This is a genomic window from Meiothermus sp., from assembly GCF_026004115.1.
In the GTDB taxonomy this organism is placed as follows: domain Bacteria; phylum Deinococcota; class Deinococci; order Deinococcales; family Thermaceae; genus Meiothermus.
Window position 1 is genome coordinate 1 of the sequence record NZ_BPIM01000001.1, and the last position, 226792, is coordinate 226792.

The window sequence follows — 226792 nt, forward strand, 5'->3', positions numbered from 1 at the left end:
TCACGTCCCTATCGCACGTTTCCGCACGCTTCCGGTTGTTTCGGTTTCGAAACCCTTCTTTGAAGTGTATCTCGTGCAATACATCTACCTGGTGGGGATTCCGCCCATTTAGCATTCCCAGAGTGGGAAAAAGTGGGGCCAAAGTGGGAGACAGTGGTAAAAAGTGGGGAATGCGTGGTACATTACTGTTCAGAACAGCACCTCCGGTGGGAAACGCTCGTGGGGAGACGGGCCCAAAAAACAAGTCTGTGCAGGAGAACACGAGATGCCCTTCGGTGAACACCAGTATAGCCTCGATGACAAAGGCAGGGTTGTAATCCCTCAGCCTTTCCGCTCGTTTATCGAGGATGGGGTGGTGATTACCCGAGGACTCGAGGGCTGCCTTTACATGTACCCCCTGCTGGCCTGGAGCAACATTGAACGCCAGTTGCAAAATGTGCCCCTGATTGACCGGGCAGCCCAGGAGCTGGTGCGCTTTTTGTACTCTGGCGCCCACAAGACCCAGATGGACAACGCCTCGAGGGTGACCATCCCCCCACCCCTGCGCAAGTTTGCCGGCCTCGAGGACACCAACGATGCGGTGGTGGTCGGCGCGCCTACCCGGTTGGAGTTGTGGAGCGAGAGCCGCTGGTGGGCCAACATCACCAAGTTTGTGGAGAACCCCACCACCCCCGAGGCCCTGCGGGGCCTGATTGGATGAACCATGTATGCGACCCCTGTCCTGTTTTCAAGCGCCCAGTCACCCGTACGACAAAGGAGGGGTGTGAGCCATACCTCGGTGCTCTACCACGAAGCCCTGGACTGGCTGGCGGTTCGGCCTGGCGGGGTGTATGTGGACGCCACCGTGGGTGGGGCAGGCCATACCCAGGGCATCCTGGAACGGGGCGGGAGGGTAATTGCCTTTGACCAGGACCCCGAGGCCATTACCCGAGCCGCGGGGCTGGGCCTGGCAAACCTGACTCTGGTTGAAGCCAACTTCCGCGAGCTGGTGCCCGAGCTACAGAGGCGGGGCCTCAGGCAGGTAGACGGCATCCTGGCCGATCTGGGGGTGTCTAGCTTTCACTTCGACGACGCCCAGCGGGGCTTCAGCTACCAGCAGCAAGGCCCCCTAGACATGCGGATGGGCACAGGTGCACTCACGGCAGCCGAGGTGGTCAATAGCTACCCCGAAGAAGAAATCGCCGAGATTCTCTACCGCTACGGCGAAGAGCCGCGTTCAAGACGCATCGCCCGCTTTATTGTGGAGAATCGTCCCATCACCACCACCACCCAGTTGGCCGAGGTAATCCGCCGGGCCACCGGGTACCGAGAAGCCGGGCACCCTGCCCGCAAGACCTTCCAGGCCCTTCGCATCTACGTCAACGACGAGTTAGGTGCGCTGGAGGCCTTGCTTCGAGGCGCCGAAGAAGTACTGAAGCCCGGGGGCAGGCTGGTCATTATCAGCTTTCATTCGCTCGAGGATCGCCGGGTTAAGCATTTCTTGCGCGACTCTTCCGTCCTGAAACCCCTTACCAAAAAACCCATCACTCCTTCGGAAAGCGAACAGCGCGTAAACCCTAGAGCCCGCAGCGCCAAGCTGCGGGTAGCAGAGCGCATAGATGGAGGCACAGCATGAAAACGGTATTGCGATGGGGTCTGGTGTATTTACTGTTACTGGCAGGCCTGACCGCCCTGGGGCACTACAACCAGCAACTGAGCGCCAATCTGATGGCGCTCCAGGCCACCGAAGCCGACCGCAGACAAAAAGAGACCCTACTGCTCTTGCAGCGCTATCAGCTGGTTTCCCCGTTGGCGCTGCGGGAATGGGCCGAAGCCAATGGTTACATCCCCATGAGCCTGGCCCGCTGGGCCAGCCCTGTGCAGCCAGAAAGGAGCGCCCCTTGAACCGCTTAGGAACAAGTGAACAAACCTCCCTGAGCCGGGGCTGGGTGGTGTTGCTGGCTTTTGCCGCCTTTGTGCTGGGACTGGGGTACGGTTTTTATGTGCTGTGGCACAATGCCCCCAGCCTCCCCTTGCGGCCCGTATCGGCCCGAGCGGACGCCCCTCCTTTACGCGGAAGCCTGGAAGCAGCCGACGGCACCCCGCTGGCCTTTAGCACCGAGGCGGATGCGCGCTTGTATCCCCTGGGTCTCTCAGCCACCCAGCTCATCGGCTTTGGGGAGCGCAACACCGGCAAGGGGCTCGCAGGCCTCGAGCTCGACCTGGAAAAGCTGCTCGTCCAGGGCCAGAGCCTGCGCCTGACCCTGGATCCGCTGGTGCAGTCCATCGCTGAGCAAGCCCTGTGGAAAGGCCTAAAGGCCGCCCAGGCCGACTGGGGCTCGGTGGTGGTGATGGAAAGCAAAACCGGGCGGCTTCTGGCAGTAGCCAACGGCCCGGCCTTCGACCCCAGCGCCCCTCGACTCAACCTCCAGCAAGACATTTCCTGGCGCAACCACGCCTTTGCGTACGCACTGGAACCCGGATCTACCATCAAACCCCTCACGGCTGCGGTGCTGATGGAGGAAAACATGGCCAGGCTTGACACCCGAGTCTATGCCCCCATGAGCCGTCGTATCGCAGGCTGGACCATCAACGATGTGGTCAAGCACCCCGAGACCCTCACCCTGAGCGAAGTACTCAAATTCTCCTCCAATGTGGGCATCACCACCCTGGCCGAGCGGATTCCGCGTGAGACGCTGTTTAACTACTTCAAGAAGATGCACTTCATGGATGCAGCGCTCCTGCCGCCCCTGTCCTACCAGCCCCGGATTGCTGTACAGGTTGCGGCCCCCCATGTCCGCCCGGTGCACCGCTGGGGGCCTGCCGAGTACGCCAACGCCACCTTCGGCCAGGGTTTCCTGATCACCCCCTTGCACTTAGCGGCGGCCTACAACATTTTGGCAAACGATGGGGTCTTTCGCCAGCCGATTCTGTTCGAAGGCAATACCTCCCAAATCAGCGTGGTATTCCGCCCTCAGGTAGCCCGCGAGATCCGCAAAGCTCTTACCGACGGCATCGCCGAAAATGCCAGACTCGCCGGCTATGTGCTGGGGGGCAAAACCGGCACGGCACAGGTAGTGGTGAATGGTCGCTACAGCAACAGTGTTTATGCGGCACTGTTCGCTGGCTTCATCCCATCCAATACCCCCCGCGTGACGGTGGTAGTAAACCTTTTTCACCCCAAGGGGGGGCGCATCCACGGCTCCCAGGTCGCAGCCCCTATCTACCGGGACATTGCAGCCCGGCTCTTTGCACTCTGGGGCATTCCGCCTCAGTTGGACAACTCATTCAGCAAGGGTAAACTGGTCAACCGATGAGTGTTTTGTGCAGCTTGAGTACAATACTCATGTGAGGCTATGGTGCAGAAAAAAGGGCCGAAAGAACTCCAACCTGCGTGGGTAGCCAGCCTGACGGGTGGAAAAGCGCACGAAGGCGCTGCTGTAGCCCATGACTTGCACTGGGACTCGAGGAAAATAGCACCAGGGGTAGCCTTTTTTGCCCTGCCCGGCGCGAAAACCCACGGGCGGGAGTTTGGCTTGCAAGCCCTGGAGGCCGGAGCGGCCTTTGTGGTCACCGACCTCGCGCACCCTGGCGCGGTACAGGTCGAGAAGCCCGAGCGGGCTTTGCTGGCAGTCGGGCGAGCTTTGCGCGACCGGTTCGGGGGGACGGTGCTGGCGGTGGGGGGTAGTTCGGGCAAAACCACCACCAAGGAGTGCCTGGCCCAGGGCCTGGGCTGGCCAGCCCCCGAGGGCAACCTGAACAACGCCCCCGGCCTCGCCCGCTTCTTTTTGCATCTGGAGGAGGGCGAGGGTGCTGTGGTGGAGCTGGGCATTGACCGGCTGCTGGAGATGGCCGAGCTCACCTACCTGGCCCGGCCCGACTTTGCCGTGCTCACCAGCCTGGGTGAGGAACACCTGGAGAGGCTGGGGAACCTGGAGAATGTGATCCGTGAGGAGAGCTGGCTCTTACAGGTGAGCGCCCTGAGGCTGTCCAGCACCCAGGCTGCCGAGATGGTGCGGCTGCCAAACCTGAAGACCTACGGCATAGGGGCCGGGGATTTTCGGGCCGAAAACCTCGAGCTCGGCCTCAACGCTAGCCGCTTCCACTTTGAAGGGCACCCGGTCGGTCTCCCCTATCCGGGTGTCGGGCCGGTGATGGGCGCGCTGGCTGCGCTGGCCGCAACCCGGATGCTGGACAAACCCCTTGCCGACACCATCGAGCGGCTGGCCGCCCTCCGGCTCCCCCCGGGGCGGATGCAGCGCTTGCAGCTGGGAGGGGTGGACTTTATCCACGACGCCTACAACTCCAATCCCTTATCCTTCCGGGCCGGGATGCAGTTCCTGCAAACCCAGCCGGGGCGCAAGTGGCTGGTGCTGGGCCGCATGGCCGAGCTCGGCGAGGAAGCCTTGAAGCACCACCTCGAGGCTGCCCGGCTGGCGGCTGCTATCAGCCCCAACCTGATTTTTGTCGGGCCATTTGCCAAGCAGCAGGCGGCTGAAGCAGGGGGCAGCGCCGTAGAGACCGTGGAGGAGGCCGCCGAGCTTCTGGCCCGCTCGGCTGTGCCGGGCGACCTGGTATACCTGAAAGCCTCGCGCAGTGTGGGCCTGGAGCGCTTGCTCGAGCTGTGGCCCAGGGAGGAAGCATGAGAGCAGGGCTGGTGGCATTCTCCTTAGGCTTAGCGGCGTGTGCACCTCAGCCACAAACCCCCCCGACCGCCGCCACAGAAACCATCCTGATTGAAGGGGGTGTGGTGGAGGGCCGGCTGGTGCGGGCGGTCGGGCTGCAACTGGCCCTGCCCAACCCCACCCCGCTGGTCGCTCGCAGCGGCAATACCCTGCTGGCCGCCTACCCTTTTCAGTTGCTCATCTACCAGAACGGCTTCATCCAGGACAGCCTGCCCCTGCCGGGGGTGCCCATCTTTGTGCGAGCAAAACCTCTGCCCCTGGTAGGCCTGGCGGACAGGCTCTACGTACCAGGGCTCGGCACCCTCCTCTACCAAGCCAAAGACGCGCTCAACACCAGGGAGGGGGTCTACTGGCTGGATGACGAGGGGATTAGCCTCGAGCGCCGAAGGCTGGCTGAGGGGCGTTTCAACTTCCTGGCCGCCGGTGAGCGCTATGTTTACGCCTTTGGGCGCGAGGCCCTGCGCCTGCCCGACCGCATCCGGGTGCCCCTGCCGGGGAACGTGCGGGCAGCGGTGGTGCTGGAAGACCTTTATGTGCTCACCCCCGAGGGCCTGCACCGCCTGAGTTTGGAGGGGCTGCGCCTGGGCTTCCGCGCCGGAGCGTACAGGGGCCTCGAGACCGATGGGGCCTTCCTCTATACCCTGGAGGCGGGCCGCTTGGTTACCCTGCGACTGAACCTGGATATAGCCAGCCGCTCTGCTCCCAAAGCCTGGGCACCATCTCGTCAAAACCTCGTCTCCCTTTTCGTGCCATGGGAGGTGCCATGAACAGCCTCGCCGCCGCTGCGCTCCTGAGCTGGTTCCTGGTGGGGCTCTGGATTACCCTGATGCAGTCGCTCCGCCTTGGCAAGCAGGTACGGGCCGACGGCCCCCAGAGCCACCTGGCCAAGATGGGCACCCCCAGCATGGGCGGGGTGGCTTTTTTGCTGGCTGCCGCCCTGGTGTACGGGCTCTCGGGGGGCGATAGGTGGGCTGGGCTCTGGCTTTTGGTGTTGGGCATGGCCCTCCTGGGCCTGGCCGACGACCTGGCCGGCTCACTGCGAAGGCCCCTCAGAGCCCGCGAGAAGCTGGTAGTGCAGGTACTGATGAGCCTGGTGTTTGCCATCTGGGCAGCCCGACAGGTGCAGTACACGCCGTATCCTGCGCTGGACGTACTGCTCTTCACCCTGGTGATCATTGCTGCCTGCAACGCTTTCAACTTTACCGACGGGGTAGATGGGCTTTTGGCCAGCGTTTCGGCGGTGATTTTGCTGCCCTTTGTGGGGCTTCCCACCGCGCAGGCTGTGGTGGGCGCTTTGCTGGGCTTCTTGTGGCACAACGCCCCCAAGGCCACGGTCTTCATGGGTGACACCGGCAGCATGGCCCTGGGGGCCCTGGTCGCAGGGCTGTTCATTCTGGAAGGCAAGATTTGGTGGCTGCCCCTGGTGGCCCTGATCCCGGTGCTGGAAGTGCTCTCGGTTTTCATCCAGGTGGCCTACTTCCGCCGCACCGGCAAGCGCTTCTTCAAGATGAGCCCCCTGCACCACCACTTCGAGCTGTCGGGCTGGCCCGAAAGCAAGGTGGTGTTTCGCTTTGTGGTGGTCACGGCCCTGTGTACAGCACTTGCAGTACACCTCTGGGGAGGCCCGGTATGAGGCGGCTGGTGTATGGGCTCGGGCGCAGTGGCCTGGGGGTACTGGGCTACCTGCATCGGCACGGCCTGTCGGCCCGCTTCTACGACGACCAACTCAAACCCGATGAAGCAGCGCAGGCCCAGGCGCTGGGGTTTGAACAGGAGCCCGACCCCACACCCGGAACCTACGATGAAGTGATAGCAGCCCCGGGCGTGCCCATCCAGCACGATCGCCTGCAAGCCCTGCGGGCGGGCGGTGCGGAGGTAATCGGGGAAGCCGAACTGGTCTACCGCCACGCCAAAACCCCGCTTATCGGCATCACGGGTACGGCAGGTAAAACCAGTTGCACCCTGTTCACCGGGCACTTTTTGCGGGCCCTGGGCTTCAAAGCCCTGGAGGGCGGCAACATTGACCCACCACTGGCCAGCGTGGTGGACGAGGCCGAGGTGGTGGCAGTGGAGATGAGCAGTTTCCAGCTCGAGCGCACCCGGCACTTCAGGCCCAGGGTGGCGGTGCTGCTGCTCCTGGGGGTAGACCACCTCGACCGCCACGGCAGCCTGGAGGCTTACCACGCCGCCAAGCTCAACTTGATCCGAAACCTCACCGCCCAGGACGCCCTGGTCTACAATGCCAGAGATCCTAGGATCCTGGCCGCCATCGAAGGAAATCCGGCCCAGCGCTACCCCTTCGAGCCCCATAGCGACCCGCGCGAAACCAACCTGAATGCAGCCCTGCAAGCCGCTTTGGCCTATGCCCACATCGTAGGGCGCGAACAGCCTGAGCGGGTTCTTGCGCTCGAGGCCACCTCCGCCGCCCTGGAACCCTTCCGCGCCTCGGCCCCCCGTCCCGAAGCCCGCTACGAAATTTTCGCCCGTATCGGCCAACTACAGTTCATAGACGACTCCATCGCCACCCGCCTCGACTCGGTACGCACGGCCCTGGAGGCCGCGCCCCCTCCGGTGGCCTGGGTGCTGGGAGGGGTGGATAAGGGCGCCCCGGTTGAGGAACTGCGCGAGGTGGTGGCGCGCAAGGTCAGGCTGATTCTGGCCATTGGCCGCGACGGCAGCCGGCTGGCCGCGCCCTTCAAGAACCTGGTGGAGGTGGTGGAAATCGGCGAGCCCGATGGGCGCAAAGCCCTCGAGCAGGCCGTGGGCGAATCCCTGCGGCGGCTTGCCTCGGGCAGTGTGCTGTTGGCCCCGCTGGCCACCTCGTTCGATCAGTTCAAGGATTACAAAGAACGCTCTAAAGTATTCCGGGAAGTGGTGTTCGACATGGGAGGTATTCGTGGATAGCATTCTGCTGCTGGCCCAGCTCATGCTTTTTGCCTTTTCGGCCCTGGGGGTGGCCACCTCCGACTGGATGCGGGCCGCCCCGGAGCAGCACAGCCTGGAAAACCTGCGCAATATCGCCATCTCGCTGGCCCTGATGTTGCTGGTCTCGCGCCTGCGTCCCCTCTGGGCCATCTGGGCAGCGCGACCCTTTTTCCTGCTCTCGCTTCTGCTCTTGGTTGCGAACCTCTTGGTGGGGTTTGGGCCGGGCAGTGAACGCAGGTTTATTGATCTGCCCTTCACCTCCTTTAACCTGCAAGCCTCCGAGCTGGCCAAGCTGGCGGTGGTGCTGTACCTGGCAGCTTTCTTCCACAACAAACCCACCGATTACCCCATCATAGGCCCCATCGTTGCCATCAGCCTGGTATCGGGCCTGATCATCGCCTCGCCCGACCTGGATACGGGCCTTTTCGTGCTGCTTTTATCGGGCTTTTTGCTGGTGGTAATCGGGGTTCCCTGGCGACGCCTCCTGGCCATTGGCTTCAGTGCCTGGCTTCTGGCCCTCTCGGTCTCGGGCTTGTATCTGGAGCGCTTCGAGAAAGTACGGGATCGCTTCGAGGGTTGGAGCGCCTATGTCAGCGGGCGGGTAAGCGAACTGAGCCCGGAAGTCATCCGGGGGCCTTTGTACCAGATCACCCAGGCGCACAAGATCATCGTGAATGCGGGGCCTTTCGGGCAGGGGGTGGGGGCCCGGATGCCCAACCTGCCCGAGTCCCACAACGACTTCGTGCTGGCCTCCATCATCTGGTCGGGGGGCTGGCTGGCGGGTTTCATGGTCTTGCTGGCCCTGTGGCTGATACTGGCTCGAGGGCTCCAGATAGCCGCAAACCTGGAAGGTTCCAGGAGCGTGCTGGCGCTGGGCTTGACCCTGTACCTGGTTTTGCAAGCTGCCCTCAACATTGCAGCCGTCATCGGCACTATTCCGATTGGCGGTTCCCCGCTGCCCATGGTGAGCATGGGCGGCAATTCGATGATCATGGCCGGGCTGGCCATGGGGCTTTTGCAAGCCCTCTCACGCGAGGCCTTCGCGCACAAAAAGGAAAGCGAAGTCGGGGAGGCCCAGCCGTGAAAGCGTACAGGAGAGCACTACCGCAACGCGCATGGAGGCCCTGCGCCAGCAGGCGGGTTTGGGAAAGGCCTGCAACGCTGGCTCCGCTTCGCCCTGCTCCCTGGCTCCATAAAGGAGGCACATGGTGATCGTTACGGGCGGGGGCACCGGCGGCCACCTCTATCCGGGGCTGGCGGCGGCGAGCGCCCTGCTGGAAGCAGGCGAGCCCGTAACCTACGTGGGGGCGCTGGGTGGGATTGAAGAGCGGGTTCTGCCCGAGAGTGGCCTACCACACCACCTCATTCCTGCCGGTAAACTCTCGCGCGACGCTTTGCGCCCCAAAGAAGGAACAAAGGTACTACAGGGCCTTTGGGCCGCACGGCAGCTGGTGCGAGACTTAAGGCCCAAAGCGGTGCTCAGCATGGGGGGTTACGCGGGTTTTCCTGTGGCTTTCGTGGCCGCGCTGCAGGGGATTCCCATGATCATTCACGAGCAAAACGCCAAACTGGGCCTGGCCAACCGGATGCTGGCCCAGCTCGCCCGGCGGGTCACCCTGGCCACCCCCATAGAGCTGGCCCCTGGGCTGGCCCATAAAACCCAGGTGGTGGGCTATCCGGTGCGGGAGGAAAAACGTCCCCCAGCCGAGGCCCGAGCCGCCCTTGGGCTCGAGCCCAGCCGCCCCACCCTTCTGATTCTGGGCGGCAGCCAGGGCAGCCAGGAGCTCAATGAACAGCTGCCCGAGCGACTCTACCCACTTTTGGGCAAGTGGCAGATCCTGCACCAGTGTGGGGTGCGCTGGGAGGAAAAACTCAAAGCCCTGGAACGGCCGCACTACTTTGTGCGGGGCTATGTGGACAGCGTGCTGGCCTGGAGTGCTGCGGACTGTGCCATCACCCGGGGCGGAGCAGGTACCCTGTCCGAGGCGGCCTACCACCAGGTACCGGTGCTGGGGGTGCCGCTGCCGCGCCACCTGGATGGGGGCGCCCAGTGGGCCAACGTAGGCTTTTATGCCGAGCGCGGCGCGGCCCGGCGACTTGAGTCCTGGGCGCAGTTTGAGGCCGAGCTTAACACTCTGCTCGACCCCTCCACGCGGGCCCAAATCCGCGATAGACTTGGGGGGTTATCGCCAGCCGGAGCAGCCGGGCGGCTGGCCCAGATCGTTTTGGAGGCAGTGTGAAGCATTATCACCTGATGGGTATTGGGGGCATTAGCATGAGCGGGCTGGCCCGCATTCTACGCAAGGACGGACACCGGGTCAGCGGCTGCGATAGCCAGCTTTCCGACCTGACCCGCCAGCTCGAGCGCGAAGGCATCCAGGTCTACCAGGGCCATAGCCCATCGCACCTCGAGGGAGTAGAGGTGCTGGTCGCCTCCACCGCCATCAAGGACAGCGAGCCTGAACTGGCCACCGCCCACACCCTGGGCATCCCGGTCTGGCGGCGGATTCAGGTGGTGGCCGAAATCTTGCGCGGGGGTTACAGCCTGGGCGTAACCGGCTCCCACGGCAAGACCAGCACCACCTCCATGTTGGCCAGCATTTTCATTGCAGCCCAGAGCGACCCCACGGTGCTGCTCGGGGCTGAGCTGGGCCTGATTGGCGGCAGCGCCAAGGTGGGCTCCGGACGCTACCGCATTGCCGAGGTAGACGAGTCCGACCCCCTGTTTCGCTTTTTGCAGCTTGACGTGGCGGTGATCACCAACCTCGAGGCCGACCACGTGTCGCCCGACGGGCTGGCCCGCCCCAACTACCACACCTCCTTTGAAGTACTCCAGGACGCCGTACACTCTTTTGCCAGCCGGGCCGGGCACATCATCTACAACGGCGAACCCCGCTGGCGCTTGTTGGATCAGCTCACCCAGGGCCGCCCCCGCAGCAGCTTTGGCTTAGAGGAGGGCGACTGCCACGCCGCCAATATTGCCCTCGAGCCTTTCGGCAGCCAGTTTGAGCTGGTCTGGCAGGGCCAAACCCTGGGCAGGGTGCGCCTGCAAGTGCCCGGCGAGCACAACATCAGCAACGCCCTGGCCGCCTCGGCTGCCGCCATCGTGGCGGGGGTTCCCTTCGAGGCCATCCGGGAGGGGCTTTTGCAGTACACCGGGGCCAGCCGCCGCTTTGAAAAGGTGGGTGAACTCAACGGAGCCCTGGTTGTGGACGACTACGCCCACAACGCCACCAAACTTTTTGCTTTGCTCAAAGCGGCCCGCAACACCGGCCTGCGGGTACGGGCGGTCTTCCAGCCCCACCGCTATGGGCGCAGCGAGCAGGAGTGGCCCCTCTACGCCAAGGCCCTCGAGCAGTCCGACGAGGCCCTGATTCTCGATGTCTACAGCGCCGAGGAAACCCCCCTTAGCCTTTCCAGCGCCCAGATTGCCGGGCGCATGCTGGAACACCTGCATGCGCGGGGACACCAGGCCCGCTACGACAGTTGGGAGAACATTCTCAGCTACCTGCACCAGACCGCAACCCAGGGCGATCTGATTCTGACCATTGGGGCCGGGAGCGTCTCGAGGCTGGGGCGCCTGCTGGTAGCCCAAAAGGAGGCCGTATGACCGGGGTCTGGTGCAGAGGGACTGGGCACAGGGAAGGCCACAGATGCGAGGTACTGCTGTGAAAATAGCCCGTCTGCCGCTTGCCAGGCTCACCACCATCGGGGTGGGGGGAGAGGCCGAGGTCTGGACGGTCGAAACCCTGGCCGACCTCAAAGAAGCCACCCAGGCCCCCTACCGGGTGCTGGGCAACGGCTCCAACCTGCTGGTTTCGGATGACGGTGTACCGGAGCGGGTGATCCGGCTTGCGGGCGAGTTTGCCCTGTGGAACCCCGACCTCTCGGGCTGGGTGGGGGCCGGGGCACTGGTGCCCAGCCTGCTACAAGCCTCTGCACGGCTGGGCCTGAGCGGCCTCGAGGGCCTGCACGGCGTGCCAGCCCAGGTAGGGGGAGCGGTCAAAATGAATGCCGGTACCCGTTTCGGCGAGATGGCCGATGCCTTGGAGGAAGTGGAGCTATTCCACGATGGCGGCTTGCATTGCTACCGGCCCTCGGAACTGGGCTTCCGGTATCGGCATTCCGAGTTGCCCGAAGGTAGCCTTGTGACAAGGGTCAAGCTCAAACTGAACCCCTCCAGCGAAGAAGCAGTGCGGGCCAGGATAGCCTTGGTAGATGCAGCCCGCAAAGGCCAGCCCAAAAGGAAAAGTGCGGGTTGCGCCTTCAAGAACCCGCCCGGCGACTCGGCAGGTCGTTTGATCGATGTGAGGGGTCTCAAAGGAACCACGGTGGGTAAAGCCATGATCAGCCTCGAGCACGGCAACTTTCTGGTGAATCTTGGAGGGGCGACCGCCGCCGAGATGTATGCCCTGATCCGCAAGGTTCAAGCCGTGCTGCCGCTGGAGGTGGAGTGGGAGATCTGGGGCGAGATTAAGCCCGCCGAAGCGGAGGTGAGCCGATGAAAATGCGCATGGCAGCCGGGGCGCGCTGGTGGGTCAGGAATGCCCGGGGCCCTTCATCCCCCGCGCTATGCCACCGCTCAATCTACGGAAGGTCAAGGTTTCCGAGCGTTGCCGGAGCACGCGCAGAAAGGTGGTGGGGATGATCCGAGCGGTTCTGATTGCCTTGCTGCTGGCCTCTTTGGGGGTAGGTTCATATGTGGCGCTGCCCATCGAGCAGGTCGAAATTGTGGGCAACCAGCAGCTATCCCGGCCCGAGATCGAGCAACTGACCGGCCTAAAGCCCGGCCGCCCCTGGCTGTGGGCCTGGCCCTCTAGGCTCGAGCCCCTCAAGAAAAACCCCTGGGTCAAATCCGCTGTGCTCGAGCGCCCCGCGCCGGGCCGGTTGCGCATAGTGCTGGAAGAGCGTGCCTCCATCGCCAATCTGGTTCAGGGGCATCAGCGCTATGGCCTGAGCGTCGATGGCGTGCTGTTGCCGGGTGCGCCCACACGGGGTCCGGTGCTCGAGGGCCGGGGCGAACTCCCCATTGCCGACTTGCTTTTGCTGATGCAGACTTTTCCAGATGCCCAGCGCATCCGCTACAGCGTCGCGGGTTATCAGGTCGTAGCGCCAAACCTTAATGCTTGGGCCAGGAACGTCAGAGAGTTGCAAGATTGGGCCAAAGCCCGCAGAATAGGCAAAAGTGACGCAAGCAACCCTCTTGCGCACCCCGGCGCTTCGCCGGAAAGCCGTATCTATGTGTATTCCTGGGGGGTGAGTGCTCGCCGATGATTCTCGTAGGTTTAGATGTAGGAACCACCAAAGTGACTGCGGTCATCGGTGAACTGTCTTCGGATGGCATCCTGGACATCATCGGAGAAGGCACCGTTCCCTCCCATGGCCTTCGGCGCGGGGTGGTGACCAACCTCGAGCGCACCACCGAGTCCATCCGCCAGGCCATCTTCCAGGCCGAGCGGGTGGCCGGGGTCAAGGCCGAGCGGGTCTGGGTGGGCGTGGCCGGGGCCCATGTCCGCAGCGTGACCAGCCACGGCCTGGCGGCCATCCGGCGCGGCCAGCAAATTACCGTAACCGATGTCGAACGGGCCATCGAACAGGCCAAAGCCTACCCCTTCGAGGGCGACTACGAACTCATCCACGCACTGCCCCTGGAGTTCCGCGTGGACGGACAGGAGGGCATCCGCGACCCCATCGGCATGGCCGGGGTGCGCCTGGAGGTCGACGTACATCTCGTCGCGGGTAGCAAGGGCCCCCTCACCAACCTGCGCAAAGCGGTCGAAGATGCCGGCCTCGAGCTGCAGGGCATGGTTCTGCAGGCCTACGCCTCCGGGCTGGCCGTACTCTCGCCCGAGGAGCTCTCCATGACCGTGATGCTGGTGGACATCGGCGGGGGAACCACCGATGTGGCGGTGTTCCGCCAGGGGCGGTTGGCCCACTCGGCGGTCATTCCCCTGGGCGGTGACCACGTCTCGCAAGACATCGCCAAGCTGCTGCAAATTCCGGTAGAGGAAGCCGAGCGGGTGGCCAAAAAGTATGGCGCCGCCCTGCCCGAGCTGGCCGACCCCGAGCTGGTCTTGGAAGTGAGCCAGGAGGGGGCCGCACAAATCTCCTACCAGGCCCCCGACTTAGCCCGCATCATCCGCCCGCGCCTGCGCGAGATCCTGCACCTGGCCCGCCAGAGCGTGGACGAAGCCCTGGGGCCGCTGGAAATTACCGTGGGCAAGGTCATCGTGACCGGCGGTGCTAGCATGGTGCGCGGCCTGGAAGAACTGGCCCGCAAGCAGTTTAACCTGCCCGTGCGGCTGGGCAAGCCCCTGGGCGTGCAGGGGCTCACCGATGTGGTGGCCTCCCCGACCCATGCCACAGCGGTGGGGCTGGTTCGCCATGCCGCCAACCTGGCCGCCCAGGCGCCCCTACCCCGCGGGCACCGTCCGGGCCGTAGCAAAACCAGCCCGGCCAGCAAACCCGTTCTCAACACCGAAGGAGCAGCCAATGCTGCAAGCGGGCTGTGGGAGCGCATCAAAGGTATGTTCAAGAACTTTTTTTAGCGGGAGTTTCGTATCGGCTCGAAGCACTGAAGCAACCAGCAGAGGGTACCAGGAGAGATTATGGGTGACGTACAAATCAAGGTAATTGGTCTCGGTGGTGCAGGCAACAACGCAGTCAATCGCATGATTGAATCGGGGCTTACCGGTGTGGAGTTTATTGCCGCCAACACCGATGCCCAGGTTCTGGCGACCAGCCTGGCCGATGTACGCATCCAGCTGGGCGACAAACTGACCCGCGGGCTGGGGGCTGGCGCCAACCCCGAGATCGGCGAGAAAGCAGCTCAGGAAGCCGAAGAGCTGGTAGGCGAATACCTCGAGGGCGCCGACATGGTCTTCATTACCGCCGGGATGGGCGGCGGTACTGGCACCGGAAGTGCCCCAGTGGTGGCGCAAATTGCCAAGAGCCTGGGGGCCCTCACGGTAGGGGTCGTCACCCGCCCCTTTTCGTGGGAGGGCCCCCGTCGCCTGCGGGCCGCCGAGGATGGCATCAAGCGCCTGCGCGAACAAGTAGACGCCATGGTGGTCATCTCCAACGACCGGCTGCTGGGTGCGCTGGACAAAAAGGTCTCGGCCAAGGATGCCTTTATGATTGCCGACCGGGTGCTCTACCACGGGGTAAAGGGCATCACCGATGTCATCAACCTGCCCGGCCAGATCAACCTCGACTTCGCTGATGTACGCACCCTGCTCACCGGCGCCGGCCAGGTCTTGATGGGCATAGGGGCGGGCCGGGGCGAAAACAAAGTGCAGGAGGCCGCCCAGTCGGCCATCCAGAGCCCCTTGCTGGACCGCTCGGTAGATGGGGCCCGTAAGCTCCTGGTCAATGTGGTGGGCGACGAGGACATCTCGCTGATGGAAGCCAGCAGCGTGGTGGAGCATATCCGCGAAGCCACCGGCATGGAAGACGTGGACGTGCTCTATGGCCTCACCTACGACAACCGGGCCCAGGACGAGATGCGCGTCATCTTGATCGCCGCAGGCTTCAACGAGAGCGCTGTGGTGGCCAAGCCTGGGGGTCGGCCCCTTATGGACTTCCCTACCAGCAACGTGGATGTCGGCAACTTCGACATCCCCGCCTTTATCCGCTACGGTGACGGCGACTACCCCCCCAAAAGGGGCAACTGATTTTGCGCCAGTAGCGGATCGCTAATTGCTTATAAAGCAGTTTCGCTATCAACTATTTGCCTTCAGCTATGAGCGATGGTTGTCTTAGGCATTGACCCCGGCATCACCAACCTGGGCCTGGGGGTGGTGGAGCAGGTCGGTAAGCGGGCACGGATGCTCCATGCTGAGGTGGTCAAGACGAGCCACGGTGAAACAGCACCGGCTAGGGTAGGCCGACTCTACCGGGCTGTTTACCAGGCTGCCGTCGCCTTCCGGCCCCAGGCCATCGCGGTAGAGGAGCAATATTTCTACCGGCAAAACGAACTGGCCTACAAGGTGGGCTGGGCCATGGGGGCGGTGTTTCTGGTAGCCGATCAACTCGCCATTCCGGTCTATGGCTATGGGCCGCCCAAAGTCAAACAGGCCCTGGTGGGTAATGGCCAGGCCGACAAGCACCAGGTGGCCTATATGGTACGGGCAATTTTGGGCCTAAAGACCCTCCCCAAGCCCACCCACTTAGCCGATGCGCTGGCCATCGCCCTGACCCATTGTTTTTACCATCCGCTTGGGTCAAATAAACCGCTAAGCTGATGGCTTGGTTTTAGAATGCAACCCGTTATGAGACGTCTTGTTTGGGTTGTGCTTATCGCAACAGTGGGAGGGCTGGGATTCTCCCAAGGTGTTCGCAGCCTGGGTATGGCAGGTCTGGTGCTGCCCGGCCCCGGCGCAGCTTACCTGAACCCGGCTTATGCGGCCTTTCCGGGGGGGCTATATGGTGCTGACCAGGGTTTTCAACTACCCATTGGGTTGTTGGGCCTGGTTTTACGGCCTGAAAGCAACCCCCTGCCCGCTCTGGGGGGTCTGTCAAACCTTACCGACGAGAATAGCCCCTTCGACCTGCTCTCCTTCTACGATCAGGTCACGCACCTGGGCGAGTTCCTGATCAACCCGGCCTCCTCGAGGGCCTTCATCAACCCCAATACGGGCTACCCCGAAATTCAAATAAAGGTCAGTGCAAGCGGTATCCAAATCACCGACTACCAGGGCAACCCCATCCAGCTCGACCTCGGCCTGGGTACCCCAACCGGTGTGGCCAGCAACAAAGGTCTTACACCGGCCCCACTCTTTCGCATACCGGTGAGCCTGGAAAACAATCTCTTCCTGGATTTTGGCCTTTTCGCGGGGGGCTTTGGCCTGGGCCTTTCGCCCAACGATAGCCTTCGCCAGGCTTTGCAGAGCGGCCAGCTCCAGCCCAGCACCGAGTATGCCCTCAACCTGACCGGAACGGCACAAGCGGGCATCAGTGTGGGATTTGGCTATGCCACCCGGCTACCCGATGTACCCATCCCCGACTTCGGCCCGGCCAAGTTGTATGTCGGCACCCGGGGAGAGGCTTTCTACGGGCTGGCCTACCTCGAGGGCAGCTTCAGTGCGGGCGTCCAGACCGATGCCCAGGGCCAGTTCGACCCCAACCAGCCGCCGGTCTACCGGGGTAACGTGTTTTACACCATTCCCGGTAATGGTAACGGTTTTGGGGCCCGGGCCGACATCGGCGTGGTCATGGAAGCCCAGGGCACCACGGTGGGGCTGGGCATCCGCAACGCGCTGGGCTTCACCCGCTGGAGCGGTACCGAGCTGCACTGGGATGGCACCTCCAGCAACCCCATCTCGGCCCAGGGCGAGCGCAGCAGCTTTGGCTTTGTGCCTGCATTCTTCCTGAATGCCGCTACCCGGGTACCCCTCGAGGTCGGCGCTTTGATGGTAGGAGGCGATCTGGGCTACGAGTCTGGCCTCTATGGCCGGGTGGGCGGCGAGTTCAGCCTGGGGCCCGCCCGCTTCCGGGCCGGGCTGGGCTTCGACAACGGCTTCCGCTTTGGGTTGGGAGCGGGGTTTGTAGGACCAGGGTTCACACTAGATGCGGCCCTGACCACCCACCGCGCCCCCATTGTGGGCAACACTGTGTTTGGTATCGCCCTCAGCCTGGGCTTGGGGTTTTGAGGTGAAACATGCCTAGACTTGCTCTTATTGCTCTAATCTTGCTGCTGGCGGCGTGCAGTGCTGCGACTCGCTATGTCATCGACGTCAATGTCCTCAGTTTTATTCCGCAAAACCAGCGTAGCATCACCATTCCTACCGGCTATTACCTGGCGGTTTACCCGGGCCTCGAGGGCCAGCTGGTACCCCTCCCCCTAAGCCTGGATATCCTCGAGCGCGGTCAGATCGCCGTTCAGGCTAGCGTAACCAATACCGGAACTTTACCCCTAACAGGCAGCTACGAGATAAGACTGGCCCCGGAGAGCGACACCAATCTCAACGATAACAGCGGTGGGGATGTGGGCCTAGGCAGCACCAGTTTGAATGTGGCGGCTGGACAAAGCCAGTCTATTGAGACCACCATTCAACTTAGCACCAACCAGAACAGCACCGCGTTCAATATCATTAAGTCGGGCTCTTTCCGAATTGCCATTCGGGTCGAAGTTAACAGTAGCGGCGGCCGTTTTGATCTTACCGGCGCACGTGTAAGTGTTACCGGGCGGCCTTTTGCCGTTATTAAGTGAAGAAAAACCGACCCTGGTTTACCGAGCTTCGCTCACCTGGCGTTGGGCTAGCACAATTTCCTTGGTAGGAATCCGGCTGTGGATGAACCAGAAGCCCACCAGCCCCACCCCCAATACCAGCACCTTGACCCAAACAACTGGGATAAAAAAGATGGCGCTGGTTAGGGCAAAAAAACTCAGCATGCACAGCGCGAAAATCTTAGCCCTGCGGGACATACCCAGCCCGTTGCGGTAATCCCGCACGATGGGCCCCACTTTGGGCAGGCCGAGGATCCAGTTAAGAAACCGCTGGCTGCTCCGTGAAAAAAAGTAAGCCGCCAGGATAAAAAACACCGTGGAGGGCATCCCCGGTACCACTGTGCCGACAAAGCCCAGTCCTGCAAAGAAAAAGCCCAACGATAACCAAAGCGGACGAAGCGGATTGATGGACGGCTTCATAACTTCTCAACAGTATGCCAAAAAACCTCTAGGGATAAATGTACCCGAACCCCTGGCCCAGGATCGGTGCGTGAACCCTCGCAAACCCCAGCCAGGAGCGGTTCCCACGAATATCCCACACCACATCCTTTGGAAGCTAGGGCGTGTGGGGTAATTTACGCTGCATCGCGTGTAGCGTAAATGTGGGAAACGCAAAGGAGCACTTCAAGCGCATTGTATTGCAAAAAATGCTCGAAGGTAGGTGACCTGGCCGGGTGTTATGCCCCCTCCTAGCCTCCCCCGCTGGGGGGAAGGCGCGGTTTTACTTTGTGCACCGGCCCTGACCTCTGGCCTGAAACCATACCCACGCTTGGCGGCTTCTACATATCCCCTCAAAAATTCATCAGCCGATGGTGGTCGGCTGATGGTTGACAGGCTTATTTCAAAGCGCCCTACAGCAATCCGGCCTCGCGCAGAAGTTTGAGTGCGGTATCGAGGGGCAGCTTCTCAAAGTCTACTTTGGGGCTTTTGGCAACTGCTTGATTGATGGGGAGCAAGTTAGAAGTAAGTACAATGCCCCTGGCAACCGGGTATTCGATGATTTCGCTGGCGAAGAACTGCTGGCCCTTGGGAGAAAGCAGCCACAGCAAGAAACGATTGGCCGCCGAAAGGTTCTTGTGGGTTTTGAGAATACCGGCACCCGTCACCAAGGCCAGCCCACCCACGTCTCCATCGGCAAAGTAGTAAGTTCCTATGGGTTGCCCTGACCGCATAAAGCGCTGAATGTAGTAGTGGTTGGTTGAGCCCAGGTCAATTTCGCCCGAGCGAATGGCCTCCATCATGGCGGGGTTGGAGGCGTAGGCTTTGGGCTCGAGGGCTTTCATGTCGCTCAACCACTGGCGGGTACGCGCCTCGCCAAACTGCGCTACCATGGCGGCAATCATGTCCTGAAAGCTGCTGTAGGTGGGTGTCCAGCCAATGCGGCCTTTGTACTGCGTCAGCTTGGGCAAGTCCATGATGCTCTTGGGCAGGTCTTCGGGCTTGACTCGGCTGGGGTTATAGGCCAGAACCCGCAGACGGATAGTCAGGGGCACCCACTGGCGGCTCGCGGGGACAAAGTTGGTGGGAATCCGGGTGATCGATTCTCCCAAACGAATGAAGAGCCCTCGCTCGGAGGCTACCCCCAGCGCCCCAGCAGTATTGGCCCAGAAAATATCGGCTGGGCTGCGGGTTCCCTCTTCCTGGAGGGCTGCCAGAATCTCCGCATCACGCCCATAACGCACATTGACTTTGATGCCGGTCTCGGCCTCGAACTGTTTTACGAGCGGTTCTACCAGCCCTTGCCCGCGGCCCGTATAGACGGTAAGGCTTTGTTGCTGGGCCTGACCCAAACCCAACAGGGCTAGAAGTGCAATCAACAGGGCGGGGTATCTGTTCACTTTCTTCCTCCTGATTTCTTCTGAAAGCCGTTTTCGGCTCGAGGGGGAGTCTATTCGGGTCAGGGCTCAATGTCAAGTATTCCAGTCGGATTTATATACTTTTGATAATGGGAATCATTCGCGCAGGCGCAGGCGCGGTAGACTTGAACCGTGAGCAGGTTTTGGACACCGCAGGTTATCCGGGCCATTGGACAAATTCTGGCCGTCTCCTATCCCTTGCTGGCGCTTTCGGCGGGGGTGCGCTCGGTCTATCAGCTTTTCTTCAAACCGGGCGTTACCGACTACTTCCCCCCTACCCTCTCGGCAGTAGCGGCAGCAATTTATCTGGTAGCGACGGTGGCTTTCGTGATACGCAAACCCTGGGCCTGGTGGGTCTCGGTGGGGGCCCTCTCGTTCGAGATGACCGGGGTGTTGGTGGTAGGCACCCTAAGTCTGGTGATGCCGGAGGTCATTGGGCGCACGGTCTGGCACGACTTTGGCATTGATTATGGCTTTCTGCCCCTGATACAGCCCCTGCTGGGCCTGGTCTGGTTGTTCTGGCCCGAAAACCGCAAGCTGTTCTTCGCCCCAAGACCCACGGCAAGCCAGCCCTCTCGCTAGCAGGCAGATTCACTTTCACCATCCCAGTCGAGTACCCAGTAGCGTGGCCCCCACCACCAGGAGCCCCAGGGCCATCTGCGTCCAGCCCACCACCTTAGCCGGCACGGGAGGCTTCTGGAAGGAAAATATCGACAAGGGCAGCAATAGCGCCAGGGCCGCCACGCCCAGCCAGGGCACCAGCCCCACCCAGGCCCCAATCGAAAGGCCCAGCAAGGCCAGCAACTCGGCCCGGTACACGGCATGTACATTTGCCATTTCGCCCCGTGCGCGGCGTACCTGGGCATGCGCATAGCAGATGGAGGCTGCTGAACGGGCAAAAGCATCTGCCTTCCAGGGGCGTTATTGCCCTCCGCTACGCGGATAACTTCAGTCGGGTTAGTTCGTCACCAAAGGGTGAAGAACTAACCGAATCTGGTATAAAAAACAACTGGACCAGGGCCTACATCTGGAAAGCCATCTCCCTTGAAATCTCTACTCCATCCCGTTCCATGCGGCTACGGTACTGTTCAAAAAGGCTTCGGGCCTCGGCTTCCTGGCCGCTTTACCTAAGGGTTTCCAACAGGCGCAGGAGCCACTGCACGGCTGCCACAGCCTGGCCGGGGGGCTGGGGTAAGCGGGTAAAGTGAAACTGTTGCACCCCAACCACCTGGGAGCCCGCCCAGAGGGGCAGGCAGTAACGGGGCCGCCTCTCCTGAATATGAGGGCAGGGCTCCAGGCCCGTCCGCACCCCCTGAACCCGGCCCTGCCAGACCCTGCACAGGGCCATGTGGGGACAGGCCGGCGTGGGCCTTCCGTGAACCAGGCTCTGCCCGTCCTTGAGCACCAGCCGTACGCCCGCGGCGCCGCTGAGCGCCACTGCCTGACTTAGAAGTGCCTCGAGCCCCTCGGCCTCGGCCCGCTGGCGCAGGGCCTGGGCAATGGCCCGCAGGCCATTCTCACCCAAGCGGGTCAGCACGGTGTACAGCGAAGCCGCCAGCACCGGCCCCAGCAGGTTGAGCGACTGCAACAGGGCCTGGTCATCCACGTCGGGGTCGCGGCTGGCCAGGTTCAGCACCCCAATCAGGCCCTGGGGGAGCTCGAGGGGAACCCAGCGGCGGCCCCCGAGCACCCCCATCCCCACCGACCCCGCCCTCGCAACCAGGGGCAAGGCATTTTTTTTGGGCCAGGCCCATTTCCAGAACGACGGTGCGCCCTGCATGGCCTGCCACACGGCAGGTAACTTCGGCCCCATGGGCGGGGGCAGCCTGGGGCGCGACCTCACCGACCTGCACACCCGCCTGGGCGCCGCGGGAATTCAGGGCGTACTGACCAGTATTGCCTTCCCGGTTATGCGCGAGAGCTACAAGGGCCATCCACTTACGCCAGAGGAAATTGCGGCCCTCACCGCCTTTTTTGCTCAAACTGCGGGCAACCCAACCTGCCCGACATCACCCCCTGGGGCTGCCAGCGCGGGGTGAGCTATTCGTGGTATCTCTATAGCCCCATCCGGGTCAAGTACCCCTACGTGCGCGGGGCCCTGGTAGACCTGTGGCGCGAAGCCCGGGAAAAGCACCCCGACCCGGTGGAGGCCTGGAAAAGCCTGGTGAGTGACCCCGAGAAGCGCAGGCGCTGGCAGCGGACACGGGGTAAGGGCGGTTTTCGGCGCTTTAGCTGGGACGAAGCGCTGGAAATCATTGCGGCTTCGCTGGTACACACCATAAAGCAGCACGGCCCCGATCGCATTATCGGCTTCAGTCCCATTCCCGCCATGTCGCAAATTTCGTATGCGGCGGGCTCGAGGTTCCTCTCGCTCCTGGGCGGGGTGCCGATGAGCTTTTACGACTGGTACTGCGACCTGCCCAACGCTTCTCCCGAAATCTGGGGTGAGCAGACCGACGTGCACGAGGCCGCCGACTGGTACAACGCCCGCTTTATTGCGGTGGTGGGCTCCAACCTCAACATGACCCGCACCCCCGACGTGCACTACGTGGCCGAGGGGCGCTACGCCGGGGGCAAGTTTACGGTCTTTGCCCCAGACTTCAACCAGGTGGCCAAGTACGCCGACTGGTGGCTGCCGATTAACCCCGGCCAGGATGGGGCCTTCTGGATGGCGGTGAACCACGTCATCCTGAAGGAGTTCTACCTTCTGAAGCAGGTTCCCTATTTTGTGAACTACCTCAAGCGCTACACCGACAGCCCCCTGCTGGTCGAAGTGAAGGAGGGCAGGCCAGGGCGCTACCTGCGTGCGGGCCAGCTTTCGGAGTATGCCGACCAGGAGAACGGCGAATGGAAGCTATTGGTCTGGGACCAAACGGCAAACCGCCCCGGGTAGGCCCACATACTCTCAAATCCCGACAAAGATACTTGATTTATGAGCGCCTGCTTGCTAGCGTTGAGGGCGCGGGTGCAGGTTGACGAGGGAATCCGCAGGGCACCCCCCAAGCATGTTCAGCAGTGACCGCAAAGCCAGCCGGTTAATAGAGCCCTTTTTCGAGTGCTGTAGCGCTTCCGGCAAATGCTACATAATTGGCGGGGCCGCCCTATTCCAATGGGGTTTCCAGCCCGAAACCTGGTTTTTATGGTTGCCAGTCTAAGCCGTCCCATTCCCAAACCCCTGCTGGCTGTGGCCTTGTTGGTAGGGCTGGCCGTGCTCTTACCGCTGTTGTACCTGGTACTGCGGGCCACCCAGGCCGAGCCCGCACAACTGGTCGAGATTGTTTTGCGGCAGCGCAACCTGCAACTGCTGGGCAACACCCTGGCCTTGCTGGTCGGGGTCATTGCCCTCACCACGGCGCTGGCCCTGCCGCTGGCCTGGATTACCAGCCGTACCAACCTGCGGGGCAAGCGCCTCTGGACGGTTCTGTTGGTGCTGCCGCTGGCAGTGCCCGGCTATGTGGGGGTCTTTGGTTTTTTTGGTGCAACCGGAGCAAACGGCTGGCTAGAAGACCTGCTGGGCTTTCCCTGGCCCCGGCCCGCCGGCTACCTGGGAGCCCTGGGGGTCTTGAGCCTTTTTACCTATCCTTACCTGTTTTTGAACCTGCGGGCGGCCCTCCTGGGGTTGGATGCGGGCCTCGAGGAGTCGGCGCGCAGTCTGGGCTACCGAAACTTTGAGGTTTTCTGGCGGGTGGTACTGCCGCAGCTGCGACCTGCTTTGTATGCGGGCTGGCTGCTGATTGGCCTGCACGTGCTGGGCGACTTTGGCGTGGTCAGCCTGGTACGCTTCGAGACCTTTAGTTACGCCATTTACCTGCAATACTCGGCTTCTTTCGACCGGGTGTATGCGGCCTGGCTTTCCCTGATGCTTATTCTGCTCACAGGCAGTCTGCTCTGGCTCGAGGCTCGATTATTGAAAAACCTCTCCTTAAGCCGGGTGGGGCTGGGCAGCGCAAGGCGTCCGAACCCGGTAAAGCTGGGGCGCTGGTGGCTTCCTGCGCTGGCCCTGATGGCGGTGCCCATCGTGGGGGCCCTGCTTGTACCGCTTACCTCCATTGTGTACTGGACACTGCAGCACCCCAGCACCTACGCAAACGGCCTGGCGGGTATTCTGGAAGCCCTGCGCAACTCGGTGCAGGCCGCAGCCCCGGCAGCCCTGGTAGCGGCCTTGCTGGCGCTGCCGCTGGCCTACCTGGGGGTGCGCTATCCCAGTCGGCTCTCGAGGCTGCTCGAGCGCACCGCCTACATCGGCTACGCCACCCCTCCGCTGGCTTTCGCCCTGGCCCTGATTTTTTTCAGTCTACGGGGGGTACCCTTCTTCTATCAAACCTTGGCCCTGCTCATTCTGGCCTATGCCCTGCATTTTCTGGCCGAAGCCATCGGCCCCATCCGCAGCGCACTCTACCAGGCCCCACCCCGCCTCGAGGAGGCCGCCCGCAGCCTCGGCTATAAACCCCTGCAAGCCTTCTTCAAGGCCACCTTCCCCCTGCTGCGGCGCGGCGTACTGGCCAGCATGGCCCTGGTGTTTTTGTCGGCGGTAAAGGAACTTCCCCTCACCTTCCTGCTCGCTCCGGTGGGTTATTCTACGCTCTCGACCCGCATCTGGGGTTACACCTCCGAAGCCATGTTTGCCGAGGCTGCCCCGTATGCCCTGCTGATCGTGCTATTCTCGGCCGGTTTGGTAGGCCTCTTGCTCTTCCAGGAACGACGATGAAAACCCAACCCACCGCCCCTCCCACCGCGCGTATCGAGCCCGAAACCCCCATCCTTCGGGTAGAGGGCCTGAGCAAACGCTTTCATCCCGACTTTCCTCCGGTTGTACAGAACGTGAGTTTTACAGTCGAGCAGGGCGAAGTATTTGCCCTGCTGGGGCCTTCGGGCTGTGGTAAAACCACCACCTTGCGCCTGGTGGCAGGCTTCGAGCAAGCCGACCAGGGTCAAATCTGGCTGGACGGGCAAGATATTACCCTCAAGCCCCCAGAGGAGCGCGGCATTGGCTTTGTCTTTCAGGACTACGCCCTGTTTCCCCACCTGAGCGTATTTCAGAACGTGGCCTTCGGCCTGCGCTACTTGCGGGGCAAAGAACGGGAAGCCCGCGTGATGGAAGTGCTGGGCCTGGTGGGCCTGACCGTGTTCAAAGACCGCAAGCCCGGCGAGCTTTCGGGTGGGCAGCAGCAGCGGGTAGCTTTAGCCCGGGCCATTGCCCCCGGCCCCAAGTTGATTCTGCTGGACGAACCCTTTAGCAGCCTGGACGCCGCCTTGCGTCAATCCACCCGCGATGAGGTGCGTGCTCTTTTGAAGCAGGCCGGCATTGGGGCCATCCTGGTTACCCACGACCAGGAAGAAGCCCTCTCCTTTGCCGACCGGCTGGCGGTGATGCGGAGCGGGCAGCTCGAGCAAACCGGCACCCCCGAAGAGGTCTACCACCACCCCCGCACCCCCTTTGTGGCCCAGTTTTTGGGGCGCACCAACCTGATACCCGGCGAGGCCCGTGGCCAGGAGGCCGAAACCCCCCTGGGGCGCATTGTGCTTGTGGAGGAAGCCCAGGGTGCCGTACTGCTCTCCCTGCGTCCCGAAGGGCTGAGCCTGGCTGCTCCCTTGGGTCACCTGGGCATAGACGGCAAGCAGATCGAAGGTACGGTGCTGGCCCGCGAGTTCAAGGGCCACGACGTAACCTACCGTATCCAGCTCGGCAGCCGTGAGCTTATCGTGCAGGAAAGCCCGGAAAGCCCCTTCTACCCTGGCGATAAGGTACGGGTGCTGGTGCGGGCCAGAGCGGTGGTGTTGGGCCGGGGAAGGTGAATGTTTACTGTCTATTGTTCACTGTATAAGGTCTATAGCCCAAAAGACCGGCCTCGCTTGCCATTAGGAGAAGTTTGGTGCAAGCGTACAGGCATCTCGCAGGCGATGGTTTGCCGCCAGGCAGCCTGCGGTTAAAATGACACTCGCTTTGGCAGAACAGGCGATATCGGAAAACACAGGTCGCAGGCGCATCTTGCTCACCCTCGAGTACGACGGCACCGGGTTTGCCGGCCTGCAAACCCAGGCCCAGGGCCAGCGCACGGTGCAACAGGAGCTCGAGGCTGCCCTCAGCAAAATTCCTGGAGCAAGGCCCAAAATTTGGCCCTGTGGCCGCACCGACGCCGGCGTGCACGCGCTGGCCATGCCGGTGCACTACAACACCACCGACCGCATTCCTGTGGAGAAAATCCCCTACGCCTTGAACAGCCTATTGCCCCCGGACATCCGGGCCCTGCGGGCCGAGGAAGTGCTGCCGGACTTCCATGCCCGCAAGAGCTGCCACTGGCGCGAGTACCGCTACCGCATCCTGCAACGCAGAATGCCCCCAGCCCTGGAGCGGCATCGGGTCTGGTGGATTCCGCAGTCGCTCAACCTGATTCCACTGCGCCATGCCCTGGAATCGTTGGTGGGCACCCACGACTTTCGCGCCTTTGCGGTCAAGGAGGAGCGCTCTACGGTGCGAACCATCTACCGGGCCCACCTCGAGGTCTGGCCCACCGAGGGCGGGCGGGAAATCTGGCTCGAGTTTGTGGGCTCGGGCTTTCTGCGCGGACAGGTACGCAGCATGGTGGGCACGCTGGTCGAGGTGGGGCTCGGTAAGCGGGACTCCAGTTCCATTGCCGCTTTGCTGCAAGGCGGCACCCGCAAGGATGCCGGCGCCACGGCGCCTCCGCATGGCCTGTATTTTGTGCGCGCGGGCTACCAGCCCTACCGCCACTGAAGCTGGAGATAGACCCGTAGCGCCTCCACCGGGGCTCTGGACAGGTCTAGCGCCAAACGAAGCTGCTCATTCCAGCTGTAGGCCATCCCTAAAAGCAGCTTGCGCGGCTCTTGCAGCCAGGCCTGGAACCGCTCCTGAGGCAAAAAGGGGCTATTCTCGCCCAGGTAATCCCACTCGGGATTCCACCACAAGGAAATCTCAAATCGGCTTCGATCCAGGATCAGGGCCCAGGCTTCCGTATCGGCGTCACAGGGGCACTGCAGCACCCAACCCAGAGCCTGCCCCAAAGGGAGCGGCAGGGAAGCCCGGCTCCAAAAACCCCGATCCAACTGCCAGAAGACCTCTACCTCCTGGCCTTGCAACCCCACCCGGGGGTGGAGGCTCAGGGAGGGCTTAAGTTCCCCCAAACCGTTCGGTGTCTGCACGATTTCCACAAAAGTACCCAGTTGGAAGATTCCCGCGCCAGCCCCCACAAAACCCTGCCCTCCTGCCAACCCTGCCTTGGGCAAATAAGCCACTTCAAGGCCCAGCCAGGACACCTCAGATGGCCGGTAGCGGGCGAACACCCCCCACCGCCCATCCCGCCCCACCAGGGTATCGTCCCAGGGGCCGCTGTAATTGCGGCGCTTGCCCAGGCTCAAGCCAAACTCTCCCAGGTCGGCCTGGGCATAGACCTGCAGAAAGCCAAACTGCATCGCCCCCTCGTACCAGAGTCCCAGGTCTGCCAGGTACCCCACACCTTCCCAAAGCGTCTGAACCTGTAGACGAGCACCCAAAGCCAGTGCGGGCTCGAGGGGTGCGGGCTGGTTGAAGGCTCCATTCCGGCTGAGGCCAAGCTGCGCCAATCCCGAAGGCTGCAAACACACCACCTTTTCTACTGGGGCCCCACAGTCCCATGCAACCTTGTAAGCAAATTCGCTTTGCGCAAAAGCAAGCGGTAATAAAGCCATAAAGCCACTCAACAACACCACACGCATTCCCCTACAATACAGCCCCCCAGCGCCAAACTCGGGCTGAAATCTGCACACCTCAGGGCTGGTGTGTGAACCCTCGCAAACCTCAGCCAGGTGCACTTCAAATACTTGGTGTTGCAAAAATGCTCGTAGGTAGGCGCCTGGCTGGGTGTTATGCCCCCACCCAGTGCACGGGTAACTTGTTTAGCGGCATGTTTTGAAGCATGTGGATTGCCCATATTTGCGATGAGCGGCTCAGTGGGAGGTACTGAAGTGCGTACCAAATTCCTGGTTTCCAGACCACTAGCCTCCCCCGTTCGGGCAGGAAGGAGTGGTTTTATACCGGATTCAAAAAGATAATCATCCAAACTAAAGATCCACCAGAGGCTATCTTTTTGAATCCTAGAGCACCCCCCTCCCGAACGGTCGGCGAAGAAAGTGTCTCCTTTCCAAGGGGCGGTATCGCCCTCCGCTACGCGGATAACTTCCAAGGGGCGGTATCGCCCTCCGCTACGCGGATAACTTCCAAGGGGCGGTATCGCCCTCCGCTACGCGGATAACTTCCAAGGGGCGGTATCGCCCTCCGCTACGCGGATAACTTCGGCCCGGTTAGTTCGCCGCCATACAGCGCCGTACTAGGTGCGCCCACAATAGATTTTTGTGGTGACGGTTTCGGCGAAAGAAGTGGCCGGTCTTCAAAGCGGCGCAGCTTATGGGCTCCCCTTTTCGGGTAGAGCAAATTCCTAACGTTGTTGTACTTAACCGAATCTGGTATTACTTTATGCACCAGCCCTGCTGCACACCTGTACGCAATCCGCCCCCTTCTGTGAGGTTCATGCAAATGCTCAACAAAAATTCTGGGGCGTCCCAATGAGCCCCAGGGTTCAGTTCTAATTAGCTTACAGCCTGCTGCGCGGGTCGAGCGCATCCCGCAGGCCATCCCCCAGATAGTTGAAGGCCAGCACTGTCAGGAAAATCATGAAACCCGGCGCCAGCGCCAACCAGGGCGCAGTAAAAATGTATTCCTGGGCCTTGGTGAGCATGTTGCCCCAGGTGGCTACCGGCGGCTGAATACCAAAGCCCAGAAAAGAGAGGGCCGCCTCGGTCAGAATGGCCCCCCCGATGGCCAGGGTAGCGTTCACAATCAGCGGGGCCAGGGTGTTGGGTACCAGGTGGCGGAACATGATGCGGGTCTCGCCGGCCCCCAGGGCCTGGGCGGCGGTGGTGAATTCTTGCTCCCGCAGGCTCAGCACCGCCCCCCGGATCAGCCGACCCGTCCCGATCCAGCCAAACAGCACGATAATGGTGATGATAATAAAGACCGAGGCCGACTCCCCAAACACACCCTGAGCCCACTGGCCCACCGCCCCCTGGGTATCGCGCAAGAGCGCCGAAAGCACCAGCAATAGCGGAAGTTCGGGGATGGTCAGCATGAAGTCCATGAAGCGCGAAATGGCGATGTCCAGATCGAGCTTACCCTGACCAAAAAGCCCCCAACCAGCAATAAACAGCACCACGCCCCAAACCAGCACCAGTCCCAGCAAAGAAAGGACATTGTTCAGGGATGCGGTACCCGCAAAAAGGGCCTGCACATTAGCGCCTGATAGTAGCCAGGCCAGATCAGCTACCAAAAACAACAACAAGTACAGCAAGAACCAGGAAATCACCCGCCAGATGGCAAAGGGCCAGGGGCTCCAGCCGCCTGCCAGCTTGGCCAGCGGGCCGGCGTAAAAGCGTAGCGGTCTACCCGAGAAATACCCTGCAATCACCCCCAGGGTAGTTCCCAACAAGGCAGCCGCAAAAGCCGCCACAAACCCCACCAGAAGGGAGATGCGTGCGCCGTAGATGATGCGCGAAAGCACATCGCGGCCTAGCTCGTCGGTGCCCAGCCAGTGCTCCCTCGAGGGCCCCTGGAAATAGTAGTCGGCCAGGTTATCGCCTGTCGGCTGGGCGGTAGGGCTGTAGGGCGCAATCCAGGGAGCAAAAATGGCCATCAGCACCAGCAGAATAACCACCCCCAGCGAGAACATCGCGGCCTTGTGCTTGCGAAATCGTCGCCAGGCCAGAGCCCAGGTAGATTGGGATTTTTGTTTAGAAGCAGTAGCAACAGCAGCCATAAAACTCCTAACTATAGCGGATGCGGGGATCCACCACCGCATACATCAAGTCGGCCAGCAGGTTAAAGGTTGCGGTGAGCAAGGCCAGGAAGGCCAGTGCGGCCATGGCCACGTTGTAGTCTTTTTCCACCAGCGAGTCGAAAATAGCTCGGCCCATGCCCGGATAGGAGAAGATGGTCTCGGTAATGACCGCGCCCCCAAATACCCCAGGAATGGCCAGGCCCACCAGGGTTACGATGGGAATGAGGGCATTGCGCAGGGCATGCTTGTAGAGTACCACGCGCTCGCCCAAGCCTTTGGCCCGCGCGGTACGCACGTAGTCCTGGTTCAAGACCTCGAGCAAGCTCGCCCGCATATAGCGTGTCCAGGCAGCCATCTGGATGGTAGAAAGGGCCAGTACAGGCAAAACCAGCTTAAAGGCCCAATCGCCGATGAACTGCAAGAAGGTAATCTCGCCGCTTTGCACCTGCGACCACTGGAAGTCGGAGATGCTTTGCACGGGAAACTTGGGAAACCATGGCAATTGTTCGGGCAGCCACACCGCAAACACAAACAACAGCAGGATGCCCAGAAAAAAGATGGGCATGGAGAACCCCACGAACGAGAAAAAGGTGATGACATAATCGGCCCGGCTGTACTGCCGCACTGCCGAAAATATGCCTACTGGTATAGCCACCAGCAAGGCCAGGGTCAAAGCTGCGCCCGAAAGCACCAGGGTGCGGGGCAAGCGCTGACCGAAAATAATCTGTCCCGCCGGAGAAGCGTAGGTGCGGGACTGACCAAAGTCGCCCTGCAGGGCCCGCCCAAGCCACTTGAAATAGCGGACATAAACGGGCTGATCGAGGCCATAGGCCCGGCGCAATTGTTCCAGTTGCTCGGCGGTGATGCGGGGGTTCTGCTGGCGCAGTTCGTCCAGCGGGTCTCCTGGTTGTAGGGCCAACAAAGTGAAAATGACTACGGAGGCTGCAAACAACAAAGGAATCATTTGCAGCAGTCGGCGCATCGTGTAAGCAAACACACTCCAATATTACCGCCCCATGACCTTTTTTGTATCTCCGGGCACCCATACACATATCCACCGAATGGTGGAGGGTTCGTTGAGCACTGCAAAACCCCCTCCGGGTTGGAGGGGGCTCCACCAACTAAAGCGTCGTTACTTGATGGGTTGGCCGTACTTGGCCTGGTCGTAGACCTTCTGGGCCCCTCTGGACTGCCAGCCAATCAGCCAGGGCTCAATGGTGGGGTAGGCGGAGTTAGCGAAGGTAGAAGAGGTGTAGTTGAGCAACCCTACCCGGTAAACCCGCGCATCGGACTGGAAGTACAAAGGGATCATGGCCACTTCGCTGGCCCAGATTTCCTGCATGCGAGCGAAGATTTGCTTGCGGCGGTTCACATCAAACTCGAGCACCGCCTGGTTGCGCAGGCGATCGAACTCTTCGTTGCACCAACCGCCAAAGTTCAGGCCCCGGAAGCCATTTTCGCGGGTAGGCACATACACCACCTTGCCCTCTTCGTCCCGACAGGCCGAGCGTACCCCATCGTCGGCCTGGCCCATACTGAAAGCGAAGTGCAAGAAGCCCGTCCAGGTGCCCTCCTGGGCCCGGGCCCGGTACTGTGCCCCCAGAACCACTGCGCTGGGCGCGTTGTTGATGCGCACCGCAATGCCTACCTGGCGGTAGTTCTCGGCCACAAACTGTTGGATACGCTCGCGCACCTGGTTGCCAGCGGTGGTGGCCCATTCGATTTCGAAGCGTACGGTTCGACCGTCTACAGTCCGTTGCAGGATGCCGTCCGGCCCAGGGCGCCAGCCCAGCTCGGCCAGCAGTTGACGGGCCCGCTCGGGGTTGTAGGGGTACTTGGTCACGTTCGGGTTGAACATGGGGTTCTGCGGCGCCACCCAGGTGTGCGAAACCGTATACAGCCCATCGAAGAAGGCTTTGGTAATGCCCTCGCGGTTCATGGCGTATATCAGGGCCTGGCGGGTCTTGACGTTGTCGAGTTGCAGATCTTTGACCCGCTGCACATTGGTGAACTGGTTGATCTCCAGGTGTTCGAAGAAGGGCGTGGGCACCGACCAGATCTCGAAGCGGCCTGGTGCGCGGCTGGTGAGCTGCTTGCTGCGCCCCTGGTCAAAGGAGATGGAGACACTCGAGGCCGCGTCAATCCCCCCGCCCAGAATGGCCACCAAAAGCGAGTTGGTGTTCTGAATGATGCGGTAAACCACACGCTGGACATACTTGTCCTCGCCACCGGGGGGCTTGATCCAGAAACGCGGGTTCCGCTGCATCTCGATGGTGCTGCCGGGTACCCAGCGGGTCAGGGTGAAGGGGCCCGAGTAGACCATCCGCCCACTACTCAGGTACTGTGGGTTGGAAAACTGAGTAAAGAAGTTGCGGAAAATCTCGGCCTGGCGCGCGGTATCGGTGGTCTGAGCCGCTGCCGCTTTGGCTTTGTCCCACTCTGCTCGCATGATGTGGTTGGGAGCGTAGTAGACCTGGTTGATGTCCAGGTCGTAGAAGTAGGCCGGCTCGAGGCTCACCGTGAAGTTGCGCGCGTCGCGCACCCGCAGGGTGGCCCGGTCGAAAAAGTCTATGTTAGTAGAGGGCACCCCTTTGGTCTTGCCCATCTCGAAGTAAAGCGCCACATCCTCGGTGCTGATGGGCCGTCCGTCCGACCAGACCGCATCGGGACGGATGGTGTAATCGAGCTCGAGGCGCCGCACCCCCGGACGCACGCTCACAAAGCGCAGGCGATTGTTCTGGGCAGTGGGCACTTCCGTCACCACCACCGGAATCACATCCAGGTCGCGGTTGGTCTGCACAATGGGGGCAAACAAAAAGTTTTCGATCTCGAACTTGATGGACTGGTTGGAGATGGCATTAACTACGTCCCCGGCCAGCACCCGGGGCTCCTGGGCTGCCCCAATGATCAGGCTGTTGTCTTGCGGGCCAGCCAGGGCCATTCCACCTAAAACCATCAGCGCAATGAGCTTCCGTTTCATCGCTCCTCCTCGTATAGCCACTGTTTGGCTGGGCCTGATTCTATTGTCCAACGGGCGATTTGTGTACTACTTGACAAGCAATCATTATACATGTATGCGAAAGACTATTCATTGTCCTGATCGGTTCTCTATAAAGGCAAAACCAGGGGATCCCCCTGGTTTTGCGGTTAACGAGTGGAGGGTTACTTGATGGCGATACCACCTGCCTGGGCCTGGTCGTGGCGCTTGGCCGCCCCACGGCTGGCCCAGCCAATCTCCCAGGCGTTCCAACCGGGGTAGCCGTTGCCACCGGAATAGGTCGAGGCTACATAGTTCACCAGACCGTTGCGCACCACCAGGAAGTTGGAGCGGAAGCGCAAGGGCAGAGCCGGGAGTTCATCGGCCCAAATCTCCTGGGCGCGGGCGAAGAGTTGCTTGCGGCGGGCCTCGTCGAACTCGAGCACCCCCTGGCTGGTCAGGCGGTCGAACTCGTCGTTGCGCCAGTTGCCGATGTTCTGGCCGGCGTAGTTATTTTCTTTGCTGGGCACCAACTGAGCCCCGGTATTGAGGTTTTTGAACTGGAAGAGGTTGCCGTCTTCGGCCAGGCTGCTCACCCAGGCAAACATGAAGAACACCCACTTGCCTTCCTCGGCCCGCTGGATGAAGTCGTCAGCAAAGACCACCGCGCTGGGGGCGTTGGCAGTCTTGACCGCAATGCCCACCTGGCGCCACTGCTCGATGAAGAGTTGCTGGGTGCGCTCGCGGATGGCGTTGCCAGCGGTGGTTACCCAGTCGAGCTCAAAGCGCACCGTGCGGCCATCCACCGTGCGTTGCAGGATGCCGTCGGGGCCGGGCCGCCAGCCCACCTGGGCCAGCAGTTCGCGGGCGCGGGCCGGGTTGTACTCGTACTTCTTCACGTTGGGGTTGAAAAGCGGGTTGGAGGGAGCCACCCAGGTATGGGACACCGGCTCGGCCCCATCGAAGAAGGCCTGCACCCAGGCATCGCGGTTGATGGCGTGCAAGAGGGCCTGGCGGGTGCGCTTGTCGTCCAGGGTCAGGTCGCGCACCTTTTGCACGTTGGTGAACTTGTTGATATCGATGTGCTCCCAGATGGCGCCCGGAATAGCCCAGATATCGAAGCGTCCAGCAGCGCGGCTGGTGAGCTGCTTGCTGCGGGCCTGGTCGGCGGAGATGCCCACAGTCGAGGTAGCGTCGATGCCACCGCCCAGAATGGCTACCAGGAGCGAGTTGGTGTTCTGGATGATGCGGTAGATCACGCGCTGGACATAGTTATTGGCCCCACCTTGCGGAGTGATGGCATTGAAGTTGGGGTTGCGAACCAGCTCAATGGAGCTATTGGAAACCCAGCGCTGCACCCGGAAGGGGCCGCTGTAGACCATGCGTCCGGCGTTGATGGCCTGGTTGGAGCTAAACTGCTGGAAGAAGTTGCGGTACAGCTCGTTGAGGCGCTGGGCGTCGCGGTCGGGGTTGAGGGGCGCGGCAGCCGCTTTGACCTTCTCCCACTCGGGGCCCATCTTGTGCACCGGTGCATAGCCTATGGGCGAGCCGTAGGTGTCGTAGTAGTAGGCCGGCTCAAAGATAACGGTCATGTTCTGCTTATCGCGGACGCGCAGGTTGACCCGTTCCCAGTAGTCGGGGTTGTTGAGGGCCATCCCCTTGGCTTTACCCACTTCGAAGTAGAAGGCGAAGTCGTCGGTGTCCAGAGGGTCGCCATCCGACCAGCGCAGGTTGGGCTTCAGGGTAATGTCGATCTCGAGGCGACGCTTACCACCGCCAATATCGGTCACCCGCAGGCGGCGGTTGGCCAGGGTAGGCACCTCGGTAGCCAGCACAGCTTCGTTTTCGGCCCGCAGGTTTTGCACAATTAGGGGTGCGAAAAGGTAGTTCTCGATCTCCACCTTGATGGACTGGTTGGAGATCACGTTCAAGAAATCGCCCCCCAGCACCCGCGGTTCTTGGGATGCCCCCACAACCAGGCTGTTGTCCGCCGGGCCGGCCAGGGCTGCACCGGCCACCAAAGTTAGACCCAGTGCAACAATCTTGCTGTAACGATTCATCTAGCCTCCTTTTGGGATTCTGTACCTCTACAGAATCGTTTAACTATGGCATTTTGCCGTACCTATTATAGCCATCCAGCCATGCCCGTCAAATCCGACAAGGATGAGGGTTTGTGTTGCAGGCTTGAGGTTTTTTTATATCCAGGACGCAAATTCGGCCATATATACGAAATCCATCCACCAAACGGTGGATGGATAGGCTCGCCACAACAGCTATTTGTAATCCGAGCTACACCACAAGCATTTTGCGCGTATACAGCCGCGGGGAGATGCAATCTAATGGCTGCTGCAACAGCCACCGCTTCCCTCACCATCGGGGGCTTTGGCGCCGTCGGTGCGGAAGGAATGGCCACAACCACAAGAAGATGTGGCCTGCGGGTTATTCACGCTAAATCCTCCGCCCATCAGATTTTCTACCCAGTCCACCTCGGAGCCCGCCAGCAGGGGCAGGGACATGCGATCTACTACCAGCCGCACCCCGTACATCTCTACAGAAGTATCGCCCTCGAGCTCCCGCTCATCCACAGCCATGCCGTACTGGTAGCCGCTGCAACCGCCCGATTTGATAAACACCCGGATGGCCGCATGGGGTTTGTTGTACCGATTGAGAATCTCCTTGGCCCGCTCGGCAGCCAGGGGTGTAATGGAAAGCACGGTTTGCTCCTGAACCACGAAAGACCTCCTTTTACAAGGTTAGCACGGCAGCCAGGCGAAAACGTAAGCAGGTGCACTCCAGGGTAGCCCAACGTTCAGGGTCGAAGGTACAGAGCCCCTCGAGTTCCTTAGCGAGTTACCAGTTCACCGTAGTATGTACCCATGGACATTGCCAAAGCCCAGCAAGCCTTGCAAGAAGCCCGTATCCCCGGTTGGCTGCTCTACAGCTTTCAAGGGAGCAATGTGCTGGCCCTGGAAGCCCTGGGGTTGCGGGGCCGGATGCTCAGCCGTCGCTTTGCGTATCTGATCCCCGCTCAGGGGGAACCCGTTTTGATCGTACATGCCATCGAGAAGACCAGTTTTCCCGACCTGCCCGGACAGTGGGTGGTGTTCTCGAGCTGGGAGCAATTCTCCCGGGCGCTACAAACCCACGTTGCCCCGTTGGGGCGTATCGCCATGGAATATCACCCTGGCGGCGGCATCCCCTACCTTTCGCGCATCGATGCCGGAACCCTGGAGCTGCTGCGGGGAATGGGCCTCGAGGTGGTCTCTTCGGCAGAAATCCTCTTGCAGTTCCAGACCTGGACGCCCGCCGACCTGGCCTCCCACAAACGAGCCGCCGCAGGCATCGCCGCAGCCCTGGAACACGCCCTGGGCTTTGTGCGGGCCCGGCTCGACCAGCCCCCTAGCGAACTCGAGGTACAGGCCGAAATTAGCAAGGTGTTCGAGGCAAAAGGTCTGGTCTTCGACCACCCCCCCATGGTGGCCTACGGCCCCAACGCCGCCAACCCGCACCACACGGTGGGGGAAAGCCGATTGGAGCGGGGACAGGTCCTATTGATCGACCTGTGGTGCAAGGAACCGGAGGGCCCCTATGCCGATGTGACCTGGATGGCCGGCTGGGAGGTATCGGATGAGGTACACAAAGCCTGGAGCGTGGTGCGCGAAGCGCGAGATTCGGCGCTCGAGTTTTGCCGCCAAGCCCAGACCCAAAAGCGTCAGCCCAAAGGCTTCGAACTCGACCGCGCCGCCCGAGAGGTCATCGAGCAGGCTGGTCTGGGGGCCCACATTCTGCACCGCACCGGCCACCATCTGGGCTTCAGCGCCACCCACGGCAACGGCACCCACCTCGATGACCTCGAGACCCACGATACCCGCCCCCTAATTCCCGGCCTGGGCTTCACCATCGAGCCGGGAGTCTATCCGGGTCCTTTTGGCATCCGCAGCGAAATTAACGTTTACCTGCATGCCTCCGGCCCCGAGGTAACCACTGCCATACAGACCGAAATGGAGCGGCTGTAAAGGGTACAGGGCTCGGGGTTTGGGTAGGTTGTTGGTCACAGTCCATCGCTTCTCGCGTTGTATGCTTTCAGGCGGTTATGGAACGACCTCTAATGGTTTTTAGCGGGCAGTCCAACCTGCCCTTGGCCCAGGAAGTGGCTGACAACCTGGGGGTTCCCCTGGGCAAAAGCACCACCGAGCGCTTCGCCAACGACTGTCTTTTTGTGCGCTATGAGCAGAGCCTGCGCGAGGGCGATATTTTCATCATTCAGTCGCTCACCCCACCGGTGCAAGACCACCTGGTGGAACTTCTAATGATGATTGACGCGGCCAAGAGCAGCAGTGCAGCGCGGGTTACGGCAGTCATTCCCTACTACGCCTACGCCCGCAGCGACAAAAAAGATGCACCCCGCATCTCTATTGCCGCCCGGCTGGTGGCCGACCTGATTCAGGCGGCGGGGGCCGACCGGGTACTAACCATGACCCTCCACTCAGCCCAGGTACACGGCTTTTTCAAGGTTCCGGTAGATCACCTGTCGGCGGAGCCGGTGATTGCCAACTACTTTGCCACCCAGGTGGACAGGCTGGAAAACGCCGTGGTGGTTGCGCCCGATGCTGGCGACATCAAGCGGGCCAGCTCGTTGGCCCGCAGACTGGCCCTGCCCATTGCCTTCATTGACAAGCAGCGCCTCTCCGACACCGAGGTAACCTCGAGGGGGCTGGTGGGCGATGTGCGCGGCAAGACCGCCCTGGTGGTAGACGACGAGGTCTCGACCGCAGGCACCCTGGTACAGGCCGCCGAATCGCTCACACAGAATGGAGCCCAGGCGGTGTACGCGGCCTTTACCCACGGGGTGTATGTGGGCCCCGCCATTGATCGAATTGAAAAAGGCCCCATTGTGGAGGTGGCCGCCACCAATACCTGTACCTACAACGCCCGACCCAGCCCCAAAATTAAGCAACTGAGCGTGGGGCCGCTCTTTGCCGAGGCCATCTGGCGGATTCACCGAGGGGAGTCGGTCTCGAGCCTATTCACCTAAACTTCAAGTGGTACAGGCTCGCATCTTCGATCTCGAGCCTATTCACCTGACGCTCTGTGGTACAGGCTCGCATCTTCGATCTCGAGCCTGCTTAATCCGCGGCACAAAGTCGGCTATGCCCCCTTCTCGGCCCTTCGGGGCTGGATGGCCTCGGCCACAAAAGCCCACATGACACCGAACAGCAGCCCCAGAACCCCGGCCACTACGGTGAACAGCAAAGGCCTGGGGAAGCTGGGGCGAAGCGGTTCGGCGGGGGGCACCAGCACCTGTACCAGCAGGGCCTGGCTAACCAACTGACCGATAGCCTCGGGCTGCTTCAGGAAGTCCGATAGGGTGGTAATGCGGGCCTCGAGCTGCGCAATCTGCGAGCGCAGCCGCGACTCGTCGAGGCTCAGGCTGGTGTAGGCCGGGTTGACCGTGCGGGCCGTTTGGGGGTCGGTACCGCGGGCCTCGAGGCCTGCAGCAATGGTGGCGTTGGAGGCAGCCCGATCGGGGGCAACTTTGAGCTGAGCCTGGATGCCCTTGAGCCCATCCTGAGCAGCCCGTAGATCCAGCCGGGCTTGGGTCAGGGCCGCCCGCAGGTTGGCCTGGGCCCCTTCCAATAGGTTGCGCTCGAGGTAGGAACGGGCTACCTGCAAAATCCGTTCGGCCCGTTCCCCGGCCTCGGCAGCCGTGCCACCCTGGGCGGTCAGGAATAGCAACCCCCGCTTTTCATCAAAACGGGCCTTGTAGTAGCGGGTCGGATCATCTACCCCCAACTGGTTGGCCAGCAGCCTGGTCTGTTGCAAATCCACAAACCCCTGGGCCAGCCCCGTCAGCGAGGGCAGGTTGTTGAGCAAGCCCTGGCTGGACTGGTTGGAGAGCGAGAGGCTCACCACCACCTGGCTGGTGTAGGTTTTGGGCCAGAGGAGGCTTGCCGCAAAAACCAGGACGGCCGTGCCCAAGGTAAGGCCGAGAATCAGGTTCCGGCGGCGCTTCAGCACTAAGTACAGGTCACGTAGTGAAAGTTCGTCGCTCTGAGCGTAGGACTCCATATTCACCTGCGCATTGTATCAGGGGCCGGTCGGAGCGCCCAGGCCACGGCGATCCAGAGAGGGTAATAGACCCCCGCGTAAAACCAGGTGTAATCAAACAGATTCATAATCAAAGCCACACTAATAACAGCCAGTACTTCCCATTGACGTAATCTCCACACCTCCCAAACTACGGCACCCCAAAGCACGAGGAACCCAAACAAGCCTAGTAGTCCCATCTCAGCCAGGAGTTGCAAGAACAAGTTGTGAGCATGGCTTGCAGCTGGCTCGAGGGCATTTATGGGACGATGTTCAGTGTAGTAGGCCTGAAACTCCCCTATGCCAATTCCTGTCAGCGCGTGGTTGAGAAATGCCTTCCAGGCAATCGCCCAAATTTCCAAGCGAGATTGGTTGTTTACATAGCCTAGATCGGTCACTGTGGCCAGGCGTTCCAAACGAGAGGGTAGTCCAAAGTACAATACTAAGGCCACACACACACCACCTAATATCAGAGAAATATACCTCCATCTGGGGGTTAGGTGAGAAAACCAAAGCGGTGTTGCCCCTAATAACCCCAACCATGCTGCACGACTATTTGACAACGCTACCATCCCCAAACCAAACACAATTGACAGCAAGCCCAATGATCTACCGCCCAAAAGGCCAGCAAGAACCGCACCCATCACTGCACCCGCACCATAGAGATTAGGGTTCTCGGTGAGTCCGTTGATGCGCTCTCCCATCGTCGAGTATGCTTGAGCCAAACCCAAACCCAGATTGATCAAAAGCCCTACTACGATTCCCAAAGCCGGTAAAACACCGCCAGAGCGCTCTAATATGAAGCGGCTTCCAACTAGGACAAGCGCCCCAAGCAATACCGTCCCCAACAACCATCCCGCACGTTGCCAATCGCTTCGTTCAGTCTCACTGACGGTGTATGGTGAGGGCGTTGAACCAACCTCGAGCTGAGCATAGCCAATATCAATATAGGTCCAATTGCCGCGCAGATTAGATATATCGATTGCCCTCAGCGCCTGATCTCCACGTTGGGTTTTGTAGCTAGCATATGCCCGCTTGAGGCCATTGGGAAAAGTCTCTATTTCCGCAGGAACCCCAAACTGGCCTCTTTTGGTAGTGAATATGAAATCAAAAGCAATTTCATCGCCATCGTGGCGAAAGTAAAAGCTCTGAGTATATGTCTCACCGTCTCTCAATAAGTAGGCCTGATCAGAAAGAATCTCTGTAAAATGCCTGCCCGTTACGGGATGCACTCGTGTAACTCGGTAGAATCCGTCAGACTGACTAATCGCTCGCGGCCCTCGCCCATCCTGATGATTCCAGCCGTGAAGATCATGGAGGCCGTACAGTGGAATTAGGTTGGTGGTTTGACGTTGTTCGTCTGCGTTTGCGTTTGATGGGAGTGAAGGGATTTCTAGTCTAATATCACTCGGACTCGGGCTCAGTAATTGGGATCCGGCTCCGAGCAGCACAAAGAGGGTGAAGGGCAAGACAAACCACAGCCGCTCTTTTCGAAAGATCAGAGCCAGAGCGCCCAAAAGTGCTATAACCACAGCAAACCATGCAGGTTGCACAGGCAGAAGAATGAAAGGAAGAGCCCACCAGTAACGCATAATTCAGAAACTCGCTTCAGCGGGCTCCGAACCCCGTGAATATCGTTTTAAGGGTCTTAAACACGATGAGCATATCTAGCCACAACGAAAGGTGTTTCACGTAGTACAGGTCATAGGTGAGCTTCTCGGTGGTTTCATCGGCGCCAGCCGCGTATCCATGGTGAACCTGCGTCCAACCGGTAAGGCCAGGCTTTACGATGTGCCGATAGGGGTATAAGGGTATTTGCTTGCTGAATTGCTCGGCGAATCCGGCCTGCTCGGGTCGTGGGCCGATAATGCTCATCTCCCCACGAAGCACGTTCCAGAATAGGGGTAGCTCATCCAGGCGAAACTTTCGTAAGATGCGACCCACGCGAGTAATGCGGTCATCGCCACTTCGTGCGAAACGCGATCCCTCTTTCTCGGCATCCACCCGCATGGTGCGGAACTTGACCATCCTGAACGAGGTTCCCCTCTGGCCCACACGCTCCTGCCAAAACAGCACAGGGCCTTTTGAGTCCAGACGAACCAGCAGCGCCACCAGCAGCATTAGGGGTAGGCTAAGGGGCAACGAAAGAAGCACAGCACAGATATCTATCAAGCGCTTGATATGCGGATAGAGCGCAGGCAGGCGCCAGCCTTCCAGGAAGGCCTCGGAGTGGTGCTCGAGCGAAACCCGCCCCGTCCGCCCTTCGTACACCGCCGCCGCATGCAGCAAGGGAATGCCTCGTAAAGACTGCTCCGCGACGAAGCGCAGCCACCGAGGGTCGCTGGTGTGATAGGGATCCATCACCACCGCCTCAACCTGCACGAAGCGAGGGGTGTCTAAGATCTGCCAGTCGATACTGTCCAAACCTGGCAGAGCATCCGCCAAGCCGCCCGGTATGACGGCCAGGCGGTAACGATTAGGCTTCTGTAGCCACAGCTGCAGGGCTTGCCAAAGAAACGCCACCATGAAAGCCCCTAGCAAATAAGTGCGGGAAAAGTACCATTTAGACAGCACCAAAACTGCTGAGGTTAACAGAAACCAAAACAGTATAGAGACGAAGGCAGTCGTCAAGAGGTCCGTCTTGGCGAAGCTCAGCACACGGCGGGACGAGAGGACCGATCCAATGTAACTGAGCACGATCAGGCCCACCATGCCATATGAATCCGCACCGATGATCCAGAACCGATGGCTATACCAGCCTAGCAATGAACCCGCGAGCAGGCACACCACGATTCCAGCCCCGTGCCATAGCAAATCGGAAGCGGTGAACGAGCGGAAGGCTCTCGGAGCTGGAGACGGCATCAACACCTGCATAACCTCCTCAGCTTACTTTCGTTTTGAGTACTTTCTCGTACACCGCTAGGGTCTTCTCGAGCATCTGCTCGAGAGTAAAGTGGGCTTTATAGCGTGCACGCCCTGCCATCCCCATCTGCGTTCGAAGCTGTGGATTCTCAATTAATTGGGCAAGCCTGCTTCTCAAGGCGTGTACATCTCCTCTAGGAACCAGGAAGCCTGTTTCGCCATCTATCACAGCTTCGGCGACCCCGCCCACATTGCTTGCGACCACAGGTAATCCGGCCCGCATGGCCTCGAGGATGCTCAACGGGAAGCCCTCATAGTTGGAGGCCAACACGAAAATGTGTGCTTGAGCCAAGCACTCAGCCACATCTTTGCGTGCCCCTAAAAAACGAACCCGGTCACCTATACCCAGCCGAGCCGCCTGTTCTTCAGCAAGCGATTGCATAGGCCCATCTCCAATTAACTCAACCTCCCAAGGCTGTTCCTGTAGATCCGCGAGAGCCTGAAGGAGCAAGCCATGATCCTTTGGCACGGCGAAGCGGGCCACCATAGACACCCGTGGTATACCCCCCCGCCCAGGGCTGGCTTGGTGAGAGAGGTCGGGGATACCGTTGTAGACAACCTGCATCTGCCGGGGCGAGGCAACGCGGTAGCGCAAAGCAAGGTCGTGATCGTAGCGGGATACACAGATGATTTGGCCGCCAAGCCGTGCAACCAGACCCTCGGAGAGCACGGCTATAGCTTTGCGCTGCCATGATACCCCGTCAGTAAAAGCCCATCCATGAGCGGTAAAGATTACAGGTGCCCCCTCTAATCTTGCCGCCAACCGACCTACCATCCCAGCTTTGGACGAGTGTAGATGGATCAGCTGTGGTCGCAATGATCGAATTAGCCGCTGCGCTTCTCCAATGGCCGCAAAATCCCTCTTAGGATCGAGGGGCTGCACCAGGCTGGGTAATACATGCACCCCCACACCAATACGCCGCGATTCATCTGTGAGGAACCCCTCCTCTCCTACAGCAACGTGCAACTCAAACCGGTCACGCAAACTCCGTAGGAGTTCTAGGAGATGCATCTGAGCACCGCCTCGCTCAGCACGGGTAACTATGTATAACAGTCCCTTCATTTTCTTAAACGACGGTCACTCTATATCATTAGCAACGGTCTACTCTATCAGGCCTTTTAAGGAACGAAGTGCTTGGCCTCATCGCTTCTCCCGAGTATTTGTAGATAGAGGTCTTCGTATCGATCAACAGTATGCTTAATGTCAAATTGCATTGCCCTTATCTGTCCACGGACTGCGTATTCCCGACGAGTTTCCTGGCTAGCTAGAAGAGCGGAAATCTTTTCTGCCAACTCCCACTCATTTCCTGGTTCAAATAACAGGCCTGCATCGCCCACCACATCCTTCAACCCAGCCACTCGGCTAACCACAACTGGCACTCCAGCCGCCATAGCCTCTAGGGTAGCGATTCCGAAGCCCTCCCAGCGTGAAGGCTGGACGTAAACATCGGCAATCTTTAGTAGGTTAGGTACATCTGTTCGTCTACCTAAGAAGTGTACTCGATGGGTAACTGCCAGCTGGCTCGCAAGTTCTTGTAGCTGATCCCGCATAGGACCTTCACCTATGAGTAACAGATGGGCAGCTTCAAGATAGGGTAGGGATTTTAGCAGGGTCGCCTGATCTTTCTCCTGTTCAAGACGTCCTACTGAAACCAATAACGGTCGTTGCAAACTAGGTAGCATCTTTATATCTACGGCTTGGGCATTAACAAAGTAGGAAACCTCAATACCGTTAAGGATAGTGCATATTCTCTTCGCGATCTCCGGTAACCACTTAGATAAAGCTACAGCAGTAGCCTTACTTATAGTTACCACAGCTCTATATCGCTTATACATCCAACGGTCTAGAACACGAAAAAGTACGGTACGCCTACGGTTGTAAGTACTATGTTCAGTCGTGATCAAGGGAACGGGGGCAAAGCTAGCCGCGCAGGCAGCCCAAAGTTGAGCAGGAAACAAGTGAACGTGAATCAAGTCGTACTTGTGGCGGAATAAGTGTTTCACCAGCGCTGGTATCTGGAGTGGTGAATATACAGAAGTAATAGAGGAAAAGTAGAGTCTGACGCCCGACCTTTTGACCTTCTCCTCAAGTGAACTTCCCGATGCTTTCAGCACGTATATCTCAACATCTATATTTCGCTGGCTAAGCCTAAGGGCGAGATCCGTGAGCAGAGTTTCAGCCCCAGCCAACTCTAGGGAGTTAATGACATGCAAAACCTTCACAAGACCCCCTTGCGCCGGTAGAGCATAAAAAGCTTATGAACGATTGATACAGGCATGTAGCTAAGTAGCCAAAGCAAGCCAGCACTGATGCTTGGCCTGAAATGCCAAGCTTTTTCGAGGTACTTTCGCGCTTCAGTTTTTTTCCGGGCAAGCAAATAATATGTGGCAGCTCCTAGAAGCTTGGCGTAGTAGAGCCTAGGATATCTGGACAAGAGTTTTATTCCAAACTCCTCGAGCGTGGTTTCTTGAAGTCGGGCGTACTCAGCGGCACGGGATATTTGGTTTTGTGGTGAGGTCAAACGTATTGGGGCATCCTCATGAACTTTTGTTATCACGGTATTCCAGGTGGGAATACCATACTGCTCGGCAATTTTCCACCACAGTATATGCTCACCACCTATCCGCACTCGGGGATATGCAAAGCCAGAGGAAATATAGTGAATACGATTTATGATTGGTACAAAATCGCCTATCACATGGCCTAGGAGGTAGTCTTCTATAGTAAGAATTCTGAACTGATCCGGGATGCTACCATTGCTATGTGCAAATTGTATGACAGGGAATATACGGGAGGTTGCTAATAAGCCCTGCAAGCACATTAATTCCTCAACTTTAAGTAAGGCGTTGGGCAACAACTCATCGTCATCATCTAAAATGACAACCCACTGGTTTGACGCCTCTCGGATCCCGCGATCGCGAGCAGGCCCCGGTCCCTGATTAGATTCTTGGCGAATGTATCTAATTTTAGGGAAGTTCTCATGTATAACCTCAGCAGTATTATCGCTGGAGGCATCATCTACCACGATAATCTCAAGGTTTGAGTACTCCTGGCTAAGTACTGACTTTATAGCTCGGCTCACAAGATGGACCCGGTTATAAGTCGAGATTACGACTGAGAAGCTGGCTCGGCTTTGCATTTCCCACCTCATCTTTGCTGAGTGCTCGAGCAAATAACGCATAGGGCAGTATAAAGGTGATCCACTCAGACCACTCTGTACTTAGTGGGTGGAATAAGCCACTGAACGCGTAAAAAAAGAGTATAAAAACCGCGTTATAATACAATCCCCGCTCTACAGGATCACCCCTCTGGCGCACATGCCTAAAAAAGCTCGGGACCCAAATAAACCACCCAATTACGAGACCAGTGTAGGCAATTAGACCCATGATCCCCAAGTCAGCCCATACCTGTAAATAAGCGTTATGGACTACAATCGGACCTTCATTGGTGTTAACTCGAGTATTGCCTATACCTGTACCCCATAGCGGATTTTGCTGAATTTGTCCCTGGGCTACTTGCAACATTTCATAGCGTGTATGATCGGCTTCCTCGTAATTTCCCATGAGAATGGCTTCAAAAGTCTGTACCACCCGTTGGGGCAGTATTTGTCTAACTTGCTCCTCATTATTATAGAAGATAGAGCAAAGCAATCCTAGGATTGCTAATATAATAACGATACTTATGACGCCCGCCAAAAGACGATGCCGTCGCTCAAACAGAATGATCAATGCCGAGAAAACAAATGCCAAAAACAGCAGGAGGGCCCCTGTACGGGAACTATCAAAATAAATTAGCGTTAAGGCTGCGGCTAGTAATAGAGCATAGTATACTCTTCGACGCCTTTGCAACAAGGCATATGCAGCAAGAACAATAACTAGAATGCCAACACGCCAAAGGGAGCCGGGATAGTTAAAGAATGTGCCCCACCTGTTATCCCCAGTCATAAGCTGAGCGAAGACTGGGCTAGCAGTAAGCCCGAGAATGAGCAAGATAAGATTAGAGAAAACAGCCACTGGTATGGTGGAAATACCAATCTTAATCAAATGGGAATTTCCTAGTAAGAGAGGAAAGGCACCCAGCAAAATAATGCTGAGTTTTGCTGACTGACTCAAACCGTAGGAAGGGTTTTCAGACGTAAAACTTACTAGTAGAACACTTGCAACCAACAATCCTGACATGAACAACGCAAAAAGCTTTATTGGTGTAACCAGTGAGTACTTAAGTCGCAACAATAGAGGCAAGGCGAGGATAAAGACTGATAAAGTAGCACCCCAGTGGATCTGGGGGTGGATGGAAACTTTAATATCGGCCGCCAGTAAGAGAAATACCCATAGTCCTATTGCCTTGTAGATGAGACTAGTGTATTTCAAGGCCCCTCTCTCTCTCATACACTTTTACTAGACGAAGGTAAAAAACTAAACCAACTAGAATGAGTAGCTCCGTTATCACGATGACCCAAGACATCCCAACATGTTTGTAGGTAGGGGCTAAGAGAACAGCCCCAACAAAGTTTACGATTCCTCCTATTAAAACGACTCTTCCTGCACCTGCTTCCAACTTTCCGGGTAATAACCTTAACATAATGATTGCAGTACTAGCTAGGTTAAGAGGAATTGCAATGGCGAGCGTCTGCAGTGTGACCACAGCCGGCTCGTAACCGGGCCCTAAGACGAGATTAACTACTGTAGGGGCTACTATGAATATTACCCCTGCTAGGATAAAGGCAGTTAGCGTAACACTCCATATTGCTAGTTTATAGACCTTCCTCCCTTTTTGGGGGTTTAGATTGCTCAAGAAGCTTAGTCTTGGATATAAGGCTTGTAAAATCGGTGACATTAGACTTAAAACTGCCTTATAAAGCTTTTCTGCACCACTGTAGTACCCCACTACTAAAGGGCCCGCCAAGAGGCCTAAGATAAAAGCATTTACAGAACCATAAAGGCTTTGTAGGCTCTTTAATACAAAAAGATTCCATCCCTGATAGATTAGCTCGAGAGAGGAGTTATATGAGAGCTTGACCCAACTAACTTCGCGGTATATCCAAAACAGCGGAAGAATTGTCGCAAATAAACCAGAGGTAGCTTGCAAAGCTAACGCCTTCCATCCGTCCTCAGGTTTGTTCACGAGCACAAAAACGCCTATCGTGGCGAGTAAACGTAATGTAAATTCTAGCGCCACGGGTTTCACAAGGCGTTCTACACCCTGAAAATACCAAAAGGGGCTAAACCCGAAAGCAATTGCCTGAATCAGTGCCCAGAGTAAGTAGACAAGGTGTTCTCGTAAAGTCGGAACTAGAGCTACAAAAGGTGCTAATAGTACGAGCGAGAAGAGCAATAGAAGAAGCTTGGCGCCCAGAATACTCGAGGCTAACCGACCCAGCCTCTCTTTATCACCCCGAAACCTTGATGCCTCTCGTGTTCCCGACAAGCTAAATCCATATTCGAAAATAACTGAAAACCAAAGTGCGAATGCTTGATAAAAGGCAAGTAACCCGAAAACGTGGGGACCAAGAACGCGAGCCAAATAGGGTAGAGTGACTAAGGGTAATATAAAACCTGTGAACTGTAGGACATAAAGTCCAACAGCATTAGCAGCGAGCGGATCTTTTAGTAAGCGACGTAAACGTGTCAAGGTGAGTTACCTTCTCATCAACCTGCAATGCTTTAGCTTTGCATCCTCCGGAAGGATCTTAAGGTAAGAAGCATCAAGAAAGTATATAACCCCTCTTAACTCAGTACTGCATTAGTAATTATCGCTCATCAAGCATGACAATCCGTTGGCGCCGATTTTAGCATTCGCCTCTGCTCACCGCAACGCTCGAGGCTCAGCGATATGTCCTCCGGCAGCGAGACCCCTGCCTCCTGCTTGCTCGCCGGTCTCACGTCCGGCCGGGTGCGCTTAGCCAGCTCGTAGACCGACTTGCGCTCGGTGGCGATGTGCAGGGTGTGGTAGGGTATCCTGGCCAGATTCTGCAAGGCCAGCGCAATCTGGGGGGCGATGACCTCCAGGTAGTCCTGGCTGGTGTAAAGATCGGTGTAGGCCACCGGGTAGGGCCAGGGCGAGGGGCGAAATGAGGTGCGGATCACCAGGTGGCGGGGCAAGACCCGCACCACCTCCTCGGCGGCCAGTTTGGACAGGGCGTAGTAGTTGCGCACCGGCCCCACCGGGTCGTCTTCCCGGTAGCCGCCCCGGTCTCCCCAGAACACATAATCGGTTGAGATGTGAACAAAGTGTAGGTTGCACTTCAGGGCAGCCCGAACCAGGTTGCGGGTACCCTCCACATTCACCCTCCAGCAAAGCGCTTTCTTGGTTTCGGCCCGGGCTACATTGGTGTAGGCCGCCGCATGTACCACCACCTGGGGTTGGTAGCGCATTAGCGCCCGCTCGACACTGCACAAGTCGGTGATGTCCAGCTCCTCCCTGCCCGGCGCGATCAGGCCGGGCATCAGGCCCCGCAGGGCAGTTCCCAGTCGCCCTGTTCCGCCGGTCAGCAGGATGGGGCCAGCCTTTGGCTCTTTATGCTCGGCTTCTGGCATCTCGTCCTCAGCGCCCCTCGTACCAGGTTTGCATCAAGCTCTGGTGCTCCTTTTTGGCCCGCACCCGCTGCCACCAGGCCCGGTTCTGCACATACCACTGCACGGTTTCGCGCAAACCCCCACCCAGGAAGGTATATCTACGCACCCACCCCAGCGCCTCGGCCTTGGCGGGGTCTACCGAGTAGCGGTAGTCGTGGCCGGGGCGGTCGGCAACGAATTGCTTGAGCGAAGGGGGCTTTCCCAGCGCAGCCAGGATGGCGTCGGCCACCTGCACACCAGAAATTTGTTCACGCGCTCCAAGGTTATAGGCCTCGTTCTTTGACTATTTCGCTTTTTATCCTCCTTATTATATTCTTCTCTTTGGTTTGGGGTTTCTCCCCTACTACAAAGTCTCATATTCCAAGATTTTATGAGAAGTCTCACCCCTAGTTTGCCAGTTCCAAAAGGGTTCACCTTTCTTGCGCCACTAGCGATATTGCTTGCCTTGAGCTTTGCCAGTCTGGCAAGTATTGGCCACGCCCGGCTCTGGGAGGCTTTCACGTACCCTTCTTATGGCGGTTTGATGCTATTACTGACCATGGCCGGCGGGTTTTCACTGTGGTTGTCCAACCGGTGGAGTCGTCACCCTCACACCAATGCCCTTTTGAGCCTACTCCTGGCAACTATACTTCCTTTCATCTTGCTGGCTGCTCTCTTTTATGTAGCTGGCTGGGGTTATTCACGCGCCTTTTATTCTTATTTCTTTGTATTTTTGGGTTCGCTTAATTTTCTCTATCACCTTCGTCTAATGCGCAGGCCTATGCGAATCTGTGCGGCCTCACTCGAGGTTGAAAAGATCCTTAGCAAGCTTGGGGACAGAAAGGTTTTGGTCGTTCCCATGAACGAGGCCAATAATTGTGAAGTAGTTGTGGCAAACTTGCGAGACGAGCACGGTCTTCTACCTCCTCAAATGCTCAGCCAACTTTCGGCTCGTGGCATAGAGGTTGTTGATGTTATAACATTTCTCGAAAGATTAACCGGGAAAGTGGATTTGAACCATTTATCTGATGAGGCAGATAAGCTACTGCGCCCAAAAGATTACATTGGCTTGAAGCGTGTTTGGGAAACAGCAGTGGTAATCTTTACCGCCCCAATCTGGTTATTGTTGGGTTCGATAGTTGCTATAGCCATCCGGCTGGACTCGAGGGGTCCCATCTTTTACAGACAAAACAGAGTAGGTCTCTTTGGCGAAGAGTTCCAAATGTACAAGTTTCGAAGTATGTATGTTCAGTCCGAGCTAGAGAAACCCAAATTTGCCGCAGAAAATGATCCGAGGGTTACACGTGTTGGCCGCTTTATTCGCAAGTATCGCTTGGACGAAATCCCGCAGCTATGGAACGTTGTAAAGGGAGATATGAGTTTGATTGGGCCAAGGCCTGAGCAGGTGCAATTTGTCAGGGAGTATTCGCAAACCATTCCACTTTACGAAACGCGCCACTTCGTTCGACCTGGAATTACAGGTTGGGCTCAAGTCGTACATGGTTATACCGATGACACAGATGGTGCAATGGAAAAACTATCCTACGATTTATATTACGTAAAAAATTTTTCACTCTGGCTAGACCTGTTGGTGATTATAAAAACTTTGGCGGTAATCTTGAGGGGTTTTGGGTCGCGATGACAGTCCTACTGTTTTACAAGTGCAGTCGCCCATAGATCAAGCTTGTAAAACATCGAAAGGCTTACTTTGAAATACTTTCCAACAGAGCCATTTGCAGCTTCCACCGGCTCACATCCAGCGATATGTCCTCCGGCAGCGAGACCCCTGCCTCCTGCTTGCTCGCCGGTCTCACGTCCGGCCGGGTGCGCTTAGCCAGCTCGTAGACCGACTTGCGCTCGGTGGCGATGTGCAGGGTGTGGTAGGGTATCCTGGCCAGATTCTGCAAGGCCAGCGCAATCTGGGGGGCGATGACCTCCAGGTAGTCCTGGCTGGTGTAAAGATCGGTGTAGGCCACCGGGTAGGGCCAGGGCGAGGGGCGAAATGAGGTGCGGATCACCAGGTGGCGGGGCAAGACCCGCACCACCTCCTCGGCGGCCAGTTTGGACAGGGCGTAGTAGTTGCGCACCGGCCCCACCGGGTCGTCTTCCCGGTAGCCGCCCCGGTCTCCCCAGAACACATAATCGGTTGAGATGTGAACAAAGTGTAGGTTGCACTTCAGGGCAGCCCGAACCAGGTTGCGGGTACCCTCCACATTCACCCTCCAGCAAAGCGCTTTCTTGGTTTCGGCCCGGGCTACATTGGTGTAGGCCGCCGCATGTACCACCACCTGGGGTTGGTAGCGCATTAGCGCCCGCTCGACACTGCACAAGTCGGTGATGTCCAGCTCCTCCCTGCCCGGCGCGATCAGGCCGGGCATCAGGCCCCGCAGGGCAGTTCCCAGTCGCCCTGTTCCGCCGGTCAGCAGGATGGGGCCAGCCTTTGGCTCTTTATGCTCGGCTTCTGGCATCTCGTCCTCAGCGCCCCTCGTACCAGGTTTGCATCAAGCTCTGGTGCTCCTTTTTGGCCCGCACCCGCTGCCACCAGGCCCGGTTCTGCACATACCACTGCACGGTTTCACGCAAACCCTCCCCCAAGAAGGCATACCTGCGCACCCAGCCCAGGGCCTCGGCCTTGGAGGGGTCTACCGAGTAGCGGTAGTCGTGGCCGGGGCGGTCGGCCACAAAGCGTTTGAGGGTGGGCGGTTTGCCGAGGATTTCCAGGATGGCATCGGCCACCTGTACCCCAGAAATTTGCTCGCGGGCGCCGAGGTTGTAGGCTTGGCCCGAGACCCCCCGGTGCAGCACCAGGTCAATGCCCGAGGCGTGGTCGTAGGCGTGCATGTAGTCGCGCACCGCCGAGCCATCGCCATAGAGCGGCAGGGGTTTGTCTTCCAGTGCATTGGTGATGAACAGAGGGATAATCTTCTCGGGGTACTGGTAGGGGCCGTAGGTGTTGGAACCCCGCGTTACCACCACATCCAGGCCGTGCGAGATGCCGTGGGCAAAAACCAGGTGTTCGGCCCCGGCCTTGGAGGCCGAGTAGGGCGAGCGAGGGCGGAAGGGGTCGGCCTCGAGGGAGTGGTGGTCGGTGCCGTGGAGGTCGCCGTAGACCTCGTCGGTGGAGACCTGCAAAAAGCGTTTCACCCCTTCCTGGCGGGCGGCCTCGAGCAGCACCAGGGTACCCTCCACGTTGGTGCGCACAAAAGCGCCGGGATCCAAAAGACTGCGATCCACATGGCTCTCGGCGGCAAAGTTGAGCACCGCATCGGCCCCCCGCAGGGCTTTGTGGGCATCGGCGGGGTTGGCAATATCACCCTGGATGAACTCAATCCGGTTCATTACGGGCTCGAGGTTTTCCAGGTTTCCCGCATAAGTCAGCTTATCCAGCACTACAATCTGCCAGTCTGGGTGGGTGCTCAGCGCATAGTGCACGTAGTTGGCCCCGATGAACCCCGCACCACCCGTTACCACCACTCGTTTGAAGTTCATTGCGTTGCTCCTTGAGGTCTAGCCTCTGTCGTCCGCCCAAAGATGGGCGCCAAAAAAGTCCCACGGTAGGCGACCCTCGTTGGGGTCAGAGGCGTTGAACTGGTCGTTCATGACGTACATTAGCAACGCCCCCCGGTGGCCGGCCCGGTAGCCATGCGCCACCCCGGAGGGAATATACAGCAGTGCCGGAGCCTCGCCCGTCAGCAAAAAATAGCGCCGGTTGCCCTGGGTGGGGGAGTCGGCCCGCACGTCCACCAGCCAGACCAATAGCTCACCCTCCAGCACGCACCAAACCTCGTCCTGGGTGCGCTTGGGATGAATATGAAAGGCGTTGATGCGGCCCGGGACTGCCCAAGAGACCGAGATTTGCCGAGCCTCGAAGGGCGTTGGTAGCCCCTCGACCTGACCACCGGTGAGGCGCAGGTGTTCCATAAAGGCCCCCTCGAGCGAGCGATATTTCTTCAGGGGCTGGTGCACCACCCCCTCAATTGCAGGGGGAACCGGATAATTCTGGTAACTTAGGGCAGCTTGGGCTTGCTCATCGAGTTTCATTGCTGCTTTTATCCTATAGGAAGCCGGTTTGGGCATGCAAAAAACCAACCCACCTTATTCTATGAGTCGAGATTTTTCCATCATTGTTATCTCCCACAACACCCAGGGCATTCTGGGTGAGTGCTTGCGGCGACTGGAAGAACACTACCCAGAAGCCGAGGTGATCGTGGCGGACTCCGCTTCCACCGACGGTAGCCCGGATTGGGTTCAGACGTACCACCCTGCGGTGAAGGTACTGAGGCTGCCCAACCGGGGCTATGCCTTTGCCGTGAACCGCGGTCTGGAGGCCACCTCCCGCCCCTGGGTGGTGGAGATGAACAGCGACATCTACCTGGAAAAAGGAGACCTGGAAGCCCTGCAAAAGGCCCTCCAGGAAAACCCCCAAGCGGCTCTGGCCGGCCCCACCCTGCAAACCCCAAGAGGGCATTTGCAATCCTTCGGGCTGTTTTATGCACCCAACTACTGGAAGCTGCAGCGGCCCAGGCCGGTAAGCTGGGTATCGGGCGCGCTCATCATGGCCCGTAAGAGCGCGCTGGCAAAAATCGGCGGTATGGACGAACGCTTTTTCTTCTATAACGAAGACCTCGAGTGGTGTACCCGCGCCCGCCATAAGGGCTGGCAGGTCTTGCTGGTGCCCAGGCGCGTGCTGCACCTGGGGGGAAGCTCCACCCCCAGCGACCCCCGCTTTCTGGCCGAGGGCTACCGGGGGGGGCTGCTGTACACCCGCGATTACTACCCCACCCTGCACAGCCTGCACAAAAAAGCGGTCTGGCTCGAGGCCCACCTACGGTTGCGGCTCGACGGCCAACCCATTCGCAGGGCCGGCTACCGGCTTATTCTGGACAAGCTACAGGAGGGCAGTTTGGAGGTGCCCTTCCTGCCCTGACCAGCAGAATTAGGCCCCGGGCACGCAGGGTTCGAAGCCCCGCCAGCGCCGCGCCCCTATGGAGAAGGGCCAGCTTTGAAATAGCTTTTGGAAACCTTCATGTCCAGGGTCATAGCACATGGTCATTTTGGGGAGAACAAGGCAGGTCGCCTGGGGCCAAGATACGTGCGGTAAAGGCTCGAGCTAAAGCCGCACCCGGCTGCGATCGCCCAGCACCAGTTGAAGGCTGTGACGACGGGCGTTCCCCTTGCCGTCTACCACCACCCCCTGCCCCAGAATGCTGCTGTCCAGGCGGTAGGGCAGCGCATACACCTGGGCCTCATCCATCAGGATGGAGTACTCGATCTCGCTGGAAACCACCCTGGCGTTCTTGCCAATGGCCGTGTAGGGACCCACAAACCCATCTTCAACCAGGGCTCCGGCCCCAATGTAGGCCGGGCCGCGCACGGTGCTACGGACGATGCGGGCCCCGGCTTCCACCACCACCTCACCCACCACCTGGGCCTCCTGGAGTTCTCCCTCAATCCGGCGCACGAGGGTCGAGAGGGCCAGCCGGTTGGCGTCGAGGAGGTCTTCGGGTTTGCCGGTATCCTTCCACCAGCCCCGCACCTGGTGGGCAATCACCTTCTGCCCGCTGTCCACCAGGCCCTGGATGGCCTCGGTAATCTCGTACTCACCCCGCCCGGAGGGCCTAAGCCCCTCAATGACGGGGTGGATGCCGGGGCTAAAGAGGTACACCCCCACCAGGGCCAGGTTGGAGGGGGGGTTCTGGGGCTTCTCCAAAAGCCGCACCACCCGGCCCTGCTCGTCCAAGACCGCCACCCCGAAGGCCCGGGGGTCGTCCACTGGGGTCAGGAGGACGATGGCTGCGGGCTGGGTCTGGCGGTACTCGGCCACCAGGTGCTTGATGCCTCCTGAAAGCAGGTTATCGCCCAGGTAGAGCACAAAGGGGCTATCGCCCAGAAAAGGCTGGGCGGTCTTGACCGCGTGGGCAATGCCCAGGGGGGCCTCCTGTACGATGTAGGTGATTCGCACGCCCCAGCTCGAGCCGTCGCCCAGGGCCGCCCGCACCTCCTCGCCGGTTTCGGGGCTCAGAACCACGCCGATGTCGCGGATACCGGCAGCCACCAGGTCTTCCAGGGCGTAAAAGAGGTTGGGCTTGCCCGCGATGGGGATGAGTTGTTTGGCCCGGGTGTGGGTAAGCGGACGCAGCCGGGTGCCTTTGCCTCCAGAAAGAACAAGACCCTTGAGTTCCATAACCGTGTCCAGTTTACCGGCCCGGGCGGTTCTGGAGGGCCAGCGCGCATGGTGTACAATCCGTAGAAGCTTTGACGGTCGCTTTGCAACGTTTTGAACTTGGAGGGTAACACCATGGTTCAGTCCAGCAACAGCACCAACGCTTTCCTCGAGCAGACCCCGCCCAGTTTTGTCGTTGTGGGCCAGCCGACCGAAGGGCTCAAGGCTCTGGCCGATCAGCTTCCCCAGGTGATGCAGACCCGGGGCTACCGACACGAACCGGGCGCCGAGGCGCCGCGGGCGGTGCTTAATTTCATCCAGGCCGACAAGCCCACCCCCTACCGGCGCAAGGCCCAGGCCACCATGGTGGTCTCGTTTCTGGAGCTACCCCAGATGCCCCCAGACCCCATCGGCGGGCTTTATAGCTACCTGGTGCGGGCCCTGTCCAACATGCTGGTGGTCTACGTGCCCGGCCAGGGGGCCCACTTCCTGACCCTGGAGCTTGGCCGGTACCACGAGCCCGAAGGCCCCCGCTTTGTGGAGCGGGTAGCCGAGCGCATCCACCCCATTGCCTCCTCGGTGCTGGTGGTGAACAACCGCTTTGAACCGGGCCTCGAGCCCGAGCTCTGGCAGGGCGATGCCCTCACCCAAAGCCTGAGCGCGGCGGGCCGCAAGCTGGCCGAATGGGATCTGCTCCCGGCGGCTTTTCCCATCGAGGAAATCCTGCCCCCCGAAGACTTCCGCCACGTCAAGCGGCTGTACGGCATTGGGGGGCTTTCGTATGGCAACCTGTCGGTGCGCAAGGATGAAAAGCGCTTCTGGATGTCGGCCAGCGGGGTGGACAAGGCCAACCTGCGCGAGGTGGGGCGGGACATCCTGATGGTCACCGACTACGACGTAGAACAAAACGCCATGCGCCTCTCGGTTCCGCCGGGGGTAGAGCCGCGCCGGGTCAGCGTGGACGCCATCGAACACTGGATGATCTACCGCGAACACCCCCAGGTCGGGGCCATCATCCACGTGCACGCCTGGATGGAAAACATCAGCTCGACCCAGTTCAACTACCCTTGCGGCACCTACGAGTTAGCCAGCGCGGTGGCCGAAAAGGTGCGCGAGGCTCCCGACCCCAGCCGGGCGGTGGTGGGGCTCAAGAACCACGGTCTGACCATCACCGGCCACAGCCTCGAGGACATCCTGGAGCGCATCGAAGGCCGGCTTCTGCGCCAGGTGCCCATGACCTGAAAGGTGCTCAGGCCTTTATCTAAGGAGACGCCTCCTCTTTGGCTGCCTGGTAGTGGGCTACCTGATCACGAAACCGCTTGGCTCGAGCCCAGAGGGGCTCGGCCTGGCCTGCGAGCTGGGCCTGGAACTCCAGCGCCACCACCTTGCCGGGGGTAAAGGCCCGGCCATCGGGGTTGGGGAACAGGCTGTTGAGCAAGGCAAAGTCTTCCTCGGAGCGCCAGCCTGCCTCTTTTTTTAGCTGATCCAGGTAGCCCCACTGAAAGCGCTCCTCGCTCAGTTGTCCATTTAGGAAGCGATCCAGTAAATCCATGTACACCTGCAGCCCAACTACAGCCGGGTTTCGCACCGGTTTGCCAACGTGAACCGGCAACGACTGAAGCAGAAGGGGCTCCAAGTGGTCGGGATTAATCTTCCAGTTGTCCAGGTCGAAGAGCGGCCGGGCCTGACGGAAGAGGATCAACTGCGGGCTCTGGTGCTGAATACCCGTACGGGCCTCCACATGGTTCGAAGCCGGACGGTCTTCGGGAATGCGGATGATGCCTATGGCTACGTCCGGGCGGGGCTCCAGGTACTTCTGGACGTGTTGCATGGCTTCCAGAGTCTTGTCGGTGGTACTGGCCTTGAAAATCGCTGCCAGTTCGTGATTTTCCAAAAAGGCATCCACATCCGCGGGGGTTTTGAGCGGGAAGACTCGTTCGCGCAAGCTCATAGTGACATCAAGATACGCACTTCTGGCTTCCGTCTCCGTGGGACATGTTTCGGTTTGCCAGTTGAACACAGAGTGTCGGTCAATCTTGACCCTGGGCCCTCTGTCCAGGCCAAAGTGTGACCGATAGCAAAGGTAATACTCATTCTTTACGTTACCCTGGGCTTTGGAATGGAACGACTTTCTGCATCGCGGCCTCTACCCATACTGCCTGTATTCCTGACCTTGCTGCTACTGGCAAGCGCACTGGTGGGCGCTTATTTTGTCTTTCCCGGCTTCAAAGAGCGCATGGATGGGGTGTATGGCTTGCTTTCCGGCGGGAACCCACAGGTCCTGCAGGCCTGGGTAGCCGGGCTGGGCTTCTGGGGCCCCTTGAGCATCATCGGGCTGATGATTGCCCAGACCCTGGTCTCGGTGGTGCCCATGACCCTGGTGATGCTGATCTCGGTGCTGGCCTTTGGGCCGGTGGTGGGGGGTGTGCTGGGCTGGGTTGGCGCCATTATTGCCGCCATGCTGGGCTATAGCCTGGCCAGGTTGCTGGGGCCGGTGGTGGTAGATCGCTTTGTGAGCGAGAAAATCCGCCTGAAGGTGGAGGAGCAGGTCGAGCGCTACGGGCCCTGGGCCATCATTGCGCTGCGGCTGTCGTTTGTGGTACCTACCGATAGCGTGAACTTTGTGGCCGGACTGGTGCGAATGCATCCGCTCAAGTTTTTGCTGGCGACCTCGGTGGGGGCCGCCCCGGTGGCAGTGGTGGTGGCCTGGCTGGGGGCCGATTTCTCCTGCCTGGGGCCGTTCTTGCTGGTCGCCACCCTGGTGGGCCTCACGGCCCTGGGCGGCTTTATCTTCTACGACCAGTCCCGTCTTCGGCGCAAAAATAAGGCGGGCAAGGGCGAATCAGTCTGAATCGCCCATCAGGGCCTGCATGCCTTCCACCGCGCCCATGCGCAAGGAGCAGTCGGCCCAGCTCGAGAGCGGGGTGGGGTTGGGGTTTATTTCAATCAGGTAGGCTCCATTCAGGCTGGCCAGCCGCCCCAGGCTGGCGGCAGGCTCGACCTCGGCGCTGGTGCCCACCACCAGGGCCACCTCGGCCTGGGTAAAGGCCCGCTCGGCTTGCTCGTAGGCGCCCGGTGGCAAAAGTTCTCCAAACCAGACCACGTCCGGACGGCCCCTGGCCCCACAACCTGGACAATAGGGCGGCGGAACAAACTGAGCCGGTTCGGGGAGGGGAAACCGCTCTCCACAGCGTTCGCAGCGGCCCCGGGCGATGTTGCCGTGCAGCTCAACCAGGCGGATTGAACCGGCCCGGCTGTGCAAGCTATCCACGTTTTGTGTTGCCAAAAAAAAGCCCTCCCCCACCCGCTGCTCGAGTACCGCCAACAACACATGGGCCCGGTTGGGCTGGGCCTGCATCACGTTCTGGTAGCGCCAGGCGTACCACTCCCAGACTTTCTGTGGGTTGCGGGCATAGGCGCTGGGGGTGGCGTATTCTTCTAGGTCAAAGTCTTTCCACAGGCCAGCGGCATCGCGAAAAGTGGGAATGCCCGAGGGCTGCGAAATACCGGCCCCGGTCAGCACAGCAACCCGCCGCGCGCGGGCCAGACGCGCCTGGGCAGTGTTCAGGTTGCTCATGCTTCCAGTGTACGCATAGACCCCAAACTTCATAGAATAGGGACGGGTTTAGGGGTTACAACAAGGCTCCTGTTTTTTTGGCCCTCGACCCTGTACCCTTGGCTCTCGACCTTTTCCTATGCGACTTTTCACCGCCCAAGCCATGCGCGAAGCCGACCGTAAGGCGATTGACCTGGGCTATCCCAGCCTGCTCTTGATGGATGCCGCCGGTAGGCGCACCGCCAAACGTCTGCTGCAGTACTTCGCGGGTCGCAAAATTGTGGTGCTTTGTGGCAAGGGCAACAACGGCGGCGATGGCCTGGTCGCGGCCCGCTGGCTGGCCCACTGGGGTCACGAGGTCGCGGTGTATGCTGCTGAGGGCCAGGAAGGCGATGCGGCCATGGCCCGACAAGCGCTGCAGGCCTACGGCCTGGAAATAGATCCCCTCTCGGTCTGGGAACCCCAGCCGCACAGCGTAGTGCTGGATGCGCTGTTTGGCACCGGCCTAAAGGGGCCACTGGAAGGTTTTTACGCTCTGCTGGTGGAAAGAATCAACCAATCTGGGCTGCCCGTGGTGGCCGTGGACATGCCCTCGGGCCTCCCCTACCAACCCCATATCCGCGCCAACCTGACCGTGGCGCTGGCGGGTCTGAAAAACGAGCACCTGTTTTATCCCCACCGGACCGCCTGTGGCCGGATTTTACTCGATTCCATCGGGATGCCGCCCAGGGCTCTGGACAACCCGCACCTGCCCGAGCTGTTATCTAGCGCGAACATGCGTGCCCTGCTGCCCACCCGCCCCGGCAACGCGCACAAAGGCTCGGTGGGGCGGGTGCTGGTGGTGGGGGGGTATCGGAGCTATACGGGTGCGCCCAGCCTGGCCGCCCTGGGGGCGTACCGAACCGGCGCCGGGCTGGTCACGGTGGCCTATCCCGCCGACTGCGACGTAGTGCCCCCTTTGGAGGCGGTGCGGCTTCCCTTATTCGAATGGAACACCGCCAACCTGCAGATGGCCCGGGCCGAGGCGGTGGCGGTAGGGATGGGGGCCGGGGAAGGTGGGGTGGAGGCGGCCCTGGCTGCCTTAGGGCTGGCCCGCCCCACCGTACTCGACGCGGACGCCCTGCACGAGCGGGTATTGCGGGCCTATGCCCAGTCGGGCCTGCCCAGCATCCTCACCCCCCACCCCGGCGAGGCCAGCCGGCTGCTGGGGCATTCAGCCGAGCAGATAGCCCGGTTTCCCCTCGAGGCCGCCCAGACCCTGGCCCAGCGTTACCCGGGCCTGGTGGTGGTGCTCAAAGGGGGGCCTACGGTGCTGGCCTGGACGCCCCCAGGCACTTCAGAAACCCGGCTGGCCGTCAACAGCACCGGCAACCCCCAGATGGCCACCGGCGGGATGGGCGATGTGCTGGCGGGGGTGATTGCCGCCCTTTTAGCCGCAGGCTTATCGGCCTGGGACGCCGCCCGATTGGCGGTGTATCTGCACGGGTTGGCGGGGGATCGAAGCCAGAAGCCGGGCCTCCTGGCCCACGAAGTGGCCGAGACCCTGCCGGAAGCAGTAGAGCAGCTGCGTTCAGGCTCCGCTAGGGATTTTTGGGAGCCGGGGTACGATTAACACCCAGCAGCAACACACTCATGGCCAGCAGCCACAGGATGTCATAGACCACAATGGACCATAGCGCCGGGGGCACACCGCCCAGCACGTAGATCACTCGAGCCAGGCTGCCCAAGACCAGCGCCCACACCACCCCTTGCAGGTATCGCCCGATGCGCCCCCCCGCCAGTACCGGCGTTTGCTGGACAAAAAGCAGGGTCAGGTAAAAGGCCACCCCAGCATAAATCAGTTCAATCAGGCTCAGGGGCCGGATCAGGGTAGTTAGGGCCGAAAGCAATACCCCGCCCAGCACGGCCACCAGGGCCAGGCGCTGGAAAAACCCCAGGGGATAGAAACCATGGCCTTCCATGCGGAAAGGCAGCAGGGTGCCCATTAGCAAAAAGAGGGCCACCCCCACCAGGTAAATCACCTCACGAACGGCTTGGGTACCGATGCCGGTGGCTACGTTGTAGGTGAATAGCAGATCGCCCACTCCCAAAAACAGCAAGCCCGCCGCCAGGCCACCCAGGGCCGGGCGAACAATGGCCGGTGAGCGGGCAGCAACCCACCCCAGTGCGTAGGCCCCAAGAAAGTTAGAGAGGCTTACTGCAAGGTTGCGAGCATAAGAGTCGCTCAGCAAACCCAACAACCAGACCAGCCACAAAAGCCCCAGCAAAGCGTAAGTCATCATTAATAGCGTTATCATACGCCTTCCGTTTGTGGTTGCGTGTCAAGGCTCAAAAGCTGCCCTCGGCAAAAGCGAATCGCCGCTATAGCGTTGGGCGCAGCAAGCGGTCGAAAAGCGTGGCCGCGTTGGGCTCGAGGCTTTCGCTCATCCAGCGGCGCAGGGCTTTCTCCAGCGAGGCGGGGTCGTCGGTGGTATGGATACTGCGCAGGCGCTCGAGGGCCGAAGGAGCGCCGCGCCCCATGTATTCTTTGAGCACTTCCTGTGCCGCATTCCAAACTACGCTCAATCGAATGGCCCTTTGCTCCCGGTCTTCTTGCCGGGCCTGCTCGAGCAAATCGGGCGGCGCTTTGCTGGGGGCCTGCACCAGGTGCAGGTGACCCTCGCGAAACTCGGTGGGTAGCTCTCCGCCAAAAAGGCGCTTTCCTCTGGCAAAAAACCAGGCCCGCCCCACCAGGCCATCCTCCCATACCAGCGCACCGGTAAACTGCTCCTGTACCAGCGAATCCACCAGATCCGCCACCACCACACTGCTGGCAGCCACAGCGGTAATACGCAACAAACCCTGGGTGAGGGCTACCACCGGGGGCAGATCGTCGGGTTGCAGCCGGTAGAGCGATAGGGTGCCCTGGCCAAACTCGCGCTGTAAGGCCCGGTAGGCCACGGTGCCGCAAAGGTGGCCGTAGGTCGTCTGTCGCCAGGCCTCCAGGAGCCGCCCACGATAAAAGGCCAGCCAGCCCCGCTCTTCACCCGAAAAATGGGCCAGCGCGTAGCCGCAAAAGCTGTCTCCCAGCAGCCGCTCGACCAGTTCTGAAGTCAGCAGGCCGCCCGGCACACTCTCGGCCAGGGGATCGTGCTGGGGCAAAAAGCTCAGCAAGTAGCCCATCAGCGCAGGAGAGATGTGGTCGAGCAGACCCCGGTTCTCGCTCACAGCCCCCCCTGCACCGATGCCTGACCCGGCGAAGATGCATAAATGCCCAATCTGCATAGGGCACGATAGCGCGCAAGAACTACAATCCACATACCGAACAAGGCCAGGCCCCCATCCTGCTTCATACCCACCACACCCTGATATACCACTGTACATATCTCAGCCTTGGTGCCATTTGTTCGCTCACAAACATGATCAAGCAATGCGAGAAGGGCTTTAGTGCCCATAATATGTTAACGGGCAGTGTACCACGTCACCCGCCGGGATTATGACTTGAGTGCGGCTCTAACACCAGCGAATCTCTGTGGCAGTTTTTGAGCATTGCACAGGTTCGGCCAGAGGTTATGATGACATAACCGCCCCAGGCGGGAGAGCTATGTCCGACGAAACCCTGTATGTTCAAGTTCCGGCCACCCTGGCCAACCTGGGTTCTGGCTTCGATGCCCTGGGGGTCGCCCTCGATCTATACCTCGAGGTCAGCGCCTCACCCGCTCCCAGCGACCAGTTGCACTACTCCGGCCAGGGACATGTACCCAATACCCCCCACAACCTGATCCACCAGGGCTACCGGACTGCCTGGCAGGCCCTGGGCGAAGCCAATCCGCCTACCCTTGCGATCCAGGCCCACAACCCCATTCCGCTGGCCCGCGGGATGGGCAGCAGCTCGGCAGCTCTGGTCGCCGGAGCTGCACTGGCCGATCTGCTCTCGGGGCATCAGCTTGGCAAAGAAGGCATATTCGCGGTCACTGCCGCCCTCGAGGGCCACCCCGACAACGTAGCGCCTGCGGTGTATGGGGGCTTTGTGGCGGCTCTGGCCGACCCCCCCCTGGCTTTGCCTCTGCCCTCCCCTAAAGGGCTGGTTTTTGTGCTGGGGGTACCGCCTTACGAGGTACCTACGCCGTTGGCCAGGTCTGCATTGCCCAAAACCATTCCCCTTGTCGATGCCGTATACAATTTGGCCCGCAGCGCACTCTGGCCCGCAGCCCTCTATTCAGGGCGTCTGGAGGCCTTGCGGGAAGCCGCAAGGGATCGCCTGCACCAGCCCTACCGGGCGCATCTGATGCCGGGCCTCGAGGCGACACTTGAACAGGTTTATGCTGCGGGTGCGCTGGCAGCTTTTGTAGGGGGGGCCGGCCCGACCCTGGCTGCACTGGCCGAAATCCACCATACAGAGGCCATTCGCGGGGCCATGCAAGGCTATGTGGGGCAAGGCTCCACCCTGGTGCTGGGGCTGGGGGAGGGTTTGCGGTGGAAGGCAGTTTCGGTACCATCCCGCTGAGCGATGTCCTGGAGATGATCCACGCCAACCGTGGAACCGGGGTTTTGCACCTGGATAGCGGCAAACTCCCCTTGCATTTGCACTTTGAGGAGGGCGAGGTGGTCGGGGGGGGCATCCTGGACTGGGAGGGCTTCGAGGCCATCTCGACCTTCCCGCTGCACCCCGAACAAGGCCACTTCAAGTTTGAAGCAGACCATGTTCAGGGCCATCCGCTGATGCCCTTCAAGGCCTTCATGGGAGAATGGGCCCGCATGAACGACCAGTGGGCCCGCTTTCGCAGTGTGCTGGACTCCCCCAGCCGGGTTCTGGAAACCCCCCGGGCGATAGAGCCTTTTGCGGTCTTTGTGGGGGGCAAAAGTGTGCGTGCTGCGGCTAAGAGCTGGGGGGTTCCACTCATCATCGCCACCGAACGGGCCTGGCGAGGGCTGCGGGAGGGCGACCTGACCAAACTGCGCAAATACGCCTGGTTTGCCCTGCGCATCCGCCACCCTTCGGCCCGCCGAACCCAGGCGGGCATCCGCGACCCCAGGGATATGACAGTATTGCTGGATGGCAGCCGCAACCTTGGCGAGCTTATACACGCTGGACTTCCCATCGCCCAGGTTCGCAACTACCTGATCCAGCGCATCAGCAGTGGAGAACTCGAGGCCCCCGGAAGGGGATGGATTCTGCGCGACCTGCTGTGGGAAATCGAGGCTGAACAGAACCCGCAGAAGTAGTCCAGAAGAAGCACCACGATTCTTGTGCGCGGGTAACTTTTTTTGCGGTACGTTTTGAAACACGTTGATTGTCCAAAATTGCGATCTGCAGCCCATTGGGAGGCACTGAAGTGCATGCTGAATTCTTGGTTACCAGACCACTAGCGGTCGCAAGCGTTCTGGCCGATGAGATGAGGCCTATCTCAAGCCGGGCAACCTGCACAAACCCTGCCAGTCTCAGTGACTATCGGCAATGGGCGATCTGCTATCGGTTATGGACTTTAGACAAACCACCCTCCGCCTTTAGCTTTGGTATACCGTGTCCTACAATAGCTCTTGTGAGTGTAAGCGCACCGCGTGACTTCTTCGCCGAGCAAGGCATCGAACCTCTGACGGCCCAGGGCTACCGGCGGGCGGCCCGGGTAGAGGCTTTCCCGTATCTGAAGGCCCTTTCGGAGCGGGTGCTGGTCTACGACGGGGCCATGGGCACGGAAATTTTCAAGTACAACCTGAGCGACGCGGATTATGGGGGCGAGCAGTATAGCGGTTGTCCTGAAATTTTGAACCGCACCCGCCCGGATGTGATCGGTGCGATACACCGCAGCTACCTCGAGGTCGGCGCGGACGTAATCGAGACCAACACCTTTGGCTGCTTGCCCCATGTGCTTTCCGAGTACGGCCTGGAGGCCGAGGCCGAAGACCTGGCCTTTGCCGCCGCCCAGATTGCCCGGGAGGCCGCTGAGGCGTACTCGAGCAAAAAGCCCCGCTTTGTGGCGGGGTCGCTGGGGCCCGGCACCAAGCTCATCTCGCTGGGGCAGATTGGCTGGGGTGAAATGTTCGAGTCCTACCGCACCGGTGCCCGGGGCCTCATACAGGGCGGGGTGGACCTGCTCATTATCGAGACCTGCCAGGACATCTTGCAGGTACGCTGCGCGGTGCTGGCCGCCCGGCAGGCCATGCAGGACGCCGCTCGCGAGGTGCCGCTGCAGGTGCAGGTAACGTTCGAGGCCACCGGCACTCTGCTGGTCGGCACCGATGACAGCGCCGCCCTGACCGTGCTGGAGAGCCTGCCGGTAGATGTGGTCGGGATCAACTGTGCCGTAGGCCCCGACCTTATGGACTCGCACATCCGCCATTTCTGCCAGCACAGCACCCGCTGGGTGAGCTGCCTGCCCAACGCGGGCCTGCCCCGCAACGAGGGGGGCAAGGCGGTATTTGACCTCACCCCCGCCGAACTAGCCCGCTGGCAGCTCAAGTTTGTGCAGGAGTACGGCCTGAACGTAGTAGGGGGGTGTTGCGGAACCGGCCCTGCGCACATCCGGGCGCTGGCCGAGGCCCTACACGGAAAAGACATTCCTGCTCTGCGCCATAGCCAGCCAACCCCCAGCGCCTCTCCTTTGGGCCAGGTCGCTAGCCTCTACCAGAGCGTGCCGCTCAAGCAAGATACCGGCATTCTGATTGTAGGAGAGCGCACCAACGCCACGGGGAGTAAGAAGTTCCGCGAGCTCTTGTTCGCCGGAGACTTCGACGGGATGACCGAACTGGCCGCAGAACAGGTGGCCGAGGGCGCCCACGTGCTGGACGTATCGGTGGCCTGGACCGGGCGCGACGAAGTGCGCGACATGCGCGAGGTGCTGAGGCGCTTTGCCACCAGCGTACCTATCCCCATCATGATTGACTCCACCCAGCCCGAGGTGATGGAGGAGGCCCTGCTGCACCTGGGCGGGCGGGCCATTCTGAACTCGGTAAACCTGGAAGATGGCCTGGAGAAGTTCGACCGGGTGGCAGCCCTGGCCAAGCGCCACGGGGCCGCGCTGGTGGCCCTGACCATCGACGAGGACAAGGAAGCCGGCATGGCCAAAACGGTGGAGCGCAAAGTGGAGATTGCCCTGCGCATGTACGAGCGCCTCACCCAGGTGCACGGCATTCCGGGGGAGTCCATCCTCTTTGACTTGCTGACCTTCCCCATCACCCAGGGCGATGAGGACACCCGCAAGCTGGCCTTATGGACCGTTGAGGGTATCCGCCGCTTGCGCGAGCAGCTCCCCGAGGTGGGTTTCATCCTGGGCATCTCCAACGTTTCGTTTGGGCTCTCGGCGCAGGCCCGGGTGGTGCTTAACTCGGTCTTCCTGGACGAGTGCATCCAGGCCGGCCTGACCGCGGCCATTCTGAACGCCGGTAAGATTCTGCCCATTAATCAGATTCCTAAAGAGCAGTACGAGCTGGCCCTGGATCTGATCTACGACCGTCGGCAGTTTGGCGCGGACGGCGAGGTGACCCACGACCCCCTGTTTGCGTTTGTGGACTACTTCGCCAAGAACAAGGTGGACAAGGCCCTGGCCAAGGATCCGCTGGCCGGGCTCCCCCTCGAGGAGCGCCTGCAAAAACGCATCATCGAGGGCCGTAAGGTGGGCCTCGAGACCGACCTCGAGCTCGCCCTCACCCGGTACACGCCGGTAGAGATTATCAACCAGATACTCCTGGAGGGCATGAAGGTGGTGGGTGACCTGTTCGGCGCAGGCAAGATGCAACTGCCCTTTGTGCTGCAAGCCGCCGAAACCATGAAGGCCGCCGTGCGCTACCTCGAGCCCAAAATGGAAAAGCTGGAAGGCGTGCACAAGGGTACCATGGTACTCGCTACAGTAAAGGGCGATGTGCACGACATCGGCAAGAACCTGGTGGACATCATCCTCTCCAACAATGGCTACAAGGTGGTCAACCTGGGCATCAAGAAGCCCATCGAGGAGATTCTGGCAGCGGTAGAAGAGCACCGGCCCGATGCGGTGGGCATGAGCGGCTTGCTGGTCAAGAGCACCGTGGTGATGAAGGAAAACCTGGAGTATATGGCCGCTCGGGGGGTAAGCCTGCCGGTGGTGCTGGGTGGGGCGGCGCTCAACCGGCATTATGTGGAAAACGACCTGCGCCAGACCTATACCACCGGCCCGGTTTTTTACGCTTCTGACGCCTTCGACGGTCTGCAACTGATGGAAGAACTGACGGGCCATGCCCCGCCCCGACTCACCAGCCGCGAGGTCAGCGGACACAAATACAAAACCGCTTACGAGATTTTGCAGGAGAAGCTGATGGCCGGTTCAGAATACATCCCTTCCAACACCCCACCGGCTCCCCGCATCCCCCGGCCCCCCTTTTGGGGGCGGCGGGTGGTGGATAGGAGCGAGCTCGAGATCGGGGTCATCTCCCGCTACGTCAACAAGAACGCACTCTTCCGGGGGCAGTGGGGCTTTCGCAAGGGCGAGATGAGCCAGCCGGAATACGAGGCCTATCTGGAGCGCCTGGCCGAGCCGATGTTCGAGGACATGGTGCTCCAGGCCATGGGTGAAGGCTGGCTCGAGCCCGCCGTGGTCTATGGCTACTGGCCTGTGGCCTCGGATAAAAACGAACTGATCGTCTTTGACCCGGCCACTGGGGCCGAGCGCTTCCGCTTCAACTTCCCCCGCCAGATGGGCGCGGGCTCCCGCCACTTGTGCATCGCCGACTTCTTCCGCCCCCGCTACGCCGATCCCCTGAGCCAGGAGCAAGACTGGATTCCACAGGCGGCCTGGGATAATGGCGCCCGCGACGTGCTGGCCGCCCAGGTAGTCACCATGGGCCGCAAGGTCTCGGAGGTAGCTCAGGCGTTGTTCCAGTCCGATGCCTATCAGGATTACCTGTATTTGCATGGCTTCTCGGTGGAGATGGCCGAGGCCCTGGCCGAGTACTGGCACAAGCGCATCCGACAGCAGTTGGACATTGCCCAAGGCGACGCCACAAACCTGGAGGAGCTTTTCCGGCAGGGCTACCAGGGCAGCCGCTACAGCTTTGGCTACCCGGCCTGCCCTCGCCTAGAAGACCAGCGCTATTTGCAAGACCTGCTCCAGTGGCAGGAAATTGGGGTCGAGTTAAGCGAAGAGTACCAGCTTCACCCCGAGCAATCCACCAGCGCTATCGTGGTACACCATCCCTCGGCGCGCTATTTCAACCTGTAATACCAGATTCGGTTATTTCGGCGCCGGATGGCGGCGAACTAACCGGGCCGAAGTTATCCGCGTAGCGGAGGGCGATACCGCCCCTTGGAAGTTATCCGCGTAGCGGAGGGCGTAAGCCCCTTGGAAGGCAGACGCTTTCTTCGCCGACCGTTCGGAAGGGGTGTGCTCTAGGATTCAAAAAGATAGCCTCTGGGGGATCTTTGGTTTGGATGATTATCTTTTTGAATCCGGTATAAAGGGTGAGGTTTCCTGATTCAACATAGCCTCCAATGCTTGTAGCCTCGCTTCCAGCGCATCTCGGGTATCGGCCCGCAGGGTCATGTGCCCCACCTTACGCCCGGGGCGCACCTCCTTGCCGTACCAGTGCAGGTGGGCCCCGGGAATTTCCAGCACGCGCATAGGGTTGGGCTGCAAACCAATCAGGTTCAGCATGGCCGAGTGGCCCCGGGCTGCCGTAGAACCTAAGGGTAGGCCCAGTACAGCCCGCAGGTGGTTTTCGAACTGGCTGGTCTCGGCTCCTTCAATCGTCCAGTGGCCCGAATTGTGCACCCGGGGGGCCATCTCGTTGGCCCAAAGAACGCCCTCGACCTCGAACAGCTCGATGGCCAGCACCCCCACATAGTCCAGTTTTTCCATCACCCGCAGGGCAAGGTGCTCGGCCTCGTGCTGTAGACGGGCCGGGGTGGCCGGGGCAGGGGCCAGGCTTTTGCGAAGGATGCCGCCCTTGTGGTGGTTTTCCACCAGGGGATAAAAAGCCACCTGACCGCTTCGGCTGCGCACCGCCAGAATGGACAGCTCGCGCTCGAAGGGCACAAAAGCTTCCAGAATAAGGGGCTGTCCCCCGAGCTGTAGCCAGGCGGTCTCGAGGTCGTTCGACGAACGCAGCAGCTTCTGGCCCTTGCCGTCGTAGCCCAGCCGCCGAGTTTTGAGTATGGCCGGAAAGCCGGTGCGCTCGAGGCCATCCAGCAGGTCGTTTTGGGTCAGCACCGGATAAAACAAGGGGGTAGGAATACCCAGCCCCTGAAAAAAGGTCTTTTCGTCCAGTCGATCCTGCGCTACCTCGAGGGCTGCCGGCGGCGGGTAAACGGGTCGGCGTTCGGCCAGCCAGTTCGCCGCCCCCACCGGTACGTTCTCGAACTCGTAGGTGATGAGCTCGAGGCCCTCGGCAAAGCGGCCCAACACCGCTTCGTCGGCATAATCGCCCTGCACCAGCTCGGCCAACTGGCCCGCCGGAGCCTCCGCCACCCGATCCAAGAAGCGAAAGCGCAGCCCCAGGGGGTACCCTGCCAGGGCCAGCATTCTTCCCAGTTGTCCACCGCCCAGAACCCCTATCCGCACACCTATAGCCTACTCGAGGTAGATGGAAGAGCCCAACACCCCCGGCAGGGTCGGGGCGTAAACCCTCGCAAACCTCAGCCAGGAGCGCTTCAAGCGCTTAGTTAGGGTTCACCGAGCCCAGCACTAATCCTCTGCCTTGATGGCAGGGAGGAACCACCGCTCGATAGACCGCGGCGGCCAGTCTTCAATCGGGGTCGGGTGACCCAACAGGTATCCTTGTACCAAGTCGCAGTCGTTTTCACCAAGCCACTCGAGTTGCAGCGGGGTTTCGACCCCCTCGGCCACCACCTCGGCCTCGAGGCTGTGCGCCAAATCGATGGCCGCCCGAACCAGCTTCTCGTCGCGCACGCTGGTGCCCAGGTAGCTAATAAAGCTGCGGTCAATCTTCAGGCGATCCAGCGGAAGCTGGCGCAGGTAGCTCAGCGACGCATAGCCGCTGCCAAAATCGTCTATAGCCACCCGAACCCCCAGGCCTTTGAATACGCTCAGCACTTTACGGGCCTGTTCGGGTTCACGCAACACCACACTCTCGGTGATCTCGAGGGTGAGCCAGCGGGGGTCTATTTCAGCGCTGGCCAGTTGCTGCAACAGCTCGCGAACCACCTCGGGCTGCACCAACGACTGGGTGGAGATGTTGAGCGACACGTAGTAGCGTTGCCCCGCTTGATGCCAGCTCTTTAGTTGCAACAAACCTTTCTGGAGCGCCAATAGATCCATCTGCTCCACCAGGTGCACCTCCTCGGCCAGCGGCACGAACTCCGAAGCGCTCAAAACCCTTCCCTGGTAGGGCCAGCACAATAAAGCCTCGGCCCCCTCCAGGCGGCGCTCTTTTAGGTGCCAGATGGGCTGATAAAGAAGTTGGAGCTGTTGGCCCTGGGTGGCCTTGCGCAGATCTGCCTCGAACTGCAGCCGCTCGTTGGTGTAAGGGCTTTTGGCCGCATCGTAAACAACCACCCGGCTGCCCGAGTCCTTGGCCTGGTACATGGCAATATCGGCCACCTTGAGCAATTCCACAAAACTACTGCCGTCTTTGGGAAAGCTGGCAATGCCCACGCTCACGCCCAGGTTGGGCAGGTTGAGCGTAATGTTATCCCCGCCAAGGGCTCCCCGAATGGCTCGAGCCATACGAAAGGCCACCTGCTGGGCTCGCTCTGCTTCGGTGTTGTACAAAATGCAAGCAAACTCGTCGCCCCCCAGTCGGGCCAGCATATCCTCGGCGCGGAGTTGTTTGCTCAAGACCTGTGAAACCTCTACCAGCAGCTCATCGCCCACATCATGCCCCAGGGAGTCGTTGACGGTTTTGAAATTATCCAGATCGAGGTACAGCAAGCTAAGCGGCACATCCTGCTGGGCCGCCCTGGTCAGCAACGCTTCAGCAGCCCGCCGCAGCGCCCGGCGGTTGGGCAGCTTGGTGAGTTCGTCGTGGTAGGCCATGTATTCCACATAAGCCTGTTGTTGTTTGCGCTCACTGGTATCCCGCATCCCCACCACAACGCCCTGCAAAGCCCCCAATTCATCCCATACAAAATTAACCAGGCTCTCAATCCAAACCCGGTGTCCATCCTTGTGTCGGCAACTGCACTCAATCTTGCAGGCCCGCCGCTCCTGAATGGCTTGGCGGCCCTGCTGCCGAATGGCCCGCCACTGGGCTGCATCGGCCAGCATCGAAACGGGGCGGCCTACCAGCTCCTCTGGCGCAAAACCCAGGGTCTGCTTTACAGAAGGGGTCGCATACTGCACCCTGCCATATGGATCGAGCAGCAAGACCACATCCTGAATGGAGTTGGTAATCTGGCTCAGGCGATACTCGCGTTCCCGTAGGGCTTCTTCGGCTTGTCGCCGCTCGGTGACGTCGCGCCCACTCACCACGCTACCCGTAGGATTGCCCTTTTCGTCAGTGATGAAGTTGACCAGGGTGTCAATCCAGATATAGTGGCCCTCGGCGTGCCGGTAACGGCCCTCGAGGCGGTAACCCCCTCCCCCGGCCAGGCCCTGCTCGGCCAGCTGCATGGCCTTGGTGCGGTCTTCGGGCACCAGAAAATCGAAAGCCGGCTGACCCAGCATCTGCTCGGGTTTGTACCCCAACAAACGCTCGACCGAGGGGGTGACATAGCGTATATAACCCTTCGAGTCGGTCAGGGCCACCACATCCTGCATGGCATTGGTAATTTGCCGCAGCATTTGTTCACTTTGGCGGAGTTGTTCCTCGGCCTCGCGTCGGTCTTGAATCTGGCGAGCACCCAGTACCATACGCAATGGCTGACCCTCCGGGTCGTAGATGAAGTCGAGCTGGGTCTCGAGCCAGATTCTTGAACCATCCCTGTGGCGGTGCTGGTACTCCAGGCGCAAGGGACGCCGCCCTTCACGGGCCGCCCGCACCGCCTCCAATACCCATCCATGGTCTTCCGGGTCGAAAAAGTCAAAGGCGCTCCGTCCCAGCAGCTCCTCGGGGTCGTACCCCAGGGCAGCCTTGACCGAAGGGGTCACGTACTCAATGGCTCCTTTCAGGTCGAGCATCATCACCACATCGCGCATGGAGTTGGCCAGCTCGCGCAAGCGCTGCTCGCTCTCGCGCACGGCCTGCTCGGCCTGGTAACGCTCGGTGACGTCCCGAATCCCTACTACGGCCCCCTGGAAAACGCCCTCGGGCGAAAAAAGGAAGTTGATGGAAGCCTCCAAAATCCGCTGTCGGCCATCAGGGTGTTGATAGGAAAAGCCCACCTGGGCTAAGTGTTTTTCGGGTGTGGCCTCGCGGATCATCCGCTCGTAGATGCGCTGTTGTTCTGAATCCAGCAGGCTGTACACCGACCGGCCCACCACCTCTTCTGGCTTCCATCCGGCCACCGGATATACCGAGGGCGTCGCATACTGAATGAGGGCATTGGCATCGGTCAGCAATACCACGTCCTGCACGGTCTGGACAATCTGGCGCAGCAGTCTTTCACTTCGTGCATGCTCCTGCTCGGCCTGCTCGAGCGCAGTAATATCTTGCCCGATGGAGGTAGTGCCCACCACCTGCCCCTGCGCGTCGCGCAACAGGGCATTCTTCCACACCACCTGCCGCAGTTCTTTATGGCGGGTCAGGATGCTGTTTTTGTACTGGAGCATGATGGTGCCTTGGGCCATTTGTTGATGAAAAATCTCCTTGACCCCCTCATGCTCCGGCACGAATAAATCAAACCAATCACGCCCGACCACCTGGGGCCATGTCCAGCCAGTAAGCTCGAGCAAATACCGGTTACAAAAAACAATGCGGCCCTGCCGGTCTAGCCTGACTACCAGCAGTTCCATTTCGTCGAACGCGCGGTCGGCCTGGTGCCCCTGAAGCGCACGGCGACCCTCGAGCACCGCCAGCCTCCAGTACAGCCAGGCCAAAAGCCCTAGCAGCAATGCGCACACGAGGGCCCAGCCCCACCAGCGGGCAGCCACGCCCCACACCAGCAAAACCGCGGATAGCAGCCCTGCTACCAGCCATACCCCGCCATAGGCCCGACTGCCCATGCTCACCCTGCTTAGTTTAGGGCATTGGGCAGGAAAATTCGGCTCATTTGCCCGAAAAAGCTCAGCTCTCGAGGCGGGGGTCGGGCTTGGCCAGCACCGCCTCGGTCTGGGCCTTGCGGTAGTTTGCCAAAGCGGCTTTGCACTTAGGGTACTTGTTGCCCAGGATACCCACCGCTAGTAAAGCCGCATTGACGGCCCCCGCCCGGCCAATGGCCAGAGTTCCCACGGGCACGCCAGCCGGCATCTGCACGATGGACAAAAGGGAGTCCAGCCCTTTGAGGGCTCTGGATTCCACCGGAACCCCCAGCACCGGCAGGCCGGTTTTGGCCGCGGTCATACCCGGCAGGTGCGCGGCCCCACCGGCCCCAGCAATGATGACCTCGAGGCCCCGCGCCTCGGCCTGCTCGGCATATTCAAAAAGCAGGTCGGGGGTGCGGTGCGCCGAAACCACCCGCACCTCGTAGGAAACCTGGAGTTGCTCCAGGGTTTGCGCAGCGTGTTGCATGGTCTCCCAGTCTGACCTGGAGCCCATAATGATCCCAACTAGAGGGTGCGAGGGCAGTTCCATGGCCATTCAGTTTACCGCGGGGGCCGTCCCCGGTTCATCCTGGGCACATCCTGGATAGCCGAAAAACCCGCAAAAGCCCAACTGGGCTGGCCAGGTGAAGGCGATTCCAACCGCGGGCCACGGGTTTCGAGGTAGCCATACGCACGGCAAATACGCACGGCAAAGAAGCTTCGGTTTTATTTAAGAGCTGTTATTCCCCAGGCTAAGTGCCAGTTTAGCAAAAACTGACCATAACACAACCTGGTTTTCCCTGGGCCGGGTTGGCCTAGATTGATTTTTAGCGCCTTGTGCGCAAGGAGCAAGCATGAGCAAAACACCCATCACGGTTGCTTACGGCGATGGCATCGGACCGGAAATTATGCGGTCGGTGCTGCAAATTTTGGAAGCGGGAGGGGCTCAGCTCGAGCCCGAAGTGATCGAGATCGGCGAGAGCGTCTACCGCCGCGGACACACCAGCGGCATCGAGGAGAGGGCCTGGGAAAGCCTGCGGCGCACCAAAGTGTTTCTGAAAGCCCCCATTACCACCCCCCAGGGCGGGGGCTACAAGAGCCTCAACGTTACCGTGCGCAAAACCCTGGGCCTGTATGCCAACGTGCGCCCGGTGCAAAGCTACGAGCCTTTCGTCACCACCAAACACAAGTCGATTGACCTGGTAATTGTTCGTGAAAACGAGGAGGATCTCTACGCGGGCATCGAGCACCAGCAGACCGACGAGGTAGTGCAATGTTTGAAGCTGATCTCCCGCCCTGGCACCGAGCGCATTGTACGCTACGCCTACGAGTTTGCCCGGCGCAACGGGCGTAAAAAAGTAACTTGCATAACCAAAGACAACATCATGAAGCTTACCGATGGGCTATTCCACCGGGTCTTCGATGAAGTCGGGCAGGAGTACCCAGAGCTGCAAAAGGAACACATGATTGTGGACATTGGCGCGGCTCGATTGGCCGAGATGCCGGAGCGCTTCGACGTGATCTTAGCGCCCAATTTGTACGGAGACATCCTGTCGGATATTGCCGCTGAGATCGCAGGATCGGTAGGTTTGGCAGGCTCGGCCAATGTAGGGGATGAGTGCGCCATGTTCGAGGCCGTACACGGCAGCGCGCCGGATATTGCCGGCAAGGGCATCGCCAACCCCTCCGGGCTGTTGCAAGGCGCCATTCTGATGCTGGTGCATATTGGGCAGCCCGAGGCCGCCGCCCGCATCAAGAATGCCTGGCTCAAAACCCTGGAGGACGGCATCCACACGGCCGACATCTACGACGAGCGGGTCAGCGAGAAAAAAGTGGGTACCGAAGCGTTTGCCCAGGCCGTGATCGAGCGGCTGGGCCAGCTGCCTGAGCGCCTGCGACCGGCCAGGTTCGGCGAGGCCAGCAAGGAGCCCATGGTGCCCCTAATGGTTCGCAACCCAAAACCGGCTCAAAAGGAGCTGGTGGGCATTGACGTATTTTTTAACTGGCGCGGCACCAAGCCCGAGGAGCTGGCCCAGCTATTGGAGCCGCTTTCCACCGACAAGCTCAGGCTGGCGCTCATCACCAACCGCGGCGTGAAGGTATGGCCGGGGGGCTTCCCCGAGACCTTCCGTACCGACCACTGGCGGGGGCGTTTTATGGCCCAGAACGGAAGTCCCAACCATAACGATATTGTGGAGCTGCTGGGCAAAATTGCCGCCGCCGGGATGGACTTCATCAAGACCGAACACCTCTATAACTTTGATGGCAAGCCGGGCTATTCGCTGGGGCAAGGGCAGTAGAGCAGACCAGATAGGCGCGCAATCGAAACCTACCTTGACACCCATCGCATCAAGCTTATTTGAAGGGAATAAAGCCTACACGGGGGTCGCGACACCCCACATGGTTTATTCCGCCATTTGCTACCTTAGCCTAACCCACCCCCGCAATCTTGAGGAGGGTGCGTGATTGGAGTAGATTGGCTGCGCAGAGGTTGAGGTTCACGCAGCTGAGGAAGGCCCAGTAGCTCTTGCGCTCCAGGCGGTCTAAGTGCCTATGCATTAAGCTATCCACATGCCGGCCCCTCTTCGCATCCACTTGACCCCAGAGGAGGACGCCCAGCTCCGGGAGCTGGAGACCAACCCCGTGGTCCCCTTCAAGGTTCGGCGCCGCGCTCAGGCGGTGCGGCTGGCCGCCCAGGGGTGGACCGCCCCCCGGATCGCCTGCCACCTGGGCCTGGACCGCTCCACCCTTCACCGCGATCTCCGGCGGTGGCTGGAAAAGGGAATAGAGGGCCTTGAGGACGGCAAGTCCCCCGGGGCCAGTCCCCGCTGGATCCCCGCCATGAGCGCCTTCCTGCGAGAGCTTTTGCAGGGGAAGGAAGCCTGGATGCGTAATTCAGCTCCAAGCGAGCCAGGATTTCAAAGCCATCCGAGCCGCGATTTCAGGTGATCCCGAGTCAAGATTTCAGGGTCGAGCCAGCCGGGTAAGCTAACGCCGCGAGAAACGTCATATGGTGTGAACCTCTACGGAGGGATTCATGCCAGGAAAGCGAGTCTCGATGCGGAAAATACGGGAGGTACTAAGGCTGAAGTGGGGGCTTGGGGTCGAGGAGCGCGACATCGCGCTCAGCGTCCGGCTGAGTAGAAGCACCATCTGGGAGTACGTGCGGCGGGCCAAGGAAGCGGGCCTGAGCTGGCCGTTGCCCCAGGATTTGGACGATGTGTCGCTCGAAGCCAGGCTGTTCAAGTCCAGCCTGGGGCGGGGTGTGGAGCGTCCCGAACCCGACTGGTCGCACATCCACCAGGAGCGCAAGCGTCCCGGTGTGACGCTGCTGAAGCTGTGGCAAGAATATGCTGCCGCCCAGCCCGAGGGAACCGCCTACGGGTACGTGACCTTCACCACGAAGTACCGCGATTGGCGCGGGAGCTTGGACGCGACCATGCGCCTGGATCACAAGGCGGGCGACAAGCTGTTCGTGGATTACGCTGGTCAAACGCTGGGCATCACCGACCCTGCCACGGGCGAGGTGCGGCAAGCCCAGGTCTTCGTGGCTACACTGGCTGCCAGCAGTTACACCTATGTCGAGGTCACCGAGAGCCAGGGCATAGCCGATAGCCGGCACGCTCGTCACCGCCGGCATCCTGTACCTCAGCTGGCGGGCCCTTGCCCGCCTGGTAAATTAAGTCACAGTGCTCCCCGACCCCTCGACCTCGATAGTCGAGGGGTCATCCATTTGGAGCCCCCGCAAGGCCAGCCAGGCCGCCTGCAGTTCGGCCTCCCCCGGCTCGGCCAGCGAGTAGCGCTGGAAGCGGTAGGCCAGCGCCAGCAGCCTGCGAGAGAGCGGGTGTTCGGGATTGCGGTTCATCCAGCGGAAGAGCGGCAGGACCGGCAGCAGGGTCAGGGGATGAAGCCACCAGGGCAAAAATAGCAGCAGCGGGGAGAGCGGCAGGTAGAGCAGCAGCCACAAGGCGGCCAGGTTGCTCCCGCAGGCCGGGTGCAAGAGCGGCTGCCGCCGGATTCCTTCCCGGCTGACCTCGCCCCGCTCGAAGGCCCAGATCGTCTTGTGCTCGGCCCCGTGGTAGCGGGCCATGCGCCCTAAAGCCTGGCGGAAGGGGGGGTAGAAGTAGTACAGGCCCAGCCACATCAACGCCAGCAGGGCGGTGCCCAAGAGCGACATCTGCCACAGGGGCAGCGACGTCCCCGCGCGTATGTACGCTCCCAAAGGAAGTCCTATGACAGTCCCCGCCAGCGCCCCCGCCAGCGCGTAGCGCATCTCGTCCTGCGCCGGGTAGGTCTTGTACAGGGCCCTGTAGCTTTCAAAAAGCAGCGTCCACAGGCCCAGGAAGCCCTTTGTGGGGCCCTTGAGCTCGCGGGTGTAAAGCTGCAAACTTCCGCTTTGGTCGTAGTAGCCCAGGGCCACCTGCTTGCGGCTCAACAGCACCACCCCGTGGGGCAGGGCCATGCCGCCGATGAGTTCATTGGCGTTCATGCCCTGATGTTACAGGGAAAAAAGCCGCCCGCCGGGCCAGATGAGAACTTCATTCCTTGAGGCTCAGCACGCTGGCGACCCCGGTGCGCCGGGCCACCTCCTGGGGGGAGAGGCCCTGCTGCAAGTACCGCCGCACCGCCCGCCAGCGCAGCGCCCCGGTGGGGCGCGGGTGGTCCAGCCCGCTCATCTCCAGGGCCCGCACCAGCAGCCCGTCCAGGGTGTCGCGGTTGAGGGGTCGGCCCAGCCCGCCTTTTTTGGGGGTCATGCGCAGGAAGAGGTAGGGGGAGGGCAGCGGGGCCAGGCTGGCCACGCTCTCGCGGTCTTCCAGATACTCCAGCAAGGCCTCCGTCGCTTCTTTGGAAAGCGGCACGCTGCGGGCTTTCTGCCCCCGTACCCGCAAGACCCGCGCGGCGGGCTGGAAGTCCTCCAGGCGCAGGGCAAAGAGTTCTTTGGGCCAGACCCCGGCCTCGCCCAGCAGGTACAGCACCGCCACCCCCAGCCGCCGCAGCCGCCCTTCGGGGTGACTCTTTCACGGATGATGCGCGCAAGGCCAGAACACCCCCGGGCGCCCTGGGCCATGCCAGCCCCTCTCTCTCTAGAAACGTAGGTCGTTGAGTTTCCAGTAAGCCGGGGTACCCTTCAGCTTCTCGTTCTTCTGGATCAGGTCCCAGGCGGTGCGCCCGGCCAGGGTCCGGGCCTTGGGGTCGGCCCCCATCTCGAGCAGGGCCAGCACCGCCCCGGGATTGTCGCCCAAAGACGCCGCCCAGTGCAGCGGCGTCCAGCCGTCCTTGTCTCGGGCATTAACACCGGCCCCCAGTCGAACCAGGGTGGCGATGGTCTCGGGATTGGGGTTGTGAGTCGCTGTCACGTGCAGCGGCGTCCTACCGTCCTTGTCCCGGGCATTAACATCGGCCCCCAGTCGAACCAGGGTGGCGATGGCCTCGGGGTTGGGGTTGAAGGCCGCCGCCCCGTGCAGCGGCGTCCAGCCGACCGTGTTCCGGGCATTAACATCGGCCCCCAGTCGAACCAGGATGGCGATGGCCTCGGGGTTGGGGTTGAGGAGAGCCGCCACGTACAGCGGCGTCGAGCCGGTCGTGGCCCGGGCGTTGACATCGGCCCCCAGCCGAACCAGGGTGGCGATGGCCTCGGGATTGTTGCTGAGAGCCGCCGCCCTGTGCAGCGGCGTCACGCCGTTCGTGTCCCGGGCGTCCACCTTCGCGCCCTGCTGCACCGCGCGCTCCACGTCGGCGGGGGTAGCGATCCGCCAGAACTCGGGGTCCAGTAGAGGGTTGGCCAGTGCGAGGCTGGCGCAAAGGGCCAGCAGGCCGGTTAGCAGGGCAGTCGGTTTTGTGCGCATAGCTCCATTCTGACATCTCCGCAGTCGGGACACGAGGGGGCAGCGGTCTGCGGGCTGCACCGATGGCGGGTCTACCCGCTCAGGGCCTCATGGTAGCAGAAGCAGGCCCGCTCCTCATCGAGGTGGCCCAGGAGCAGCAGCGAGAGCATCAGCGGTCCGATGCCGAGCACCTCGGAAGAAAAAACGGAGCGGTGCCTGCCGACCCCTGGTTCGTCTATGCGGTTCCACCGATCAGCCGCTCACTGCCACAAGCCGCTTCTCGAGACCGTCCACACACTCGATCAGGTCTTGGGCGACGAGAGCTTAGATCTCATCATAACCTCGCCACCCTTCGGCCTGGTGCGGAAAAAGAACTACGTTGACATTCCCGGCGGGCAGCCGGGTGAGCCTTGCGGCTCTCCCAGCCCCCTCAGAACCGTGCGTGCGACTTTCACCACACACGGCTCAGGCCCTCAAGCTTTTGTACCTAACTCTCTGATGGCGCGCGAGATGACATCGGCGATGCACCAACATCCGGTTGTCCAACGTATTCTGTCCCCCAGTGTGACGAAGAAATGTACAATCCTGAGCAGTGGACACACTGGAGTTGTTACGTATCAACCTGCTCTCCCCTGCCGTGCTGGCCTTTGCCCTGGGCATCACGGCCACCCTGGTCAAGTCCGACCTCAAAATTCCCGATGCGCTCTACACCACTCTATCCATTTATTTACTTTTAGCCATCGGCCTTAAGGGTGGTTCTGCACTTTCCACCACACCCTTTGCTGAGCTGTGGAAGCCAGCTCTGGCTACATTAATCCTGAGCGTGCTCACGCCCCTGCTTTCCTACGTTGCATTACGTCGGCTGGGGCGCTTTGATGTAGTAAACGCTGCTGCCATCGCGGCCCACTACGGCTCGGTCTCGGCCGTAACCTTCATTGCTGCCACTGCATTCATGCAGGCAGCGCAGCAGCCCGTAGAGGGCTTTTTGCCCACCCTGGTGGCTATTCTGGAAGTCCCGGCCATCGTGATTGCGCTGCTAATCGCCCGGCGTAGCCTGGGCGAAGGCTCCCTGGGCGAGGCCTTACGCGAGATTTTTGCCGGAAAGAGCGTTTTGCTGCTGGTAGGCGGATCGCTGATGGGCTTTTTGGCTGGGCCAGAGGGCCTCAAGCAGATTGCTCCGGTGTTCGTGGATCCCTTCCGGGGGGTGCTGGTATTGTTCTTGCTCGAGCTCGGCATGGTAGCCGCCAAGCGCTTTCGCGATCTGCGCACGGTAGGGGTTTTTTTAATTGGCTTTGGCGTTGTGATGCCGCTCATACAGGGGGCCCTGGGTGTGTGGCTGGGCAGCCTGGCCGGCATGTCGGTGGGGGGGGCTATGGTGCTGGGCACCATGGCTGCCAGTGCTTCGTACATTGCCGCTCCAGCCGCCGTGCGCATTGCCCTGCCGCAGGCCAATCCCAGCTACTACCTCACCGCCTCGCTGGGCATCACCTTTCCCTTCAATCTGACCCTGGGAATCCCTATCTATTTTGCGCTTTCCCGCTGGCTGCACGGAGGTAGCTAATGGCTTTGGTCTCGCTCAAGCTGGTCACCATCATTGCAGAAGGCTTTCTGGAAGAGAAACTCGTTCGGGAGGTCAAGAAGCTTGGGGCCAAGGGCTATACCATTACACCCGCCCGGGGCGAGGGCAGCCGGGGGGTGCGGGCCAGCGAGTGGGAGGGAAATAACATTCGTCTGGAAACAATTGTGAGCCCTTCTGTGGCGGAAAAAATCCTCAATCGGCTGGCGGAGGTCTACTTTGCCAACTACGCCGTAGTTGCTTTTGTCGAAAATGTAGAGGTGGTGCGAGGCGATAAATACACGTAGCCTCCCTTCATCACCATTTTTAGGTAATGTTCGGGTTGGGTGAGCACTCGGATGTCCTCGAGCGGGTTTCCCTCCACTGCAATTAGGTCGGCGTGGGCGCCGGGGGCTACTACCCCTAGCTTGCCCTCGGCCCGCAACAGCCGGGCTGCGTACAGGGTGGCGGCCCGAATGACCTCGAGGTTCGGCTGTACCTGCGCGCGAAGGGTGAACTCCTCGAGCTGGCGCCGGTGCATGGCCCCCAGCAGATCGGTTCCATAGGCCAGGTTCACGCCAGCCTTACAGGCCATCTCCAGTGCGGCCAGACCCTTGTCCAGCACCAGGTAAATTTTGTGCTCCACCTCCTTGGGCAGGCCCGCCGCAACCCCTTCCTGGGCCAGGGCCTGGTAGGTCACCAGGGTGGGCACCATCCAGGCCTTGTGCTTCAAGAACAGCTGCAAACTGCTTTCGTCAATCAGGTTGCAATGCTCGAGGCTGCGCACGCCGCACTCCAGAGCGCGATTGACGGCTCGAGCCGTGTAGGTGTGGGCCATCACGTAAAGGTCGGCCATCTCGGCTTCCTCCACGGCGGCCCGGATTTCTTCTCGAGAAAACTGGTCGTTGGTCAGGCGGTCAGTCGGCGAGGCAATGCCACCCCCCAGCATGAGTTTGATATGGTCGGCGCCCCGGCGAATCTCCTCGCGGGCCGCCCGTCGCACCTCGGGTACCCCATCCACCACCGTGCCAAAGGCCACCGGGGTGCTGACCGTCTCCAGCACCCGCTCACCCGCCGCCCGGCTATCGGCATGGCCCCCGGTTGGGCTCAGGGCCCGTCCGCAGATGAACAGACGAGGCCCAACCAAAAGCCCTTCTTCCACTGCCCGCTTGAGGCCAAAGTCGGCCCCGGCAGCGTCGCGCACCGTGGTAAATCCGCGCAGCAGCATCTCGCGCAGGATCTCGGCGGCCCGCAGCGCGTTGTAGTGCGGCGAAGCGTTGTAAAGCTCGCGCAGATTGGCCGTCCAGGCCAGCACGTGCACGTGGGCGTCGATCAGGCCCGGCAGCAGGGTTAGGCCACTCAGGTCGAGTACCCTCACCCCGGCTGCCCTGGCCTCGGGCGCTTCGGCTTGCATGGGCTCGAGGCGCTCAATCCGGCCATTTTGAACCACCACCCGCCGATGGGGTAAAAGTGAACCGCTTTGGACATCCAGCACGGTGGCATTTTGCAGTAGGGTTATCGAAGACACAGGAAAGTCTATCATCCTTGCCTGCAACCAGTTTTTGTGCAAAATTTCCCATGAAATAGGGCTTAAAGTCACTCAAATACCTCAGCAAAATCCGATAGGATAGTGGCGCAGACCCAGTGCTGGCCTGATGGAGTTTAAAAGCACTAGGAGGTTTCATGAACGTTCTGGAACGACAGCAAGAGGCAGGCTACGCTACAAGCTCCCCGGTTATAAACAACTTCTCCCTGGTCGTAGCCACTGCCAACGGCACCGGAAGCCAGACCGCTAACCTCACGCTGTTGCGGTCTTTTTTTAAGATGGGCATACCCGTACACGGCAAGAACATATTTCCCTCGAACATTCAGGGGCTTCCTACCTGGTACCACATCCGGGTGAGCCACGAAGGCTACATTGCCCGCAAGCCCTCCGAAATTCTGGTGGCCTTCAACCCGGCCACGGCCGCCGAAGACGTACAGGAGCTTCCTGCGGGCGGAGTCTGCATCTACAGTGCCGATCTTAAGAACCTGCCCAGGCGAGAGGATCTGATCTACTACCCCGTTCCGGTGAGCGAGCTCATTGCCGGAATTGAAGTTCCGGTTAAGCGGAAACCTTACATCGCCAACATGGCCTACGTGGGGGTGGTGGCCTGGATGCTGGGGGTGCCGCTTCAGGTTGTAGAAGAAGCCCTGGGCGCCCAGTTTGATTATCGCCAGAAGCTCATTGAAAGCAACATGGAGGTGGTGCGGCGGGCCCACGCCTGGGCCACCGAGCACCTGCATAAACAAGACCCCTACCGCCTCGAGCCCATGAACAAAACCCAAGGGCTCATCATCATGACCGGCAACGAGGCCGGCGCGCTGGGGGCGGTGTTTGGCGGGGTGAGCGTGGCGGCCTGGTATCCCATTACGCCCTCTACCAGCTTTATGGATGCCCTGCGCGAGTTTTTACCCAAACTGCGCAAGGATGAAAACGGTAAACCCACCTATACGGTCATCCAAGCCGAGGATGAGCTGGCCGCCGCCGGCATCGTCATGGGCGCAGGCTGGGCCGGTGCCCGGGCCCTCACCTCCACCAGCGGCCCCGGCATCAGCCTAATGGCCGAGTTCGTCAGCTACGGCTACTTCACCGAGATTCCCGCCGCGATCTGGGACATTCAACGGGTAGGCCCCAGTACCGGCCTACCCACCCGCACCAGCCAGGGCGATGTTTCTTTTGCCTACACCCTGGGCCACGGCGACACCAAGCACCCGGTTCTGCTGCCCTCCTCGATAGAGGAGTGCTTCGAGTTTGGCTGGAAGTCGCTGGACCTGGCCGAACAACTGCAAACGCCGGTGTTTGTGCTCTCGGATCTCGATCTGGGCATGAACAACTGGATGGGCCAGCCTTTCGACTACCCCGACCGGCCTCTGCAACGTGGCAAGGTCTTGAGCGCGGAGCAGCTCGAGGCCCTGGGCGGTTTTGCCCGCTACAAAGACATGGACGGCGACGGCATCCCTTACCGTACCCTGCCGGGAACACCCCATCCCCTGGCTGCCTACTTTACCCGCGGCAGCGGCCACAACGAACAGGCCCAGTACAGCGAGCGCGCGGACGACTGGGAGGGCAACATGGCCCGCCTGGCCCGCAAGTTCGAGACAGCCCGCAGCCTGGTGCCCGCTCCGGTCACTCTACACAACCCCTCCGCCAGGGTAGGTATCATCGCCTACGGCACCACCCGCTATGCCATCGAGGAGGCCCGCGACCGCCTGGCCCCGCAGCTTCCTACCAGCTTTTTGCGCCTGCGCGCCCTGCCCATCAACCAGGAGGTGCGCGATTTCGTGGCTGCGCACGAGCGGGTGTACGTCATCGAACTGAACCGCGACGGACAGATGCATGGCATTTTGCAAACCGAGATGCCCGAATACGCCGCCCGGCTTCGCTCCATCGCACACCTCGACGGCCTGCCCCTGACGGCACAGTGGGTGCAGGAGCGCTTGCTCAAAGAAGAAGCCACCCTATAAGCAGCTACCCTGGCCTTACAAAGGATGCTCTCATGGAAAACCCCAATCCTGCCCCTTCCGAGCGAGCCCCCATCAAGCTCAATATGGTGGGCCTCAGTAAAAAAGACTACGATGGTACGCCCAGCACCCTGTGCAAGGGCTGCGGGCACAACAGCATTGCCAGCCAGATTGTGCAGGTAGGCTTCGAGCTCAACCTGCGGCCTCAAGAGATTATCAAGCTTTCGGGCATTGGCTGCTCGTCCAAATCGCCGGCTTACTTTTTGGGTATGTCCCACGGCTTTAATGCCTTGCACGGACGCATGCCCAGTGTGGCCACCGGGGCCCTGCTGGCCAACCACACCCTGAAGGCCATTGGGGTCTCGGGTGACGGCGACACCGGTAGCATTGGGATGGGCCAGTTTAAGCACCTGATGCGCCGCAACGTGCGGATGGTTTATATCGTGGAGAACAACGGCGTGTATGGCCTGACCAAGGGCCAGTTTTCGGCCACGGCTGAGGAGGGTCTACAACTCAAATACGCCGGTCAAAACGAGTTTCCCCCTATAGACCTCTGTATGGAGGCCATTATCGCCGGGTGTGGCTTTGTGGCCCGCAGCTTTGCCGGCGACGCCAAACAGGTGCGCGAGCTGCTCAAGGCCGCCCTCTCCCACCGGGGTACGGCCCTGCTCGACATCATCAGCCCGTGCGTGGCCTTCAACAACGAGGACGATAGCCCCAAAAGCTACGGCTATGGCACCAAGCACGAACAGCCCCTGCACGAGCTGGGCTTCATCCCCTACGCCGAGGAAATTAGCATCGAGCCCATGCAGCCTGGTGAGTTCCGCACCGTGCGCTTGCACGACGGCTCCCTGATCAGCCTGCGGAACCTGGACAATGACCATGACCCCACCGACAAGATGGCAGCCCTGCAGCGTCTGCATCGGGCCCAGGAAACCGGCGAGTTCATCACCGGCCTGATTTACTACAACCCCGACCGGCCCAGCCTGGCCGAGGTAGAAGAACTAAACACCCCGCTGGCCCAGCTATCCCCGGAACAGCTCCGGCCCGGCAGGGAGAAACTCGAGCAGTTCCTGCAAGCCTACCGCTGATTCCGAACGTGTTGGGCGGTTCGGGTTGCCCCGCACCCTTAGTGTAAGCCGCCTCTCTTCAGAGCAGGTAGAAAGCTGGGTTCATCGGATCCATCACACAGACCTCCTGAAAACCCTACAGCCAACCCTGCAAGCGGTATTTCAACAGGCCCAGATACTCCCGTGTGAGGGGGGTCAGGGCTTGCAATCGGTCGGCAGGTGCGGTAAGGGCCCGGTCGAAGCGGGGCTCGCTCGAGGTCACGCTCACTACGTCCAAGCCCAGCTTGCGAAAGGCCCCGGCGGCCCGGCGGCTGTGTGCTGGGGTGGTCACCAGCAAGACCCGTTCCCAGCCCCGTTCCCTGACCACCCCGGCTACCGCCAGGGCCTCGGTACGGGTGGTTCGCATCTGCGGCAGGAGGACAATTTCTGGGCCTTTAGCACCATAAAGTGCCTGTACTCGCGCCCGGGCCTCGAGGCCCAGCGAAGGGCAGCGGGCATCGCCAAAAATCTCGCCCACGGTGTCGGAGAGGGAAATGCGGGGGGCAAAGCCGGCCCGCCACAGCTCCAGGCCCTTCTCCAGGCGGGCCAGCGAGGAGGCCTCGAGCTCCCCCGCCCCACAGTGCATCCCACCCCCCAACACCACAATCAGGTCGGCTTTTTGCGGCACTTCGTCAACAACCAGCCCATTCATTAGGACCCGGGTGAGCGGGGTAAAGACCACAGCGGCAATGAGCAAGGCACAAAACCCGCTTCCCAGCAGCAAAACCCGAAAGGTAGGGCCGAATAAGCCCATAAGTGTGCCCCCCAGCCAGACGCCCAGCAGCGCCCCCAGCCCGAGCTCAGGGTTGATGACAAGCCCCAGGGGCAACAACAGCAGGCTCAAGCCCGCCGCCATGAGCAGTTGTACGCGTTGCTTCAGCATCCCCCCAATCTTACGAAACGTCTTTGGCGCTCAGTCTGCTATTTCATAACGCTTTTTCAACACAAGCTGCGTGATACGATATATTTATGGCCGTTCTGACCACCGATCAAAAAATGGTACTGGACATGGTGCGGGCCGTTTCACGCGAGGTGTTGTGGGAGATGGCCCCCGAATACGATCGCTCGGGGCAGTACCCCTGGCCCCAGCTGCAAAAGCTGGGCGAGCTGGGCTTGCTGGGCATGACCACCCCCGAAGCCTGGGGCGGGGCCGGGCTCGACTCGGTCACCTGGGCCCTGGCCATGGAAGAAATTGCTGCTGCCGACCCCAGCGTGGCGGTCATTCTTTCCGTAACTTCGGGCCTGCCGCAGTATATGCTGAACAAGTTTGGCACCGAGGCCCAGAAAAAGAAGTACCTGGTGCCGCTGGCCAAAGGCGAATGGATTGGGGCCTTCTCGCTCACCGAGCCCCACGCCGGTTCCGACCCGGCCTCTCTGAAGGCTTCGGCCCGCAAGGTGCAGGGTGGCTGGCAACTGGACGGCCTGAAAAGCTGGGTCACCTCGGGGGGCCAGGCCCAGGTCTATGTGGTGATGGCGCGGGGCGAGGCCGGGATTAGCTGCTTTATTGTGGAAAAGGACACCCCCGGCCTTAGCTTTGGCAGCCCCGAGGACAAGATGGGCCTGCATGCCGCGCATACCTGCGAGTTACGCCTCGAGGAGGTCTTTGTACCGGATGAAAACCTGTTGGGACAGGAAGGCCGGGGGCTGGCCCAGGCCCTGGCCGGGCTGGATGCCGGGCGCATTGGAATTGCCGCCCAGGCGGTGGGGATGGCCCGCGCAGCCTTTGAGATAGCCAAACAGTACGCCGACGAGCGCACCCAGTTCGGCCAGAGGATCCGGGCGTTTCAGGGTGTTGGCTTCAAGCTGGCCGAGATGCACACCCGCATTGCCGCCGCGCGGGCGCTGGTGCTGGAAGCCGCCGCCAGGAAAGACCGGGGTGAAAAGTTTACCCTCGAGGCCTCTACCGCCAAGCTTTTTTCCTCGGACATGGCGGTCAGCGTGACCCGCGACGCCGTGCAGGTTCTGGGCGGCTATGGCTACCACCGCGAATACCGGGTTGAACGCTATTACCGCGACGCCAAAATAACAGAAATTTACGAGGGCACCAGCGAGATTCAAAAGCTGGTTATTGCACGCGAGCTGTACCGGTAAACCCATCCCGTTGCAGCCCTGGGAACTTTAGCCGTAGGCTTTGAGCCGATGAACGTCCTGATTATCTATGCCCACCCCAACCCCAACTCCTTCAACGCCGCCCTGCGCGACCTGGCGGTGCGGGCCTTGAGCCAGGCTGGGCACAGCATTCTTCTCTCCGACCTGTACACCATGCGCTTTAACCCGGTGCTCAGCGCGCAGGAGTTACAGGGTGACCTGCGCGATATTCAGCCCGAAATCGAGAAGGTGCGCCGGGCCGACCTGCTCTTGTTTCAGTTTCCCGACTGGTGGTACGGAATGCCCGCCATCATGAAGGGCTGGATAGACCGGGTGTTTGCCTATGGCTTTGCCTACGACGACGCGCACTCCTTCGACAACGGACTGCTGCAGGGCAAAAAAGCCATGCTGAGCCTTACTGTGGGGGCCCGCGAGGATTATTTCCGCTCTGCGCCCCAGCGCGACCTGCTGCGGGTGCTCGAGCCCATCCACTACGGTATTTTTGCCTATTGCGGAATGGAGGTGCTGCCCCCGTTTATTGCCTATGGGCCGGGCGAAATGAGCGAGGCCGAGCGCAAAGCGACCCTCGAGGCCTTCCGGGAGCACCTGCAAAAACTACCCGAACTCAAACCCCTGTGCTTCAGCTAAGCTTCAGCCCGGGAGACTAGACTCTGGTCATGCACCGCCGCACCGTTCTTAAGGGCCTCGCCACTTTGCTAATCAGTACCCGTGGCTTTGCACAGACCGCGCCCAATCCATCCAACCCCGCCTACCACAAGCTGGCCGCCAACTACTCGGCCCAAAACCGGGGCATTGCCCTCCTGGTGATGGTGAATGGCCAGATTGTGTTCGAGGACTACCCGAACCAAGGCAGCCCCACCCGCGCCCACGAGCTGGCCAGCGGCACCAAGAGCTTTTGCGGGGTGATGGCTGTGGCAGCCGCGCAGGACGGGCTGCTCTCGCTGGACGAGCCCGTAGCCCAAACCCTGACCGAGTGGCAGGGCGACCCCTTGCGTTCACAAATCACCCTGAGCCAGCTCTTGCACCTGACCAGCGGCATTCCCGGTGGCACCCTGGCCCGCCCCCCCACCTACCAGGCCGCCATCCAGACGCCTGCCGAGGCTATGCCGGACACCCGCTTTTCCTATGGCCCTATTCCCTTTCAGATTTTTGGCGAGGTGATGCGGCGCAAACTGGGGGGCGACCCCTTGCTGTACCTGGAGCGCCGCCTCTTCGGGCCGATTGGTCTGGAGTACGCCTTCTGGCGCCGGGGATCCGACGGCAACCCCCACCTGCCTTCGGGGGCCTTCCTGACCGCCCGCAACTGGGCCCGGTTTGGGGAGCTGGTGCGAAACGAAGGGGTCTGGCAGGGGCGGCGTGTTGTGGACGCCACCCTACTGGAAAAGTGCTTCGAGCCCTCGAGGGTCAACCCCATCTATGGCCTGACCTGGTGGCTGGGCCGCCCCATTAGCCCCGCACAGCAGGCCGCCATCGGGCGGGTGGGGCAGGACATAGGCCAACTGGCGGGTTCCCCCGGTCTGCCCGACGACCTGGCGGTTGCGGCAGGGGCCGGCGACCAACGGCTGTACATCAGCCGCAAACTGGGGCTGGTGGTGGTACGCCAGGCCGAGGGCATTGCAGAAAGCCTGGCGGGGCGCAGAACGGGCTTTTCCGATGCTGCTTTCCTGCGCTTGTTGCTCAGCGGCCAGCCATGAATGGCCATGCGATAAACTGCCAGCGTGACGCAAGGTGAAGTGCGTGAGATGGTCTGGAGCGCCCTGGCGCAGCACCGGGCCGCCACCTACCCCACCCCGCCCCACGGACACCACCCCAATTTTGTGGGGGCCAGCCGGGCTGCTGAACGCCTGATGAGCCTGAAGCTGTGGCAGCTGGCTACGGTGGTGCTGGCCGGCCCCGACCAGGTGCTTAAACCCCTGCGCGAGGCCGCCCTGAAGTCTGGAAAAATCGTTCTGATGCCGCACCCAGACAAAGCCGGGAAGTACCTGAGCCTCGAGGGCCTAAAGCCCCACCAGCTCAAGCGGGTGCGGGAAATCGCCCAACTGGGCAAACCCATAGATCTCAGTCAGACCGCGATTGACCTGGTGCTGATAGGCAGTGTAGCGGTGGACGAGCAACGCAACTGGATCGGTAAGGGCTATGGCTTTCCCTACAAGGGTCTGCAAGTGGCCGCCCCCTGGGCCACCCTGGCCCATACCCTGATGGTGTTTGAGCACCTCCCCTGCCCACCTGAGCGCACCGTAGACCTGATTGCCACCCCCCATCAGGTGATGGGCGTTTGATAGCGAAGCCCCCTTCCTTCTCCCCAAACGGTAGCGGGCGGTGACACCCCGACAGCAGTACAGGAGAATAGGACCGGAGACGTTATTAGCTGCGTCTGGGGTGTCGCCGGATGAGGGAGCTTGCGACGACCCTCAAAGCTATTAGACCATAGACCATCAGCTATCTGCTAAGCCCCATATGGCCGCCGGGGCCAGCTCGACCAGGTTGCCGGCGGGGTCGTAGACGTACAGGCTCCGGCCTGCCTTCCACTCAGCCCAGGTAATAGCGTAACCGTGGGCCTCGAGCCGCGCCGCCCAGCCAGGCAGTTCCTCAGCAGGCACCCTGAAGCACACGTGCACGCTGCCCTGCGCACCATGCGGCGGCAAAAGGGTTTCTTGATGGGTGGCTTGGGGGTTGAACACCAGAAAGACCCCCGACCCTGCGCGAAAGAACAAATGCCGCCCCGGCTGCTCGGCAAAGAGCTCCAGGCCCAGGAGCCCCTGGTAGAAGCGCTTAGCTGCTTCCAGGTCGGGTGCGTAAAGGCAGGTCTCGAGCACCCCCCCAATCTTCATCTGAACCTCCGCTAGATCCGGCGGTTGGCCTCGGCCAGCGCCCGCAACCCGGCGGCCAGGCCGGGCTCGAGGTCACCCTCAGCATAGCGCCACGACCAGTTGCCCCCCAGCCTGCCGGGAAAGTTCATGCGGGCCTCGGGGCCCAGACCCAACACGTCTTGCAGGGGTGCTACCGCCAGGTTGGCCGGGCTCTTGAAGGCCAGCTCGATCAAGGCGCCCGCTACTTCGTATTCCGACAGGCAACGGATATCGTAGCGGGCCAGGTAGTCGCGCATGAAGGCCCGTTCGGCCTCAGGCGCGGTGCGGAACCAGCCCAGGCTGGTGTCGTTATCGTGGGTGCCGCTGTACACAATCACGTTGCCATGCGGGGGGTAGTTGTGCGGCAAGAAAACGTTTGTATCGTCAGAAAAGGCGAACTGGAGAATCTTCATGCCGGGAAAGCCAAACCCATCGCGCAGGGCTTCTACCTCGGGCGTGATGACCCCCAGATCCTCGGCTATAATCGGCGCATCTCCCAACGCAGCTCGCACCGCCTTGAAAAGTTTTTCACCCGGCGCCTTGACCCAGCGGCCCTTGATGGCGTTGGGCATACCGAAAGGAATTTCCCAGTAGGCTTCAAAGCCCCGAAAGTGGTCTATGCGTACCAAGTGGCACTGCTTGAGCGACTGCTGGATGCGGGAAATCCACCAGGCAAAGTTCTCTTCCTCCATCACATCCCAGCGGTACAGGGGGTTGCCCCAGAGCTGGCCGGTTTCGGAAAAGTAGTCGGGTGGAACACCCGCCACCACAGTGGGGATGCCATCGGCATCGAGGTAAAAGTACTGCGGGTGGGCCCACACGTCGGAGGAGTCGAAGGCCACAAAGATGGGCATGTCCCCAATAATCCGAATGCCTTTAGACTCGGCATAGGCCTTGGTCTTACCCCACTCGGTGTAAAACAACCACTGAATCCACTCATGCAGGGCCACCTCGTAGGCCAGCTCTTCGCGGGCTTTGACCAGGGCTGCCGGTTTGCGGTCGCGTAGCTCGGAGCTCCACTCGTTCCAGGGCTTGCCGCCAAAGCGTGTCTTGAGCGCCATGAACAGGGCAAAGTCTTCCAGCCAGACCTGTTCGGCCTGGATAAAAGCCTCTAGAAGCGCTTTGTCCTGCGCAGAACCCCGGGCCTGAAACCCGGTGAAGGCCCGCCGCAGGAGGGGCCAGCGGGTCTCGTAAAGCCAGCCGTAATTCACACTATCGGCCGGGTATTGCGGGGGTTCCTCGGTTTTTTCCAGCCAGCCTTTTTCTATGAGCATTTCCGGGTCTACCAGGTAGGGGTTTCCGGCAAAGGCCGAGAAGGACTGGTAGGGCGAGTCGCCGTAGCTGGTAGGGCCCAGCGGCAACACCTGCCACCACTTAGCGCCAGTGGAGGCCAGCCAGTCCAAAAACCGCTCTGCCTCCCGGCCCAAAGCCCCCATCCCCCACCGGCCCGGAAAGCTGGTAGGGTGAAGCAGAATCCCGAACGAACGCTTAATTTGCATAATAGGGCTAGTCTATCCCACCTGGGTACAGGATGGAAGCGCTTCTATAGCGGAAGATACCCGATGCCCTACTTCCCCAGAAAGCGCACCCCGCTATCAGACTCCAGACTCGACCAACCCTTACGCCCTGGGCGCTGAGATTTACTACCACGCCGCCGAGGTTACCTGTGGCTTCGGGTTGGTCTTTCGAAAAAGGCTAGGTGCACCAGTAACTTATTTTTTGCGGTACGTTTTGAAGCCCATTGATTGCGCAAAATCGCGATGTGCGGCTTATTGAAGGAGACCGTAGTGCATACCGAGTTCTTGCTTGACAGCCCACTAGGCTTGTCTGAGCTTTCGCCTAGTCGGCAGCCGCGCGCACCACGCCCAGTGCTTCATCGACCAGGGCCAGCCCCTCTTCGATCACGTCCAGACCGTATTTGAGCTCCTCGCGGTTGATGACCAGCGGTGGGCAAACCCAGAGCATGTTAAAGCGGCTGAAGGCGTAGATGTGCTTGGACTTGAGGTAGCCTGCTAGCTTCTGCATCTCGGGGGAGGTGCCGTTGAAGGGGGCCAGGGGCTCCTTGGTGGCTTTGTCCTTGACCAGCTCGAGCACGCTAAAAAGCCCGATGTAGCGCACGTCGCCCACACAGGCGTACTTCTTGCGCATGGCCTCGAGCCGCTCCCCCAAGTACTTCCCTTGCTCCTCGGTATTTTCGAACAGGTGTTCTTCCTCGTAAACCGCGAGGTTCGCTACGGCGGCGGCGCACGAGACCGGGTGGCCCGAGTAGGTCAGGCCTCCCCAGAGCATGTGGTCTTCAAAGAAATCGGCAATCGGCTTGGAGACAATCACCGCTCCCAGGGGCATGTAACCGCTGGTGAGGCCTTTGGCACAGGTCACGATGTCGGGCTTGATGCCGTAGTGCTGCGTAGAAAGCCACTTACCGGTGCGCCCGAAGCCGCTCATCACCTCATCGGTAATCAGCAAGATGCCGTATTTGTCGCATAGCGCCCGCAGTTTGGGGTAGTAGTCGTCGGGGGGCACCAGAAGCCCGTTGGAGCCGGTAATGCCTTCGACCATGATGGCCGCGATGGTGTGGGGGCCTTCCATCTGGATGATTTCTTCGATGTGGCTCACGCACTCCCGCTGGCAGCTATCCGGGGTTTTGCCAAAGGGGCAGCGGTAGCAGTAGGGGTCGAAGGCCCGCACGATGCCCGGAATGCCCGGCTCCACCGGCCAGCGCCGGGGGTCGCCCGAAGCGGTCATGGAACCCATGGTAGCGCCGTGGTAGCTGCGGTAGCGGGTGATGATTTTGTCGCGGCCCGTGTAAAGGCGGGCCATCTTCATGGCATTTTCGTTGGCCTCGGATCCACCCAGGCAGAAAAACGACTTGGCCAGGCCCGTCACTTCGGCCAGTTTCTTACCCAGTTGCCCCCGGGGCTCGGTGGCAAAGCTGGGACCCGCAAAGCAGAGTTCGTCCACTTGCTTCTTGATGGCCTCGAGTACCTTGGGGTGCTGGTGCCCCACATTGATGTTGATGAGCTGGCTGCTAAAATCCAGCCACTTGTTACCATCGCCATCCCAGAACCACACGCCCTTGGATCTGGTCATGTGGATGGGGTTCGAGGTGCTCTGCACCGACCATGAAAACAGGGTGTAATCGCGATTCTCCTGGATAACTTCCTTGGATGGGCGTTCCATAAAAGCCTCCCTTCGGGACTTTCCTCCAATGGTAGTAGCCCAAGCAGGGTGTAGCAATGGTCAGAGTGTCAAGTAAGATAAGCATTTCTTAAGTAATGCAAAAAGTTTTTCAATTTTGGAGCTAAATATAACGCTTCAATAGAGCGGTAGCGCAAAGCCAACCTGATGGCTTTTACCAGGTCGTAGGAGGATGACCCAAAACCCGCCTAGCCACGCCGGGTTGGATTGGCGGTGAGTTTGAGTTCAATCTTGAGGGTCTGGCTGCCCCGCCTTATGGTCAGGGTCACGTTGTCACCTACCTCTTTGCTGCGGATATAGCGCTGGAGCTCGGTGACATCGTTGAAAGGTCTACCATCGGCCTCGAGGATTACGTCAAAATCGTAGACTTCCTGGCCATTCTCCCGGCGCACCGCAAAGCCACGCAGGCCCGCTCGTTCGGCAGCCCCACCCCGCAACAGCCCCCGGATCAAAACCCCTTCCTTGGGGATGCGCAGCGTGGTAGCGGTTTCATCATCAATCTGGAAAAGTTGCACTCCAATATAAGGCACATCGCGTTTACGGCCTGTTTTTAGCTGGCCTATCACCTCATCCAGGCCCAGTAAAGGCGACAGGTAGCTCTCAAACACCCCGTTGGGCCGGCCAATCGCCACCACCACCGCAACCACCCGCCCGGCCTGGTTGATTACCGGGCCGCCCGAGTCACCGGGGGCCAGGGGAATGGTGGTAGAGATAGCGATAGAGTTGAAGAAGGGGAAAATGTCACGTTCGACGGTATTAACCAGCCCATAGCGCGGCGCAATAAAGGCCCCCCTCGAGTTCCCAATGGCCAGCAAAGGCTCGCCTACACGTGGACCCTGTCTGGTCTCGAGCGCCAGGAACGGCACCGGGGCATTCACCCGGGCGCGCAAGATGGCAATATCGCGAAACTCGTCATAGCCCACCAATTCTGCGGGGAACGACTCATTTTTAGAGTTCACCACCCGAAAACTCTGCGTATCTTCAATCACGTGATAAGCCGTCATGACCAGCCCATCCGCGCTGATAAAAAAACCGGAACCCGTGCCTTCGGGGATTGTCTCGATGCGTACCGCCCCTGGGAGGGCGCGGGTGTAGACCTGCTCGAGGGCGCTTTGAATTTCAGCGGTTAGGGTTCCGGGCGTCTGTACCGGCTGTGCATGAATCACCGCGGCCAGCGTGCCGAGGTAAGCCACTACCGCGAAAATTATCCAAAAACGCCGCATGGAGGGTCTCCTGTCTGTGCGCTGAAGCGCAGCTATGAAAAATAGAGTAGCCTATCGGCGCATAACTTCGATGTTGGAGTGCACACTTTTTTCTCTCATCTACTAGTGGAGAAACCCCCTTCTCTCGAAGGGGGCTCAGAAAGCGAGGGTTTTTGCCGTATCGGGTATTCGTGGGTAGTGCTCTATCGGCCCGAAAGGCCCCGGTTAATTTCTGCTACCATGGCTGCCACGATTTGAGCCACGTTGGTGTCCGACTTCTGGACGGCCTGCGACAGGGCATTCCCCCAGGGCCCCCACACCTTACCCATCTCGGGGATGTTGGGCATGGGCGAACCTAAAGCGATGGTAGCCGAGAAGCCCGCCACCACCGGATCGTTGCGCAGCTGCTGGACGGCCTGTTTAGAAACCGGCAGACGGCCACCGGCTTTGTTGAAGGCGATCTGGTTCTGGGTGCTCACCAGCAGCTTGGCAAAGTTGGCAGCTGCGGTCTTGTTACGCGAGTAAGCATTCATAGCCACGCCCTGCACCCCCACAAACGGACGCCACTGCTGACCACCGGGGGGGTTGGGGATGGGTGCAATACCGAAGTCAATGTTGGCCTTCTTGTAGTCGCCAATCGCCCAGGGGCCGTTGAGAATCATGGCCAGGGCGCCTTCCTTGAAGGCGCTGTCGGCCACGCCATAGTCCACGCCCTCGGGAATCAGGCGGTAACGGTAGCGCAGATCCTTGATGAAGCTCACCGCACGGTTGCCTGCATCACCGCCCAGGCGGGTTTGGCTGGCGTCTACTCCCTGTGCAGTACGACCAAACACCGTGGCCCCGTAAGCGGTGAACCAGCCGTAGTTGAAATAGGGGTTGGCCAGGTCGTAGAGGAACCCGAAGGAATTGCCCTTGGTGTTGTCCTGGGCAATCTTGAGGAACTCATCCCAGGTTTTGGGGGCTTCCTTGACCAGTTTCTTGTTGTAGATAAGCGCCACCGACTCCGCGAACATTGGCAAGGCAAAGAGTTGATTACGGTAGGTGAGGGCCTCAACCGCCACATCCGAGAGGCTCTGAATGTAGCTGCTGGTCGCATACTTGCCCATGGGCTCCAACACGCCCGCCGCCGCCATGGCCCCCACCCAGTCGTGGGGAATGCTCACCACCAGATCGGCAGCCTGGCCCTGGGGCGCTCCCAGGATGAACTTGTTCTGAATATCGCCAAAGGGTACCTCGACGATCTCCACCTGGGTGCCGCTGCTCTTGGCAAAGTTGGCTGCGGTTTGTTTGAGCCAGGCCAGCTCAGGGCCGCCGTAGTGTGTCCAGACCGTAAGCCTGCCCTGCGCCAGAGCCGAGCCCACCAAACCCAGGGCCGCTATGGCTGCAATCAAAAGACCTTTCTTCATCTCCTCCTCCTGTTTCCAAGCTATGTCGCGGATGCGGAATCGAAGCATAGCTTGCTCTGGATCACGACAGCAGTGTATGGCAGCGTTTCCACAATGTTCCAAACGTTTTTTTTGTTCATCTGCCTTCTGCGTCAAATGGTATCTTACTACAATCCGGAGCGAAGTAAAGAGTCTGGAATCACCCCAGGACTCTGCTGGAGCCTGGTTCAACATTGGCGTACCTGAGCAATTTTCCGAGGATTCAGCGATAAGCAGCCAGAGGGTCTGTGTGGGAACAAATGTCCAGTTCCTGAAACATAACCACTGAACCTGTTTGCCTATCTCACACTACATGGATATTTCCCGTGCAGGCAGCAACCTTCTGATACCAGCTTTACTTGGACAGTTGGCTTTAAGGGTCATCCCAAGCCCCCTCATCCGGCGACACCCCAGGTGCAGTCAAGCGTGTTCCTATCGCTGTTTGTAAATAGCGCGGTCGGTTTGTCGCCACCTTCTTCCTCCGGGAAGAAGGCAAGGGGTTCATGTGGATTTGGTATGATCGGGGTCGTAAGATGCTTGGCCCAAGGTGGCTACCCACAAACGACCCAGGGCCCAAAGATAGCTACTCGGAAAGCAGGCTGCGGAGCAAGCTCTTGTGCGAACCCCGCTGCTCACTTCCTTGGAGGCTGACTGGGGCGCAGATCAAGCTGACTGGGAATGATGCGGGGGTCGCTTTGCAGCAGGTATAACACTGCCTGGGCAATATCCTGGGGCTGGATTTTCCAGGCAGCTCCGGTGCTGTTGCCGGCAAAGGGCGTGTCTACGGAACCGGGCAGGATGCTGCTGACCCGAATTCCGTAGTAGCGCAGATCCAGCATGGAGGCTTCGGAAAAGCCCAGCAGGCCAAACTTGCTGGCGTTGTAGGCTGCCCCGTTCGCAAAAGCGTTCTTCCCCGCCAGGGAACCGATATTAATGATGTGGCCCCCGCCCCGCTTCTGCATGGCGGGCACGGCAGCTCTGGTGGCAAAAAAAGGTCCGGTCAGGTTGGTTTGCAGCACCTGCTGCCACTCGTCGGGACTCAGTTCGTGGACGGGCTTGAAAATGCCCACCCCAGCATTGTTGATCAGGTAGTCCAGGCCGCCAAAATGGGCCTCGAGCTGGTGCACGGCTCTCTCTACATCCTCGTAACGGGTAATGTCTCCTGGCAGGGCCAGGCCGCTACCCAACTCCCCCGCAAGGCGGGCTAACTTGGCCTGGCTACGGGCAAACAACCCTACCCCTACCCCACTCGCAACCAGTTGCCTGGCGATCTCCAGGCCGATGCCCGAGGAAGCCCCCGTAACCAAAGCGACTTTTCCACGCAAACTTGTCATGCCCTCATCGTGCAGAAAAAAAGTGGACGAACACAAGGTTCGCCCACACGATTCACCCGCCCTTACTTGGGCTTGTAAATATCCACACCACCCGCTTTTTCCAGGCTCTGCATGAGGAACTGCGGGGTAACCAGAGGTTTGCTGCTGGCATCGCCCGGTAGCGTTCCGGCAAAGACCTCGAGCACATCGGTGTAGCCATCGCCATCGGCGTCTTTCATGGCTTTGAGGGCTTCGTAGAGGGCGTCCCCGATGCTGCCTTTGAAGTTGGCCCGCACTTCGTTACCGAAAGCGTTCCAAGGAGCTCCCCCATTGGCGCTAACATGACAGTACTGACAAGTTACCGTGCGCACATCGCCGCGATCGGCTACCAGGTTGAACTGCGCAATGGCCTGCAAACGGTACGGCCCCCGGGCCTGTACAAAAGGTATCAGGGCTACCGCCAAAACCAGCACCAATAAACCAACTTTACGCATGGTTGACTCCTTTTAGGGTTGCACCGTGATTCTACCGTTCATGGTTATGGCATGAGAGCCATTGACATCTTGAATCGAGCAAATGTATTCGATCTCCCCGGCGATGTTGAAGACAATTCTCTCCTTGTACCCTTTGTTGTTCATGTTATAGGTATAAAATTTCAACTCCTCAGGAGTACCGGGTTTGCTCTGGGCAAGGTGTGTGGCTCCGGTCTCGTCATCATAAACAAACTCGATACATCCTCCTTTTTTGATGGTGGCATTGGGGCTATCGGTATTGGCCACTTTGAAACCTTGCGTCACTCCGAGCACCCGAATCACGGTGCACTGCTGTTGATTCGACTGGCAAGCTGAGAGCAGACCCAACAACACCACAAGAGCCAGGACTCGCATGAGCGAATTGTACCCCACGAGCAGGCCCTGGCGGGTTCAGGCCATATAGGCTTTCATTCTGGCCAGGTTGGCGAATACCGGTCACAAAAAGTTGGACGCCCCAGTTGCAGGTTGTTTTGTTTTCCAAGCCCAAATCCTCCATGAGGGGCAAAAAGCGAACCGACTCCTGTTCCTTGGCGCTAAGCCCCTCCCACCCTTGGGCTTTCTCGAAGCGGACAAAACGGGCATACCTCAACATCGTTTCATGGTTGGAACCTCCAAACCCGTATACGCTTAGACCATCCGGGTTGGATTCAGGCCGCCTCGAGGCAGGCCTACTCCTGTAGGGGCTGTTCCTTGCGGGGCAATCCGAACTTATGCGCATCCACGAGCATTCGTAGGGCTTTGCCCCGGTGGGAGTGGGCGGCTTTTTGCTCGAGGGTCATCTCGGCGAAGGTTTTGCCCACCTCGGGCAGGTAAAACAGGGGGTCGTAGCCAAAACCCCACTCCCCCCTGGGGGCCTCGAGGATTTCCCCTTCGGTCTCGCCCCGGTAGAGTTCCATGTAGCCATCGGGGTAGGCAATCACCACCACGGCCACAAATTTGGCTTTGCGTAGAGCTTTAGGAACTCCCTTGAGGCGCTCGAGCAAATACACATTGCGCTCCATGTCGGTTTTCTTGTTGCCGTAGCGGGCCGAGTACACCCCAGGCTCCCCCCCCAGGGCCAGGACCTCGAGGCCCGAGTCGTCAGCCAGGGTGGGCATGCCACTGTGCTTGGCCGCATAGGCCGCTTTCAACACCGCGTTATCCTCAAAGGTAGAGCCTTCTTCGGGCGGCATTTTGAAGGGGTAGTCCAGCAGGGAAAAGAGCGTCCAGCCCAGGGGCGCCAGCCCCTCTTTAATCTCGCGAAACTTGCCTGGGTTGGACGTAGCAATCAGCATGCGCATCTAGTACATCTTAACCGCATCATGGCCAAAAGCCGCAGGCATATGAGCAAGCCCATCAATCCAGCGCCCTGTGTGCGGCGGCTACCCCAAATCAAACCCGGTTTTTTAGCTGTCCATGTACCCGCCGCACCATCTCGGGAATTTGGGCCAGCCCCAGTTCCAGCATGGCCTGATAGGTGGCTTTGGGCACCGGGCGGCCCTCGCCCGCTCCATGTAGCTCGATGATGTCGCCCGACCGGGTGGCCACCACCGTCAGATCGGCCCAGGCGTTCTCGTCCTCAACCTGGGTCAAATCCAGCAGCAGGCTGTCATCCGCCATCCACCCCACGCTGACTGCTGCAAACTCGGTCAGGGGCCATTCGTCCATCTTGCCTCGGCTAACCAGGCGATCCATAGCCATATGCAAAGCGGCATACCCTCCCAAAAGCGAGGCGACTCGGGTTCCACCATCGGCCTGGAGCACATCGGCATCGATCACTACCGTCTTGTTGGGCAACAAGCTCAAATCCAGCGCAGCCCGAAAGGCCCGACCCATAAACCGCTGAATCTCGGCCGTACGGCCCGAAATTTTTTGCCGTTCTCGCTCCTTACGTTCTTTGGTAGAGCGAGGTAACAAGTTGTACTCGGCCATCAGCCAGCCTTCGCGCCCCGAGACGTGCCGGGGTACCCCCTCAGCCAGGGAAACATTCACCAGGACCCGGGTATTTCCCAGCTCTACCAGTGCCGAACCTTCGGCATACTCTACGTAGCCCATCCGCAGCGTGAGGGGACGCAGCTCCTGGGCCGTGCGGCCATCCTTGCGTTTCATCGCCGCGACTTTACCATACGGGCCGATACCGCTAGAATATCCAAGCGTGCCGGTGTAGCTCAGCGGTAGAGCACTCGATTCGTAATCGAGCGGTCGTCGGTTCAAATCCGACCACCGGCTCCAACTAAGCCAATCCGGGCACCAGCGGTCCAACTAGCCCAGTTGCTGCTTTAGCCAGGGGGCCAGGTCGGTAAGGCTTTGCACTTCGTAAATTGTCCTGGCCAGGGGGCCATAAACCACCAGTGGCACCGGATTGAGGGTGTGCTGGGCATGCCAGGGTTCTTCGGCATTGCCGTGGTCGGCGGTGAGGATTAGTGTGACGCCAGCGCTTGCGTTCAGAAAGCCGTACAGAAACCGATCCAGCTCTACAAAGCGCTCGTCGAGCTTATCCGGTAAGCGGTGGGCCGAATAATCCAGGGCCCAGCTTTCCAAGATGGTCAGATCGTGCTCTCGGGCTGTCCGGGCCAGGCGCTCGCCTGCAGCTTCCGGCCCTGGCCAGAAGGCAGGCAAAAAGGCCTTGGGGTGCTCGATGGGAAGAAGCTCCAGGTTGGCTGCTCTGGCGGCAAATCCAAAGGCCGAAAGCAGATTACGGCGGCTCTCCCTTACCCTTTCCAGATACTCGCGCCGGTAGGCGTTGGCGTGCAAAACCCGCAAGCCCTGCTGCACGGCCCAGACCTGGAGGCTATCCTGTTGCAGCAGCTTTTGCAGCTTGCTAAAGGGGTGCGGCCCCTGGTGATGGCCCAGCAACATGGCCGCGTTGTGCCCGGTCAGCAAGGTGGTCTGGCCCGTGCCCGACTGCGGCAAGCCCTCTACCCCAAGCCGCGCATCCAGGACGCGATAGGCCAGATGGGACTTGCTAATCGGCTGGCGACCAAACCCACCGCTCAAAGCCCGCAGGGTGGGCAAAGTCAAGCGCCGAAGGGGGCTGCGGAGGTCGTCGGAGAGTCCCAGGCCATCCACAAACAAAAACGCCAGCACCCAGGCATTGTGCGCTTTTGAGGGTGGAATGGTCAAATCCGAAGCAATGCGCACCGCGAAGGGCTAAGCCACTATCACTGCCCATGACCCAAACATGCAACCTGGAACACAGCCAGGCCCACCTCCAGGAGCGCATGATGGTAAGCGAAAGGAGCCATGCTATGCCCATACGTTCAGCCAACGCGGTCTGGAAAGGTACCCTGAAGGAAGGTCAAGGCCACCTGAAACTAGAAAGCGGGGTGTACGAGGGCCCTTATACCTGGGCCTCGAGGTTCGCCGATGCCAGCGGCACCAACCCCGAGGAACTGATGGGCGCGGCCCATGCCGGCTGCTACGCCATGTTTCTTTCGGCTTTGCTCACCAACAACAACACCCCGCCCGAAGAACTGAATGCTACTGCCAAGGTACACCTAGGCGACGGCCCCACCGTCACCAAAATCGAGCTTCATCTGGTGGCTAAAGTGCCCGGTATTGATGCAGACAAGTTTCAGGAGCTGGCCCAGGAAGCCAAGGCTAAGTGTCCCATTTCCAAAGCCTTGGCGGCGGTTCCCGAAATTACCCTCGAGGCCCGACTGGCCTGAGTACCACCGAACCAAGGTAAACCCCCAGGGGAAATGGCGCTTGAGGATTTAATATACTTGAACATCTATAGCGCCGGAGCCAAACGTAGTGTTGAATGGAGGCGTGGAGCCAGACACTGCCCTGCTGTCGTGCCTTGCCAAAGGGGATGAGCGTGCGTTGGAAGAGCTATACCGTCGCTATAGCCCCTCGCTGTACGCGCTTCTCCTGCGGATGCTCCAGAGCCGCGAGGAGGCCGAAGAGATTTTGCAAGATAGTTTTGTCCAGCTTTACCGGGAGGCCGCCCGTTACCAGCCGGAGCGCGGCAGCGTGACGGCATTTTTATTCACCATCGGGCGTAATTTAGCCCTCTCGCGTTTACGCAGCCGCAAGGCCAGGCCCCAGAAACTGGAAGACCACGACCTGCACAGCCCGGATCAGGAGCTGGGCCTGTGGCGGGAGGACGATCCCACCGACCGGATTCTGGTACGCCGGGCCTTGCAAAGGCTCGAGCCCTCCGACCGCCAACTGTTAGAAGAAGCCTTTTTCGATGGCTTTAGCCACACTGAGCTGGCCGAGCGCCATCAGCTACCTTTGGGTACGGTCAAGACCCGGCTGCGCCGGGCCCTGCTCAAGCTACGCGCGTACCTGGGCGGGCCGCAGGTTTCGGAGGAAGCATGAAAGACCTCCGCGAACTGCTGCCCGACTACGCCCTGGGCCTACTGGAGGGCGAGGAAAAGACCCGGCTCGAGCAAGCCCTGCAATCCTCTGCCGAACTGCGTCAGGAACTCCTGGAGCTTCAGGCGGCGCTGCTGCGCCTCCCCGAGAGCCTGCCGCCGGTAACGCCACCCCCGCGCGTATGGGCCCGGATTCAGCAAAGAACCCACCCCAGGCGGAATTTCTTGCGTTGGGCGGCTGCGGTGTTGGTAGTGGCGGCGCTGGGTTTGGGGGGCTGGGGCGTGGGTCTGTACCGGCAGTACCAGACACTCGCTCAGGAACAGGCCAAGGTAGCCCGCTGGCTGGTCGACCCCGAGGTGAAGTGGCAACTCATCAAGAACAGCGAAGGCCAGTCCTTTGGCACCATGCTCTGGCGGGAGGAGGGGCCCTGCTTGATGGTGCTGCGCGAGCCTCCGCCTCCAGGCAGGGTCTACCAGGCCTGGGGCCGCAAGAACGGCGAAGAGCCGGTCTCGCTGGGGGTTTTTTCGGGGCGAGTGTTCGAAACCAACTACGAAGGGTTCGACTTTATGGGGGTGAGCCTCGAGCCCCCCGGCGGCAGCCCCCAGCCCACCGAACCCCTGGGCCGGGTGCCCACCTCGTAGCCCTATACCCGGTACCACAGGCGGGTCAGCCACTTGAAGCCCCGCAAGGCTGCCGTGACGATGCGCCCGTACCAGCCCCTCGGAAGCCAGGTCGGGCCAGTGACGGGAATCAGGCGCTCGATGGCAATGGTCTGCACCTCGGTAAAGCGGTAGAGCCCTTCCCTGCCGTGCCGCCGCCCCAGACCCGAGGCCTTGAAGCCGCCCATGGGGGCGTCCATCGAGGCCCAGGCCGCGGCGTAGCTCTCGTTGATGTTGACCGTTCCGGCCTGGATGCGCGCGGCCACTTCGCGGCCCTTACGAAGGTCTTTGGTCCAGACACTGGCATTGAGGCCATACTCGCTGTGGTTGATGAGGGTGAGTACCTGCTCGAGGTCGCTAAACCGGTACAGGCTCACCACCGGGCCAAAGGTCTCCTCGCCGTACACGCGCATCTCTGGGGTGACGCCTGTAAGGATGGTCGGCTCGAAAAAGAGCGGGCCCAGGTCGGGCCTGGGCCGCCCGCCCGCCAGCACCCTGGCCCCTTTGGCTACCGCGTCCTGCACGTGGGCCAGCACGGTGTCGAACTGCCGCTGCACGGTCAGGGAGCCCATCTGCGAGCGGTGGTCAAGGGTGGCCCCCAGGCGCAGATTCAGGGTTTTTTCCACTAAGCGCTTAGTAAAGGCCTCGAAGACTTTTTCGTGGACATATATGCGCTCGAGCGAGACGCAAAGCTGCCCCGCATTGGCAAAGGCCCCGTGAATGGCCCCGTCCACGGCAGCCTCGAGGTTGGCATCCTCCAGCACCAGCATGGGGTTTTTGCCGCCGAGCTCGAGGCTCACCCCTATCAGCCGCTCACCGGCCTGCCGGGCCACCTTGCGCCCGGTGGGGGTGCTGCCGGTCAGGGCGATGAAGTCGGCCGAGGCCACCAGGGCCGCTCCCACCTCCGCCCCGCCGGTCACAATTTGAAACAGCTCGGCTGGCAGACCGGCCTCCTCCATCAGGGCCTGAATCCACAAAGCCGTAAAAGTGGTCTGGGGGTCGGGCTTGAGCACCACCGCATTGCCTGCCATCAGGGCCGGAATCGGCTCACTGACCGCCATGACCAGTGGGTAGTTCCAGGGCGAGATCACCCCCACCACCCCCACCGGGTGGCGGTACTCCCAGGTCTGGGTCAGGCCCACAAAAGTACCGCCGGTGCGCCTTGGCCGCAGCCAGCCGGGGCTACGGGTAGCGTAGAACTGCGCCACGATGGCCGAGTCCAACAGCTCCTCCTGGGCATCGCGGCGGGCCTTGCCGGTTTCGTACTGGGTCAGGTCGAGGATTTCTTCCTGCCGCTTTAGGAGCAGGTCGTGAAAGCGCAGCATGATGCGCGCCCTGGCTTTGGGATCCACTTTAGCCCAGGCGGCCTGGGCCGTTCTGGCGAGCCGGACGGCCTGCTCTACATCCTCGGGGGTGCAAATCGGAATGGCCCCCAGCACGCTTCCATCGAAGGGGGAGTACAGGGTCTGTCGGGCCCGTTCGCCCCATAGCGATACCCGCCTGGCCAGCCGTTCTAACAGTTCGGGGGTGAACTGAGGGGCCTCGCGGGGAGGATTGACCGCGCGAAGGCGTCCGGTCTCGAGCATCTTGAACCCATATTGGGCTGAAAAATCGGCCCCGTCAAGATCTTCTACAAACCCGAAGCGCACCGCTCAAGCAAGGCTGGATGGCAAAATATAAAAGCGCTTCCATCACGACCCAAAGCATCAAGCCGGCCTCGAGGCCCTTACAAATTAAGGCCGCCTTGTATATGCTGGGGGCGTTCAAAAAGGTTCATTGATTGGGCTTATACCAAACAACGTTAACGGAGGTTTTTTATGTATCGATCCCCCCCTGGCGCTCGAGGTTTTTTGATCGCGATTGGGTTGTTGGGTGGAGCCCTGATCGTTGCCGCGCTGGTCGGATTGCTAATTTTCTGGGGTTTGCAAGCTGCTTTCCCCAGGCCGGTGGATCAAAGCTACCCCGGCTACCTCATTCTGGTGTTTGGCACCATTGTCCTTATTCCCATTCTGGTAATGCTGGGGCGGCGGGTTCCCTACCTGACCGACTGGTACTACCTCCTCCCGGCCATCACCTTCTTGCTGGCCTTCACGCTGTTTCCCATCATCCTGACCATCTACTATGGTTTCACCGATTACACCGGCATCCGCAACGGCAAACCCGACCGCTCCACCGAGACCGAGGTTGTGCGCGTGGAAGAACGGCAGTTGTTTGTGGACGGCAACGCCCACGACCTGCTGCGCTGCGACCAGCCCGACTGCGCGGGCCAGGCCCTGGAAATCACCACCCGTACCCAGCGAGCCCGCGTGACCGCAGAGCAGGCCAGCGGGGGCACCATCACCCTCACCGCGCCTCCGCCCTTCACCCCCACCCTGGTCTACAAAATCAACGACTTCCAGTTTATCGGCTTGCGCAATTTTGCCGAGATTTTTAGCCGCGCAGGCACCATTCTGATTCCAGTGCTGATCTGGAACATTATTTTCGCAGCGGGTGCCGTGTTTGTGGGGGCCATCCCGGGACTCGTTCTGGGCCTGATGCTCAACAACAAAAACCTGGCCTTGCGGGGCTTTTATCGCACGGCCCTGATCATCTCCTGGGCCATTCCGGTGGTCATCAGCGTGCAGATTTTCACCGCCATGCTCAACGTGCAGTTTGGCCCCATCAACCGCTTGTTGGGGCTGCTGGGCTCCTATCCGGTTCCCTGGCTTACCGACCCCGAGTGGTTCAAGATGTCGGCCCTGCTTATCAGCCTGTGGCTGGGGTTTCCCTACTGGATGACCGCCACCCTGGGCGCCCTCTCCACCATCCCCGATGATGTGTACGAGGCGGCCAAAATAGACGGGGCCAATGGCCTTCAGACCCTCACCGGTATCACCTTGCCCCTGCTGCGCCAGCCCTTCATCCCATTGGTGCTGGGCTCGTTCGCCTTCAACTTTAACAATTTTGGGCTGATTTATCTCATGGGAACGCAGCCGGGTGTGGAGGGGCGCCCTTCTACCGCCCAGGCCGCCGACATTCTTATTACCTGGGCCTACAAAACGGCTTTCCAGTCCGACGGTGGCCAGGCTTACGGCCTTGGAGGGGCCATATCCATCCTGATTTTCTTCCTCACTGTGGCTATTAGCCTGATTAACTTCCGCTTTACCGGCGCCCTCAAGGAGGTGCGCTGATGGCTGCCCTTTCACGTTATCTCGGCTGGGCGCTGCTCAGCCTCATGGCTGCCTGGGTGCTTTTTGTCTACTTCCCCGGCCTCCTGGCCCGCATTCAGCCCAACACCCCTCCAGGTTTTATTCGCATCGAGAACGGCTGGGTTTATGCCCTGAGCGGCCTCCTGATTATCATCGGGCTGATTCTGGCCTACGCCTGGCTGGTCACCTATATCAACAACAGCCGCACCCGTCGCAAGCGCAGCTTCTGGCCCCTCTTTGGGCAGGGCCTCACCCACCTGTTCATGTTTTTGGTGCTGGTCTTTGCCTATTATCCAGTGCTGCAAATTCTGGCCGCCTCCTTCGACCCCCGCAATACCCTTTATCGCATTCTGCCCCCAGCCAGCGACAACCTGCTGGTGCGGGCCCGGGTGATACCGGACTTCTCGCAACTTAGCTGGGAAAACTACGCCAAGCTTTTCGATGGCTTTATCCTCTACCCTTACCAGGCGGTCTTGCTGGCGATTGCAGCCCTATGCCTGGTTCTTGTCATTGCCATGGCTGCCTATCGCCGTATCATTGGGGACGACCGAACCGATAGTTCCTGGGCCTTGCTACAAGGACGCAGCCTGACGATCTTTGCCATCCTCAGCTTCATCCTGGTCATCTTCCTCTCCCCTGCCCAGTTCACCGGCCAGGGCACCGAGGCCAAGTTTGTGCTGTGGGTGCGCAACACCTTGTTTGTTTCAGGCATTACTGGCATCCTGGCGGTACTGCTGACCGCTACGGCGGGCTATGCGTTTGCCCGGTTCAACTTTCCGGGGCGCTACACCATGCTGCTGGTGTTTATTTTCATTCAGATGTTCCCGGGATTCTTGGGCCTGGTTGCGACCTACATCCTGATTTCCAACCTGGGCCTCCTGAATACCTTTACCGGCCTGGTGCTGGCCTACTCGGGCGGCATTATCAGCTTTGGAACCTGGGTCTACAAGGGTTTTCTAGAAAGCATCTCCAAAAGCCTGGAGGAGGCCGCCCTGATTGACGGGGCCAGCAAGTGGCAGGTCTTTACCAAAATCCTGATGCCCCTTTCGGCGCCCATGTTCGTGTTTATCTTTTTGCTACAGTTTGTGGGCACTTACTCGGAGTTTATTGTGGCCAACCTGTTCCTCACCGGGGTGGAGTCCTGGACGGTGGGGATGGGGCTGCGCAACTTTACTACCGGGCAGTTCTCCACCCGCTGGGGGCTGTTCGCCGCGGCGGCGGTGCTGGGCTCGCTGCCCATTCTGCTGACCTTCTACGGGTTCCAGCGTTATTTCGTATCGGGATACACCGCAGGCTCGGTGAAGGAATGAGGCACTACCACGACTGGGAACCTTTCTGTGTAGACCCCCTTAGACCAGAGCTGGGACAGGAAATCACCCTGCGGCTAAGAACACCGGCCAAAGAGGGTTTTTTGATCCTCGAGCGTTACGGCGAGGTGGAGCGCCGGCCCATGAAGGCCATAAGGGGTGGGCTAGAAATCCGGCTTCCCCTCTACAGCTCGCCCCTGCGCTACTGCTTCTTCCTGACCCAAGAAAAAACGTACCTGGCCGCGGATGGGCTGCGCGGGGCCCTGCCGCGCTACGACAAGTTTTTTCACCTGCTGGCCCAACCCACCGTACCGGACTGGGCGGTGGGAGCGGTGTTCTATCAGATATTTCCCGACCGCTTCCGCAACGGCAACCCCCACAACGACCCGCAAACCGGCGAGTGGCTCTACCAGGGGCAGCCCATCGTGAAGAAAGACTGGTACGAACCGGTAGGCTACAGGCCGGGCGAGGGGCCTGTGCAGCACTACGGCGGCGACCTCGAGGGCATCCTGGAAAAGCTGGACTACCTGCAAGACCTGGGCGTCGAGGCCCTATACCTTAATCCCATCCTGCCCTCGGGTTCCAACCACCGCTACGATGCCCACGATTACCTGAATGTGGACCCCCACCTAGGCGGCAACGAAGCCTTTGACCGGCTGGTGGAGGCTCTGCACCGCCGGGGCATGAAGCTGGTACTGGACGGAGTGTTCAACCATATTGGCAACACCCACCCCGACTTCCAGAAAGCCCTGCACGACCCCACCGCCCCCGAGGCCGGACAGTTCACCTTTTACGCCGACGGCTCCTATGCGGCCTTCTTTGGGGTCAAGACCCTGCCCAAGCTGGACTACGCCAACCCCCTCACGGTCGAGCGCTGGCTGGACGGCTACCACGCCCCGGTGCGGCACTGGATTCGCAAGGGGGCCGACGGCTGGCGGCTGGATGTGGCCCACCAGATGGGCGAGGGGGGCACCGACCGCCGCAACGCTGAACTCCTGCGGCTCATCAAGCACAACAGCGTGGAGGAAAACCCCGAGGCCTTGGTGTTTGGCGAGCTATTCTTCGACACCCTGCCCACCCTGCGGGCCCACACCCTGGATGGCTCCATGCACTACGCAGGTTTTGCCAACCCCCTGATGGAGTGGCTGTCGGGGAAAAATGTGTACGGCTGGGAGGTTTCGGTTTCCACGCAGGAACTCTGGGAAACCCTGTGGGATCACTATGCGGCCCTGCCGCTCCAGCTCCGCCAGAGCATGTACACCCTGATCAGCAGCCACGATATCCCCCGCGCACTCTGGCGGCTCAAGGGGGATGTGGAGCGGTTCAAGCTGGCTTTGGGCATCTTGCTGACCTTTCCGGGTGCGCCGGGCCTTTACTACGGTGACGAAATTGGCCTCGACCAGGCCAACCCCTACACAGACTGGAACGGCGACCCCATGTGCCGGGGAACGTTTCCCTGGGACGAGCGCAGGTGGAACCAAGAAGTGCTGACCTGGACAAAAAAACTTATCTGGCTCAAGAAAAATACTCCGGCCCTGCGCCGAGGCGGCTTGCAACCCCTGCAGGTTTCGGAAAAGCTACTGGGCTACAAGCGCCTCTACGAAGGCGAGGAGGTATGGGTGTACGCGGCTTTGGAGCCCACCGAAGTGCCACTTCCCCAGGCCGAGAATCTATTGACCGGTCAAAGGGTAGGGGGCTCTGTTCAGCTTTTGGGTTTGGGGATTTTTCGCTTGCTGCGGTAGGTAACCCAGGTCGCATCCTGCAAGGGCCGCTGAGCTATACTGGCCCTTTGGGTTGGGTATGCGAGGGATATCCGAATCGCTGGATTTTGATCGTGTCCGTGAGGCGCTGGCCGAGCGGGCCTCTACCTTTATGGGCCGGGAGGCGCTCCTGAGCCTACAACCCCGGGCCACCCTCGAGGAGGCCCAGGCCCAGCAGGCCACCGTGGCCGAGGCCCTGGCCTACCCCTATCGGCTGGGGGGCATCTCCGATCTACGACCCGCCCTGGCAGCCGCCAGGGAAGGACTGCGGCTGGAAGGGTTGCAGCTGCGCGAAGTGGCCGCCAGCCTGGAAGCAGCGGTGGCCCTCAAGCACGAGCTTTTGGAGATTGGCGAGCATTTGAAGGCCCTGGCAGCCCGCATCGGGGAGCACACCTACTTCCTGCGGCGCATCCGGGAGTGCCTGGACGAAGCGGGCCATGTGCGCGACGAGGCCACCCCCCGGCTGCGGGAAATCCGTCGGCGGCTGAACCCTTTGCGCGAGCAGATTCAGGACAGGCTGCACCAGTTGATGGATCGGCAGCCAGAGGCCATCCAGGAGCGCTTCATCACCTTGCGGCGCGAGCGCTATGTGATTCCGGTCAAGGCCAGCTTCCAGCACAAAATTCCGGGCATCATCCTGGATCAGTCCGACTCGGGGCTCACCATGTACATGGAGCCGTCCTCGGTGGTGCCCCTCAACAACCAACTCGCCAGCCTGCGGCTCGAGGAAGAAGCCGAGGTCAACCGGGTGCTCTTCGAGCTATCGGCCATTCTGGGGGGCGACCTCGAGTTCGATGAAACCCTCCATGCCCTCACCGAACTCGACATCGCCCGCGCTGCTGCGAGCCTGGCCGAGGACTGGAACCTGGCACGACCCCAGCTGAACCAGGAGGGGCATTACCTTCTCAAGTCCGCCCGCCATCCGCTTATCAAAAATCCCGTCAGCAACGATCTGGCTCTCTCAGCAGAAAGGCGAATCTTACTGGTCACCGGCCCCAACATGGGGGGCAAGACCGCCCTCTTGAAAACCCTGGGCCTGGCCGTGCTGATGGCCCAGTGTGGGCTGTTTGTGGCCGCCGAAGCCGCCGAACTGGCCTTCCCGGACAGACTGTTTGTGGACATCGGCGACCAGCAGTCGCTCCAGGAAAGCCTCTCCACCTTCGCGGCCCACGTGCTCAAACTCAAAGAGGTACTGCAAGCAGCCACCCCCCACAGCCTGGTGCTGATCGACGAGCTCGGCTCGGGCACCGACCCCGAGGAGGGTGCAGCGCTCGCGCAAGCCTTTGTGGAGGGGTTACTGAAAAAGGGGGTGCGCGGGCTGATTACCACCCACCTTTCCCCCCTGAAGGCTTTTGCCCAGGACACTCCGGGTGTGCAAAACGCCTCCATGCGCTTTGATCTGGAGCACCTGAGACCCACCTACGAACTGGTAGTAGGGGCGCCGGGGCGCAGCTATGCCCTCTCGATTGCCCGGCGGCTGGGCTTTCCACAGGCCCAGCTCGAGCGGGCCGAGGCCCTGTTGGGACCCGAAGGGGGTCGACTGGAGCGCTTGCTGGCTGCGCTCGAGGTCGAACGTGAACGTTTGAGGGAAGCGCGGCAGGTAGCCGAGCACCAGCAGCAAAGGGTCAAGGGCTTGGAGCAGGAGCTGACCCGGCAGCTCGCCGAACTAACGCAAAACAAGGAACGCTTGCTCGAGGAAGCCCGCACCCAGGCCGAACAGGTGGTAAGGGAAGCGCAAGAACGCATCCGCCAGACCCGTGAGCGCAGCAAAACCCAGGGCCAGGGGCAGGTTATGCAGGAGCTTATTCAGCTTCGGAGCCGCTACCAACGCCCAGAAAAAACCGCAACACCCAGGCCGGGCTTACAACCAGGGTCTGTGGTGGAGGTGCCCGAGTATGGGGGCCAGGGAACCATTGTGGAGCTCCGGGGTCAGGAAGCCGTGCTGCAAATGGGTGCGGTGCGGCTTACCGTGCCCATCGCGCGATTGCAACCCAGGGAGGAACCCAAATCCCGCAAATCGGAGGGCCGTGTCCAGCACAAAGCCAAAATTGCCAGCGAACTTAACCTGCGGGGGCTGACGGTGGAGGAAGCCTTGCTGGCCGTGGACGATTATCTGGCCGAAGCCAAGGCCACCGCCACTACCCCTGTGCGCCTCTTGCATGGCAAGGGCACAGGTGCCTTGCGCAACGCCTTGCGCGATTCGCTCAAACGTGACCGCCGGGTAGAAACTTTCCACGATGCTGTCCCGTACGAGGGTGGGCATGGGGTCACGGTGGTCCATTTGCGGGTTTAGGGATGGTGGATTACCCGGTCTGGTCTCATCCAAGTCGTAAAAGTGAGTTAATCCTTAGTGGATTAGCCATGATTCTCATGAGAACTCCAGCTACCCTGCTGTCATGGAAGGCATGGATCAACCCTTAATCCTGATTGTCGAAGACGAGAAGGACATCGCCCGCTTTATCGAGCTCGAGCTCCAGGCCGAAGGCTACCGCACCGAGGTGGCTTATGACGGCATCACCGGGCTTTCACGTTTCCGCGAGACCAACCCCAACCTGGTGGTGATGGATCTGATGCTACCGGTGATGGACGGCCTCGAGGTGGCTCGGCGAATACGCAAAACCTCCAATGTGCCCATTGTGATTCTGACCGCCAAAGACCGGGTAGAGGACAAGGTCGAGGGGCTGGACGCCGGGGCCGACGACTACCTGGTCAAACCCTTTAGCATCGAAGAACTCCTGGCCCGCATCCGCGCCCACCTGCGCCGGGTGACCCCGGCCATCACCGGCGAGATTCGGGTCTCCGACCTGATTATTAACCTGGAGGGCCGTGAGGTCTATCGGGCCGGACGCCGCATCGAGTTCTCCAACAAGGAGTTTGAGTTGCTGGAGCTGCTGGCCAAGAGCCCCGGCAAGGTTTTTAGCCGCTTCGAGATTGAAGAAAAGGTCTGGCCGGGCTACCAGGGCGGCTCCAACGTGGTGGATGTCTACATCGGGTACCTGCGCAAGAAGCTCGAGGGCACCGGCGAACGCCGCCTGATTCACACCGTGCGCGGGGTGGGGTACGTGCTACGTGAGGATTGAGAAACGCCTCGTACCCGATTCGTTGGGCTTACAGGCAACCGCTGCAAGCCCAGGTTGGATGCCAGCGAGCATCCGATGCGTCTCAATCCTGTAAAAGCGGCACCGCCTGGGGCCGCCCGTCTGGCCCTACCGCTACCATTACAAAACCCGCCCGGCAGGCCAAAACCCGCTCGAAGTTTTCCATCGGCTCGACCCACATCTCTACTTCTACCCGCATCGAACTCTTCCCCACCTCCTTTACCCAAGCCACCAGTTCCACAATTGAGCCCTGGGGCACCGGGTGGTGGAAGTCCATGGCATCGGCGTGCACCGTAACCACTTTAGTCCGGGCGTGTCGGGTAGCGGCCACGAAGGCGGCTTCGTCCATCCAGGCCATGGCCGTACCCCCGAACAGGCTGCCGTAGTGATTGCAATCGCCAGGACGCACCAGGTGCACGGTGCGGGTTTCGCGGCTCACGCCCTCCTCCTGGCCCTGGCCCGCTCCTCGCGGTAGAGGATATAGGCTCTGGCCACCTCGGGGCTGATCTCCATCAGGCCCCGTTCTACCCGATCCTGGATCTCCTCCACCGTGAGGCTTCTTGCGCTGGCCTCAAGCTTGACCGGCTCCACGATACGCCGGGCCACCCACTCAAAGTCGAGCGCTACCCCGGTGGCGGCGGCGGCCTTCTGCACCGCCCGCACAATGCGCATCTCGTCGAAGGGAACCTGCCGCCCGTCCCGCTTGACCACCAGCTGCAAGTCCGGAGCCAGCTCGGGAAAGTAAAAATCCAGGTCGGACAGAGGCTCGACGCGGGTGGCCTTGATGTAGCCGTTACCCTTGGTGGAGAAGAAGTCGTGGTTCTTGGTTTCGGTGCGCAGCCCGGCCAGCACCACCGGGTTCACATCCTGGGCCTCCACCCCGAAGTGGGGCCTCAGCCCCAGGTTCATCAGGGCCTTATCGGCGTTGTAGCGCGAGAAGCGCAGCACCGCTTCCTCCAGCCCGATCCGGTGGTAGAGGGCCTGGGTGTAGCGGGTTTCCAGGGCGTCCAGTGTTTCCAGCAACTCCACCACCCCCGCTTCGGCCCGCGCCCGCACTTTGTCGCTCAGGCGGTTCAGCGCCTCCTGGGCCAGCAAGCCCACATAAACACCGTGGATGGCCTCATCCCGGATAATCAGGCTGATGATCTCGCCTGAACTTGTAAGCCGACCCTGCCCGGCCAGGTACAGGGGGTAGAAGAAACCCGAATAGAAGAGGTAGGACTCCAGCATCACGCTGGAGGCCATGGCCCGGTACAGGCTTTCCTCGTCGGCGATCCGGGTGTAGGCCCCGTGAATGACGGCCAGCTTGTGCTGTAGCTCGGGCTGCCCTCGCACCCAGTCGAAAAGGGCCTCGATGCGCGCCGAGGTGCACAGGGTGGAGAAAATGGAGCTATAGCTCTTGGCATGCATGTGCTCCATCGCCCCCATGAACGACAGCACCGCCTTAGCCTGGAACCCCGGTACCCATTCAGATATGCGCGGCATCCCCACACTACCCTGCACGGTATCCAGCAGGGTCAGCCCGGCCAGCACCTCCTCATAGGTGCGCTGCTCGTCGGGGGTAAGGGTCATCCAGGCCAGCTTGTCGTCCGAGAGGGGGATTTCCTCATCCACCCAGAACTGCCGTACGTTCTGGTTCCAGAACATCTGGGTGTAGCCATCCTCGGGTCGGTTCCAGTTCACTGCGGAGAATCCGCTATCAATGGTTGTGGTTTCCATCGGATGGCTCCTTCAAACCGCACAGCTCACGCACTCTTCTACCGAGAGGTTCTTGGTGCGGGTGTAGTAGAGGCTCTTGAGGCCTTTCTTGCTGGCGTACACGTAAAGCCGGGCCAGCTCGCGGGTGCTGGTCTCGCTGGTCACGTAGAGCACCGTGCTGATGCCCTGATCCACGTGGGGCTGGATCTCGGCCACCAGGTCGATCACCCGGTACATGTCCATGTGGTAGGCCGATTTGTAGTACCAGTAGGTCTCCTCGGAAAGGAACGGCGCCGGGTAGTAGGTGGTGGCGTTGCCGTAGGTGCGGGTCTCCACCACTTCCACGATGGGCTGGATGGAGGGGGTGGCGTTCTGGATGTAGCTGATGCTTTGGGTGGGGGCAATGGCCAGACGATAGGCGTGGTAGAGGCCGTGCTGCTGCACCAGCGCCTTTAGTCTGGCCCAGTCTTCCGGGGTGGGCAGGGGGATATGGGCAAAGAGCTTTTGCACGGCCTCGATCCTGGGGCGAAAGTCTTCGGCCAGGTAGCGCTCGAAGTAGGCCCCGCTGGCATAGTCTGAGCGCTCGAAGCCCTCGAAGCGCACCCCCCGTTCGCGGGCGATCTGCATGGAGCGCTCCAGGGAGTAGAAATTCACCGCAGCGAAGAAGCTGCGGGCAAAGTCACGGGCCTCCTCGGACTCGTAGCGCAGCCGGTTTTTGGCCAGAAAGCCGTGCAGGTTCATGGCCCCCAGGCCGACGGCATGGAAGGCCTGGTTGGCTTTGCGCACCCCGGGGGCATTCTGGATGTCCGTAAGGTCGCTGACGGCGGTGAGCATGTCCATGGCGGTGTGTACGCTCTCGGCCAGCCGCCCCGACGCCATCACGTTGACGATGTTCAGGGAGCCCAGGTTGCAGCTAATGTCGTAGCCGATCTGGTCGTCCTGGCCGTAGTCGCCGATGACCGAGGTGGTCTGAAGCTGGAAGATCTCGGTGCAGAGGTTGGACATCTTGATCTGCCCCAGGCCCTTCAGGGGGTGGGCCCGGTTGGCGTTGCTCTTGTAGATAATGTAGGGGTAGCCCGACTCGAACTGGGTCTGGGCGATGCGGGTGAGCATGGCCCGGGCCGAGAGGGGACGTTTTCTCACCGCCGGGTGGGCCAGCAGTTCTTCATAGCGCCGGTCTAGATCCATATCGTCCAGATGCTCGCCAAAAGCCTGATAAACCGAGTAAGGGGCAAACACGTAGAAGTCCTCACCCCGCTCGGCCAGCTCGAAGAACTTCCGCGGCACGATCAAGCCCAGGGATAGGGTCTGAATGCGGCTTTTCTCGTCGGCGTTGATCTTTTTGGTATCCAGAAAATCTTCCACGTCCCAGTGGAAAATGTTCAGGTAAACCGCCCCGGCCCCCTTGCGCTGGCCCATCTGGTCGGCATAGTTGAAGGCATCCTCCAGCAGCTTCATCACCGGCACCACGCCCTTGGCCGCGTGCGCTACCCCCTTGATGGGTTCGCCTCGAGCGCGGAGTTTGGAGAGGTTCAAAGCCACCCCACCCCCGATTTTGGAGAGCTGCATGGCGGCGTTAAGGTGGAAACCTATGGCGTTCAGGCTGTCGTCGAGCTCCAGCAAAAAGCAGCTCACCAGCTCCCCCCGTCTCGCCCGCCCGGCGTTCAGGAAGGTGGGGGTAGCGGGCTGGTAGCGCTGCTCCATCATGGCCCGCACGTAGCTGCGGGCTTGCTCCATACTCCCCTGGGCCAGGTACAAAGCCACCGCCACGACCCGATCTTCGTAGTTTTCCAGGTAGTGTTTTTTATCATCCGACTTCAGGGCGTAGTCCTTGTAGAACTTGGAGATGGCCATGAAGCTCTGGAAGCGGAAGCCGTAGCTGTAGGCCAGGTCGGAGAGCTCGAGCACATCGGCTTCGCTATAGCGGGCAAAAAAGTCTTCGTAATAGCCCTCGGCGATGAGGGTTCGCAGCCGCTCGATGGGCCCCTGGAAGCGCCGCGTCTGCTGTTTGGCCTCGGCCTCGAAGGCCAGGGCAGCCTCGAGGTCCTTCTCAAGCTGAAAAAAACCGTTCTGCTTTTGCAGTACGGCGCTGTTGAGTTCAAGGTATCGCATATTAATCCTCACTTGCCTGTTCAGGCCAGACGGGGGGCCCGACGATCCATTTGCTGCAGTGCCTGCAAGAACCGCTCAGCGTCTTTGTCGCTCCCCGCCAGTTCAAACTTGAGCAAAAGGGGCAGTCCATAGCGTCCGGTGAGCACGTCCGCCGAGCGGGCAAAATTAGCGCCCCAGTTGCGGTTGCCGCTGGCCGCGACCCCCCGGATGTGGCCTCGGTTGTGCGTTACAAAGCGCTCGACCTCGGCGGGCACCTGGCCGAACCCGGTGGTGTAGGTCACCAGGACACAGGGCGCATCGATCCGTTCTTCGCCGGTCCAGATTCTGCAGCGCTGTACAGGCAGCCGTTCCACAAAGCGGGCCACATTGCCGGTTTTCGAAGCGTACGCCACAAGCATAGCCCCTCCTTCGGGCAAAAAAAATCCCTTGCCACTAGCGGATTCAACCCAACCAGGGCCTTTGATCTACCCGATGCAGCCGGGGCTAAGTTTTGATGGAAAGCTTCACCTGATCCATCCTTTCCGTCCTTGGCGCGAGGACTGGGGAACCCTACCGGGCAGGCGATCGGGCTTTAACCGTTGCGCGACAGCGGCGGAATTGCACCGCACTTCCCCTGTTTCCGGTGGGGAAACCACATTTTGTGGTTTCTGGGCGATACCCTACTATAACTTGTAGTTTAGTGTCAAGCTCAGCCGGCCAACAGGGGAGCCAGAGCATGCAGCAAGGCCTCCTGGGCTTCAGGTACTTGTGCAGAAAGGCGCAGCCACTCCGGTAAACCAAAACTGGTGCAGTCGCGTACCCGAATGCCCTGCTCGCGTAGCCTTTGAGCCACCTGGGTGGCCTGGCCCACCCGCACCATCAGGAAGTTGGCGGTGCTCTCGCGCACCTCGAGGCCCAGCTTCCTCAACCCCTGGGCCAGCTGTCTTCTCAGGAGCCAGAGTTCCTGGCGGCTTTGGGCCAGCCAGACCTGGGAAGCAGGTTGCAGGATGGCCCGCAAAAAGGCCTCTCCATGCACCCCCAGCACCCAGGAAGGGGCTATGTGGCGAAAATGGGTGAGGTCATGCGGGGCCAACAGATATCCCGCCCGCACCCCGGTCAGGCCGTGTGCTTTATTGGGGCTATAAAGCCACCAGGCCGCTCGGGGCAGCGCGGGGGGGCTTTCGCACAGGGGATAATAGGCCAGGTCGAGCACCAGGTGTGCCTGCCGGCGGTGGGCGGTTTCGGCAGCCTCCTCTAGAAAATCGTAGATTTCACCCGTCGGGTTGTTGGGCACACACAAAAAAGCTAGGGTGGCTTGGGGTAACAGGCGCAGGAAGTCGTCTTTACTCTGGGCTTTAAGCAAAGGCAGCTCGGCGGGTTGAGCTGCCCGGGCATACTCGGAAAAGGTGGGGGGCAGGATGAGCATGGGCCCCCTCAGGTAGCGCAGCCGGGTCAGGCGGTGAATGAGTTCGCTGGCACCTCCGCCCACCGCGACCTGCTCGGGCGCAACCCCGTGGTGCTGTGCCAAGGCCGTATGAATCTCGGCATACAGCGGATCTGGGTAGTGGCTGGGGTCGGCCTGACGGATGGCCTCGAGGGCCTGGGGGTCAGGACCGAGGCCGTTGGCATTGGTCGAGAAGTCGTAACGGGGCAGAGGCCCGCTGTCGGTACCGCCGTGCACCGGCTTGAGCACATCGTCGATCATGAGCATTCAGTATGGGCTTAGAACGTATCTAAGATTTGTTGGCACGCTTCTATTGCAGCCAGCAGCACCCCCCCCACCCAGCCGGCTCGTTGCACCAAGGCCAGGCCCCAGGTCACATCTTCGGCTGCAGGAGGACGGCCCTGCCGGTTTAGGGTATACACCCTGGGTTTGCCCAAGCGCAAGCCCAGGGCCAGGGCCAGGGCCGCCATGGGCCAGCCGGCATTGGGGGATGGCGTTTTGTGGGCCTCTCGGCGAAGAGTTGCAAAGGAGAAGCGCAAAATTCGAGAAGTACCTGCACGCCAACACCAGCCTCCGATTAGCCACACAAGCCCGGCTGTTAGCCTGGCAGGTAGCCAGTTAAGCACGTCGTCAATGCGAGCAGCCCAGCGGCCCGCCCACTCCCACTCGCCCCGGTAGCCCCACATGGCATCGGCGGTATTGGCAAACCGGTAGAGGGCTGCTCCGGGCAGGCCTAAGAGCAAAAACCAAAAGAGCGGGGCAATAACCGAGTCCGACAGGTTTTCAGCCGCCGACTCCAGCAGGCTTTCGCGCACCTCCGATGCCGACAGGCTGGAGGTATCGCGGCTCACCAGGTATTGCAGCCGCGAGCGCCCGGCCTCGAGGCCCTCACCAAGCGCCATCTCCACGGCGTGGGCTTCATCCAGAAGCATCCGAAAAGCAAAAAGGGGCTTGAGAAACAATGCTGTCAGGAGAAGCTCGAGGCCCTGTGGTAGAAAGCTCAGCAATCCGCTCAAGATCCAGTAAATCCCAGCGAAGAATCCCGCTCCCATACACCAAAACCCGGCGCCGCCCCAAAAGGCCTGTAGAGGGGGAAGCTGGGTCAGTCCCTTGCCTACCCAAGCCAGGTAGCGCCCCATCCAAACCACAGGATGAAACGCCCCTTTGGGTTCTCCCCAGACCCAATCAATCCACAGGGCCAGCAAAACAGTCATTGGGTCAAAAGGTATCAATCTAAGACCGCTTCCTTCAAGCTCCTCTTGTGATGAGCACCAGGCCAGAAGACGAACCCATGTTTCAGCTTTATCATCAAATAGTATGACTCTTCGCACCCGCATCACCCTGCTCACGCTGGCCTTGCTGGCCTTTTCGTTGCTGCTCATCGGGGGGTCGGTGTACGGTAGTTTGCAGTTTACCCTCTACGACAGCCTGCGCCGAGAGCTAACGGAAACATCCCAAACAGCCCAGCGCTTAATCCGCGAGCAAGGCAACCTAGACGACCTGCCTCTTACGGTCTATGGACAAGCCTTATGGGTGCCTTTCCCCAATCCTACCGCCAGCGACATCCTACAGGGGGCCGCCATACCCATCGCCAAGTCGCTGGCCCTGGGCGATGCTACCCTCAACCTCTCCGAGAAAGGGCTACAAGAGGTTTTACGATCCGGCGGGTTCTATACTCAAACCACGCTCACCCGCCCCGACGGCAGCCAGATTCCCCTGCGGGTGCGGGCCGAGCGCCTCGAGACCGAAATTGCCGGAATCCCCCAGGGCAAGCAGTTGGTCATTTTGCTGGTAGGCAAGTCTACCGAAAGCATCGAAAGCACCCTGGCCGATTTTGCCCGCACCTACACCGCCACGGCCCTGTTGGTGCTCGTTTTTGGTGGGCTGCTGGCCTTCCGGCTGGTACGGCAAACCCTGGAGCCATTGGAGTGGGTGGCCAAAAAAGCCGAGCAAGTGAGCAATAAGCCTGAAAAACTCCCCGAAATCGAGGGCCACAACGAGGTGGCCTCGCTGGTCAAATCGCTCAACCGGATGCTCGCCCGGCTGGAGGGCGCCTGGGAAACCCAGGGCCGCTTTCTGGCCGATGCCTCGCACGAACTGCGGACGCCAGTAACAGCCATTTTGGGGCACGTCAACTACCTCCTGCGTCGCACGCAGCTCTCGGATCAGCAGCGCGAAGGTTTAGAAATTATCAAGCGAGAATCGGAGCGCATGCACAAGCTGGTAGGCGACCTGCTCGAGCTCTCCAAGACCGGCGGAAGCTGGAAGGTCGAGCTGGGTTCAGTGCACCTCAAAACCGTGCTGGATGAAATCGAAGAGGAGTACAGCAAGAGTTTTGAGGGCCGCATCGAGGTACAGGCCCCCGATCAGGTGTGGGTACTGGGCGACCCCGAGCGGCTGCACCAGGTCATTGCCAATCTGGTTTCCAACGCCATCAAGGCCAACTCCACCCACATACGTCTGGTGGTGCTCGATCTGGCCGAGCGGGTAGTAATCCGCGTGGAAGACGACGGTGAGGGCATCAGCAAAGAACACCTGCCCCATCTGTTCGAGCGCTTCTACCGGGTGGACAAAGCCCGTGACCGTGAGCGCGGCGGCAGCGGCCTAGGACTGGCCATCGTGCGCTCGATCGTGGAGGCTCACGGAGGCAGCGTGTGGGTCGAGAGCGAGCCCGGCAAGGGCTCGGTGTTCAACATCTCCCTCAAGCGAGCTTCTGCTCCCCATCCACAGCTGGCCTGATTCGAGCCGTTATCGTGGTTTGGCTTTTTGGCCTCAGGGGACTTTGGTTTTCGTTCTGCCAGCCGCTCCAACCTTTCTGGCCTGCTTACCGAACTTCCGCTCGAGCTCGGCAGCAAAAGCGTGGTTGGTGTAGTCGAGGGTAATGGGCGTTACCGAGATATATCCGCTCTGAACGGCCCAGAAATCGGTGCCTTCTTCCAGCTCGGCGGTGGGCTTGCCGGCCACCCAGTAGTAGGGCCGCCCATCGGGGTCTTCCCGCTCGACGATGGAATCTTCGTAGCGATGGGTGGAGAGTCGGGTAATCCTGACCCCTTGCGGGGTGCGGTTTGGAAAGTTGACGTTAAGCAAAGTTTTATGGGGCAGACCATGCTTTAGCACCCACCGCACAATAGGCACTGCGTTGCGTGCCGCCTCTTCAAACTGCAGTTCTTCACCCGAGGCATCCAGGCTAAAGGCTATGGAAGGTATACCCAACGAAGCGCCTTCCAGGGCCGCTGCCACGGTACCCGAGTGGGTTAAGTCCAGACCCAGATTGACCCCGATATTGATCCCCGAAACCACCAAATCGGGCCAGCCCAGGAGCCTGCTGCCGAGCACCACGCAGTCCGCCGGGGTACCATCTACGCGGTAAGCTGGAATCTCACCGAAACCCGCAGAGGCGGTGTGCTTAAAGCGCAGCGGTCTGCGAAAGGTGATACTATGCCCCACGCCCGACTGCTCTACATCCGGGGCGACTACATTCACTTCGGCAATCTCCCTTAGGGCAAAAGCTAAAGCTTTGATTCCAGGTGAAAAGATACCATCATCGTTAGCAACAAGGATTCGCATATGCGATTAGCCTAACGCCAAAGCGCCCGGGCGGAAAGCGCCCTAGCAAAGGTCTTGGTCTGTAAAGTAGCCATTTGTTTCAGTTCGCACGCAAGCTCCCTCACCCTTTGGTAGGTGGCCGATCAACGTCGAACCCACCATCGGGACATGAAGGTTCTTTGCGCTATTGGCCTTCGGCTTGTGGCTATTAACTATATAACTGTCAGCAATCGGCAGGGTATCAGGCATATACCAGTTCAACCACCACGTAAGTCTGGCTGCCCTTGGGGCTTTTGACCTGCACCTCGTCACCAACCTTTTTGCCCATCAGGGCCTGGCCTAGGGGCGATTCGTTGGAAATCTTGCCGCTGAATACATCCGCTTCGTGGCTACCTACCATGGTCACGCTCATGCGCTGGCCGGTAGAGGTCTCGAGCTCTACCGTCACGCCAATCTGCACCTCGGTCGGAATGCCATTGCCCGATTCGACAATCTGTACACGGCTCAGGATGTCCTCGAGCTCGGCGATGCGGCTGTTGTTCTGCCACATGGCCCGCCGGGCCTCGTCGTAGCCAGCATTTTCGCGCAAATCGCCTTCGGCGATGGCCCGACCCATTTCATCAGCAATTTGCTGTACTTTTTCAGTTTTCAAGTAGGCAAGTTCCTGCTCGAGCCGCGCTTTGCCTTCAGCGGTAAGGTATACCGGCTTTTTATCTGACATTCAGCAAAACCTCCATAGGTCTACCGTTCGTAGACCCGAACTTCAGTATAGTACAAGCTCGGTTCTGCTTCCCTGAACAACGCGCCTGGGGTCGGTGCGTAAACCCTCGCAAATCTCGCGCTTTAAATGCTTGGTTTTGCAAAAATTGCTTGTAGGTAGGTGACCTGACTGGGTGTTGTGCCCCCACCCAGCCTCCCCCGTTGGGAGAGGAAGGAAAGAAGTGGTTTTACTTTATACACCAGCCCTGCACGCCCAAGCAGTACCGCAATACGTACCAAACCGGTCGCAACCATTAAGCAGGAGCACCTGGCTTTCGGCTTTGAGCTTTTAGCGGAGTGAGCGACCTGGAGAAGTCCTTGCCCCTTTGCACATACCCCCCTGACTATCCAGCACATCTCGGCTTTTTCCGTTGCCAACTGATGATTCACCCCAGCCCTGTGCGGAATTGCGTTTAGTGCCTTACTCGGCAGTGGAATAAAATGGCGGTATGCGATGGATGGCGGGAGTTCTCTTGTTTAGTGCCACGCTGGCCCAGAGCCTGATCGTGCCGCCCGAAGCCCAGGTTGGGCAGCCTTTGGAAATTCGTGGAGCGGATTTTCCCCCAGGCCGGTACACCCTCAAGATTGCGTCGGATGCCGCAGCTACCGAGGTGAACCTCGAGACCTTCAATGGCAACATATCCACGGCCTGGACACCGAGCGCGGAGGGGGTATACAAGATCAGCATTCTGGTTGGGGAACGCACGGTGGAGGCGCAAACTCGAGCACAAGCCGCCCCTGCCGCACCCCCCTCACCGGTCTTGCCCTCCCGCCCCCCCCAGCCCGCCCCCGCCCGGCCCGAGATAGCCCCACCTACCCTGGGGCCCGAGGGGCTGGTGCTGGGTAACTGGAAGCTACCACTCAAGGGAGAGTGGATCGGGCCCAAACTGCTGGGGCAACGCGCTTTTATCGCCCGGGGGCCCCTGGTGCTCGAGATAGACCTGCAAAACCCCCGGGTGGTGGCCCAGCACTACCCGCCCGGGGACGTGCGGGCCCTGGACGCCGACGCCGAACTGACGGTGCTCCTAGAGGATGGGCGGCGGCTGGGTCTGAGTGCTTTTGCGGGTAAGCCCTTCGAGGGCAGGTGGGAAAACCTGGCGGTCATTCGCGAATACCACGATACCCTGAGCGCTGCTAACGCCCGCGACCTCGACCAGAGCCCTGCCAGCGGCCGGCCTTACTGGTATTACTTTAGCCGCGAGCCAGGCAGCATCGGCCCAGCCGACCTCGAGGCAATCGGGCACGACTTGCTACAACGCAGCCACCGTCCCGAGCTGCCCTGGGGCCCCGGGGTAATGCAGTGGCTGCAACCCTGGCTAGAGCAAATACGCACTGCACGCAAACAAGGCCTCGAGCAAAGCCTGGCCTGGTCGGAGTTTTTTCTGAAGTACATGCCCCAGGTGCCCGGCGCCAAGGCCCTGCTGTGGGAACAGGTGGGCTGGCTCGAGGCCCAGGGCCGCCCCGACCTAGGACAGCGCTACCGCGAGGCCTTGCGCCAGATCGCAGGCTGGCAAAACCCCCTTACCTCGACCAATATGGCTGCGGCTACCTGGGTATTGCTGGGGCTTTATGGCCTCATGCTGCTGTACCTAACCCTAATGTACCTCCCTGCTCAACTGCGGGGGCTGCGCCCCAGCGGGGGCTGGTTGGTAGGCTGGCTGCAACACCCGCTATTACGCCTGCGCCACAGTGTGCTGGCCTATACCTCGGTCGGTGAGCGCACCCTGCTGCTCTTTTTATTTTTGCTGGCTGCGCTGGCCTTACTCGGCTGGGGCCTGACCGCCCGCTCCGAGGCGCTTGTGGCCCAGGACAGCCTGACCCGGGGTACCCTGCGCTCGAGTGCCGCCCAGGAGACCCTGCGTAGCTTCGCCAACACCGCACCGCTACAGGGTCTTTTGGCGTATGCACTGGCCAAAGAAAACCCCAGCGAGGCGCAGCGGCTTTACGCAGCCGCCCCCCCCTGGACGTATGTCTTGCTGGGGCGGGGCACGCCAGAAGCCCTGGCGCAGGCTTACCAAAGGGCTTCATCCTCGGCTGCCGTGCGGGAGGCGCTGGGCCTCGGCGGCGACTTCTGGAGCGCGGTTTACCGCGACTCCGGGGTGGTGCGCGAGGCGGTTCCGACCCCCAGAATCATCGCCGCAACGGTGGGCTTGAGTGGGTTGCTGAGCCTGGGTACCGATTTTCTGGCGGCCTGGCGTGAGCTCCCCATCTGGCCCAGTCCACTGTGGGCCTGGATCATTGCAGTCACCATTCTGCTTTTCACCCTCTACCACTTGTTGTGCTTCTTCCTCCCCCGACCCCAGGGGGTAGACGACCACCTGGCCTGGCGGCGGGGGGTGCAACTGTTTTTTCCGGGCAGTCCCACCTACAGCCAGGGCTGGGGCCTGATGGTCTTGCTGGCCGCTGCAGGCGGCCTGTGGCTGTGGCGCCTGGGAAACCCCTGGGGAATTGTTCTAACTGGTGTGGCACTGGGGTTCCATCTGCTGCTGTGGTTTTTGCTGGTCTACCGGGGCATCAAATAAAGCAATCTGGAGCGACCCTTCCGGCCCAAAGCGTTTTCAAAATATCAGGCTCGGCGGTTTATCCAGGTAGATGAATTCAAGCACACCAGAGCGACAAAGCTACAACTGCGCAAGGCGCTCGAGACCCGTCGTGCGATAAAATCACCTGGTTTTGTCAGGAGGAAAAAGCAGACGTATGATTATCCCCCCCCTCCCCACCCCCTTCGACCAGAACGGCAACCTCGATGCAGAAGCCTTCCGCGACCTCGCCCAGGCCATCGAACCCCATGTGGATGGGCTGCTGTTTTACGGTTCAAATGGCGAAGGCGTCCATCTGACCCGCGAGGAACGGGCAGCGGGCCTGGCCATTCAGACTCCCCGGAAGCCTGCCATGGTGGGCCTGATGGAAGAAACCCTGGCCCAGGCGGCCATTGCCCTGAGCGAGTCCGAAAGCCTGGGGGCCAGGGTACTGGTCACCCCCCCCCGCTACTACGAGGCCAACCTGGGCCACGATGGGTTGTTGCGCTACTTCGGGGGCATTGCCGATATGGGCAAGGCCGAGGTCTGGCTCTACCATGTGCCGGCCAATACCAAAGCCCAGCTACCCCTGCCGGTAGTGGCCGAGCTGGCCAAGCACCCCAACATTGGGGGCCTCAAGGACTCGAGCGGGGAACTGGCCCGCATGGCCTTCTACGCTTCGCAAAAACTGGCTCTAGAGCTTTACACCGGCCATGCCCCTACCTTCCTGGGTGCCCTGGGTCTGGGTGCCAAGGGCGGCATCCTGGCGGTTTCCAACCTGGCCCCCAAACCGTACAAACAGATACTAGCGCTCTGGCAGGCCGGCAAGGTCGCCGAGGCCCAGGCCCTGCAAGCCGAGGTGGAGCCCTTTGGCCGGGTGCTGGCCCAGGGTGGTTTTGTGTTGCTCAAGCAAGCCCTGCGCCATCTGGGCCTGCCCGGCGGCTACCCCCGCCCTCCCTACCCTAACGAAAGCCCGGTCTGGCCCACCTTCAAGCCCCTTCTGGAAGAGTTCCGGGCCAGGGGTTGGACGGTGGGTTAAGGGTTTCTGAAGGAAATAACCCAACCTTATAAAGCCGCATCCGGTAAGCTCGATGTGGAGGAAACCATGAAGCGCATTCTGATAGGGGCGTGGTTGGGTTTGGCCTTGATACTGGGGTCTTGTGTACCCCAAGCCGTGCGGCCCCAGCCGCCGCAGGTGGAGCTGTTGCAGTTCAGCCTGGTTTCGATTGACCCCTTTAGCGGACGGGGCGAGTTCGACGTGCGCCTGCGCCTAACCAACCCCAACGGCTTCACCCTGCCCTTGCTGGACAGCACCCTGACGGCAGAGTTGGGCGGCTCGCAGTTTCGCCTGACCCTGCCCGCCCTGGAAATCCCCTCGGGGGCCAGCCGCGACGCCAGCACCCGGCTGGTGGTACCCATTGTGGAGGGCACCCGTGCCCTGGCCAGCCTAGTCGGCGGGCAGACCACCCGCTTCCGCTTGTTGGGCGAACTGCGGGTTCAACTGGGCCCGGCGGTCGTGCCGATTGGGCCCGTGACCCTGGTAGACCGCGATGTGCGTATTCAGTTTTCCTTCCAGCTTCCGACCATTCGTTTGGCGGAGATTCGCCTGGATGGGCTGGCCATCCGGCTGGTGCTGGAGGTGGAGAACCCCAACCCCATCGGCTTTACCCTGCAAGGCCCTCTGCGAATTCTGATTGGCGGACGCAGTGTGGCCGAGAGCGTGTTTAACCTGGGCCTGGGCCCCAACGGGCGCAACCGCGGAGAGCTGCGCCTGGGGCTTTCGGGGCTGCCGGGCGTGGGCGGCGTGAGTGTGGATTTGGGGCTTAGCGCCCGCATACCGGGCATTCTTGATCGCTCAGTGGCTCAGGTGCTACAGGGCATTCTGCGCTGAGCAGGGCTTGTTTGAGTTCTTTCAGGCTAGATACCTGTTTGAGCAGCGGGTGCAGCTCCGGGTTAGCCGGAAAATACCGGTACAGCACCTTGCGAAGCTGGCGGAGGCCATGAAACTCGCCGTACCACAGCACATTCAACTCGGCATGGCGAAGCGCGGTCTCTATGCGTTCCCGGTGGGACGGAGCCGGTGCCCCTGTAGCAATCTGTCGAAAAATCCAGGGGTTGCCGACCGCTCCCCGGCCAATCATCGCCCCGGCCACCCCGGTCTGGAGGCGCGTGTGGAACTGTTCGGGGGTGGTCACGTCGCCCGAGCCCAGCACCGGCACCCGCACAGCCTCGGCCACCCGGCCAATGGCCTCCCAGTTGGCCTGGCCCTGGTAGCGCTGACGGCTGGTGCGCCCATGTACGGTAAGGAGGGCCACCCCGGCGGCCTCGAGGCCCTGGGCAATCTCCAGGCTCCGGTCTTCGTCCCAGCCCAGGCGCATCTTGGCGCTGACCTCGAGGCTCGTCCCCTGCCGCATGGCCCGCACCAGGGCATAGGCCCGCTCGGGGGTCAGAAGCAAACAGGCCCCGCCCCGCCCGGCCAGCTTGGGCGCCGGGCAGCCCAGGTTCAGGTCAAGGGCCACCGGCGAAAACAGCGCCTCGGCTTTGGCCGCCGCCTCGCGCAGCACCTCGGGGTCGTCGCCAAAGAGCTGCACCACCAGGTTGGGCTCCCCCGGATAGGGCGCGCCCAGCTCGGTGGATTTGCGCTCGCCGGCCAAAAAACCCCGGGCCAGCACCATTTCGCTCACCGTCCAGGCTGCCCCGTGCTCCAGGGCCAGCCTGCGAAAGGGAGCATCGGTGTAGCCTGCCATGGGGGCCAGCACGGCCCGGGGACTTTTTAGCATCTCCTGGTAAAAGGTGGTTTTGGGCGTTGCCGCTGCGCTCACAACCCGTACAGTTTATCGCCTCTTTCTTTGTGAAGAGCGCTCTGGCCTATGCCAGGGCACCCACGGCCTGCTCCGCCACCCCGACCAGCTCCCCGCTGCGAATCAGCTCGCACAGGCGCGCGAGCTCCGGCTTGAGGTAGCGGTCGCGATCCAGGTGGGGAATCTCCTGCCGGATGCGTTGCCAAACTGCCTCCACCCCCTTGCCGGGCCGCAGGGGGGCGTGAAAGTCCAGGGCCTGGGCCGCCGAGGCCAGCTCGATAGCCAGCACCCAGAGGGTGTTTTCAAAGATGCTGCGGGCCTTGCGGGCCCCGATGGTGCCCATGGAGACATGGTCTTCCTGGTTGGCGCTGGTGGGGATGGAGTCCACCGAGGCAGGGTGCGCGAGTACCTTGTTTTCGCTGACCAGTGCTGCGGCGGTGTACTGGCTGATCATCAGGCCGGAGTTGAGGCCGCTGCCCTCGGCCAGAAAGGCCGGCAAGCCCGAGAGGGCAGGGTTCAACATCTGCTCGATGCGGCGCTCGGCGATGTTGGCCAGCTCGGCCAGGGCAATACCGGCGTAGTCGGCGGCCAGGGCCAAAGGCTGGCCGTGGAAGTTGCCCGCCGAGAGGGTACGCCCTTCCTCGGGGAGCACCAGGGGGTTGTCGGTTACGCTCTGCATCTCCCGCAGCACCACCTCGCGCACATGGGCCAGGGCATCGCGGCTGGCCCCGTGTACCTGGGGAGCCGCCCGTAGACTGTAGGCATCCTGCACCTTGTCGCAGTCTACGTGCGAGCGCATGATTTCGGAGTCTTGCAAAAGCCTGCGCACATTGGCGCTGGTGGCGGCCATGCCGGGGTGGGGGCGCAGGCGGGCGACGGCCTCGTCGAAGGGCCGGTGGCTCCCCTTGAGGGCCTCCACGCTCATGGCCACGGCGATATCGGCGGTCTTGAGCAACACTTCGGCATCCAGCAGCAAAAGGGCCAGCAACGCGGTCATGGCCTGGGTGCCGTTGATGAGGGCCAGGCCTTCTTTGGCCTCGAGTTCCAGCGGCTCTAAGCCTGCCTCGAGCAACACCTGGCCCGCCGGACGCACCTGCCCCCTATGCTCCACCTCGCCCACACCGATTAAGGGCAAACACATGTGGGCCAGGGGGGCTAGGTCGCCCGAGGCCCCCACCGAGCCCTGCGAGGGCACCACCGGGAGGATGTCCTGGTTCAAAAACCACAACAGCCGCCCCACCACCTCCACCCGCACCCCGGAGTAACCCAGGGCCAGGCTCTGGGCCCGCAACAACAGCATGCCCCGCACCACTTCGGCGGGGAACGGCTCCCCCACCCCAATCGCATGGGAAAGCAGCAGGTTGCGCTGCAAGAGCCGCAGGTCTTTGGCCTCAACACGCACTGTGGCCAGCTTGCCGAAGCCGGTGTTAAGGCCGTAGACCGGCTCGTCGCGGGCCACCAGCTTTTCCACAAAGGCCCGGCAGCGCGTCAGGCGTTCCCGCGCGGCCTGGCTCAGGTGCGCCGGCACTTTTTCGCGCACCACCCGGTGAAAATCTTTCAGGCTCAGTTCGGTATCCAGTTCTAGCATCCAACCCCTCGCTTGACCTACCTCCGGGCTAGGTTGTATATACAAGTGAGAGGATAAAGGATGAAATACCGGCAAGTCAAGGAAGCGGTCTTGCAAGAGCTCAACAAACCGACCCCGGGCTTTCCTCTATCGGAAAACAGCCTGGCCCGTCGCTTTGGGGTGAGCCGCATGACCGCCCGGCGAGCCCTGCAGGAGCTTAGCCAGGAAGGTTGGCTCTACCGCACCCAGGGCCGCCTGAGCACCCCCGCTCCCCGGCGCTTTAACCAGGGTTATTTGCGGGTGCGGCCCTTCTACGAGTTCGCCCGAGCGCAAGGAGCCCAGCCCAAAACCCGGGTGCTGGCCGCCGAATTGCGCCCCACTCCCACCGGGGTTCGCGAGAAGCTAGGGGTAGAACAAGCCCTCTATGTCGAGCGGCTGCGCTTCCTCGACGACGAGCCGGTGCAGCGGGAGGTGCGTTACCTACACCCGGTACACTGCGCCCCGATCCTCGAGCACGACCTCACCAGCGAGTCCATCCACGACCTGCTGGTACACACCCTGGGCCTGCCCCTCACCCGGGTCTGGCAGCGCCTCGAAGCCGTGGCCCTGGGCCAGGACATCGCCAGACTGCTCCAACAGCCCAGCAAAGCCCCCGCTTTGCGCCTCGAGCGGCTTACCTACACCCTCGAGCAGCCCATCACCTGGGTGGAATACCTGATGCGGGCCGACCGCTACTACCTGGAAGATACCTTTATCCCCCAAGGAGAACGCCCATGACCTACAAAGCGCCCCGAGGACCCAAAACCGCCAAAGGCTGGATCCAGGAAGCCGCCAAGCGCATGCTTCTCAACAACCTCGACGCCGAGGTGGCCGAGAAGCCCGAAGAGCTCATCGTCTACGGCGGGCGCGGCAAGGCGGCCCGCAGCCCCCAGGATCTGCAACGTATCCTGGCGGTGCTCGAGCGGCTCGAGAACGACGAGACCTTGCTGGTGCAGTCGGGCCGGGCGGTGGGGGTGTTCCGCACCCAGCCCCTAGCCCCCCGGGTGATCATCGCCAACTCCAACCTGGTGCCCCGGTGGGCCACCTGGGAGGAGTTCGACCGGCTGGACCGCCTGGGCCTGATGATGTACGGCCAGATGACGGCGGGAAGCTGGATCTACATCGGCACCCAGGGCATCCTCCAGGGCACCTACGAGACCTTCGCCGCCGCGGCCCGCAAGCACTTTGGCGGCTCGCTGAAGGGCACCATCACCGTCACCGGCGGGCTGGGCGGCATGGGCGGGGCACAGCCCCTGGCCGTGACCCTCAATGGCGGGGTGGCGATCTGCGTGGAGATCGACCCCGAGCGCATCCAGCGCCGCCTGGACACCGCTTATCTGGACGTGCGGGCCAACTCCCTGGACGAGGCGCTCCGCTTGGCCGAAGACGCCAAACACAAGGGCGAGCCCCTCTCCATCGGGCTCTTGGGCAATACTGCGGAGGTGCTGCCGGAGATGGTGCGCCGGGGCTTCACCCCCGAGCTCGTCACCGACCAGACCAGCGCCCACGACCCCCTCTACGGCTACATCCCCGTCCTGCACGCCGACGAAGACCCGGCCCTCCTGCGCCAGCGCGACCCCCAGGGCTACAAGGAACGCGTCCTGCACGACATGGCCACCCACTGCCGCGCCATTGTGGAGATGCAGAAAAAAGGCGCTATCGCCTTCGATTACGGCAACAATCTGCGGGCTTTTGCCCAGTTGGGGGGCTTCGCGGAAGCTTTCAGCTACCCCGGCTTCGTGCCGGCCTTCATCCGCGACCAGTTCTGCGAGGGGCGCGGCCCTTTTCGCTGGGTGGCGCTCTCCGGCAAACCTGAGGACATCTACAAGACTGATAAGGCCGTGCTCGAGCTCTTCCCCGAGGACGAGGGCCTACACCGCTGGCTCACCGAGGGGGTGAAGAAGTTCAAGTTCCAGGGCCTCCCCGCCCGCATCTGCTGGCTGGGTTACAAGGAGCGCGACAAGGCCGGGCTCCTCTTCAACGAGATGGTGGCGAGGGGCGAGGTGGGGGTCCCCATCGTGATTGGCCGCGACCACCTGGACGCCGGTTCGGTGGCCTCCCCCTACCGCGAGACCGAAGCCATGCTCGACACCTCGGACGCCGTGGCCGACTGGCCCATCCTGAACTTCGCGCTCAACGCGGTCTCGGGCGCGGCCTGGGTCAGCTTCCACCACGGCGGCGGGGTGGGCATGGGCTACAGCCTGCACGCCGGGCAGGTCACGGTGGCGGATGGCTCGGAGGAAGCCGCCTACCGATTGGAGCGCGTCCTGACCAACGACCCCGGCACCGGCGTGATGCGCCATGCCCACGCGGGTTATGACTCGGCCAGGCAGGTCGCCCGCGAGCGCGGCCTGGATCTGGCAGGGTGGGAACAGGAAGGATGAAACAAGTATTCACCGGCATCGCTGAGCTTTACACGCCGAGAAAAAGGCTCGAGCGCGCCGCCCTCGCGGTGCAGGACGGGCGCTTTGTCTGGGTCGGGGCCGAGGACAGCCTGCCGGAGGAATACCGCGACTGGCCCCACATCGACCTGGGCGGGCGTGGTGAAGGGCCATCGGCCCCCGGCGGACGCCGAGGCGTAGTCCCCGGCATTGTGGATGCGCACACCCACCTGGTCTACGGCGGCAATCGCCTGGGCGAGTACCTAAAGCGCGCGCGGGGCGAGAGCTACGAGGCCATCCTGGCCGCCGGGGGCGGGATTTATGCAACGGTGCGGGCTACCCATGCAGCTTCAGAAGATGAGTTATACGAGTGGGCCAAAGCTCGAGCCGCCCTCTTCCTGGCCCAAGGGGTAACCGCCATAGAAATCAAGAGTGGCTACGGCCTCCTTCCCGAAGCCGAGCTCAGGATGCTGCGGGTGATCCGGCGGCTCGGGGAAACCCTGGCCCAGCGCATCTTTCCCACCCTGCTGGCCCACGTGGTGCCGGGGGGCTGGGAGCGGGAAAAGTACGTAGCGATGTTCACCCGTGAACTGATCCCCGAGGTGGCCCGCAGCGGGCTGGCCGAGGCCGTGGACGTGTTTTGTGATGAAGGTGCGTTCACCCTGAAAGAGACCCGCGGGATTCTCGAGGCCGCCCTTTTGCACAACCTAAAAATAAAACTCCACGCCGAGCAGATCGCCCACACCGGGGCCACCAAGCTCGCGGCGGAGCTCGGGGCGCTGTCGGCGGACCACCTCGAGCAGTCCACCCCGGACGACTGGCAGGCCCTGGCCAAGAGCGGCACGGTGGGCACCGTCCTGCCCGGCGCGGCGGTCATCCTGCGCAAGCCCTTCCCCGACGCGCGGGCCATGTGGGATGCGGGCGTGAGGGTCGCCATCGCCACCGACCACAACCCCGGCAGCAGCCCGCTTTACAGCCCCTGGCTGGGAATGCAGCTCACCCTAAGCCTGGGCCGCCTCAGCGCCGAGGAGGCCCTGATTGCCCACACCGAAAACGCCGCGCTGGCCCTGGGCAGGAAGGATTTGGGGAGGATTGAGGTGGGGGCCCAGGCCGATTTCGTGGTGGTGGATTCAAACAGTGCGCTCCAGCCGCTCTATCGATGGGGCCATACGCCGATTCACGCAGTCTACGTGGGCGGCAGACGGGTTTTTCCCCCTGGCTAAGCCCCCTGCTTCTTTTGATACACTCACCTGGGATGTGAGCATCGTACAGGTTCAAGATACGGTGGTAGAGGTTCCGGGTGGCCAGGTCTTCACGCGGCAGTGGGCTACGGGCCAGCCCCAGAAGACCCCCCTTGTGCTGCTGCACGACTCGTTGGGGTCGGTAGAGCTTTGGCGCGGGTTTCCGGCGGCCTTGGCCCAGGCCACCGGACGAACGGTGTGGGCCTACGACCGCCTGGGTTTTGGACGGTCTTCGCCCAGAACTAAAACCCCTTCGCTGGGCTTTATCCTCGAGGAGGCCCAAATCTACTTCCCCGCCGTTGCCGCGAAGCTCGAGCTAGACCAGTACATCCTCTTTGGGCACAGCGTGGGGGGCGCTATGGCCCTGTGCATTGCTGCCCATCAGGGCGAACGCTGCCGGGCCGTGATTAGCGAGGCAGCCCAGACCTTTGTGGAAGCGCGCACCCTGGAGGGCATCCGGGCCGCTCAGCAGGGCTTCCAGGATCCCGCCCAGTTTGCCCGCCTCACCCGCTGGCACGGCGAAAAAGCCCGCTGGGTGCTGGAAGCCTGGACGGGGGTCTGGCTCTCGCCTGCCTTTCGGGACTGGACGCTGGAGCCCTGTTTGAGTCGGGTTCGCTGCCCCGTGCTGGCCATCCACGGCGACGCCGATGAGTACGGCTCTGTGGCCTTTCCGCAGCACATTGTGGCGGGGGTATCGGGCCCCGCCCGCCTGGAACTTGTGCAGGGCTGCGGCCACGTCCCCCACCGGGAACAAGAGCCTTTAGTGCTGGGGCTGGTACGGGACTTCCTGGAGAATTTGCCCTAGGGCGCCACACCAGGCCAGGCCAACTATCTAGACCCACACCCCTTCAGACTATGCAGTGCGAAGTATTTTCTCGAGCTTGCGCCCCCTGGCCAGCTCGTCCACCAGCTTGTCCAGGTAGCGAACCTGTTGCGCAAGGGGATTCTCGATCTCTTCGACCCGGTAGCCGCAGATGGAGCCGGTTATGTGTCTTGCGTTGGGGTTCAGACGCGCGTTTGCAAAAAAGTCTTCAAAGGTCGAGTGGCTCTCGAGGTGCTCGTGAATTTCCTCTTCACTGTAGCCCGTGAGCCAGGCAATCACCTGATGCAGCTCGGCCTTGGTTCGCCCCTTCTTCTGCGCCTTGGCCAGATAATGCGGGTATACCGAGGCAAAGGTCATCTGGCGAATTCGCTCGTCCAGGTGGGCGTCGTTCATGGTCTGTTCCCCCTTCATTCAGGCTCTCTCGCGTCTGCGCGCCGCTTGATTAGGCAGGCACGTAAACCAGTCTGACCACGTTCTCGTCCATACGGTCAGCAGCCACAAAGCGCAGCGGTGGCCGCGGCCCGGCAAAGTAGGGCTTGCCCCGGCCCAGCACCACCGGATGCAGGTAGATGCGATACTCGTCAATCAGGCCCAGTTGGGTTAGGCTGTGCGCCAGTTCTGGGCCGGCCACCTCAATCTCCCCCTCCTGTTCGGCCTTTAGCTTACGAAGGGTATCCTCGAGATCCTCCCGAACCAGCGTGGCGTTGGGCCCCACAGAAGCCAGCGACCTCGAGACCACCCATCTGGGCTGGGCCCGCCAGGCCGCGGCGTAGGCCTGTTCGTCCGCCCCCCAGTCGGGGTGGTCGTCGTCCCAGTAGCGCATGACCTCGTACATCCGGCGGCCGTACACACTCCCCGCCTGCTGCTGGGCTTCCCGGACGAAGTGGCGAAATAGCGCAGGGCTGACACCAAACATCACATGATCCACGTACCCATCGAGGGACTGATTCATTCCAAACACGAGCTTGGCCATACCCAACTTCCTTTCGCAATGCGTGTCTTCCCAGGACTTGATCCCAGGACTTGGCTCAGTCGAACACAAAAGGTATTGATTGCATAGCGGCGCCATGGGCCCTAGCGTGCGCGGGCATAGCGGCAAACCTGGGCGCCGGTGCTCGCCTTCACGGCTGAAACGAGCTCGAAAGGCAGTATCTCAGCCATCGCCGGGAAGAGCTTCTTTCCGCCCCCGACGATAAGCGGGACGACCGTGAGCACGAGTTCGTCGACCAAGTCTGCGGCAAGGAGCGACTGCACCATCGTAGGGCTGCCATACACATAGATGTAGCCTCCCGGCTGCGCCCGTAGATCGGCCACCGTCTTCAGGAAGTCGCGACCGCGGACAATCTTCGTGGGATGCCACACGATGTCTTCCTCCTTGAGCGTGTCGGACACCACATACTTCTGCACGCGGTTGATCCAGTCGGAAAACCCGTCGCCCGACTGGCTGGGCCACGCAGCAGCCGAAACCTGGTAGGTACGGCGCCCTTGCAGGAGCGCGTCGCTCTGCTTGGCCAGTTCGTCAAACGTCCCGCCGATAATCTCCGGGTCAAAATACTTCACCAACCACCCGCCGTGGGCAAACCCACCGTCGGTGTCTTCCGTCGGGGCACCGGGAGCCTGGACAACGCCGTCGAGGCTGATGAATTCGGTAATGAGCGTTTTCATAAATCCTCCTGCGTGCTTCGAGCACTGGTTTGACCTCTAGGCGCGCACGTAGCGCAGATGGGTGACGCCGGGCGTATCGAGAACCTTATCGATCTGAAAGCGCGCCAGGGGCTCCTGCAAATGCTCGAACAGACGCCGGCCGGCACCGAACAGCACCGGAACCAAGGCGATTTCCAGTTCGTCTACCGCCCCCAGGTTCAGGTACTGCTGGATCACATCTGCGCCGCCCGAGATGCGAATATCCCGCCCGTTGGCGGCTTGCCGGGCCAGCTCGAGCGCCCGCTCTGGCCCCTCATTGACAAAGTAAAACGTGGTGCCCCCAGGCCGAACCCAGGGTTCGCGCTGCTGGTGGGTGAGCACGTAGACCGGGGTGTGAAACGGGGCCTCCTCCGGCCAGCCGCGCTCGCCGCCGTCGAACATGCGCTTACCCATGATGTGCGCACCGGTGCGCTCGAAGGTGCGGCGAAGCATATCGTTCACTGGACCGGTCTCGCCGCCCGGGCCAAACCCAAGCTTCTCCCTCAGGTACTGTTGATTCAGGGCCCAGCCCATCAACGCGCCCCACTTAGCGCCCCAGTCCATGTACTCGGGCCTGTCCCAATTCTCCATGGTCATGCCTTCCGGGGCCATATAGCCGTCCAGGCTCAAACTGATGTTTACAAATACCTTGCTCACGATGCCTCCCTTACAACCCTACGAAACCAGCCAGTGTCCGACCGATAACACACCCACAACCACCCCAACCGGCCAGAGCAAGAAAGTGCATCCTCAAACCGGCATCGGTACTCACCCAAACGTCCCCCTTCCTCGCCATGCTGCTAACGCTAAAGCCCCGGCGTCAGAGCACAGCCGGCCCTTATGTTTATTACAGAATAAGCTCTCTTTGCGCTTGCGTCAAATATCTCTTTAAAGCAAAAAACCGAAAAAGCTTTTATTTAGTTTTTGTAGGGAACATAGGGTTGTGCTCGAGGGGTAGCGCTGTCGGCACCAGTTTATCTGACAAGCAAACTTCAGAGCAGACATTGGCTTGCACAAAGTCGTGAATGCTTTTGCCAGTCCATGAAAATAGGCAGCAAGCAATGTCCCGCAGCCGCTGCGGTACTGGGTCGGATAACTATGCGGCAGGTTCCTTCAAGCTAAGTGCGCCCACGTTAGATTTTTGTGGTGACGGTCTCGGTGAAAGAAGTGGCCGGTCTTTAAAGCGGCGCAGCTTATGGGCTCCCCTTTTCGGGTAGAGCAAATTCCTAACGTTGTTGTACTTAGTGGAGGCTAGCCCCTTGGCGGTTACAGGTTGGAGGAGTGGAGGGAACTTGATCAGAACTTTCACCCATCCCTCTATCCCGCCTTCCCAACCTGCTCGCTGCCAGGAGATGTAGCAGAAAGCTCGGTAAACAAGCGCTCCTTGAGCCATGCTCCCGCCCGCTCTCTCGCCTGTCGCCAACTAAGGGTGGGTTCCCTTTGTCGCTCTGCCCACAGCAGCAGATACCCTTCTACCGCCAGGTCGGCATGTTTGAGCTGACTGGCATAGCTACGGGCCTGGCACTGCCCCAGGCCCAGCGCTTTCAGCCCCTTGTGCCCGACCTCCTGCTTCCAGCGTGCCTTCCAGTAAGCCAGCACCTCCTGTACCCCGGCTCCTTGCAGGCTGGAGAGCAAGACCACAAGCTCCCATCCCGTATCCTTCCCCCGCCACAGAAGCAACAGGTCTACCGCACCCGCTTCGGCCCGCTCCACCCGTAAGCGTTTAGCGTACAGACCAAAGCGCCGGTAGTAGCGCGCCCCAGTGCCCGGCTTATACCGGGCCGCCAGTTCATCGGCTCGCAGCCATTGGCCCTGGTAACTGACCTTCAGGTCTTTACGTACCCGGTGCACCGCCCCTATCCCCATGGACAAAAGAGCGGGATGGGTGCTGGCTTTAAGCATGCGGGCGTCACCCAGCAGAACCTTGGGGCAGTATCCAGTTTGTAGCACCCGCTGCAAGGCTTGCAGGCTGGCCTGGGTAGGGGAGCGGTAGGGGTAGTCCTGGGTTGCCATGGGTTCAGTCGGCAGCGGCCATAGACCCAGGGGATAGGGATCGTGCGACCCAGCCACCAGGCTCAAAGACAGGAAGCGTAAACCCCAGACCACCCGCTTCTCGCTGGTGGCCCAGATACGGCTCAAGCCCTGGATAAGCAGGCCTTCCTTGGGTACCACCACCTCGTCTACCGCCAGTGCCCAGCCCTGAGGGGCCTGCTGGAGGCGGCGGGCGAGGTGGGCCTGGTAGGGATGGGGATCTAAGGTCAGGCGATAGGCAGCGTGGTGGGGGTGGCAGGGGAGGAGACCCTTGCGCCCCATCTCCCGCAAGCTCTTGTGTTCGAGGGTCAACAGGCCGGTGATGTAGGCCTGTTCAAAAGGTGTAGTATGAAGCTGTTCTCTTGACACCGAACAGGGATGGCGTAGCTACCGACCTTTTTCAAGACTCGGGGCTACAATATCCCTTGCCTGAAGGAAGGGCGGGGTGGCCTGAAACTTCTGTTGATGTCTTCTTTTCCGAATCAGGGTAACGGGCTGCCATTAGGCCGTGCGCTGCACATCTGATGCGCTCCGTGGTCTCGCCAACGCCTCGATGCTGCGGATGTAGTCGTCCGGAAGCAGATGCTGTCTTGCCCCATCGAGGATGGTCGCAAGGTACCTGGCGCTCGGAGTGAGCGAGTCGTCGATAAACGCCTTTCCGGCAACGTATGTCACAGCATCCAACTCATCGCCATCGTCAAGTCGGATGCGAATCCCGTATCGCGCATAATGTCCGCCCGCAACTCCCTCGTGCTCGTCCATCTCGCGGAGAGCATCAGGACGGCACAGGTACACAATGCCCCAGACAGTCGCACCTCCATCTGGAACAATGTTCGCCTTGCCTGTGCCATCGCTACCGCGCTTGTTGAACGCCAGCCGGTATCCATCGAGCCGAGCTTGCCGAGCCTCCCTGATAGGTCCCGTGCGCTGCTCCATCTGGCGCCGCGAGAGATTGCTGCCATAGGCGAAGTACCACTGATCGTTCACGGTGGACTCCTCAGTCTTTCTCTTCGTCCTAACGCCCTGCATCAGTGGTGGCGCCTCAGTGCCGTCCGCTACAACCGGTTGTTAGGCCGCGGTAGCGCAACCTCCCGAAGGGGATCACCGCCATCTAGGAAAAGACGTCCATCTTTGACCAGAGCGTGAGCAATGCGATTAAGTGCCGCACGCTCTAACTCTGGATGCCGCCCGTCAAGTGCGCCGACTCGTACCGCAAACGCAATGTCATAGGGCTTCTCGCCTTCCTGGAGCACGAAGTCCTCGACAGCGACCTGACGAAAGCTCAAGCGACCAGAAGCGATCTCAGACCCCGAACCTGCCACGGCTTGCGCAATAGCCTTGGCTGATCGGTCTATGCCCAGAACATGCCCGTTCCCAATCCGACGTGCTATGGCACGTGCGGCAACGCCCGGGCCGCACCCAATCTCCAGCACTCGAAGACCAGGCCGCAATGGCAGAGCCTCGACGATCTCAGCAAGTCTGGGAGATATGTCACCGGTCATTCGGTTTGTGCTCCTTTCGGCATCGCGAAATGATTCTTTCCGCGGCCCAACGACCAAACTCACGTGTAAAACGTGACGGCCAAAGGCCGGCGCGTTTTATCACGTGCAGTGCCTGGTTGTGCCGCGACCGAGTCAAGACAACCATGATTTTATTCGGCTCCATAAAGAAACATTTCTGGGCACTTCTTCACCCGTAATTAACTTCTCTAACTTCAGACCAAATCGTTCGCTAAGAGTGCGAAGTTTTTCTTGATTGGGATCTCTATCGTTAGGAATATAAACTGAAAATGTGTAAGTGTCGTGATAGGGTGAAGGGCCGCCGCACCTAACATACCACTCTGTTTCTAGGTAGCCAGCGACATTACCACCATTCAAAAACTCAATCCAGTAAGGAGGGACAGACTCATCTGGCCCTTTGCGAACAAGATACTCTTTAAGCTGCTCGAAAGAGTTAACCCCAATTCGGAAAAACAACCCCACCCTATCTCCAGCCTGCGCCCATAAGAGATCAGGAGCTTCCAGGCAGGGTCGTGCTCCATCCGCATGCGCAGACCGTAGCCCAGCAATACCGCATAGATGTGAAAGATCAGCCCCCGGGTCTTGCGGTAGGGGCGTTCGCTCAGCCCCAGTCGATCCAGGCTGGAAAAGACGCTCTCGATGATCCGATGCCCTCTCAACAGGCACCGCTCCCGCTGGCTATGGGGTCGCATGTTCCGCTTATGCCGGGCAATCAGATCCACCCCCTGCCGGGCCACCTCCGCCTTGAGCCCTCGGCTCAGGTAGCCCCTGTCTCCCGTGACCACCACATACTTCAACCCCCGTAGCAGCCGCACGGCCACCGTGACATCATGCTCCTGGGCTGGGCGCAACAGCACCCGGCGCAAATAGCCCCGGTCGTCCACCTGGGCGTGCAAGCGCAATCCGTAAACAAGAGATTGAACTGTAGTGAAAAGTATCAAAAAAAGGGCATAAAGTCAGGCTGAAAGGGCAGGGAGTACGGTCAGTAGCTGGGATTTGAGGGTTTTTGCGGCATTGTGCTGTGCTGTGCGCCAAGAAAGATCTGGATGTAGTTGTTTTTGCTGTCGAATAAGGTGTAGGGCCTCGATGGCAAGGTCAGCATGTTTGAGTTGAGCAGCATAGGAACGAGAGAGGCATTTGGATAAACCCAGGTTCTGTTTGAGCAGGCGATGCACCCGCTCCAGATCCCAACGAGCTTTCCAGGCGGCAAGGACTTCTTGAATGCCTGCATCCAGGGTGGAGAAGAGGGCCATCAGCTTGAAACCTGCTGGCTGGGGTAGCCAAATCAGCAGCATATCCAGTCGACCCACATCGGCCAAGGTGATCTTGATGCGTTTGACATACCAGCCAAAACGCTTGTAATAGCGGGCTTTACCGGGTGGATAGTGCTCACCCAGTTCTCGGATAGATCGTTGCTTTCCTGCATGTTCGACCTTTTGATTCAGTCTGGCCCGAGCTACGAAAGGTATGTTGTGCTGGTAGAGCTTGGCGAGGTAAGCCTTACCCGCAAACTGGTTGTCGAACACCACGCCTGCGAGGCTATAACCATTACCATTCTTGCGGATGGCCTCGACTACCTGCCACATCGCCTCACCAGGGGTTCGGTACGGGTATACCTCCGAACTCATGGGCTTGGTGGGGAAACCCTCCAGACTCAATGGGTAGGGAAGTTTCCCATATCCAACCAGCCCACATGACAGCAGGTTATGTCCCCACACCGGAGCTTTATCACTGCTGGAGTACACCCGATCCACGCCCTCGATCCAACATCCTTGATGGGCTACGGGAACCAAGTCCACCCCCAGGTACATCCCCTTGGGGGCTGCTTCCAACCGTCGCTCTCGACTGGACTGGTGGGGTTTGGCTTCTTGTCGTAGCAGGCGACAGCTATAGCTGGGGCTATACCCTATCGTTCCACTGGCTGCTATCGCGCTGGGGGTTTTATGGGCTGATTGCAGCAAGCCCAACACATAGCCTTGTTCCCATTGTTGCAAACGCGATAAACTACACTGTACGTCTTCAAACATCGTACAGAAGTACCGTGCTGACCGGATCCTTTGCAAGGACTCTCGGCACGGTTCTTCTTTATGACGACCTTTTCAGGGGTGGGTCAATCTCTTGATTCATCAATGCCTGGGAGATACCCAAAAACAACGGTTATCGTACTTCTACTCATACCTCACCTAAAAACACAAGCGGCCCAACGGCTTGCGTTTCAGCCGCCCGCGTAGCGAAGCGGAGCGGGTCGGCTGGAAACGCTTGTTATGCCGCCCTACTCACTGGTTGCAGTGCTTTGTTCTATTTCGCTCGGTTCGATACCGATGTATTCTAGAAACGCGATAGTCGCTTTAGTATACGTTTCTTCAAATTCCCTACGTTTTTTCAACCCGTCTTTTATGGCTTCAATAATTGCATTCAACGATTCTTTTTCTTCATCAGGTGGTATGGGAATTTGTATCTGTTTCACATCTTTTGGGTAAATGTGCGCAGTCTGTCCCCTAATACATCGTTGGAACGCGCGATACCCATCTTCAGTTCGTAGATACATAAGGACGTAATAGGGGTCTATTTTTTCAGGATTTACCCTAATGACCATAATCTCTGCAACGCACATTACTTTGCCTTGATATTCTTCTGGAATGTAATCCACAATATCGACCTCAGCGCCTATATATTTAGGGTGGTGTGCGGCTGTTCCAACAACAATATCACCTATTTGAACCCTTTTAGCGATATTCTTTTGGTAAAAATCTTCAGTTACGAAGGCTCTTTCATTCAAACTCCAATCAATTCCACGATTTGTAATGTTCCGAAACTTAATAATTCGGATGCCAGAATCAGTATAAGCATTGCGCGGAGGGGTTGTGCCACTGAAAATCACACCATCACAAAGTTCATCCAACGTTTTTGTTTGCCATCCTTTTGCCCCACTACTTCCAACGAACAATTCTGGAGCAAAACCAGCGGTCAATTGGGTTGCGTTTACAACAAAAGAAAGACGCGAAAGATTTGTCTGACCGTGTTGGTATTTCTCATAATCTTCGACAATTAGGGGCAAATCATTTCTTGGATCAGTTCTGCCTGTGTTATCGTAACCGACATGCCTGGCAATAGAGATAAAAACAGGATAATCCAAAGACGGATTCTTGACTTTTTTCTTGGTCAGGAATAGTACACTCGCTTTCCCTACTCCCTTAAATGGGGCAAAAGTTTGTGGCGGTAGAGATACGATAGCATCAACTCGACAGGAGTCCAAAATAAAATCGCGTACGAATTTCATCCACGTGTTTGTCAGTATGCTCTGGGGAAGAACAATAGCCATTCGTCCACCAGGGCGTAAGAATTGAAGGGTTCTTTCCAAGCCGAGAATTTCTAGAGGTAATGAATCCCGTCCTTTTCCAAGTTCAAACCTACCAAGTATTTGCATTACTTCTCCCGTCAGTAATGCACCAAACGGGGGATTAGTCATTGCCACATGGAATACTTCTGGGCTTGTATTATCTTCGCCAGCAAGGGCCTTTATATCTGGATAATTATCAAAACTTAACAAGGCATCAGTACAACGAATGTTGCTATGACCATCATCATGCAACATCATGTCGGTCATAGCAATCCGAACCATCTTGGGGTCTTTCTCAATCCCGTGCAAGTGAAAGAAAGCGAATTGTCTGTAAAAGTAATCGTCAATCTTGCCCTTATATTTTTTCTCCACATATTCGAGTGATACAGTCAAAAAGTGACCACTGCCACAGAAAGGGTCAAGTATCATCTCGTGTGGTTTGGGGTCAATCATTTCAACAATCATTCTAACAACAGGGTCAGGGGTAAAATATTGCCCCATGCCAGAACGTACGGCTGTACCAATTACCTGCTGAAATGCTTGTCCTTTTATATCAGTAGTGCTATCAATAAAACTATATTCCTGCAAGAGCTCAACAACACGAAGAAGCGCGGCACTGCTTAGTCTGATTTGGTCTTTGAAAACTCCGCGCGACCTTTCGTAATTTGGAATGCGTTGAGTATATGTTTCGAGGTCGCTCCTGCGTGCTTCATCGTATAGGTCGCGAATATTCGACGCTATTTCTTCAGTATTTCCACCGTAAGTTTGGAAGACAAACGCTGTTCCAACTTCTTTTTGAATGGTCATGCGTTCATCATAAATCTTCGCATAAATAACTTTGCACAATTCATCGAGACTTTCATCATCGTGCAGGTTATCAATAGAACGGATGGCACTGTGACACTGAAAAAGAATATCCGTATATCTTTCGTCTATGGGTTTTAGACCTGTCCTTTTCCCTTTCGTTGGGTAATCTGGGATTTCTCGAACCAGTTTCACTTTTTGCCGGAGTTCGCCCGACTCGTAGGATGGAATATCCGGAATGTAATCAAAATCATTTGGGTCTATTTTCTTTAACTTAACTCTGGTTCTGGCTGGTGTTCCATCAGTAACCATGCCAATAGTGGCTGTATGCGTAGCAGAAAGGTAGCCCTCTAATTGTCTCTCTGCTTTCCCAAATTCAGCATAAGATATGCCAGAGTTCTTTGTCTCAATGAATAAATACGTTTTACCCCTTTCATTCTTTATGGAAATATCGGCTTCCTTCTCCATCGTTGCCATTTGAACAGTTTCTTCAACGATAATTCGCTCGCCGAGCCACTCTCTAGGGTAACCATACGTTTCAATCAGTTCACGAAGAACCCACTGACGAACATACTCTTCGATGTCCCGCTCGTCCATTTGGGGATTCTCTATGGCTTTCCTTTGAGCAGTGGCAACATCGGCATTTGTCGTAAGAAGCCAATCTTCTGGTGGAATACGATAAAAAGGGCGTATTTTCATTGACCTACACCTTGCTTGAATGAATTAAGCGGCATAACTAGTGATTAAATGTCACGCTGTCCTATAACACCCCGTACTAGGATGTTATCCGATATGTCGGATGTTTCCCATAGCCAAAAACGGTACTCGCCCAAAACTTCCCCCTTTCTCAACGAGATTCGCAATGTTCTGAGGCTCAAGCATATGAGCCGACGCACGGAAACCTCGTATGTGTATTACATATTAGACTTCATTCGCTTTCACGGCAAGCGCCACCCAAACGAGATGGGGGTCGAGGAAATCCGGGCTTACCTATCCCACTTGGCTACCAAGAACAACGTGGCGGCCTCTACCCAGAACGTAGCCCTATCGGCGCTGCTCTTCTTGTACCGCCAGGTGCTGAAAGTCAACCTACCCGACATCGAGAACATTGAAAGGGCCAGGCGCTCTCGGCGGGTTCCGGTGGTGTTCACCCGTGGCGAGGTAGAGCAGGTTTTATCTCGTGCTTCGGGCATCCACCATCTGATTTTGAGCCTGCTGTATGGAACCGGGATGCGCCTGTCCGAATGCCTGAGCCTGCGGGTGAAGGATTTGGATTTCGAGCGGCTAGAGGTTACAGTTCGGGATGGCAAGGGTGAGCGAGATCGGCGAACCATGCTCCCACGCAAACTGGTTCCGGCGCTCCACCGGCAGCACGAGTACGCCCGGCGTATGCACCAGCTAGACCTGGAAGAAGGCTTCGGTGAGGTCGAGATGCCCTACGCTCTGGCTCGTAAATACCCCAACGCGGCCAAGGAGTGGGGCTGGCAGTATGTATTTCCTGCGGCTCATCGTTCAAAAGACCCCCGCACGGGACGGGTAGGGCGGCATCATCTGCTAGAGCACACAGTGCAACGCGCCATGAAAAAAGCCGTACGCGCAGCAGGTATTCATAAGCACGCCAGCGTCCACACCCTGCGCCACAGCTTCGCCACCCACTTGCTGGAGTCAGGTTACGATATCCGCACCGTGCAGGAGCTATTAGGCCATAAGGACGTAAAAACCACCATGGTTTACACGCACGTCTTGAGCCAGGGTGCAAGGGGCGTTCGCAGCCCGCTCGATTCATAGGGCTACCTCAGGCCCCCACACCGCCAGCACCTCCGCCAAGAGCCGCGCTCCTACCAGCGAACTAAGCCCGCTCGAGTCCAAATTCGGCGCAAGCTCGACCAGATCAAAGCCCACCAGCTCGTTGCGCGTGATAGTCCTCCGCACTACCGCCAGGGCCTCAGCGTAGCTCAACCCCTCCACCTCCGGGCTGCTGGTGCCGGGCATTATCGAGGGGTCGAGCACGTCGGCGTCGAAGCTGATATAAACCTTCTTGCCCTGGGGAAGCTGACCCAGCACCCAGGGCAGGTCTTCGCGCACCCTAGCGGCGCTGACCAGGGTGTGGCCCCTGGCCTTGGCCGCTCGGTAGGCCTCGGGGTTGGTGCGCAAGCCCCGCAGGCCAATGGCGGTGATGTGCTTCAGGCCCGGCACGTCCTCGGCAGCGCGGCGGAAGGGAGAAGAGTTGGAATATTTCGTCCCGTTGCGGCTGTCCGAGAAGTCCAGATGGGCATCGAGCTGGACTACGTACAGCTCCGCCAGGTCGTCGTAGGCTCGCAGCACGGGGTAGCTCACCGAGTGGTCGCCGCCCACGAACACGGGCAACCGCACCCGCTTCCTGAGGGTGCGGGCGGCCTCGGTGATGCGGCGGAAGGACTCGGCGTACTCGAGCTGGGCCGGATCCACGTCGCCCGCGTCCACCAGGCTCAGGCCCTGCAGGCGGTAGGTCTCGGTCTCGAGGTCGAAGTAGCCCTCGAGGCCGGGGGCATAGCGGCCGCTGGCCTCACGCAAGGCGTTGGGGGCGAAACGGGCACCGGGGCGGTAGCCCACCGCGAAGTCGTAGGGCAGGCCCAGAAAGCCCACATCGGCCGTCCAGGGCTCCAAGAGGGAGCGGTGGGGGGCTTTGAGGAAGGTGGCGGGGCCGGTGAAGGGCAACTCGCTGCTGCGCATGGGGATAGTCTATGTTGCCGTCACACTTTACCGGTGTCGATCGCCCGGTTGATCATCAGACCTATCTCACGGATCAGATGAATCAGCGCGCCGAAACGGGCATCCTGGGTCAAGCCCTGCTTGTAGCGGGCATAGATCTGCTGCATGATAACCCCCACCTTAAACAGCCCAAAAACGTAGTAGAAGACCACGTTGGAAACATCTGCGCCAGTGCGCTCGGCATAGGCCGCGACCAGTTCGGCCCGGGTCAGGTTACCTGGCACATGGGTCAGTCCAAAGCTTACCAGCCCCGGTGGGTCGCCCGCTTCAGCCCAGTAACCCAGGGTGGTGCCCAAATCCATCAAAGGGTCGCCCAGGGTGGCCATCTCCCAGTCCAGCACGGCGATCACCCGGGTCAGATCGTCCGGGGCCAGCATCAGGTTGTCGTACTTAAAGTCGTTGTGGATGAGCGCCGCGCCAGATTCGGTAGGAAGGTTTTTCGCGAGCCAAGCCATGGCCCGTTCTAGGCCGGGGATATCGTCGGTGCGGGCGTTCTGATAGCGTTGCGACCAGCCCGAGACTTGGCGGGATACATACCCCCTGGGCCTTCCCAGATCGGCCAGCCCGGCTTTTTGGTAATCGAGCGTATGGAGTTCGACCAGGGCATCTACCAGCGCGTACGAGACGCCCCGCATGACTTCGGGCGTGAGCCCTCGAGGGGGCTCGTTGCGTAGGATGACCCCGTGCAGCCGCTCCATCAGGTAAAACGGGGCCCCGATCACCGAGGCGTCCGGGCAGTACAGCAAGGGCCTAGGAACCTTAGGGTAGACCGGCTTCAGGGCCGAAAGAATGCGGTACTCCCGGCCCATGTCGTGGGCGGTTTTGATGTTGGCCCCAAAAGGCGGGCGGCGCAGCACCAGCTCCTGCTCGCCCAGCCGCAGCAGGTAGGTGAGGTTGGAGAAGCCGCGGGGAAACTGCAAGACCTCCAGATTTCCCTTTGCCCCAGGCAAGTTTTCCAGCAAATAACTTTGCAGCCGGGCTATGTCCAGCTTTTCGCCGGGTCGGATGGCGGCGGGTTGGTCGGTCATGGTACTAAAATTACAGGGAAACCTCGAGGCCATACTCCTTCAGCACAGCCCGGGCTACCACGGTCTTGTGCACCTCGTCGGCCCCATCGTAGATGCGAGCGGCCCGCTCGTGGCGGTAGAAGAACGATAGCGGCAGGTCGTCGGACATCCCCAGGCCGCCGTGCACCTGAATGGCCCGATCCAGCACCCGCTGCAAAACCCCCGCCACAAAGAACTTGATGAGCGAAATTTCCACCCGCGCCCCTTCAGCTCCCTGCCGCTCGACCTTCTCGGCAGCGTCCAGCACCATCAGCCGGGCGGCGTGAATTTCAGCCTTGGAATCGGCGATCATGTGCTGGATGGCCTGCCGCGAGCCCAAGGGCTTGCCGGGGGCCAGTTCGCGCCGGGCCGCGTGTTCGCACATCAGCTCGAAGCTGCGCTGGGCAATGCCAATCCAGCGCATACAGTGGTGGATGCGCCCCGGCCCCAGCCGCTCTTGCGCGATGGCGAAGCCCCGGCCCCGCTGGCCCAGCAGGTTTTCTTTGGGCACCCGCACGCCTTGGAGCCGGATCTCCGAGTGGCTCATCCAGTCCTCGCCCGGTTCGCCCATCACCGAAATTTTGCGCACGTGCTGGAAGCCGGGGCTATCGGTAGGGACGATAATCTGGCTGGCCCGGGCGTAGGGATTGGGCTGATCGGGGTCGGTAATACACATCACGATGCAGAAGGCCGAACCCTCGAAGCCGGTGGTGTACCATTTGTGGCCATTGAGCACCCAGTGGTCGCCCTCGAGCACCGCGGTGGTGTTCATCCAGACCGGGTTGGAGCCGGGGTATTCGGGCTCGGTCATGCCAAAAGAGCTGCGGATTTCGCCCGCCGCAAGGGGCTTCAGGAAGCGCTCTTTTTGCTCGAGGGTGCCATGCTTGAGCAAGACTTCCATATTGCCGATGTCGGGGGCTTGCGTGTTGAAGGCGTAGTGGCCCAACGGGCTTCGGCCCAGTTCTTCGGAGAGCCGGGCAAACTCGGTCAGGCTTAATCCCATACCCAGGGGCGGGTGCAGCGGGGGCAGCCACCAGCCCTGGGCCCTGACCTTCTGGCGAACCTTGTGGAGTTCAGGCAGCACGGCCTTGAAACCGTGCTTTAGAAAAATAGCTTCCAGCGGCAGGATTTCGCTTTGTACAAAAGCACGCACTTCTAAAGTCATGTCGGTGGCTTGTGCGGTCATTAGGCCACAGTGTATCAGCTTGCTCGCAGGCAGACCGAGTGGCACAGGCATGTCGCTGTTTACACCATACTACGCAGCGCAAAGGAGCTGCCAGAGGGCGGCAAAAGGCGCGTCTAAGCGTCTTTTTCTACTGGTACGGCTGCTAAAATACCATTATCTATGCCGGCGCTCGCTCGGTTGCTGCTCGCATTGCCGCGCTGTACGCAGTTGGAGCGCCTCGAGAAGAAGGTGCAAGGCAGAACCGTGCTCATCACCGGTGCTTCCTATGGTATCGGGGAGGCCGCCGCCCTCCTCCTGGCTCAGGCAGGGGCGGAGGTGCTGCTGGTTGCGCGCACAGCTGAAAAACTCAGGGAAATTAGCGACCGGGTGGAGCGTGCAGGAGGCCGGGCGCAAGCCTACCCTACCGATCTCTACCCAACCGATCAGGTCGCCGCTCTGGCAAAGACCCTGTTAGACAATCATCCCCGCATTGACATAGTTATTTCTAACGCAGGCAAGTCCATCCGTCGGCGGGTGATAAAATCCCTCGAGCGCGACGACCTGGGGCGCCTGGTGCGGCTTAATCTCATAAGTTCGTCTTTACTTCTCACCGCCCTACTGCCGCGTATGCTTGAGCAGGGTGGCGGGCATATTGTGAATGTTTCCTCGGTATCGGCGCGGCTGCCCATCGCCCCCAACTGGGCAGCCTACCAGGCCAGCAAGGCCGGTTTTGATGCCTGGCTGCGGAGTGTGGCCAACGAGGTGCGCCCGAACAACATCCGGGTCTCCTCGGTGTATCTGCCGCTGGTGCGTACCCGTATGATTGAACCCAGCCGTTTCTACCAGAACATGCCCGCCTTGAGCCCGCTCGAGGCCGCCCAGGTCATTGCCTATGCCCTCGTGACGGGGGTCGAACGGGTAGCACCCTGGTGGCTTTGGTGGGGAGAGCTGGCCAGCTTGCTAGCGCCCAAGCTGGTCAACCATTTGCTTTGTAGTTGGGAAAACCGCCATGGCTAGCATCGTTTCACCCTCAGGCTTAGCACAGTTTTTGCGGCTGGTTGCAAAATCTGGGCTGTTGGGTTCGAAGCCGCTGGTCTCGCTTGCTTCGCTTGTTCCCCTGTGGCTGCGCTTTGGGGGCTCCTTATACACACTGGCCGCCTGGGCCGCAGCCCGCTTTCCAAATCGTCTGGCGGTGGTGGAGGGTGAGCAAGGCCTGAGCTTTCAACAACTGCTTGAGCACGCCGACCGCCTGGCCGCGGCGCTACAGGAACGTTTCGCAATGGATTCGGTTGGAATCCTGGGAAGAAACCGCATAGCATACATCGTGGCCCTTCTGGCCTGCACGCGACTGGGATGCAACCTGGTGCTGCTCAACCCCATGTTTGGGCCCGAGCAACTACGGGTGGTTTTGCGTAGGCGACCTTTAGGCTTGCTGCTCTTTGACCTGGGGTTTCGCCCCCTGGTAGAAGAAGCCCTGGCCTCCATGCCCGCCACGGGGCAGCCCCGGTTGCTTGCGCTCGAGGACACCCCCGAGCTTATCGCAAAGAGCCCTATCGGCAAAACCCACCCCAAACCCCATAAAAGCAGCCTCACGGTGCTCACTTCCGGTACGACTGGCCCCGCTAAAGAGGTTCGCCGAAGGATTAAGGCTGCAGAAGCCCTGGGTCTGATCTCGAGCTTGCTGCTCCATTTGCAGCCCCATAGCGGCCAGCGGGTGTTGCTGGCTGTTCCCCTCTTGCACGGTCATGGGCTCGCTACGCTGGCGCTATGTCTGGTCGCAGGCCTCTCGCTTCACCTGGGCAAAAGCCGCGCTAGAGACCTTTGGGAAGAAATTCAGGCGCACAAGATCGAGTTACTGGTGCTGGTACCCACCATCTTGCACCGGCTTTTGGAAGCAGGAGCCCCGTCGCACGGGAACCACCTGCGGGCAGTCATCAGCGGTTCTGCACCGCTCAACCCGAGCCTGGTCCTGCGCACCTTAGCGATGTTAGGCCAAAAGCTATACAACCTGTACGGCTCGAGCGAGACCGGCGTTATCTCGCTGGCCTCCCCAAAAGACCTGCTCGAAGCCCCCGGCACGGTGGGCCATCCCTTGCCAGGGGTCACTTTGAAGATTCTGGATGAAGTTAAAAACGAGCTGCCCCGGGGCCAGATAGGCCAGGTGTGGGTCTCGCGTGGCGGGCAGATCGCGCCTACCGGCGACCTGGGCTACCTCGACCCCCAGGGGCGGCTATTCCTGACAGGCCGAGCCGACGAAGTGCTCATCTGCGGGGGTGAGAAGGTGTTCCCCACCCAGATAGAAGAGCGCATCACCAACCTACTCCCGTACGCAGAGGAATGTGCTGTGGTAGGGGTACCCGACCTCGAGTACGGACAGGCCCTTCACCTGTTTCTGGTGCTCAAGCCCGGCCATGACAGCATGGAGACCTATGCCATCCAGCGCGACCTCGAGGCCCATCTTCCTCGAACCCTGAGGCCGCGCCACATTACCCTACTAACCGAACTACCCAGGAACCAAGCAGGAAAGCTGCTCCGAGCCAAACTGCACGCGCTTCTGGAGGCGAAGCCGCACTGAAGAAACAGGGCTTGTGGCTTGCCAGCAACCAGGCAAAAGTCTGCCCTGCTCAGCTTCTGGGCTGCGGGTAGCCACCGGCCTCGAGCACCTTCTCGGCAATGCGCCGGCGCAGCTCCACCAGATCCTGAGGCTCGTGCTTGGTCAGGCGGCGGGCCGCCGAGGCCATCAGGCGCATATCGTCGCCCTCGGCCAACCGGGGCAGGATTGAGAGCGCAGCCGCCTGAGCATGGTCGAGGGCCTGGTACAAGTACAACTGGGCCATCTCGGCGTAGACCTTCTCGCCCAGCTTGCGGGCCCTGAGCAGTGCACTCTCGGCGGCGAAAATGTCCATCAAGATGTCGGCTGCCACGGCCAGCACTTCCTGCTCTTCTTCAATCTTCTTGCCGTACTTGAGGGCGGCCAGGCCCAAGACCGCCAGGGCCAGCTTCTTGAGGCCCTCGAGCTGGGCCAGCTCTTTATCTTCGGGCTCCTCGAAAGAGGGCTCCAGCAAATCTTTTTGTAGCTTCATGGCTGCATCGAAAAGCGGCAGCTCGCCCTTCATGGCGCGGCGCAGCAGCATGCCCGGAATCAGGAGGCGGTTAATTTCGTTGGTGCCCTCGAAGATGCGGTTGATGCGGCTGTCACGGTAGGCCCGCTCGATTTCGTACTCGGCCGAATAGCCATAACCGCCGTGAATCTGCACCCCCTCGTCTACCACGTAGTCCAGCACCTCCGAACCCAGCACCTTGATGATGCTGGCCTCGATGGCGTATTCCTCGATGCCGGCCAGCACCGCCTCGGCCGCATTCGCTTTATCGAGGCTGGAAAGGGCCTCGTCAATCATGCCCATGGTGCGGTAAACCGCACTCTCACCCACAAAAATGCGGGCGGCCATCTCGGCCAGTTTTTGCTTGATCAGGCCGAAGTTGGCAATGGGCTGACCAAAGGCCACACGCTCTTTGGCGTATCTGGCCGAGAGGGCCAGCGCCCCCTTGGAACCTCCGATGGCCCCCGCGCCCAGCTTGTAGCGCCCCACATTGAGCACGTTAAAGGCGATTTTGTGCCCTTTGCCCAGCTCGCCCAGCACGTTCTCCACCGGCACCTTCACGTCTTCCAGGAAGACCTGGCGGGTGCTGGAGGCCTTGATGCCCATCTTCTTTTCTTCACCACCCAGCCGCAAGCCCGGGGTATCGCGCTCGACCAGGAAGGCGGTCAGGCCCTCCGGCGTCTTGGCGAAGATGGTAAAGAGGTGGGCAAAGCCCGCGTTGGAGATCCACATCTTGGTGCCGTTGAGGATGTAGTGCTTTCCATCTTCGGAAAGCTCGGCCCGGGTCTTGGCCCCCATGGCGTCGGAGCCGGACTGCGGCTCGGTGAGGCAGTAGGCGGCAATGAGTTCACCCGAGACCAGCTTGGCCAGGAATTTGTCTTTTTGCGCTTTGGTGCCCCAATAAACCAGGGGCAAGAGACCAATGCTGGTCTGAACACCATAGGACACACTGAATCCGCCCGTGCCGGCCAGGGCTTCGGCGATTACCGTACTGACCGTTTTGGGCAGGTCGAGGCCGCCGTACTCTTCCGCGACCTCGACCCCCAGCAAGCCCAGCTCGCCGCACTTTTTAAGTAGGGGGATGTTGTGCTCGAGGGCCCCGTGCTCCAGCGCTTCCGCTACTGGCCGGTACTCCTTCTCCACAAACTGCCGCACGGTTTCCTGAATCATGCGGGTGGTGTCGTCGAAGTCTTCCGGCGTAAAGATGTGTTCGGGCTTTTCCAGTAGCCAGCCGCCGCCTTTGGTGGAGAGTTTCTTGTCTGCGATCACAACCGACCTCCGCTTTTTTGACCTATTACAAACTTATACTGAGTATAAAGTTTAGCGTCAAATTCGCGAACCGTCAATCTGGAATGACACTTATCCGGAGCAACTTTCGTGCAATGCCGTCTTTTACTGAAGTTACACTCAAGGTTAACGACCGGCGGTGAGGGTAAAGCGGCGGTCTTCTTCAGCGATGAGCCGTTCCCCTTCCCAAAGCTGCCAGCGTAGGGCATAGGTACCTGGGGCCACTGGGGGTAGCTTGAAGCGGTAGACCACCTCGAGCCAGGTGGTGAATCGCAGCACCTCGAGCCCGCGGGGATCGCGCTCAAAGCGGCCACACTGGAGCTTATGCAGGGCTTGTTCCAGACCCACCCCAAAGCCCGGCGGCGCTTCCAGTAGAACAATTCGCACATCGGCTGGTTTTTCGTCGCTGGACGCAAAACGACAGCTCTCTACCGGGTTGGCAAATGGCGGGGAAGCCCTGGAGGATAGGCCCACCTCGAGGGTGATAAAAAATCCAAACCCAGAAGGGCCACGGGCCACCGCCGTCCAGCGGCGCTCCTCATAGCGCTTTAGGCCGTAAAGGGGCTGGCCTGCAGGACTGGTGAAAATGGGGAAATCTTCCAGCTTGTACGGGTAGTAGGGCACACTGCCCAAATAGGTGGGCGCGCAAGCTGTCAGCCACAACACCAAAGCCAACCCGGCGTATCGCATATCTATAGCCTAGCACCATAGTCCAGCACTTTGATTGGAGCTTCAGGCTTGGGCAAACACCTCAAAAACCCCCGCCGCGCCCATCCCGCCGCCAATGCACATGGTCACCATCCCCAATCCGCCCCCGCGCTTTGCGAGTTCGTGGATGAGTTGGGTGGTGAGCTTGGCGCCCGTAGCACCCAGGGGGTGACCCAGGGCAATAGCCCCGCCGTTGACGTTGACCTTCTCGGGGTTCATCTGGAGCTCCCCCATCACGGCCAGCACCTGCGCAGCAAAGGCTTCGTTGAACTCGATGAGCTTGAGGTCGTCCAGGCCAATACCGGCTTTGGCTAAAGCTTTGGGCACCGCCTTGATGGGCCCTACCCCCATGATGTCGGGATCCACCCCGCCCGTCGCAAAAGAAATAAAGCGGGCCAGCGGCTTCAGGCCCAGCGCCTGAGCTTTGTCTGCACTCATCACCAGCAGGGCCGCCGCCCCGTCGGAGTAAGGCGAAGCATTGCCTGCCGTCACGGTACCGCCCTCCTTGAAAGCGGGGCGCAGTTTGGCGAGGCGCTCGAGGCTGGTGTCGGCCCGGGGCAGCTCGTCCTTGGAGAACAGGGTCTCCTCTACCTGCTTTTTGCTGCCCTTCCAGTGCACTTTCTTCACCGGGATGGGCACAATCTGATCGTCGAAGGCCCCCCGGGCCTGGGCTTCCAAGGCTTTCTGGTGGCTGCGCAACGCCCAGGCATCCTGCTCGGCGCGGCTGACCCCCCAGCGTTCGGCCACCCGCTCGGCGGTATAGCCCATGCCGATATAGGCCTCGGTCAGCTCAGGGTGGAGCTGGGTGTGGTAGCCCGACATGGGCACCTGGCTCATCATTTCTACCCCGCCGGCCAAAACCACCTCGTTCATGCCGGACATAATGGCCTGAGCCGCATAGGCCACACTTTGCAGGCCCGAGGAGCAGAAGCGGTTGATGGTGGCCGCCGAGACCTCCACCGGAAAACCGGCCCGCAGCATGGAGAGCCGGGCCACGTTGAGACCCTGGCTGGCCTCGGGCATGGCGCAGCCCCACTGGATATCCTCGATGAGGGCAGGGTTCAACCCGACCTTTTCCACAGCCGCCTTCATCACTGTGGCCGAAAGGTCGATCGGGTGCACCGAGGCCAAACTTCCATCGCTTTTGCCGCGCCCCACGGCGCTGCGAACTGCACTGACGATTACGGCTTCTCTCATCACAACTCCTTATCGGCTTTTTTTATGTAGAGGGTCTTTTCAAAGCTGGCATGCACCACACCCCAAGCATCAACGAGCTCTACTGGGTACACGCGGTCAATGGAGGGGTTCTCATCCAGCTTCAGACGAATCACCCCAAGCTCCTCATCGGTAAGCACAAAGCGGGCAAACAGGGTGGTTCTTCCGGGCTTACGAAAACGAATGGAGGCTGCTTTGTCCCAGACAACATAACCCCGCCCCAGGTTTTGGATAAGCATCAGCATGTAGATGGGGTCTATTGCGCCATATAGGCTGCCGCCAAATAGGGTGCCCACGTAGTTGCAGGTACGCCAGTTGAGCGGCAACGCCACGTGCACCTCTCTCCAGTCCGGGGCAATATAAATGACCCGCCCCCCCGTACCCCTGTACGCAGGAAAAAGGTTGAAGCCCCACCGCCACAACCGACTGCGCCAGGACTCGGGCTTGGACCTCGAGAAAGGCAGGGTCATTGCAAACTCCACAAGCAACTCGCTCTATAGAGGCTAGTTTCGCAGGGGCTTTCCGGTCTTGAGTGTGTGGGCGATGCGCTCCTGGGTTTTCTTGGTGCCCAGGAGTTTCAGGAAACCCTCGCGCTCTAAATCCAGAATATCCTGCTCCGTCACTTCGCGGGCGGGCCCGTCCCCGCCACAAAGCACATAGGCCACGGCGTTCCCTACCACCACATCGTGCTCGCTGGCCTGTTTGGCTTCCTGGAACTGCCAGAGGGCATAGCGCAGGTTGCCCAACCCCTCGGCGCCCAGGGCACGGATTTTCATGGGGGCCTGGGGTACAAAGTCGGGGGCCATAAACAGCACCCGCCGCTTGGCATCGGCAATCAGGCGGTCGCGGTTCATGCTGATGCCGTCCCCTTGCCGCAGGAAGCCCATATTACGCGCTTCCAATGCGCTGGTAGAGGTCTGGGCCAGCATGATCATCTGAAAGGCTCGCTTGACGCCTTCGAACAGATCGATCTCGGGCCCATAGGCCGAAAGCTCCTGGGTGAAGCGGAAGAGCATCTCCTTGGTGCCGCCACCGCCCGGCAACAGCCCCACGCCGGTCTCGACCAGGCCCATATAGAGCTCGGCGTGGGCTTGAATGGCACTGCTGTGCAGGCTGAACTCGGCCCCCCCGCCCAGGGTGAGGCCAAAGGGCGCGGCCACCACCGGGAAGGGGGCCCGGCGCAGGCGCATGGCAGTCTGCTGGAAGCGGCGGGTAGCGAGCTCGAGGTCATCCCAGGCCCCTTCCTGGGCCGCCATCAAAACCAGGGCCAGGTTGGCTCCGGCGCTGAAAGTGCGGGGGTCTTCGTGCCCAATCACCAGCCCTGCGTAGCCCTGGGCCTCCACCCAGTCCAGGGCTTTATGCAGTCCGCCTATGGAGCCCTCGCCCCAGGTGCCCATCTTGGCGCGGTTCTCGAAGAGGGCCACCCCATCGCCCAGGTCAAGCAGGGCGTAGTCTTTGCCTTCTAAAAGTGTCCGGCCCGCACCCTTGACCTGCGCCAGCCGGATGACCCCTTCCTCGTGCGGGATGGGGTGGTACTGGCCGTCGAAGCCCAGGTAGGTACCGTCCTTATAAAAACGGCCCTGGGCCTTCTTGAGGAGTTCCGGCTCGTCCAGGCCCAGCTCGGCAAAGCCCCGGCGCAGATAGTCCAGGCCCACCGCGTCCATGTTCTTGAAGGGGCCTTGCTCCCAGGCAAAGCCCCACTCCAGGGCCCGGTCTACCGAGACGATATCGTAGGCAATTTCCGGGGCCTTCTCGAGGGCGTAATGGGCATTGATCAAGAACAGCTTGCGGGCAAAGGCGCCGTACTTGCCGGGCAGCTCGCCGACCTTCTGGAGCCGCTCATTCAGGGGCAGATCCTTGATGGCTCCTATCTCGTCCAGGCGCAGCTTTTGCTGGGGCTTATACTCGCCGGTCTGGTAGTCGTAGGTGAAGATGTCCTTCCCGACCTTCTTGTAGAAGCCCGCGCCGGTCTTGTCGCCCAGGTGGTTTTGAGCAACCAGGTTTTCCACCCAGTTGGGCATGGCGAAGTCTTCGCCGGTGGTGTGCGAGAGTTCCGTTGAGACCAGCTTCAGCACGTCCAGGCCGGAGATGTCGCCGGTACGGAAGGTGGCGCTCTTGGGGCGGCCTACCAGCGGGCCGGTGAGGGCATCGACTTCGTCGATGGTAAGGCCCTCGGACATCATCAGGCGCATGGCCTGGGTCATGCCGAACACCCCCAGCCGATTGGCGATGAAGCCGGGCGCGTCCTTACAAAGGACGGTACCCTTGCCCAGAATACGCTCGCCAAACTGGCGCATGGCTTCCAACACGGCCGGGTCGGTGTCGGGGGTGGGGATCAGCTCTAAGAGGTGCAAGTAGCGTACCGGCGCAAAGAAGTGCGTACCCAAAAAGCGCTTGCGGAAGGCCTCGCCCCTCCCCTCCAGAAGCGTTTTCATGGGAATGCCGGAGGTATTGGAGCTCACGATGGCCCCTGTACCCAGGGCCTCGAGCCGGGCAAACAGGGCCTGCTTGGGCTCTGGCTTCTCGATGATGACCTCCACGATCCAGTCGCAGTCCTTTAGCTTTTCTAGCTCTTCGGTGGTACCCAGCTCGATAAGGGCGGCCCGGCTTTTGTCCATGAAGCTGGCCGGTTTGCTTTTGAGCTGGCGCTCGAGGCCTTTTTTGACCAGCTCGAGTTTGTCTTCCTGGCCAGGTATATCCAGCATGACCACCGGCACCCCTGCGGAGGCCGCCAGTGCCGCGATTGCGCCACCCATCGTGCCCGAACCCACAACACCGATCTTCTTGATTCGCATTGTTTCCTCCCGGCTGCCAAAAATCAGCGAAGGTAACCTGCCATCGCAGATTATTTTTATACCGAGTCAAAGTTTATTACAAACCTGTGGTTTGCGTCTAGCTACAGGCGGGTTTAACGTAAAAAATCCATCAGGTCTACTTTCAACCGACGGTATCGCCCCGGCGTTACAAACTCGAGCAAACCCAGATCGCGCAGTCCTTGCAACTGCTGGCGTATTTTGTCCCTGGGATGATGGTTGTTGGGGTATTCCTGTGCTGCTTGCGGCAAAGCTAGCTGGTAGACTTCGGTCAGCGTAAACTCCTCGGGAAGCTGGGCCACCGCACGCATGACCAACCCCAACCATCCGCCAAAATCCTTGTATAAAAGCTCTACCGGGACGATCCAAGGCTTGGAAACCACTTTGGGCTGCACAGCGGCCCAGTCGGCGTACCGCTTGAGTTGGGACGATGTCCAGCGGTATGGTTTGGCAGCCTGCAGGATTTGCAGTGCCCGTCGAGCAATCTCACTGCTATGTAGCGCCAGTCCCATCTCGAGGTTATTGCGCCAGCCATTTTGCGTTGGGTTAGCCGAGGTGATAAGTACCTTGGCTTGGTCAACAATGTAAAGCTTGGCGTGTAGATTGCTGATACTCTGCACCCGCACATGGTTCTGCGAAAGCTCGTAGATGGCTTGAATATCCGATGCCCCACCTAAAACATCCCCTATCCTCAGGCTGGTGATCAGGGTGGTTGGCAGGCTTCGCGGGCGGGTGAGCAGAAGATCCCACAGGACCCTCCCCACATAGGGCGCAGCAATCAAAATGGATTCTTTTGCAGCCAGCACACCCTCTCGAATCCAGCCTTCGGTGGATTCGGGAGAGACAATCAGCTTAGCGTTCATGGCTAAACAAATTTTAGCTGCTCAATCTGAACCCTGAGCCAGTCCACTACCAACCTCGACCAACCCTCGAGCCCTTCATAAATCGCCTGAATTTCGGCTTGAGCAGCCAGACGGCCCTCGAGCTTTTCCACCTCCTGCACCCGGGGCTCATCTTCAGACTCCACTACAAATACCACACCCGCATGCACACGGCTGACCGGCGTATCGGACATCACGATCAGGCCCACTGGCTCAGCGCTGTAGCGGCGCACCCCTACCTCCTCGAGCAGCTCGCGGCGCAGACCCTCCAGCAAGGGGTTGGCCTCCGGGCCGCGCTGATCCTGGGGATTGATGTGGCCGCCCACCCCAAGGGTGTAGAGGTTATGCAAACGGGCCTCCCCGCCTCCCCGGGTGCGCCGCATCAGAAAGTAGCGGGCCTGGTAGCGCACCAGGGCGTAGGGGATGATCTGCCGGTAGCGGGGGTCTTCTTCAGCCTGTGCGCGTTCCATGAAGAAGCCCTCAAGTTCGATTCTCTTGAGCAGTTCGGCCTCGAGGGGAATAAGGGTATCCCTTGCAGGCGGGAACATCTTTGCTGGAAGCACATAGACCTGTTCCATGCGGCCCACCATACCATCAGTCCAGGGGGGCTTCCCGGCCCTCGAGCCAGACCTTATGCACCTTGGCCTCGCCGTGCAGGGTGAAGAGCGAACCCAGGAGCTGCTCCACGGAGTCTAGGTGGCGGAAATGGACTTCCAGGGTGCTCCCTTCTTCGGGCTTGACCCAGATCACGTCGGCTGCCTTACCCGGGGCAAAACTACCGACTTCCTCGCCCAGGCCCAGAATTTCGGCGCCGGCCTGGGTCGCCAGATAGAGCAGGTGGGCGGGGGTCAGGTTCACGCCGTCCTGGGCATAGCGCTGGGCAATGTAGGCCGTAAGACCCTCCTTCAAAAGGCTGAATCCGGTGCCACCCCCCACGTCCGAACCCAGGGCAAAGCGCACCCCGAAACGCAGGTGGCGATGCATAGGAAAGATGCCGCTGCCGATAAAGGCGTTGGAGCTAGGACAGTGAGCCACGGCAGCCCTTGCCTCGGCCAGCCGCAGCAGTTCGGGCTCGGTGGGGTGCACGTTGTGGGCAAACACCGAGCGCTGCCCTACCAGGCCGAAGCGATCGTAGGTCTGGAGGTAGTTTTTACTCCAGGGGAAAAGCTCCGCCACGGTACGTATCTCCTCGGTGTTCTCGTTGAGGTGGGTGGTGAAGTGCAGGTCGGGGTGCTCTTGCAGAAGGGTCTGGCAGACCTCGAGCATGGCCTCCGAAGCCGAGAGCGCAAAGCGCGGTGTAACCGCGTAGCGCAGCTTGTCCCGGCCATGAAAGCGCTGGATGAGCATTTTTTGCTCGGCGTAGCTCTGTTCGGGGGTGGTGTGCAGTTGGGGCAGCAGCAGGCGATCCGAGCAGACCTGACCGGCGATGATGCGAAGCCCTGCGTCCTCGGCGGCTCCGAAAAGGTTGGCGGTGGCCCCCTGGAAGTGAGAGCCAAACACCAGGGCCGTGGTGGTGCCGTTGCGCAAAAGCAGCTTGACGAACTCCCGGGCCAGCTCGCGGGCCAGCTTGTTGTCGGCAAGCTGGGCTTCTAAGGGCAGGGTGCGCTTTTCTAGCCAGTCGAGCAGGGAGTAGCCCATGGCCCCAATCACGCGGGTTTGCGGGTAGTGCACATGGGTATCCACCAGCCCCGGCAGCAAGATCCCCTCGCGGCAGTCCTGCACCCGTGCACCAGGAAACTGCCGGGCCACCTCGGCAAAACTGCCCACAGCCGCGATCCGGCCTTCGGCAATCGCCAGCCCCCCATCGGGAAAGGCTTGCAGCGCACGGATCTCGCGAAAAGGGTTTTTGGGCGTATGAACCACCCGGCCACGCAATATTAAGGTCATGCCGCACTATTCTAACCAGCCCTACACTCGGGCCACCCCTGCACGCGGGAGCGGGGCGGACAGGCCTGTTTTTTTCTGAAAACTGCTCTGGGCTTTTAGCCTTCAGCTTTCTACCCCCAGCGGCACCAGGGTTCCCTTGTGCACGTCCACCAGCCCGTAGTCGGTCAGGCGAAGCTCGGGAATCACCGCCAGGCCCAGGAATGAAAGCACCATGTAGGGATCGGGCAGGGTGACGCCCAGTTGCCGGGCGGCGGCCTCGAGGGCCTGTAGCTTGGCGTTGACCTGCTCTAAGGGCTCGTCGGTAATCAGGCCCGCAATAGGCAGGGCCAGCTCGGCCAGCACCTCGCCGTCGGCCACGGCAATCATGCCCCCACCCAGGGCCTCAAGCCGCCTGGCCGCCGCCACAATATCATCATCCGAGACCCCCACCGCCATCAGGTTGTGGTGGTCGTGGCCTACCGTGCAGGCCAGCGCCCCTTTTTGCAGCCCAAAGGCCGTTACCAGGCTCTTGCCGATCTGGCCGTTTTTGCCGTGGCGCTCGAGGCAGACGAGCTTGGCCAGGTCGCGCGCGGGGTCGGCCACCACTTCCCCGTTGCGCACGGTCGGCTCGGTATGCTCCTCGGCGGTCAGTACCTGGTGGGGAATGGCCCGCACCACCCGGGCCTTGCCGGGGAAAGCCGGAATCCGCAGGTCTTCTGGCCGTAGCTCGGGTAGTTTGACCGTGCCGGAAACTGCCGCCGAGACCCTGGTTTTGGGCAGCTCAACCCGGAGCCGACCCTGCTCGGCTACCAGGCGGCCCCGCTGATAAACCTGGGCGGCCTGGAAGGTTTGCAAATCGTCCAAGACCACCAGATCGGCCTGGAAGCCCGGCGCTACCGCACCCCGGCGCATAAGCCGGTAGTGGCGGGCCACATTCCAGCTTCCGGCGCGAATGGCGTAGGCAGGGTCCGAACCCAAGGCTATGGCCTTGCGCACCAGGAAATCCACCCCCCCTTCGCGCAGTAAGTCTGAAGGCAGCCGGTCGTCGGTCACCAGGCCGATGCGGTCGGCGTGCTCGGGGCGTAGCAGGGGCGCCAGGGCCTCCAGATTTCGCGTGGTCGAGCCTTCGCGCACCATCAGAAAGCAACCTGCCTCGAGCTTGGCCCTGCCCTCCTCCAGGGTGGTGCTTTCGTGGTCGGAGGCGATACCGGTGGCCAGGTAGCCCTGCAGAGGCCGCCCGGTCAGGGTGGGGGCGTGGCCCTCGGGCGACTTGCGGAAGCGCTCGGCCAGCAGTACCTTGCTTAGTTCGTGTGCATCGGCGGCCAGAATAGCCGGAAAGCTCATCAGCTCGGCCACCCCCACCACCCGCGGGTGGGCCAGCAAATGCTCTATTTCGGTCTGGCCCAGCTTGGCCCCGCTGGTTTCCAGGGGGGTAGAGGGCACCGAGGACGGCACCGTGATCCAGACCTCGAGCGGCAGCCCTTCGCTGGCCTCCATCAGCCACTCAATCCCCGCTACCCCCGCCACATTGCCAATTTCGTGGGGGTCGGTTACCACCCCGGTCACGCCCCGCGGCACCACGCCACGGGCATACTCGGCGGGCGAGACCAGGGAGCTCTCGAGGTGCACATGCCCATCAATCAGCCCCGGTGCCACCACCCGGCCCTCTAAATCCAGTACCTCGAGGGCCTCGGCCTCGGCATACTCCGGGCCCACCGCCGCTACCAGAGGCCCGACCAGCAGAATGTGGGTGGACTGCAAAGTCAGGCTAAACACGTTGACCAGCCGGGCATTCTTCAAAAGCAGGGTTCCCGGGCGGCGGCCCATGGCTGCATCCACGGCGTACTGGAGGTCAGACAGGGTTATGCTCATATTCTGTGCATGGTAACGGGAAGCCCACGGCTATCGCAAGCAGGGGTTGCTCGAGTACACCTCTATTCAGCTTTCGGCGGTGTGGGTCGGCAAAAACCAGGGGACCGACCCGCCTGCCCCCTGGTTATACAGGATTCAAAAAGATAATCATCCAAACCAAAGACCCCTCAGAGGCTATCTTTTTGAATCCTAGAGCACACCCCTCCCGAACGGCCGGCGAAAAAAGCGTCTCCTTTCCAAGGGGCGGTATCGCCCTCCGCTACGCGGATAACTTCCAAGGGGCGGTATCGCCCTCCGCTACGCGGATAACTTCCAAGGGGCGGTATCGCCCTCCGCTACGCGGATAACTTCGGCCCGGTTAGTTCGCCGCCATCCGGCGCCGAACTAACCGAATCTGGTATTACAAAAGCCGAGCTTACTTTGGCTCGTCCGGCACCTGGCCCACTACGCCCGGAGCCACCCACTGCATCTCATTGAGTTCTTTAACGGTCATCCTGCGCCCGGCAGGCACCCGCAGCACCCCATTGCGGTCGCGGATGGGGCCGGTGAAGGGATCCCATTTGGGGTTTTGGCTCTGGATGTCCTTGTAGAGCTCCATAACCCTGTCGTACACGCTCATCCGCTTGCCGTTCACGGTCAGGGTTGCCTGCTTGAGGGCTGCCTCGAACTTGGGGTTGATGGGCATGCCCACCTGGGCCCCCAGCATGACCGCCTTTTCCTTGGCAAGCCACCAGTAGTCTACGTTTTGCAGGTTATTGGGGGTGTAGGTGCCGTTCTGGACTTTCTTCAGGATGTCGATGTAGATGACGCTCCAGTCCACCAATTGGCCCGAGACCACGTAGTCGGGGGCGTACTTATACATGGAGTTGTAGTGGCTGAAGCTGGGCACCTTGCGTCGGGCTGCGGTCTGGATGACGGTGGCGGTGTCCTCAGTGAAGGCCAGAATGTCGTTGCCTTCGGCCATCAAGGCCTCGGCAGCTTCGCGAGCTTTGACAGGATCGAACCAGGCATTAATCCACTTGACGTTCACGGTAGCCCGCGGGTTCACCGCCCTTACCCCTAGAGCAAAAGCTGAGATGTGGCGCTTGAGTTCAGGGATGGGGAAGGCTGCTACATAGCCTACCTTGCCGCTCTTGGTGAGGGCCCCGGCCATCAGGCCGTTCAGGTAGTAGATCTGGTAGAAGTCGGCCATGTAGGTGAGCATGTTGGGCGCCCGCTTAAAGCCGGATGCGTGCGCAAAAATTACGTTCGGGTACTTTTTGGCGGCCTCGAGGGTCGGATCCATGAAGTCGAAGGAGGTGGTAAAAATCACGTTACAACCCCCCGAGACCAGCCGGTCTACCGTGGCCAGGGTATCGGCCGGCTTGACCGATTCCACGTACTGGGTGCTGAGACCCGGAATGGCCTTTTCTGCCGCCCGGCGGGCCTCATCGTGGGCGTAGGTCCAACCCACATCGCCAATGGGGCCCACGTAAATGAAGCAGGCCTTCAGGTTGGCCTGCTGGGCCATCCCCATACCCAGAACCAAGGTCGCTACAATGCCCAACAACCAAGTCTTTCTCATGCAACCCTCCTGCTGCCCTTGCCCACATGCCCTTGTGGGTTTAGGGCCGATGCCATAGTTTTAGCGTTCGCCCCGCCGATAGGGCTTTCCCAGCGCTTCAGGGGCGTTGCCTTGCTGCCCGCGCAGCCCTGACAAAGCCAGCACAAGTATAACCAGAAGGTAGGGCAGGCTCGCAAACACCTCCGAGGGAATGGCGGCCTGGCCCTGCAACCTGAACTGAAGATAGTACAACAGCCCAAAGAAAATGGCCCCAAATACCGCCCGGAGAGGGCTCCAGCCCACAAAAATCACCAGCGCCACCGCAATCCAGCCGAGCCCGGCCGTCATGCCATCGGTCCAGGAGGGGCGGTAGACCAGCGAGAGGTAGGCCCCGGCCAGCCCCGCCAGGGCACCCCCGGCGACCACCGCCGCGTAGCGCACCACCGACACATTGAGCCCCAACAGGTCGGCGGCGGCGGGGTTCTCCCCTACCGAGCGTAGCGACAGGCCCAGCCGGGTGGCGTAGAACACAAACGTCAGCAAAACCGCCAACCCCACCGCCCCCAGGGTAAAAGGCCACTCGGGGGGCTGGTTAAAGAGGGGCTGCCCCTCGAAACGCTTGCCCAAAAGACCCGCAGTGCCCAGGCCCACCATGGTCAAGGCCAGCCCCGAAACAAACTGGTTGGCCTGGAGGGTAATGGTCACGAAGCCATGCAGCAAGGCGGCCACCCCCCCGGCCAGCATGGCCGCCAGCACAGCCAGCCAGAGGTTGCCATCGCCTACCCCGCCACCAAAGGCCACCGCAAACCCCGCCAGGGCCCCCAGGGCCATCATGCCCTCTACGCCCAGGTTGACCACCCCGGCCCGCTCGTTCAGGATGGCCCCCAGGCAGGCAATGAGCAAAGGGGTGCCAAAGGAGAGGGCTCGAGCCAGCGCATTGACGATTTCTTCCATATTTACCTTACCTTCGCAGACGGTAGCGCAAAAAGAGTTCGGAACCGATCAGACAAAATAGAATAATCCCGCTAAACACGTCCACTATTCGAAAGGGCATGTTAAAGCTCACCTTCAGAAGATCGCCCCCGGCCAGCACCAGACCCATCAGGGGGGCCGTAAGGAGCACCAGGGCCGGTTGTCCACGGGCCAGCCAGGCCACGATGATGGCGGTGAAGCCGTAGCCGGAGGAAAGCTGGCTGGGCTCAATCAGGCGGTGGTGGATGCCCGCAATCTCCCCCACCCCGGCCAGCCCGGCCAGGCCCCCGGTGATCAGGGCCAGCAGAAGCAGGAGCCGCCCCTGGGCCAGGCCCAGATAGCGCGCTGCCCCGGGGTTCTCGCCCACGATGCGCAGGCGGAAGCCCAGGGTGGTGCGGAAAAGCAGGAACTGCAGCAGCAGGGCCAGCAGTACACCCAAAAGCAGGGTGGGCCAGTGAACGCTCGAGCCGGGCCAGACCGGAAGCTGCTGGTACTCGGCAAAGCGGTCGGAGTAGATGTAACCCCGCACGTCCTTGCCCCGCCAGGGGCCATTGATCAGGAAGATAACCAGGTGCTGGGCCACATAGTTGAGCATTAGGGTGGAGAGGATTTCGTTCACGCTGAAGCGCAGGCGCAGCCAGGCCGCCAGACCGCACCACAGCGCCCCGCCCAGGGCTCCGGCCAGAACCATGACCGGCAGGCTCAAAGGAGGGGGCAGAGGCAGGAAAAGCGCCACCCCGGCGGCCAGCACCGCCCCCAGCAAAACCTGGCCCTCTGCCCCGATGTTATAGAACTGGGTACGAAAGGCCAGGGTCAGGCCCACCCCAATGAGAAGCAGGGGGATGCTGCGCCGGAAAATCTCCTGCCAGCCCTTGGCTTCCAGCAGCGTGCCCGCAAACATGGCCCGGTAGACCTCGAGGGGATTCTGACCATAGACCCAAAACACCGTCCCCACCAGTATAAAAGCCAGCCCCAGGGCCAGCAGCGTAACCCCCAGCACCCGCCAGGGCGAGGCGCTGGGCAAAGGCTCGAGCCTCACGCTGCACCCCCGGTCATCCAGAGGCCCACTGCCTCACGGGAGACCTGCTCGGCGGCAAATGGCCCTTTCAGTGCGCCGCGGTAGAGCACCCCGATGTGGTCGGAGAGCGAAAGCAGTTCTTCCAGGTCTTCCGAAACCAGAAGCACCGCCGCCCCCTGCTGGGTTTTTTCCAGCAAGACCTGGTGTACCTGCTCGGTCGCGCCAATGTCGAGGCCATAGGTGGGGTGGACGGCCAGGATGAGTTGGGGCTCCCCGGCCAGCTCGCGGGCCAGGATGACCTTCTGGATGTTGCCGCCCGAAAGAAGCCTCGAGGGCGTGTGCAGGCTGGGGGTGGCAATGGCATAGGCCCGCACCTGTGCCTCGGCCTGGGCCAGGAAGGCTGCCGGGTTCAGCAGGGCGCCTCGCGCCAGGGGGGGGCGGTCGAAGGTGCGCAAGGCCAGGTTCTCGGCCACGTTCATGCTGGGCACCGTGCCCATATGCAGGCGGTCTTCTGGAATGTGGGCCACCCCCAGATCGAAGAGGCGGGCCGGGTGGGCTGGCAAAGGCTGGCCCTGGAGTTTTACCGAGCCAGCCTCGGCCGTGCGCAAGCCCGCCAGCACCTCCACCAGCTCGCTTTGGCCGTTGCCTGCCACCCCGGCGATGCCCAGAATCTCCCCCCGGCGGAGCTTGAAGGAAACCCCCCGCAAAGCCGGAAGGTTGCGGCTCGAGCGGGCCTGCAAGTTTTCAACCTCGAGCACCGCCTCCCCCAGCGGAACCGCTTTTCGTTTACGCTCGAAACTAATGTTTTTCCCCACCATTAACTCGGCCAGCCTGGTTTTGCTGGCCTCGCAGGTAGGCAGGCTGCCCACCACCCGCCCCCGGCGCAGCACCACACAGCGGTCAGCAATGGAGAGCACCTCCTCGAGCTTGTGGGAGATAAATATCAAGGACTTGCCCGCCGCCTTCAGCTCGCGCATCACCCGGAACAAAGCCTCGGCCTCCTGCGGGGTGAGCACGCTGGTCGGCTCGTCCAGGATGAGCACCTTGGCCCCCCGCAGCAAGGCCCGCACAATCTCGACCCGCTGTTTCTCGCCGGGCGAAAGCTGGGCCACCCGGGCCTTAGGGTCTACCTCCAGGCCGTAGCCCTGGGCCAGCCGCTCCACCAGGGGCCCGATGCGCTGCGCCGGCAGCAGGGGGCTGCCTATACCCAGAGCCAGGTTCTCCGCAACCGTGTGGCGGCTGACCAGGGTGGGGTGCTGGGGCACCAGCCCAATGCCGAGCCGAAGGGCGTCTAAGGGCGAGGCGATGCGAACCGGCCGGCCCTCTACAAGCATCTCGCCCTCGTCGGGGTGGTAAAGGCCATAGAGGATAGAAACCAGGGTGGACTTGCCCGCCCCGTTCTCGCCCAAAAGGGCCAACACCTCGCCGGGATAGATCTCGAGGCTCACCCCATCGTTGGCGACCACCCCGGGAAAGCGTTTGGTGATGTTTTTGAGTTGCAACAGGGGCTCACCCATTGCGAGAAATCATATCGCAAAGCCCGCGCGCCACAGGGTAGCTCAACTGCGTTGCGAGTCGAAAGGCAACCAGGACAGCAGGCGGGTTATACCGGATTCAAAAAGATAATCATCCAAACCAAAGACCCCCAGAGGCTATCTTTTTGAATCCTAGAGCGCTCCCTTCGGCCTTGTTAGTTCGCCGCCATCCGGCGCCGAACTAACCGAATGTGGTATTAAAAGTTAACTTCACCCCAAATAACCCGGCCCTTTGCTATCCTCTAACTACACTGAATGCAGCAAACGGCATAAGCCTGTTTCCCATCTGAATCTGGAAAGCCTCACACCATGCTGCAAATTGAGCTACTGGGTTCTCCCAAACTGCGCTGCGAAGAGCGGGAACTGGATCCGCCGCGCAAGGTGGTTGCATTGCTGGCCTTTCTAGCCCTCGAGGGCCGCCAGCCCCGCCATCGGTTGGTTGAGCTGCTGTGGGGAGGCCACGCAGAGAGCCGAGGGCAGCACAATCTGCGGCAGACGCTGTATCGGCTGAGCAACAGCCCCTTGGGGGCCTACATCCATGCCGGACGTGAGCAGATCGAGCTGATCCAGTTTGAGCTGGACGTACAGCGCTTTTTGTCCCAGGTCGAGGCGCAACACTGGCCCGAGGCGCTAGCAACCTACAAAGGCGATTTTTTGCAAGGCTTGGAGCTGGAAGAGGAAACCTACAGCGACTGGCTATGGCGCTGGCGCGAGCGGCTGGGGCGGCTTTGGGTGGTGGCCCTTGGGGGTCGGGCCAAACAGCTCGAGGCCGACGGGAAAATCCAGCTTGCCCTGGAACTTTACCAGGAGCTTATTCGCCACGACGAGCTGCAGGAACATTTTCACCGCGAGGCCATGCGGCTTTATGCGTTGCTCGGGCAGACCGAGGGGGCTCTGCAACAGTACAAGCGGCTGTGTGAGGTGTTGCGGCGGGAGCTGGCCTTAGAACCGCTACCGGAAACCCAGGCCCTGGCCGAGCAGATCCGCCGGCGCAAACCGACCGCTCGGGTGCGACCCGAAGCCCCCAGCAGCCCCCACTTCAACCCACCGCTGGTAGGGCGAGCCTCGGCCCTCGAGCAGCTCGAGGCCGCCTGGCAACACCAAAACATCCTGCTCATCGCCGGCCCGGCAGGGGTGGGCAAGAGCCGTCTGGCCAAAGAATTGCTGGCCGATAAGGGCCCCTACATTACGCTCTCGGGACAACCCGGCGATGGGCCGACCCCCTATGCTTCCATGACCCGCTGGGTGCGCCAGGCCCTGAGCACCAAGCCCGACCTGCAGCCGAAAAGCTGGATACGCCTCGAGGCTTCCCGCCTGGTTCCCGAGTTGTGCGAAACCCCTCCGCCGCCGCTGGACGAAAGCACCCTGGTGCGGTTTTTCTCGGGGCTGGTGGAGTTGATGATACAGGCCCATGGCAGCACGGTTTTTCTCAGTGAGGACGAACACTACAGCGACCCCTGGAGCCTCCGGGCGCTGGCGGTGGGGCTGGAGCAGCGCGGGGCATTGGCTCGGTTGGTGGTCACGGTGCGCCCCGACGAGGTGGGGCCGGAGGTGGCCCGTCGCTATCAAGACTGGCGTAACGGCCAGAGGGCCGCCTGGCTCGAGCTAGAACCCCTGAGCGAGCTCGAGGTGGCCGAACTCATTGCCCACCTTTCCGGGCGGCCATCCCGGCTGTTTCCGCAGCGGGTCTACCGGGCCACCTCGGGCAACCCGCTCTTTGTGCTGGAGACCCTGCGTAGCCTCTTCGAGTCCGGTGAGCTGCGCTTAGAGGAGGGCGGTGTGTGGAAGACCCCTTACGACGAGTCCACCCACGACTACACCGAGCTGCCCATCGCCCCCAGCGTGCGCCAGGCCATCCTGGGCCGCCTCGAGCACCAGGGGGCGGCGGTGCGGCGCAGCCTGGAAGTAGCGGCGCTGGTCGGCGAAGAAACCTTTGACTCCCACCTGCTGGCCCAGGCCAGCGCGCTTTCGGACTGGGAGGTCTGCGAGGCGCTGGAGCAGGCCTGCCAGTATCACCTGCTGAAGAACACGCCCCAGGGCTACCGCTTCACCCACGACCTGATCGCCCGCACCATCGCCGAAACCCTGCAACCCGACCGCCGCAAGCTGATTTCGGCCCGCCTGGCCCAGCACTTTGCCCAGCAGGCGGTACACCCGGCCCAGGTTGCCGGCTATTTCCAAATGGCCGGACAGTCCGAGCAGGCCGCGGTGTGGTGGCGCAGAGCTGCCTTGCAAACCCACGGCTTGGGGGCCTACCAGGAGGCCGACGGGTACTTTTTGCGAACCCTGGAAATTCTGCCCCCCGAACACCCCCAGCGTTTCGAGGCCCTGAACCAGCGCTTTTATTTGAGCCGCCAGGTGGGGCATGCCGGCCCCAAGGAACAACTAGCCCAGCTCGAGGAGATGCAGCAAATCGCCCAAACACCCCTCCAGCGCTCGAGCGTATGGTTCTACCGGGGGATGGTGCTCGACGACCAGTACGACCTAGCCGGCGCCATGGAGGCCAGCCGGCGGGCCTACGCGTATGCCCTCGAGGTCTCCCCTGCCGAGGCCTTCTACCCGCTGGTTTTTGTGACCCACTACCAGCGCGACCTAGGGCTCTTACAAGAAGCCCACCAGGACGGACTCGAGGCGCTCAAGCTGGCGCAAAGCCTCACGCCCCATCACCAGATCGAGGCCCGGCTTTGCCATAGCCTGACCCTGATGCTTCAGGAACGGCCTACCGAGGCCCTGGACTGGGTCGAGCAGGCCGAGGGCCTGATGCGGCAGCACAGCCCGGCCCCCTCAGGCTTCTGGCTCTTGCAAGAGCGCATTGGGATGGTGCGGGCGCGGGTGCATCTGAGCCAGGGTTGCTACGCCAAAGCCATTGGCGAGACCGAGGACATCCTCCAAAAAGCCAGGCAGGGTGGGGTGCAACGCCAGGAGCTGATAGCCCTATTGGTGCGGGCCGAGGCCTGGCTGGGGCTGGGCCAGACCACCGAGGCCACGCGGGATCTGGAGCGGGCCTTAGAGCTCTCAGAAAACCTCCAGTGGGGCGCCCCCGAGGTCAAACATCTTTACGCCGAGCTCGAGCTGGCCCAGCACAACCCCAAAGCCGCCCTGCGTCTGGCCCAGGAGGCCCTCGAAACCGCCTGTAGCGAGACCCAGAAAATAAACCTCCTTTACAGCCGAGGCGGGGCCTGGCTGGCGCTGAAGGAGCGGGCTAAGGCCCGAGCCGACCTCGAGCAAGCCCTTGCGCTGCACGGCGGCATCGTCCGGTTCCGCAGCGTCGGCGAGCAAGCCCTCCGGGCCCGGCTGGCAATGACGTTCGAGTGACGCACCCCTTGCTACCCTCGGTCTGGCGATGGAAGCGAAGCCCCCCCAACCGCTCGACCTGGTGCTGCACCTCGAGCCAGCCACACCCCAACAACCCTGGCGGGCGGTTCTCTTGGATCCCGAAACCGGTAAGCGGCACGAGTTCGAGAGCCCGCTGTTGCTTTTGCAGTACCTGGAGCAGCTCTGCCGGAACTCGGGCGGGCGGGTTTTTGGGATTCGCTGAAGCCATCCCAAAGGGAGCAACCCATGAAACAAACCCTTGGACGGCTCATCCTCCTGGCCCTGGTTCTGGCCACCCTGGTGGCCTGTGGGGGCGGAGGCGGCGGCAATGCAGGCATCTGGGACAACAGCCGGTGGGATCAGGCCAACTGGCAGTAGGAGGACGTATGCGCGGGAAAAACTTGTTCTTTTTCGTGTTGGGTGCAGGCATCGTGGCTTCTGGGCTATGGGCGCTGAGCGTGGGGGCGCTCACCAGCTTCAGCGCGGGCACGCCCATCAGGGCCAGCGAGGTCAACCAGAACTTCACCACGCTGCGTAGCGCCATCGAGGCCCTCGAGGAGCGGCCCATAGGAGCCAGTTTCGGGACAAGCCTCGTTGGGAGCAATGTTCCACCCAATGCAGGCTTTAAGGTGCGAAATAATGGTGCGCTAAGCGTCGCTCTACAAGGAGAGGTTGCCGGCACAGGCTGGGGTGTCAGGGGCACTACGGGTTCGGATGGAATCGGCGTTGAGGGCGAATCGCTTAGTGGTTCGGGTGCTGGGGTCTCGGCTAAAGCTACCGTGACGGGTACTGCATTGCTGGTGGACGGCAGCATCGGGGTAAGAGGCAACAAACCAGCCTTCTTACACACCGCAATACCTTCCAACATCAACGGCCCGCGCACCACGCTGGACAACCCCCAAACAAATAACAATTCCAACGCAATCCTGATTGTTACGCACGTAAGCTCAGGTGCCGACCCATTCATCAATGCGCCCATTGGGGTTTCCTACGATGCCGGTGCAGGCCGCTGGCGCATTTTCCGGGCCGATGGGATTGACATGCCTGTCGGAGCCAAGTTCAACGTGCTGGTCATCAAGCAGCTCTAAAAAGGGATGATTACATGAAAAAAGCGTGGATACCGGGGTTCTTACTCCTACTTTCCTGGGCCTGGGCCGCCGATTTTAGCGTGGGGGGTGGCCTAAGCTTCAACGCCGGGAGCGGGGGCTCCTCGGCCCAGGGCAACGTGCAGTTCACGGTTCGCAATCTGGTGCAGGCCAGCCCGCTCACGGTGCATCTGCGGGCGGTGGCCGATGCCGCCCTCAGCAGCAACTTTACCGCCGCCATCAGTGCGGGGCCGCTGGCAAGCCTGAACCTCGACCCGCTGCAAATTTACGCCGGCCCCAGCTTGGGGCTGCTGTTCTCGGGCGGGGGCGTGACCGGCCCCATCTTTGCCCTAGCGGCGGGCCTCGAGCTCCCCACCGGCAACGTGTACACCTTCCTCGAGGGGGTCTTCACCTTCAACGGCCCCAGCGCCGGTTTTGGCCTGCGGGGCGGGGTCAACGTGCGTTTGTGAGGCACCGCTATGCCCAACAAAAACCTCTTCTTTTTGGCGCTGGGTTTCGTGCTGTCTAGCCTTGGCCTGTGGGCCTTGGCAGGCATCAATCTGCCCCATACCTTCACCGCCGGAAATCCCATTCGCGCTGCCGAAGTCAATGCCAACTTTGCCGCTCTAAACAACGCCCTCCCCGGTGTGGCCCAGGCCGTGGAATCGGATACCGCCGACATTCCCAACTTCCCCAACTCCTTGAGACGCAGCGTGACCATCAACGTGCCGGGGCCCGGGTATGTAAGGGTTAGCGCCAGCCTCCAACTCAATATGGTGTACACCGGTGACAGCAGCGCCCTCTTCACGGTGGCATTGGCTAACGAACCCGATGTCATCCGCCCAGACCAGGACAAGCGTATCTCCCTACCCGGAGGTTTGCCCAACTGGACCTATATCCAGATTGTCAGCAGCGAGCGGGTATTCCCGGTGGACAGTGCGGGCCCCAAGACCTTCTATTTGCTGGTGGAGGAAAATAGCGCCACCCAGGGCCAGGTTGCCAGAAGTACCCTCACCGCCACCTTCCTGAGCGGCATGGGGACGGTGCAAAGCCCGTAAGCAAATGTCAATAGTCACTAGTTAATGGCTGATGGTCCATCGCCAATGGCTTTCTGCCGATATTCACGGGTTCAGGCTATTGACGACCGACCATAAACCATCGACCATAGACCCCAGACACTACAAGGAGCAGCTATGAATCGCAGAATTTTGACTTGGGTGGTGGTCGGCGCGCTGGGCCTGGTGCTAGCCCAGGCGGTGCAGCGGCAACTCAACCTGGTGGTAAACGGCCAAGCCCAGAGCAGCAAGGCCATTGTGGTGGGGGGACAGACCTACGTGCCGCTCAGTGCGCTGCGGGCCCTGGGGGTTACCGCCGCGGTCTCGGGCAATACCGTGAGTCTGAGCGGCTCGCCTGCGGGTGGGGCCGACCAGCGGGCTAGCCTCGAGGGCTGCTTGAACGAGTGGCTATTTAACGGCATCTGGCGAGCGCGGGCTACCAGGGTCGAGTCTTTTGACGACGGCGGGCTCAAAGGTTGGGCGATAGATTTTGAGGTGCGCAACGCCACCAACCGAACCCTCGAGGCCTGGAACGCCGGCTTCAAAGACTCCAGCAGCCTCACCCTGGCCTTTGCCGACGGCTCCACGCAGCGCATGGAGGGAAACGCCCTGGCCCGCGAGTCCTACGAGGCCAAAATCTACAACGCTGCCATTCCGCAAGGTTCTGGCGTCACCACCAAGCTCAAGTTCACCAGCAACCGCACCGACGCCCCGACCAAGCTCTTGATCGAGATGGATACGAACAGCATCAAGCAGAAGTACAACCTGGCCTTCAGCTCCCCCAACCCCAGCCTCCGCTTTAAGCTGGACTGCACTAAGTAATACCAGGCTCGTTTGGTTCGTTGCCGTTCGGCAACGAACTAACCGATTCTGGTATAAGGTCTTGGTCACTCGCTAGCTCTCGGGGCTACTGCAGCTTTCGGCTCCGGGTTTTGCGCCTCGCTCCCATCGCTTTGCAGCAAGGGCAACAACTGGCCCGCGGTGGCAATGGCAATGGCCTGTGGGGCCTTGCTTTTGGTGATTGGTAGTCCAATAGGACAGGTGACACGGGCCAGGTCGGCCTGAGACAAGCCCTGCTGCAGCAGTTTGTGCTGAAAGTTACGCCACTTGACCGCCGAGCCGATCAGGCCGATAAAGCCCAGCTCACCCCGGCGCAAAGCGGCCTCGAGCACGAACAAATCCTCGGCGTGGTCGTGGGTCATGATGACCAGGTGCGCCCCTGCGGGCAGGTCGTTCACGATGCTGTCCAGGATGGGGGCCTGAAACACCCGTATGCGAGCCTGTTCCCGATAGAGGGGGTTCAGACGCTCTTCTGAGAGCATCTCGGCCCTCGAGTCCACCAGCCACAGTTCGATGGGCAGCATCGAGAGCACCTTGGCCAGGGCCAGCCCCACATGCCCCACCCCAAAAATGGCCACGGTGGGGCGGGCTGGCGTCACCGCCTCGAGCAGGATCTGCACCTCACCCCCACAGCACTGCACCCCGTGTTCGGCGGGGGCGTTTTCGGTCAGGCGCAGGGTGTGCAGTTGTGGCGTGTGGCCTGGGCCCTCCAGCATCTTGTGGGCCAGGGCAATGGCGGTGGCCTCGAGGTTCCCCCCGCCAATGGTTCCGTAGACGGCCTCAGCCGTCACCAACATTTTGGCTCCGGCCTCGCGGGGCGCATGGCCCCGCACCGAGACTAGCGTGACCAGCACCAGCGGCTCTTTTTGCTCAGTCAGGCGGGCGAGCTGCTCAAACCACTGCATAAGAGCCCCCTACAGTTGCCCGGCAAAACAGACAAAAAAGCCGACCATAACGAGCAAGAAAACGCCCATCGAGAAGCGCTCGAGGTTCCGCACCATAGGGGTGAGCGGGGCTCATCCATGCCCATCAATCCCCCGAGACCAGGGCCTGTTCCCGCACCTTCTCGATGGCCCAGTAGACCGCCTCGGGCGTGGCGGGCGAGGCCAGTTCTACCACACCCCCCCTTCCAAAAGCCGCCACAGCGTCGCGCAGGGCTTCGCGTACCGAGATGGCCAGCATCAGCGGGGGCTCCCCCACGGCCTTGGAGCCGTACACCACCCCCGGCTCAGTGGCCCGCGGCAGAAGCCGCACGTGGAAGACCTCGGGTAGCTCGGAAAAACTGGGCAGCTTGTAGGTGCTGGCCGAGCGGGTGGCTACCTGGCCCCTGGCATCCCAGCGCAGGTCCTCCAGCGTAAGCCAGCCCACACCCTGGATAAAACCCCCCTCCACCTGGCCCAGGTCCACCAGCGGGGAGAGCGAGTCGCCCACGTCGTGCAGAATGTCCACCCGGCGCAGGGTGTACTGACCCGTAAAACCGTCCACTTCTACCTCACTCACCGCCGCGCCAAAAGCAAAGTAGTGAAAGGGTTTACCCCACATGCGGGTTTTGTCCCAGTGGAGCCCCGGCGTGCGGTAAAAGCCATCGGCAAAAAGCTGTATCCGCTGGGCATAGGCGGCCTTCACCACTTCGGCAAAGCCCAGCCGCTCCTCAGGCTTCCAGATGCTCCAGGCCTGGCCGTCTTCAAACACCACGTCGGCAGGGTGAACACCCAGTTTCTGGGCCGCTACCCCGGCCAGCCGGGCCTTGATTTTCTCGCAGGCATCGCGCACGGCTCCCCCGTTCAGGTCGGCCCCGGTGGAGGCGGCGGTGGCCGAGGTATTGGGCACCTTGTCGGTGCGGGTGGGCATCAGGCGGATGGATTCCAGCGGCACACCCAGGGTCTGGGCAGCAATCTGCTGAATCTTGGTGAAAAGCCCCTGGCCCATCTCGGTGCCGCCGTGGTTGACCTGCACCGAGCCATCCTGGTAGACCAGCACCAGCGCCCCGGCCTGGTTGAAAGCGGTCAGGTTGAAGGAGATACCGAACTTGACCGGGGTGATGGCCAGGCCCCGCTTGCGGTGGGGGCTCTGGACGTTGAACTCGGATACTTCCCGCCGGCGGCGGTCGAACTCGGCGCTTTGTTTGAGCTCGTCCCAGATGAGCCGGATGCGCTCCACATCCTTCACCGCCTGGCCGTAGTGGGTGGTGGAGGGGGGTGCAGGCTCCGGGCTCCGGGCTCCGGTTTCCGAGATGCGCCCCTCCCCTGCCCGGTACCCGGTACCCTCAGCCCGGTAGAAGTTCCGCTCCCGCACCACCTCCGGCGGCAGGCCCAGGCTGCGGGCCACGCGGTCTACGACCTCTTCGATGAAGACCATACCCTGCGGCCCCCCAAAACCCCGGAAGGCGGTCTGCGAGGTCTTATGGGTCTTGCAGACCCGGCCCTTAACGTCCATGTGGGGGATGTAGTAGGCGTTGTCGGCATGGCAGACCGCCCGGGCCATCACCGGCTCGCTCAGGTCTTGCGACCAGCCGCCGTCGGAAAAGAGCTCCATCTGGAGGGCCTGGAGCACACCGTCTTCGGAAAAACCCACCTTCCAGCGGGCATAAAAGGGGTGGCGCTTGCCGGTGAGGGTGATGTCCTGAAGCCGGTTGAGCCGCACCCGCACCGGGCGGCGGGTCAGGTAGGCCCCCAGGGCCGCTATGGCCGCAAAGGGGTTGGCCTGTACTTCCTTGCCGCCGAAGCCCCCGCCCATGCGCACGCACTGCACCGTGACCCGATTGCGCGGCAGGCCCAGCACCTGGGCCACGATCTCCTGGGTTTCTGAAGGGTGCTGGGTGGAGGCATGTACCAGCAGGTGGTCGGTCTCGTCGAGTACCGCCAGGGAGGACTGGGTCTCGAGGTAGAAGTGCTCCTGCCCGCCGAGCTCGAGCTCCCCCTCGAGCACCCGCGCCGATTCCAGAAGACCCTGCTGCACATCCCCGCGCTTGGCGTGAAGCGTTGCGCCCTGAAAACTCCCCTGGGCTATGGCCTCCCGAATGCTCAGGATGGCGGGCAGCGGCTCATACTCCACCGCTACTCGAGCGGCCCCCAGCCGGGCGGACTCCTCGCTTTCCGCCAGCACCCAACAGACCGCCTGGCCAGAGTACATCACCTCGGTGGGAAACAGCGGTTCGTCCTGCTTGAGGCCCGAGTCGTTGAGGCCCGGTACATCCGGGGCCGTGAGCACCCGCACCACCCCCGGCACGGCATACGCAGGCTGAACATCGAGCCGCACAATACGGGCGTGGGCATGAGGGGCCTGAACCGGCCAGGCGTGCAGGGCATTGGGGTAGCGCGGCAGCAGGTCGTCGGTGTAGAGCGCCCGCCCCGTCACGTGCTCGCGGGCCGATTCGTGGGGAATGGCCTTGCCCACCACCTTCATACGGTTACCTCCTGGGTCTCGCTGTAGAACTTCCAGAGCAGGTTGCCCAGCATGGCGGTTCGGTAGGCCGCACTCCCCCGGTGGTCGTCAATTGGTTTGAACTCTGCCTTGATCACCTGAGCCGCCTTGCGGATGCTGGGCTCGCCCCAGGGCTGGCCTACCAGGAAGGCCTCGGTCTGGTAGGCCCGCACCGGCGTTGCCGCCACCCCGCCCAAGCCGATGCGAAGCTGGGCAACCCGGCCTTCCTCGAGCCTGAGCGCAAAGGCTGCCGCCACGGTGGAGATGTCGTCCAGCGGGCGCTTGGCCACCTTGTAAAAACGGGCCTGGGGCGCCAGGGGCAGGGGGATTCGCACCCCCTTGATGAGTTCCCCAGGCTGTAACACCGTCTGCCGGTATCCGGTGAAGAAGTGCTCGAGCTTCACCACCCGCTCGCCCAGTGCGCTCACCAGCACTACCTCGGCCCCCAGGGCCAGCAACACCGGCGGGGAATCGCCGATGGGCGAGGCCGTACCCAGGTTGCCCCCCAGCGTCGCACGGTTGCGGATCAGGCGCGAGGCAAATAGCGGGAACCACTCGGCCAGCAGGGGAACACGCCCCTCCAGCCAGCGCTCGGCCTCGGAAAGGGTTACGCCTGCGCCAATCTCGATGGCCTCCGACCCCCAGTGAAGGGTTTTGAGCTCGGGCACTGCGTTCAGGTCTAAGAGGGTTTCCGCACGGTAAAACCGTTGGTTGACCTCCACCCCAAGATCGGTGCCGCCGGCCAGTAAGCGGGCCTGGGGATAGGCTTCTAGCATCTGGAACAACTCACCCAGCGAGGTAGGGCGCAGGTAAGTGGCGCCGGCCTCGTAGCGAAAGCTTTTCAGCGGTGGGGCGGGGTCTGCCAGCCGCCGGGCCAAAGGGTCGTCCGGGGCGGGCCGGCCCAGCGATAGGGCGGCATCGCGGATGGGCCTGTAGCCGGTACAGCGGCAAAGGTTGCCCGAGAGGGCCTCGAGGTCGAAGGCTTCACGTCCTTTGCGATAGTACTCCGCCGCCATGCTGACCACAAAACCCGGCGTGCAGTAGCCACACTGCGAGCCCCCCTGAAGCATGGCCTCCTGCACAGGATGAAGCTTCTCCCCCTGTGCAAGCCCTTCCACCGTCCAGACCTCCTGGTCGTCCAGACCCGGCAGCAGCAGCAAACAGCTATTGACCGCCTCGAGCCGCGCCCCGGCTCCATCCGGGCGCACCAGCAGCACCGTGCAAGCCCCGCACTCCCCCTCGGCGCAACCCTCCTTGCTGCCCGTCAGGCCCTCTTGGCGCAACCACTCGAGCACGGTGATATGGGGGTCTACTCCTGAAATCTGCACCATCTGCCCGTTTAACCGAAAGCTGATCTTACTCACCCAAGCCCTCCTGGACTTCACTTGCCTATGGTTGATTATTGTATAACCAATGCCCCCAGCAAAAAGTATGGCTTTGCTACGTGCCTAGGATCGGTACGCGAACCCTCGCAAACCTCAAGCAGGAGCGGTTCATACCAAATCCACGTGAACCCCTTGCCTTCACCCCGGAGGGAGAAGGTGGCGACACCCCGACCGCGCTATTTAACAGCGATAGAAACACGATTGACTGCACCTGGGGTGTCGCCGGATGAGGGGGCTTGGGACGACCCTCAAAGCTAACTGTCCGAGTAAAGTTGGTATCATAGGGTCGGTGTTGCAAAAATGCTCGTAGCTGGGCGACCTGGCTGGGTGCTATGCCTCCACCTAGCCTCCCCCGTTGGGGGAGGAAGGGGTGGTTTTTCTTTATGCACCAGCCCTGGCCCCGCGCCCAGACCGACCGAAGTTATCCGCGTAGCGGAGGGCGATACTGCCCCTTGGAAAGCGAGACGCTTTTTCGCGACCGTGATCAGTCGTTGAGCGTCATCGGTTCTTCCTTACCGCTCCCCCTGCCCTCGGCCAGCGAGAGCTTGGCCAACGTCAGCGCCAGAACGTAGGTGCCCAGGGCAATGTCCTCGGGCGAGGCGTACTCGTCCGGGCGGTGGCTAATCCCCTCGCGGCAGGGGATGAAGAGCATGGCGGTAGGTGCGATGCGGGCCATGAACAAAGAGTCGTGGTAGGCCCGGCTGACCATTAGCTTGAACTTGACCCCGGCCTCGCCACAGGCTTCTACCAGCGCTTTGAGTACCTCCGAGCCCGATTTGGCCGGAGGGTCTATGTTGATAATGTCCACGCTGTACTTGATGTCGCGGCGGGTGCAAACCTGTTCCACGCCCTGAATGATGTTGCGAATCACCTGGTCGCGGCGGGATTGCTCCACATCGCGCACGTCAATCTCGAGCTTGACCCGGCTGGGTACGCTGTTCACCGCGTTGGGGTAGACCTCGCAGAAGCCGGTGGTGGCCACGGTGTTGATGCTGCCGCTGTTCTTGGCAAAGGCTTCCACCCCCAGGATAATCTCGGCGGCAGCGCAAAGGGCATCGTGTCGGTCGGGCATGAGAACAGTACCCGCATGCCCGCCCACACCCTCGAGGTGTGCCCGCAGCGAAGCCGGGGCGGCAATCGCCGTGACGATGCCCAAAGGTACGTGTTCTTGCTCGAGCACCGGTCCCTGCTCGATATGCAGCTCCACAAAGGCCGCGTAATAGCCTTCGGGGAGTTGCACATCCTCCAGGCGGCCCATATAACCGGCCTCCCAGCGCACCTCCTCGAGGCTCTTTCCTTCCTGGTCTTTGAGCAGCCTCAACGATTCAGGGTTCAGGACACCCGACAGAGCCCGGCTTCCCAGGCAGCCAATCCCAAAGCGGGTGGGCTCTTCGGCGGTGAAGATAAGCAGTTCGATGGAGCGGTAGGGCTTGAAACCGCTGCGCTGGAGCGCCCGAATGGCCTCCAGACCGCCCAGCACCCCCACCGTACCGTCGTACATACCAGCATAGGGAATGGCGTCGAAATGCGAACCTGTGCCCACCGCAGGCAGCTCGGGCGCAGAGCCCTCCCAGCGGGCAAAGATGTTGCCGAGGCCATCCTCCCGCACGCGGAGGCCAGCTTCTTCACACAGGCCCTTGAGATAGGCCCGGGCCCCCAGGTCGGGCTTGGTAAAAAGAATGCGGGTAATGGCGGGCTTGGGGGTATCGGAAAACCCCGCCAGTGTGTCCAGTTCGTGGACAATTCGTTCTTTATCTACCAGTGGTCTTACAATCATGGGTTGCTCCAGAAAAAAACGCTAAACACGACGATAGTTTATGCCGCACCCTACACGCTTTGCAAAAGAGCCTCAGAGAAGGCGGTTTCCGAGCGCCAGAGTACCCGCCGTTTCAGGTCAAGAGCTCGAGCGAGTGCCGGTTCACGTCCTTATATATGAGGTATTTGCTGGGGGTTTTGCCCAACGCGCCAAACCACTGTGGGCAGTAGGAGGCCATCCAGATGACATCTCCGGCCTGTACGGTGTACCAGTGGTCTGCCAGGCGGTAGACCCCGCCCCCTTGCAGAAATAGCAGGCCGTGCTCCATGACGTGTGTTTCTACCATGGGCAGGTGGGCCCCAGGGGCAAAGGTCATGGTGTTGACGGCCATATCAAAGGAGAAATGCTCCGGCAGGAGCAGGCGCACCTGGAGGGCTTCGTCGCCCATGAGCGGGCTGCTGGGAACATCCGGCTCGTGCCCGAGTACCACCTGGGGCACGTCCACCCCGGCCAGGGCCTGGTAGGGTTTGTCGAAAACAACCATTCGAACATTGGACTCTGCTACAAAGCGGTGGGGGGTGTTGGCCGGCAAATATACGTAGTTATTGGCCCATAGCGTGTGCCTGGCACCGCCAACCTCGAGCGACACCTCACCCTCCAGCACATAGGCGAAGCGCTGGATGTCCAGCAGGCTCATCTCGCCGGTGCTGCCCGGTTGCATCTCGACGGTATACATCTTGAAGCGCGCCCCCAACTCTGGAGCGATATGCACGATGCTGGCCGTATTCACCCAGCCGGGCAGGGGGGCCCGGATGAAGGAGTCGGGGGTCAGGAGGGCATGGTCGGGGGCTACATGGGTGCGGGTAAATCCGGTCAGGCTCATAGTTTCCTCGTCTGTAAGCGCACTTCGCTTGGCTTCTTTATTCTACCCTCCACAAAGATGGGCTCACCCCTGAGCCAGGTGCTTACCACTTGGCCCCGGAACTGATAGCCCAGGTAGGGCGAGAGTGGATGGCGGTAGTACAGGTCTGAGGGGGCGAGGGTGTAGCTTTGGGTTAGGTCAATCATGGCAAAATCAGCTTCAAAGCCCACGCCCAACCTTCCTTTTTGGGATAGGCCAAAGCGCAGGGCCGGGTTCTGGGCCAGCAGGGCGGCAATGCGCTCCAAAGCCAGTCCCCGCCGCCGCCAGCCCTCGGTCAGCAGCACGCCGAGGGTAGACTGTACCCCTGCAATCCCGCCCCACAGCGCAAAGAAGTCGTTGCCTTGTTTAAGCTCGGGGGGGCTGGGCGAATGGTCGGAGCCGATGATGTCCACCGCCCCCTGCAACACCAGGCTCCATAGCCCGTTTTGTTCGGAGCGGGAGCGTAGCGGTGGCGCGCATTTGCCAACGGCCCCCAGCCGCTCCAGGTCTTCTTCGGTAAAGGTGAGGTAGTGGGGGCAGGTCTCGAGGCTCACGTCTACCCCCCGTGCTTTGGCCTCGGCGGCCAGCGCCACCCCGGCACCCGAGCTGATGTGTACGATGTGTAGCTTGCAGCCGGTTTCCTGGGCCAGCAGGAGGGCCCGCCCGATGGCCTCGAGCTCGGTAAAAACCGGACGCGAGGCCACATACTCACGCCAGGTGCTACCCTGGGCCCGCATCTTTTTTGCGAGGTGGGCGGTCAGGGCCTCCGACTCGGCGTGCACGGCCACCGGAAGCCCAAGCTGCGCCGCCAGCCGCATGCCTTCGTATAGTGTGGCATCGTCGCAGGCGGGAAACTCGGGCAGGCCCGAATTGCACATGAAGGCCTTGAAACCAATCACCCCCCGCTCGGCCAGCTCGGGCAGGTACTCCAGGTTCTTTGGGGTAAGGCCTGCCCAGAGGGCAAAGTCGGTGTAGGAGGAGGCCCGCATGGCCGCTCGTTTCTGGTCGAATGAGGGGGCGTCCAGGGTGCAGGGCAGTGAGTTGAGGGGCATGTCGAAAAACAGCGTGCCGCCCCCGGCCGCAAGGGCCGCGCTCCCGGTCTCGATGCCCTCCCAGTGGGCTTGACCCGGCTCGTTGAAGTGCACATGCACATCCACCAGCCCCGGAAACACATACAGGCCGGCAGCCCGTACCTCCTGCCGGGCCGGCTCAGCTATTTCCTGCCTTATCTGAACAATGTGTCCGTCCAGCACGCCCATATCGGCTTGCAGAAGGCCTTCTGGTGTGACCAGGTTTCCACCGCGCACAATCAGGTCGAGCATGGCATCTCCGTTTGAGCATCAAGGGGTATGGGTTCGTGGGGCCAGGTATTCGCTAGGGCTGATGCTGGGCACTGGCCAGCCGGTGCAAAAAATCCAGCCCTGCCCTCAAGGCGGCTTCTGTGTCCTGGGGCCAAACCATTTCGTCCGGGTGGTGCGAAAGGCCCCCGGGGCTTCGCAGGAAAAGCATGGCGACGGGGCACAGCGAGGCCATAATCATGGCGTCGTGGCCGGCCCCCGAGGCCATGCGCTGGACAGGATAACCCTGGGCTTCGACCGATAGGGCCAGTTGTTCGGTAAGGTCTGGGTGACAGGGCACTGCGGCTTGTTCGTACCGGGTCAGGTAGCCTAGCTCGAGGCCCCGACGCTGAGCAACCTGCTGGGCCCGGGTAATCAGGTTAGCCACAGCCAGGCTGCGCACATCGTCATCTGCATGGCGCACGTCCAGACTCATGCGCACCTCCCCTGGAATCACATTGGCCACCCCCGGCTGGGCCGTAATCATGCCGACCGTGGCCACCAGGCCCGCCTCCTCGCGGGCCTCACGCTCGACCAGGGTAATCCATTCAGCGGCTCCGACCAGGGCATCGCGGCGCAGGTGCATGGGCGAGGTGCCGGCATGTCCGGCCTTGCCGCGGAAGGCCACCTCGAGCCGGCTCTGCCCCACAATGGCCTCCACAATTCCCAGTGGATAACCCAGGGCCTCCAGCACCGGGCCCTGCTCGATGTGAAACTCCAGATACCCCAACACCTGAGCCGGGTGGTAGGCTGCCTGGGGAATCTGGGCGGGCTCCAGGCCAAACGCCCGGATGACCTCTTCCAGCGAAAGCCCCTGGGCATCCTGAAGCTTCAGAACATCGGGCTCAAAGCGTCCGGCTACAGCCTTGCTGCCTATAAAGGGCACCCCGAAGCGCACCCCTTCTTCTTCGGAGAATGCGATGACCTCGAGGGCGAACGGCAGCCGCTCGCCCTCCAGCGCTTTTACCAGGGCCAGCGCCAGCGTCACCCCCAGAGCGCCGTCGTACAGGCCAGCATCGCGTACGGTGTCCACGTGTGAGCCCAATAAAAAGCGCGGGGCCTCGGGGGTTGCCCCGGGGTAGTGCCCAATCAGGTTGCCCACAGCGTCTACACGCACCGCCATGCCCAGGGCTTTCATCCAACCGGTCAGGGTTTCGTGTACATCCCGCATGGGTGGCGACAGAAAAGTGCGGGTTAGCCGGCCTGGCTCTTCCGAAAAACGGCCAAGCTGCCGACAGCGTGCAATGGCCTCCTGCGCAAGTTGTTCGGGTATCATGGCTTTCAACTTCCCCGGTAGGTGCTGTAACCATAGGGCGAGATGAGCAGGGGCACGTGGTAATGCCCCGTAGCCTCGGCAATGCCGAAGCGAATCGGTACCTTATCCAGAAAGGGCGGGTCGGGCAGGGGCAAGCCCTGGGCTTTGAAATAGGCGGCCACATAGAAAACCAGCTCGTAGATACCGACCGGGATGGTCTCGCCCGCGAGCAGCGGTGTGTCGGTGCGGCCATCGGCGTTGGTGCGGGTTGCGCTAACGAGGGTGCGCTCGCCCGCAGGGCCGATGCGGTAGAGCTCGAGGTCGAGCCCAGCCGCCGGACGCCCATGGGCGGTATCCAGAACATGCGTGGAAAGCCGAGCCATATGCTTATCCTAAGGGCCCTTGGCTCCCTGGGCCACCCAGGCCCCCAGTTTGGCCCGTTGCTCGGTTGTCATAGGCGGAACCCCCGGCACCAGCAAGGGCATGTACTCGGTGTCCACCGAGACCTGCTTGATTTTCTGCGCATACCCCACAATCTGCTCCGGCGTGTCCAGCATCACGCCTCCCGGTGCCGAAGCAAAGCCGGGCTGGGTGGGGCGGGCCGCGTGGCACATCTGGCAGTGGTTCTGGATAATGCTTTGCACCTCGGCAAAGGCCACCGGTGCGGTTTCCTGAAGCACAGTGCTTTTCTGCGGGGCGGTCAGGTAAAACGCACCCAGCAGCAAAGCCACCGCCAGTACCAACAAATAGGGCATCGCCCCACCCTCCACCACAGTTTGGTGGTGTTCTTTTTCGGTCACGTTGATGAAGTGCCGTACCGCCACCCCCGCCACAAACAACGCTATCAGGATGAGCCAGTGGGCCCCATGGTTGTAGGTCATGGGGAAGTGGTGGGCAATCATGGTAAAGAGCACCGGGAGGGTGAGGTAGTTATTGTGGCGCGAGCGAAACTGCACCCAGGCTACAAACTGGGGGTCGAGGGCCTGGCCTTGTTGCGCCGCTCGCACCAGCTTCTTTTGCGAAGGGATGATCACAAAAAAGACGTTGGCCGCCATGATGGTGCCCAGCATGGCCCCGATGTGCATAAAGGTTCCGCGCCCGCTGAAAACCTGCCCCAGGAGATAAGCAGCCCCGGTCACCAGCACGCCTCCGACCAGTAAAAAAAGCGCCGGTCGGTACAGGAGCTGGGTGCTGGAAAGCCCCACATACACCAACCAGGCTGCGACCAGGCTTCCTATCGCAATGGCTATAGCCGCCCAACCCGGCAGGGTGCTGCCTGGGGGCAGCAAAATGGCCCTGGGGTCGGCATAGTAGACGATGATCAGGAGCAAGAACCCTGTAACCCAGGTCAGGTAGGCGTCCCATTTGAACCAGTGCAGGTAGCGGGGTAGCTGGGCGGGGGCGGTTTTGTACTTTTCCAGGTAGTAGATACCCCCGCCGTGAATGGTCCATATGTTGCCGGACAGTTCGGCCCGCACCCCCTGGCGCTCCAAGGCGTTCTCCAAAAAGATGAAGTAAAAGCTGGCCCCGATCCAGGCGATGCCGTAAATGATGTGAAGCCAGCGCACCGCCAGGTTGAGCCATTCTCGCGCGTGGGCCTGCCAGCCATTGGCCAGGGTGAGGTAAAGGCCCAGCGCCAACAGGGCCAGGATGGCCAGAATCCAGGGCCACTTGACCAGGCGCAGGCGGTCTTGGTCTAGGATGTTCATAGCGAGAGTTTAGGCTTTATCGAGCAGGTCGGCAAGGCGAAAGTAGGCGATTTTGTAGATCTCTTCCAGGGCGGTCTGGAACTCGAGCTCGGGATGGTTTTGTAGCCTCTGTTCCATGGCTCTGAGGACATCTGCTTTGGTTTTGCCCCGTACCGCCAGGATGAAGGGAAAGCCGAACCGGGCAGTATAGGCCTGGTTTAGGGCCTGAATGCGCCGGAACTCCTCGGGCGAGAGGGCATCGAGACCGGCCCCTTTTTGCTCCGAGACCGAGGCCGGGGCCATACGGGCGCGGCTGCCAAGGTCGGGGTGGGCCCGGATAAGGGCGAGCTGGGCCTCCTGGGGGGCTTCCTGCACACGGCGCACCATCGCACGGTGTAGGGCCTTTAGGCTATCCCAGGGGCGGGCTTCCCAGGCCTGCTCGGCAATCCAGGGCGAGTGCTCAAACACCCACCCCACCGCCTCCACAAAGGCTTCTCGGGAAAGCTGGTTGATTTCAGCTAGGGTCATGGTACGTCTTTCGAGGGCCAAAGGTTTGGTGCGGTTCCCACGCATACTCGGTACAGCGGGTTTGCTGAGCCGGAACATTACGACTCGCCGTGTGAGGCGTGATGATGGGAAACGCGATAGGGCCCGAGGCTCTTGGGCTATGGGCTAGCCATGATGCAAGCTTTCGGCCTTCAGCCTTAGGCACTTGGCTCCCATCACGCATGCTGGCTGCGGTAGGCCCAGCCCACCAGCCTGCGTTCTAGAAAAGCGAACACCCCGTAAAGGGCAATGCCCATCACGGCAATGACCAGCAACCCACCAAACACCAGCGGCACATTGAACTGCGAGCTGGCCGAGGTCATCATGTATCCGATGCCCTTTTGCGAGGCGGCAATCTCCGAGATGACCGCCCCCACAAAAGCCAGCGTGATGGCCACCTTGAGCGAGGCGAAAAAGTAGGGCAAGGAGAAGGGGATGGAGACCCGGGTGAAAGCCTCGAGGCGGCTCGAGCCCAGCACCCTGAGCACCTCCCTTAGCTCCGGCGGCACCGCCGCCAGACCGGTAGCGACGTTTACCACGATGGGGAAAAACGAGATCAGGAAAGCGGTCAGGATGGCCGGCACCGTCCCGATGCCAAACCACAACACCAGCACCGGTACCAAAGCGGCCTTGGGCACGCTGTTAAAACCCACCAGGATGGGGTATAGCGCCAGGTTCATGGGCTTGGAGGTGCCCACTGCGGCCCCCAGCAGCACCCCGGTGACCACCGCCAGCCCAAACCCAGCCAAAGTCGTCCAGAGGGTCTGCCAGGCGTGGCCCATCACCACCCCCCAGACCGGCTGGAGCGACTGGATGGCCTGCGATGGGGCCGGTAGCACAAAAGGCGGAATTTTGAAGAGCCGCACTGCCAACTCCCACAATACAAAAAGCCCCACTACGGCCCCTACTGCTATCAAGGTATCTTTAGTTTTGCTCAAGCGCTCCTCCCTCAGGCTCCCACACCCTTCAGACCGCTAATCTGGGTGCGCATCCCGCCTATCTGCTCGCGCAGCTCCTTGACGATGTGGGCGAAGGCATCTTCGTAGGTAAGCTCGAGTCCCCGCGGACGGGGAAACTCAATCCGGCGGCTGTAGGCAATGCGGCCCGGTCGGGTGCTCATGGTGTAGATGGTATCGGACAGGTAGACCGCCTCACGCAGGTCGTGGGTCACTAGAATCACGGTGGGTTTGCGGTTCATGTAAAGCACCTGCATGGCCTGCCAGAGCTCCTCGCGGGTAAAGGCATCCAGCGCCGAAAAGGGCTCGTCGAGCATCAGGATTTCGGGTTGGTGGATCAGGGCCCGGCACAGGCTGGCCCGCTGCTGCATGCCACCGGACAGTTCCCATACGTGCGCATCCTCGAAGCCCGCGAGCCCCACCGAGGCCATCAACTCGCGGGCGGCTTCGATGTAGGGCCTGGGGTTCTGGCGGTAGCGTTGCTTGTGCTGCGGGGAGACCTCGAGGGGCAGCAGGATGTTTTGCAATATGGTGCGCCAGGGCATCAGGGTGGGGTTCTGGAAGGCCATCCCGATGCCGGAAATGGGCCCCTTCACCACCCGGCCCTGTACCGTGGCGGCGCCGTTGCTGGGGGGCCGAAGCCCCGAAATTACCCGCAAGAGCGTAGACTTCCCACAGCCCGAAGGCCCCACCAGGGCCACAAACTCGCCCTGGGCAATGGAAAGGTTGACCCCCTCCACCGCCAGGTAGCCGTTGTCGTAGCGCAGGCTGACGTTGCTGAGCTCAATAAAAGACATGGTTTTTCCCTGGGCTAAAGTTTAGCCCGGTTGGCCTTGGCGGTCAAAATTCCCTTAGCGGGCCGGCCCGGTCACCCTTCGTTCGGCGATGGGCGGCAGGAAGCGGTCGCTCCAGACCTGTTCGACCTTGAGCGTGGTTGGCAGCTCGAAGGCTTTGGCCACCGCCTGGATGTTGCGCTCCACCCGCTCGCGGCGCACCGAGCCCAGTCCAAAAGCCCGGCTGTCGGCGGTCAGGACGTGGGTGTTTAGGGCCAAGAGCAGCCGTTCGCGCTCGAGGGTCTCGTTGATAAGCCCATCGCGGCGCTTGACCGCGGCTACCCCCTCATCAGGGTTGGCAATGACGTCTTTAAAACCCTTAACCAGCGCCCGCAGGAAGGCCGCAACTGCCTGGGGGTTGGCCTGGGCAAAGTCGCGCCTCACCACCACTGCGTTGCCGTAGAGGTTCTGCGTGTAGTCGCCGTATTTGAAGATGACCATGTCCTCAGGCTTAACCCCCACGTTCCGCAAATTCAGGAAGGAGGTGAAGTAAAAGCCGGTGATGCCGTCGGCCTGGCCGCGGGCCAGGGTGGGCTCGCGCAGCGGTACATCCACATTGATGAAGTTGACCCGGGCCGGGTCTATGCCCACCGCCTCGGCAAATACCGGGAAGAGCCTTCGGCCCGCATCGCCCGCGGGGGCGGCCAGGGTTTTGCCTACCAGGTCGGAGGGTCGGGCAATACCCTTGCTTTTGAGAGAAAACACCGCGGCAGGGGTGGTGTTGTAGACCATGAAGACCGCCAGGAGTTGGTTGGCGGGGTTGCGGGTGTTGAATTCGATGAGGGAGTTGAAGTCGGCAAAGCCCATGTCGTAGTTGTTGGCGGCTATCTTGCTGATGGCGTCGGATGAACCAAAACCCCGGTCAATGTTCACATTCAGGCCCTCGGCGGTGTAGTAGCCCTTGTCCTGGGCCAGCAAGAAGGGTGCGGTAGGGCCCTGAAAGGCAAAGTCGAGGGTGAAGCGCACGTTGGTGCGGGGCTGGGCCAGGCCCAGGCCGGTCAGAAACAAAAGAGCGAAAAGCAGACCTCGAGTCCACATAACAAACCTCCCCGGTGTTGGGCAACACCTGGGCCGAGTATAGGGAAGCCCTCTATAGGGTGTCAACGCCGATGAGGGAAATAAGTCTTGTCTTACCCGACGCTTTGGTCAGAAATAGCCCGTGTTCAGCGTGGCGTTAGATTAAATTCTGCATAATGTCAAAATTTTTTGTTCATCGTGCGAATTTGGTTGACAATAGCCTGCGGAATCGGCGCCAAATCAACCAACTGTGAAACCCACACCAGCCAGCCCAGAAGCGCGTGCACGGGTAGCTTGCTTTTCAGTACGTTTTTAAGCACGTTTATTGCCCAAAATCGCAATGTGTGCCTTATTGAAAGAGGCTGTAGCGTGTGGCCAATTCCTGTTCAGCAGCCCACTCAGCCCACCCGAGACTTCATCGTCTGGAGCGTATCCGAGACGGCTTCTAGGGTTTTGCTGAGCTCAGCTTCTCCGTGGGCTACCGAGAAGAAGGCCGCCTCGAACTGGCTGGGAGGCCAGTAAACACCCCGCTCCAGAAGGCCATGGAAGAAAACTTTGAAACGCTCGGTGTCGGAGACCACGGCCTCGGCGTAGGTTTGCACCGGCCCTTCGCGGAAGAAGAGGGTAATCATGGAACCCACCCGGTTGATGGCCACCGGCACCCCGGCTTCAGCAAAAAGGGCCTGCAAGCCTTGCTCCAGAGCCGCTCCGTAGGCCTCGAGCTGGGTGTAAGGCGGGTTTTGGAAGAGGGTCTTCAGGGTAGCCAGCCCCGCGGCCATGGCCAGCGGGTTCCCGCTCAGGGTGCCGGCCTGATAGACCGGGCCCAAGGGCGCTACTTGCTGCATAATCTCGGCCCGGCCCCCATAGGCCCCCACCGGCAGCCCACCCCCGATAATCTTGCCCCAGCAGATGAGGTCGGGCTGCAAGCCCAGAAGCTCCACCGCGCCCCCCTTGGCCAGGCGGAAGCCGGTCATCACCTCGTCGGCAATAAGCAAGGCCCCGTACTGCCGGGTGAGGCGGTGCAGGGCTTCCAGAAAGGCCCGCGTAGGCACCAGAACCCCTGCGTTGCCTACCACAGGCTCGAAGATGACCGCGGCAACCTGCGCACCGTACTGTTGAAAGAGGCTTTCTAAGCCCTCAGGATCGTTGTAGTCGGCCACCAGGGTGAGTTCGGCGAAAGCCTGGGGTACCCCAGCGCTCGAGGGGGCGCTCCTGGCGGTGCCCCCAGCACCGGTGAGCAGCCCCGAGCCAGCCTGCACCAGCAGGCTATCGGCGTGGCCGTGGTAGTTGCCGCGAAACTTCATAATCAGCTCGCGCCCGGTGTAGCCGCGGGCCAGCCGCAAGGCGCTCATGGTGGCCTCGGTGCCGCTGCTGACAAAGCGCACCAGGTCGGCCATGGGGTAGGCCTCGCGCACCTGCTCGGCCAGCCGCACCTCGCGTTCGGTGGGGGCCCCGTAGCTGAGTCCCTCCAGGAGGGCCTGCGCTATGGCCGCGACCACCGCAGGGTGGCTGTGCCCCAGGATCATGGGCCCCCAGGAGCCCAGGTAGTCGAGAAGCTGGTTGCCATCGGCGTCCCAGAGGTAGGCCCCCTGGGCCCGCGCGATAAAGCGGGGGGTTCCACCCACTGCTTTGAAGGCCCGCACGGGAGAGTTTACCCCGCCGGGAATCACTTGCTGGGCCTGGCTGAAAAGTTCCTCTGAGCGCCGGATCAAATGACTCATGCCCAGACCTTAGCACCCCCGGGCCCGATGGGCAATCCTTCCCCTAGGTTGTAATGGCGGTGCGCTGAGGGGCTTCGTGGGGTGCCCAGGCTGCGGGTTTTCAGCGGTGGTATGCGCCCCCGGATTTCCGGCGTGATTCCTTCCCAACAAGCGATTAAAACCAACGGGTGACAGTTTTGTGACACTTTTCTAAGGGATTTGCTACTGATAATCAGTCTCGTATGCAGCGGCTTGCCCTGATAGGGGTTTCCCAGCGACGGGGGGGCGTCGAGGCGCTGACCCAGTGGAGCCACTGGTGGCAGAGCCAGGCTCCAGGGGTCTTTGAACTGGCCGAAGAGTGGGTGCTTGTGCTCACCTGCAACCGCTGCGAGGTGGTGCTGGCCCTGAAGGAGGGGGTGAGCCTCGAGTTCGCGCGACAGGCCCTGATACCACCGGAGCTTCCGCGGGGCTACGCCTACCTGGGGGAGGCGGCCCTGGAACACCTGGCCCGGGTAGCTGCCTCGCTCGACTCAGTGAACCCAGGTGAAGACCAGATTATGCGACAGGTACGGCAGGCCTTTGAAACTGCCCAGCAAGCCGGTACGGTGGGCCCGCTAACCCGCTTTGCTTTTCAGAGCGCGCTCAAAACTGCCAAGCGGGTACGGCGCGAGATCGCCCTGGCCCCGGCCCAGACCTCGCTGTTTAGCCTGGCCCGGCCCGCCCTGGAAGCCCTTCTGCCCCGTCCGGCTAAAGTAGCGGTGGTGGGCACCGGCGAGATGGGCAGCCTGGCAGCCCGCAGCCTGGCCAGCCTGCCGGGCATTGAGCTCTGGCTGGTCAACCGAACCCCCGAAAAGGCCCGCCTGCTGGCCGAGGCGCTGGGCGCTCGGTTTATGTCGTTGCGCGATTTTCAGGCGCACCCCCCCCTCCTGGATGCCCTGGTGGCGGCTACGCCGGTGGCGGGGCTTTTGGATGCCGGTTTTTTTCAGGGGCAGCCCAGGCTCAAGGCGGCGGTGGACCTCGGTATGCCCCGAAACATCGTCCCGGAGGCTGCCAGAGGTGTGGTGCTCTTTGACCTCAACCTTTTAGAACGGCTGGGTGAGGAGCGTCGTACCCGCCTGCGGGCCGACCTGGCCCGGGCCGAGATGATTGTGGCCGAGGAGCTGGAGCAAGCAGTGGCGGACTGGCTCGAGCGCACCATAGCCCCCGCCATTACCCAGATGCGCGAGGCCTACCGCCGTACCCTTGCCGAGTGGGTGGGGGCGCAGGTAGCGCCCGAACTCATCGAGCAGTTGGCCCACCGTTTCGCGCACTTCCCAGTCAAGGGTCTGCGCGGGCTGGCCCGCAAGCACGGCCCTGAGGCGGCAGAACATTTTTTGCAGGAGGCGGGCCTTTGGGAGGTGGGGCATGGTTAGCGTGCGCATTGCCACCCGGGGCAGCCGCCTGGCCTTGTGGCAGGCGGGTTGGGTAAAAGAGCAGCTCGAGCGCCAGGGCGCCCGGGTGGAGCTGGTGGTGGTGGAAACCCAGGGCGACCGCGTGGATCTGCCTTTTGCCCAGATGCAAGGACAAGGTTTCTTCACCAAAGCCATACAGGACGCGGTGTTGCGCGGCGAGGCCGATCTGGCGGTACACTCTTACAAAGACCTGCCGAGCGCCCGTCCGGAAGGGCTGGAAGTGGCCGCCATACCCCCGCGCGAAGATCCCCTCGAGGTTCTGCTCGTCCGCCCGGAAGCCCTGGACGAGCAGGCCAATAAGCTTCCCCTCCGCGCAGGGGCCCTGGTAGGTACCAGTGCCGTGCGCCGCCAGGCGCAGATTCAGGGGCTAAGGCCCGACCTGAGCATCCGGGAGTTGCGCGGCAATGTGCCGACCCGGGTCGAGAAGCTAAAGCGGGGCGAGTACGAGGCCATCCTGCTGGCCCACGCTGGCCTCAAGCGGCTGGGCCTGGATCTGAGCGGACTGTACGCAAAGGTATTGCCGCCCACCCTGGTGGTGCCGGCCCCGGCCCAGGGAGCCCTGGCGCTGGAGTGCCGCTTGGACGACCTTCGCCTCAAAGCCCTGTTGCAATCCCTGGACGATCCCCAGGCCCGCCGCACGGTGTCGGCTGAGCGAGGGCTCATGCAAAAGCTGGCCGGCGGCTGTCAGCTAGCGCTGGGGGCCTGGGCCCAGGAAACCCAGGGGGGTTTGGCGCTTACCGCCTGGTATGGGGGGCAGCTTTACCGGGCCCTCTCCACCACGCCCGAGGCGGTAGCGGAAATGGTTTTTCGGCAAATTCGCACAGAGAACCCGGAGGTGGTATGCGAATCGCCCTGACCCAGTCCGAAGGCCGCTTGGTGGGCCTGCAAGAACGCCTGGAGGCGATGGGCCTCGAGGTGCTGCGAATACCTCTGGTGCAGACCCAAACCCTGCAAGCCTCACTGTCGCCCCTTAGCGAGTGCCGCTGGTGGCTTTTTACCAGTGTGGCGGCGGTGCAGGCGGTGCTTGCGCTGGGGGGAAGCCTGAAGGGCCGCAGACTGGGGGCGGTGGGTGAGGCCACCCGGCAGGCCCTGGGGGACGCTGGAGGCAGGGTCGAGGTGGTCGCGCCCGAAGAGACTGCCGAAAGCCTGGCCGAAGCCTTTCTGGCCCTGAAGCCTTTTGGTTTTGTAGGTCTGCCTCAGGGCAACCGGGCCCGACCGGTGCTGGCCCGGCGTCTGCGCAATGCCGGGTATGAGGTGCGCAGCGTGGTGGTTTACCAGACCCAAACCCGGCCCTGGCCTGCCGGTCTTGCGGCCCCCGATCTGGTGCTCCTGACCAGCCCGTCGGGGGTCGAGGCATTGCCTGAAGAAGTGGGCCTCAACGCCCATCTGCTGGCCCTGGGCCCGACCACGGCTGCGGCCCTAAGCGAGCGGGGCTTTGCCTACACACGCGTGCCCAGGCCCCACGTGGAGGCTATTTTGCAAACCATCGAGCATATTCGAGGTGAAACATGCCCAAGCTGAAAAACCCTGAATCCTTGGCCCTCGAGGCTCCCCTGGAGCTTGCCCTGCGCCCCCGACGGCTGCGCTCCGGCGCTGCGCTGCGCGAAAGTGTGGCCGAGACCTACCTGCGTCCCGACCACTTCATTGCCCCGTTTTTCCTGATGCCCGGGCAGGGGCAAGAGCCTATTGCTGCCCTACCGGGGGTGTACCGCTATGGCGTCGAAGCGTTTTTGAACGCAGCCGAAGACGCTTTGAAGCTCGGGGTGCGCTCCTTGCTTTTGTTTGGTGTCCTTGCGGAAGAAGCTAAAGACCCCCTGGGACGAAGCAGCGCCGACCCCCTGGGCCCGGTGCCCCGGGCCATCCGGGAAGTCCGCCGGGCCTTTGGTAACGAGGTGGTGGTTTATACCGACGTCTGCCTGTGCGCCCACACTTCCCACGGCCACTGTGGGCTGCTCAAGGAAACCCCCAGGGGCCTCGTGATCGACAACGACCGCTCGCTGCCCCAGCTAGCGGCCATGGCCCTTACCCACGCCGAGGCAGGGACCGATTTTGTGGCCCCCTCGGATATGATGGATGGACGGGTGGGTTATCTGCGCCGCACCCTCGACCAGGCCGGCTTTACCGAGGTGGGCATCCTTTCCTACGCCGTCAAGTATGCCAGTGCCTTTTATGGCCCGTTCCGCGAAGCGGCCAAGAGCGCGCCTAGCTTTGGCGACCGAGCCAGTTATCAGATGGACCCCCGCAATGCCCGCGAGGCCCTGCGGGAAGCCGCCCTCGATGAGGCCGAAGGGGCCGATATGCTCATGGTAAAACCTGCCCTGGCCTATCTGGACATCCTGGCCCGCCTGCGGCCTCAAACCCAGTTGCCGCTGGTGGCCTACAACGTGAGCGGCGAGTATGCCATGCTCAAAGCGGCGGCCCGTGCAGGTGCGCTGGACGAGGCCCGGGCGGTGCGCGAGACCCTTCTGGCCATCAGGCGGGCTGGAGCCGACCTGATTATCAGCTACCATGCCCAGGAGGCCCTGGCCCAGGGCTGGATCTAAAGGAGGAGGGTTTGGCACTACGGTTGAATAAAAGGCGTTGGCCCGGCGGCTGGGTCTGGCTGGCCTTTGGGCTGGTGGTGGGCTTTTTGCTGGCCCAGGTGGCCTGGTGGCTTATCTTTCAGCGCAACTACATCCAGCAAAACATCGAATACGCCGAAACCGCCTGGCTCCAGGAAGCGGCCCTGGTGCAGCAGCTTTGGGCCGCCACCGCTTCCGAAAAGCGCGAAGCCCTCAAGCAGGAGCTCAGACAGGTATTTCCCCACCTCGAGGTCGAGGGGGAGCGGGTTTATGTCAACCCCGAGCGGCTTCAGGCTTACCGCAGCGAGCAGATGCGCTACTTGCGCATGTTCTCCTACGAGGGGCCGTTTTTCCTGGCCGTCATGCTCCTAGGGCTCTACATCATTGGCCGCAGCCTGCGCAGGGAGCAAGAGTTCAAACGCCGCCAGCAAAACTTCCTGATGGCCGCCTCACACGAATTCCGCACCCCCATCAGCACCCTTCGCCTGCTGGCCCAGACCCTGCAAATGCGCGAGCTTTCGCGCGAAAAACAGCTCAGCTATCTGACCCACATGACCCACGAGATTGACCGCCTCGAAGACCTCTCGGAGCGCCTATTGGCGACCTCGAGGCTGGTACAGGGTTTGGGCCAGATAAAGCCCGAGCGGCACGACCTGAACCAGGTTGCAGGTCGGTGCCTGGCCCGCCAGCAAAGTACCCTGATGGCCCGGGGTGCTACCCTGCACCTGGAGCTTGCTCCGTTACCCCTTCCGGTAAACCTGGATCCCGAGGCCTTTAGCCTGGTGCTATCCAACCTGCTGGACAATGCCGTGAAGTACAGTCCGCAGCCACAAAAGCTGGTCTGGGTGCGCCTGCGCCGCGAGGGCGAGCAAGCCGTGCTCGAGGTCGAAGACCGCGGGGTGGGGCTTTCGAAGGGCGATCTACAACAAATTTTTGAGCCCTTTTATCGCGTGGGCGACGAACAGACCCGGCGCACCCGTGGTCTGGGATTAGGGCTTTACCTGGTCAAAAACATCACCGAGCTGATGGGCGGCCGGGTCTGGGCCGAGGCTTTGCCCCAGGGCAGCCGCTTTGGGCTTAGCTTTCCCCTGGCCGAAGCCCACAGCCCCGTCCCCGAGAGGAGGCCCGCATGAAGCCCAGGGTGCTGCTGGTGGAGGACGAACCCGCCTTGGCCGCTGCCCTGGCCGACAACCTCGAGGGGGAGGGTTATGCGGTGGAAATTGCCCCCGATGGCCACACGGCCCTCCGGCGCTGGCCGGACTGGAACCCCGATCTGGTGGTGCTCGACGTGATGCTACCTGGCCTCGATGGCCTTCGGATCTGCCGGCAAATGCGGGCCCTCGGCCACACCACCCCGGTGCTCTTCCTCTCGGCCAAAGGGGCTCCCGAAGAGCGGGTGGAGGGTCTGCAGGTAGGGGGCGACGACTACCTGGCCAAGCCTTTCCACCTTCCCGAGTTTCTTTTGCGGGTCAAAAACCTGCTGCGCCGCCGGGCCGAAGCCCCCGTTGCAGAGTATGCCTTTGCCGGGCACCGGGTGGATTTTCGGGGCTGGACGGCTTACCTGAGGGATGGCCGCAAGGAAGCCCTGGGCGAACGCGAGATGGCCATTCTGCGCCTGCTGATTGAGCGGGCTGGCCAGGTGGTGAGCCGCGATGAAATTCTCGACCGGGTTTGGGGCCAGGAAGTCTTCCCCAGCAGCCGCACCATTGACAACTTTGTGGTGCGCCTGCGCCGTTTGTTCGAGCCCGACCCGGCCCATCCGGTGCACTTTCATACCGTCTGGGGCGTGGGCTACCGCTTCACCCCCACCCCCGAACCCAGGGCCGAGGCCAACCCCACCAAGGAGCAAGCGTGAACTCCCTGAATCAAACTTCGTTGTTCCTGCGAGCGGCCTGGGGTGAGGATACCCCCCAGGCCCCCATCTGGCTGATGCGTCAGGCCGGGCGCTACCTACCCGAGTATCGCGCCATTAAGGCCCGGGCTGGCTTTTGGGAGATGGTGCGCACACCTGAACTGGCCGCCGAGGTCACCCTGCAACCTTTGCGCCGCTTCCCGCTGGACGCGGCCATTCTCTTCAGCGACATCATGACCCCGCTACCGGCCATGGGGGTGCACATTGACTTTAGCCCCGGGCCGGTGGTAGCCGAGCCCCTGCGCACCCAAGCCCAGATAGAAGCCCTCCGGCTCCCAGAAGCCCAGGAGATTGCCCCCTACGTGGCCCAGGCAATCCGCCTGGTGCGGCGCGAACTGACCGGTAAACCGGTAGCCCTCATCGGCTTTGGCGGGGCCCCTTTGACCCTGGCAACCTACCTGGTACAGGGCGGCGGCTCCAAGGATTACGAGGACTTCAGGGCCTTTCTACGCCAGGAACCCACCCTGGCCCACCGTTTGCTCGAGCGCCTGACCGAGCTTTCCATCCGCTATCTGCGCATGCAAGTGGAAGCGGGGGCCCAGGCCATCCAGCTTTTCGACTCCTGGGCAGGCCTGCACGACCTCGAGGCCTACCTCACCTTTGGTCTGCCCTATAACCAGGCTGTTCTATCTGCGCTGGCAGACCTAAGCGTGCCGCGCATCTACCTGGCCGTTGGGGCGGCTCACCTCTACCCTGCGCTGGCCCAGCTATCCTGCGAAGCCGTCAGCGTGGATTGGCGCATGAGCTTGGCCCAGGTGCGTCCTTTTTTTCCTGCCCACACCCTGCAAGGTAACCTCGACCCCGCTATTTTGCTGGCCCCACCTGCGGTTATTACCCAGGAAGCCCATAAGGTGCTGCGGGCCGGGCGGGGGGGGCCCCACATCTTCAACCTGGGCCATGGGGTTATCCGAACCACGCCCCCGGAACACGTATCCCATCTGGTGGAGGTGGTTCAACAGTTCAACCGACACACCGAGGAGCCTGCATGAACGAGAAAGAAGCCCGTGAATACAAGGAAAAAGAAACCCGGCGCATGGTAGACCTGGATCCGGCGGGGCTCATCAGCCGCAAGGCCCCCGACCAGGCCAAGCGGCAGTTCATGAACTACGCCTTTTACAAGCTGGACCCCGCCTTCCGCCGCCAGAGCCCCGAGTTCGTGGAAGCTGCCAAAGCCGAGTTTGCCGAGGTTTGCGAGCGCTGGGCCAATCGGGGTGAGGGCTTTATCCTGCGCTCTTACAGTCTGGTAGGTACCCGGGCCGATGTAGACTTTATGCTCTGGCGCATCAGCTTCCAGGTGCCCGATTTCCAGGCTATGCAGCGCGATCTCAACCGCACCGCCCTGGCCGGCTACCTGAGCCAGCCCTACTCCTTTCTCTCCATGCAAAAGCGCTCCATCTACGTGGACCGCTTCAACCCGGAGGGCGAAGGCGTGCACCTTTTGCCCGGGCAAGGGCAGTATCTGTTTGTGTACCCTTTTGTCAAAACCAGAGCCTGGTATGACCTATCGCCGCAGGCCCGCCAGGGCATGATGGACGAGCACATTTTCGTCTCGGCTCCCTTTACCGGCGTGACCCTCAACACCTCGTACTCTTACGGTATCGACGACCAGGAGTTTGTGGTGGCCTTCGACTCCAACTACCCCCAGGAGTTTGTAGATCTGGTGCAGCGCCTGCGCTTTACCGAGGCCAGCCTCTACACCCTGCGCGACACCCCCATGTTTACCTGCATCAAGAAAGGCATCCGCGAGGTGCTGGAAGACCTGGCCTGAAAAGGCTATGGCTATTTTTTGATCTACCAGAGGTTTCAGCATGAACGTACTCCTGATGGCCTACGGCACCCCTTACCGACCGGAAGAAATCGAACCTTACTACACAGACATAAGGCGCGGGCGCCCACCCAGCCCAGAGCTACTGGCCGAACTGGCCGAGCGCTATGACCTGATTGGGCGTAGCCCCCTCAGCGAGATTACCTACGCCCAGGCGGTGCGCCTCGAGGCCGCGCTGAACGCTACCCTTCCTTTGTATTCAAAGCCCTTTCAAAGCTCCCCTGGGCCCCGGGTCCAGGGCCCCGCACGGGTTTACCTGGGTACCAAGCACTGGCACCCGTTCATCGCCGAAGCCGTGCAGGCTATGGCCCAGGATGGAGTTCGGCAGGCCGTAGGCATTGTGGCCGCACCGCACTTTTCTTCGCGTAGCATCGCTGAGTACCGCGAGAAGGTCGAGCACGCCCTGGCCGAGCTGGGGCATCCCTTTACCTTTAGCCTGGTCGAAGCCTACCCCGACCATCCGGGCTATATTCAGGCCGTATCCGGGCGGGTCAGCGAGCAGATCTGGCGTTTGCGCGAGCCGGGGCGGGCTCTTTTCCTCTTCACCGCCCACTCGATTCCGGAAAAATCGGCCCAGGATGGCATCTATCAAGCCCAGGTGCGCACCACCGCCGAACGGGTGGCCGAGTCGCTGGGACTAGCCCACTGGGACGTCGCCTGGCAGTCGGCGGGTCGTACCCCCGAGCCCTGGATTGGCCCTGACATCAACGAGCGCCTCGAGGCCGCCGCAGCCCAGGGCTATGGCGAGGTGGTGGTAACGGCCGTGGGCTTTCCTTCAGATCACCTCGAGGTCTTCTACGACCTCGACTACGAAGCCCAAAACACCGCAACCCGCCTGGGCTTGCGTCTCTTGCGTACCAGAAGCCTCAACGCCGATCCCGACTACATCGAGGTGCTGCGGGATCTGGTGCTTGCTGCCTGGGCCCGGCTTCCCCAGGCGCAGGTGGTTTGATGCGGCTGGCAATTGTAGGCGGTGGGGCTGCGGGCCTGTCGGCGGCCTATTATGCGCGGCAGGCCGCCCCCGACCTCGAGATTACCCTGCTCGAGGCCGATACCCGCCTGGGCGGCAAGATTACTACCGTGCTAGAAGGCGGCTTTGTGCTGGAGGGAGGCCCCGATGCGGTGGTGCGCTACAAGCCCTGGGCCCTAGCGCTGATGCAAGACCTGGGCCTGGAAGCCGACCTGGTCAGTACCCTTCCGGCCCGCCCTTCGGCCCTGATCCACAATGGACGCGAGGCCCTACCGATTCCCCCTGGATTGCAGATGGTGGTACCGGGCGACCTGGGCGCCTTGGCCCGCAGCCCCCTTCTGAGCCCCTTCGGCAAGGCACGAGCTGCTTTGGACTTGCTCATACCTAAAGGCCCCTCGCACGACGAAGCATTTGGTCGCTTCATCAAACGCAGGCTGGGGCGGCAGGTTTGGGAACGCCTGGTGGCCCCTTTGTCGGGGGGCATCTACGGCGGCGATCCGGCCGAGCTTTCTACCCTGGCCGCTTTCCCGCAGCTCAAGGCGCTAGAGCAAGAGCATGGCAGCCTCATCCGAGGCGCCATGGCCCAGCGCAAAAAGCGCGGTACCCGCGAAGCCGGACAACTCTTTGCCTCGCTCAAAAGCGGTCTGGGCGGCCTGGTTGAGGCCCTGCAGGCCCGCCTGGAGGGGGTGCACATTCGCCTGGGGGCCAGCGTAACCGGCCTCGAGCGCGCCCACACCTGGCGCATTCACACGCCCGAAGGCACGCTTGAGGCCGAGGCCCTGGTGCTCACCACCCCAGCAGGGGTCACGGGAAGCCTGCTCGAGACCCTGCACCCCGAAGCAGCCGCCGCACTGCGGCAAATCCCTTACGGCGAATCGGCGACCGTTAGTCTGGCTTTCGATAAAAAGCAAATTCCCCCCAGGGTCGGCCACGGGCTCCTGATGGCCGCGAACCAAGGTTTTGCGGCCCGCGGGTTTACCTGGACCGACCAGAAGTGGTCGGGCCGCGCCCCTGAAGGGCTGGCCCTGGTACGGGCCTACTTTTCTGGCATCAGCGTCCCGGAACCCGAGCTCATCCGGCTGGCCCTGCAAGACCTGCACAGGCTGTGGGGAAAAGCGCCCCATCCGCTGCACACCTGGGTTTTTCGTTGGCCAGAGGGCCTGCCGCGCTATACGCTGGGACATCAGGCCCGGGTCGAGAGGGCCCTGCGAGCCGAAGAACTGCCCGGCCTCTTCCTGGCGGGTGCAGCCTACTACGGGGTCGGACTGCCGGAGGTGATCCGCATGGGCCAGTCTGCCGCACATAAAGCTGTTGGTTTTTTGCAAGGAATTAGTCGGGTGCAGGTGCCCATCTAGCCGCCCAATCATGATTCTGGTCGGCCCCGAGTGCACAAGAGGGCATAATCCCGCGTAAGACCAGTACAGGGCTGGCCTTGCCTTGCCTGCGGCACATTTTGTAGGTGCTTGTTCGCAGGGGCTGAAGCTAATTCCGCCCGTATCTCGCGCCGGACTTTGGCAAGTGTTGAATATGTGCTCGTGAAGCCGTGCATTGCTCGCCTACACGGCACTAAAGGCCCATTCGGTGATCCAGGCAAATGGGGGTTTGTGCATGAACATTTGTAATCCAGATGGCGCGCCCGGGAGGACTCGAACCCCCGACCTACCGCTTAGAAGGCCGCTTTGTGCATTATCTGCCCAAAGCCCCTATTTAGATTTTGCTGTGCCGGTGCGAGATTTTGCCGCCATCTGTTATGCCTGCTCTTGAGCCGTTTGGTCTGTTTTTTGCCCGTGTAGGTGTAATAAGGCGTCAAGGCCAAGAGCAGCCTGACGCCGCTCTTCCTCTTGCAGGTGCTGATAAATCCGCAGCGTAAGCGTGGGATCCTTTGTGGCGTAGACGATCCGCAACTTGTTTGGGGCTCAGGACAGCCTGCAACGCCAGCGAAGTATACGTGTGCCGGAGCCCGTGCAAGCCGATCCGGGGCAGTCCTGCGTTATCGATCAGCCCACGAAAAGTCCGCTTGACGTTTCGGTAGGAAAGCGGGGTACCGGCCTCTGACGGGAAGATCAAGCCGTGTTCCTTCCACCGCCGGGCGGTGGTGCGTTCCTCGTGCTAGTAGCCCTGGTGCTGCTGTAACAACTCTTGCGTCGCGGGGTCCAGGTAAATAGGAGCGCTCGAGCCCAGCGTTTTGGTAGGCCCCAGGGTGCCATCCTTGGTGAGCGTATGACGAATGTATAGCCGCTCGCCCTGCCAGTCTTCCCAGCACAAGACCATGGCCTCCCCTATGCGGATGCCGGTGGTGAGCATCAAATAAAACATCGGGTACAACCGGTGCGACCGGGCGACCTCGAGGAATGCCGCCGTCTGCTCCCGGTTCCAGGCTCGAGCGGGCCGCACCACTCCCCCCGCCGGGGGGTCCACTGCCTCGATGGGGTTGGCCTCGAGCAGCCCTAGCCGCACTGCATCCCGTAGGGCCGCGCGGAGGAATTGGTACAAGTGGCGACGGCTCGAGGGCGACAACTCCGCCAGTTCGGCAAAGCGGGCCCCGATAGCCAGAGGCGATAGCCGGGTCAGGGGGGTATTTGCCAAAGGCGACAGCATCCGTTGATAGTCCCGATATTTGTTTTGGGTTGACATCCGCAACCCCTTGGATCGGATGCGCTCATCAGCCCACCGCTCGAGCCATTCCCCCAGCCGCAACCGGCTAAGCTGGATTACGCCATAGCCCGCTTTGGGCAGCAGCCGGGCTAGCCGCTCGGCTACTTCCCGCCGGGTACGCCCGTACACCCAGCGCTTTTGCTGCTTTCCATCCGGGCCATAGCCCACCGTGACAAAGGCCGCCCAACGCCCGTCCTTGCGCTGGAAGATGGAGCCTTCGCCTTTGCCGCGTCGGGGCATGCTATCTCCTGGGGTGATATGCTGGATTCATGACGGTGGTGCTGCCGCGTGGGCTGGAAAAGAAAATCTCCGACTTGCAAAAGATTAAGGACAAGGGGTGGGATAAGGAGATCGAGAAAGCCATTGATGCCATCTTGGCGGAAGACCTGCTGCTTAGCCCAAACCCCAAGCAAAAACTGACCGAAGCGCAAGCCATAAAAGAAGCCAGTAAAGCGGTAAAGCAGTATCGAGCAAGAACAAAACGAGGAAAGTCTGTGTGAAGTTGGTGCTTGTCAAATGCTCCATATCTCGTCAAATGCTCCATATCTCGACGCTACGTTCACGCTACGTTCAGCACGCAATTTCTGGGCCTACGGGCCCGACTAATGATCAACCCCGGCACCCTCAAACTCCGAATAGGGGGGCTGCTGCAATCCAAGCTGGGAGGAGAGAGTGCACGCGGCATTGTCCGCACGCTCAGCACGAAGAGCCGGAGCCGGTTGCTCGAGCTGACCCGCGAGCTGGAAGCTGCCGATATCTACCCCAAACTGATGATTACGCTTACCTACCCCCGCGACTGGGAAGGGGCTATATCGCCCGAACACGCCGAGGCCCTGTGGCAATTCCGCCGCGCCTGGGGCCTCATGAACGCTCATCGCTACCGGCCCAAGGGCCCGGGCTGGGCTGAGCGCTGGGCCGAGCTGCGGCCGAGGTGCGAGCGCGGCTTAGGCGACTGCGCGAGGTGGGGCCGGACGGCAAAAAAGTAAAAGCGCACCTCGAGGCGTTTCGCAAGCGCTTTGAGCGTCGCTTTGGCACATCTTGGGGGCTGGTCTGGAAGCTCGAGTTTCAGCGCCGGGGTGCGCCCCACATCCACCTTTTTTTGTGGAACTGCCAGGACATTGACCCCGCCGAGCTGCGGGCCTGGATAGGGCGGGCCTGGGCGGAGGTGGTGGCGGGATCCGACTTGAACGCATACTTCGACCCGCAAACGCTGGCCCTCTACGATGCCTACCGCGAGAAGGGCGGGCGGGAATTTGCCGAAGCCATGCTCGAGGGAATGGGGCTGAGTGCCGGCGTCTGGAACCACATTAGGGCTGGTACCGGGGTAGAGGTGATCCGGGAAAAACATTGGGGCTACCTTGCCAAGGAAATACAGGGCGGGATGAAGGCATATCAGCACGCCGTACCCCGCCGCTATCGCAACGTGGGGCGCTGGTGGGGGTACTGGCGATACAAGCGTGCGGGCTGGGTTCAACTGCTTTTTGACCTCGCCAGCGCGTCCATGGGCGAGGTCAAAGAGGCCATTGTAAAGCCCGTAGAGGCCGCACTGAAAACGCTTCCCAAAGCGTGTAAAGACTTCAAGGAGCGGGCCAAGGCCATGCTGACTAGATTCTTGAAAACCGGCTCTCTGGTCGCCCGAAAAGTTGACCCCGACGGCATAGTCACCGAGGGGGCCTATGGCTACCTCACCGTCTGGGGCAAGCGCGCCGTCAATGCTGCACTGGAGGCCTTGTAATGCAACTCTGCCGTATCGATCTAAAGTACCGGCACCCGACCGCTTCAACGCCTTACGCGCCGCCCGGATAATAGGCAAACGCAAAGGCATCCGGTTATACGTCTATCGCTGCCCACACTGCCAGGACTGGCACCTGACCCATCGCTCACCCAGCGAGTTTGCTACCCTGAAACAGATACACTATGGATAAAAACCTCAACCCCCTTCGTTTGATCATTGCCCTGGGCCTGATCGTCTATCTTGGCTGGCTCTTGCTGAAACCCTCGCCCAGTGAAGCGCTGGTAGTGCAGGAAACCACCCCGACGAGCTCGTCGGCAAAAACTGCGCTACCCACGGCCATACCAACCCCTGAGGCAGCCCCAGCGCTCCCTTGCCCAGGCAACATCGAACAGGTGACGCTAAGCAACTACGAGATCCGGCTAAAAATCTCTGGCTCGGCTGAACGCATCCTGGTCTACACCGACCAGGGCAACGTGACTGCCTCAACCCTCGAGGCCGGCTCTGCCGGTGAGTACCGCGTGCGCACGCCGGGGCCGGCTACCGCCGTACAGCTCGACAACTGCGAACCGCTGAACCTGAGGTAAGTATGGACATCAAAAAAGGCTACATCGGACGATCCGCATTTAGGTTGTTTACCCGAAAATCCAACCCCATCACACCCACCACTGCGCAGCAAACCCAACTCATGACCGTGCTACTGGCAGACCGCCGCAGCGCTGAAAGCATCATGCGCTATGCCCAGGGCGATCTGCGAAACCTGAACGGAGTGGAGATAAAAGAACTGGCCGCCCTACCCGGGGTGGGGGAAGCCGCAGCCGCAAAGGTGATTGCCCTGTTTGCCTTGCTCAACCAGCTTCTTACGCCGCGTCAGAATACGCCGTCTGCCTCAGACGGCTAAACCAGCCTTGCATATCAGATTGCCTACATCGAAGCTGTAGGCATGGCTTTTACCCGTGTGCCAATAAGCAAAAATCAGCAGCTTGGGCCGGGTTTGTACGAAGCCGTGCTGGCTATCAGCGGTGACATCAGCCGCGCGACACGAACCGACCTGCAAAGGGTGCTGTCAGCCAAGTTTGGCCAGGCCGTGGAAGTGGTGGACTGGGGAAGGTCTGGCGGGAATTATGTTTTACAGTTTCGAGTCAGGCAAACCCAGGCCCAGGTACAAACCGATGACCTTTATCAACCAGCGGCCTTTTTTGTGCCGGTCATCATTACGGTAGCAGCTATTGCAGGGGCCATTTATCTGGCATACAGACTCACCATTGAGATCAAATCCGCCTTTGCGCTGGTGTCGCAGCCTGCCCGCGATACCGCCGTGAGCGGTGCCGGTGTCGGGATGGCGGGGCTAGGGGTGGGAGCAGTCCTGTTTGGGCTGTATCTGCTTGCAAAAAGAGGGTGAGCCATGAAACTCCAACTGCCCGAAACCCTGCTTACCCAGACGGTGGAAACCCCCAGCGGTACGGCTGAGGGTATACCGCTGAAGCCAGACCAGCTCGACCCCGTCCTGACCGAAGCGGTAGAGTCCCAGCCCGAGCAGCCCGAAAAACAAAAACAGCCAGAACAGCCAACCACAAAAAAATCTTTTGCACAAGAACCACAAAATGCAAAAGAGGAAAAAGCCAAAAAACACTCTGGCAAAGGCAAATCCCTGCCCCTGGTAGGGATCGCCCTGGCCGCCCTGGCCGCCGTCATAGCAGTAGCCAGCCAAGGAACAAACTATGGAAGCAACCAACCCCCTCGAGCCGAACAACCCCATGCCCCCCAGCCCGCCGGTGGAAACCGAGGCATCATCTGGGAGTGAGGGATTTACCCCGCTGGAAGAAACGCCCAGCGAGACGCCCTTTGAGGAAATCCCGAGTTCACCTGAGGCAATTATTCCTTTTACGGGCGAGGAAATCGTCAACGGCACCGCCATGATGCTGGCCCTCGGGCTGCGCTTCCAGACCCCGGAGGAGGTGCAGGCCTTTACCACCACCTACCGAGCCGGAGTGGTCCCGATGCTGCCCCCGGCTGCCGTGCTGGATGCGCTCAAGGTGGGCGAGGCGCTGGCCGAGTACGGCATCGGCAAAAACCGTATGCCCGGCATGGGCAATCTGGCCGATTTACCGCCCTGGCTGCGGCTGGTGGTGGGCGGGCTGGTATTGGCAATGAGCGCCTATGGAGGAATCAATGCCGCCAAAGCTGCCCGGGTGGGCATGGCTGATACTGCTGGGGATTCTGCTGCTGCTACTAACTAGGAGCAGACGGGGGGGCCTGATGTTGCCGTGCCCACAAACAGACATACCCAGAAGCGGACGCTACTTCTGGCCGATGAACCCCATGAAGGCCCGACCCGATGTAACGTTCATGGATCCCAACTACCCGGCTGACTGGGGAATCCATACCGGGGTAGACCTCAACCACCCGGACGGCGGCGATTCCGACCTGGGCCAGCCCATACACGCGATAACCGATGGGCGCGTAGAGGCGGTGCTGAAAAACATCGGGCCATCCTGGGGCAACATTGTGGTTTTGTGGCACCCGGGGCCGGGGGTCTGGACACGCTATGCGCACCTGGAAAAAGTGCTGGTGCAGCGCTGCCAGGTGGTGAGTGCGGGGCAGGTCATCGGCACCGTGGGCAAGGGGTTTGGTAACCGCTGGCAGGCACACCTGCATCTGGACGTTTTGAAAAAGAGGCCCGAGCGCTGGGATGACTGGCCTGGGCAGGACAGGGCCCGGCTCCTTGAACACTACCTCGACCCCTGGGCCTTCCTGCAAAAGCAGGCCCAGGCAGGCCGGATCAGCAAGCCGCAATACTGGATAGGAAGGTATGCAAACATCGCCTGATTTACCGCTGTTTGAGCTGGCCGTATTGGCCGGAGGCCTCTACCTGGGCCTGGGCCGTATCAAGAACCTGCGGGCGGGGCAGGGCTGCCCCAAATGCGAGACCGTGCAGGCAATAGTAGCCTTTGGCCTGGCTGCGTGGGCGGGGTGGGAGCTTTGGCAAAGCTACCAGGCGTGATAAGCTGGGAGTATGAAACGTGCGGGTAAATCCAACAAAGAAAAGACACCGGGCTGGCCCGACGACTTCCCGGTTATCGAACCCACCAAGAAAGGAAAACCCGCCCTTCCTAAACCGTTCAAACTCAAACCCGGTAAAAAGACTTCCCTCGACTATGTCCGCGAGCAACGGAGATAGACTGATTGTTTTTGATACCGGAGCGCTAATCCAACTTCACAGCCAGGAACACTTCAGCACACTTTCAAAACAGGTTTACAACCAAGCAAGCCAAATTGGAATGTGCTATTTGGTGTTACCGGAAATCGCTGGTGCGACAGGCGCAATGATGCGGGCAAAACGCCTTTCAAAACGACAAAGAAGCCAAATACAAAACTTTTTAATCGCAAATCTTCAATATTGACTACTTTTGCCCGTTTCCCAGCGGGTGTGTGATATGGCTTTTGACCTATGCCAAAAGCACTCATTAAAAGGAGCCGATGCCATACATCTGGCTGCGGTAAAAATTCTTTTGTCATTCAGACCGCAATTGACCTTTTTTACTCTGGATAAAACCCTGTACCAGGCCGCCCAAAAAGAAAAAATCCCCGTGGTGACCATTCCGGAGTTCGAGCGTGGCCGGTAGACAGACCTTTCGAATGCTGATTGTGGGCAAGTCGGGCTCGGGAAAGTCCACCCTGGCCCGGCAGATTATCCGGCGTATGCAGGGGCGCTACCGCCACCTGGTCATCGTCAACCGCAAACGCGAGTTTGCCGAGCTGTGCGAAGGGCGCTACACGGTGGGGGAGGACGGCGACCCCCAGCCTGCCCTAAAGCGCCACCGCCGGGTGATTTTCCAGGTGACAGGCTACGACCCCAGGCCCTTCCTGGACAATCTGGGCCAGGCGATCATGCGAATGCAGGATGTGCTGCTGGTGCTCGACGAGGCCCACCACTTCTTTCCCAGGGGGCAGACCCCTAAAAGGGTAAAACCAAAAGAGAAAAGGGAAAAACGTGTTAAACTTATTAGCGGGCGCACAGAACTTAAACGTTAATGACCTGCTGGATGCCCTGGCTGAATTGCGAGCTAGCGCGTCTAAGATTAGCTGCATCGAGGAGCGGCTCGAGGCCATTCAGCGCATATTGGCGTATGAGCACGGAATGCCCTCAAAGGGTTTGCCAGCAGATTATCGGCAAAACCTTCCCTTGATCGTGCAAATCAAAAGTGGTGGTCGTGTAGATTTGGCTAGTGCGCTAGGTAAGCCAGCAACGCGAGGGCATATTTGGAACATGAATGATCCAGTAGATGTCTATTTTGAGAATCAAGGAAAGCGAGTTGGGCCCTACAGCCTACGCGGTGGCGACAAATTAGAAATTAGTTTTGCTATCGAGGCCCTGGAATTGGAATTTTTGCCACCGGAATACTATCTGGATACTCCGAACCCATTGGTGCAAATTTTGGCCCATTAATCTATGACATTGGCACGAATCGTAACTAGCCCGTGGATATGGTTGGGGTTGATTGCGGCTACCGCATATCAGCGAAGTCAAAGCACCTCGAGCCTGAACCCAAACGCCAAACCACCGGCAACGCCTGCTACGGGGGCAGGATGTGGGTATCCTGCGCCCGGACTGCCGCCTGCGCCAGCAAAGACGATTGCGGAATTGCAAAATCGAGTATGGCGAGCCATCCTGAGCTACAACGGTAAGGTGAACGACACCGCCAACGCTATGGGGTTTGAACCGGACACAATCGGGAAAACCTATGCCAAATACCTGGCCGAATACCTGGTAGAATCCGCCATCAAGAATAAAGTGCCGCTGGATCTGCTGGTGGCCCTGGCTCAAAGGGAAAGTAGCTTTACCCCCACCGTAACGACTGACCGTTACGAAGCGCTGGGGTGGACAGATGATGCCATCAAAAAGGCAGTGCAAAATCAATGGGCCCTTGGCCCGCTTCAGGTTAAGCCGGTGGTGTTTACCGAGGTTGGCCTGGCCAGCCCGGCACGGTGGCCAGGTGACCCGGTGCCCTGGAAGCATCCTGCCCGCCTCAGAGATGCCGTTGAAGCCGGGGCCCGCTATCTGGCCAAGCAACAAAAACGTTTTGGCACCTGGTGCGCTGCCCTTCATGCGTACAACCGAGGCCCGACGGCATATACCAATGGGGCCAGGGCGGATAGGTACGTGAACCAGATTATCGCCTGGGCAAACGGATATACGGAGCTGCGCACGTAAAGTGTCAATAAGGTGTCAAAACGAAAAAGCCGGGCATAGCAACCCGGTCTTTTTGCGTCCTGGACTGGTGCGCCCGGGAGGACTCGAACCCCCGACCTACCGCTTAGAAGGCGGCTGCTCTATCCACTGAGCTACGGGCGCAGGCAAACCCAAACAAGGCCAGCGATAGTTTAGCAGACTTATCCAGAAGCCAGTAGCCCACAATAAAACCGCCCAGAAGGGCGGTAGGTGGAGCGGGAGACGGGATTCGAACCCGCGACATTCAGCTTGGAAGGCTGACGCTCTACCAACTGAGCTACTCCCGCACGCTGCGTTTATGTCTGGTGGCCGCCGGTGCTTTTGGTCGGGGAGACTGGATTCGAACCAGCGACCCTCTGCTCCCAAAGCAGATGCGCTACCAGACTGCGCTACTCCCCGATTGTACGCCTGGCATTCCTGCCACAACGCAACAATAAAGATAACATGCACGCCAAAAGCGGTCAAACCCGATTGGCCCTGACCGATACCGATTGAGCGATTAGGTATTGACAAGAAACTTCTCCGCTACTATATTTACTTTTTGCTTGGGCTGTTAGCTCAATTGGCAGAGCAACTGACTCTTAATCAGTGGGTTGCAGGTTCGATTCCTGCACAGCCCACCAAGTCCAGGACGAGAAAAACCCGAGGGATGCTTACCCTCGGGTTTGTCCTTTTACGGTGATTTTACGGTTTATGGATTCAGGCCTTAGCTCGTGGTCGTGAAAGTAGGGTCTCCACATCCACCACCCACCCCTGCCGCTCGTGCTCAAGGACGTGTCGGTAAATCGAGAGGGTGATGTTGGCGTTCGCGTGCCCCATGCGCTCGGACACAAGCTCGAGGGGTGCACCGTTCGCCAGCAGGTGGCTACCGTAAGAGTGTCTGAGGTCGTGCACCCGCAAGGGCGGAATGCCCAGGGCCTTCACGATTCGGCGGAGGGCATGAGCGGGGGCCCGGTAGTCCAGGGGCCTTGTGGGGTCGTTCCCAGGGAATAGCCACAGCGTAGCGGGTGGGGTCTCGCCCAGCCGGTCTTCCCACATGGCGTGATAGGCCCTCAGCCGCTCCAGGGTGCTGTGCGGGACGGGCAGGGTGCGGCGGCTCGAGGGGGTCTTGGGTTCTGTGAGCCGTCCATCACTCCAGGCCCGGCGGATGGTGAGAGTCCCGGCCTCGAGGTCAAGGTCTTGCCACTGTAGGCCCAAAGTCTCACCCACCCGTAGCCCCAGGTTGAGCATGAGGCGCAAAGAGAGGGCGATTCTCTCGTCCTTGTAGGTATCCAAAGCCGTAAGCAGGGCAGCGGCCTCGTGAGCCTCCAGTGATCTACCGGCGCGGTCGGTAGTGGAGCCTCGGGGTAGTTTGACCTTCACAGGGGATACAGGGTTACGGTGAATGACCTCGAGGTTCAGCGCTTCCTCGAATATGGCGTGCAGCCGGGTGCGTACTGCTCGGGCGGTGCGGGGTTTTCGGGTCTGCAAGAGATTGTCCACCAGGGCACGGATATGTGACGGTGTGATTTTTTGCAAAGGCAGCTTGCCCAGGGTGGGCAGCACCAGCCCCAGCTCGTACTGGTAGGACTCGAAGGTGCGCGGCCTGACCTCCCGGCGCTTGCGCTCGAGCCAGCGTTCGGCCCATTCCTGAAGCGTGATGGCGGAGGGATCGGCCAGCAGTCCCTTGTGATAGAGGGCCACCTGCTCGGCCAGCCAGCCCTCGGCCTCCTTGCGAGTCGAGTGGTAACTACGCACTCGTAGCGGTTTGCCATCCCCGTCATAGCCCAGGTTCAGTTCGGCGCACCAGCGGTTTGATGCTTTGTGGAAATAGGTTGTGCCAGCGCCCTTACCGCGCTTCTTTGCCATCCTGCACCTCCAGTCCTAGAGCCTCGAGACCGACCCCCACCACCTCACCCCGCTTGTCCGGGGGTAGCGCTTTGAACCGCTCGAGCACCACAGCAGGGGCGCGGATGTAAACCCGCTCCCCGGTCTCCCCGTCCTCGAACAGCCGCAACCCCCACCGAGCAGCTAAGGCCTCACGTGGGGGTCTTACCAGATGCAACTTCTCACCTTTTGGCATATCGGGATTATACACGGTTGCCTACCGAAAAGCGTACTTTCGAAAATAAGTGCGCGTTTTGACCGGGTGCTGGTGGAGCTCCAGCACCCGGCGGTGAACCAGCTTCAAAGCTCCACGCGCTCACCATCCACCCAGATAGCCAGCCCCGAGGGGGTGTGTCGCGCAATGAAAAACTTGCCTCGAGGGTGCCGCTGTTTGGCGAGTGCGAACAGCCGCTCGAGTTCGGCCTGCTGCTCCGGCGTTGGTGGCGGTGAGGGTTCACCATACGAGCGTTGAATCGTGATGATGGGTTCGCTGTTTTGCCGCATACGTTCAAGTTGCTTTAGTTTTTGGAGTAGCCCCACGTGTCACCTCCCATCCGGGATTGAAGTACCTGTCGGGTCAGGTCAAGCTCGGCCAGTGCTTGTAGACTCTCCGCCACGGCACGCACCATGTTTGGGCTGGTTGGATCGCCCAACTCGCACGCCTGCCGGAGGAACCGGATAGCCGCACCGATAGCCGGTGCTAGCTCATCAGCCCACTTCTCGGTGAGCCGTGCTTGTTTCTCCCGGACAATCGCGGACAGGCGGGGGTCATTCATCATCCTTGCACGGTAGCGGCGCAGCGTCCTGTCCGTGATTCCGTGACGCTGACACACTGACCGGTCGTCCGAGAAGGCGGCCTCGGCCAGGATGGTGCTAACGCGGTCAAGGTCAATGGGCATACTGCACCTCCATGGTACTTAGGCGGCCTCCTGCTTGCGGCGCACATAGGCTTTAGCGAACGGCTCGAGTCTGTCCGGCGGCCAGTAGGCCAGCAACTCCACCACCCCGGCTTCCGGCCAGGCGGCCTCATAGCGCTCGAGGATACCCAGCAGCCAACCCCCCAGGCCGGGGGAGGGCATACCCGGCCACCGGCTGTGGGCCTCGAGGTCAGCCTCTTTGGGAACCAGCAGCGCCCAGTAGACCACCTCCCCGTCCACCACCAGCCGCAGCTTGGGGGGGTTGACCCGGCGGAGCTTGTCCACCAGCTGAGGGGTGGCTTGGATGAGCACCCGCCAAGGGGTCATAGCTCGAGCACCCCCTCATCCCCCTCTTGCGCGAGCGGGGTACCCCTTATATCTCCACGAGTGGGAACAGTGGGAACAACAGGAGCAATAGCGTCCTGGACGGCGCTAATGCTGTTCCCACTCGGCGGGATGTTCCCACTCGCGAGTGGGAACACTCCCGAGTCCCCATCAGGAGCGGGGTTTTGTTCCCACTGATTAGTGGGAACATCCAAAAAACTGGGAACAGGTTTTGTATCGTCCTGGACGGCATTATTCTCAATGTTCCCACTGTTCCCACTTTTGGTGATATAAGACCCTGCCAGGTGCACAACCCTGTGAAGGGACTGGCCTATCCGCACCCGGGCCTGGTAGCGCACCACCCCCCCTTCCACGCTGGTGCGGATGGCCCCGCGCTCGGCCAGCCGCTTCCACAGGGTGCGCTCGGTGGGGAGCGGTTCCCCGGTCTCGTTCGCCAGCCGGGTGAGGACGGCGTAAGCGGGGGAGGGGTCGAGATACAGTCCGTGGGTCTCGGGGTCGTCCGGCAGCCAGCCGATGGCCGGGCCTTGCGGCTCCCACACCCCATGCGCGTCCGGTGCGCCGGATGTGGTATCGCGCCAGCGCCAGCCCCACATCGAGGGGGCGGGTAGGTAATCCTCAATGGACTGTCCGGGCCTCCAACCTACCGGCACCAGGTGAGCGCGTCCCATGCGCAGCGCGGCGAAGAGCAGCGCCCCGAAGCGTTCGGCAGGGTCGCTGTCGCGCTGGTATGACCCCTGAACCCGGCGCACCGAATCAAGGGCCTCGAGCACCACCCCCTCCAGGTGGGCCAGGCTGACCCCCACCGTGGCGGTGTAGTCGCAGTACAGTTCCCACACCGCGTGCAACCGGGCCAGCGCATCGGCGGTGCGCCCGTGCGACGATTCCCAGCGCGGGCGAAGCTCGGCGGTGCGTTCGGTCACACGGCGCTGGTGGGCCTCGAGGTCGGCGGCCAGCCAGCGAAGCCAGGCGGCCAGGCCCCGTGCGTACACCCCCTGCCGGGCCAGCCGCTGCGCCTCTGTGAGCCTGTGTAAGTCCACATCGCCGCGTTCCAGTTCGACAAACAGGCAGCGCGCTCTTATGCTGTAGCCCGGCGGCAAGTCCTCACCGGTGACCAGCAGGCTCCCGCGCGGTGGGCGGTCACCGGCCAGGCTGCCGTCGGGGCGCATCCTCGGACGACCCGTGCCGTTGCCCTGGGAGCGCAGAAGCCGCCCGGCCTTGGACTGGAGTTCTTTCTGTTTACCCTCACTGGCCTGTGGCGCGTAGTCGTCCACCAGCAGCAGCGCGTCTTTGGCGAGAAAAGCCGCACCCTCCAGGGCGTTCGCCGTGCCTTCCCAGGCCAGCGGTGGACTGTCGAGGAACCCCCACAGGTTTTGAACCACCAGCGCCAGGCTGGTCTTCCGCGCCCCGGTGGGGCCAGCCAGGTAGAGCGAGAAAGGGCTGTGGCCCAGCGGCGCGGCCAGCGCGTAGAGCAGTAGGGGAACGGTGACCCGGTGCGGGGCCACCTCCAGCAGCCCCCACAGCGCGGTGATGGCCCCGCGTTCGCCCTCCCCGGCGGGCGGCTCGGGGAGGGCGAAGTTCTCGAGGACGCGGCCCGGCGATACCTCGAGGCCCGGCACCGCGCCTTCCGCGCCAATCCCTCCACTTGAGTGTAGGTAGACCCAGGTATCCCCCAGCCGCGCCCAGCCCAGGTGCCGGTAGACCGTGGCCTGCTCCAAAGAGCCGGCCTCCAAGCTGAGGTACTGAATCGCCGCGCGGAGGTGGTCTTTCGCACCCTGCCCAGGGGTTACGATTGCACCGGCACCCCAGCAGCGCTGCACCCAGCCCATCCCGGCAAACTCGGAGGCCCTCACCTGGGCCACGGGGAGGGGTCGCCCTGTGCTGGTGTATCCCTGAATCTCGAACAGAGTCTCGGTCTCCAGTCCGTCGGTACTCACAACCTCGCGGGTGATGGTGCAGGCGAAGTTGGCGAGGGGGGTAGTAGCTCACGGCCTGGTGCTCGCCGCGTCCCTCGAGTTTGGCGGCCAGGATGCGGCCATTCTCGACTTTGTACCTCGGCTGGCCCAGCACCAGGCCCCCACCGGTGCGGCCTTCCAGCGGGTGAGGGGTGCCACCGGCTAACCGGCCATGCGCCACCGGCCCGGGTGTGTACCCACCGGCAGCCCGGGCGCGCTCGAGGGTGGCTTCCCCGTAGGTCTTGCCGTCCGAGAAGTGCCGCTCGTCCCATTTTTCCCTGTAAAGCCCGGATTGCCGGAAGAGCCGGTCGGCGCGGGCCTGGTCGTTGCCTGTCCACCACATCAGGTGTCCGGCCAGGGCTAAATCCGCCTCACTGTGGGAGGGATAGCCGGTGATGTCACCATCCCACAACCGGCGAATCTCCGCGCCGTTGCGTGACGCGAACATCCGCTCGAGCAGCTCGCTATCCGATAAATCCACAGGTGCGCTTGGAGCGGGCTTGTGCTCCGGCTCGGGTGCGGGCGGGGCCAGGTCGTGCAGCAGCGCTGCAAGCTCGGCCTGGCGCTCCTCGAGGTCGAGGGGATAGCCCGCCCACCGTTCGGCAGTCGCGGTGAAGAATCGCCCGTGGTCGTAGACTTCGAGTTCCACACCGGGGGCCAGCCGGTAACGGTTGCGTGCACCGGCGGAGAGGGAGCCGCGCAGCAGGATGTGGCAGCCTCGATGTGATGGCGACCACTCGGTGTAGCTGTTCAGCCTGTCCACCACAGTCTGCGCCTCAACCGGTACGCCCTCCCCCTGGTACGACTTCCAATCCAGGTCAACCCCGGTGATGCCGTCCCCCAGCACGAAGCCGAGGCCATCGAAGCCCCCACGCTGGAGGGCTTCCAGGGCCACATCCAGGGTCGTCCAGGTAACGGGGCTGTTGCTTTTGGCGGGCCTGCCGCTCGGCTGGTAGGGTGCTTTGGTGCGCCTGCCGTCGCGTTCGACGTAGCGCCACAGCACCCAGCGCTTGAGGTCGCGGAGCGAGGCGGGGATGCGGTCAACGCGCATGGCGCACCTCCCGCAGCAGCGAATCAATGAGCCGGGAAGCCTCCAGGCGGTTGGCAGGCTCGGGGCCTGTGTGGGCCAGCTTGCGGAGGAAGGCTAGCTGTTTGCCGGTGGGCGGCTGTTCGGACATCCACTTCTCGACGGCCTCGCCTGCACGCTCGGACTTGAGCCGGTTCTTTACATCGCGGGGCTGGCGCTCCCACCACAGCGCCCACCGCGCCCCGGCCTCGAGGGCCTCGGGGTCGAGTTCGGCCAGCAAGACCAGGGTCAGGCAGGCTTCGTTCCAGTGGCGTTGACGCGCCGATTCCACAGCGTAGCCCACCACCTGATGAACGTTGCAACACCCGGCGCGCACAGCGCTCAGTAGGACGTTGGTCGCGGTGGCCCGCTGATTGTGGGGGAAGTGCGCCAGGAAGGCGGCACGGTCGTGTAAAATGCGTTCAGGGACGCTCACAGCCTACCTCCCTAACGCACCCCGCCCGGCCCGGCGGGGTTTTTGGTCTCGAGCTCGAGCTCGTCGAGGCGGCCCTCGAGCAACGCCACCACCACGCGGCGCGGCATCAGGTACCTCTTGCCCAGGGCCATGCCATACTGCCGCGCCAGTTTGTACAACTGATCGCGGCCAACGCGGTGGCGGCCAATCAGACGGCGGACTTCCTCAATCGTGAGCAGTGGGGGTAACTCGTTCATACCCCCTATGCTCCGGCTGTGCGCGTCCCAACTGAAGGAAATTTAGGTCTGAGCCAAATGTCCGGTAAGTCCCAGCACCTCGGCCAGCCGGGTTGCAGCCTTGCGAACCGCGTCCTCGCCCACCGGTGGGGCTGTACGGTCGGCTATCTGCACCCAACTCAACCCCTCGAGCCGCAACGCCAGCCACAGGAAGTGCTCGGGGTTGTACTTCACCCGCACCTTCTGCCACCCGGCGTTCTGGTAAGCCTGCTCAACGCCTTGCATGTAGGACTCAAGCCACCGCACGGCCCTCTCTTTCCACCTGTGAGAGGGCATGGTAGCCGGGTCGTATTCTGGAAAAGGCTCCCAGTGATGCACTAGGCGCAGGGTCATGGGGGGTGTGTCCGCAAAGTCCCAGCCGAGAGGTACATACCCCTCGGGGTCTTCCAGGTACTCAGCCGCCCAGGCCAAGTAAGGCTCCTGTGGCAGTCCGTAGCGCTCGAGCCAGGCCTCCACACCCTGTTCACGCAGGTAGGCCAGGCACGAGGGAGCGTGCTCGAGTACTTGCCGCCACAACTCGAAGTGGTAGCGGTTGAGCAGATAGCTGCTCTGGTTGTCGGGGGGCATCCACAGTTCGGCCATTCGGGGTTGTCCTCCTCCCCCGTGGCCGATAAAATCAAGGAAGCCCGTCCAAGGCTCTCCCTGGTCTCGGCCAGGGGGTTTTCTTATCCCGAGGATAGCACACCCACCCGCACCAGGACGTAACAAACCCTCTACGGTTTTCTACGGTTTATTTACGGTTTATGGAGCCGAAAACGGTCGAACGTGACCGGAAATACACTCCTGATTTTTGCGATGAACAAGGGCATATCCGTAAGCAGTCGTGAGCAGCCGAGGGGTTTTTGGCCTTCTCTTAATCAGTGGGTTACAGGTTCGATTCCTGTACAGCCCACCAAGCAAACCGAGCAGCATTGCGAGGAAACCGGGGCTAAAAGCCCCGGTTTTGCCTTTGCGCTTCCTGGCATGGTTACTCTTTTCACTTTGATACCCACTCAGCATGTGGGCGGCAAATAACCCATCGGCCCTCGAGCACAGTGCTACATTTAGGGCAACGTGCGTACTATGGGAAATACCTATCTAAAGATAGTACAAAAGCAAAACCTCCTGAGCCTGCTGGGATTGCTCATCTGGGGCGTGGTTTCGTTTCTTTATTTGCCTGATAGCTACCAGGCTTTTAGCTTTCTTTTTCTAATTCCTGGGGTCTGGAAAGGCGGACCTCAGAGCATGCGCTGGGTGGTACCGCTGGTATTTATCTACACCATCGTGCAACACCTGTACCCCAAACCCAACCTGAGCCTGGATAGTTTGTTGGTTACCATGCTGCCAGGTTTGGTGGCACTGGCTTTTGTGGCCTGGTTGCGAGAGCGGGACCGGCGCTCGCAGAAGGAACTCGAGGACTCGCTGCGCTTCATGCATTTGCTCGAGGAAGGCAGCCTGAACATCAGCACGGCCAACGACCCGCTGGAGTTGACCGAAAGCGCCATGTCCTCGCTCTACAACCTGAACATTGCGCCACACCTGGCTTTTGTGCGCTTCCGCGAGGGTAAGCCGGTGGTGGTGAGCGCACGCGGCGCTCTAGAGCGCTACCGAGGGCGGCACCTGCCCCAGCAAAAGTTGAGCACCCATGCTTCTCTGACCGACACTTTTGTGGTAGGCAACTACCTCGAGGGCATCCCCGAAAGTGCGGGCTGGTCTACGGCAGCAGTTCCGGTCTCGGCGCGGCAGAAGCGCCCCTTGGGGGTGGTAATTCTGGCTCGGGAGGGCAACAAGCCTTTTCAGTCCGACGAAAAGGCCATGGCCAACTCGCTCGCACGGGTGATGGGGGCGCAACTGGGGCAGATGGAAGCCCTCAAGCACCTCGAGGATGCCTACGATGGTACGCTGCGGGCCTTGGGTCTGGCCCTGGAATTTCGCGACCACGAGACCCAGGGGCACACCAAGCGGGTTGTGGCCTGGGCTGACCAGCTGGCTCAAGACCTGAACCTGGATGCATCCATGCGTAAATTTCTTCGTTGGGGTGCCTATTTGCACGATATCGGAAAGCTTTCTATTTCCGACCACATCCTACGAAAGCCCGACAAACTCGATGATGAAGAATGGGAAATTATGAAAAGCCATGTGGTCAAGGGGTGGGAGATGCTTTCACGAGTGCCCTTTTTACCCCAAGAAACCTTAGAAGTGGTACGCCATCACCACGAAAACTGGGATGGCAGCGGCTACCCCGACGGCCTGAAAGGGCAGGACATCCCCATTCTGGCTCGCATCTTTGCGGTAGTGGACACCTTCGATGCGCTCTACAGCCCCCGCCCCTACAAGCGGGCCTGGAAACCTGCGGAAATTATCGAGGAACTGAATCGCCTGAGGGGTAAGAAGCTCGACCCCAAGCTGGTGGATATCTTTATCAAACGCATTACCTCCCCCTCCGGCAAGGAAGCCATGGAGGCTGCCAACCCCAGCAAGGCCAATGTCAGGGCCTAAAGGGTGAGCCCATAGTTGATAGCCACGCCATGCGCGACCCTAAAGCTTTGCCAGGTTGCGTGCGTTTTGATACCAGATTCGGTTAGTTCGGCGCTGGATGGCGGCGAACTAACAGGGCCGAAGTTATCCGCGTAGCGGAGGGCGATACCGCCCCTTGGAAGGGAGACGCTTTCTTCGCCGACCGACAGGGAGGGGTGTGCTCTAGGATTCAAAAAGATAGCCTCTGGGGGATCTTTGGTTTAGATGATTATCTTTTTGCATCCGGTATGATGCGTGGTTTCTGGTAGATTTTTTGAACACGAGCATCTTGGTGGGCACAAACTGAAAATATCACAAGCTCCCGTCGAAGCACCACGATAAAATAGCCGACCATGCAGTTATTTCCTCCGCTCTACGACACCCCCCTGGCCGAACTCTTTCACGCTCGAGTCCCTGCCGGAGAGCCCTGGGCATGGGTGCTGTGCCAGCGCATTCTGGCAGATGAAACCCTGGCTCGACGCTTGCTTGTTGAACCCCTAAGCCCTGGAATGGCCGACTGGATCCGCCAGGAGCTGGGGCATCTGCGGCAGGAGGTGGAGCGTCTCCAAAAGCAGTACCCCTTTTCGGACTTCGGCAACCGAGACCCCAGCGCAGCCGAAAGCGCCGCCTTGAAGGTGCTGTTGGAAGGATCGCCCGCCGCGCTGCAAAACCTGTATCAGACCTTCGGTTACGGTATCTATGTCCACCATACGGCCTTCTTATTTAGCCAGCGCATGCAGGCCATCGAGAAGCCCGACCCTGCCTGCTTTGATGACCTGGTAGGCTATGCCCGACAAATTCAGACCCTGCGCGCCAACGTGGAGCGCTTTTTGGCTGGGAAGCCCGCCGTTCCCATGCTCCTCTACGGGGCTAGAGGCTCCGGCAAGTCCACCTCGGTCAAGGCTTTGCGCACCCAGTACGCCGACCGGGGCCTGAGGCTGGTAGAAGTACTGGCGGATGGCTTAGAGCTACTGCCCGAACTGCTGGCGTTGCTGGCTCCGCTGCCTTATAAGTTTGTGCTCTACCTGGACGACCTGGCCTTTGCCAGCGAGGATGCGCGCTTTCACAAACTGAAGGCTTTGCTCGAGGGAGCCGTATACGAACGACCATCCAATGTGCTGGCTGTGGCTACCTCCAACCGTCGCAACCTGGTTGCACAGGATTGGTCGGATCGGCCCGACCCCGATGCTAGCGACCCCGCTTCCTGGGACACCTTGCAAGACAAGCTGGCCCTGGCCGACCGCTTCGGGCTGGTGCTCACCTTTCCACCTTTCGATCAGCAGCATTACCTGGAAGCCGTGGCTCACATTCTGGGACGAGAACTCGACGAGGAAACCCGCAAAGCTGCCCTGCAATTTGCCCTGGAGGGCAGGGGCTTTTCCGGGCGCACCGCACGGCATTTTGCAAATCAACAGTGACCGGTAGAATACCAACTTTACTTGGACAGTGAGCTTTGAGGGTCGTCCCAAGCTCCCTCATCCGGCGACACCCCAGGTGCAGTCAATCAGGTTCCTATGGCTGATTGTAAATAGCGCGGTCGGGGTGTCGCCACCTTCTCCCAACGGGGAGAAGGCAAGGGGTTTATGTGGATTTGGTAGAAGATGGGCTGTTGACGCAAGATGGACAGACCCGACGCCTAGGTCAGGGTAAGCGCTGGATGGACTGGAACAAACCCTGTCGCTTGCGCTCCAAGGCCGCCCCAATAAACCCACTAAAAGGCGGCGAGACCCGCATGGGGCGACTAGAAAGCTCGGGATGAGCTTGCAGGCCAATGAAGAAGGGGTGGTGGGGCAACTCGATGGCTTCTACCAGCCCCTCTCCCCTGCCCTGGACCCCCGGCGTAACCGCCGAGACCGCAAGGCCGCCTTCGATCAGGCGCTGGACATAGGCGGGGTTTACTTCGTAGCGGTGGCGGTGCCGCTCGTAGACCAGTTCTTTACCGTAGAGCTTATAGAGCAAGGTTTCGGGGTGGATGCGCATGGGCCAGTTGCCCAGCCGCATGGTGCCACCCATACCTTCAACTTCCAGTTGCTCGGGCATCAGGTCTATGACCGGGTGGGGGGTGTAGGGGTCGAACTCGGTGCTGTTGGCCCCCTCGAGGCCCAGCACATTGCGCGCATATTCAATCACGGCAATTTGTAACCCCAGGCAGATGCCAAAGTAGGGCAAGCGGCTTTCGCGGGCGTAGCGGGCCGCCAGGATCTTTCCCTCGATACCACGAATACCAAACCCAGGCCCCACCAACACCCCATCTACGTCGCCCAACAGTTCGGCGGCTCTGGCCAGATCGGTGATGTCCTCTGCGTTGACCCATTTCACGCTCACCCGCGCATCGTGGGCAATGCCTGCATGGCGAAAGCCCTCCAGAATGCTCAGGTAGGCGTCGGGCATCTTGACGTACTTGCCCACGAAGGCCACCGAGACCTCGTCGGCGGGTTGCTTAAGTTTGCGCACAGCGTTCTGCCAGAAGCTCAGGTTGGGCTGAATGGGCTCCAGGCCCAGCTTCTTCTCCACCACCCGCCCCAGGCCCTGCTCCTCTAATACCAGGGGCATCTCGTACAGGTACTGCACGGTGGGGCTGCTGAAGACCTCGCCCGCGTGCACGTTGGTAAAAAGGGCCACCTTCTTGCGCACGTCCTCAGGCACCATCTTCTCCGAGCGCAGAACCAGCACATCGGGCTGGATGCCCACCCCCCGCAGTGTAGAGACCGAGTGCTGGGTGGGTTTGGTTTTGAACTCCTCAGACGTAGCCAGATAGGGCACCAGAGTCAAATGCAGGTACATCAAATCCTGATCGTCTTCGTCGAACTGAAACTGCCGGATGGCCTCCAGAAAGGGCAGGCTCTCGATATCGCCCACCGTGCCCCCCACCTCCACCACCACAATCTCGGCGTTTTGCTCCCGAGCCGTGCGGCGAATGCGGTCTTTGATTTCGTCGGTGATATGCGGGATCACCTGCACGGTCTGGGAGAGGTACTCGCCTCGCCGCTCTTTTTGAATCACCGACAGGTACACCTGACCGGTGGTGATGTTGTTGGCGCGGGACAGGTCTATATCGAGAAAGCGCTCGTAGTGCCCGATGTCCAGGTCGGTTTCAGCCCCATCGGCTGTGACAAACACCTCGCCATGTTCGTAGGGCCGCATGGTGCCTGCGTCCAGGTTGACATAGGGGTCAATCTTGATGGCGGTCACGCGGTAGCCCCGACCCCGCAGGATGGCCCCTAAGCTGGAGGTGAGAATACCCTTACCCAAACTGCTGACCACACCGCCCGTGACAAAAATGTATTTCATAACAAACCCCCGTCCTGCGCCGGACGCTGTCCAGCGCCCCAAAAGCTCCTTTTCAAACGCTCAACCGGTACGGTGGAGCCGCTTCACTATTACGGGATTTGATCGTACCACGACCTGCCCCTCCTGTGTCCAGCCGTGCGAACACCATTGGCCGGGTACCTTTGCAAAAAAGTTTGACTTGGTACAATCTTGCTATGGCTGAGGCCATCCGACTCTCTCATCAGGTCGCAGCGGGCATTTTCGCCATTCCGGTGCCCATCCCCTACCCCTTCAAGTATGTGAACTGCTACCTGCTACTCCCTGGCCCCGGTTCTTCCGATGGCCCGGCGCTTGTGGACTGCGCCCTGGACACCGCCGAAGCGCGGGCTGGTCTGGAAGCAGCCTTGCACGAGCATGGGCTGGGGTTGGGCGACCTCGAGCGCCTGGTGGTCACCCATCACCACCCCGACCACTACGGCCTGGCCGGGCTGATGGAGGCCCAGGGACCCACGGTGTGGATGCTGGACGTGGAGCTAGAGCGCGGCCACATCTTCTGGACAGAGCCCGAGCGCATGAATCAGATGGGACAAGCACTCTTCCATCGGCACGGTGTTACCGATGAATACCTGGCCGACCTGGCCGGAGAAATGGACAAAACCCGCAGCCGGGTGCATCCTGCGCAAAAACCCCAAACCTTCCACGATGGCGAGACCCTCCGACTGGCAGGTATGCGCTACCGGGCAGTCTGGACGCCCGGCCATGCCGACGGCCATGCCATGCTGCTGCGCGAATCGGATGGGGTCTTGCTGGCCGGGGATCAAATCCTGGAGCGCATCTCCCCCAACATCGGCCTCTGGGCCTACTCCTACCCCAATCCCCTGAAGCACTACCTCGCTTCGCTGGAAAAAACTGCTGCCCTGGGGGCCTCGGTGGCCTTGCCCGGGCACTACCGGCCCATCCAGGACATAGCGGGCCGGGTGGCCGAGCTCAGGGCCCATCATGGGGAGCGGCTACAGTTCCTGCTCCAGCTTGTGTACGACCAGCCCCAGACCTGCTGGCAGCTCTCGCTGGCGCTCTTTCCCGGCAACCTGAACCTGGCCCAAAGGCGGTTTGCCTGGTCGGAGACGCTGGCGCACCTGGAGTACCTGGTGGCTGAAGGGGCGGTGAAAAGGCTCGAGCCAGGCGGGATTGTTCACTACAGCCGCTAATCCCTTACAGAAACACTCGGTTGCCCTGGCTTAGCATCTCTTTCGACCCCTGGATTCATAAAGGCCATTTATCCCAGCTTTGGAGCGCTAACCTTAAAACACTGGAGAACACAGGAGGAAAGCCATGAGCAAGGTCTACAAGAAAGTGGAGCTGGTCGGCAGCAGTGCGGAGAGCCTCGAGGACGCCATTAAGGTCGCCCTGGCGCGGGCCCGCAAGACCCTGCGCAATATGGACTGGTTCGAGGTCAAGGAGATTCGCGGCAGCCTGACCGATGGCTACGTGAACACCTACCAGGTAACGCTCCTGGTGGGCTTCCGCCTCGAGGAGGAGTAGTTCACCAGGCCAGGGCCAAGCCGTCGGCGCGGGGCTCGGTGGCCGCCAGAAAGGCGTCTTTTGGCTTCAGAATGATCTGACCCCGGCCAAATGAGGCCCACTCGCTCTGCAAAACCACTTCGTGGCCGCGCTCTTTGAGACCGTGCACCAGGTGGAGGGGCAGGCTGGGCTCGAGCTCCACCTGCTGATTGCGCGTCCACTGCCAGCGAGGCGCATCCAAGGCTGCCTGGGGGTTCATGCCGTAGTCTTCTAGGTTCACCACTACCTGCAGGTGGCCCTGGGGTTGCATATGCCCTCCCATCACCCCAAAAGGCCCCAGGGGCTTGCCACCGCGGGTCAGAAAACCAGGAATGATGGTGTGGAAGGGCTTCTTGGCCGGGGCGTACTGGTTAGGGTGCCCGTCCTCGAGCACAAAACAGGCTCCCCGGTTTTGTAGTGAGATGCCGGTGCCGTCCACCACGATACCCGCCCCAAAGCCCATGTAGTTGGACTGAATCAGAGAAACCTGTAGCTCGCCATCGGCAGCGGCCAAATACACGGTACCCCCTTTGGGCGCACCGGCCTGCACCGGCAGCGCCCGCTCGCCAATTAGCCTGCGGCGCTGGGCCAGGTAGTCTGCGGAAAGCAACTCGGCAGGTGAAACAGGCATAAAGCGCGGGTCGGCCACGTACTTCTGCACGTCGGCAAAAGCCAGCTTCATGGCCTCAATCTGGAGATGAAAGCCCTCCACCGAGTCGCGCGGATACCGGCCCAGCTCAAAGCCCTCCAGTATTTTCAGGGCCATCAGGGCGGCAATCCCTTGTCCGGCAGGGGGTATTTCATGAACTTCCAAGCCCCGGTAGCGCACCAAGAGGGGCTGCACCCACTCCGAACGGTAGGCGGCCAGGTCGGCCCGGGTCAGGTACCCCCCGGTAGCGGCGGCGAAATCGGCAATCTGAGCAGCCAGCTTGCCCCGGTAAAAACTCTCCGCACCGGTACGGGCAATCTCGCGCAGGGTTTCGGCGTGCCGTGGGCTTTGCCAGATGTCGCCGGGTCGGGGGGCCTTGCCACCGGGCATGAACACAGCCTTGAAAGGCTGGAAACAGGGGTCTTGCAGCGGCCCATACACCGCTTCGATGCGCGACCAGGCGCGCCCGGTTTCGGGGCTTACAGCGAAGCTTTCCTCGGCGTAGCGGATGGCCGGTTCAAAAAGCTGCTCAAAGGGCAGCCTGCCGAACTTTTGGTGCAGTTCCCGCCAGGCCGAAGGGGCGCCCGGCACCGTGACCGGAAGCCAGCCCCGGGTGGGCACCTGTCCACTATTTGCAAAGGTGGCAAAGTCCAGGCCAGCCGGGCTCATGCCGTTGGCGTTGAGGCCATGCAGCTTCTGGCCATCATGCACCAGGGCAAAAGCATCGGAGCCAATGCCGTTGGAGGTGGGCTCGAGTACCGTCAGGGCAATGGCCATAGCCACGGCGGCATCCACCGCGCTGCCCCCGGCCAGGAGCATCTCCATGCCGGCCAGGGCGGCCTGGGGCTGGCTGGTGGCCACCGCGCCCCGCTTGCCGGTTACCACATTGCGACGGGAGGGATAGGGATATTGGTTGAGGTTCATTTTGAAAGACCTTTCTACATCACACTAAGGCCAGTCGGTCAAAGGGCCAAATTAAACTGGGAACAGGCCTCGAGCGGAAGAGCGCCATTAGAACGACCTGGCTAAGTGGTCTGGTAACCAAGAACTCAGTCTGCACTTTAGTGTCTTCCAATGGGCCGCACATCGCAATTGTGGGTAATCAACGTGCTTCAAAACATGCCGCAAAATTAGTTACCGGTGCACTAAGCCGCCTCACAAATGCACCCACCCTGTGGGCAGTCCTATTTCTTCATGCGCGGGTCGAAAGCATCGCGCAGGCCGTCGCCGATAAGATTGAAGGCCAGCACTGCCAGAAAAATAGCCAGACCGGGAAACAGGGCCATGTGGGGTGCCTGGTTAAGGTAGCCTCGAGCGTCGTTGAGCATCGAGCCCCACGAAGGGGTGGGCGGCTGCACCCCCAGCCCCAGGAAAGACAGCGTAGCCTCGGCCAGAACGGCTGTGGCCGTACTCAAACTGACCTGTACAATCAAGGGCCCCAGGATGTTGGGGAGCAGGTGCCGCGCAATGATGCGACCATCCCCCCCACCCAGGGCCACCGCCGCCTGGACATACTCGCGGGGGCGTTCGGCCATCACCTGCCCCCGTATCAGGCGGGCAAACACCGGCGTCGTGACCACCCCAATGGCCAGCATGGTGTTTTGCAGGCTAGGCCCCAGGACAGCGGCCAGGGCAATGGCCAGCACCAGAAAGGGAAAGGCCAGCATGGCATCGGTCAGGCGCATCAACACATCGTCTATCCATCCGCCGTAAAAACCAGCCACCAGGCCGATCAGGCCCCCCAGCACCAGCGCAATCAACACCGAAATCAGGCCCGCCGCCAGCGAGACTCGAGCCCCATAAAAAACCCTCGAGAGGATGTCCCGCCCCAGTTGGTCGGTGCCAAACCAGTGCTTGGCCGAAGGCCCCTGTTGCAGAGCGCCGAAATCGGTGGCGGTGGGGCTATAGGGCACCAGAATGGGCGCAAAGCTGGCCCCCAGCACCAGCAGCAGCAAGATGACCATCCCGACGATGGCCAGGCGGTTGGCAAGGAGGGCTCGGAGGGTACGATTATTCATCATCAGTGATAGCGGATGCGCGGGTCGATGGCGGCGTACAGCAGGTCGGTCAGCACGTTGATCAGAAACACCGCCAGGGCCGAAATAAGCACCACCGCCTGCAAGACCGGAAAGTCGCGGTTGAAAACCGAGTCCACCAACAACCGCCCAAAGCCGGGAATCGAAAAGACCTGTTCGGTGACCACCGCCCCGCCCAGCAGACCGCCCAGTTGCAACCCGATGACGGTCACGACGGGAATAGCGGCATTACGCAGGGCGTGCTTGTAGACCACCACCCGGCCTTCCAAACCCTTGGCTCTTGCGGTACGAACATAATCCTGCGAGAGCACCTCCAACATGCTATTGCGGGTGAAGCGGGCTATCGCACCGGCCAAGGCCGTACCCAGGGTGATGGCGGGCATCAGCATCAGCAGCAGGTTTTTTTGCAGGTCTACCCAGGGTTCTACATAGCCCGAAGGGGGAATCCAGGCCAGCCGGACACTGAACAAGTAGATCAGCAGGATGCCCAGGAAAAAGTTGGGAATCGAGATCCCCGAAAGGGCCAGCACGGTCACGCTGGCATCGGCAGCCGTGTTTCTTCGCAAGGCAGCCAGCACCCCTGCCGGAAGGCCTATCAGGATAGCAACCAGCAGGGAGAAAAAGCTGAGCTCGAGGGTGGTGGGCAGTTTTTGCCAGATGATAAGGGCCACCTGTTCGTTGCCCCGAATCGAACGCCCCAGGTCGCCTTGCACCAGGCCCCACAGCCAGTCGGCATACTGCACCAGGATGGGCCGGTTGAGCCCCAGCTCTTCTCGGATCTGGGCGACGAGCTCCGGCGTGGCCTCCTCGCCCAGCAGCAGCCTTGCGGGGTCACCCGGCAGGATTCGGGTCAGGGCGAACACCATCACCGTGACCAGCAGTAGGGTGGGCAACCCGCCAATCAGGCGCCGCAGGACGAAGAGGAACACCGTGCTTAACTCCTACTGGCCGCCCAGGCTCGCTCCCCTGAAGCGCAGAATGCCGTCGGGTATAACCGGAATTCCGCTCAAGCGACGGCTCAGGCCGATGGTGGTCTGGGGGTGGTAGACGTAGATGTAGGGCAGGTCTTCCTGAATGATTTTGGTGATCTGGCTGTAGAGGTCGCGGCGGGCTTCCGGCAAGCGCACGGTGCGGGCCCGGTTCAGCAGGCTGTCAACCCGGGGATTGCAATAGCCTGAGTAGTTGTTGGCGGCTTTACAGCGCACAAAGTCGTAGATATTGCCGTCGGGGTCGGGGCGACCGCTCCAGCCCACTGCCACGGCCTCGAGCTCCAGCTTGGCCGCCCGGTCGAGCAGGGTGCCAAACTCCACCTGTTCGATGCGAACCTGAATGCCAGCTTCAGCGGCCATAGCCTGATAGACCTGGGCCAGTTGGGCCAGCACTGGGCCAGGGGCGATGGTCAGGGTGAAGCTGAACCCTTGCGGACGACCCCCTTCGGCCAGCTTCTGCCGAGCCAGGGCCAGGTCGCGCTTGGGAACGGCAATGCTTTTATCGTGGGCCAGGGTACCGGGTGGGAAGGGCCCGTTGGAGGGGAGGGCCGTACCCAGGAATACCACCCGGTCTACCACATCGCGGTCAATGGTCGCGGCAAACGCCTGCCGCAGGGCCTTGTTGGTAAAGGGGCCTTTGGTGTGGTTGAGCCAGATGCCCTGGTAGCCGATACCGGGGAAGTTGTTGACCACCAGGTTGGCGTTGTTGCGGATAGCCGCAAGGTCTTTGGCCGCCACCGGGGTGATGATGTTTACCGCGCCCGAAAGCAGGTTGGCCACCCGCACATCATCGTCGGGGAAGGGGCGATAGACCAGTTGTTCGATGCGGGGGAAGCCGCGCTGCCAGTAGTTTTCGTTGCGGGCCAGCACAATGCGGTCTTGCCGACGACGCTCCACAAACTTGAAGGGGCCGGTGCCCACCGGGTTGTTGCTAAACTCAGCCCCCAGTCTCTGGACTGCGGTGGGGCTAACCATCATGCCCGAGCGGTCGGAAAGGATAGCCAAGAAAGGCGCAAAGGGCTCCTTCAGGGTGACGCGCACGGTGGTGGGGTTGACCACCTGCACATTATTGATGAGCGAAAGCTCACCCGCGCGACGCGAACCCGGTGTGCTGCGGTAGCGGTCGAGGTTGAACTTGACCGTCTCGGCGTTGAAGTCGGTGCCGTCGTGGAACTTGACCCCCTGGCGCAGAGTAAAGACATACACCGTACCGTTTTCCTCGACCCGCCAGCTTGTGGCCAGCATGGGCACGATGCGCAGGTTTTCGTCCAGGTCTACTAGTTTGTCGTAAATCTGGTTTTGCACCTGGCGATCTACCAGTGCGGACGAAAGCATGGGGTCGAGGTTGGGCGGATCGGCGTCCAATCCCACCGTGACGGTCTGGGCCAACCCCAGGCCCCCCAGGCTCCATAAAACAACTGCTACCAACCACTGTCTCATCTGTCTACCTCCTTGGTTTTTGCCGCGCGCTCAACGGTGCTCAGGTGTGCCAGCATAGCTTTGCGGGCCATTTCAGGATCGGAAGACCGAATAGCCTCGAGGATGTCGCTGTGTTCAGCAAGGGTGGTCTCCGGGCGGAAGCGTTTCGCCGTGGCAGACAAACGGGTCTGTCGCAGTTCCGCCGCAAGCAATACCACAATTTCACTCAAAACTGTGTTTTGGCTCATCTCAGCCAGGGTTTTGTGAAAATCCATGTCCAGCTCAACAAATTGGTAAAGGTCTCCTTTAGCTGCTTTTTGCTGCGCAAGCAACGCTTCGAGTCGCTCGATGGCCTGTTTATCACCACGCTCCGCAGCCAATGCTGCTACTGCTGGCTCCAGGATGCGTCGCACCTCAAACAGCTCGGCGATAAAGTCTTCTTCGTGCAGCCTCGAGCGCAGGCGACGGCCCAAACTCTCCGAGGGATGGGCCACCCGTGTACCGTCCCCCTGTCGGATTTCCACCCAGCCGTGAAGCTCGAGTATCCGCAAGGCCTCGCGCACCGAGGAACGGCTCACACCAAAGCGGCTGGCCAGGTCGCGCTCCCCCGGCAGCAGATCACCAGGCCGCCATACGCCGTCCTGGAGCAGTTGCTCGAGGTCTTTGGCCAGCTTTTCGGGAATTCGGGCCGGGCGCATCATTAAAGAGTCAACTCCTTTATTGGTCTGACCACTGAACCAGTAAATGCATGAAGATACAATAAGCCGAACCATGGGGCTTTATGTAGTACGCGCTACATTCAAACCCAACAAGCCTTGACACCCCCTGGCAGTCCGGGCCTCCAAAACCGCTTACCAGGACCATCGGAGGAGTCTTTTCAAAGTATGCAAAGGTCTGGTCATCCCCACGAGACCCTGATTGATACTGATTCTGACAGCCGCTTGTAGCTAACTGTTATTCATCGCGCGGTCTACTGTGCACAGCCAAGCCACACCAGATCTTCGCGGGAATCTCTCTTATTCCGGCTCGTCCCAGCGCATAGGCCGAATCTCTACGCAATTACCACCCTCCAACACCAGCTCAGTCGCGCAGAGCATGGCCCGTCCTGTGGCTGCCTTGAAGGGGGTGGGCCGCTGGGTGATGAAGCGCCCCAGAAAGCTCTCTATCTCGCCTCCGATGATCGAATGGATGGGGCCGGTCATGCCCACATCACATTGAATGGCGGTTCCATTGACCAGAAAGCCCGCATCGGCGGTCTGGACGTGGGTGTGGGTGCCCAGCAGGGCCGATACCTTGCCGCCCA

The 226792-nt window shown here is 60.9% G+C and carries 217 protein-coding genes, 5 tRNA genes, 2 pseudogenes and 1 riboswitch (1 of these 225 cut by a window edge); of the genes and pseudogenes, 101 read left to right on the plus strand and 123 right to left on the minus strand.

The window, feature by feature from the left end:
• Positions 1-265: 265 nt before the first annotated feature.
• From mraZ to Q0X23_RS00090, 18 genes are all read left to right on the plus strand, one after another.
• Positions 266-700 carry a division/cell wall cluster transcriptional repressor MraZ gene (mraZ, locus tag Q0X23_RS00005; RefSeq protein WP_119340510.1) on the plus strand — a complete coding sequence of 145 codons (435 nt, stop codon included), beginning with the start codon at positions 266-268 and terminating at the stop codon, positions 698-700.
• Between the two features lie 3 nt (positions 701-703).
• Positions 704-1615: a 16S rRNA (cytosine(1402)-N(4))-methyltransferase RsmH gene (gene rsmH, locus Q0X23_RS00010; protein ID WP_297858381.1), complete on the plus strand. Its 912-nt coding sequence runs from the start codon at positions 704-706 to the stop codon at positions 1613-1615.
• Positions 1612-1884, plus strand: a complete 273-nt coding sequence (locus Q0X23_RS00015; RefSeq protein ID WP_297858382.1) for a hypothetical protein — start codon at positions 1612-1614, stop codon at positions 1882-1884. The genes rsmH and Q0X23_RS00015 overlap by 4 nt, the downstream gene beginning before the upstream one ends.
• The gene (locus Q0X23_RS00020; protein ID WP_297858383.1) at positions 1881-3296 is read left to right on the plus strand and encodes a penicillin-binding protein 2; all 1416 of its coding nucleotides are present in this window, start codon (positions 1881-1883) and stop codon (positions 3294-3296) included. The genes Q0X23_RS00015 and Q0X23_RS00020 overlap by 4 nt, the downstream gene beginning before the upstream one ends.
• 39 nt (positions 3297-3335) lie before the next feature.
• Complete coding sequence (gene murF / locus Q0X23_RS00025; RefSeq protein WP_297858384.1) at positions 3336-4625, plus strand: UDP-N-acetylmuramoyl-tripeptide--D-alanyl-D-alanine ligase; 1290 nt, start codon at positions 3336-3338, stop codon at positions 4623-4625.
• Entirely contained in the window at positions 4622-5431 is an 810-nt protein-coding gene (locus Q0X23_RS00030) for a hypothetical protein (protein WP_297858385.1), read from the plus strand. Before murF ends, Q0X23_RS00030 begins: the two co-directional genes overlap by 4 nt.
• Positions 5428-6297, plus strand: coding sequence for a phospho-N-acetylmuramoyl-pentapeptide-transferase (locus Q0X23_RS00035; RefSeq protein WP_297858386.1), 870 nt, complete (start codon positions 5428-5430; stop codon positions 6295-6297). The genes Q0X23_RS00030 and Q0X23_RS00035 overlap by 4 nt, the downstream gene beginning before the upstream one ends.
• On the plus strand, positions 6294-7568 hold the full coding sequence (gene murD / locus Q0X23_RS00040; RefSeq protein ID WP_297858387.1) for a UDP-N-acetylmuramoyl-L-alanine--D-glutamate ligase: 1275 nt from the start codon (positions 6294-6296) through the stop codon (positions 7566-7568). The genes Q0X23_RS00035 and murD overlap by 4 nt, the downstream gene beginning before the upstream one ends.
• The gene (locus tag Q0X23_RS00045; RefSeq protein ID WP_297858388.1) at positions 7561-8673 is read left to right on the plus strand and encodes an FtsW/RodA/SpoVE family cell cycle protein; all 1113 of its coding nucleotides are present in this window, start codon (positions 7561-7563) and stop codon (positions 8671-8673) included. The genes murD and Q0X23_RS00045 overlap by 8 nt, the downstream gene beginning before the upstream one ends.
• Before the next feature lie 121 nt (positions 8674-8794).
• Entirely contained in the window at positions 8795-9829 is a 1035-nt protein-coding gene (locus Q0X23_RS00050) for a UDP-N-acetylglucosamine--N-acetylmuramyl-(pentapeptide) pyrophosphoryl-undecaprenol N-acetylglucosamine transferase (protein ID WP_297858389.1), read from the plus strand.
• Positions 9826-11199: a UDP-N-acetylmuramate--L-alanine ligase gene (gene murC, locus Q0X23_RS00055; RefSeq protein ID WP_297858390.1), complete on the plus strand. Its 1374-nt coding sequence runs from the start codon at positions 9826-9828 to the stop codon at positions 11197-11199. The genes Q0X23_RS00050 and murC overlap by 4 nt, the downstream gene beginning before the upstream one ends.
• Positions 11200-11257: 58 nt before the next feature.
• Entirely contained in the window at positions 11258-12094 is an 837-nt protein-coding gene (locus Q0X23_RS00060) for a UDP-N-acetylmuramate dehydrogenase (protein ID WP_297858391.1), read from the plus strand.
• A 139-nt stretch (positions 12095-12233) separates the two neighbouring features.
• Entirely contained in the window at positions 12234-12863 is a 630-nt protein-coding gene (locus Q0X23_RS00065; RefSeq protein ID WP_297858392.1) for a cell division protein FtsQ/DivIB, read from the plus strand.
• Complete coding sequence (ftsA, locus tag Q0X23_RS00070) at positions 12860-14137, plus strand: cell division protein FtsA (RefSeq protein ID WP_119340500.1); 1278 nt, start codon at positions 12860-12862, stop codon at positions 14135-14137. Before Q0X23_RS00065 ends, ftsA begins: the two co-directional genes overlap by 4 nt.
• 60 nt (positions 14138-14197) lie before the next feature.
• Positions 14198-15262: a cell division protein FtsZ gene (gene ftsZ / locus Q0X23_RS00075; protein ID WP_297858393.1), complete on the plus strand. Its 1065-nt coding sequence runs from the start codon at positions 14198-14200 to the stop codon at positions 15260-15262.
• A 75-nt stretch (positions 15263-15337) separates the two neighbouring features.
• Positions 15338-15832, plus strand: coding sequence for a crossover junction endodeoxyribonuclease RuvC (gene ruvC, locus Q0X23_RS00080; protein ID WP_297858394.1), 495 nt, complete (start codon positions 15338-15340; stop codon positions 15830-15832).
• A 27-nt stretch (positions 15833-15859) separates the two neighbouring features.
• Positions 15860-17239, plus strand: a complete 1380-nt coding sequence (locus Q0X23_RS00085; protein ID WP_297858395.1) for a TetR family transcriptional regulator — start codon at positions 15860-15862, stop codon at positions 17237-17239.
• Between the two features lie 8 nt (positions 17240-17247).
• On the plus strand, positions 17248-17799 hold the full coding sequence (locus tag Q0X23_RS00090; protein WP_297858396.1) for a hypothetical protein: 552 nt from the start codon (positions 17248-17250) through the stop codon (positions 17797-17799).
• Positions 17800-17817: 18 nt separating this feature from the next.
• Here the strand turns inward: Q0X23_RS00090 and Q0X23_RS00095 are convergent, their stop codons facing one another.
• Both Q0X23_RS00095 and Q0X23_RS00100 read right to left on the minus strand, forming a co-directional pair.
• Positions 17818-18237 carry a YbaN family protein gene (locus Q0X23_RS00095; protein ID WP_297858397.1) on the minus strand — a complete coding sequence of 140 codons (420 nt, stop codon included), beginning with the start codon at positions 18235-18237 and terminating at the stop codon, positions 17818-17820.
• A 431-nt stretch (positions 18238-18668) separates the two neighbouring features.
• Positions 18669-19655 (minus strand): iron ABC transporter substrate-binding protein, encoded by a 987-nt coding sequence (locus Q0X23_RS00100; RefSeq protein WP_297858398.1) that lies wholly within the window; start codon positions 19653-19655, stop codon positions 18669-18671.
• 150 nt (positions 19656-19805) lie between these two features.
• On the opposite strand from Q0X23_RS00100, the gene Q0X23_RS00105 reads away from it, so the two are divergent.
• Positions 19806-20255, plus strand: a complete 450-nt coding sequence (locus Q0X23_RS00105) for a hypothetical protein (RefSeq protein WP_297858399.1) — start codon at positions 19806-19808, stop codon at positions 20253-20255.
• A gap of 15 nt (positions 20256-20270) precedes the next feature.
• On the opposite strand, the gene Q0X23_RS00110 is transcribed toward Q0X23_RS00105, so the two are convergent.
• Both Q0X23_RS00110 and Q0X23_RS00115 read right to left on the minus strand, forming a co-directional pair.
• Positions 20271-20510 (minus strand): hypothetical protein, encoded by a 240-nt coding sequence (locus Q0X23_RS00110; RefSeq protein ID WP_297858400.1) that lies wholly within the window; start codon positions 20508-20510, stop codon positions 20271-20273.
• A 286-nt stretch (positions 20511-20796) separates the two neighbouring features.
• On the minus strand, positions 20797-21486 hold the full coding sequence (locus Q0X23_RS00115) for a hypothetical protein (protein ID WP_297858401.1): 690 nt from the start codon (positions 21484-21486) through the stop codon (positions 20797-20799).
• On the opposite strand from Q0X23_RS00115, the gene Q0X23_RS00120 reads away from it, so the two are divergent.
• The 5 genes and pseudogenes from Q0X23_RS00120 to truA all read left to right on the plus strand — a co-directional run bounded on the left by Q0X23_RS00120 (position 21485) and on the right by truA (position 26409).
• The gene (locus Q0X23_RS00120) at positions 21485-21712 is read left to right on the plus strand and encodes a hypothetical protein (protein WP_297858402.1); all 228 of its coding nucleotides are present in this window, start codon (positions 21485-21487) and stop codon (positions 21710-21712) included. The genes Q0X23_RS00115 and Q0X23_RS00120 overlap by 2 nt on opposite strands.
• A pseudogene (locus Q0X23_RS00125) lies at positions 21673-22545 on the plus strand (molybdopterin-dependent oxidoreductase); the annotation flags it as partial. The gene Q0X23_RS00120 and the pseudogene Q0X23_RS00125, both read left to right, overlap by 40 nt.
• A gap of 267 nt (positions 22546-22812) precedes the next feature.
• The gene (locus Q0X23_RS00130; RefSeq protein ID WP_297858403.1) at positions 22813-24381 is read left to right on the plus strand and encodes an iron ABC transporter permease; all 1569 of its coding nucleotides are present in this window, start codon (positions 22813-22815) and stop codon (positions 24379-24381) included.
• Positions 24378-25469, plus strand: a complete 1092-nt coding sequence (locus Q0X23_RS00135) for an ABC transporter ATP-binding protein (protein WP_297858404.1) — start codon at positions 24378-24380, stop codon at positions 25467-25469. Before Q0X23_RS00130 ends, Q0X23_RS00135 begins: the two co-directional genes overlap by 4 nt.
• Before the next feature lie 136 nt (positions 25470-25605).
• A complete protein-coding gene (gene truA / locus Q0X23_RS00140) occupies positions 25606-26409 on the plus strand; it encodes a tRNA pseudouridine(38-40) synthase TruA (protein WP_297858405.1) in 804 nt (267 codons plus the stop codon).
• Here the strand turns inward: truA and Q0X23_RS00145 are convergent.
• The 6 genes from Q0X23_RS00145 to Q0X23_RS00170 form a co-directional block, all read right to left on the minus strand.
• Complete coding sequence (locus Q0X23_RS00145; protein ID WP_297861131.1) at positions 26397-27275, minus strand: hypothetical protein; 879 nt, start codon at positions 27273-27275, stop codon at positions 26397-26399. The genes truA and Q0X23_RS00145 overlap by 13 nt on opposite strands.
• Before the next feature lie 986 nt (positions 27276-28261).
• On the minus strand, positions 28262-29479 hold the full coding sequence (locus tag Q0X23_RS00150; RefSeq protein WP_297858406.1) for an ABC transporter permease: 1218 nt from the start codon (positions 29477-29479) through the stop codon (positions 28262-28264).
• A gap of 7 nt (positions 29480-29486) precedes the next feature.
• Positions 29487-30497, minus strand: coding sequence for an ABC transporter permease (locus Q0X23_RS00155; protein WP_297858407.1), 1011 nt, complete (start codon positions 30495-30497; stop codon positions 29487-29489).
• Between the two features lie 135 nt (positions 30498-30632).
• Positions 30633-32480, minus strand: a complete 1848-nt coding sequence (locus Q0X23_RS00160; RefSeq protein WP_297858408.1) for a peptide ABC transporter substrate-binding protein — start codon at positions 32478-32480, stop codon at positions 30633-30635.
• 182 nt (positions 32481-32662) lie between these two features.
• Entirely contained in the window at positions 32663-34537 is a 1875-nt protein-coding gene (locus Q0X23_RS00165) for a peptide ABC transporter substrate-binding protein (RefSeq protein ID WP_297858409.1), read from the minus strand.
• 276 nt (positions 34538-34813) lie between these two features.
• On the minus strand, positions 34814-35209 hold the full coding sequence (locus Q0X23_RS00170; RefSeq protein WP_119342095.1) for an iron-sulfur cluster assembly accessory protein: 396 nt from the start codon (positions 35207-35209) through the stop codon (positions 34814-34816).
• Between the two features lie 144 nt (positions 35210-35353).
• Here Q0X23_RS00170 and Q0X23_RS00175 point away from each other — a divergent pair, with 144 nt between their 5' ends.
• Complete coding sequence (locus tag Q0X23_RS00175; protein ID WP_297858410.1) at positions 35354-36493, plus strand: Xaa-Pro peptidase family protein; 1140 nt, start codon at positions 35354-35356, stop codon at positions 36491-36493.
• Positions 36494-36570: 77 nt separating this feature from the next.
• Positions 36571-37512 (plus strand): ribose-phosphate pyrophosphokinase, encoded by a 942-nt coding sequence (locus tag Q0X23_RS00180; RefSeq protein WP_297858411.1) that lies wholly within the window; start codon positions 36571-36573, stop codon positions 37510-37512.
• A gap of 113 nt (positions 37513-37625) precedes the next feature.
• Here Q0X23_RS00180 and Q0X23_RS00185 read toward each other — a convergent pair whose 3' ends face one another.
• The 10 genes from Q0X23_RS00185 to Q0X23_RS00235 form a co-directional block, all read right to left on the minus strand.
• A complete protein-coding gene (locus Q0X23_RS00185) occupies positions 37626-38546 on the minus strand; it encodes a Wzz/FepE/Etk N-terminal domain-containing protein (RefSeq protein ID WP_297861132.1) in 921 nt (306 codons plus the stop codon).
• Positions 38547-38548: 2 nt separating this feature from the next.
• Positions 38549-40156 carry an O-antigen ligase gene (locus Q0X23_RS00190; protein WP_297858412.1) on the minus strand — a complete coding sequence of 536 codons (1608 nt, stop codon included), beginning with the start codon at positions 40154-40156 and terminating at the stop codon, positions 38549-38551.
• A gap of 16 nt (positions 40157-40172) precedes the next feature.
• Entirely contained in the window at positions 40173-41438 is a 1266-nt protein-coding gene (locus tag Q0X23_RS00195) for an exopolysaccharide biosynthesis polyprenyl glycosylphosphotransferase (RefSeq protein WP_297858413.1), read from the minus strand.
• 7 nt (positions 41439-41445) lie between these two features.
• A complete protein-coding gene (locus Q0X23_RS16115) occupies positions 41446-42549 on the minus strand; it encodes a glycosyltransferase family 4 protein (RefSeq protein ID WP_374707433.1) in 1104 nt (367 codons plus the stop codon).
• A gap of 56 nt (positions 42550-42605) precedes the next feature.
• Positions 42606-43709: a glycosyltransferase gene (locus Q0X23_RS00210; RefSeq protein ID WP_297858414.1), complete on the minus strand. Its 1104-nt coding sequence runs from the start codon at positions 43707-43709 to the stop codon at positions 42606-42608.
• Entirely contained in the window at positions 43706-44668 is a 963-nt protein-coding gene (locus tag Q0X23_RS00215; RefSeq protein WP_308446066.1) for a glycosyltransferase family 2 protein, read from the minus strand. Before Q0X23_RS00215 ends, Q0X23_RS00210 begins: the two co-directional genes overlap by 4 nt.
• Positions 44583-45857 carry an O-antigen ligase gene (locus Q0X23_RS00220; RefSeq protein ID WP_297858416.1) on the minus strand — a complete coding sequence of 425 codons (1275 nt, stop codon included), beginning with the start codon at positions 45855-45857 and terminating at the stop codon, positions 44583-44585. Before Q0X23_RS00220 ends, Q0X23_RS00215 begins: the two co-directional genes overlap by 86 nt.
• Positions 45844-47118 (minus strand): oligosaccharide flippase family protein, encoded by a 1275-nt coding sequence (locus Q0X23_RS00225; protein ID WP_297858417.1) that lies wholly within the window; start codon positions 47116-47118, stop codon positions 45844-45846. The genes Q0X23_RS00220 and Q0X23_RS00225 overlap by 14 nt, the downstream gene beginning before the upstream one ends.
• Positions 47119-47246: 128 nt before the next feature.
• On the minus strand, positions 47247-48023 hold the full coding sequence (locus Q0X23_RS00230; protein ID WP_297858418.1) for an NAD(P)-dependent oxidoreductase: 777 nt from the start codon (positions 48021-48023) through the stop codon (positions 47247-47249).
• 7 nt (positions 48024-48030) lie between these two features.
• Positions 48031-48297: a hypothetical protein gene (locus tag Q0X23_RS00235; RefSeq protein ID WP_297858419.1), complete on the minus strand. Its 267-nt coding sequence runs from the start codon at positions 48295-48297 to the stop codon at positions 48031-48033.
• A gap of 135 nt (positions 48298-48432) precedes the next feature.
• Here Q0X23_RS00235 and Q0X23_RS00240 point away from each other — a divergent pair, with 135 nt between their 5' ends.
• Positions 48433-49683: a sugar transferase gene (locus Q0X23_RS00240; protein ID WP_297858420.1), complete on the plus strand. Its 1251-nt coding sequence runs from the start codon at positions 48433-48435 to the stop codon at positions 49681-49683.
• 61 nt (positions 49684-49744) lie between these two features.
• On the opposite strand, the gene Q0X23_RS00245 is transcribed toward Q0X23_RS00240, so the two are convergent.
• Genes Q0X23_RS00245 through Q0X23_RS00255 form a run of 3 tightly spaced genes read right to left on the minus strand, consistent with a single transcriptional unit; the run spans position 49745 to position 52082 of the window.
• Positions 49745-50509: an NAD(P)-dependent oxidoreductase gene (locus Q0X23_RS00245; protein ID WP_297858421.1), complete on the minus strand. Its 765-nt coding sequence runs from the start codon at positions 50507-50509 to the stop codon at positions 49745-49747.
• Positions 50510-50516: 7 nt separating this feature from the next.
• The gene (rfbB, locus tag Q0X23_RS00250; RefSeq protein ID WP_297858422.1) at positions 50517-51530 is read right to left on the minus strand and encodes a dTDP-glucose 4,6-dehydratase; all 1014 of its coding nucleotides are present in this window, start codon (positions 51528-51530) and stop codon (positions 50517-50519) included.
• A gap of 18 nt (positions 51531-51548) precedes the next feature.
• Positions 51549-52082 (minus strand): dTDP-4-dehydrorhamnose 3,5-epimerase family protein, encoded by a 534-nt coding sequence (locus Q0X23_RS00255; protein ID WP_297858423.1) that lies wholly within the window; start codon positions 52080-52082, stop codon positions 51549-51551.
• A gap of 61 nt (positions 52083-52143) precedes the next feature.
• Between Q0X23_RS00255 and Q0X23_RS00260 the strand changes: the two genes are divergently transcribed.
• Positions 52144-52968, plus strand: a complete 825-nt coding sequence (locus Q0X23_RS00260) for a glycosyltransferase family 2 protein (RefSeq protein ID WP_297858424.1) — start codon at positions 52144-52146, stop codon at positions 52966-52968.
• A 183-nt stretch (positions 52969-53151) separates the two neighbouring features.
• On the opposite strand, the gene Q0X23_RS00265 is transcribed toward Q0X23_RS00260, so the two are convergent.
• Positions 53152-54225, minus strand: coding sequence for a glucose-1-phosphate thymidylyltransferase (locus tag Q0X23_RS00265; RefSeq protein ID WP_297858425.1), 1074 nt, complete (start codon positions 54223-54225; stop codon positions 53152-53154).
• 114 nt (positions 54226-54339) lie between these two features.
• Here Q0X23_RS00265 and Q0X23_RS00270 point away from each other — a divergent pair, with 114 nt between their 5' ends.
• Positions 54340-55446 (plus strand): class II aldolase/adducin family protein, encoded by a 1107-nt coding sequence (locus tag Q0X23_RS00270; RefSeq protein WP_297858426.1) that lies wholly within the window; start codon positions 54340-54342, stop codon positions 55444-55446.
• 19 nt (positions 55447-55465) lie between these two features.
• Here Q0X23_RS00270 and Q0X23_RS00275 read toward each other — a convergent pair whose 3' ends face one another.
• Complete coding sequence (locus tag Q0X23_RS00275; RefSeq protein ID WP_297858427.1) at positions 55466-56155, minus strand: monothiol bacilliredoxin BrxC family protein; 690 nt, start codon at positions 56153-56155, stop codon at positions 55466-55468.
• 168 nt (positions 56156-56323) lie between these two features.
• Between Q0X23_RS00275 and Q0X23_RS00280 the strand changes: the two genes are divergently transcribed.
• Positions 56324-57055 (plus strand): TVP38/TMEM64 family protein, encoded by a 732-nt coding sequence (locus Q0X23_RS00280; RefSeq protein ID WP_297858428.1) that lies wholly within the window; start codon positions 56324-56326, stop codon positions 57053-57055.
• Here Q0X23_RS00280 and Q0X23_RS00285 read toward each other — a convergent pair.
• Positions 57047-57781, minus strand: coding sequence for an NAD-dependent deacylase (locus Q0X23_RS00285; protein ID WP_297858429.1), 735 nt, complete (start codon positions 57779-57781; stop codon positions 57047-57049). The two genes, Q0X23_RS00280 and Q0X23_RS00285, sit on opposite strands and share 9 nt — an antisense overlap.
• A gap of 118 nt (positions 57782-57899) precedes the next feature.
• Between Q0X23_RS00285 and Q0X23_RS00290 the strand changes: the two genes are divergently transcribed.
• The gene (locus Q0X23_RS00290) at positions 57900-59372 is read left to right on the plus strand and encodes an NAD(P)H-hydrate dehydratase (protein ID WP_297858430.1); all 1473 of its coding nucleotides are present in this window, start codon (positions 57900-57902) and stop codon (positions 59370-59372) included.
• On the opposite strand, the gene Q0X23_RS00295 is transcribed toward Q0X23_RS00290, so the two are convergent.
• Both Q0X23_RS00295 and Q0X23_RS00300 read right to left on the minus strand, forming a co-directional pair.
• Entirely contained in the window at positions 59341-60057 is a 717-nt protein-coding gene (locus Q0X23_RS00295; protein ID WP_297858431.1) for a hypothetical protein, read from the minus strand. The two genes, Q0X23_RS00290 and Q0X23_RS00295, sit on opposite strands and share 32 nt — an antisense overlap.
• 64 nt (positions 60058-60121) lie before the next feature.
• The gene (locus Q0X23_RS00300; RefSeq protein WP_297858432.1) at positions 60122-60967 is read right to left on the minus strand and encodes a hypothetical protein; all 846 of its coding nucleotides are present in this window, start codon (positions 60965-60967) and stop codon (positions 60122-60124) included.
• Between the two features lie 376 nt (positions 60968-61343).
• Between Q0X23_RS00300 and thrB the strand changes: the two genes are divergently transcribed.
• The 3 genes from thrB to metH all read left to right on the plus strand — a co-directional run bounded on the left by thrB (position 61344) and on the right by metH (position 66930).
• Entirely contained in the window at positions 61344-62246 is a 903-nt protein-coding gene (gene thrB / locus Q0X23_RS00305) for a homoserine kinase (RefSeq protein ID WP_297858433.1), read from the plus strand.
• Entirely contained in the window at positions 62216-62965 is a 750-nt protein-coding gene (locus Q0X23_RS00310; protein WP_297858434.1) for a DUF4388 domain-containing protein, read from the plus strand. The genes thrB and Q0X23_RS00310 overlap by 31 nt, the downstream gene beginning before the upstream one ends.
• 317 nt (positions 62966-63282) lie before the next feature.
• Complete coding sequence (gene metH / locus Q0X23_RS00315) at positions 63283-66930, plus strand: methionine synthase (RefSeq protein ID WP_374707434.1); 3648 nt, start codon at positions 63283-63285, stop codon at positions 66928-66930.
• Positions 66931-67143: 213 nt separating this feature from the next.
• Here the strand turns inward: metH and Q0X23_RS00320 are convergent, their stop codons facing one another.
• From Q0X23_RS00320 to purE, 3 genes are all read right to left on the minus strand, one after another.
• Positions 67144-68268, minus strand: coding sequence for a 5-(carboxyamino)imidazole ribonucleotide synthase (locus Q0X23_RS00320; protein ID WP_297858435.1), 1125 nt, complete (start codon positions 68266-68268; stop codon positions 67144-67146).
• 123 nt (positions 68269-68391) lie between these two features.
• On the minus strand, positions 68392-71769 hold the full coding sequence (locus Q0X23_RS00325) for a bifunctional diguanylate cyclase/phosphodiesterase (protein WP_297861135.1): 3378 nt from the start codon (positions 71767-71769) through the stop codon (positions 68392-68394).
• A gap of 61 nt (positions 71770-71830) precedes the next feature.
• A complete protein-coding gene (gene purE, locus Q0X23_RS00330) occupies positions 71831-72337 on the minus strand; it encodes a 5-(carboxyamino)imidazole ribonucleotide mutase (protein ID WP_297858436.1) in 507 nt (168 codons plus the stop codon).
• A gap of 304 nt (positions 72338-72641) precedes the next feature.
• On the opposite strand from purE, the gene Q0X23_RS00335 reads away from it, so the two are divergent.
• A complete protein-coding gene (locus Q0X23_RS00335; protein ID WP_297858437.1) occupies positions 72642-74087 on the plus strand; it encodes an NADP-dependent isocitrate dehydrogenase in 1446 nt (481 codons plus the stop codon).
• A 130-nt stretch (positions 74088-74217) separates the two neighbouring features.
• Here Q0X23_RS00335 and Q0X23_RS00340 read toward each other — a convergent pair whose 3' ends face one another.
• Positions 74218-74346: a hypothetical protein gene (locus Q0X23_RS00340; RefSeq protein WP_297858438.1), complete on the minus strand. Its 129-nt coding sequence runs from the start codon at positions 74344-74346 to the stop codon at positions 74218-74220.
• 12 nt (positions 74347-74358) lie between these two features.
• Here Q0X23_RS00340 and Q0X23_RS00345 point away from each other — a divergent pair, with 12 nt between their 5' ends.
• On the plus strand, positions 74359-74736 hold the full coding sequence (locus tag Q0X23_RS00345) for a helix-turn-helix domain-containing protein (RefSeq protein WP_297858439.1): 378 nt from the start codon (positions 74359-74361) through the stop codon (positions 74734-74736).
• A 730-nt stretch (positions 74737-75466) separates the two neighbouring features.
• Here Q0X23_RS00345 and Q0X23_RS00350 read toward each other — a convergent pair.
• The 4 genes from Q0X23_RS00350 to Q0X23_RS16120 all read right to left on the minus strand — a co-directional run bounded on the left by Q0X23_RS00350 (position 75467) and on the right by Q0X23_RS16120 (position 78272).
• Positions 75467-76276 (minus strand): DUF1385 domain-containing protein, encoded by an 810-nt coding sequence (locus Q0X23_RS00350; protein ID WP_297858440.1) that lies wholly within the window; start codon positions 76274-76276, stop codon positions 75467-75469.
• Between the two features lie 49 nt (positions 76277-76325).
• Positions 76326-76763 (minus strand): site-specific integrase, encoded by a 438-nt coding sequence (locus tag Q0X23_RS00355; RefSeq protein ID WP_297858441.1) that lies wholly within the window; start codon positions 76761-76763, stop codon positions 76326-76328.
• Positions 76764-76871: 108 nt separating this feature from the next.
• Positions 76872-77633 (minus strand): ankyrin repeat domain-containing protein, encoded by a 762-nt coding sequence (locus Q0X23_RS00360; RefSeq protein WP_297858442.1) that lies wholly within the window; start codon positions 77631-77633, stop codon positions 76872-76874.
• 444 nt (positions 77634-78077) lie between these two features.
• Positions 78078-78272: an HNH endonuclease signature motif containing protein gene (locus Q0X23_RS16120; protein ID WP_374707435.1), complete on the minus strand. Its 195-nt coding sequence runs from the start codon at positions 78270-78272 to the stop codon at positions 78078-78080.
• Here Q0X23_RS16120 and Q0X23_RS00365 point away from each other — a divergent pair.
• Together Q0X23_RS00365 and Q0X23_RS00370 are read left to right on the plus strand one after the other, a co-directional pair.
• The gene (locus Q0X23_RS00365) at positions 78205-79173 is read left to right on the plus strand and encodes a sodium-dependent bicarbonate transport family permease (protein WP_297858443.1); all 969 of its coding nucleotides are present in this window, start codon (positions 78205-78207) and stop codon (positions 79171-79173) included. The genes Q0X23_RS16120 and Q0X23_RS00365 overlap by 68 nt on opposite strands.
• On the plus strand, positions 79173-79475 hold the full coding sequence (locus tag Q0X23_RS00370; RefSeq protein ID WP_297858444.1) for a P-II family nitrogen regulator: 303 nt from the start codon (positions 79173-79175) through the stop codon (positions 79473-79475). The genes Q0X23_RS00365 and Q0X23_RS00370 overlap by 1 nt, the downstream gene beginning before the upstream one ends.
• On the opposite strand, the gene Q0X23_RS00375 is transcribed toward Q0X23_RS00370, so the two are convergent.
• Complete coding sequence (locus tag Q0X23_RS00375; protein WP_297858445.1) at positions 79415-80695, minus strand: amidohydrolase family protein; 1281 nt, start codon at positions 80693-80695, stop codon at positions 79415-79417. The two genes, Q0X23_RS00370 and Q0X23_RS00375, sit on opposite strands and share 61 nt — an antisense overlap.
• A gap of 155 nt (positions 80696-80850) precedes the next feature.
• On the opposite strand from Q0X23_RS00375, the gene Q0X23_RS00380 reads away from it, so the two are divergent.
• Together Q0X23_RS00380 and Q0X23_RS00385 are read left to right on the plus strand one after the other, a co-directional pair.
• Complete coding sequence (locus tag Q0X23_RS00380; protein WP_297858446.1) at positions 80851-82674, plus strand: 2-oxoacid:acceptor oxidoreductase subunit alpha; 1824 nt, start codon at positions 80851-80853, stop codon at positions 82672-82674.
• A gap of 32 nt (positions 82675-82706) precedes the next feature.
• The gene (locus tag Q0X23_RS00385; protein WP_297858447.1) at positions 82707-83762 is read left to right on the plus strand and encodes a 2-oxoacid:ferredoxin oxidoreductase subunit beta; all 1056 of its coding nucleotides are present in this window, start codon (positions 82707-82709) and stop codon (positions 83760-83762) included.
• A gap of 115 nt (positions 83763-83877) precedes the next feature.
• On the opposite strand, the gene Q0X23_RS00390 is transcribed toward Q0X23_RS00385, so the two are convergent.
• Complete coding sequence (locus Q0X23_RS00390; protein WP_297858448.1) at positions 83878-84663, minus strand: YdcF family protein; 786 nt, start codon at positions 84661-84663, stop codon at positions 83878-83880.
• Between the two features lie 86 nt (positions 84664-84749).
• Between Q0X23_RS00390 and Q0X23_RS00395 the strand changes: the two genes are divergently transcribed.
• From Q0X23_RS00395 to Q0X23_RS00410, 4 genes are read left to right on the plus strand one after another with little or no spacing between them, the layout of a single operon-like run.
• Positions 84750-85871: an acyl-CoA dehydrogenase family protein gene (locus Q0X23_RS00395; protein WP_297858449.1), complete on the plus strand. Its 1122-nt coding sequence runs from the start codon at positions 84750-84752 to the stop codon at positions 85869-85871.
• 48 nt (positions 85872-85919) lie between these two features.
• Complete coding sequence (locus Q0X23_RS00400; protein WP_297858450.1) at positions 85920-86516, plus strand: NAD(P)H-dependent oxidoreductase; 597 nt, start codon at positions 85920-85922, stop codon at positions 86514-86516.
• 29 nt (positions 86517-86545) lie between these two features.
• The gene (locus Q0X23_RS00405) at positions 86546-87583 is read left to right on the plus strand and encodes a serine hydrolase (protein ID WP_297858451.1); all 1038 of its coding nucleotides are present in this window, start codon (positions 86546-86548) and stop codon (positions 87581-87583) included.
• 24 nt (positions 87584-87607) lie between these two features.
• Entirely contained in the window at positions 87608-88168 is a 561-nt protein-coding gene (locus tag Q0X23_RS00410; RefSeq protein ID WP_297858452.1) for a 5-formyltetrahydrofolate cyclo-ligase, read from the plus strand.
• 156 nt (positions 88169-88324) lie between these two features.
• Here Q0X23_RS00410 and Q0X23_RS00415 read toward each other — a convergent pair whose 3' ends face one another.
• From Q0X23_RS00415 to rph, 10 genes are all read right to left on the minus strand, one after another.
• Complete coding sequence (locus Q0X23_RS00415) at positions 88325-88720, minus strand: VOC family protein (protein ID WP_297858453.1); 396 nt, start codon at positions 88718-88720, stop codon at positions 88325-88327.
• A gap of 11 nt (positions 88721-88731) precedes the next feature.
• Positions 88732-90237 carry a 4-alpha-glucanotransferase gene (malQ, locus tag Q0X23_RS00420; protein WP_297858454.1) on the minus strand — a complete coding sequence of 502 codons (1506 nt, stop codon included), beginning with the start codon at positions 90235-90237 and terminating at the stop codon, positions 88732-88734.
• Between the two features lie 340 nt (positions 90238-90577).
• Positions 90578-91918 carry an aminotransferase class III-fold pyridoxal phosphate-dependent enzyme gene (locus tag Q0X23_RS00425; RefSeq protein WP_297858455.1) on the minus strand — a complete coding sequence of 447 codons (1341 nt, stop codon included), beginning with the start codon at positions 91916-91918 and terminating at the stop codon, positions 90578-90580.
• A gap of 206 nt (positions 91919-92124) precedes the next feature.
• A complete protein-coding gene (locus Q0X23_RS00430; protein WP_297858456.1) occupies positions 92125-93159 on the minus strand; it encodes a S1C family serine protease in 1035 nt (344 codons plus the stop codon).
• 182 nt (positions 93160-93341) lie between these two features.
• On the minus strand, positions 93342-94544 hold the full coding sequence (locus Q0X23_RS00435) for a maltose ABC transporter substrate-binding protein (RefSeq protein WP_297858457.1): 1203 nt from the start codon (positions 94542-94544) through the stop codon (positions 93342-93344).
• Positions 94545-95194: 650 nt separating this feature from the next.
• Positions 95195-95896: an SDR family oxidoreductase gene (locus Q0X23_RS00440; RefSeq protein WP_297858458.1), complete on the minus strand. Its 702-nt coding sequence runs from the start codon at positions 95894-95896 to the stop codon at positions 95195-95197.
• A gap of 62 nt (positions 95897-95958) precedes the next feature.
• A complete protein-coding gene (locus Q0X23_RS00445) occupies positions 95959-96369 on the minus strand; it encodes a hypothetical protein (protein WP_297858459.1) in 411 nt (136 codons plus the stop codon).
• Between the two features lie 12 nt (positions 96370-96381).
• The gene (locus Q0X23_RS00450) at positions 96382-96762 is read right to left on the minus strand and encodes a hypothetical protein (protein WP_297858460.1); all 381 of its coding nucleotides are present in this window, start codon (positions 96760-96762) and stop codon (positions 96382-96384) included.
• Positions 96763-97076: 314 nt separating this feature from the next.
• Complete coding sequence (gene rdgB / locus Q0X23_RS00455; protein WP_297858461.1) at positions 97077-97688, minus strand: RdgB/HAM1 family non-canonical purine NTP pyrophosphatase; 612 nt, start codon at positions 97686-97688, stop codon at positions 97077-97079.
• A gap of 91 nt (positions 97689-97779) precedes the next feature.
• Positions 97780-98496 carry a ribonuclease PH gene (rph, locus tag Q0X23_RS00460; RefSeq protein WP_297858462.1) on the minus strand — a complete coding sequence of 239 codons (717 nt, stop codon included), beginning with the start codon at positions 98494-98496 and terminating at the stop codon, positions 97780-97782.
• Between the two features lie 48 nt (positions 98497-98544).
• On the opposite strand from rph, the gene Q0X23_RS00465 reads away from it, so the two are divergent.
• Positions 98545-98619: transfer RNA gene (locus Q0X23_RS00465), tRNA-Thr, on the plus strand.
• Positions 98620-98649: 30 nt separating this feature from the next.
• On the opposite strand, the gene Q0X23_RS00470 is transcribed toward Q0X23_RS00465, so the two are convergent.
• On the minus strand, positions 98650-99471 hold the full coding sequence (locus Q0X23_RS00470; RefSeq protein WP_374707466.1) for a metalloenzyme: 822 nt from the start codon (positions 99469-99471) through the stop codon (positions 98650-98652).
• 164 nt (positions 99472-99635) lie between these two features.
• Between Q0X23_RS00470 and Q0X23_RS00475 the strand changes: the two genes are divergently transcribed.
• From Q0X23_RS00475 to Q0X23_RS00485, 3 genes are all read left to right on the plus strand, one after another.
• Positions 99636-100055 (plus strand): OsmC family protein, encoded by a 420-nt coding sequence (locus Q0X23_RS00475; RefSeq protein ID WP_297858463.1) that lies wholly within the window; start codon positions 99636-99638, stop codon positions 100053-100055.
• 103 nt (positions 100056-100158) lie between these two features.
• Positions 100159-100713: an RNA polymerase sigma factor gene (locus Q0X23_RS00480; RefSeq protein ID WP_297858464.1), complete on the plus strand. Its 555-nt coding sequence runs from the start codon at positions 100159-100161 to the stop codon at positions 100711-100713.
• Positions 100710-101351, plus strand: a complete 642-nt coding sequence (locus Q0X23_RS00485) for an anti-sigma factor domain-containing protein (protein WP_297858465.1) — start codon at positions 100710-100712, stop codon at positions 101349-101351. The genes Q0X23_RS00480 and Q0X23_RS00485 overlap by 4 nt, the downstream gene beginning before the upstream one ends.
• A 2-nt stretch (positions 101352-101353) precedes the next feature.
• Here the strand turns inward: Q0X23_RS00485 and Q0X23_RS00490 are convergent, their stop codons facing one another.
• Entirely contained in the window at positions 101354-102955 is a 1602-nt protein-coding gene (locus tag Q0X23_RS00490) for a succinic semialdehyde dehydrogenase (protein ID WP_297858466.1), read from the minus strand.
• A gap of 231 nt (positions 102956-103186) precedes the next feature.
• Here Q0X23_RS00490 and Q0X23_RS00495 point away from each other — a divergent pair, with 231 nt between their 5' ends.
• The 5 genes from Q0X23_RS00495 to Q0X23_RS00515 all read left to right on the plus strand — a co-directional run bounded on the left by Q0X23_RS00495 (position 103187) and on the right by Q0X23_RS00515 (position 110704).
• Complete coding sequence (locus Q0X23_RS00495; RefSeq protein ID WP_297858467.1) at positions 103187-104539, plus strand: ABC transporter permease subunit; 1353 nt, start codon at positions 103187-103189, stop codon at positions 104537-104539.
• A complete protein-coding gene (locus Q0X23_RS00500) occupies positions 104539-105867 on the plus strand; it encodes a sugar ABC transporter permease (RefSeq protein ID WP_297858468.1) in 1329 nt (442 codons plus the stop codon). The genes Q0X23_RS00495 and Q0X23_RS00500 overlap by 1 nt, the downstream gene beginning before the upstream one ends.
• Positions 105864-107606: a glycoside hydrolase family 13 protein gene (locus Q0X23_RS00505; RefSeq protein WP_297858469.1), complete on the plus strand. Its 1743-nt coding sequence runs from the start codon at positions 105864-105866 to the stop codon at positions 107604-107606. Before Q0X23_RS00500 ends, Q0X23_RS00505 begins: the two co-directional genes overlap by 4 nt.
• A gap of 58 nt (positions 107607-107664) precedes the next feature.
• Complete coding sequence (locus Q0X23_RS00510) at positions 107665-109917, plus strand: endonuclease MutS2 (RefSeq protein WP_297858470.1); 2253 nt, start codon at positions 107665-107667, stop codon at positions 109915-109917.
• Positions 109918-110029: 112 nt separating this feature from the next.
• Positions 110030-110704, plus strand: coding sequence for a response regulator transcription factor (locus Q0X23_RS00515; RefSeq protein WP_169735538.1), 675 nt, complete (start codon positions 110030-110032; stop codon positions 110702-110704).
• Positions 110705-110786: 82 nt separating this feature from the next.
• On the opposite strand, the gene Q0X23_RS00520 is transcribed toward Q0X23_RS00515, so the two are convergent.
• The 6 genes from Q0X23_RS00520 to cbiB all read right to left on the minus strand — a co-directional run bounded on the left by Q0X23_RS00520 (position 110787) and on the right by cbiB (position 117169).
• Positions 110787-111161, minus strand: a complete 375-nt coding sequence (locus Q0X23_RS00520) for an acyl-CoA thioesterase (RefSeq protein WP_297858471.1) — start codon at positions 111159-111161, stop codon at positions 110787-110789.
• Entirely contained in the window at positions 111158-112441 is a 1284-nt protein-coding gene (gene nrdF / locus Q0X23_RS00525) for a class 1b ribonucleoside-diphosphate reductase subunit beta (RefSeq protein ID WP_297858472.1), read from the minus strand. Before nrdF ends, Q0X23_RS00520 begins: the two co-directional genes overlap by 4 nt.
• Positions 112442-112453: 12 nt before the next feature.
• Entirely contained in the window at positions 112454-114532 is a 2079-nt protein-coding gene (nrdE, locus tag Q0X23_RS00530; RefSeq protein WP_297858473.1) for a class 1b ribonucleoside-diphosphate reductase subunit alpha, read from the minus strand.
• Positions 114533-114552: 20 nt separating this feature from the next.
• Positions 114553-114930, minus strand: coding sequence for a class Ib ribonucleoside-diphosphate reductase assembly flavoprotein NrdI (gene nrdI / locus Q0X23_RS00535; RefSeq protein ID WP_297858474.1), 378 nt, complete (start codon positions 114928-114930; stop codon positions 114553-114555).
• Between the two features lie 139 nt (positions 114931-115069).
• A riboswitch (cobalamin riboswitch) is annotated at positions 115070-115183 on the minus strand.
• 37 nt (positions 115184-115220) lie between these two features.
• Positions 115221-116216, minus strand: coding sequence for a histidinol-phosphate transaminase (locus Q0X23_RS00540; RefSeq protein WP_297858475.1), 996 nt, complete (start codon positions 116214-116216; stop codon positions 115221-115223).
• Positions 116217-116233: 17 nt separating this feature from the next.
• A complete protein-coding gene (gene cbiB / locus Q0X23_RS00545; protein ID WP_297858476.1) occupies positions 116234-117169 on the minus strand; it encodes an adenosylcobinamide-phosphate synthase CbiB in 936 nt (311 codons plus the stop codon).
• Between the two features lie 103 nt (positions 117170-117272).
• On the opposite strand from cbiB, the gene Q0X23_RS00550 reads away from it, so the two are divergent.
• Entirely contained in the window at positions 117273-118694 is a 1422-nt protein-coding gene (locus Q0X23_RS00550; RefSeq protein WP_297858477.1) for a cell wall metabolism sensor histidine kinase WalK, read from the plus strand.
• Between the two features lie 33 nt (positions 118695-118727).
• On the opposite strand, the gene surE is transcribed toward Q0X23_RS00550, so the two are convergent.
• Positions 118728-119522: a 5'/3'-nucleotidase SurE gene (surE, locus tag Q0X23_RS00555; protein ID WP_119342183.1), complete on the minus strand. Its 795-nt coding sequence runs from the start codon at positions 119520-119522 to the stop codon at positions 118728-118730.
• Positions 119523-119742: 220 nt separating this feature from the next.
• Positions 119743-120222, minus strand: coding sequence for a transcription elongation factor GreA (greA, locus tag Q0X23_RS00560; RefSeq protein WP_119342182.1), 480 nt, complete (start codon positions 120220-120222; stop codon positions 119743-119745).
• A gap of 487 nt (positions 120223-120709) precedes the next feature.
• On the opposite strand from greA, the gene Q0X23_RS00565 reads away from it, so the two are divergent.
• From Q0X23_RS00565 to Q0X23_RS00575, 3 genes are all read left to right on the plus strand, one after another.
• Positions 120710-122782 carry a hypothetical protein gene (locus Q0X23_RS00565; RefSeq protein ID WP_297858478.1) on the plus strand — a complete coding sequence of 691 codons (2073 nt, stop codon included), beginning with the start codon at positions 120710-120712 and terminating at the stop codon, positions 122780-122782.
• 175 nt (positions 122783-122957) lie between these two features.
• Positions 122958-123818, plus strand: coding sequence for a dihydrodipicolinate synthase family protein (locus tag Q0X23_RS00570; RefSeq protein ID WP_297858479.1), 861 nt, complete (start codon positions 122958-122960; stop codon positions 123816-123818).
• Between the two features lie 66 nt (positions 123819-123884).
• Positions 123885-124670: a hypothetical protein gene (locus tag Q0X23_RS00575; RefSeq protein WP_297858480.1), complete on the plus strand. Its 786-nt coding sequence runs from the start codon at positions 123885-123887 to the stop codon at positions 124668-124670.
• On the opposite strand, the gene Q0X23_RS00580 is transcribed toward Q0X23_RS00575, so the two are convergent.
• Together Q0X23_RS00580 and hutH are read right to left on the minus strand one after the other, a co-directional pair.
• Positions 124603-125601 (minus strand): tRNA-dihydrouridine synthase, encoded by a 999-nt coding sequence (locus Q0X23_RS00580; protein ID WP_297858481.1) that lies wholly within the window; start codon positions 125599-125601, stop codon positions 124603-124605. The genes Q0X23_RS00575 and Q0X23_RS00580 overlap by 68 nt on opposite strands.
• 46 nt (positions 125602-125647) lie before the next feature.
• The gene (gene hutH / locus Q0X23_RS00585) at positions 125648-127168 is read right to left on the minus strand and encodes a histidine ammonia-lyase (protein ID WP_297858482.1); all 1521 of its coding nucleotides are present in this window, start codon (positions 127166-127168) and stop codon (positions 125648-125650) included.
• A gap of 60 nt (positions 127169-127228) precedes the next feature.
• On the opposite strand from hutH, the gene Q0X23_RS00590 reads away from it, so the two are divergent.
• Genes Q0X23_RS00590 through Q0X23_RS00605 form a run of 4 tightly spaced genes read left to right on the plus strand, consistent with a single transcriptional unit; the run spans position 127229 to position 131613 of the window.
• On the plus strand, positions 127229-127924 hold the full coding sequence (locus Q0X23_RS00590; RefSeq protein WP_297858483.1) for a GntR family transcriptional regulator: 696 nt from the start codon (positions 127229-127231) through the stop codon (positions 127922-127924).
• A complete protein-coding gene (hutU, locus tag Q0X23_RS00595) occupies positions 127921-129570 on the plus strand; it encodes a urocanate hydratase (RefSeq protein WP_297858484.1) in 1650 nt (549 codons plus the stop codon). The genes Q0X23_RS00590 and hutU overlap by 4 nt, the downstream gene beginning before the upstream one ends.
• Positions 129567-130790 carry an imidazolonepropionase gene (gene hutI, locus Q0X23_RS00600; protein ID WP_297858485.1) on the plus strand — a complete coding sequence of 408 codons (1224 nt, stop codon included), beginning with the start codon at positions 129567-129569 and terminating at the stop codon, positions 130788-130790. The genes hutU and hutI overlap by 4 nt, the downstream gene beginning before the upstream one ends.
• A 34-nt stretch (positions 130791-130824) precedes the next feature.
• Complete coding sequence (locus Q0X23_RS00605) at positions 130825-131613, plus strand: alpha/beta fold hydrolase (RefSeq protein WP_297858486.1); 789 nt, start codon at positions 130825-130827, stop codon at positions 131611-131613.
• Positions 131614-131661: 48 nt separating this feature from the next.
• On the opposite strand, the gene Q0X23_RS00610 is transcribed toward Q0X23_RS00605, so the two are convergent.
• From Q0X23_RS00610 to Q0X23_RS00650, 10 genes are all read right to left on the minus strand, one after another.
• Positions 131662-132024, minus strand: a complete 363-nt coding sequence (locus tag Q0X23_RS00610; protein ID WP_297858487.1) for a DUF2200 domain-containing protein — start codon at positions 132022-132024, stop codon at positions 131662-131664.
• A gap of 49 nt (positions 132025-132073) precedes the next feature.
• On the minus strand, positions 132074-132604 hold the full coding sequence (locus Q0X23_RS00615; RefSeq protein WP_297858488.1) for a dihydrofolate reductase family protein: 531 nt from the start codon (positions 132602-132604) through the stop codon (positions 132074-132076).
• A 101-nt stretch (positions 132605-132705) separates the two neighbouring features.
• Complete coding sequence (locus Q0X23_RS00620) at positions 132706-133296, minus strand: dihydrofolate reductase family protein (protein ID WP_297858489.1); 591 nt, start codon at positions 133294-133296, stop codon at positions 132706-132708.
• Positions 133297-133332: 36 nt separating this feature from the next.
• Positions 133333-133971 carry a dihydrofolate reductase family protein gene (locus tag Q0X23_RS00625; RefSeq protein ID WP_297858490.1) on the minus strand — a complete coding sequence of 213 codons (639 nt, stop codon included), beginning with the start codon at positions 133969-133971 and terminating at the stop codon, positions 133333-133335.
• 660 nt (positions 133972-134631) lie between these two features.
• Positions 134632-135657: a hypothetical protein gene (locus Q0X23_RS00630; RefSeq protein ID WP_374707436.1), complete on the minus strand. Its 1026-nt coding sequence runs from the start codon at positions 135655-135657 to the stop codon at positions 134632-134634.
• 189 nt (positions 135658-135846) lie between these two features.
• Complete coding sequence (locus Q0X23_RS00635) at positions 135847-136332, minus strand: gamma-glutamylcyclotransferase family protein (protein WP_297858492.1); 486 nt, start codon at positions 136330-136332, stop codon at positions 135847-135849.
• Positions 136333-136400: 68 nt separating this feature from the next.
• Positions 136401-136847, minus strand: a complete 447-nt coding sequence (locus tag Q0X23_RS16125; protein WP_374707437.1) for a cyclopropane-fatty-acyl-phospholipid synthase family protein — start codon at positions 136845-136847, stop codon at positions 136401-136403.
• 371 nt (positions 136848-137218) lie between these two features.
• Positions 137219-137767, minus strand: a complete 549-nt coding sequence (locus Q0X23_RS00640) for a transposase (RefSeq protein WP_297858493.1) — start codon at positions 137765-137767, stop codon at positions 137219-137221.
• Between the two features lie 54 nt (positions 137768-137821).
• Positions 137822-138451: a transposase gene (locus Q0X23_RS00645; protein ID WP_297858494.1), complete on the minus strand. Its 630-nt coding sequence runs from the start codon at positions 138449-138451 to the stop codon at positions 137822-137824.
• A gap of 686 nt (positions 138452-139137) precedes the next feature.
• Positions 139138-141708: an N-6 DNA methylase gene (locus Q0X23_RS00650; protein ID WP_297858495.1), complete on the minus strand. Its 2571-nt coding sequence runs from the start codon at positions 141706-141708 to the stop codon at positions 139138-139140.
• 93 nt (positions 141709-141801) lie between these two features.
• Here Q0X23_RS00650 and Q0X23_RS00655 point away from each other — a divergent pair, with 93 nt between their 5' ends.
• On the plus strand, positions 141802-142797 hold the full coding sequence (locus Q0X23_RS00655; RefSeq protein WP_297858496.1) for an integron integrase: 996 nt from the start codon (positions 141802-141804) through the stop codon (positions 142795-142797).
• Here the strand turns inward: Q0X23_RS00655 and speB are convergent.
• The 3 genes from speB to Q0X23_RS00670 are packed head-to-tail and all read right to left on the minus strand — an operon-like array spanning position 142792 to position 145992.
• Positions 142792-143721: an agmatinase gene (gene speB, locus Q0X23_RS00660; protein WP_297858497.1), complete on the minus strand. Its 930-nt coding sequence runs from the start codon at positions 143719-143721 to the stop codon at positions 142792-142794. The genes Q0X23_RS00655 and speB overlap by 6 nt on opposite strands.
• A 20-nt stretch (positions 143722-143741) precedes the next feature.
• Positions 143742-144788 carry a phosphotransferase family protein gene (locus tag Q0X23_RS00665; RefSeq protein ID WP_297858498.1) on the minus strand — a complete coding sequence of 349 codons (1047 nt, stop codon included), beginning with the start codon at positions 144786-144788 and terminating at the stop codon, positions 143742-143744.
• 10 nt (positions 144789-144798) lie between these two features.
• Positions 144799-145992, minus strand: a complete 1194-nt coding sequence (locus Q0X23_RS00670; RefSeq protein ID WP_297858499.1) for an acyl-CoA dehydrogenase family protein — start codon at positions 145990-145992, stop codon at positions 144799-144801.
• 159 nt (positions 145993-146151) lie between these two features.
• Here Q0X23_RS00670 and Q0X23_RS00675 point away from each other — a divergent pair, with 159 nt between their 5' ends.
• A complete protein-coding gene (locus tag Q0X23_RS00675) occupies positions 146152-146988 on the plus strand; it encodes an SDR family NAD(P)-dependent oxidoreductase (RefSeq protein WP_297858500.1) in 837 nt (278 codons plus the stop codon).
• On the plus strand, positions 146981-148546 hold the full coding sequence (locus Q0X23_RS00680) for a class I adenylate-forming enzyme family protein (protein ID WP_297858501.1): 1566 nt from the start codon (positions 146981-146983) through the stop codon (positions 148544-148546). The genes Q0X23_RS00675 and Q0X23_RS00680 overlap by 8 nt, the downstream gene beginning before the upstream one ends.
• A 49-nt stretch (positions 148547-148595) precedes the next feature.
• Here Q0X23_RS00680 and Q0X23_RS00685 read toward each other — a convergent pair whose 3' ends face one another.
• The 13 genes from Q0X23_RS00685 to Q0X23_RS00745 all read right to left on the minus strand — a co-directional run bounded on the left by Q0X23_RS00685 (position 148596) and on the right by Q0X23_RS00745 (position 164764).
• Entirely contained in the window at positions 148596-150341 is a 1746-nt protein-coding gene (locus Q0X23_RS00685) for an acyl-CoA dehydrogenase family protein (RefSeq protein WP_297858502.1), read from the minus strand.
• Between the two features lie 144 nt (positions 150342-150485).
• Positions 150486-151049 carry a hypothetical protein gene (locus Q0X23_RS00690; protein ID WP_297858503.1) on the minus strand — a complete coding sequence of 188 codons (564 nt, stop codon included), beginning with the start codon at positions 151047-151049 and terminating at the stop codon, positions 150486-150488.
• Positions 151050-151091: 42 nt separating this feature from the next.
• On the minus strand, positions 151092-152264 hold the full coding sequence (locus Q0X23_RS00695; RefSeq protein ID WP_297858504.1) for a thiolase family protein: 1173 nt from the start codon (positions 152262-152264) through the stop codon (positions 151092-151094).
• A complete protein-coding gene (locus tag Q0X23_RS00700) occupies positions 152264-152752 on the minus strand; it encodes a DUF4442 domain-containing protein (RefSeq protein WP_297858505.1) in 489 nt (162 codons plus the stop codon). The genes Q0X23_RS00695 and Q0X23_RS00700 overlap by 1 nt, the downstream gene beginning before the upstream one ends.
• 33 nt (positions 152753-152785) lie before the next feature.
• Positions 152786-155077 (minus strand): 3-hydroxyacyl-CoA dehydrogenase/enoyl-CoA hydratase family protein, encoded by a 2292-nt coding sequence (locus tag Q0X23_RS00705; protein ID WP_297858506.1) that lies wholly within the window; start codon positions 155075-155077, stop codon positions 152786-152788.
• A 113-nt stretch (positions 155078-155190) separates the two neighbouring features.
• Positions 155191-155958: a phospholipase D-like domain-containing protein gene (locus Q0X23_RS00710; protein ID WP_297858507.1), complete on the minus strand. Its 768-nt coding sequence runs from the start codon at positions 155956-155958 to the stop codon at positions 155191-155193.
• A 2-nt stretch (positions 155959-155960) separates the two neighbouring features.
• Positions 155961-156566 carry an NUDIX hydrolase gene (locus Q0X23_RS00715; RefSeq protein WP_297858508.1) on the minus strand — a complete coding sequence of 202 codons (606 nt, stop codon included), beginning with the start codon at positions 156564-156566 and terminating at the stop codon, positions 155961-155963.
• 4 nt (positions 156567-156570) lie between these two features.
• Positions 156571-157863: a guanine deaminase gene (gene guaD, locus Q0X23_RS00720; RefSeq protein WP_297858509.1), complete on the minus strand. Its 1293-nt coding sequence runs from the start codon at positions 157861-157863 to the stop codon at positions 156571-156573.
• A 102-nt stretch (positions 157864-157965) separates the two neighbouring features.
• On the minus strand, positions 157966-159714 hold the full coding sequence (ade, locus tag Q0X23_RS00725; protein ID WP_297858510.1) for an adenine deaminase: 1749 nt from the start codon (positions 159712-159714) through the stop codon (positions 157966-157968).
• Between the two features lie 415 nt (positions 159715-160129).
• Positions 160130-161278: a BMP family ABC transporter substrate-binding protein gene (locus Q0X23_RS00730; protein WP_297858511.1), complete on the minus strand. Its 1149-nt coding sequence runs from the start codon at positions 161276-161278 to the stop codon at positions 160130-160132.
• Positions 161279-161338: 60 nt separating this feature from the next.
• Positions 161339-162211 carry an ABC transporter permease gene (locus tag Q0X23_RS00735; RefSeq protein WP_297858512.1) on the minus strand — a complete coding sequence of 291 codons (873 nt, stop codon included), beginning with the start codon at positions 162209-162211 and terminating at the stop codon, positions 161339-161341.
• A 7-nt stretch (positions 162212-162218) separates the two neighbouring features.
• On the minus strand, positions 162219-163268 hold the full coding sequence (locus tag Q0X23_RS00740) for an ABC transporter permease (RefSeq protein ID WP_297858513.1): 1050 nt from the start codon (positions 163266-163268) through the stop codon (positions 162219-162221).
• Positions 163265-164764: an ABC transporter ATP-binding protein gene (locus tag Q0X23_RS00745; protein WP_297858514.1), complete on the minus strand. Its 1500-nt coding sequence runs from the start codon at positions 164762-164764 to the stop codon at positions 163265-163267. The genes Q0X23_RS00740 and Q0X23_RS00745 overlap by 4 nt, the downstream gene beginning before the upstream one ends.
• A 327-nt stretch (positions 164765-165091) precedes the next feature.
• Between Q0X23_RS00745 and Q0X23_RS00750 the strand changes: the two genes are divergently transcribed.
• The 7 genes from Q0X23_RS00750 to Q0X23_RS00780 all read left to right on the plus strand — a co-directional run bounded on the left by Q0X23_RS00750 (position 165092) and on the right by Q0X23_RS00780 (position 171059).
• Positions 165092-168097: a BTAD domain-containing putative transcriptional regulator gene (locus Q0X23_RS00750; protein WP_297858515.1), complete on the plus strand. Its 3006-nt coding sequence runs from the start codon at positions 165092-165094 to the stop codon at positions 168095-168097.
• Positions 168098-168125: 28 nt separating this feature from the next.
• Entirely contained in the window at positions 168126-168320 is a 195-nt protein-coding gene (locus Q0X23_RS00755) for a hypothetical protein (RefSeq protein WP_297858516.1), read from the plus strand.
• Between the two features lie 23 nt (positions 168321-168343).
• Positions 168344-168475 (plus strand): hypothetical protein, encoded by a 132-nt coding sequence (locus Q0X23_RS00760; protein WP_297858517.1) that lies wholly within the window; start codon positions 168344-168346, stop codon positions 168473-168475.
• 8 nt (positions 168476-168483) lie between these two features.
• Positions 168484-169185 (plus strand): hypothetical protein, encoded by a 702-nt coding sequence (locus Q0X23_RS00765; RefSeq protein ID WP_297858518.1) that lies wholly within the window; start codon positions 168484-168486, stop codon positions 169183-169185.
• A gap of 14 nt (positions 169186-169199) precedes the next feature.
• Positions 169200-169652, plus strand: a complete 453-nt coding sequence (locus tag Q0X23_RS00770; RefSeq protein ID WP_297858519.1) for a hypothetical protein — start codon at positions 169200-169202, stop codon at positions 169650-169652.
• 9 nt (positions 169653-169661) lie between these two features.
• Positions 169662-170240 (plus strand): hypothetical protein, encoded by a 579-nt coding sequence (locus Q0X23_RS00775; protein ID WP_297858520.1) that lies wholly within the window; start codon positions 169662-169664, stop codon positions 170238-170240.
• A gap of 135 nt (positions 170241-170375) precedes the next feature.
• Positions 170376-171059 carry a hypothetical protein gene (locus Q0X23_RS00780; RefSeq protein WP_297858521.1) on the plus strand — a complete coding sequence of 228 codons (684 nt, stop codon included), beginning with the start codon at positions 170376-170378 and terminating at the stop codon, positions 171057-171059.
• A gap of 65 nt (positions 171060-171124) precedes the next feature.
• Here the strand turns inward: Q0X23_RS00780 and xdhC are convergent, their stop codons facing one another.
• From xdhC to hemL, 14 genes are all read right to left on the minus strand, one after another.
• The gene (gene xdhC, locus Q0X23_RS00785) at positions 171125-171982 is read right to left on the minus strand and encodes a xanthine dehydrogenase accessory protein XdhC (protein ID WP_297858522.1); all 858 of its coding nucleotides are present in this window, start codon (positions 171980-171982) and stop codon (positions 171125-171127) included.
• A gap of 124 nt (positions 171983-172106) precedes the next feature.
• Positions 172107-174482: a xanthine dehydrogenase molybdopterin binding subunit gene (gene xdhB, locus Q0X23_RS00790; RefSeq protein ID WP_297858523.1), complete on the minus strand. Its 2376-nt coding sequence runs from the start codon at positions 174480-174482 to the stop codon at positions 172107-172109.
• Entirely contained in the window at positions 174479-175864 is a 1386-nt protein-coding gene (gene xdhA, locus Q0X23_RS00795) for a xanthine dehydrogenase small subunit (protein ID WP_297858524.1), read from the minus strand. Before xdhA ends, xdhB begins: the two co-directional genes overlap by 4 nt.
• 505 nt (positions 175865-176369) lie before the next feature.
• Entirely contained in the window at positions 176370-177662 is a 1293-nt protein-coding gene (locus Q0X23_RS00800) for a M20 family metallo-hydrolase (protein ID WP_297858525.1), read from the minus strand.
• Positions 177663-177774: 112 nt separating this feature from the next.
• A complete protein-coding gene (gene allE, locus Q0X23_RS00805; RefSeq protein ID WP_297858526.1) occupies positions 177775-178524 on the minus strand; it encodes a (S)-ureidoglycine aminohydrolase in 750 nt (249 codons plus the stop codon).
• Positions 178521-179864, minus strand: a complete 1344-nt coding sequence (locus Q0X23_RS00810; protein ID WP_297858527.1) for an allantoinase — start codon at positions 179862-179864, stop codon at positions 178521-178523. Before Q0X23_RS00810 ends, allE begins: the two co-directional genes overlap by 4 nt.
• Positions 179865-179916: 52 nt before the next feature.
• The gene (locus Q0X23_RS00815; protein WP_297858528.1) at positions 179917-181155 is read right to left on the minus strand and encodes an allantoate amidohydrolase; all 1239 of its coding nucleotides are present in this window, start codon (positions 181153-181155) and stop codon (positions 179917-179919) included.
• Positions 181156-181160: 5 nt separating this feature from the next.
• Positions 181161-181517, minus strand: a complete 357-nt coding sequence (gene uraH / locus Q0X23_RS00820; protein WP_297858529.1) for a hydroxyisourate hydrolase — start codon at positions 181515-181517, stop codon at positions 181161-181163.
• Positions 181518-181526: 9 nt separating this feature from the next.
• Positions 181527-182843 (minus strand): urate hydroxylase PuuD, encoded by a 1317-nt coding sequence (locus tag Q0X23_RS00825; protein WP_297858530.1) that lies wholly within the window; start codon positions 182841-182843, stop codon positions 181527-181529.
• A gap of 9 nt (positions 182844-182852) precedes the next feature.
• A complete protein-coding gene (gene uraD, locus Q0X23_RS00830) occupies positions 182853-183350 on the minus strand; it encodes a 2-oxo-4-hydroxy-4-carboxy-5-ureidoimidazoline decarboxylase (protein WP_297858531.1) in 498 nt (165 codons plus the stop codon).
• Between the two features lie 194 nt (positions 183351-183544).
• Positions 183545-184306, minus strand: a complete 762-nt coding sequence (locus Q0X23_RS00835) for an ABC transporter permease (RefSeq protein ID WP_297858532.1) — start codon at positions 184304-184306, stop codon at positions 183545-183547.
• 11 nt (positions 184307-184317) lie between these two features.
• Positions 184318-185121, minus strand: coding sequence for an ABC transporter ATP-binding protein (locus Q0X23_RS00840; protein ID WP_297858533.1), 804 nt, complete (start codon positions 185119-185121; stop codon positions 184318-184320).
• A gap of 54 nt (positions 185122-185175) precedes the next feature.
• Positions 185176-186195 (minus strand): ABC transporter substrate-binding protein, encoded by a 1020-nt coding sequence (locus Q0X23_RS00845; protein WP_297858534.1) that lies wholly within the window; start codon positions 186193-186195, stop codon positions 185176-185178.
• Between the two features lie 377 nt (positions 186196-186572).
• Positions 186573-187895, minus strand: coding sequence for a glutamate-1-semialdehyde 2,1-aminomutase (gene hemL, locus Q0X23_RS00850; RefSeq protein ID WP_297858535.1), 1323 nt, complete (start codon positions 187893-187895; stop codon positions 186573-186575).
• A gap of 221 nt (positions 187896-188116) precedes the next feature.
• On the opposite strand from hemL, the gene Q0X23_RS00855 reads away from it, so the two are divergent.
• From Q0X23_RS00855 to hemG, 10 genes are read left to right on the plus strand one after another with little or no spacing between them, the layout of a single operon-like run.
• Positions 188117-189286, plus strand: coding sequence for a glutamyl-tRNA reductase (locus Q0X23_RS00855; protein WP_297858536.1), 1170 nt, complete (start codon positions 188117-188119; stop codon positions 189284-189286).
• Positions 189279-190181 (plus strand): hydroxymethylbilane synthase, encoded by a 903-nt coding sequence (gene hemC / locus Q0X23_RS00860; RefSeq protein ID WP_297858537.1) that lies wholly within the window; start codon positions 189279-189281, stop codon positions 190179-190181. Before Q0X23_RS00855 ends, hemC begins: the two co-directional genes overlap by 8 nt.
• The gene (locus Q0X23_RS00865) at positions 190166-190846 is read left to right on the plus strand and encodes a uroporphyrinogen-III synthase (protein WP_297858538.1); all 681 of its coding nucleotides are present in this window, start codon (positions 190166-190168) and stop codon (positions 190844-190846) included. The genes hemC and Q0X23_RS00865 overlap by 16 nt, the downstream gene beginning before the upstream one ends.
• Positions 190834-191868, plus strand: a complete 1035-nt coding sequence (gene hemB / locus Q0X23_RS00870; RefSeq protein WP_297858539.1) for a porphobilinogen synthase — start codon at positions 190834-190836, stop codon at positions 191866-191868. Before Q0X23_RS00865 ends, hemB begins: the two co-directional genes overlap by 13 nt.
• Positions 191869-191891: 23 nt before the next feature.
• On the plus strand, positions 191892-193019 hold the full coding sequence (locus tag Q0X23_RS00875) for a sensor histidine kinase KdpD (RefSeq protein ID WP_297858540.1): 1128 nt from the start codon (positions 191892-191894) through the stop codon (positions 193017-193019).
• Positions 193016-193741 (plus strand): response regulator transcription factor, encoded by a 726-nt coding sequence (locus Q0X23_RS00880; protein WP_297858541.1) that lies wholly within the window; start codon positions 193016-193018, stop codon positions 193739-193741. Before Q0X23_RS00875 ends, Q0X23_RS00880 begins: the two co-directional genes overlap by 4 nt.
• Positions 193738-194787 (plus strand): uroporphyrinogen decarboxylase, encoded by a 1050-nt coding sequence (gene hemE / locus Q0X23_RS00885; protein WP_297858542.1) that lies wholly within the window; start codon positions 193738-193740, stop codon positions 194785-194787. The genes Q0X23_RS00880 and hemE overlap by 4 nt, the downstream gene beginning before the upstream one ends.
• Positions 194784-195566, plus strand: a complete 783-nt coding sequence (locus tag Q0X23_RS00890; protein WP_297858543.1) for a chlorite dismutase family protein — start codon at positions 194784-194786, stop codon at positions 195564-195566. The genes hemE and Q0X23_RS00890 overlap by 4 nt, the downstream gene beginning before the upstream one ends.
• Before the next feature lie 40 nt (positions 195567-195606).
• Positions 195607-196575 carry a ferrochelatase gene (gene hemH, locus Q0X23_RS00895; protein WP_297858544.1) on the plus strand — a complete coding sequence of 323 codons (969 nt, stop codon included), beginning with the start codon at positions 195607-195609 and terminating at the stop codon, positions 196573-196575.
• The gene (gene hemG / locus Q0X23_RS00900; protein ID WP_297858545.1) at positions 196572-197948 is read left to right on the plus strand and encodes a protoporphyrinogen oxidase; all 1377 of its coding nucleotides are present in this window, start codon (positions 196572-196574) and stop codon (positions 197946-197948) included. Before hemH ends, hemG begins: the two co-directional genes overlap by 4 nt.
• Positions 197949-198399: 451 nt before the next feature.
• On the opposite strand, the gene Q0X23_RS00905 is transcribed toward hemG, so the two are convergent.
• Positions 198400-198660, minus strand: coding sequence for a tyrosine-type recombinase/integrase (locus Q0X23_RS00905; RefSeq protein WP_297858546.1), 261 nt, complete (start codon positions 198658-198660; stop codon positions 198400-198402).
• 42 nt (positions 198661-198702) lie between these two features.
• Positions 198703-199488: a site-specific integrase gene (locus Q0X23_RS00910; RefSeq protein WP_297858547.1), complete on the minus strand. Its 786-nt coding sequence runs from the start codon at positions 199486-199488 to the stop codon at positions 198703-198705.
• A 29-nt stretch (positions 199489-199517) separates the two neighbouring features.
• Between Q0X23_RS00910 and Q0X23_RS00915 the strand changes: the two genes are divergently transcribed.
• The 11 genes from Q0X23_RS00915 to Q0X23_RS00965 all read left to right on the plus strand — a co-directional run bounded on the left by Q0X23_RS00915 (position 199518) and on the right by Q0X23_RS00965 (position 204161).
• Positions 199518-199748 (plus strand): hypothetical protein, encoded by a 231-nt coding sequence (locus Q0X23_RS00915; protein ID WP_297858548.1) that lies wholly within the window; start codon positions 199518-199520, stop codon positions 199746-199748.
• Positions 199749-199853: 105 nt separating this feature from the next.
• Positions 199854-200234 (plus strand): hypothetical protein, encoded by a 381-nt coding sequence (locus tag Q0X23_RS00920; protein ID WP_297858549.1) that lies wholly within the window; start codon positions 199854-199856, stop codon positions 200232-200234.
• Entirely contained in the window at positions 200180-200983 is an 804-nt protein-coding gene (locus tag Q0X23_RS00925; protein WP_297858550.1) for a hypothetical protein, read from the plus strand. The genes Q0X23_RS00920 and Q0X23_RS00925 overlap by 55 nt, the downstream gene beginning before the upstream one ends.
• A gap of 182 nt (positions 200984-201165) precedes the next feature.
• Positions 201166-201567 carry a hypothetical protein gene (locus Q0X23_RS00930; protein ID WP_297858551.1) on the plus strand — a complete coding sequence of 134 codons (402 nt, stop codon included), beginning with the start codon at positions 201166-201168 and terminating at the stop codon, positions 201565-201567.
• 2 nt (positions 201568-201569) lie between these two features.
• Positions 201570-201881: a hypothetical protein gene (locus tag Q0X23_RS00935; RefSeq protein ID WP_297858552.1), complete on the plus strand. Its 312-nt coding sequence runs from the start codon at positions 201570-201572 to the stop codon at positions 201879-201881.
• Between the two features lie 42 nt (positions 201882-201923).
• The gene (locus Q0X23_RS00940; protein WP_297858553.1) at positions 201924-202382 is read left to right on the plus strand and encodes a hypothetical protein; all 459 of its coding nucleotides are present in this window, start codon (positions 201924-201926) and stop codon (positions 202380-202382) included.
• Between the two features lie 3 nt (positions 202383-202385).
• On the plus strand, positions 202386-202784 hold the full coding sequence (locus tag Q0X23_RS00945) for a hypothetical protein (protein ID WP_297858554.1): 399 nt from the start codon (positions 202386-202388) through the stop codon (positions 202782-202784).
• Positions 202702-203220 carry a hypothetical protein gene (locus Q0X23_RS00950; RefSeq protein WP_297858555.1) on the plus strand — a complete coding sequence of 173 codons (519 nt, stop codon included), beginning with the start codon at positions 202702-202704 and terminating at the stop codon, positions 203218-203220. The genes Q0X23_RS00945 and Q0X23_RS00950 overlap by 83 nt, the downstream gene beginning before the upstream one ends.
• Positions 203221-203293: 73 nt before the next feature.
• Positions 203294-203809 carry a M23 family metallopeptidase gene (locus tag Q0X23_RS00955; protein WP_297858556.1) on the plus strand — a complete coding sequence of 172 codons (516 nt, stop codon included), beginning with the start codon at positions 203294-203296 and terminating at the stop codon, positions 203807-203809.
• On the plus strand, positions 203793-203984 hold the full coding sequence (locus Q0X23_RS00960) for a hypothetical protein (protein ID WP_297858557.1): 192 nt from the start codon (positions 203793-203795) through the stop codon (positions 203982-203984). The genes Q0X23_RS00955 and Q0X23_RS00960 overlap by 17 nt, the downstream gene beginning before the upstream one ends.
• Positions 203985-203996: 12 nt before the next feature.
• Positions 203997-204161 carry a hypothetical protein gene (locus tag Q0X23_RS00965; RefSeq protein WP_297858558.1) on the plus strand — a complete coding sequence of 55 codons (165 nt, stop codon included), beginning with the start codon at positions 203997-203999 and terminating at the stop codon, positions 204159-204161.
• Positions 204162-204214: 53 nt separating this feature from the next.
• Here the strand turns inward: Q0X23_RS00965 and Q0X23_RS00970 are convergent, their stop codons facing one another.
• Complete coding sequence (locus Q0X23_RS00970; protein ID WP_297858559.1) at positions 204215-204499, minus strand: hypothetical protein; 285 nt, start codon at positions 204497-204499, stop codon at positions 204215-204217.
• Between the two features lie 96 nt (positions 204500-204595).
• Here Q0X23_RS00970 and Q0X23_RS00975 point away from each other — a divergent pair, with 96 nt between their 5' ends.
• The 3 genes from Q0X23_RS00975 to Q0X23_RS00985 all read left to right on the plus strand — a co-directional run bounded on the left by Q0X23_RS00975 (position 204596) and on the right by Q0X23_RS00985 (position 206195).
• Positions 204596-205015, plus strand: coding sequence for a DEAD/DEAH box helicase family protein (locus Q0X23_RS00975; RefSeq protein WP_297858560.1), 420 nt, complete (start codon positions 204596-204598; stop codon positions 205013-205015).
• Positions 204975-205430 carry a hypothetical protein gene (locus Q0X23_RS00980; RefSeq protein WP_297858561.1) on the plus strand — a complete coding sequence of 152 codons (456 nt, stop codon included), beginning with the start codon at positions 204975-204977 and terminating at the stop codon, positions 205428-205430. The genes Q0X23_RS00975 and Q0X23_RS00980 overlap by 41 nt, the downstream gene beginning before the upstream one ends.
• A gap of 195 nt (positions 205431-205625) precedes the next feature.
• Positions 205626-206195 (plus strand): lytic transglycosylase domain-containing protein, encoded by a 570-nt coding sequence (locus Q0X23_RS00985; protein ID WP_297858562.1) that lies wholly within the window; start codon positions 205626-205628, stop codon positions 206193-206195.
• Positions 206196-206260: 65 nt separating this feature from the next.
• Here Q0X23_RS00985 and Q0X23_RS00990 read toward each other — a convergent pair.
• The 3 genes from Q0X23_RS00990 to Q0X23_RS01000 form a co-directional block, all read right to left on the minus strand.
• Positions 206261-206336 (minus strand) — tRNA-Arg (locus tag Q0X23_RS00990).
• Between the two features lie 88 nt (positions 206337-206424).
• Positions 206425-206500, minus strand: a tRNA-Gly gene (locus tag Q0X23_RS00995).
• 35 nt (positions 206501-206535) lie between these two features.
• Positions 206536-206612 (minus strand) — tRNA-Pro (locus Q0X23_RS01000).
• Between the two features lie 148 nt (positions 206613-206760).
• On the opposite strand from Q0X23_RS01000, the gene Q0X23_RS01005 reads away from it, so the two are divergent.
• Positions 206761-206836, plus strand: a tRNA-Lys gene (locus tag Q0X23_RS01005).
• A gap of 76 nt (positions 206837-206912) precedes the next feature.
• Here Q0X23_RS01005 and Q0X23_RS01010 read toward each other — a convergent pair.
• The 6 genes from Q0X23_RS01010 to Q0X23_RS01035 all read right to left on the minus strand — a co-directional run bounded on the left by Q0X23_RS01010 (position 206913) and on the right by Q0X23_RS01035 (position 211275).
• Positions 206913-208061, minus strand: coding sequence for a site-specific integrase (locus Q0X23_RS01010; RefSeq protein ID WP_297858563.1), 1149 nt, complete (start codon positions 208059-208061; stop codon positions 206913-206915).
• Entirely contained in the window at positions 208042-208275 is a 234-nt protein-coding gene (locus tag Q0X23_RS01015; RefSeq protein WP_297858564.1) for a hypothetical protein, read from the minus strand. The genes Q0X23_RS01010 and Q0X23_RS01015 overlap by 20 nt, the downstream gene beginning before the upstream one ends.
• 104 nt (positions 208276-208379) lie before the next feature.
• Positions 208380-208583 (minus strand): hypothetical protein, encoded by a 204-nt coding sequence (locus Q0X23_RS01020; protein WP_297858565.1) that lies wholly within the window; start codon positions 208581-208583, stop codon positions 208380-208382.
• 14 nt (positions 208584-208597) lie between these two features.
• Positions 208598-208978: a hypothetical protein gene (locus Q0X23_RS01025; protein ID WP_297858566.1), complete on the minus strand. Its 381-nt coding sequence runs from the start codon at positions 208976-208978 to the stop codon at positions 208598-208600.
• Between the two features lie 18 nt (positions 208979-208996).
• On the minus strand, positions 208997-209323 hold the full coding sequence (locus Q0X23_RS01030) for a hypothetical protein (protein WP_297858567.1): 327 nt from the start codon (positions 209321-209323) through the stop codon (positions 208997-208999).
• The gene (locus Q0X23_RS01035) at positions 209320-211275 is read right to left on the minus strand and encodes a DUF927 domain-containing protein (RefSeq protein WP_297858568.1); all 1956 of its coding nucleotides are present in this window, start codon (positions 211273-211275) and stop codon (positions 209320-209322) included. The genes Q0X23_RS01030 and Q0X23_RS01035 overlap by 4 nt, the downstream gene beginning before the upstream one ends.
• A gap of 13 nt (positions 211276-211288) precedes the next feature.
• On the opposite strand from Q0X23_RS01035, the gene Q0X23_RS01040 reads away from it, so the two are divergent.
• The gene (locus tag Q0X23_RS01040; RefSeq protein ID WP_297858569.1) at positions 211289-211459 is read left to right on the plus strand and encodes a hypothetical protein; all 171 of its coding nucleotides are present in this window, start codon (positions 211289-211291) and stop codon (positions 211457-211459) included.
• A gap of 99 nt (positions 211460-211558) precedes the next feature.
• Here Q0X23_RS01040 and Q0X23_RS16130 read toward each other — a convergent pair.
• The 4 genes and pseudogenes from Q0X23_RS16130 to Q0X23_RS01055 all read right to left on the minus strand — a co-directional run.
• Positions 211559-212344, minus strand: a pseudogene (locus Q0X23_RS16130) (hypothetical protein); the annotation flags it as partial.
• Positions 212334-212795: a hypothetical protein gene (locus tag Q0X23_RS01045; RefSeq protein ID WP_297858570.1), complete on the minus strand. Its 462-nt coding sequence runs from the start codon at positions 212793-212795 to the stop codon at positions 212334-212336. The gene Q0X23_RS01045 and the pseudogene Q0X23_RS16130, both read right to left, overlap by 11 nt.
• An 11-nt stretch (positions 212796-212806) precedes the next feature.
• On the minus strand, positions 212807-213031 hold the full coding sequence (locus tag Q0X23_RS01050) for a hypothetical protein (protein WP_297858571.1): 225 nt from the start codon (positions 213029-213031) through the stop codon (positions 212807-212809).
• A gap of 42 nt (positions 213032-213073) precedes the next feature.
• Positions 213074-213652 (minus strand): hypothetical protein, encoded by a 579-nt coding sequence (locus tag Q0X23_RS01055; RefSeq protein WP_297858572.1) that lies wholly within the window; start codon positions 213650-213652, stop codon positions 213074-213076.
• 480 nt (positions 213653-214132) lie between these two features.
• Between Q0X23_RS01055 and Q0X23_RS01060 the strand changes: the two genes are divergently transcribed.
• Positions 214133-215548, plus strand: a complete 1416-nt coding sequence (locus Q0X23_RS01060) for an HD-GYP domain-containing protein (RefSeq protein ID WP_297861137.1) — start codon at positions 214133-214135, stop codon at positions 215546-215548.
• A gap of 371 nt (positions 215549-215919) precedes the next feature.
• Positions 215920-216984, plus strand: a complete 1065-nt coding sequence (locus tag Q0X23_RS01065; RefSeq protein ID WP_297858573.1) for a DUF815 domain-containing protein — start codon at positions 215920-215922, stop codon at positions 216982-216984.
• A 223-nt stretch (positions 216985-217207) separates the two neighbouring features.
• Here Q0X23_RS01065 and Q0X23_RS01070 read toward each other — a convergent pair whose 3' ends face one another.
• Positions 217208-218857 carry a CTP synthase gene (locus tag Q0X23_RS01070; protein WP_297858574.1) on the minus strand — a complete coding sequence of 550 codons (1650 nt, stop codon included), beginning with the start codon at positions 218855-218857 and terminating at the stop codon, positions 217208-217210.
• Positions 218858-219051: 194 nt separating this feature from the next.
• On the opposite strand from Q0X23_RS01070, the gene Q0X23_RS01075 reads away from it, so the two are divergent.
• A complete protein-coding gene (locus tag Q0X23_RS01075) occupies positions 219052-220044 on the plus strand; it encodes an MBL fold metallo-hydrolase (protein WP_297858575.1) in 993 nt (330 codons plus the stop codon).
• A gap of 124 nt (positions 220045-220168) precedes the next feature.
• On the plus strand, positions 220169-220378 hold the full coding sequence (locus Q0X23_RS01080; protein WP_119339513.1) for a dodecin: 210 nt from the start codon (positions 220169-220171) through the stop codon (positions 220376-220378).
• 1 nt (position 220379) lies between these two features.
• Here the strand turns inward: Q0X23_RS01080 and Q0X23_RS01085 are convergent, their stop codons facing one another.
• From Q0X23_RS01085 to Q0X23_RS01110, 6 genes are all read right to left on the minus strand, one after another.
• Positions 220380-221969, minus strand: a complete 1590-nt coding sequence (locus Q0X23_RS01085; protein WP_297858576.1) for a gamma-glutamyltransferase family protein — start codon at positions 221967-221969, stop codon at positions 220380-220382.
• Positions 221970-222229: 260 nt separating this feature from the next.
• Complete coding sequence (locus Q0X23_RS01090; RefSeq protein ID WP_297861138.1) at positions 222230-223063, minus strand: ABC transporter permease; 834 nt, start codon at positions 223061-223063, stop codon at positions 222230-222232.
• A gap of 2 nt (positions 223064-223065) precedes the next feature.
• Complete coding sequence (locus Q0X23_RS01095) at positions 223066-224010, minus strand: ABC transporter permease (protein ID WP_297858577.1); 945 nt, start codon at positions 224008-224010, stop codon at positions 223066-223068.
• Between the two features lie 12 nt (positions 224011-224022).
• A complete protein-coding gene (locus Q0X23_RS01100) occupies positions 224023-225510 on the minus strand; it encodes an ABC transporter substrate-binding protein (protein ID WP_297858578.1) in 1488 nt (495 codons plus the stop codon).
• Complete coding sequence (locus Q0X23_RS01105) at positions 225507-226190, minus strand: FadR/GntR family transcriptional regulator (protein WP_297858579.1); 684 nt, start codon at positions 226188-226190, stop codon at positions 225507-225509. Before Q0X23_RS01105 ends, Q0X23_RS01100 begins: the two co-directional genes overlap by 4 nt.
• A 315-nt stretch (positions 226191-226505) precedes the next feature.
• On the minus strand, positions 226506-226792 hold the 3' portion of the coding sequence (locus Q0X23_RS01110; protein WP_297858580.1) for a TIGR00282 family metallophosphoesterase. 478 nt of this gene lie beyond the right edge of the window; the window shows 287 of its 765 coding nt (coding positions 479-765); its start codon lies beyond the right edge, outside the window; the stop codon is at positions 226506-226508.

Bases quoted from the DNA above. Each gene is read 5' to 3' on its own strand.
- guaD (WP_297858509.1), bottom strand. From the start codon at position 157,863: ATGACCTTAATATTGCGTGGCCGGGTGGTTCATACGCCCAAAAACCCT.
- Q0X23_RS00390 (WP_297858448.1), bottom strand. From the start codon at position 84,663: ATGCTGAAGCAACGCGTACAACTGCTCATGGCGGCGGGCTTGAGCCTG.
- Q0X23_RS00780 (WP_297858521.1), top strand. From the start codon at position 170,376: ATGAATCGCAGAATTTTGACTTGGGTGGTGGTCGGCGCGCTGGGCCTG.
- Q0X23_RS00260 (WP_297858424.1), top strand. From the start codon at position 52,144: ATGAGTCGAGATTTTTCCATCATTGTTATCTCCCACAACACCCAGGGC.
- murF (WP_297858384.1), top strand. From the start codon at position 3,336: ATGGTGCAGAAAAAAGGGCCGAAAGAACTCCAACCTGCGTGGGTAGCC.
- hutH (WP_297858482.1), bottom strand. From the start codon at position 127,168: ATGCTAGAACTGGATACCGAACTGAGCCTGAAAGATTTTCACCGGGTG.
- Q0X23_RS01010 (WP_297858563.1), bottom strand. From the start codon at position 208,061: ATGGCAAAGAAGCGCGGTAAGGGCGCTGGCACAACCTATTTCCACAAA.
- Q0X23_RS00845 (WP_297858534.1), bottom strand. From the start codon at position 186,195: ATGTGGACTCGAGGTCTGCTTTTCGCTCTTTTGTTTCTGACCGGCCTG.
- Q0X23_RS00335 (WP_297858437.1), top strand. From the start codon at position 72,642: ATGAGCAAAACACCCATCACGGTTGCTTACGGCGATGGCATCGGACCG.
- Q0X23_RS00690 (WP_297858503.1), bottom strand. From the start codon at position 151,049: ATGCGATACGCCGGGTTGGCTTTGGTGTTGTGGCTGACAGCTTGCGCG.
- Q0X23_RS00325 (WP_297861135.1), bottom strand. From the start codon at position 71,769: ATGGGCAGTCGGGCCTATGGCGGGGTATGGCTGGTAGCAGGGCTGCTA.
- Q0X23_RS00445 (WP_297858459.1), bottom strand. From the start codon at position 96,369: ATGCGTAAAGTTGGTTTATTGGTGCTGGTTTTGGCGGTAGCCCTGATA.
- Q0X23_RS00715 (WP_297858508.1), bottom strand. From the start codon at position 156,566: ATGGTGGGCCGCATGGAACAGGTCTATGTGCTTCCAGCAAAGATGTTC.
- Q0X23_RS00280 (WP_297858428.1), top strand. From the start codon at position 56,324: ATGGAACGACTTTCTGCATCGCGGCCTCTACCCATACTGCCTGTATTC.
- Q0X23_RS00360 (WP_297858442.1), bottom strand. From the start codon at position 77,633: ATGCGCACAAAACCGACTGCCCTGCTAACCGGCCTGCTGGCCCTTTGC.
- Q0X23_RS00265 (WP_297858425.1), bottom strand. From the start codon at position 54,225: ATGGAACTCAAGGGTCTTGTTCTTTCTGGAGGCAAAGGCACCCGGCTG.
- Q0X23_RS01015 (WP_297858564.1), bottom strand. From the start codon at position 208,275: ATGCCAAAAGGTGAGAAGTTGCATCTGGTAAGACCCCCACGTGAGGCC.
- Q0X23_RS01025 (WP_297858566.1), bottom strand. From the start codon at position 208,978: ATGCCCATTGACCTTGACCGCGTTAGCACCATCCTGGCCGAGGCCGCC.
- Q0X23_RS00035 (WP_297858386.1), top strand. From the start codon at position 5,428: ATGAACAGCCTCGCCGCCGCTGCGCTCCTGAGCTGGTTCCTGGTGGGG.
- Q0X23_RS00275 (WP_297858427.1), bottom strand. From the start codon at position 56,155: ATGAGCTTGCGCGAACGAGTCTTCCCGCTCAAAACCCCCGCGGATGTG.
- xdhB (WP_297858523.1), bottom strand. From the start codon at position 174,482: ATGAAGGTGGTGGGCAAGGCCATTCCCCACGAATCGGCCCGCGAGCAC.
- Q0X23_RS00610 (WP_297858487.1), bottom strand. From the start codon at position 132,024: ATGAACGACGCCCACCTGGACGAGCGAATTCGCCAGATGACCTTTGCC.
- Q0X23_RS01080 (WP_119339513.1), top strand. From the start codon at position 220,169: ATGAGCAAGGTCTACAAGAAAGTGGAGCTGGTCGGCAGCAGTGCGGAG.
- Q0X23_RS01020 (WP_297858565.1), bottom strand. From the start codon at position 208,583: ATGCGGCAAAACAGCGAACCCATCATCACGATTCAACGCTCGTATGGT.
- Q0X23_RS00440 (WP_297858458.1), bottom strand. From the start codon at position 95,896: ATGACAAGTTTGCGTGGAAAAGTCGCTTTGGTTACGGGGGCTTCCTCG.
- Q0X23_RS00215 (WP_308446066.1), bottom strand. From the start codon at position 44,668: ATGCGTTATTTGCTCGAGCACTCAGCAAAGATGAGGTGGGAAATGCAA.
- Q0X23_RS00270 (WP_297858426.1), top strand. From the start codon at position 54,340: ATGGTTCAGTCCAGCAACAGCACCAACGCTTTCCTCGAGCAGACCCCG.
- Q0X23_RS00960 (WP_297858557.1), top strand. From the start codon at position 203,793: ATGCAAACATCGCCTGATTTACCGCTGTTTGAGCTGGCCGTATTGGCC.
- Q0X23_RS00515 (WP_169735538.1), top strand. From the start codon at position 110,030: ATGGATCAACCCTTAATCCTGATTGTCGAAGACGAGAAGGACATCGCC.
- hemB (WP_297858539.1), top strand. From the start codon at position 190,834: ATGCCCAAGCTGAAAAACCCTGAATCCTTGGCCCTCGAGGCTCCCCTG.
- ruvC (WP_297858394.1), top strand. From the start codon at position 15,338: ATGGTTGTCTTAGGCATTGACCCCGGCATCACCAACCTGGGCCTGGGG.
- allE (WP_297858526.1), bottom strand. From the start codon at position 178,524: ATGAGCCTGACCGGATTTACCCGCACCCATGTAGCCCCCGACCATGCC.
- Q0X23_RS00160 (WP_297858408.1), bottom strand. From the start codon at position 32,480: ATGAAACGGAAGCTCATTGCGCTGATGGTTTTAGGTGGAATGGCCCTG.
- Q0X23_RS01090 (WP_297861138.1), bottom strand. From the start codon at position 223,063: ATGAATAATCGTACCCTCCGAGCCCTCCTTGCCAACCGCCTGGCCATC.
- Q0X23_RS00285 (WP_297858429.1), bottom strand. From the start codon at position 57,781: ATGAGCAACCTGAACACTGCCCAGGCGCGTCTGGCCCGCGCGCGGCGG.
- Q0X23_RS01050 (WP_297858571.1), bottom strand. From the start codon at position 213,031: ATGAACGAGTTACCCCCACTGCTCACGATTGAGGAAGTCCGCCGTCTG.
- Q0X23_RS01105 (WP_297858579.1), bottom strand. From the start codon at position 226,190: ATGATGCGCCCGGCCCGAATTCCCGAAAAGCTGGCCAAAGACCTCGAG.
- Q0X23_RS00620 (WP_297858489.1), bottom strand. From the start codon at position 133,296: ATGAAAACGCTCATTACCGAATTCATCAGCCTCGACGGCGTTGTCCAG.
- Q0X23_RS00815 (WP_297858528.1), bottom strand. From the start codon at position 181,155: ATGATACCCGAACAACTTGCGCAGGAGGCCATTGCACGCTGTCGGCAG.
- Q0X23_RS00090 (WP_297858396.1), top strand. From the start codon at position 17,248: ATGCCTAGACTTGCTCTTATTGCTCTAATCTTGCTGCTGGCGGCGTGC.
- Q0X23_RS16120 (WP_374707435.1), bottom strand. From the start codon at position 78,272: ATGCCCAGGGCAAAGGCCAGCACGGCAGGGGAGAGCAGGTTGATACGT.
- nrdI (WP_297858474.1), bottom strand. From the start codon at position 114,930: ATGCTTGTGGCGTACGCTTCGAAAACCGGCAATGTGGCCCGCTTTGTG.
- Q0X23_RS00880 (WP_297858541.1), top strand. From the start codon at position 193,016: ATGAAGCCCAGGGTGCTGCTGGTGGAGGACGAACCCGCCTTGGCCGCT.
- Q0X23_RS00150 (WP_297858406.1), bottom strand. From the start codon at position 29,479: ATGGCTGCTGTTGCTACTGCTTCTAAACAAAAATCCCAATCTACCTGG.
- Q0X23_RS00930 (WP_297858551.1), top strand. From the start codon at position 201,166: ATGGATAAAAACCTCAACCCCCTTCGTTTGATCATTGCCCTGGGCCTG.
- Q0X23_RS00920 (WP_297858549.1), top strand. From the start codon at position 199,854: ATGATCAACCCCGGCACCCTCAAACTCCGAATAGGGGGGCTGCTGCAA.
- Q0X23_RS00955 (WP_297858556.1), top strand. From the start codon at position 203,294: ATGAACCCCATGAAGGCCCGACCCGATGTAACGTTCATGGATCCCAAC.
- surE (WP_119342183.1), bottom strand. From the start codon at position 119,522: ATGCGAATCCTTGTTGCTAACGATGATGGTATCTTTTCACCTGGAATC.
- Q0X23_RS00180 (WP_297858411.1), top strand. From the start codon at position 36,571: ATGGAACGACCTCTAATGGTTTTTAGCGGGCAGTCCAACCTGCCCTTG.
- Q0X23_RS01100 (WP_297858578.1), bottom strand. From the start codon at position 225,510: ATGAGACAGTGGTTGGTAGCAGTTGTTTTATGGAGCCTGGGGGGCCTG.
- Q0X23_RS00865 (WP_297858538.1), top strand. From the start codon at position 190,166: ATGCGAATCGCCCTGACCCAGTCCGAAGGCCGCTTGGTGGGCCTGCAA.
- truA (WP_297858405.1), top strand. From the start codon at position 25,606: ATGACACTCGCTTTGGCAGAACAGGCGATATCGGAAAACACAGGTCGC.
- Q0X23_RS00295 (WP_297858431.1), bottom strand. From the start codon at position 60,057: ATGATAACGCTATTAATGATGACTTACGCTTTGCTGGGGCTTTTGTGG.
- greA (WP_119342182.1), bottom strand. From the start codon at position 120,222: ATGTCAGATAAAAAGCCGGTATACCTTACCGCTGAAGGCAAAGCGCGG.
- Q0X23_RS00475 (WP_297858463.1), top strand. From the start codon at position 99,636: ATGCCCATACGTTCAGCCAACGCGGTCTGGAAAGGTACCCTGAAGGAA.
- thrB (WP_297858433.1), top strand. From the start codon at position 61,344: ATGTCCGACGAAACCCTGTATGTTCAAGTTCCGGCCACCCTGGCCAAC.
- Q0X23_RS00570 (WP_297858479.1), top strand. From the start codon at position 122,958: ATGATTATCCCCCCCCTCCCCACCCCCTTCGACCAGAACGGCAACCTC.
- Q0X23_RS00705 (WP_297858506.1), bottom strand. From the start codon at position 155,077: ATGCGAATCAAGAAGATCGGTGTTGTGGGTTCGGGCACGATGGGTGGC.
- Q0X23_RS00195 (WP_297858413.1), bottom strand. From the start codon at position 41,438: ATGCAGGTGTTGATGCCGTCTCCAGCTCCGAGAGCCTTCCGCTCGTTC.
- Q0X23_RS00240 (WP_297858420.1), top strand. From the start codon at position 48,433: ATGAGAAGTCTCACCCCTAGTTTGCCAGTTCCAAAAGGGTTCACCTTT.
- Q0X23_RS00670 (WP_297858499.1), bottom strand. From the start codon at position 145,992: ATGACCGCACAAGCCACCGACATGACTTTAGAAGTGCGTGCTTTTGTA.
- Q0X23_RS00730 (WP_297858511.1), bottom strand. From the start codon at position 161,278: ATGAGAAAGACTTGGTTGTTGGGCATTGTAGCGACCTTGGTTCTGGGT.
- Q0X23_RS00940 (WP_297858553.1), top strand. From the start codon at position 201,924: ATGGCTTTTACCCGTGTGCCAATAAGCAAAAATCAGCAGCTTGGGCCG.
- Q0X23_RS00695 (WP_297858504.1), bottom strand. From the start codon at position 152,264: ATGAGAGAAGCCGTAATCGTCAGTGCAGTTCGCAGCGCCGTGGGGCGC.
- Q0X23_RS00590 (WP_297858483.1), top strand. From the start codon at position 127,229: ATGAAATACCGGCAAGTCAAGGAAGCGGTCTTGCAAGAGCTCAACAAA.
- Q0X23_RS00675 (WP_297858500.1), top strand. From the start codon at position 146,152: ATGCCGGCGCTCGCTCGGTTGCTGCTCGCATTGCCGCGCTGTACGCAG.
- Q0X23_RS01055 (WP_297858572.1), bottom strand. From the start codon at position 213,652: ATGGCCGAACTGTGGATGCCCCCCGACAACCAGAGCAGCTATCTGCTC.
- Q0X23_RS00890 (WP_297858543.1), top strand. From the start codon at position 194,784: ATGAACGAGAAAGAAGCCCGTGAATACAAGGAAAAAGAAACCCGGCGC.
- Q0X23_RS00825 (WP_297858530.1), bottom strand. From the start codon at position 182,843: ATGAACATCCTAGACCAAGACCGCCTGCGCCTGGTCAAGTGGCCCTGG.
- Q0X23_RS00945 (WP_297858554.1), top strand. From the start codon at position 202,386: ATGAAACTCCAACTGCCCGAAACCCTGCTTACCCAGACGGTGGAAACC.
- Q0X23_RS00290 (WP_297858430.1), top strand. From the start codon at position 57,900: ATGCGACTTTTCACCGCCCAAGCCATGCGCGAAGCCGACCGTAAGGCG.
- Q0X23_RS16115 (WP_374707433.1), bottom strand. From the start codon at position 42,549: ATGAAGGGACTGTTATACATAGTTACCCGTGCTGAGCGAGGCGGTGCT.
- nrdF (WP_297858472.1), bottom strand. From the start codon at position 112,441: ATGGAAACCACAACCATTGATAGCGGATTCTCCGCAGTGAACTGGAAC.
- murD (WP_297858387.1), top strand. From the start codon at position 6,294: ATGAGGCGGCTGGTGTATGGGCTCGGGCGCAGTGGCCTGGGGGTACTG.
- Q0X23_RS00840 (WP_297858533.1), bottom strand. From the start codon at position 185,121: ATGTCTTTTATTGAGCTCAGCAACGTCAGCCTGCGCTACGACAACGGC.
- Q0X23_RS00915 (WP_297858548.1), top strand. From the start codon at position 199,518: ATGACGGTGGTGCTGCCGCGTGGGCTGGAAAAGAAAATCTCCGACTTG.
- Q0X23_RS00415 (WP_297858453.1), bottom strand. From the start codon at position 88,720: ATGAAGATTGGGGGGGTGCTCGAGACCTGCCTTTACGCACCCGACCTG.
- Q0X23_RS01070 (WP_297858574.1), bottom strand. From the start codon at position 218,857: ATGAAATACATTTTTGTCACGGGCGGTGTGGTCAGCAGTTTGGGTAAG.
- Q0X23_RS00855 (WP_297858536.1), top strand. From the start codon at position 188,117: ATGCAGCGGCTTGCCCTGATAGGGGTTTCCCAGCGACGGGGGGGCGTC.
- Q0X23_RS00775 (WP_297858520.1), top strand. From the start codon at position 169,662: ATGCCCAACAAAAACCTCTTCTTTTTGGCGCTGGGTTTCGTGCTGTCT.
- Q0X23_RS00065 (WP_297858392.1), top strand. From the start codon at position 12,234: ATGATCCGAGCGGTTCTGATTGCCTTGCTGCTGGCCTCTTTGGGGGTA.
- Q0X23_RS00910 (WP_297858547.1), bottom strand. From the start codon at position 199,488: ATGCCCCGACGCGGCAAAGGCGAAGGCTCCATCTTCCAGCGCAAGGAC.
- rsmH (WP_297858381.1), top strand. From the start codon at position 704: ATGTATGCGACCCCTGTCCTGTTTTCAAGCGCCCAGTCACCCGTACGA.
- Q0X23_RS00085 (WP_297858395.1), top strand. From the start codon at position 15,860: ATGAGACGTCTTGTTTGGGTTGTGCTTATCGCAACAGTGGGAGGGCTG.
- ade (WP_297858510.1), bottom strand. From the start codon at position 159,714: ATGAGCATAACCCTGTCTGACCTCCAGTACGCCGTGGATGCAGCCATG.
- Q0X23_RS00190 (WP_297858412.1), bottom strand. From the start codon at position 40,156: ATGCGTTACTGGTGGGCTCTTCCTTTCATTCTTCTGCCTGTGCAACCT.
- Q0X23_RS00965 (WP_297858558.1), top strand. From the start codon at position 203,997: ATGAAACGTGCGGGTAAATCCAACAAAGAAAAGACACCGGGCTGGCCC.
- Q0X23_RS00435 (WP_297858457.1), bottom strand. From the start codon at position 94,544: ATGAAGAAAGGTCTTTTGATTGCAGCCATAGCGGCCCTGGGTTTGGTG.
- Q0X23_RS00175 (WP_297858410.1), top strand. From the start codon at position 35,354: ATGGACATTGCCAAAGCCCAGCAAGCCTTGCAAGAAGCCCGTATCCCC.
- Q0X23_RS01065 (WP_297858573.1), top strand. From the start codon at position 215,920: ATGCAGTTATTTCCTCCGCTCTACGACACCCCCCTGGCCGAACTCTTT.
- Q0X23_RS00510 (WP_297858470.1), top strand. From the start codon at position 107,665: ATGCGAGGGATATCCGAATCGCTGGATTTTGATCGTGTCCGTGAGGCG.
- Q0X23_RS00135 (WP_297858404.1), top strand. From the start codon at position 24,378: ATGAAAACCCAACCCACCGCCCCTCCCACCGCGCGTATCGAGCCCGAA.
- Q0X23_RS00760 (WP_297858517.1), top strand. From the start codon at position 168,344: ATGAAACAAACCCTTGGACGGCTCATCCTCCTGGCCCTGGTTCTGGCC.
- Q0X23_RS00255 (WP_297858423.1), bottom strand. From the start codon at position 52,082: ATGAAACTCGATGAGCAAGCCCAAGCTGCCCTAAGTTACCAGAATTAT.
- Q0X23_RS16125 (WP_374707437.1), bottom strand. From the start codon at position 136,847: ATGACCGGTGACATATCTCCCAGACTTGCTGAGATCGTCGAGGCTCTG.
- Q0X23_RS00130 (WP_297858403.1), top strand. From the start codon at position 22,813: ATGGTTGCCAGTCTAAGCCGTCCCATTCCCAAACCCCTGCTGGCTGTG.
- hutU (WP_297858484.1), top strand. From the start codon at position 127,921: ATGACCTACAAAGCGCCCCGAGGACCCAAAACCGCCAAAGGCTGGATC.
- Q0X23_RS00120 (WP_297858402.1), top strand. From the start codon at position 21,485: ATGGGCGGGGGCAGCCTGGGGCGCGACCTCACCGACCTGCACACCCGC.
- xdhC (WP_297858522.1), bottom strand. From the start codon at position 171,982: ATGCAGTGGTTTGAGCAGCTCGCCCGCCTGACTGAGCAAAAAGAGCCG.
- Q0X23_RS00485 (WP_297858465.1), top strand. From the start codon at position 100,710: ATGAAAGACCTCCGCGAACTGCTGCCCGACTACGCCCTGGGCCTACTG.
- Q0X23_RS00185 (WP_297861132.1), bottom strand. From the start codon at position 38,546: ATGGAGTCCTACGCTCAGAGCGACGAACTTTCACTACGTGACCTGTAC.
- Q0X23_RS00735 (WP_297858512.1), bottom strand. From the start codon at position 162,211: ATGGAAGAAATCGTCAATGCGCTGGCTCGAGCCCTCTCCTTTGGCACC.
- Q0X23_RS01075 (WP_297858575.1), top strand. From the start codon at position 219,052: ATGGCTGAGGCCATCCGACTCTCTCATCAGGTCGCAGCGGGCATTTTC.
- Q0X23_RS00370 (WP_297858444.1), top strand. From the start codon at position 79,173: ATGGCTTTGGTCTCGCTCAAGCTGGTCACCATCATTGCAGAAGGCTTT.
- Q0X23_RS00575 (WP_297858480.1), top strand. From the start codon at position 123,885: ATGAAGCGCATTCTGATAGGGGCGTGGTTGGGTTTGGCCTTGATACTG.
- Q0X23_RS00115 (WP_297858401.1), bottom strand. From the start codon at position 21,486: ATGGGGCCGAAGTTACCTGCCGTGTGGCAGGCCATGCAGGGCGCACCG.
- Q0X23_RS00495 (WP_297858467.1), top strand. From the start codon at position 103,187: ATGTATCGATCCCCCCCTGGCGCTCGAGGTTTTTTGATCGCGATTGGG.
- Q0X23_RS00490 (WP_297858466.1), bottom strand. From the start codon at position 102,955: ATGCTCGAGACCGGACGCCTTCGCGCGGTCAATCCTCCCCGCGAGGCC.
- ftsA (WP_119340500.1), top strand. From the start codon at position 12,860: ATGATTCTCGTAGGTTTAGATGTAGGAACCACCAAAGTGACTGCGGTC.
- hemC (WP_297858537.1), top strand. From the start codon at position 189,279: ATGGTTAGCGTGCGCATTGCCACCCGGGGCAGCCGCCTGGCCTTGTGG.
- mraZ (WP_119340510.1), top strand. From the start codon at position 266: ATGCCCTTCGGTGAACACCAGTATAGCCTCGATGACAAAGGCAGGGTT.
- Q0X23_RS00340 (WP_297858438.1), bottom strand. From the start codon at position 74,346: ATGCATAGGCACTTAGACCGCCTGGAGCGCAAGAGCTACTGGGCCTTC.
- Q0X23_RS00230 (WP_297858418.1), bottom strand. From the start codon at position 48,023: ATGCCAGAAGCCGAGCATAAAGAGCCAAAGGCTGGCCCCATCCTGCTG.
- ftsZ (WP_297858393.1), top strand. From the start codon at position 14,198: ATGGGTGACGTACAAATCAAGGTAATTGGTCTCGGTGGTGCAGGCAAC.
- Q0X23_RS01030 (WP_297858567.1), bottom strand. From the start codon at position 209,323: ATGACCCCTTGGCGGGTGCTCATCCAAGCCACCCCTCAGCTGGTGGAC.
- uraD (WP_297858531.1), bottom strand. From the start codon at position 183,350: ATGACCCTAGCTGAAATCAACCAGCTTTCCCGAGAAGCCTTTGTGGAG.
- Q0X23_RS00385 (WP_297858447.1), top strand. From the start codon at position 82,707: ATGGAAAACCCCAATCCTGCCCCTTCCGAGCGAGCCCCCATCAAGCTC.
- Q0X23_RS00665 (WP_297858498.1), bottom strand. From the start codon at position 144,788: ATGACCGACCAACCCGCCGCCATCCGACCCGGCGAAAAGCTGGACATA.
- hemL (WP_297858535.1), bottom strand. From the start codon at position 187,895: ATGAGTCATTTGATCCGGCGCTCAGAGGAACTTTTCAGCCAGGCCCAG.
- Q0X23_RS00165 (WP_297858409.1), bottom strand. From the start codon at position 34,537: ATGAATCGTTACAGCAAGATTGTTGCACTGGGTCTAACTTTGGTGGCC.
- Q0X23_RS00245 (WP_297858421.1), bottom strand. From the start codon at position 50,509: ATGCCAGAAGCCGAGCATAAAGAGCCAAAGGCTGGCCCCATCCTGCTG.
- Q0X23_RS00770 (WP_297858519.1), top strand. From the start codon at position 169,200: ATGAAAAAAGCGTGGATACCGGGGTTCTTACTCCTACTTTCCTGGGCC.
- Q0X23_RS00615 (WP_297858488.1), bottom strand. From the start codon at position 132,604: ATGGCCAAGCTCGTGTTTGGAATGAATCAGTCCCTCGATGGGTACGTG.
- Q0X23_RS00380 (WP_297858446.1), top strand. From the start codon at position 80,851: ATGAACGTTCTGGAACGACAGCAAGAGGCAGGCTACGCTACAAGCTCC.
- hemH (WP_297858544.1), top strand. From the start codon at position 195,607: ATGAACGTACTCCTGATGGCCTACGGCACCCCTTACCGACCGGAAGAA.
- Q0X23_RS00645 (WP_297858494.1), bottom strand. From the start codon at position 138,451: ATGTGGCAGGTAGTCGAGGCCATCCGCAAGAATGGTAATGGTTATAGC.
- Q0X23_RS00030 (WP_297858385.1), top strand. From the start codon at position 4,622: ATGAGAGCAGGGCTGGTGGCATTCTCCTTAGGCTTAGCGGCGTGTGCA.
- Q0X23_RS00405 (WP_297858451.1), top strand. From the start codon at position 86,546: ATGCACCGCCGCACCGTTCTTAAGGGCCTCGCCACTTTGCTAATCAGT.
- malQ (WP_297858454.1), bottom strand. From the start codon at position 90,237: ATGCAAATTAAGCGTTCGTTCGGGATTCTGCTTCACCCTACCAGCTTT.
- Q0X23_RS00650 (WP_297858495.1), bottom strand. From the start codon at position 141,708: ATGAAAATACGCCCTTTTTATCGTATTCCACCAGAAGATTGGCTTCTT.
- Q0X23_RS00345 (WP_297858439.1), top strand. From the start codon at position 74,359: ATGCCGGCCCCTCTTCGCATCCACTTGACCCCAGAGGAGGACGCCCAG.
- Q0X23_RS00550 (WP_297858477.1), top strand. From the start codon at position 117,273: ATGACTCTTCGCACCCGCATCACCCTGCTCACGCTGGCCTTGCTGGCC.
- Q0X23_RS00655 (WP_297858496.1), top strand. From the start codon at position 141,802: ATGTCGGATGTTTCCCATAGCCAAAAACGGTACTCGCCCAAAACTTCC.
- Q0X23_RS00935 (WP_297858552.1), top strand. From the start codon at position 201,570: ATGGACATCAAAAAAGGCTACATCGGACGATCCGCATTTAGGTTGTTT.
- Q0X23_RS00800 (WP_297858525.1), bottom strand. From the start codon at position 177,662: ATGATTGTAAGACCACTGGTAGATAAAGAACGAATTGTCCACGAACTG.
- Q0X23_RS00565 (WP_297858478.1), top strand. From the start codon at position 120,710: ATGCGATGGATGGCGGGAGTTCTCTTGTTTAGTGCCACGCTGGCCCAG.
- Q0X23_RS00015 (WP_297858382.1), top strand. From the start codon at position 1,612: ATGAAAACGGTATTGCGATGGGGTCTGGTGTATTTACTGTTACTGGCA.
- Q0X23_RS01040 (WP_297858569.1), top strand. From the start codon at position 211,289: ATGGTGCAGGCGAAGTTGGCGAGGGGGGTAGTAGCTCACGGCCTGGTG.
- Q0X23_RS00450 (WP_297858460.1), bottom strand. From the start codon at position 96,762: ATGCGAGTCCTGGCTCTTGTGGTGTTGTTGGGTCTGCTCTCAGCTTGC.
- Q0X23_RS00700 (WP_297858505.1), bottom strand. From the start codon at position 152,752: ATGACCCTGCCTTTCTCGAGGTCCAAGCCCGAGTCCTGGCGCAGTCGG.
- speB (WP_297858497.1), bottom strand. From the start codon at position 143,721: ATGCGCAGCAGCGAGTTGCCCTTCACCGGCCCCGCCACCTTCCTCAAA.
- Q0X23_RS00095 (WP_297858397.1), bottom strand. From the start codon at position 18,237: ATGAAGCCGTCCATCAATCCGCTTCGTCCGCTTTGGTTATCGTTGGGC.
- Q0X23_RS00680 (WP_297858501.1), top strand. From the start codon at position 146,981: ATGGCTAGCATCGTTTCACCCTCAGGCTTAGCACAGTTTTTGCGGCTG.
- rdgB (WP_297858461.1), bottom strand. From the start codon at position 97,688: ATGCGCATGCTGATTGCTACGTCCAACCCAGGCAAGTTTCGCGAGATT.
- Q0X23_RS00970 (WP_297858559.1), bottom strand. From the start codon at position 204,499: ATGACAAAAGAATTTTTACCGCAGCCAGATGTATGGCATCGGCTCCTT.
- purE (WP_297858436.1), bottom strand. From the start codon at position 72,337: ATGGAACTGCCCTCGCACCCTCTAGTTGGGATCATTATGGGCTCCAGG.
- Q0X23_RS00765 (WP_297858518.1), top strand. From the start codon at position 168,484: ATGCGCGGGAAAAACTTGTTCTTTTTCGTGTTGGGTGCAGGCATCGTG.
- rfbB (WP_297858422.1), bottom strand. From the start codon at position 51,530: ATGAACTTCAAACGAGTGGTGGTAACGGGTGGTGCGGGGTTCATCGGG.
- Q0X23_RS00110 (WP_297858400.1), bottom strand. From the start codon at position 20,510: ATGGCAAATGTACATGCCGTGTACCGGGCCGAGTTGCTGGCCTTGCTG.
- Q0X23_RS01085 (WP_297858576.1), bottom strand. From the start codon at position 221,969: ATGAACCTCAACCAATATCCCTATCCCTCCCGTCGCAATGTGGTAACC.
- Q0X23_RS00505 (WP_297858469.1), top strand. From the start codon at position 105,864: ATGAGGCACTACCACGACTGGGAACCTTTCTGTGTAGACCCCCTTAGA.
- hutI (WP_297858485.1), top strand. From the start codon at position 129,567: ATGAAACAAGTATTCACCGGCATCGCTGAGCTTTACACGCCGAGAAAA.
- Q0X23_RS00395 (WP_297858449.1), top strand. From the start codon at position 84,750: ATGGCCGTTCTGACCACCGATCAAAAAATGGTACTGGACATGGTGCGG.
- Q0X23_RS00750 (WP_297858515.1), top strand. From the start codon at position 165,092: ATGCTGCAAATTGAGCTACTGGGTTCTCCCAAACTGCGCTGCGAAGAG.
- Q0X23_RS01060 (WP_297861137.1), top strand. From the start codon at position 214,133: ATGGGAAATACCTATCTAAAGATAGTACAAAAGCAAAACCTCCTGAGC.
- Q0X23_RS00810 (WP_297858527.1), bottom strand. From the start codon at position 179,864: ATGCTCGACCTGATTGTGCGCGGTGGAAACCTGGTCACACCAGAAGGC.
- cbiB (WP_297858476.1), bottom strand. From the start codon at position 117,169: ATGACTGTTTTGCTGGCCCTGTGGATTGATTGGGTCTGGGGAGAACCC.
- Q0X23_RS00745 (WP_297858514.1), bottom strand. From the start codon at position 164,764: ATGGGTGAGCCCCTGTTGCAACTCAAAAACATCACCAAACGCTTTCCC.
- Q0X23_RS00350 (WP_297858440.1), bottom strand. From the start codon at position 76,276: ATGAACGCCAATGAACTCATCGGCGGCATGGCCCTGCCCCACGGGGTG.
- Q0X23_RS00755 (WP_297858516.1), top strand. From the start codon at position 168,126: ATGGAAGCGAAGCCCCCCCAACCGCTCGACCTGGTGCTGCACCTCGAG.
- nrdE (WP_297858473.1), bottom strand. From the start codon at position 114,532: ATGCGATACCTTGAACTCAACAGCGCCGTACTGCAAAAGCAGAACGGT.
- rph (WP_297858462.1), bottom strand. From the start codon at position 98,496: ATGAAACGCAAGGATGGCCGCACGGCCCAGGAGCTGCGTCCCCTCACG.
- Q0X23_RS00400 (WP_297858450.1), top strand. From the start codon at position 85,920: ATGAACGTCCTGATTATCTATGCCCACCCCAACCCCAACTCCTTCAAC.
- Q0X23_RS00950 (WP_297858555.1), top strand. From the start codon at position 202,702: ATGGAAGCAACCAACCCCCTCGAGCCGAACAACCCCATGCCCCCCAGC.
- Q0X23_RS00425 (WP_297858455.1), bottom strand. From the start codon at position 91,918: ATGGAACGCCCATCCAAGGAAGTTATCCAGGAGAATCGCGATTACACC.
- uraH (WP_297858529.1), bottom strand. From the start codon at position 181,517: ATGGCTCGGCTTTCCACGCATGTTCTGGATACCGCCCATGGGCGTCCG.
- Q0X23_RS00710 (WP_297858507.1), bottom strand. From the start codon at position 155,958: ATGAACGCTAAGCTGATTGTCTCTCCCGAATCCACCGAAGGCTGGATT.
- Q0X23_RS00430 (WP_297858456.1), bottom strand. From the start codon at position 93,159: ATGCGGCGTTTTTGGATAATTTTCGCGGTAGTGGCTTACCTCGGCACG.
- Q0X23_RS00500 (WP_297858468.1), top strand. From the start codon at position 104,539: ATGGCTGCCCTTTCACGTTATCTCGGCTGGGCGCTGCTCAGCCTCATG.
- Q0X23_RS00050 (WP_297858389.1), top strand. From the start codon at position 8,795: ATGGTGATCGTTACGGGCGGGGGCACCGGCGGCCACCTCTATCCGGGG.
- Q0X23_RS00540 (WP_297858475.1), bottom strand. From the start codon at position 116,216: ATGATCGACGATGTGCTCAAGCCGGTGCACGGCGGTACCGACAGCGGG.